This is a genomic window from Streptomyces sp. NPDC101393 (genome assembly GCF_044767385.1).
GTDB lineage: Bacteria > Actinomycetota > Actinomycetes > Streptomycetales > Streptomycetaceae > Streptomyces.
This window is the reverse complement of the sequence record NZ_JBIWNU010000006.1, coordinates 57,672-288,357: the sequence shown is the minus strand read 5'-3', so window position 1 is coordinate 288,357 and position 230,686 is coordinate 57,672. Positions and strand designations below refer to the sequence as shown.

177 protein-coding genes, 2 pseudogenes and 1 riboswitch (2 of these 180 only partly in view) are annotated in these 230,686 nt (G+C 71.1%); of the genes and pseudogenes, 63 read left to right on the top strand and 116 right to left on the bottom strand.

All coding sequences use genetic code 11. The features are described 5' to 3' along the window. The 4 genes from ACIRQ7_RS21025 to ACIRQ7_RS21010 form a co-directional block, all read right to left on the bottom strand. Positions 1-260, bottom strand: partial view of a flavin reductase family protein gene (locus tag ACIRQ7_RS21025; protein WP_404264281.1) — the 5' portion only. Its footprint begins 244 nt before the window's first position; only the first 260 of its 504 coding nucleotides appear in the window; the start codon lies at positions 258-260; its stop codon lies off the left edge, out of view. A gap of 32 nt (positions 261-292) precedes the next feature. Further along, positions 293-1,549, bottom strand: coding sequence for a ketosynthase chain-length factor (locus tag ACIRQ7_RS21020; protein WP_404264279.1), 1,257 nt, complete (start codon positions 1,547-1,549; stop codon positions 293-295). Further along, positions 1,546-2,817 (bottom strand): beta-ketoacyl-[acyl-carrier-protein] synthase family protein, encoded by a 1,272-nt coding sequence (locus tag ACIRQ7_RS21015; RefSeq protein ID WP_404264277.1) that lies wholly within the window; start codon positions 2,815-2,817, stop codon positions 1,546-1,548. Before ACIRQ7_RS21015 ends, ACIRQ7_RS21020 begins: the two co-directional genes overlap by 4 nt. A gap of 82 nt (positions 2,818-2,899) precedes the next feature. Then, positions 2,900-4,051, bottom strand: a complete 1,152-nt coding sequence (locus ACIRQ7_RS21010) for a DegT/DnrJ/EryC1/StrS family aminotransferase (RefSeq protein ID WP_404264275.1) — start codon at positions 4,049-4,051, stop codon at positions 2,900-2,902. Between the two features lie 212 nt (positions 4,052-4,263). On the opposite strand from ACIRQ7_RS21010, the gene fabG reads away from it, so the two are divergent. The 3 genes from fabG to ACIRQ7_RS20995 are packed head-to-tail and all read left to right on the top strand — an operon-like array spanning position 4,264 to position 6,900. After that, the gene (gene fabG, locus ACIRQ7_RS21005; RefSeq protein ID WP_404264273.1) at positions 4,264-5,049 is read left to right on the top strand and encodes a 3-oxoacyl-ACP reductase FabG; all 786 of its coding nucleotides are present in this window, start codon (positions 4,264-4,266) and stop codon (positions 5,047-5,049) included. 46 nt (positions 5,050-5,095) lie between these two features. After that, complete coding sequence (locus tag ACIRQ7_RS21000; protein ID WP_404264271.1) at positions 5,096-6,046, top strand: aromatase/cyclase; 951 nt, start codon at positions 5,096-5,098, stop codon at positions 6,044-6,046. After that, entirely contained in the window at positions 6,043-6,900 is an 858-nt protein-coding gene (locus tag ACIRQ7_RS20995; RefSeq protein ID WP_404264269.1) for an oxidoreductase, read from the top strand. Before ACIRQ7_RS21000 ends, ACIRQ7_RS20995 begins: the two co-directional genes overlap by 4 nt. Before the next feature lie 99 nt (positions 6,901-6,999). Here ACIRQ7_RS20995 and ACIRQ7_RS20990 read toward each other — a convergent pair whose 3' ends face one another. From ACIRQ7_RS20990 to rfbA, 3 genes are all read right to left on the bottom strand, one after another. Further along, entirely contained in the window at positions 7,000-8,175 is a 1,176-nt protein-coding gene (locus ACIRQ7_RS20990) for an acyltransferase family protein (protein WP_404264267.1), read from the bottom strand. Positions 8,176-8,225: 50 nt separating this feature from the next. Further along, positions 8,226-9,047 carry an SDR family NAD(P)-dependent oxidoreductase gene (locus tag ACIRQ7_RS20985; protein WP_404264265.1) on the bottom strand — a complete coding sequence of 274 codons (822 nt, stop codon included), beginning with the start codon at positions 9,045-9,047 and terminating at the stop codon, positions 8,226-8,228. Between the two features lie 92 nt (positions 9,048-9,139). Then, positions 9,140-10,084, bottom strand: coding sequence for a glucose-1-phosphate thymidylyltransferase RfbA (gene rfbA / locus ACIRQ7_RS20980; RefSeq protein WP_404264263.1), 945 nt, complete (start codon positions 10,082-10,084; stop codon positions 9,140-9,142). Positions 10,085-10,312: 228 nt separating this feature from the next. On the opposite strand from rfbA, the gene ACIRQ7_RS20975 reads away from it, so the two are divergent. The 4 genes from ACIRQ7_RS20975 to ACIRQ7_RS20960 are packed head-to-tail and all read left to right on the top strand — an operon-like array spanning position 10,313 to position 13,993. After that, on the top strand, positions 10,313-11,449 hold the full coding sequence (locus tag ACIRQ7_RS20975; RefSeq protein ID WP_404264261.1) for an acyl-CoA dehydrogenase family protein: 1,137 nt from the start codon (positions 10,313-10,315) through the stop codon (positions 11,447-11,449). A 46-nt stretch (positions 11,450-11,495) separates the two neighbouring features. Further along, entirely contained in the window at positions 11,496-11,957 is a 462-nt protein-coding gene (locus ACIRQ7_RS20970; RefSeq protein ID WP_404264259.1) for a nuclear transport factor 2 family protein, read from the top strand. 18 nt (positions 11,958-11,975) lie between these two features. Next, positions 11,976-13,046, top strand: coding sequence for an LLM class flavin-dependent oxidoreductase (locus ACIRQ7_RS20965; protein WP_404264258.1), 1,071 nt, complete (start codon positions 11,976-11,978; stop codon positions 13,044-13,046). Continuing rightward, entirely contained in the window at positions 13,043-13,993 is a 951-nt protein-coding gene (locus ACIRQ7_RS20960) for a 3-hydroxyacyl-CoA dehydrogenase NAD-binding domain-containing protein (RefSeq protein ID WP_404264256.1), read from the top strand. The genes ACIRQ7_RS20965 and ACIRQ7_RS20960 overlap by 4 nt, the downstream gene beginning before the upstream one ends. A gap of 71 nt (positions 13,994-14,064) precedes the next feature. Here ACIRQ7_RS20960 and ACIRQ7_RS20955 read toward each other — a convergent pair whose 3' ends face one another. From ACIRQ7_RS20955 to ACIRQ7_RS20910, 10 genes are all read right to left on the bottom strand, one after another. Further along, positions 14,065-14,886, bottom strand: coding sequence for a BTAD domain-containing putative transcriptional regulator (locus tag ACIRQ7_RS20955; RefSeq protein ID WP_404264254.1), 822 nt, complete (start codon positions 14,884-14,886; stop codon positions 14,065-14,067). Between the two features lie 183 nt (positions 14,887-15,069). Continuing rightward, positions 15,070-16,092, bottom strand: a complete 1,023-nt coding sequence (locus ACIRQ7_RS20950; RefSeq protein ID WP_404264252.1) for a Gfo/Idh/MocA family protein — start codon at positions 16,090-16,092, stop codon at positions 15,070-15,072. After that, complete coding sequence (locus ACIRQ7_RS20945) at positions 16,092-17,516, bottom strand: NDP-hexose 2,3-dehydratase family protein (RefSeq protein ID WP_404264250.1); 1,425 nt, start codon at positions 17,514-17,516, stop codon at positions 16,092-16,094. Before ACIRQ7_RS20945 ends, ACIRQ7_RS20950 begins: the two co-directional genes overlap by 1 nt. Continuing rightward, a complete protein-coding gene (gene rfbH, locus ACIRQ7_RS20940; RefSeq protein WP_404264249.1) occupies positions 17,513-18,817 on the bottom strand; it encodes a lipopolysaccharide biosynthesis protein RfbH in 1,305 nt (434 codons plus the stop codon). The genes ACIRQ7_RS20945 and rfbH overlap by 4 nt, the downstream gene beginning before the upstream one ends. Next, entirely contained in the window at positions 18,814-19,824 is a 1,011-nt protein-coding gene (gene rfbB, locus ACIRQ7_RS20935) for a dTDP-glucose 4,6-dehydratase (RefSeq protein ID WP_404264247.1), read from the bottom strand. Before rfbB ends, rfbH begins: the two co-directional genes overlap by 4 nt. Before the next feature lie 328 nt (positions 19,825-20,152). Further along, complete coding sequence (locus tag ACIRQ7_RS20930) at positions 20,153-21,715, bottom strand: acyl-CoA carboxylase subunit beta (RefSeq protein WP_404264245.1); 1,563 nt, start codon at positions 21,713-21,715, stop codon at positions 20,153-20,155. A gap of 33 nt (positions 21,716-21,748) precedes the next feature. Then, on the bottom strand, positions 21,749-22,333 hold the full coding sequence (locus ACIRQ7_RS20925) for an NADPH-dependent FMN reductase (protein ID WP_404264243.1): 585 nt from the start codon (positions 22,331-22,333) through the stop codon (positions 21,749-21,751). Between the two features lie 49 nt (positions 22,334-22,382). Further along, positions 22,383-22,652 carry an acyl carrier protein gene (locus ACIRQ7_RS20920; protein WP_404264241.1) on the bottom strand — a complete coding sequence of 90 codons (270 nt, stop codon included), beginning with the start codon at positions 22,650-22,652 and terminating at the stop codon, positions 22,383-22,385. A gap of 337 nt (positions 22,653-22,989) precedes the next feature. Next, complete coding sequence (locus tag ACIRQ7_RS20915) at positions 22,990-23,697, bottom strand: response regulator transcription factor (protein ID WP_404264239.1); 708 nt, start codon at positions 23,695-23,697, stop codon at positions 22,990-22,992. Between the two features lie 536 nt (positions 23,698-24,233). Further along, entirely contained in the window at positions 24,234-25,388 is a 1,155-nt protein-coding gene (locus ACIRQ7_RS20910; RefSeq protein WP_404264237.1) for a nucleotide disphospho-sugar-binding domain-containing protein, read from the bottom strand. Between the two features lie 266 nt (positions 25,389-25,654). Between ACIRQ7_RS20910 and ACIRQ7_RS20905 the strand changes: the two genes are divergently transcribed. The 6 genes from ACIRQ7_RS20905 (at position 25,655) to ACIRQ7_RS20880 (ending at position 32,088) form a co-directional block, all read left to right on the top strand. Further along, complete coding sequence (locus ACIRQ7_RS20905; RefSeq protein ID WP_404264578.1) at positions 25,655-26,569, top strand: NADP-dependent oxidoreductase; 915 nt, start codon at positions 25,655-25,657, stop codon at positions 26,567-26,569. A gap of 65 nt (positions 26,570-26,634) precedes the next feature. Then, a complete protein-coding gene (locus ACIRQ7_RS20900; RefSeq protein ID WP_404264235.1) occupies positions 26,635-28,065 on the top strand; it encodes a DHA2 family efflux MFS transporter permease subunit in 1,431 nt (476 codons plus the stop codon). Positions 28,066-28,190: 125 nt separating this feature from the next. Then, on the top strand, positions 28,191-29,114 hold the full coding sequence (locus ACIRQ7_RS20895) for an NADP-dependent oxidoreductase (protein WP_404264233.1): 924 nt from the start codon (positions 28,191-28,193) through the stop codon (positions 29,112-29,114). Next, positions 29,111-30,256 (top strand): glycosyltransferase, encoded by a 1,146-nt coding sequence (locus tag ACIRQ7_RS20890; protein ID WP_404264231.1) that lies wholly within the window; start codon positions 29,111-29,113, stop codon positions 30,254-30,256. The genes ACIRQ7_RS20895 and ACIRQ7_RS20890 overlap by 4 nt, the downstream gene beginning before the upstream one ends. A gap of 45 nt (positions 30,257-30,301) precedes the next feature. Further along, positions 30,302-31,021: a class I SAM-dependent DNA methyltransferase gene (locus ACIRQ7_RS20885; protein WP_404264229.1), complete on the top strand. Its 720-nt coding sequence runs from the start codon at positions 30,302-30,304 to the stop codon at positions 31,019-31,021. Positions 31,022-31,056: 35 nt separating this feature from the next. After that, positions 31,057-32,088 carry a hypothetical protein gene (locus ACIRQ7_RS20880; RefSeq protein ID WP_404264227.1) on the top strand — a complete coding sequence of 344 codons (1,032 nt, stop codon included), beginning with the start codon at positions 31,057-31,059 and terminating at the stop codon, positions 32,086-32,088. 73 nt (positions 32,089-32,161) lie between these two features. On the opposite strand, the gene ACIRQ7_RS20875 is transcribed toward ACIRQ7_RS20880, so the two are convergent. Then, the gene (locus tag ACIRQ7_RS20875; protein WP_404264225.1) at positions 32,162-32,368 is read right to left on the bottom strand and encodes an acyl-CoA carboxylase subunit epsilon; all 207 of its coding nucleotides are present in this window, start codon (positions 32,366-32,368) and stop codon (positions 32,162-32,164) included. A 29-nt stretch (positions 32,369-32,397) separates the two neighbouring features. Beyond that, the gene (locus ACIRQ7_RS20870) at positions 32,398-33,345 is read right to left on the bottom strand and encodes an SRPBCC family protein (RefSeq protein WP_404264223.1); all 948 of its coding nucleotides are present in this window, start codon (positions 33,343-33,345) and stop codon (positions 32,398-32,400) included. A gap of 126 nt (positions 33,346-33,471) precedes the next feature. Here ACIRQ7_RS20870 and ACIRQ7_RS20865 point away from each other — a divergent pair, with 126 nt between their 5' ends. Beyond that, positions 33,472-33,795, top strand: a complete 324-nt coding sequence (locus ACIRQ7_RS20865; RefSeq protein ID WP_401471043.1) for a putative quinol monooxygenase — start codon at positions 33,472-33,474, stop codon at positions 33,793-33,795. An 86-nt stretch (positions 33,796-33,881) separates the two neighbouring features. On the opposite strand, the gene ACIRQ7_RS20860 is transcribed toward ACIRQ7_RS20865, so the two are convergent. Beyond that, positions 33,882-35,465 (bottom strand): PTS ascorbate transporter subunit IIC, encoded by a 1,584-nt coding sequence (locus tag ACIRQ7_RS20860; RefSeq protein WP_404264221.1) that lies wholly within the window; start codon positions 35,463-35,465, stop codon positions 33,882-33,884. A gap of 19 nt (positions 35,466-35,484) precedes the next feature. Next, on the bottom strand, positions 35,485-36,372 hold the full coding sequence (locus tag ACIRQ7_RS20855; protein WP_404264219.1) for a PTS sugar transporter subunit IIA: 888 nt from the start codon (positions 36,370-36,372) through the stop codon (positions 35,485-35,487). 197 nt (positions 36,373-36,569) lie between these two features. Here ACIRQ7_RS20855 and ACIRQ7_RS20850 point away from each other — a divergent pair, with 197 nt between their 5' ends. Then, positions 36,570-37,103: a hypothetical protein gene (locus ACIRQ7_RS20850; RefSeq protein WP_404264217.1), complete on the top strand. Its 534-nt coding sequence runs from the start codon at positions 36,570-36,572 to the stop codon at positions 37,101-37,103. A gap of 143 nt (positions 37,104-37,246) precedes the next feature. On the opposite strand, the gene ACIRQ7_RS20845 is transcribed toward ACIRQ7_RS20850, so the two are convergent. Next, positions 37,247-37,756 (bottom strand): ATP-binding protein, encoded by a 510-nt coding sequence (locus ACIRQ7_RS20845; RefSeq protein WP_404264215.1) that lies wholly within the window; start codon positions 37,754-37,756, stop codon positions 37,247-37,249. 355 nt (positions 37,757-38,111) lie between these two features. On the opposite strand from ACIRQ7_RS20845, the gene ACIRQ7_RS20840 reads away from it, so the two are divergent. Further along, positions 38,112-40,883, top strand: a complete 2,772-nt coding sequence (locus tag ACIRQ7_RS20840; protein WP_404264213.1) for a LuxR C-terminal-related transcriptional regulator — start codon at positions 38,112-38,114, stop codon at positions 40,881-40,883. Between the two features lie 101 nt (positions 40,884-40,984). On the opposite strand, the gene ACIRQ7_RS20835 is transcribed toward ACIRQ7_RS20840, so the two are convergent. Then, the gene (locus ACIRQ7_RS20835) at positions 40,985-41,851 is read right to left on the bottom strand and encodes a maleylpyruvate isomerase family mycothiol-dependent enzyme (protein ID WP_404264211.1); all 867 of its coding nucleotides are present in this window, start codon (positions 41,849-41,851) and stop codon (positions 40,985-40,987) included. 70 nt (positions 41,852-41,921) lie between these two features. Between ACIRQ7_RS20835 and ACIRQ7_RS20830 the strand changes: the two genes are divergently transcribed. The 5 genes from ACIRQ7_RS20830 (at position 41,922) to ACIRQ7_RS20810 (ending at position 49,664) form a co-directional block, all read left to right on the top strand. Continuing rightward, positions 41,922-42,851 (top strand): LysR family transcriptional regulator, encoded by a 930-nt coding sequence (locus tag ACIRQ7_RS20830; RefSeq protein WP_404264209.1) that lies wholly within the window; start codon positions 41,922-41,924, stop codon positions 42,849-42,851. Positions 42,852-43,578: 727 nt separating this feature from the next. Then, positions 43,579-47,988 (top strand): amino acid adenylation domain-containing protein, encoded by a 4,410-nt coding sequence (locus ACIRQ7_RS20825; RefSeq protein ID WP_404264207.1) that lies wholly within the window; start codon positions 43,579-43,581, stop codon positions 47,986-47,988. Continuing rightward, the gene (locus ACIRQ7_RS20820; RefSeq protein ID WP_404264205.1) at positions 47,988-48,275 is read left to right on the top strand and encodes an acyl carrier protein; all 288 of its coding nucleotides are present in this window, start codon (positions 47,988-47,990) and stop codon (positions 48,273-48,275) included. Before ACIRQ7_RS20825 ends, ACIRQ7_RS20820 begins: the two co-directional genes overlap by 1 nt. A 7-nt stretch (positions 48,276-48,282) precedes the next feature. Continuing rightward, a complete protein-coding gene (locus ACIRQ7_RS20815; protein ID WP_404264203.1) occupies positions 48,283-49,053 on the top strand; it encodes a thioesterase II family protein in 771 nt (256 codons plus the stop codon). Continuing rightward, positions 49,047-49,664 (top strand): LysE family translocator, encoded by a 618-nt coding sequence (locus ACIRQ7_RS20810; protein WP_404264201.1) that lies wholly within the window; start codon positions 49,047-49,049, stop codon positions 49,662-49,664. The genes ACIRQ7_RS20815 and ACIRQ7_RS20810 overlap by 7 nt, the downstream gene beginning before the upstream one ends. A gap of 132 nt (positions 49,665-49,796) precedes the next feature. On the opposite strand, the gene ACIRQ7_RS20805 is transcribed toward ACIRQ7_RS20810, so the two are convergent. The 20 genes from ACIRQ7_RS20805 to ACIRQ7_RS20710 all read right to left on the bottom strand — a co-directional run bounded on the left by ACIRQ7_RS20805 (position 49,797) and on the right by ACIRQ7_RS20710 (position 71,553). Then, entirely contained in the window at positions 49,797-50,630 is an 834-nt protein-coding gene (locus ACIRQ7_RS20805; RefSeq protein WP_404264199.1) for an NAD(P)H-binding protein, read from the bottom strand. A gap of 142 nt (positions 50,631-50,772) precedes the next feature. Further along, complete coding sequence (locus ACIRQ7_RS20800) at positions 50,773-51,756, bottom strand: carbohydrate kinase family protein (RefSeq protein WP_404264197.1); 984 nt, start codon at positions 51,754-51,756, stop codon at positions 50,773-50,775. A gap of 28 nt (positions 51,757-51,784) precedes the next feature. Further along, entirely contained in the window at positions 51,785-52,723 is a 939-nt protein-coding gene (metF, locus tag ACIRQ7_RS20795; protein WP_404264195.1) for a methylenetetrahydrofolate reductase [NAD(P)H], read from the bottom strand. Next, positions 52,710-53,921: a methionine adenosyltransferase gene (gene metK / locus ACIRQ7_RS20790; RefSeq protein ID WP_404264193.1), complete on the bottom strand. Its 1,212-nt coding sequence runs from the start codon at positions 53,919-53,921 to the stop codon at positions 52,710-52,712. The genes metF and metK overlap by 14 nt, the downstream gene beginning before the upstream one ends. A 243-nt stretch (positions 53,922-54,164) precedes the next feature. After that, positions 54,165-55,346 carry an IS701 family transposase gene (locus ACIRQ7_RS20785; protein ID WP_404264191.1) on the bottom strand — a complete coding sequence of 394 codons (1,182 nt, stop codon included), beginning with the start codon at positions 55,344-55,346 and terminating at the stop codon, positions 54,165-54,167. A 152-nt stretch (positions 55,347-55,498) separates the two neighbouring features. Beyond that, the gene (locus tag ACIRQ7_RS20780) at positions 55,499-56,734 is read right to left on the bottom strand and encodes an MFS transporter (RefSeq protein ID WP_403668513.1); all 1,236 of its coding nucleotides are present in this window, start codon (positions 56,732-56,734) and stop codon (positions 55,499-55,501) included. A gap of 89 nt (positions 56,735-56,823) precedes the next feature. Continuing rightward, entirely contained in the window at positions 56,824-57,624 is an 801-nt protein-coding gene (locus ACIRQ7_RS20775; protein ID WP_404264189.1) for a class I SAM-dependent methyltransferase, read from the bottom strand. Between the two features lie 46 nt (positions 57,625-57,670). Further along, a complete protein-coding gene (locus tag ACIRQ7_RS20770) occupies positions 57,671-58,033 on the bottom strand; it encodes a YybH family protein (RefSeq protein WP_403668516.1) in 363 nt (120 codons plus the stop codon). A gap of 33 nt (positions 58,034-58,066) precedes the next feature. Then, the gene (locus ACIRQ7_RS20765; protein ID WP_401471103.1) at positions 58,067-58,441 is read right to left on the bottom strand and encodes a nuclear transport factor 2 family protein; all 375 of its coding nucleotides are present in this window, start codon (positions 58,439-58,441) and stop codon (positions 58,067-58,069) included. A gap of 177 nt (positions 58,442-58,618) precedes the next feature. Next, on the bottom strand, positions 58,619-59,257 hold the full coding sequence (phzG, locus tag ACIRQ7_RS20760; RefSeq protein ID WP_404264186.1) for a phenazine biosynthesis FMN-dependent oxidase PhzG: 639 nt from the start codon (positions 59,255-59,257) through the stop codon (positions 58,619-58,621). A 63-nt stretch (positions 59,258-59,320) separates the two neighbouring features. After that, a complete protein-coding gene (locus ACIRQ7_RS20755; protein ID WP_401471109.1) occupies positions 59,321-60,193 on the bottom strand; it encodes a PhzF family phenazine biosynthesis protein in 873 nt (290 codons plus the stop codon). Continuing rightward, entirely contained in the window at positions 60,190-62,061 is a 1,872-nt protein-coding gene (locus tag ACIRQ7_RS20750; RefSeq protein WP_404264184.1) for an anthranilate synthase family protein, read from the bottom strand. Before ACIRQ7_RS20750 ends, ACIRQ7_RS20755 begins: the two co-directional genes overlap by 4 nt. Further along, positions 62,058-62,681, bottom strand: coding sequence for an isochorismatase family protein (locus tag ACIRQ7_RS20745; protein ID WP_404264182.1), 624 nt, complete (start codon positions 62,679-62,681; stop codon positions 62,058-62,060). The genes ACIRQ7_RS20750 and ACIRQ7_RS20745 overlap by 4 nt, the downstream gene beginning before the upstream one ends. Positions 62,682-62,727: 46 nt before the next feature. Next, positions 62,728-63,900: a 3-deoxy-7-phosphoheptulonate synthase gene (locus ACIRQ7_RS20740; protein WP_401471115.1), complete on the bottom strand. Its 1,173-nt coding sequence runs from the start codon at positions 63,898-63,900 to the stop codon at positions 62,728-62,730. Positions 63,901-63,924: 24 nt separating this feature from the next. Next, on the bottom strand, positions 63,925-64,413 hold the full coding sequence (locus ACIRQ7_RS20735) for a PhzA/PhzB family protein (protein WP_401471118.1): 489 nt from the start codon (positions 64,411-64,413) through the stop codon (positions 63,925-63,927). 413 nt (positions 64,414-64,826) lie between these two features. Next, positions 64,827-66,077, bottom strand: coding sequence for a 3-phosphoshikimate 1-carboxyvinyltransferase (gene aroA / locus ACIRQ7_RS20730; protein WP_404264179.1), 1,251 nt, complete (start codon positions 66,075-66,077; stop codon positions 64,827-64,829). Positions 66,078-66,120: 43 nt separating this feature from the next. After that, complete coding sequence (aroC, locus tag ACIRQ7_RS20725) at positions 66,121-67,305, bottom strand: chorismate synthase (protein WP_404264177.1); 1,185 nt, start codon at positions 67,303-67,305, stop codon at positions 66,121-66,123. 39 nt (positions 67,306-67,344) lie between these two features. After that, positions 67,345-68,307 (bottom strand): ParB/RepB/Spo0J family partition protein, encoded by a 963-nt coding sequence (locus ACIRQ7_RS20720; protein ID WP_404264175.1) that lies wholly within the window; start codon positions 68,305-68,307, stop codon positions 67,345-67,347. 257 nt (positions 68,308-68,564) lie between these two features. Further along, positions 68,565-70,718 (bottom strand): aminodeoxychorismate synthase component I, encoded by a 2,154-nt coding sequence (gene pabB, locus ACIRQ7_RS20715; protein WP_404264173.1) that lies wholly within the window; start codon positions 70,716-70,718, stop codon positions 68,565-68,567. Positions 70,719-70,836: 118 nt separating this feature from the next. Beyond that, entirely contained in the window at positions 70,837-71,553 is a 717-nt protein-coding gene (locus ACIRQ7_RS20710) for a 50S ribosomal protein L11 methyltransferase (protein WP_404264171.1), read from the bottom strand. A gap of 222 nt (positions 71,554-71,775) precedes the next feature. On the opposite strand from ACIRQ7_RS20710, the gene ACIRQ7_RS20705 reads away from it, so the two are divergent. Next, a complete protein-coding gene (locus ACIRQ7_RS20705; RefSeq protein ID WP_404264169.1) occupies positions 71,776-73,728 on the top strand; it encodes a helix-turn-helix domain-containing protein in 1,953 nt (650 codons plus the stop codon). Here the strand turns inward: ACIRQ7_RS20705 and ACIRQ7_RS20700 are convergent. Further along, positions 73,704-74,996 (bottom strand): IS701 family transposase, encoded by a 1,293-nt coding sequence (locus ACIRQ7_RS20700; RefSeq protein WP_401471133.1) that lies wholly within the window; start codon positions 74,994-74,996, stop codon positions 73,704-73,706. The two genes, ACIRQ7_RS20705 and ACIRQ7_RS20700, sit on opposite strands and share 25 nt — an antisense overlap. 520 nt (positions 74,997-75,516) lie before the next feature. Between ACIRQ7_RS20700 and ACIRQ7_RS20695 the strand changes: the two genes are divergently transcribed. Beyond that, positions 75,517-75,876 (top strand): winged helix-turn-helix transcriptional regulator, encoded by a 360-nt coding sequence (locus ACIRQ7_RS20695; RefSeq protein WP_404264167.1) that lies wholly within the window; start codon positions 75,517-75,519, stop codon positions 75,874-75,876. A gap of 134 nt (positions 75,877-76,010) precedes the next feature. Here the strand turns inward: ACIRQ7_RS20695 and ACIRQ7_RS20690 are convergent, their stop codons facing one another. The 8 genes from ACIRQ7_RS20690 to ACIRQ7_RS20655 all read right to left on the bottom strand — a co-directional run bounded on the left by ACIRQ7_RS20690 (position 76,011) and on the right by ACIRQ7_RS20655 (position 97,573). After that, complete coding sequence (locus tag ACIRQ7_RS20690; RefSeq protein ID WP_404264165.1) at positions 76,011-77,540, bottom strand: MFS transporter; 1,530 nt, start codon at positions 77,538-77,540, stop codon at positions 76,011-76,013. A gap of 228 nt (positions 77,541-77,768) precedes the next feature. Beyond that, positions 77,769-79,082, bottom strand: a complete 1,314-nt coding sequence (locus ACIRQ7_RS20685) for a homoserine dehydrogenase (RefSeq protein WP_404264163.1) — start codon at positions 79,080-79,082, stop codon at positions 77,769-77,771. A gap of 97 nt (positions 79,083-79,179) precedes the next feature. Continuing rightward, complete coding sequence (locus ACIRQ7_RS20680) at positions 79,180-80,433, bottom strand: aspartate kinase (protein WP_404264161.1); 1,254 nt, start codon at positions 80,431-80,433, stop codon at positions 79,180-79,182. Positions 80,434-80,546: 113 nt separating this feature from the next. Next, positions 80,547-92,609: an SDR family NAD(P)-dependent oxidoreductase gene (locus tag ACIRQ7_RS20675; RefSeq protein WP_404264159.1), complete on the bottom strand. Its 12,063-nt coding sequence runs from the start codon at positions 92,607-92,609 to the stop codon at positions 80,547-80,549. A gap of 150 nt (positions 92,610-92,759) precedes the next feature. Continuing rightward, on the bottom strand, positions 92,760-93,344 hold the full coding sequence (locus ACIRQ7_RS20670; RefSeq protein WP_404264157.1) for a carboxymuconolactone decarboxylase family protein: 585 nt from the start codon (positions 93,342-93,344) through the stop codon (positions 92,760-92,762). 11 nt (positions 93,345-93,355) lie between these two features. Beyond that, complete coding sequence (locus ACIRQ7_RS20665; protein ID WP_404264155.1) at positions 93,356-94,492, bottom strand: homoserine O-acetyltransferase; 1,137 nt, start codon at positions 94,490-94,492, stop codon at positions 93,356-93,358. Beyond that, on the bottom strand, positions 94,489-95,823 hold the full coding sequence (locus tag ACIRQ7_RS20660; RefSeq protein WP_404264153.1) for a bifunctional o-acetylhomoserine/o-acetylserine sulfhydrylase: 1,335 nt from the start codon (positions 95,821-95,823) through the stop codon (positions 94,489-94,491). The genes ACIRQ7_RS20665 and ACIRQ7_RS20660 overlap by 4 nt, the downstream gene beginning before the upstream one ends. Before the next feature lie 661 nt (positions 95,824-96,484). After that, positions 96,485-97,573, bottom strand: coding sequence for a ParB/RepB/Spo0J family partition protein (locus ACIRQ7_RS20655; RefSeq protein WP_404264151.1), 1,089 nt, complete (start codon positions 97,571-97,573; stop codon positions 96,485-96,487). Between the two features lie 1,241 nt (positions 97,574-98,814). On the opposite strand from ACIRQ7_RS20655, the gene ACIRQ7_RS20650 reads away from it, so the two are divergent. The 5 genes from ACIRQ7_RS20650 (at position 98,815) to ACIRQ7_RS20630 (ending at position 104,361) form a co-directional block, all read left to right on the top strand. Further along, complete coding sequence (locus tag ACIRQ7_RS20650; RefSeq protein WP_404264149.1) at positions 98,815-100,260, top strand: glyceraldehyde-3-phosphate dehydrogenase; 1,446 nt, start codon at positions 98,815-98,817, stop codon at positions 100,258-100,260. An 857-nt stretch (positions 100,261-101,117) separates the two neighbouring features. Continuing rightward, on the top strand, positions 101,118-101,618 hold the full coding sequence (locus ACIRQ7_RS20645; RefSeq protein ID WP_404264147.1) for a hypothetical protein: 501 nt from the start codon (positions 101,118-101,120) through the stop codon (positions 101,616-101,618). A 307-nt stretch (positions 101,619-101,925) separates the two neighbouring features. Further along, a complete protein-coding gene (locus tag ACIRQ7_RS20640; RefSeq protein ID WP_401471142.1) occupies positions 101,926-102,204 on the top strand; it encodes a hypothetical protein in 279 nt (92 codons plus the stop codon). Between the two features lie 791 nt (positions 102,205-102,995). Next, the gene (locus ACIRQ7_RS20635; RefSeq protein ID WP_404264145.1) at positions 102,996-103,823 is read left to right on the top strand and encodes a hypothetical protein; all 828 of its coding nucleotides are present in this window, start codon (positions 102,996-102,998) and stop codon (positions 103,821-103,823) included. Between the two features lie 262 nt (positions 103,824-104,085). Then, the gene (locus ACIRQ7_RS20630; RefSeq protein WP_401471147.1) at positions 104,086-104,361 is read left to right on the top strand and encodes a hypothetical protein; all 276 of its coding nucleotides are present in this window, start codon (positions 104,086-104,088) and stop codon (positions 104,359-104,361) included. A 407-nt stretch (positions 104,362-104,768) separates the two neighbouring features. Here the strand turns inward: ACIRQ7_RS20630 and ACIRQ7_RS20625 are convergent, their stop codons facing one another. The 3 genes from ACIRQ7_RS20625 to ACIRQ7_RS20615 form a co-directional block, all read right to left on the bottom strand. Beyond that, entirely contained in the window at positions 104,769-105,095 is a 327-nt protein-coding gene (locus tag ACIRQ7_RS20625) for a hypothetical protein (RefSeq protein ID WP_401471150.1), read from the bottom strand. Positions 105,096-105,225: 130 nt separating this feature from the next. Then, positions 105,226-105,507 (bottom strand): hypothetical protein, encoded by a 282-nt coding sequence (locus ACIRQ7_RS20620; RefSeq protein WP_401471153.1) that lies wholly within the window; start codon positions 105,505-105,507, stop codon positions 105,226-105,228. Between the two features lie 321 nt (positions 105,508-105,828). Further along, a complete protein-coding gene (locus ACIRQ7_RS20615) occupies positions 105,829-106,074 on the bottom strand; it encodes a hypothetical protein (protein WP_401471156.1) in 246 nt (81 codons plus the stop codon). A gap of 761 nt (positions 106,075-106,835) precedes the next feature. Between ACIRQ7_RS20615 and ACIRQ7_RS20610 the strand changes: the two genes are divergently transcribed. Together ACIRQ7_RS20610 and ACIRQ7_RS20605 are read left to right on the top strand one after the other, a co-directional pair. Next, positions 106,836-107,423 (top strand): hypothetical protein, encoded by a 588-nt coding sequence (locus ACIRQ7_RS20610; protein ID WP_404264142.1) that lies wholly within the window; start codon positions 106,836-106,838, stop codon positions 107,421-107,423. Positions 107,424-107,550: 127 nt separating this feature from the next. Further along, complete coding sequence (locus ACIRQ7_RS20605; RefSeq protein ID WP_401471162.1) at positions 107,551-107,898, top strand: hypothetical protein; 348 nt, start codon at positions 107,551-107,553, stop codon at positions 107,896-107,898. A gap of 1,077 nt (positions 107,899-108,975) precedes the next feature. Here the strand turns inward: ACIRQ7_RS20605 and ACIRQ7_RS20600 are convergent. Then, the gene (locus ACIRQ7_RS20600) at positions 108,976-109,257 is read right to left on the bottom strand and encodes a hypothetical protein (RefSeq protein WP_401471165.1); all 282 of its coding nucleotides are present in this window, start codon (positions 109,255-109,257) and stop codon (positions 108,976-108,978) included. 658 nt (positions 109,258-109,915) lie between these two features. Between ACIRQ7_RS20600 and ACIRQ7_RS20595 the strand changes: the two genes are divergently transcribed. Continuing rightward, complete coding sequence (locus ACIRQ7_RS20595; RefSeq protein WP_404264139.1) at positions 109,916-110,098, top strand: hypothetical protein; 183 nt, start codon at positions 109,916-109,918, stop codon at positions 110,096-110,098. Positions 110,099-110,688: 590 nt separating this feature from the next. Continuing rightward, positions 110,689-110,916: pseudogene (locus ACIRQ7_RS20590) on the top strand (chaplin); the annotation flags it as partial. A gap of 1,124 nt (positions 110,917-112,040) precedes the next feature. Here the strand turns inward: ACIRQ7_RS20590 and ACIRQ7_RS20585 are convergent. After that, positions 112,041-112,274, bottom strand: a complete 234-nt coding sequence (locus ACIRQ7_RS20585; RefSeq protein WP_401471171.1) for an acyl carrier protein — start codon at positions 112,272-112,274, stop codon at positions 112,041-112,043. 756 nt (positions 112,275-113,030) lie between these two features. Here ACIRQ7_RS20585 and aceA point away from each other — a divergent pair. From aceA to ACIRQ7_RS20570, 3 genes are all read left to right on the top strand, one after another. Continuing rightward, entirely contained in the window at positions 113,031-114,314 is a 1,284-nt protein-coding gene (gene aceA, locus ACIRQ7_RS20580) for an isocitrate lyase (protein WP_404264136.1), read from the top strand. A 165-nt stretch (positions 114,315-114,479) separates the two neighbouring features. Beyond that, positions 114,480-116,072 (top strand): malate synthase A, encoded by a 1,593-nt coding sequence (gene aceB, locus ACIRQ7_RS20575; protein WP_404264134.1) that lies wholly within the window; start codon positions 114,480-114,482, stop codon positions 116,070-116,072. After that, a complete protein-coding gene (locus tag ACIRQ7_RS20570) occupies positions 116,069-116,950 on the top strand; it encodes a 3-hydroxybutyryl-CoA dehydrogenase (protein WP_404264132.1) in 882 nt (293 codons plus the stop codon). The genes aceB and ACIRQ7_RS20570 overlap by 4 nt, the downstream gene beginning before the upstream one ends. 392 nt (positions 116,951-117,342) lie before the next feature. On the opposite strand, the gene ACIRQ7_RS20565 is transcribed toward ACIRQ7_RS20570, so the two are convergent. After that, positions 117,343-118,854, bottom strand: coding sequence for a cryptochrome/photolyase family protein (locus tag ACIRQ7_RS20565; protein ID WP_404264130.1), 1,512 nt, complete (start codon positions 118,852-118,854; stop codon positions 117,343-117,345). Between the two features lie 312 nt (positions 118,855-119,166). On the opposite strand from ACIRQ7_RS20565, the gene ACIRQ7_RS20560 reads away from it, so the two are divergent. The 5 genes from ACIRQ7_RS20560 to ACIRQ7_RS20540 all read left to right on the top strand — a co-directional run bounded on the left by ACIRQ7_RS20560 (position 119,167) and on the right by ACIRQ7_RS20540 (position 125,057). After that, a complete protein-coding gene (locus ACIRQ7_RS20560; protein ID WP_404264128.1) occupies positions 119,167-120,189 on the top strand; it encodes an AraC family transcriptional regulator in 1,023 nt (340 codons plus the stop codon). 384 nt (positions 120,190-120,573) lie between these two features. Further along, positions 120,574-121,632 carry a 3-keto-5-aminohexanoate cleavage protein gene (locus ACIRQ7_RS20555; RefSeq protein WP_404264126.1) on the top strand — a complete coding sequence of 353 codons (1,059 nt, stop codon included), beginning with the start codon at positions 120,574-120,576 and terminating at the stop codon, positions 121,630-121,632. A 112-nt stretch (positions 121,633-121,744) separates the two neighbouring features. Continuing rightward, the gene (locus ACIRQ7_RS20550) at positions 121,745-122,716 is read left to right on the top strand and encodes a quinone oxidoreductase family protein (RefSeq protein WP_404264124.1); all 972 of its coding nucleotides are present in this window, start codon (positions 121,745-121,747) and stop codon (positions 122,714-122,716) included. Positions 122,717-122,770: 54 nt separating this feature from the next. Next, positions 122,771-123,688 (top strand): TauD/TfdA dioxygenase family protein, encoded by a 918-nt coding sequence (locus tag ACIRQ7_RS20545; RefSeq protein WP_404264122.1) that lies wholly within the window; start codon positions 122,771-122,773, stop codon positions 123,686-123,688. 28 nt (positions 123,689-123,716) lie between these two features. Beyond that, positions 123,717-125,057 (top strand): MFS transporter, encoded by a 1,341-nt coding sequence (locus tag ACIRQ7_RS20540; RefSeq protein ID WP_404264120.1) that lies wholly within the window; start codon positions 123,717-123,719, stop codon positions 125,055-125,057. Between the two features lie 329 nt (positions 125,058-125,386). Here the strand turns inward: ACIRQ7_RS20540 and ACIRQ7_RS20535 are convergent, their stop codons facing one another. The 5 genes from ACIRQ7_RS20535 to ACIRQ7_RS20515 form a co-directional block, all read right to left on the bottom strand. Further along, positions 125,387-128,272, bottom strand: coding sequence for a M48 family metalloprotease (locus tag ACIRQ7_RS20535; protein WP_404264118.1), 2,886 nt, complete (start codon positions 128,270-128,272; stop codon positions 125,387-125,389). Beyond that, the gene (locus ACIRQ7_RS20530) at positions 128,269-128,751 is read right to left on the bottom strand and encodes a hypothetical protein (protein ID WP_404264116.1); all 483 of its coding nucleotides are present in this window, start codon (positions 128,749-128,751) and stop codon (positions 128,269-128,271) included. The genes ACIRQ7_RS20535 and ACIRQ7_RS20530 overlap by 4 nt, the downstream gene beginning before the upstream one ends. Before the next feature lie 615 nt (positions 128,752-129,366). Then, positions 129,367-130,722 carry a class I SAM-dependent RNA methyltransferase gene (locus tag ACIRQ7_RS20525; RefSeq protein WP_404264114.1) on the bottom strand — a complete coding sequence of 452 codons (1,356 nt, stop codon included), beginning with the start codon at positions 130,720-130,722 and terminating at the stop codon, positions 129,367-129,369. A 321-nt stretch (positions 130,723-131,043) separates the two neighbouring features. After that, positions 131,044-133,092, bottom strand: a complete 2,049-nt coding sequence (locus tag ACIRQ7_RS20520; protein WP_404264111.1) for an APC family permease — start codon at positions 133,090-133,092, stop codon at positions 131,044-131,046. A gap of 416 nt (positions 133,093-133,508) precedes the next feature. Next, entirely contained in the window at positions 133,509-135,470 is a 1,962-nt protein-coding gene (locus tag ACIRQ7_RS20515) for an NAD-binding protein (protein WP_404264577.1), read from the bottom strand. Between the two features lie 329 nt (positions 135,471-135,799). Here ACIRQ7_RS20515 and ACIRQ7_RS20510 point away from each other — a divergent pair, with 329 nt between their 5' ends. After that, a complete protein-coding gene (locus tag ACIRQ7_RS20510; protein WP_404264109.1) occupies positions 135,800-136,468 on the top strand; it encodes a potassium channel family protein in 669 nt (222 codons plus the stop codon). Then, the gene (locus tag ACIRQ7_RS20505; RefSeq protein ID WP_401471207.1) at positions 136,465-137,139 is read left to right on the top strand and encodes a potassium channel family protein; all 675 of its coding nucleotides are present in this window, start codon (positions 136,465-136,467) and stop codon (positions 137,137-137,139) included. The genes ACIRQ7_RS20510 and ACIRQ7_RS20505 overlap by 4 nt, the downstream gene beginning before the upstream one ends. 110 nt (positions 137,140-137,249) lie before the next feature. On the opposite strand, the gene ACIRQ7_RS20500 is transcribed toward ACIRQ7_RS20505, so the two are convergent. From ACIRQ7_RS20500 to ACIRQ7_RS20485, 4 genes are all read right to left on the bottom strand, one after another. Continuing rightward, positions 137,250-138,164, bottom strand: a complete 915-nt coding sequence (locus ACIRQ7_RS20500; RefSeq protein ID WP_404264107.1) for a DUF3159 domain-containing protein — start codon at positions 138,162-138,164, stop codon at positions 137,250-137,252. A gap of 3 nt (positions 138,165-138,167) precedes the next feature. After that, positions 138,168-138,566 carry an OB-fold nucleic acid binding domain-containing protein gene (locus ACIRQ7_RS20495; protein WP_401471211.1) on the bottom strand — a complete coding sequence of 133 codons (399 nt, stop codon included), beginning with the start codon at positions 138,564-138,566 and terminating at the stop codon, positions 138,168-138,170. 145 nt (positions 138,567-138,711) lie between these two features. Then, positions 138,712-139,395, bottom strand: coding sequence for a response regulator (locus ACIRQ7_RS20490; protein WP_401471214.1), 684 nt, complete (start codon positions 139,393-139,395; stop codon positions 138,712-138,714). 103 nt (positions 139,396-139,498) lie between these two features. Next, entirely contained in the window at positions 139,499-142,054 is a 2,556-nt protein-coding gene (locus ACIRQ7_RS20485) for a DUF4118 domain-containing protein (RefSeq protein WP_404264104.1), read from the bottom strand. A gap of 199 nt (positions 142,055-142,253) precedes the next feature. On the opposite strand from ACIRQ7_RS20485, the gene ACIRQ7_RS20480 reads away from it, so the two are divergent. Beyond that, on the top strand, positions 142,254-142,793 hold the full coding sequence (locus tag ACIRQ7_RS20480; protein WP_404264102.1) for a GNAT family N-acetyltransferase: 540 nt from the start codon (positions 142,254-142,256) through the stop codon (positions 142,791-142,793). A 293-nt stretch (positions 142,794-143,086) separates the two neighbouring features. Here the strand turns inward: ACIRQ7_RS20480 and ACIRQ7_RS20475 are convergent, their stop codons facing one another. The 4 genes from ACIRQ7_RS20475 to ACIRQ7_RS20460 form a co-directional block, all read right to left on the bottom strand. Beyond that, complete coding sequence (locus tag ACIRQ7_RS20475) at positions 143,087-144,265, bottom strand: alginate lyase family protein (protein WP_404264100.1); 1,179 nt, start codon at positions 144,263-144,265, stop codon at positions 143,087-143,089. A gap of 477 nt (positions 144,266-144,742) precedes the next feature. Then, positions 144,743-145,510 (bottom strand): DUF3710 domain-containing protein, encoded by a 768-nt coding sequence (locus ACIRQ7_RS20470; protein WP_401471226.1) that lies wholly within the window; start codon positions 145,508-145,510, stop codon positions 144,743-144,745. A gap of 1 nt (position 145,511) precedes the next feature. Continuing rightward, positions 145,512-146,024 carry a dUTP diphosphatase gene (dut, locus tag ACIRQ7_RS20465; protein ID WP_401471470.1) on the bottom strand — a complete coding sequence of 171 codons (513 nt, stop codon included), beginning with the start codon at positions 146,022-146,024 and terminating at the stop codon, positions 145,512-145,514. Positions 146,025-146,029: 5 nt separating this feature from the next. Then, a complete protein-coding gene (locus tag ACIRQ7_RS20460; RefSeq protein WP_401471229.1) occupies positions 146,030-146,623 on the bottom strand; it encodes a PaaI family thioesterase in 594 nt (197 codons plus the stop codon). Positions 146,624-146,680: 57 nt separating this feature from the next. On the opposite strand from ACIRQ7_RS20460, the gene ACIRQ7_RS20455 reads away from it, so the two are divergent. After that, on the top strand, positions 146,681-147,124 hold the full coding sequence (locus ACIRQ7_RS20455) for a DUF3093 domain-containing protein (protein WP_404264098.1): 444 nt from the start codon (positions 146,681-146,683) through the stop codon (positions 147,122-147,124). A 22-nt stretch (positions 147,125-147,146) separates the two neighbouring features. Here the strand turns inward: ACIRQ7_RS20455 and ACIRQ7_RS20450 are convergent, their stop codons facing one another. From ACIRQ7_RS20450 to ACIRQ7_RS20435, 4 genes are all read right to left on the bottom strand, one after another. After that, positions 147,147-148,010: a hypothetical protein gene (locus tag ACIRQ7_RS20450; protein ID WP_404264096.1), complete on the bottom strand. Its 864-nt coding sequence runs from the start codon at positions 148,008-148,010 to the stop codon at positions 147,147-147,149. Between the two features lie 15 nt (positions 148,011-148,025). Next, the gene (locus ACIRQ7_RS20445; RefSeq protein WP_393893387.1) at positions 148,026-148,328 is read right to left on the bottom strand and encodes a DUF4193 domain-containing protein; all 303 of its coding nucleotides are present in this window, start codon (positions 148,326-148,328) and stop codon (positions 148,026-148,028) included. A gap of 562 nt (positions 148,329-148,890) precedes the next feature. Beyond that, entirely contained in the window at positions 148,891-150,162 is a 1,272-nt protein-coding gene (locus ACIRQ7_RS20440) for a sensor histidine kinase (RefSeq protein ID WP_404264094.1), read from the bottom strand. A 6-nt stretch (positions 150,163-150,168) separates the two neighbouring features. Then, positions 150,169-150,822, bottom strand: a complete 654-nt coding sequence (locus ACIRQ7_RS20435; protein WP_404264092.1) for a response regulator transcription factor — start codon at positions 150,820-150,822, stop codon at positions 150,169-150,171. A 330-nt stretch (positions 150,823-151,152) separates the two neighbouring features. On the opposite strand from ACIRQ7_RS20435, the gene ACIRQ7_RS20430 reads away from it, so the two are divergent. Then, complete coding sequence (locus ACIRQ7_RS20430; RefSeq protein ID WP_404264090.1) at positions 151,153-151,329, top strand: hypothetical protein; 177 nt, start codon at positions 151,153-151,155, stop codon at positions 151,327-151,329. A 98-nt stretch (positions 151,330-151,427) separates the two neighbouring features. Here the strand turns inward: ACIRQ7_RS20430 and ACIRQ7_RS20425 are convergent, their stop codons facing one another. Both ACIRQ7_RS20425 and ACIRQ7_RS20420 read right to left on the bottom strand, forming a co-directional pair. After that, positions 151,428-152,228: an inositol monophosphatase family protein gene (locus tag ACIRQ7_RS20425; protein ID WP_401471245.1), complete on the bottom strand. Its 801-nt coding sequence runs from the start codon at positions 152,226-152,228 to the stop codon at positions 151,428-151,430. A 61-nt stretch (positions 152,229-152,289) separates the two neighbouring features. Next, positions 152,290-153,444 carry a ferrochelatase gene (locus ACIRQ7_RS20420; protein WP_404264087.1) on the bottom strand — a complete coding sequence of 385 codons (1,155 nt, stop codon included), beginning with the start codon at positions 153,442-153,444 and terminating at the stop codon, positions 152,290-152,292. 201 nt (positions 153,445-153,645) lie between these two features. Here ACIRQ7_RS20420 and ACIRQ7_RS20415 point away from each other — a divergent pair, with 201 nt between their 5' ends. Together ACIRQ7_RS20415 and ACIRQ7_RS20410 are read left to right on the top strand one after the other, a co-directional pair. After that, positions 153,646-154,905, top strand: a complete 1,260-nt coding sequence (locus ACIRQ7_RS20415) for an MFS transporter (protein WP_404264085.1) — start codon at positions 153,646-153,648, stop codon at positions 154,903-154,905. 363 nt (positions 154,906-155,268) lie between these two features. Beyond that, the gene (locus ACIRQ7_RS20410; protein ID WP_404264083.1) at positions 155,269-156,609 is read left to right on the top strand and encodes a D-arabinono-1,4-lactone oxidase; all 1,341 of its coding nucleotides are present in this window, start codon (positions 155,269-155,271) and stop codon (positions 156,607-156,609) included. A gap of 64 nt (positions 156,610-156,673) precedes the next feature. Here ACIRQ7_RS20410 and ACIRQ7_RS20405 read toward each other — a convergent pair whose 3' ends face one another. Then, positions 156,674-157,978, bottom strand: coding sequence for a hypothetical protein (locus tag ACIRQ7_RS20405; protein ID WP_404264081.1), 1,305 nt, complete (start codon positions 157,976-157,978; stop codon positions 156,674-156,676). A gap of 496 nt (positions 157,979-158,474) precedes the next feature. Here ACIRQ7_RS20405 and sepH point away from each other — a divergent pair, with 496 nt between their 5' ends. Beyond that, positions 158,475-159,530, top strand: a complete 1,056-nt coding sequence (gene sepH, locus ACIRQ7_RS20400) for a septation protein SepH (protein ID WP_401471260.1) — start codon at positions 158,475-158,477, stop codon at positions 159,528-159,530. 97 nt (positions 159,531-159,627) lie between these two features. Here sepH and ACIRQ7_RS20395 read toward each other — a convergent pair whose 3' ends face one another. Further along, on the bottom strand, positions 159,628-160,467 hold the full coding sequence (locus ACIRQ7_RS20395; protein WP_404264079.1) for a sulfurtransferase: 840 nt from the start codon (positions 160,465-160,467) through the stop codon (positions 159,628-159,630). 252 nt (positions 160,468-160,719) lie between these two features. Here ACIRQ7_RS20395 and ACIRQ7_RS20390 point away from each other — a divergent pair, with 252 nt between their 5' ends. Next, complete coding sequence (locus ACIRQ7_RS20390; protein WP_404264077.1) at positions 160,720-161,493, top strand: VOC family protein; 774 nt, start codon at positions 160,720-160,722, stop codon at positions 161,491-161,493. Positions 161,494-161,512: 19 nt separating this feature from the next. Here ACIRQ7_RS20390 and ACIRQ7_RS20385 read toward each other — a convergent pair whose 3' ends face one another. The 4 genes from ACIRQ7_RS20385 to ACIRQ7_RS20370 form a co-directional block, all read right to left on the bottom strand. Next, positions 161,513-162,178: a thymidine kinase gene (locus tag ACIRQ7_RS20385; protein ID WP_404264075.1), complete on the bottom strand. Its 666-nt coding sequence runs from the start codon at positions 162,176-162,178 to the stop codon at positions 161,513-161,515. Positions 162,179-162,247: 69 nt separating this feature from the next. After that, complete coding sequence (locus tag ACIRQ7_RS20380) at positions 162,248-163,438, bottom strand: alkaline phosphatase family protein (protein WP_404264073.1); 1,191 nt, start codon at positions 163,436-163,438, stop codon at positions 162,248-162,250. Beyond that, the gene (locus ACIRQ7_RS20375; RefSeq protein ID WP_401471275.1) at positions 163,438-164,031 is read right to left on the bottom strand and encodes a DUF5998 family protein; all 594 of its coding nucleotides are present in this window, start codon (positions 164,029-164,031) and stop codon (positions 163,438-163,440) included. The genes ACIRQ7_RS20380 and ACIRQ7_RS20375 overlap by 1 nt, the downstream gene beginning before the upstream one ends. Before the next feature lie 47 nt (positions 164,032-164,078). Further along, a complete protein-coding gene (locus ACIRQ7_RS20370; protein WP_404264070.1) occupies positions 164,079-167,048 on the bottom strand; it encodes a GNAT family N-acetyltransferase in 2,970 nt (989 codons plus the stop codon). A gap of 221 nt (positions 167,049-167,269) precedes the next feature. Between ACIRQ7_RS20370 and ACIRQ7_RS20365 the strand changes: the two genes are divergently transcribed. Further along, positions 167,270-167,551, top strand: coding sequence for an HPr family phosphocarrier protein (locus ACIRQ7_RS20365; RefSeq protein WP_401471281.1), 282 nt, complete (start codon positions 167,270-167,272; stop codon positions 167,549-167,551). A gap of 447 nt (positions 167,552-167,998) precedes the next feature. Here ACIRQ7_RS20365 and ACIRQ7_RS20360 read toward each other — a convergent pair whose 3' ends face one another. The 4 genes from ACIRQ7_RS20360 to ACIRQ7_RS20345 form a co-directional block, all read right to left on the bottom strand. Further along, positions 167,999-168,688, bottom strand: coding sequence for a GntR family transcriptional regulator (locus ACIRQ7_RS20360; RefSeq protein WP_404264068.1), 690 nt, complete (start codon positions 168,686-168,688; stop codon positions 167,999-168,001). 270 nt (positions 168,689-168,958) lie between these two features. After that, a complete protein-coding gene (locus tag ACIRQ7_RS20355) occupies positions 168,959-169,771 on the bottom strand; it encodes a M23 family metallopeptidase (protein WP_404264066.1) in 813 nt (270 codons plus the stop codon). A 12-nt stretch (positions 169,772-169,783) separates the two neighbouring features. Next, a riboswitch (cyclic di-AMP (ydaO/yuaA leader) is annotated at positions 169,784-169,940 on the bottom strand. A 252-nt stretch (positions 169,941-170,192) separates the two neighbouring features. Continuing rightward, the gene (locus ACIRQ7_RS20350; protein ID WP_404264576.1) at positions 170,193-171,560 is read right to left on the bottom strand and encodes a M16 family metallopeptidase; all 1,368 of its coding nucleotides are present in this window, start codon (positions 171,558-171,560) and stop codon (positions 170,193-170,195) included. A 38-nt stretch (positions 171,561-171,598) separates the two neighbouring features. Beyond that, on the bottom strand, positions 171,599-172,951 hold the full coding sequence (locus ACIRQ7_RS20345) for a M16 family metallopeptidase (protein WP_401471476.1): 1,353 nt from the start codon (positions 172,949-172,951) through the stop codon (positions 171,599-171,601). 298 nt (positions 172,952-173,249) lie between these two features. On the opposite strand from ACIRQ7_RS20345, the gene ACIRQ7_RS20340 reads away from it, so the two are divergent. Further along, complete coding sequence (locus ACIRQ7_RS20340) at positions 173,250-175,697, top strand: DNA topoisomerase (ATP-hydrolyzing) subunit A (RefSeq protein ID WP_404264064.1); 2,448 nt, start codon at positions 173,250-173,252, stop codon at positions 175,695-175,697. 170 nt (positions 175,698-175,867) lie between these two features. On the opposite strand, the gene ACIRQ7_RS20335 is transcribed toward ACIRQ7_RS20340, so the two are convergent. Both ACIRQ7_RS20335 and ACIRQ7_RS20330 read right to left on the bottom strand, forming a co-directional pair. Further along, positions 175,868-177,115, bottom strand: a complete 1,248-nt coding sequence (locus tag ACIRQ7_RS20335) for a CobW family GTP-binding protein (protein ID WP_404264062.1) — start codon at positions 177,113-177,115, stop codon at positions 175,868-175,870. A 145-nt stretch (positions 177,116-177,260) separates the two neighbouring features. Further along, complete coding sequence (locus ACIRQ7_RS20330; RefSeq protein ID WP_404264060.1) at positions 177,261-178,430, bottom strand: citrate synthase/methylcitrate synthase; 1,170 nt, start codon at positions 178,428-178,430, stop codon at positions 177,261-177,263. A gap of 152 nt (positions 178,431-178,582) precedes the next feature. Between ACIRQ7_RS20330 and ACIRQ7_RS20325 the strand changes: the two genes are divergently transcribed. From ACIRQ7_RS20325 to ACIRQ7_RS20310, 4 genes are all read left to right on the top strand, one after another. Then, complete coding sequence (locus ACIRQ7_RS20325) at positions 178,583-179,830, top strand: citrate/2-methylcitrate synthase (RefSeq protein ID WP_404264058.1); 1,248 nt, start codon at positions 178,583-178,585, stop codon at positions 179,828-179,830. 268 nt (positions 179,831-180,098) lie between these two features. Next, the gene (locus tag ACIRQ7_RS20320) at positions 180,099-181,109 is read left to right on the top strand and encodes a sucrase ferredoxin (RefSeq protein ID WP_404264056.1); all 1,011 of its coding nucleotides are present in this window, start codon (positions 180,099-180,101) and stop codon (positions 181,107-181,109) included. A gap of 668 nt (positions 181,110-181,777) precedes the next feature. Continuing rightward, on the top strand, positions 181,778-183,490 hold the full coding sequence (locus ACIRQ7_RS20315; protein ID WP_404264054.1) for an ATP-binding protein: 1,713 nt from the start codon (positions 181,778-181,780) through the stop codon (positions 183,488-183,490). After that, entirely contained in the window at positions 183,487-184,161 is a 675-nt protein-coding gene (locus ACIRQ7_RS20310) for a response regulator (protein ID WP_404264052.1), read from the top strand. Before ACIRQ7_RS20315 ends, ACIRQ7_RS20310 begins: the two co-directional genes overlap by 4 nt. Positions 184,162-184,282: 121 nt before the next feature. Here the strand turns inward: ACIRQ7_RS20310 and ACIRQ7_RS20305 are convergent, their stop codons facing one another. From ACIRQ7_RS20305 to ACIRQ7_RS20280, 6 genes are all read right to left on the bottom strand, one after another. After that, positions 184,283-185,887, bottom strand: coding sequence for a cation acetate symporter (locus ACIRQ7_RS20305; RefSeq protein ID WP_404264050.1), 1,605 nt, complete (start codon positions 185,885-185,887; stop codon positions 184,283-184,285). Further along, on the bottom strand, positions 185,884-186,381 hold the full coding sequence (locus tag ACIRQ7_RS20300; protein ID WP_404264048.1) for a DUF485 domain-containing protein: 498 nt from the start codon (positions 186,379-186,381) through the stop codon (positions 185,884-185,886). Before ACIRQ7_RS20300 ends, ACIRQ7_RS20305 begins: the two co-directional genes overlap by 4 nt. A 95-nt stretch (positions 186,382-186,476) precedes the next feature. Then, positions 186,477-187,163 (bottom strand): response regulator, encoded by a 687-nt coding sequence (locus ACIRQ7_RS20295; RefSeq protein ID WP_404264046.1) that lies wholly within the window; start codon positions 187,161-187,163, stop codon positions 186,477-186,479. Beyond that, positions 187,160-188,326, bottom strand: a complete 1,167-nt coding sequence (locus ACIRQ7_RS20290) for a sensor histidine kinase (RefSeq protein WP_404264044.1) — start codon at positions 188,324-188,326, stop codon at positions 187,160-187,162. The genes ACIRQ7_RS20295 and ACIRQ7_RS20290 overlap by 4 nt, the downstream gene beginning before the upstream one ends. A gap of 32 nt (positions 188,327-188,358) precedes the next feature. Continuing rightward, positions 188,359-188,847: a DUF1453 domain-containing protein gene (locus ACIRQ7_RS20285; RefSeq protein WP_404264042.1), complete on the bottom strand. Its 489-nt coding sequence runs from the start codon at positions 188,845-188,847 to the stop codon at positions 188,359-188,361. A 159-nt stretch (positions 188,848-189,006) separates the two neighbouring features. Further along, positions 189,007-191,127, bottom strand: coding sequence for a type IIA DNA topoisomerase subunit B (locus tag ACIRQ7_RS20280; protein WP_404264040.1), 2,121 nt, complete (start codon positions 191,125-191,127; stop codon positions 189,007-189,009). A 444-nt stretch (positions 191,128-191,571) separates the two neighbouring features. On the opposite strand from ACIRQ7_RS20280, the gene ACIRQ7_RS20275 reads away from it, so the two are divergent. Continuing rightward, positions 191,572-191,802, top strand: a complete 231-nt coding sequence (locus ACIRQ7_RS20275) for a hypothetical protein (protein WP_401471325.1) — start codon at positions 191,572-191,574, stop codon at positions 191,800-191,802. Between the two features lie 133 nt (positions 191,803-191,935). Here the strand turns inward: ACIRQ7_RS20275 and ACIRQ7_RS20270 are convergent, their stop codons facing one another. From ACIRQ7_RS20270 to ACIRQ7_RS20240, 7 genes are all read right to left on the bottom strand, one after another. Further along, positions 191,936-192,745 (bottom strand): S1 family peptidase, encoded by an 810-nt coding sequence (locus ACIRQ7_RS20270; RefSeq protein ID WP_404264037.1) that lies wholly within the window; start codon positions 192,743-192,745, stop codon positions 191,936-191,938. Positions 192,746-192,880: 135 nt separating this feature from the next. Then, positions 192,881-194,434, bottom strand: a complete 1,554-nt coding sequence (locus ACIRQ7_RS20265) for an RNA polymerase sigma factor (protein ID WP_404264035.1) — start codon at positions 194,432-194,434, stop codon at positions 192,881-192,883. Between the two features lie 398 nt (positions 194,435-194,832). After that, entirely contained in the window at positions 194,833-195,825 is a 993-nt protein-coding gene (locus tag ACIRQ7_RS20260; RefSeq protein ID WP_404264033.1) for a FadR/GntR family transcriptional regulator, read from the bottom strand. Between the two features lie 119 nt (positions 195,826-195,944). Continuing rightward, on the bottom strand, positions 195,945-197,978 hold the full coding sequence (locus ACIRQ7_RS20255) for an ATP-binding cassette domain-containing protein (RefSeq protein ID WP_404264031.1): 2,034 nt from the start codon (positions 197,976-197,978) through the stop codon (positions 195,945-195,947). Positions 197,979-198,222: 244 nt separating this feature from the next. Beyond that, positions 198,223-198,987 (bottom strand): NUDIX domain-containing protein, encoded by a 765-nt coding sequence (locus ACIRQ7_RS20250; protein ID WP_401471340.1) that lies wholly within the window; start codon positions 198,985-198,987, stop codon positions 198,223-198,225. Positions 198,988-199,035: 48 nt separating this feature from the next. Continuing rightward, entirely contained in the window at positions 199,036-201,042 is a 2,007-nt protein-coding gene (locus ACIRQ7_RS20245) for a glycogen debranching N-terminal domain-containing protein (RefSeq protein WP_404264575.1), read from the bottom strand. Positions 201,043-201,257: 215 nt separating this feature from the next. Next, entirely contained in the window at positions 201,258-202,865 is a 1,608-nt protein-coding gene (locus ACIRQ7_RS20240; protein WP_404264029.1) for a DUF4192 domain-containing protein, read from the bottom strand. 143 nt (positions 202,866-203,008) lie between these two features. Between ACIRQ7_RS20240 and ACIRQ7_RS20235 the strand changes: the two genes are divergently transcribed. Together ACIRQ7_RS20235 and ACIRQ7_RS20230 are read left to right on the top strand one after the other, a co-directional pair. Continuing rightward, positions 203,009-205,171: a RecQ family ATP-dependent DNA helicase gene (locus tag ACIRQ7_RS20235; protein WP_404264027.1), complete on the top strand. Its 2,163-nt coding sequence runs from the start codon at positions 203,009-203,011 to the stop codon at positions 205,169-205,171. Between the two features lie 324 nt (positions 205,172-205,495). Beyond that, a pseudogene (locus tag ACIRQ7_RS20230) lies at positions 205,496-206,044 on the top strand (hypothetical protein); the annotation flags it as partial. 545 nt (positions 206,045-206,589) lie between these two features. Here the strand turns inward: ACIRQ7_RS20230 and ACIRQ7_RS20225 are convergent. The 5 genes from ACIRQ7_RS20225 to abc-f all read right to left on the bottom strand — a co-directional run bounded on the left by ACIRQ7_RS20225 (position 206,590) and on the right by abc-f (position 211,554). After that, a complete protein-coding gene (locus ACIRQ7_RS20225; protein WP_404264026.1) occupies positions 206,590-207,237 on the bottom strand; it encodes a hypothetical protein in 648 nt (215 codons plus the stop codon). Between the two features lie 66 nt (positions 207,238-207,303). Further along, complete coding sequence (locus ACIRQ7_RS20220; protein ID WP_401471355.1) at positions 207,304-208,005, bottom strand: ribonuclease HII; 702 nt, start codon at positions 208,003-208,005, stop codon at positions 207,304-207,306. Positions 208,006-208,155: 150 nt separating this feature from the next. After that, positions 208,156-209,064, bottom strand: a complete 909-nt coding sequence (locus ACIRQ7_RS20215; protein ID WP_404264025.1) for an ADP-ribosylglycohydrolase family protein — start codon at positions 209,062-209,064, stop codon at positions 208,156-208,158. Positions 209,065-209,075: 11 nt separating this feature from the next. After that, a complete protein-coding gene (locus ACIRQ7_RS20210) occupies positions 209,076-209,735 on the bottom strand; it encodes a histidine phosphatase family protein (protein WP_404264024.1) in 660 nt (219 codons plus the stop codon). Between the two features lie 199 nt (positions 209,736-209,934). Beyond that, on the bottom strand, positions 209,935-211,554 hold the full coding sequence (gene abc-f / locus ACIRQ7_RS20205) for a ribosomal protection-like ABC-F family protein (protein WP_404264022.1): 1,620 nt from the start codon (positions 211,552-211,554) through the stop codon (positions 209,935-209,937). Between the two features lie 131 nt (positions 211,555-211,685). Between abc-f and ACIRQ7_RS20200 the strand changes: the two genes are divergently transcribed. Further along, a complete protein-coding gene (locus tag ACIRQ7_RS20200; RefSeq protein WP_404264021.1) occupies positions 211,686-212,540 on the top strand; it encodes a TetR/AcrR family transcriptional regulator C-terminal ligand-binding domain-containing protein in 855 nt (284 codons plus the stop codon). Positions 212,541-212,587: 47 nt separating this feature from the next. On the opposite strand, the gene ACIRQ7_RS20195 is transcribed toward ACIRQ7_RS20200, so the two are convergent. After that, a complete protein-coding gene (locus tag ACIRQ7_RS20195) occupies positions 212,588-213,193 on the bottom strand; it encodes a YdbC family protein (protein WP_401471369.1) in 606 nt (201 codons plus the stop codon). Between the two features lie 67 nt (positions 213,194-213,260). Beyond that, positions 213,261-214,676 carry an amidase gene (locus ACIRQ7_RS20190; protein WP_404264019.1) on the bottom strand — a complete coding sequence of 472 codons (1,416 nt, stop codon included), beginning with the start codon at positions 214,674-214,676 and terminating at the stop codon, positions 213,261-213,263. A gap of 130 nt (positions 214,677-214,806) precedes the next feature. Here ACIRQ7_RS20190 and ACIRQ7_RS20185 point away from each other — a divergent pair, with 130 nt between their 5' ends. Further along, complete coding sequence (locus tag ACIRQ7_RS20185; RefSeq protein WP_404264017.1) at positions 214,807-215,394, top strand: TetR/AcrR family transcriptional regulator; 588 nt, start codon at positions 214,807-214,809, stop codon at positions 215,392-215,394. A gap of 382 nt (positions 215,395-215,776) precedes the next feature. Then, positions 215,777-216,298, top strand: a complete 522-nt coding sequence (locus ACIRQ7_RS20180; protein ID WP_401471378.1) for a TerD family protein — start codon at positions 215,777-215,779, stop codon at positions 216,296-216,298. 320 nt (positions 216,299-216,618) lie between these two features. On the opposite strand, the gene ACIRQ7_RS20175 is transcribed toward ACIRQ7_RS20180, so the two are convergent. After that, the gene (locus ACIRQ7_RS20175) at positions 216,619-219,495 is read right to left on the bottom strand and encodes a vitamin B12-dependent ribonucleotide reductase (RefSeq protein WP_404264015.1); all 2,877 of its coding nucleotides are present in this window, start codon (positions 219,493-219,495) and stop codon (positions 216,619-216,621) included. Between the two features lie 118 nt (positions 219,496-219,613). Beyond that, complete coding sequence (gene nrdR, locus ACIRQ7_RS20170; protein WP_401471384.1) at positions 219,614-220,144, bottom strand: transcriptional regulator NrdR; 531 nt, start codon at positions 220,142-220,144, stop codon at positions 219,614-219,616. Positions 220,145-220,694: 550 nt separating this feature from the next. Here nrdR and lexA point away from each other — a divergent pair. Beyond that, positions 220,695-221,495 carry a transcriptional repressor LexA gene (gene lexA / locus ACIRQ7_RS20165; protein WP_401471387.1) on the top strand — a complete coding sequence of 267 codons (801 nt, stop codon included), beginning with the start codon at positions 220,695-220,697 and terminating at the stop codon, positions 221,493-221,495. A gap of 67 nt (positions 221,496-221,562) precedes the next feature. On the opposite strand, the gene ACIRQ7_RS20160 is transcribed toward lexA, so the two are convergent. The 5 genes from ACIRQ7_RS20160 to ACIRQ7_RS20140 all read right to left on the bottom strand — a co-directional run bounded on the left by ACIRQ7_RS20160 (position 221,563) and on the right by ACIRQ7_RS20140 (position 229,776). Beyond that, positions 221,563-223,578: an ATP-dependent DNA helicase gene (locus ACIRQ7_RS20160; RefSeq protein ID WP_404264013.1), complete on the bottom strand. Its 2,016-nt coding sequence runs from the start codon at positions 223,576-223,578 to the stop codon at positions 221,563-221,565. 40 nt (positions 223,579-223,618) lie between these two features. Beyond that, the gene (locus ACIRQ7_RS20155) at positions 223,619-225,400 is read right to left on the bottom strand and encodes an IucA/IucC family protein (protein ID WP_404264011.1); all 1,782 of its coding nucleotides are present in this window, start codon (positions 225,398-225,400) and stop codon (positions 223,619-223,621) included. Positions 225,401-225,570: 170 nt separating this feature from the next. Further along, positions 225,571-226,269 (bottom strand): GNAT family N-acetyltransferase, encoded by a 699-nt coding sequence (locus ACIRQ7_RS20150; protein WP_401471396.1) that lies wholly within the window; start codon positions 226,267-226,269, stop codon positions 225,571-225,573. Between the two features lie 100 nt (positions 226,270-226,369). After that, positions 226,370-228,385, bottom strand: a complete 2,016-nt coding sequence (locus ACIRQ7_RS20145; RefSeq protein ID WP_404264009.1) for an IucA/IucC family protein — start codon at positions 228,383-228,385, stop codon at positions 226,370-226,372. Next, entirely contained in the window at positions 228,382-229,776 is a 1,395-nt protein-coding gene (locus tag ACIRQ7_RS20140; RefSeq protein WP_404264007.1) for a diaminobutyrate--2-oxoglutarate transaminase family protein, read from the bottom strand. Before ACIRQ7_RS20140 ends, ACIRQ7_RS20145 begins: the two co-directional genes overlap by 4 nt. A 282-nt stretch (positions 229,777-230,058) precedes the next feature. Here ACIRQ7_RS20140 and ACIRQ7_RS20135 point away from each other — a divergent pair, with 282 nt between their 5' ends. Further along, positions 230,059-230,686, top strand: the 5' portion of a protein-coding gene (locus ACIRQ7_RS20135; protein WP_404264005.1) for a trypsin-like serine peptidase. The gene runs 560 nt beyond the window's last position; 628 of the gene's 1,188 nt are visible here — the first part of the coding sequence; its start codon is at positions 230,059-230,061; its stop codon lies off the right edge, out of view.

The window sequence follows — 230,686 nt, the reverse complement described above, 5'->3', positions numbered from 1 at the left end:
GCGAAGGCCTTGGCGATGCCGGTGTGCCCCGCGGCGAGCACGTTCACCAGGAACCGGTCGGCCGTGACGAACGCGTCGTGGCAGGACGCGGTTCTCGCCGGGCAGACCAGGACCAGCGGCGGATCCAGCGACAGCGAGCTGAACGAGCTGGCGGTGAAGCCCCAACGCCGCCCGGCCGCGTCCACCGTGGTCACGATGGTGACCGGGGCGGGGACGCGCGCCATGGCTCGGACGAAGTCAGCGGGGTCGACGGTGGGCAACGGGCCTCCTGGGTCACGGGGGTGTGGTGCCGTCACGCGGTGCGGACCACCATGGCGGCATTGAATCCGCCGCGGCCGCGTGCCAGCACCAGCGCGGTCCGCAACCGGTCCGGCCGGCGCACCTCGGTCACGAGGTCGAGGGGGCAGTCCGGCGCCGGTGTGCGGGTGTTGACGGTCGGCGGGATCACCTGATCGCGCAGCGAGAGCAGGGCCGCCGCCAGGTCCAGCGCGGCGCCGCCGGCCGCGAGGCGGCCCGTCATCGTCTTGGGTGCGGTGACGGGTACGCCGTACTCGCCGAAGAGTCCGGCGAGCGCCTGCGCCTCCTCCCGGTCGGCCGTACGGCGGCCCGCCGCGTCGGCGAACACCACGTCGATGTCCCGGGGGGTCAAGGAGGCGTCGGTCAGGGCGAGTTCGGCGGCTGCACGGAGGTTCGGCGCGCCGCCGGTGCCCGGTCGCGGGTCGAAGGTGGCGGCGTAGCCGGCGACAGCGCCGTACACCCGGGCCCCGCGCTCACGGGCGGACGCCGCGTCCTCCAGGACGAGGAGCGCACCGCCCTCGCCCGCGACATGGCCGTCGGCGTCGGCGGAGAAGGGCAGGAAGGCGCGCTCGGGGTCGTCGCTCCGGCTGAGCTCGCCACCGGCCAGGTGTGCGGCCCAGCCCCAGGGGCAGAGGGAGGAGTCCACGCCCCCGGTGACGAGCATCCGCACGCTCTTACGGAGTTGGCGTCGGGCCTGCGCCACGGCGTCCAGTCCGCCGGCCTGATCGGTGACGAGGACTCCGCTGGGGCCGCGCAGACCGTTCCGGATGGAGATCTGACCGCTGTTGACGGCGTAGAACCAGGCGAAGGACTGGTAGGCGCTGACGTATTGGCCGCCCTTGCTCCACAGTGCCTCCAGCTCGCGCTGGCCGAAGTCGAAGCCGCCCGCCGAGCTCGCGGTGATGACGCCGGCGGCGTAGTCGGGCAGCGCGGCGGTGTCCACCCCGGCGTCGGCGAGGGCTTCCTCGGCGGCGGTGAGGGCGAGGCGTGTCATGTGGTCGGTCTGCGGGAGCAGGCGGCTGGGGATGTGGTCCGCGGGGCGGAAGTCGGTCACTTCGCCGGCGAGCTTGGCCGGGTACTGCTCCGCGTCGAAGCGGGTGAGCGGGCGGATGCCGGACTCCCCGCGCAGGACCGCGCCCCACCAGGCCTCGGTCCCCAGACCGTTCGGTGCGGTGACGCCTATGCCGGTGACGACGGGGGCGGCCGCCGTGGTGGCGCTGCCGGTGCTGCGGGCGGCGGTTTCGGTGGTCATGCGGTGTCTCCCAGGCGCGGGCGGGTCAGGACCATGGCGCTCTGGAATCCGCCGAAGCCGCTGCCGACGCTGAGCACGGTGTCGGTGCGCTGCTCGCGCGCGACGAGCGGGGTGTAGTCCAGGTCGCAGTCAGGGTCGGGGGTGTGCAGATTTGCCGTGGGTGGCACGGTGTGGTGTTCGATGGCCAGCGCGCTGGCCGCCACCTCCAGCGAACCGATCGCGCCGAGGGAGTGCCCGATCATCGATTTGATGGAGCTGACGGGAACGTCGTAGGCGTGCGCTCCCAGGCTGCGTTTGAAGGCGGCGCTCTCGTGCCGGTCGTTCTGCTTGGTGCCGGAGCCGTGGGCGTTGATGTAGTGCACGGCGGTGGGGTCGAGCCGGGCCTCGCCGAGGGCGACGGTGATGGCCTCGGCCATCTCCCGGCCGTCGGGGCGCAGACCGGTCATGTGGTAGGCGTTGCAGCGGCTGGCGAACCCGGCTATCTCGGCGTAGACGTGCGCCCCGCGGCGGCGGGCGCTCTGGAGTTCCTCCAGGACCAGGACGGCGGAGCCCTCGCCGAGGACGAAGCCGTTGCGGGTGGCGTCGAAGGGCCGGGAGGCGGTCTCCGGCTCGTCGTTGCGCGGTGACGTGGCCTTGATGGCGTCGAAGCAGGCCACGGTGATCGGGGAGATCGGTGCCTCGGTGGCTCCCGCGACCATCACGTCCGCGCTGCCCTCCCGGACGAGTTCCACGGCGTGGCCGAGGGAGTCCAGGCCGGAGGTGCAGCCGGTGGAGATCATGGAGACGGGGCCCTGGGCGCCGACCCTCCAGGCCACCTCGGCCGCCATGGAGCTGGGCACGAAGTAGTCGAAGAGGTGGGGAACGGCCAGGGTGTGATCGACGTGCCAGGTGCTGCCGCCCTCGCTCACGGTGTTGTACTCGGCGTCCAGTCCCATGGTGCAGCCGACGGCACTGCCCAGGGTGACTCCGGTGCGTGCCGGGTCGAGCGCCGCGAGGTCGATTCCGCTGTCGCGTACCGCCTCATCGGCGCTGACCAGCGCGAACTGGGCGGCCCTGTCCAGGCGTTCGGCGTCCTCCGGCGTGAAGCCGTGGTCGAGCGGGTCGAAGTCGGCCTCAGCGGCGATACGGGACCGGAACGGTGTGGCGTCGAAGAGGCTGATGGCCCGGGTCGCGGTCCTGCCGGAGGTGAGCAGGGACCAGAACTCCTTGGTTCCTGTTGCGCCCGGGGCGACCACGCCGATTCCGGTGATGACGACGCGTCGGCTCATGGGGTGGTGTCCTTCACGGATGAGTGCGTCTGCTGGCGTGTGGTGCGGAGCGCGGGGGCGGCCCTGCCGGGGCCGGGCCGCTTCACGCGACGGCTCCGGCCCGGCGGTTCTCCAGTGCCTTGCGCAGGGAGGCGGTGACGGTCAGCACGTCGGCGTCGCTGAGGTCGGGGTGCAGGGGCAGGCAGAGCGTCCGGTCGGCGGCCCAGTCGGAGGCCGGCAGTTCGGGAGCGGACGGGCCGTATGCCGGGACCCTGTGCAGCGGGGCGTAGCGGAACGTGGTGTAGATCCCGTCGGCCAGCAGGTCGCCCGCCACCTCGTCGCGGACCCCCGGTGCCATCTGCACCCAGTAGAAGTAGTGGGTGGACTCCTGGCCCTCGGGCAGCGGGGGCGGCGTGAGCAGCGTGTCGAGCCCGGCGAGCTCCTGGTCGTAGCGGTCCACGATCTCCTTGCGGCGGGCCACCATCGCGGGGAGCCGGCGGAGCTGGACGGAGCCGATCGCGGCGGTCAGGTCGTTTCCGATGACGCGGCGGCCTGGCTCGGGAATGTCGAGCTCCCACCAGCGTGCCGACACCTTGGCGTGGCCGAAGCCGCTGGGCTGGGCGAGTCCGTGGTAGGCGAGGCGGCGGATACGGGCGGCCTGTTCCGCGTCCCGCACATAGATCATTCCGCCGTCGCCGGTGACGAGGACCTTCATCGCGTCGAAGCTCCACATGGCCAGGTCGCCGAAGGTGCCGACGGCCCGGCCGTCGACGCGGGAGGCCACCGAGCAGGCGGCGTCCTCGACGAGGGCGATGCCCAGTTCGCGGCAGCGCCGGGCGATGCGGACGATCTCGCCGGGGTAGCCGCCGTAGTGGAGGACGACCACCGCTCTGGTCCGCTCGGTGAGCGCCCGCTCGATGTCCTCAAGGGTGGGGTTGAGGGTGCGCGGGTCCACGTCGCAGAAGACCGGACGGCCTCCCGCCGTCGTCACGGCGTTGGCCGCCGCGAGGAAGCTGAGGGAGGGCAGGACGACCTCGTCGCCTTCTTCGAGGTCCAGCGACTCGACGGCCAGGAACAGGCCCGCGGTGCCGGAGTTGATGAAGATGACGTGTTCGGGTGCGACGTCGAGGTGCGCGGCGAAGGCCGCTTCGAAGGCCTTGGTGCGTGGTCCGTGGCCGAGCCAGTGGTCCTGGAACACCTCGGCAACCGCGTCGAGTTCCTCAGCACCCACACAGGGCTGAAAGAGATTGATCATAGCCGCCTCTCCCGTCAGGATTCCGCGAACGAGCTTGAGAAGGACCGCTCGACCCTCGGTCGAAGCCCGATGGGGCCGTGCCGGCGCACGGCGGTGGGACGGCCGCCCCGGCGAGAAGGAGGGCGGCGGGCCCAAGGGCACTTCGAGTGCCGCTCCAGGGCCGGACCGGAGTCTCCGCCTGCGGCATCAGTCGAGACCGTAGAGGAGTTCTCATGCCCGAGCAGGACAAGCGAGTTGCTGTGGTCACCGGTGCCACGAGCGGTATCGGCCTGGAGGTGGCGCGTGTCCTGGCCTCCTCCGGCCACCGGGTGCTGATCGGTGCCCGTGACGCGGACAATGTCGCCGCCACGGTCAAGGAGCTGTCGGCGGAGGGCCTGGAGGTCGACGGGGCCGTCCTCGACGTGCGGTCCAGCGACCTTGTGCAGGCGTGGGTGCAGCGCGCCGTGGACCGTTTCGGCACGATCGACGTGCTGGTCAACAACGCCGGCCGGTCCGGCGGCGGGGTCACCGCGGACCTCGCCGAGGAGCTGTGGCACGACGTGATCGACACCAACCTCAACAGTGTCTTCCGGGTCACCCACGCGGTGCTGAACACCGGCGGGATGCGGCACAAGGACCGCGGCCGGATCATCAACATCGCCTCCACCGCCGGGAAGCAGGGCGTGGTGCTCGGCGCCCCGTACTCGGCGTCCAAGCACGGCGTGGTCGGCTTCACCAAGGCGCTGGGCAACGAACTCGCGCCCACCGGCATCACCGTCAACGCCGTCTGCCCCGGGTATGTGGAGACGCCCATGGCCCAGCGGGTGCGCGCGGGCTACGCGGCCGCGTACGACACCACGGAGGACGCCATCCTGGAGAAGTTCCGGTCCAAGATTCCGCTGGGCCGGTACTCGACTCCGCAGGAGGTCGCCGGGCTCGTCGGCTACCTCGCCTCCGACACCGCCGCCTCCCTCACGTCCCAGGCCCTGAACGTGTGCGGCGGCCTCGGCAACTTCTGATCCAGCGACCTCCGTCAAGACCGGCGCCTATCCGAGGAGTCACAGCATGTCGCAGCCCGGACTGCGGGAAGTGGAGCACGAGATCACGGTCTCGGCCCCCGCCGCCACCGTGTACCAGCTGATCGCGGGAGTCGAGAACTGGCCGCGGATCTTCCCGCCGACCATCTATGTGGAGCGGTCCGCCGAGAGCCCGACCGAGGAGCGGATCCACATCTGGGCGACCGCCAACGGCGAGCCCAAGAACTGGACTTCGCGCCGGACACTGGATCCCGAGCAGCTGCGGATCACCTTTCGCCAGGAGGTCTCCGCCCCGCCCGTCGCCTCGATGGGCGGCACCTGGATCATCGAGCCGCTCTCGGCGGCCGAGTCGCGGGTGCGGCTGACGCACGACTACCGGGCCGTCGACGACGACCCCGAGGGCCTCGAATGGATCGAGGGGGCCGTCGACAAGAACTCCCGCTCGGAGCTCGCGGCCCTGAAGACCAACGTCGAGCACGCGCACGCGACCGAGGACCTGATGTTCTCCTTCGAGGACACCGTTCACGTCGACGGCTCGGCCAAGGATGTCTACGACTTCATCAACGAGGCGCACGTCTGGCACGAGCGGCTCCCGCACGTCTCCTCCGTCCGCCTCACCGAGGACACCCCCGGCCTGCAGGAACTGGAGATGGACACCCGGGCCAAGGACGGGTCGGTGCACACCACGAAGTCCTACCGGGTGACCTTCCCGCACCACAGGATCGCCTACAAGCAGACCACGCTGCCGGCGCTGATGACGCTGCACACCGGGTACTGGACGTTCACCGAGACGGACCGGGGGGCCACCGCCTCCTCCCAGCACACCGTGATCATCAATCCGGGCAACATCGCCAGGATCCTCGGGGCGGACGCGACCGTGGCGGACGCGAAGCAGTACGTCCGGAGCGCGCTGAGCACCAACAGCCTCGCCACCCTCCACCACGCCAAGGACCACGCCGAGGGGCAGGTGGGGGGATGAGCAGGGAAACGCCGCGCGTCTGGTTCGTCACCGGCGCCTCGCGCGGCCTGGGACGCGCCATCGCCGAGGTCGCGCTGGAGGCCGGCGAGACCGTCGTCGCCACGGCCCGCGCGGCCGGCGCCCTGGACGGCCTGGTGGAGCGGTTCGGTGCGCGCGTCCTCCCGATGGCCCTCGATGTCACCGACCGTGCCGCGGTGTTCGCCGCGGTGCGCGAGGCGGCCGCGCGGGCGGGCCGGATCGACGTGGTGCTGAACAACGCCGGGTACGGGCTGGCCGGGGCGGTGGAGGAGGTCGGCGAACAGCAGGTCCGCGACCAGTTCGAGGTGAACCTGTTCGGCGCGCTGTGGGTGACGCAGGCCGTGGTGCCCGTCATGCGGAGCCAGGGCAGCGGCCATCTGCTGCAGATGTCGAGCATCGCCGGTGTCACCACCTACCCCAACCTCGGGATGTACTGCGCGAGCAAGTGGGCGCTGGAGGCCGTCGGCGAGACGCTGGCGCGGGAGGTGGCGGACTTCGGGATCCGGGTGACCCTGGTCGAGGCCGGCGAGTTCCGGACCGAGTGGAGCGCCGGGAGCATGGTGCACGCCACCCCGCACACCGCGTACGACGCGGTGCTGGCCAAGCAGCGCCACGGTCTGTCGGGCGCCTATGCGCACCTCCAGCCCGGCGACCCGCGCAAGGCCGGCGAGGCGCTGCTGAAGCTCGTCGACGCGCCCGAGCCCCCGCTGCGGGTGCTGCTCGGCAACAAGGCCGCGGACCTGGCACCGACTGTGCTGCGGGAGCGGCTCGCCGGCTGGCAGGAGTGGGACTCCCTGGCCCGTACCACGGACTTCCCCGCCGCCACGGCACCCTGAGGCCGCGCCCTCCGGAAGTCCAGGACCGCCCCCCACGATCAGCTCGTGGGGGGCGGTCCTGGTTTCCGGGGGGCGCGGCAGCGGGCCCGGCCGGCGGGCTCAGTCGGCAGGTGACCCGGTGAGCGGCACCGGATCGGCGACCGGGGCCGCGGCCGTCCCGGCCGTCACGCGGCGGGCGCGCGGCCGGGACCAGCGCCGCATGACGGGCAGTTCCACGGTCCGGTAGAGGACCCAGGCGAGAGCGAGGGTGAGGAGGAACCACCCTCCGATGCGGGAGACCGCCTCCACGGCGCCCCACTGGTGGCCGCTGCCGAACTTCGCCGGGCCGGGTCCGGCCACCACCATGTGCAGCATGTAGAAGGCGAACGAGACCTCCCCCAGCCACACCATGGCGCGACCGCCGAGCAGACCGGTCCGGCCGTCGATATCGGCCTGGGCGCCGCTCGCCACGATCAGGCCGAGCGGGACCAGCAGCGGCAGCACCAGTCCGTACGAGGTGGGGACGAAGACGGTCAGGAGGTAGCCGGGGATCAGGGTGAGCGCCGCAACGGCCCGGTTCACCGGGATCCACCGCCCGCTCATCACGATCCGGGCCAGCAGGATGCCGAGCACGAACTCGTACATCCGGTTGACGGGAACGAAGTAGACGAACCAGTACTGCCACCAGCCGTACTTGAGGCCGGGCATGGTCTCCTGGGGCAGCAGGGTCTCCGCGACCAGCGGGACGAGCAGGGCGCCGAGGACGACCGCGCCGGCCCATTTCCACAGATGCTCCGCGCGGATCCTCTTCACCAGCGCCAGCAGCAGCGGGAAGCAGAGGTAGAAGACCAGCTCCACGCCGAGCGACCAGGCCGCGCCGTTGGTGCCGCGGATGACGAGGTATTCCGGGACCCAGGCGTTGACGAGGAACAGGCCCGGCAGCACCTCCCCGGTCGTGACGGCCTGACCGGCCAGCAGCGTCAGCACAAGACCCGCGGTCCAGGTGAGGACGTGCGTCGGATAGATCTTGGCGAGGCGGCGGCGCCAGAACAGCAGCGGGCGGTCGCCGTCCCGCGCGGACCAGGTGAGCACGAAGCCGCTGAGGGTGAAGAAGAACGACACACCGATGGCGCCGAGCGTGCCGGCGTACTTGTCGAAGCCCTCGTTGAACTGCGCATCGGTGAACATCCACGCCGCGGAGACGTGGGAGAAGAAGACCAGCAGCGCCGCGAGGAAGCGCATGCCGGTCAGGGTCGGGAGCGCCGCGGGGCGCTGAGGGGGACTCGGGTCCGGCATGCGTCGGCCTCCGGGAAGATGCGGGCAGGGGTGTCAGGGCCGGGAAGGCGCTATTCCCAATCGGTGGTGATCACGCCGTCCGCGTCATAGGCGCGCATCCGCTGCACCAGCAGCTCCTCCTTGTGCACCTCGTCCAGGCGTGCCATCAGCAGGTCGAGGTCATCGTTGACCGACACATACCGGCCGTGCAGGGCGTCGTAGCGGCCGGAGGCCAGTGCGGTGACGAGCCGGCCGCTGTACTCGGCCGGAGTCCACTCCATGTCGGGGAACTTGGCCGCGAAGGTCTCGGTCAGGCGGGTACGCACCGCCCCGGGGCTGACCGCGAAGGTGCACACGCCGCTGCCCGCCCGCTCCAGGGAGACACCGAGAGTCTCGGTGAGCCGCACCAGCGCGCTCTTGCCGAAGGAGTACGAGGAGAGCGGATAGGGCAGCACACCGCTGTCGCTGCTGAGCGTGATGATCCGGCCGCGGCCCTCGGCGACCATCGCCGGCAGGACGGCGCGGATGCAGACGAGGGGCCCGCGGACATTGACCTCCATGTCGTGCCACCAGGCGTCCAGGTCCGCCTCCCACAGGGGCGGCTCCCCCGGCGTGTAGACCGCCGCGTTGTTGACCAGCAGGCTGACCGGGCCGAAATGGTCCGTCACCTGCGCGACGACCTGCCGGACGGACGCGGCGTCGGTCATGTCGGCCGGGGTCACGAGCACCCGTGCGGCGTGCTCGCCGGCCAGCCGGGCGGTGTGTGCCAGCTCCTCGCGGCTGCGTGCCAGGATCGCCACCCGGGCGCCCGCCGCGGCGAGGGACAGCGCGATCTGCCGCCCGATCCCCCGGCCGCCGCCGGTCACGATCGCCACCTGATCCGTCAGGTTCATGGGTACCTCCACTCGTCGGACAACGGCTCACTGTGGCCGGGCCGCGCCGAGGACCGCTGGAGGATGTCTCGAACCCGTCGGCCTGACGGCCCTCAGACCGCGGCCGGCGTTCCGCGCCCGTCCTGGGGGCGTCCCAGGGAGCCACCGCGCTCCTCCGGCCGGGCGTAGCGCAGCGACTCGGCGACGTCCATGACGTAGCGCCCGTAGCCCGAGGTGCCGAGCCGTTCGCCGAGCCGGTGGCACTGCTGCGCGTCGATGAATCCCATGCGCAGCGCGACCTCCTCGATGCAGGCGATCCGCAGGCCCTGGCGCTGCTCCAGGGTCTGGATGTATTTCCCGGCGTCGAGCAGCGTGTCGTGGGTTCCGGTGTCCAGCCAGGTGAAGCCCCGCCCCAGGTCCACCAGGCGGGCCTCGTCCCGGGCGAGGTAGTGCCGGTTGACGTCGGTGATCTCCAACTCCCCCCGCGCGGACGGGCGCAGGTCGCGGGCGATGGCCACCACGTCGTTGTCGTAGAAGTACAGGCCGGTGATGGCCCGGTTCGAACGGGGCTCGGCCGGCTTCTCCTCCAGGGAGACCAGCCGCCCCTGGGCGTCCGCCTCGCCGACCCCGTAGCGCTCGGGGTCCCGCACCGGGTAGCCGAACAGCAGCGCGCCCTTCTCGTGCGGCATGTGCTGCCGCAGCAGCGGCGAGAAGCCGGGGCCGTGGAAGATGTTGTCGCCCAGGACCAGCGCGACGGAGTCCGTGCCGATGTGGCCGGCGCCGATGGTGAAGGCTTCGGCCAGCCCGCGCGGCTCGGCCTGCTCCGCGTACGACAGGCTGATGCCCAGCGCCTCGCCGTCCCCCAACACCGTGCGGAACAACGGCAGATCACGCGGCGAGGAGATGACGAGGATGTCGCGGATGCCGGCCAGCATGAGGACCGACAGCGGGTAATAGATCATGGGTTTGTCGTAGACGGGCAGGAGCTGTTTGGACACCCCGAGCGTGATGGGGTGCAGCCGGGTGCCGTTCCCCCCGGCGAGAATGATTCCTTTCACGGTCGTCACCTCGTGTAGTCGTCGGCCGCAGGCCGTCAGGAGCCCGTACGCGCTGCAGGCTGGCGGGCCCCGGTCGAACCCGGGTCGAGACGCCCGCCAGGGCACACCCGCGGTGCGCGGAGCGTCGAGCCGCCTTCCAGGCTCCCTGGATCACCCCGGGCCACGGTTGCCCCGTTCCCCGGGATCCGCCCTGCCGGCTTCGTCACGACGAACGAGGAAGTAGCCCTGATGACCAGTTGGCCGACGCCTGGCCCCGATCTGCCCTCCCGAGCGGAGGAGTTCGCCTCGGTCGCGGCCCTCCACGCCGAACAGGCCGACTCCGCAAGGGCGTTGCCGCGTGCCGTGGCGGACGGCGTCGTCGAGGCCGGGTTCGCCCGGCACTTCGTCCCCGCCCGCTGGGGCGGCAGCGCCGGGTCCGTCACGGACCTGCTGCACGCCGTGTCCACCGTCGCGCAGGGCTGCACCTCGGCCGCCTGGTGCGCCTCGGTCCTCGCGGGAGCGGGCCGGATGGGCGCCTACCTTCCCGAGGAGGGGCAGCAGGAGCTCTGGGCGAAGAGCGCGGACACCGCCGTGGTGGGCGCGCTGGTTCCCCGGGGGAGCGCCACCGAGGTCACCGGCGGCTGGCGGGTGACCGGTGAATGGAACTTCACCAGCGCGGTGGCCCTCTCCGACTGGGCGCTGGTCTGTGCGATGGTGCCCCGCGCGAACGGGCGGGAGCCCTGGTTCTTCGCACTGCCCCGCCAGGACTACCGGGTGGCCGACACCTGGACCTCGGTGGGGATGCGCGGCACGGGCAGCGACACCCTGCTGGCGGACAACGTGTTCGTGCCCGGCCACCGCGGTTTCCGCCGGCAGGACATGGCGGACGGGAACAGCGTCGGCTCGGACGCCCGCTGCCACACGGCTCCGCTGCGGCTGCTGAGCGGGCTGCTGTTCGGCGCGCCCGCGCTGGGCGCGGCGCGAGCGGCGCTGCGGGTGTGGGCGGAACACTCCGGTGCCGCCACCGACGACACGAACGTCGCGGCGCGCACCTCGCTGGCCCGTATGGCGATCGGCGTCGACGGTGCCGGGCTGCTGATGGAACGCGCAGCCCGGGTCGCCGACGCCCCGCACGCAGGCCCCCACGAGCTGGTGCGCAGCCCCGCGGACTGTGCACACGCCGTCGATCAACTCGTCGACGTCGTCGAGGAGTTGCTGCGCACCTCGGGCAGTTCGGGCCAGCTCGCCGGACACCCGCTGCAACGCATCTGGCGCGACGTGCACAGTCTGGCCAGCCATGTGGCACTGCGCTTCGGCCCGGTGGGGGCGGCTTACGGCGCCCGGCTGCTGGACCCGTCGGCCTTTCGACGTTTTCCGACCCGGTAACGACATCCATGCCGGTCATCCGGCGCACTGAGGAAAGGCGGTTCGCATGAGCGACACCCCTTCGAGCGGTCCGGCGAACGCGTTCGTCTCCGCCGAGCTGTACACGTTGGTACAGCAGTTCTACGCCCGGCAGATGGGTCTTCTCGACGACGGGCGGCCCGACGACTGGGCCGAGACCTTCACCGAGGACGCGGTCTTCCAGGAAGCCAGCCGGCTGAACGAGCCGCTGCGCGGCCGGGACGCCATCCGGGAGTCCTCCCGTGCGCGCAAGAAGCGCCTGGACGGGGACAAGATCGACTTCCGGCACTGGCTCGGCATGCTCGACGTACTCCCGCAGGACGACGGCTCGTTGCGGACCCGCGCCTATGCGCTGGCCATGCGCGTCCCGCGCGGCGGCGCTCTCGACATCTTCGCCAGCGTGGTGTGCCACGACCGCCTCGTCCAGGTGGACGGGACCTGGCAGGTCCGCCACCGCGACCTGCACCACGACGGCTCCGTCCGCGACTGACCAGGCTGAGGAGCCAGCGTGAAATTCGGCATCGTCTTCTTCCCCACCGTCGGCCCGGCCGACAAGCCCGCTCAGCAGTACTTCGACGAGGCACTGCGCCTCGTCGACCTCGCCGAGACGCTCGGGTTCGACCACGTCAAGATCGTCGAGCACTACTTCTTCGCGTACGGCGGCTACAGTCCGGACCCGGTGACCTTCCTCGCCGCCGCCGCGGGCCGCACCCGGCGGGTACGGCTGGGCACCAGCGCCACCATCCCCGCCTTCCAGCACCCGGTGAAACTGGCCGGCAAGCTGGCCATGCTCGACAACATCTCGGGCGGCCGGGTCGACGCGGCCTTCGGACGGGCCTTCCTGCCCGATGAGTTCAACGCCTTCGGCATTCCCATCGACGAGTCCAAGGACCGCTTCCGGGAGGGCGTCGAGGCCATCAAACGCCTCTGGTCCGAGGAGGATGTCGTCTTCGACGGGCAGTTCCACCAGTTCGGTCCGGTCACCCTGCTGCCCCGGCCGCTCCAGGCACCGCACCCGCCCGTCTACGTCACCACCGCCCGCAGCGCCGAGTCGTGCGCCGAGGCGGGCCGTGCCGGACACCATCTGCAGACCGTGCCCAACGTCATGTCGACGGAGGAGCTGCAGAGCCGGCTGCGGGTCTTCCGCTCCGAGTGGGCCGCGGCCGGGCACCCGCCGGGCACCGAGCAGATCCAGTTCAGCTACCCGTGTGTGGTGGACGAGGACGGCGGCGAGGCCCTGCGCAAGGGCCGCTACGACGACGACCGCAATTCCGCGGCGATCCGGGTCGCCGTCGCTTCCTGGGAGAACACCCGGTCCGAGGCCTATCCGGGGTACGAGAAGCTGGTCCAGGCCACGAAGCGCTCGCACTTCGAAACCAAGATGGAACAGCAGAAGTTGCTCATCGGCGCGCCCGACCAGGTGCGCGGCCAGTTGGAGCAGATCGCCGAGTGGTTCGGTGACGACGTCACCATCAGTCTCGGCGTGCACTCGGGGCATCTGTCGTACGAGAGCGCGGCGACGACGATGCGGCTGATGGCGGAGCAGGTCATTCCGAAGCTGGGCGGAGGACTCTCATGAGCGGCAGCGGCAGCGGCACGCGGACGGTCACGGTGATCGGGGCCGGCACCATCGGCCTGGGCTGGATCGCCCTCTTCCTCGGCCACGGGCTGCGGGTGCGGGTCAACAGCCGCCGGGCCGACGCCCCGGCGCACGTCAACGAGGCGCTGGAGCTGCTGAGCCCGTTCCTGCCGGAGGGGACCGCGGACCCGGCGACGTTCGCCGCTCGTCTGGAATTCGAGCCGGACCTGGAACGGGCGGTCGCGGGCGCCGATGTCGTCGTCGAGAACGCGCCGGAGAATCTGGAGCTCAAGCAGGAGCTGTTCGAACGGATCGGCAAGGCGGCCCGCCCGGACGCCCTGCTGTTGTCGTCCACCTCCACCCTGAACCCCGACGACATGGGGGCCAGGATGGCGGACTCCGGGCGGCTGGTCGTCGGCCACCCCTTCAACCCGCCGCATGTGGTGCCGCTCGTGGAGGTCGTGGCCGGCGAGCGGACATCCGCCGAGGCGGTGCAGGAGGCGGTGGCGTTCTTCGAGTCGGTCAGCCGGGTGCCGATCGTGCTGCGCAAGCCGATCCTGGCGTTCGCCGCCAACCGGCTGCAGTCCGCGCTGCTGCGCGAGTCCGTGCACCTGGTGCGCGAGGGCGTCGTCACCCTGGAGGAGCTGGACCGGGTGGTCACCCACTCCATCGGGCTGCGCTGGGCCACCATCGGCCCGTTCCTCGCCTTCCACCTGGGCGGCGGTACCGGCGGTCTGCGCAAGTGGCTGACGACGCTCGGCGCGGGGCTCGAAAGCGGCTGGGAGCTGCTGGGGCGCCCCCCGATGGACGACGAGACGATCCACTCGCTCATCGAGCAGGCGGAGCAGGCCTACGGCGCGATGTCGTACGAGGAGCTGGTGCGCGCACGCGACACCAAGCAGACCGCGATCCTCCGCACCCTCGCCCGGACCGACCGGGCGACCTGACGCACCACCGAAAAGTCCCGGTGCGGCCCAAGTGGCCGCACCGGGACTTTTCGGCGGGTGGAGGGTGCGGCTCAGATACCGGACCGCAGCGCCGCCGGCTCCTGGCCGGACATCCGCACCGGTGCCCAGGCGTCCATCGCCTCCGGGCTGAGCAACCGGATCTGGATCCGCTTCAGTTCGAGCGAGGGCTCCAGGCCCAGCTCATCGGCGAGCAGCCGCCGTACGTGCTCATAGGCCTGCAGGGCCTCGGCGCGGCGTCCGGCGGCGCCGAGGGCGGCGATGAGCTGGCTGTGGAACCACTCGTTGAGCGGGTAGTCGTTGATCAGCCGGCGCAGCTCAGGAATCGACTCCCGGTGCCGGCCGAGCCGTTCCTCGGCCTCGATGCGGATTTCGAAGGCACGAATGCGCAATTCTTCCAGGTGCACGATATGGCCGGTGAGCAGATCGCCCGCGGGGAAATGCGAAAGGGCCGGTCCGCGCCAGAGGTCGAGCGCTTCCCGGACGGTCCGCAGGGCCGCCACGGCATCCCCGTCGCACAGCAGATTGCGCGATTGCGTCACCAGCTTCTCGAATACCCTGATGTCGACCTCGTCATCGGCGACCTGGATCGTGTATCCGGGCGGGCTGGTGACTATCAACGCGCGTTCGGGGGCGACGAGTTCCTCCTGGAGGAACATCCGCCGGGCGTGGTAGATGTACGTCTGCAGTGTGGTGACGGCGCTGCGGGGCGGGCGTTCGCCCCACAGTTCCTGGATAAGGGATTCGGCGGTGACGATCTCGTTCGGCCGGGTCAGGAGCAGGGCCAGGGTCTGGCAGACCTTCGGGGTTCCGGGCCGGTGGATCCTGCCGTCGTCGGCGACGATTTCAAAAGGTCCGATGAGATGGAAACGCATGGGGCGATGACTCCTCGTCAAGCAAGGACAGCGATTTTCCCTGGCATCCGATGCCAATCGACCCCTACACCGGACGGCTGGACCAGTCGTGCAGGTGATCGTCGCGAATATGGCTATTGGCCGGCCCGTCCGCTTTGAATCACCATGAGTCTCCTCCGGACCGAATAATTGCGTCAAGGTGGGTTATGTCAGGCTGCTGTCAACTTGCGTCAGCATTGTGCGGGCCGGGTGTCGGCCGGGGTTTTTGCCGTCGGCCGCGCTCCGGCGCAGCTCCTCCAGCAGGGCGGCCTGGTGCAGCGATGCCGGTGGCAGCGGGGCCCCGGTGCGGACGGCCAGCGCGAAGGCGACGAGCGTGCGGTGCACCTGGTCCTCCGGCGCAAGGGTGATCTCCTCGGTGCCGGTACGGCGTTCGAGGACGATGCGGGCCGGGTGACCGGCCGGCGGAGTGAACGCACGGTCGACGACGATCCGCCCCGCGCTCCCCCAGATCTCGTAGCACGACCGGTAGGAGTGGTCGAGGCCGAAGGCCAGTTGGGCGGTGACGCCGTCGGGCGTCGACAGCAGGGCGGTACCCGCCGTGTCCACCCGCCCGCCCGCGTCCCCGGCGAGCACCGCTCCCTCGACCCGGAGGCCCTCGCCGAGGAAGTGCACGGCGGCCCGTACCGGGTAGACGCCGGTGTCCCACAGGGCTCCCCCGCCGAGCGCCGGGTCGTAGCGGATGTCGCTCTCCGGCAGCCGGGGTACGGCGAAGGTGGCCTGAAACGTGCGTGGCGCTCCGATCGCCCCGTCGGCGACGAGTGCGCGCACCCGCTCGTGGCGGGAGTGGTGGACGAACATGACGTTCTCCATCAGCGCCAGTCCGCCGTCGGCGGCGAGGGCGGCGAGCCGCCGGGTGGCCGCCAGGTCCGTGGTGAGCGGCTTCTCCGCGAGGACGTGCTTGCCGGCCTGCAGCGCGGCCGACACCCATGGGGCGTGCAGGGCCGCGGGCAGCGGAACGTACACGGCGTCGACGTCCGGGATCTCCAGCAGTGCCGGGTAGCCGGTGACGGGCCGGCAGTGGAAGTCCGCGGCCGTTGCGGCGGCCGTTGCGGCGTGCCGGCTGGCCACCGCGACCAGCTCCACGTCCGCGCAGTCCCGCATCGCCGGGAGCATGCGCCGCCGCGCGATGTCCGCACAGCCGAGTACGCCGATACGCACGGGATCCATCAGAGCCGCACCGCGCCCGAGGTCAGGCACGACAGCAGGGTGCGCGCCTGCACATTGAGGTAGTGGTTGTGGCGCAGGAAGCCGGTGAGCTGACCGGGGGCGGCCCAGAAATAGCCCGGCGGCGCGGCGAGCGGAGCCGTCGCCTCGTCGGCTTCGACGAACAGGTAGCGGCTCTCGGCGTTCAGGAAGCGTCCGCCCTCCTCGGAGTGCCGCGCCTCGTAGCGGATCCGCGAGGCGTCGGCCTCCAGGACGTGATCGAGGAACAACGGCCGTTCGGTGGCGGGGAGATGGGCGTAATTCGCGGGCGTGTACTGCACGGTGGGACCGAGTTCGACGGTGTCGGCGAAGCCGCCCTCGACCCTGGCGTGCACCAAGAGGTGCGGCTCTCCGCCGATTCTGCGGGTCAGGAAGGCGGTGACACCGAGCCCGACCGGCTCGAACAGCGGTTGCGTCCAGCGGGTGACCTCGCGGTTGCCCGCCTGCACGCCGACCGCCACCACGCTGAAGTACCGCCCCTCCTCGTGGTCGATCGACCGGTCGCCCCGCTTCCACCCGGGGATGCCGGCCAGCGGGACCCGTTCGGCCCTCACGTCGTGGCGGGACCGCTCGCCGGAGAACCAGGACAGCAGCTCGGTGTCGGCGTGCAGGGCCGGCGCGCCGCCGTCCCGCTCCGGGTCCGGCTCGGAGTAGGGGGCGCAGGCGAGCACGGTGCGGGCGTCCATGTTGATCACGTTGTCGCGGCGCAGCAGGGCGCCGATCTGGCCGAGCGTCAGCCAGCAGAAGTCCTCGTGCAGCGGGACCTCGCCGGACACCTCGACGAGCATGTTGCGGTTGCTCTTGCGGTAGAACCAGGAGCCGTGCTCGGACTGCAGGACGTCGGCGATCACCCGGCCGCCGCCCCGGCCCGTGAACATCTCCACATACCGCACGTCGGCGCCCCGGTGGGCCTTGGTGTAGTTGCTGCGGGTGGCCTGCACGGTCGGCGACAGCTGGAGCAGATTGGCGTTGCCCGGCTCCATCTTGGCCTGCATGAGGAAGTGCAGCACCCCGTCGAATTCCTTGCACAGGATGCCGAGTATGCCCACCTCGGGCTGGGAGATGATCGGCTGGTGCCAGGTGCGCCCCGGCTCCTCGCCGACGGTCACGCGCAGGCCTTCGACGGTGAAGAACTTTCCGCTGCGGTGGCCGAGGTTGCCCGTGGCCGGATCGAACGACCAGGCGTCCAGTTCCGCGAAGGGAATCCGGTCCACGCGGAACCGGTGGGCCCGATAGCGGTCCGCCAGCCAGTCGGACACGTCGTCGGTGGACAGCATGACGCCCTGTTCGGTGGCCGCGGAGCGGGCGAAGCGACGCGGCAGGTGCCGGTCCGTCCGCGGGCGCAGGGCGCAGGGCGCGGGTGCCGGCGGTGCGGTGCGGGCGGTCATCCGCGGGCCTCCACGAACTCCTTGATGCTGCTGATGACGTAGTCGAGCATCTCGTCGGTCAGCGCCGGGTACACGCCCACCCAGAAGGTCTGCTCGGTGATGACGTCGCTGTTGGTGAGCTCCCCCACCACCCGGTGCGGCTGTCCGATGTACGCGGGGTGCCGGGTGAGGTTGCCGGCGAAGAGGCGGCGCGTACCGATCTTCCGGTCCTCCAGGAAGGCCACCAGTTCGGCCCGCCGGAACGGCGCCTGCGGGTCCACCGTCAGCGCGAAGCCGAACCAGCTGGGGTCACTGCGCGGGGTGGCCCGGGGCAGCAGCAGATGAGGGGTGCCCTCCAGGCCGTCGCGCAGCCGGCGCCAGTTGCTGCGGCGGGCGGCACAGAATTCATCGAGCTTGTCGAGCTGGGTCAGGCCCAGGGCCGCCTGGATGTCGGTGGCCTTCAGGTTGTAGCCGACGTGGGAGAAGATGTATTTGTGGTCGTAGCCCTCGGGGAGGGTGCCCATCTGGTAGTCGAACCGCTTGAGGCATTTGTTGGTCTCGCCCGGCTCGCACCAGCAATCGCGGCCCCAGTCGCGCAGCGACTCCACGATCCGGGCGAGCGAGAGATTCGACGTCAGTACGCAACCGCCCTCGCCCATGGTGAGGTGGTGGGCCGGATAGAAACTGACCGTCGTGAGGTCGCCGAAGGTGCCGGTGAGTTTCCCGTCGTAGGTCGAGCCCACCGCGTCGCAGTTGTCCTCGATCAGGAAAAGGTCGTGGTCCTCGGCGAGTTGCGCGATGGCGGCGACCTCGAAAGGGTTGCCCAGCGCGTGGGCGATCATGATGGCGCGGGTTTTCGGGCCGATGGCCTCGGCCACCCGGTCCGCGGTGGTGTTGTACGTGCCCAGCTCGACGTCGACGAATACGGGCACCAGGCCGTTTTGAATGATCGGGTTGACGGTGGTCGGAAATCCGGCCGCCACGGTGATCACTTCATCGCCCGGCAGGAGCCTGCGGTCCTCCAGCAGATGGGAGGTGAACGCCGTCATCGCCAGCAGGTTCGCGGAGGAGCCGGAGTTCGTCAGGTGCGCCTTGCGGCGGCCGAGCTTCCGGGCGAAGCGTGACTCGAATGTGCGGGCGCTCGGCCCGGCGGCGATACGCATTTCCAGGGCGGCCTCGACCAGCGCGGTACGGTCGCGGGCATCGAGCACGGCGCCCGCCGGCCAGATTTCCGTGGTGCCCGGAACGAACGGCCGCTCGTTCTCGGTGCCCTGATGGAATTTCACGGTCTCGTCGAGAATCAGGCCTTTGTGGACGTTCATGAGGTGCTTCCTTCCGCGCCCTGCCGGGCGAGTTCGTCCCTGCGGTATTTCACGGGTGTCCACCAGCCGGGGTTGTCGCGATACCACGCGACGGTCTCGGCGAGCCCCTTCTCGAACGGGACGCGTGGGGCGTATCCGAGCTCTTCGCGAATCTTTCTCTCGTCCAGGGCGTAGCGCAGATCGTGGCCCTTCCGGTCGGCCACCTCGCGCACCATCGAGCGGTCCGCGCCGCACAGTTCGAGCAGCCGCTCCGTGAGATGCCGGTTCGTCTGCTCGTTGCCGCCGCCGACGTTGTAGATTTCGCCGGCCCGGCCCTTGTCCAGGACCAGGGTGAGCGCCCGGCAGTGGTCGTCGACGTGCAGCCATTCACGGACGTTGCGTCCGTCGCCGTACAACGGGACCTGCTTTCCCTCCAGCAGCTGGGTGGTGAAGAGCGGAATCACCTTTTCCGGGTGCTGATAGGGCCCGTAATTGTTGGAACAGCGGGTGATCGACACGTCCAGGCCGTGGGTACGCCAGTAGGCGCGGGCGATCAGGTCCGAGGACGCCTTGGAGGCGGCGTAGGGGGAGTTGGGCAGCAGCGGCCGGTCCTCGGTCCAGGAGCCCTCGGTGATCGAGCCGTACACCTCATCCGTCGAGATGTGCACGACCCGGTCGACCCCGGTGGCGAGGCACGCCTCCAGCAGTTCCTGGGTTCCCCCCACATTGGTGCGCACGAACTCGCGGGCGGAATCGACGGATCGGTCGACATGCGACTCCGCCGCGAAATGCAGCACGGCGTCATGGCCCGGCAGGACCTCGCGCAGGAGCCGGCCGTCGCAGACATCGCCGCGGACGAATTCCAGCTTCGGATGCGCGGCCGGCAGGTTCGCGCGGTTGCCCGCGTAGGTGAGCTTGTCGAACACCGTCACGCGGGTGTCCTCATGACCCGGGTACCCGCCCTCCAGCACGGTCCGTACGAAATGCGAACCGATGAACCCGGCCCCTCCGGTGACCAGCAGTCTCATGCCGTCACCCCGGTGTCCGTGCCGTCCAAAGCGCGCTGCGTCATAAGGTCTCCTCGGGTGAACGCCTCTGAGCGGCACCGGGGTCCGGAGAGGCGTTTCGTCAACGAACCGGCGAAAGGGACGAGGCCTTCGGGTGAGGATCGCCGTGGACCACCCTCGCGGGGCGTGTCAATTCAGCACGGGGTGACGACAACGGACATGCTGCGGCGTTCTCCTCAGGCTGCCCCCGATTTTCGTCGCCCGCGAATTGCTGGGCAAGGGCGACTTCCTCAGGTTTCCGTGAAGTTCTCTCAATTCCCTGTGCGCCCGCCCGCGGGGACCACGGAGATCACTGCGGCGGATTGCCGTGCTTGCGCTTCGGGAGGTCGGCGTGCTTGGTGCGGAGCATGTCCAGGGAGCGGATCAGGACCGACCGGGTCCCGGCCGGATCGATCACGTCGTCGATCAGCCCGCGCTCGGCCGCGTAATACGGATGCATCAGTGCGTCGCGGTATTCGTTGACCCGCCGGTCGCGGGCGGCCGCCGGATCGTCGGCCGCCGCGATCTCCCGCCGGAAGATCACGTTCGCCGCGCCTTCGGCGCCCATCACCGCGATCTCGTTGGTGGGCCAGGCCAGCGCCAGGTCGGCGCCGATGGAGCGGGAATCCATGACGATGTAGGCGCCCCCGTACGCCTTGCGCAGTACCAGTGAGATGCGGGGCACGGTGGCATTGCAGTAGGCGTAGAGCAGCTTCGCACCGCGCCGGATGATGCCGTGGTGCTCCTGGCCGACGCCCGGCAGGAAACCGGGCACGTCGACCAGGGTGAGCAGCGGGATGTTGAAGGCGTCGCAGAACTGCACGAAACGCGCGCCCTTCTCGGACGCCTCGATGTCGAGGACACCGGCCATGAACAGCGGCTGGTTGGCGACGACACCGACCACGTGCCCGTCGAGCCGGGCCAGCGCGCACACCAGATTGGCTCCCCACCCGGGGTGCACCTCGAAGTGGTCCCCGTCATCGACGATCTCCTCGATGACCGCCCGGATGTCGTAGGCGCGGCCGGGGTGCGCCGGGACCAGGTCGAGCAGCGCGGGCGTGCGGCGCCCGGCCGGGTCCCCGGAGCGCTCGACGGGCGCCAGCTCGCGGTTGTTGGCCGGCAGCAGGGACAGCAGCCGGCGCACATCGTCGAGGCAGTGCTCCTCGTCGTCGTACGCCCCATGGGCCACGCCCGAGGCCGCGGCGTGCACATCCGCCCCGCCGAGGCCGTTGTGGGAGACCTCCTCGCCGGTCACGGCCTTGACCACGTCCGGCCCGGTGATGAACATCTGCGAGGTGCCCCGGACCATGAAGACGAAGTCGGTCAATGCCGGGGAGTAGGCCGCGCCGCCCGCGCACGGGCCGAGCATCACGCTGATCTGCGGGATGACGCCCGACGCCCGGGTGTTGCGCCGGAAGATGCCGCCGTACCCGGCCAGCGCGGTGACGCCTTCCTGGATCCGCGCCCCGGCACCGTCGTTGAGGGACACCAGCGGCGCGCCCGCGGCCTCCGCCAGATCCATGACCTTGTGGATCTTCTCGGCATGCGCCTCACCGAGCGCGCCGCCGAACGTCCGGAAGTCGTGCGCGTAGACAAAGACGGTCCGGCCGTGGACGGTGCCCCAGCCGGTCACCACGCCGTCGCCGTCCGGGCGCCTCGCCTCCATGCCGAACCCGGTGGCGCGGTGCCGGCGCAGCCCCTCGATCTCGGTGAAGGACCCTTTGTCCAGCAGGAGTTCGATCCGCTCGTGGGCGGTCAGCTTGCCCTTGGCGTGCTGACGCCCGGTGGCACCCCGGTCACCGGCGCGCGCCGCCTCCTTCCTGTCGCGGAGCGCGTCGGTACGGGAGCGGATCGTGTCGTCGGGTCCGGCCATGCGCGGCCACCTCTCACTCGGCCGAGGGGAGCGTCAGGCCTCGTAGGGGGTCTTCGCGCGCCCCTCGCGCAGGACCGTGCCCCACCACCCCAGCTGGTCGAGCAGCACCTTGGCGGCCGTCCCGGGTCCCTCGGTGTCCTTCAGCGCACCGTCCTCGCCGAACTGTTCCCAGACGGTGTGGAAGCTGATGCCGTCGCGGACGGTCACCGCATGCATTTCGGCGAAGACGGACCGGAGGTGCTCCACGGCGCGCAGGCCGCCGGCCATGCCGCCGTAGGAGACGAAGCCCACCGGCTTGGCGCGCCACGGGGTGAAGTGCCAGTCGATGAGGTGCTTGAGCGACGCGGGGTAGCTGTGGTTGTACTCCGGCACCACGACGACGAACGCGTCGGCCGCCTCCAGCCGCGGCGAGATGGTGGCGAGCGCCTCGGCGGCCTGTGCGGAGGGCTCGTACTGAATGGCCGCCGGCAGTTCGTGCTCGGCGAGGTCGATCACATCGACGGTGTAGTCGGATCGTTCCCGGGCCTGGGTGGCGAACCACTCGGACACCTGGGGGCCCATCCGGCCCTCGCGGACACTGCTGATGATCACCGCGAGCCGCAGGGGTTCGTTCGACATCGTGATTCCTCTTCTCGTGACGGGACTCGGGTACACCAAGCCCTTCGGGTCATGCGGTGATGGCATCCCTGAGGCGGGTGTTGACGACGTCGATCAGGGACCGCGGGGTGCGGTTCTCGCTGATCACGTCGTCGTCCAGGGTGATGCCGTACTCACGCTCGATGCGGACGGTGGTCTCCAGCAACGCCAGCGACTCATATCCCAATTGGTCGAAGTCGGCGTCGAGGATTTCTCCGTCGAGGTCCACGTTCTCGTCCGCTCCGGCGCCCTCCAGGAGAATGCGCTTGAGGTCTTCGATGGTGAATTCGTTTTTCGGCACGGTGGATCCCTTCATCGATGTTCCGTGCCCGGCGGTGGACCGGGTACGGAGCTCGGGGCCCCGTCTCTCCCTCGGCAGGACTTCGGGGCGGATGGCTGCTCGGGAGCGACACGAGGTGATCCTTCGCGCGCGTGCGCCGCATCTGCTTCGCAGCGGGAGGCGCATCCCATGGCAGGTCCCAGGCTCGTCGGCCTCACCTTGCCAAGCAATGCGGGCCCGTTCAGAACTCGGTCAGGTTTCATAAACTCTGGCCGTCTTCATCGAATGTTCGCCAAGTGAATGTCAAAAAGCGGTGGCGGAGCGTTCGTGGAGGGTTCCCACGCGGCTTCGCACGACGTTATTCGGGGGCCGTTCCGGCCTGCGGTTCCGGTCCGAAGCGGAATCCGACACCGCGGACCGTGATGATCCAGTCGGCGCCGATCTTGTTCCGCAGCGTACTCACATGGGTGTCGACGGTGCGCCGGGACCAGGAGTCGCCCCACACCTGCTGCATCAGCCGCTTGCGGGGGATGACGGTCTCCGGGTGCGAGGCGAGGAGATGGAGCATGTCGAACTCCTTGCGGGTCGTCTCGATATGACGTCCCCGCAGGCTCACCTGGCGGGTGCCGGCGTCGATCCGCAGCGGGCCGCTGATGATGACGTTGACGGGCGGGTGTGCCGGGCGGGCCCGGCGCATGACCGCTTCCATCCGCGCCATCAGCTCGCGGAAGCCATACGGCTTGGGGAGGTAGTCGTCCGCACCGGCCTGCAGGCCCAGGACGCAGTCGAGTTCACTCCCCCGGGCGGTGACGGCGATGACGGGCACCTCGCCCGCGGCCCGGATCGCCCGGCAGACCTCCAGGCCGTCCAGGTCGGGAAGTTCGAGGTCGAGCAGGACCAGGTCGGCGTCCGGGTAGGCGCGCAGCGCTCCGCTTCCGGTGGCGACGATGTCGACTTCGTGACTGTGCCGGCGCAGTGCCCCCGCCAGCGTTTCCGCGTCGCTCAGGTCGCTCTCGACGATGAGGACCCGCCAGGAAACCGAGGGGATCAGCCCACCCGGTAACACCCCGGGGATTCCGCTGGTGACGTCATCACTTCCCCCCTCTGCGATATCTGGTCTGCGAGGCTCCAGCACAGCGTGAGAACGCTGGTTCATCTGTCCCCCTACTTACCTCAACTTCACCAATGCCCGGACTTTAGGAACCGCTCAGTCGGTTTGTCAATCTTTTGGTCAATCACCCCAAGGAAACGTCAAATCCTTGCAGTTGCCGCGTGATCAGGCGTGATTATCCTTGATCGTCAAACATCAAACGGACTGCTCGGTTTCTTTCTTTCGCCCGATACGGGACCGGACGGCATCATTCCGCTGGTCGGCGCTTCACGAATCCCCACGGCGAGCAGACTTGAGCATCTACGCCCCCGATGGCCAATAGACGCCCCTGGGGAGGCAAAGATATAGATTTTTGTCTCTCTTGTCGCCGGAAGATGCACAGCACACACAGATTGACTGGCTGTCAGCCAGTCCTGAAATGACCATGGTGGGGCGCCGGGCCTGCGCCGGCTTCCGGGCGGGGCGTCCGGCGATACCCCGCCCGGTGCAGGTCACCGCCCGTCGAGCAGACCGAGCAGCCGCGGGACCATCTGGTCCGGGCCCGGTTCCGCGGCCAGCGCGGCGGCCGCCTCGCGCGTGGAGGCACGCAGTCCCTCGTCGTGCAGAAGGGTCTTGAGGACCTCGGCGTCGACGTCTTCCGGGTCCCTGGTCAGTCCCAGGCCACAGCGTTCGATCATGGCGGCGTTGATCCAGTTGTCCGCCCCGTGCGGCATGGCCAGTTGCGGGGTCCCCGCGTGCGCCGACGCGAGGGTGGTTCCGGAGCCGCCGTGGTGAATGATCGCGTCGCAGGTGGTCAGCAGCGTGCTCAACGGCGTCCAGCCGACCACGCTCACATTGGCGGGGAGGGTACCGAGGCTCTCCAGGTCGGGGTCGTCGCCGAGGGCGAGCACGAACTCCGCATCGACGCCGGCCGCCGCCCGCAGCACGCTCTCCAGGCTGCCCACACCGGCCACATGGGGAACGGTGGTGCCCAGCGTCACGCAGATGCGCGGCCGCGCCTTGCGCTCCGCCATCCAGTCCGGCAGGGTCCCGCCGCCGTGGAAGGGGACGGAGCGCATCGTCCAGCCCTCCCCCGCCCCGTGCATCATGTGCTCGGGCGCGAAGTACAGCGAGGTGATCGGCGGCAACTCCGCACGCAGGCCCAGCCGTTCGTAGAGCGGCACCAGATGCGGCAGGAAGCGCCGCGGCATCTCGCCCTCGCGCAGAAAGCTGAAGCCGTGCTCGACGGCCGGGACACCGAGCGCACTCGCGGTCACCAGGGCGGCGCCCTGCAGCCGGGAGTAGACGATCAGGTCCGGCTGCCACGCCTCGGCGAAGCGCAGCGTCCCGTCGAGCATCAGCTCGCTGACCCGGGAGAACTTCTCCAGGATGATGTCGGGAGTCTGCAGCGTCCCGGCCATGGCCTGTCCGCGCGCCCGCATGGCCTTCGCCCGCTCCGCCGGCGATCCGACCCGGGGGAAGATCGACGCGAAGTCGGCGCCCGCGGAGACCTCCCGTACCGCGAAGCCCGCGTGCGCCGCGGCCTGCGTCGAGACACCCGAGGTGGCCACGGCGACGTCGTGCCCGGCGGTGCGGAATGCCCACGCGAGTCCCGAGGACGGATACAGGTGGTCAAGTCCCGGTGAAATAGCGAACATCACGCGCATCGCGACGACCTCAATCCAAAGAGTCCGGTGAACAGCGGCGGTTCGTCCGCTGTCGGCTCCCGAGGGTGCCGGTCCCGGCTCGACGCAGACTTGAGCGAGGACTGATGGTCTCCATCCGGCAGGCGGCGGCGTCGACAGCGACTTTGAGTCAAGCCGAAGTCAAGGCGCTTTCGAGGTGCTTGACTCATCGTCACGGCATCGGGTGGATGCCCACACCAGCCGATGCTGCCCGATTACTGGATCCACATGATTGCGCGGTGATCGCTATGAAGGCTGCGGCCTTGACGTCGTTCGGCGGGCCGGAAGTCCTCACACTGATGGACGTTCCGGAGCCCGAGGCCGGCCCCGGCCAGGTCCGGATCCGGGTGCGGGCAGCAGGTGTACAGCATTTCGACACCGGCATCCGCACCGGATGGGCACCCCCCTCCATCGACCTCACCTTCCCCGTCGTCCCGGGCAACGAGTTCGCGGGCACCATCGACCGGACCGGCGAGGGAGTCACCGGCCTCCCGCTGGGAACGGAGGTCCTCGGCTACAGCACGACGGGCAGCTACGCCGAGTACGTCGTGGTGCCGGCCGACCAGATCGTGGCCAAGCCGGACGGGATGCCGTGGGAGATCGCGGGTGGCTTTTCGGCCAACGGCCAGGGTGCCCACTTGTGTCTCTCCCAAATGCAGATCAACCCCGGGGACACGGTGCTCATCCACGCGGCGGCCGGCGCGCTGGGCACCTTCTCCGTGCAGCTGGCCAGGGCCTGGGGTGCCACCACCGTCATCGGCACGGCCAGTGAGGCCAACCACGCGTATCTGCGCTCCATCGGGGCCATTCCGATCACCTACGGCGAGGGCCTGGTCGAGCGGGTGCGCGCCGTGGCGCCGAACGGCGTCGACGCCGCCATGGACAACGCCGGTCCCGACGCGCTGCGTGCCTCGGTCGAACTGGTCAAGGACAAGAACCGCATCCGGACCATGATTTCCGACGAGGCGGCCGAAGAGCTCGGCGTACCCGCGCTCGGGCCCTCCCGCAACGCCGACCGGCTCACCGAGCTCACCAAGCTCTACGAGCAGGGCCACATCAAGCTGCACATCCGCAAGGCCTTCCCGCTCGCCGAGGCAGCCGAAGCCCACCGCGAACTGGAAAAGGGTCACGGGCGCGGAAAGATCGTCCTTTCCGTGGCCTGACCCGCTGACCGCGATACCGCCGGACACCAACGGCCCGCAAGGCCTGGAAGGGATGTGAGGAGCGCATGGCGTCAGAGCTGAAGGCCACCGAAACCACCGCGGCGCAGAAAGACGCCAGTTTGATCGCGCTCGGCTGCGTCGTCATTCTCGGAACCATCGTTGCCGCTGTCGACGGCACGCTGATGGTCGTGGCGATCGATGCCATCGGGGAGGACTTCGAGGCATCCGCGCAGTCCATCCAATGGATCACCGGCGCCTATCTGCTGGCCACCTGCGCGGCCATTCCGGTGTCCGGATACATGGTGCGCCGATTCGGCTCCCGCAAGGTGTGGCTGTATTCGCTGGTGGCGTTCCTGCTCTCCATGGTGCTCTGCGGTATCGCCTGGTCCCCGCTCAGTCTCATCCTGTTCCGGGTGCTCCAGGGATTCTCCGGCGGCCTCATCGGCATGGTCGCCACCGTGGTGCTGACCCGCGCGGCCGGACCGGAACGGGCCGGCCGCGCGTTCAGCGCGGTGGCGGTTCCCTCCACGCTCGCGCCGGTCCTGGGGCCCATCGCCGGAGGCGCCGTCATCGACGCCGTCAGCTGGCACTGGCTCTTCTTCGGGCAGATCCCGTTGCTGCTCGCGTCTCTGGTGGCGGCCTGGATCATCCTGCCGCGGGACGCGGCGGAGCGGGAGGCGCGACTCGACTGGAAGGGCCTGTTCCTGGTCACCCCGGGACTGTCGGCCCTGGTCTTCGGCCTCTCCCAGGTCGCCGACCTCGGCGCCGCCGGCCCGCTCGGCTGGCTGGACGCCGTGACCGCGGTGGGCGCGGTCGTCGCCGGTGCGGTGCTCACCGGCTGGTTCATCCTTCATGCCCGGCGGCGGCGTGCCCGGTCGATCATCGATCCGAGCCCTTTCTCCAGCCGCGGCTTCGCCATCGCCACCGTCATGATCTTCGTCGTCGGCTTCCTGCTGTACGGCCTGCTGTTCCTGATTCCGCTCTACTACCAGCAAATCGTCGGCCTCTCCGCGACCGCGGCCGGCACACTCCTCGCTCCGCAGGGAGCGGGAATGGGGATCGCCGCGGTATTCGTCGGATCGCTGAACGACCGGCTCGGGACCCGCCCCGTCGTCCTGTGCGGACTGCTTCTCACCCTGGTGGGGACCCTTCCCTTCGCCCTGGCCGACACGGAACCCGACGATGTGCTGCTGGGCAGCGCGCTGGCCTTGCGCGGAATGGGCCTGGCCGCGATTTCGATCCCGTTGTCCGCGTCGCTCTACCAGACCTCCCTGCCCCAGGACGCCATCCCGCACATCGCCACGATCAGTGCCGTGGCGCAGCGCATCGGCGGCGCCCTGGGCGGGGCCCTGGCCGCGGTGAGTCTCCAACTGGCCTCCAGCCAGGAGAAGGTGTTCGACGCCTCCGCCTTCACCGCCACCTTCTGGTGGATGACGGCTCTGCTGATCGTGCCGTTCGCGCTCGCCTTCATGCTCCCGGCCAAGCGCAAGGCCTGACCCGGCTGCCGCGGCCGGCAGCCCCGGCACGCCCGCCGCACCCGATACGTACCCCCGACACGGCTGCCCTCGGCATGCCGCGATACCCCCTGCCCCGAACGTTCTCCTCAGTGGGAAGGACCACTATGAAGGCAGCGACTCTGTCCTCGTTCGGCACTCCGGACGTGCTGCAGGTGCAAGAAAGAGAGACCCCGCACGCCGGGCCCGGCGAGGTCCGCGTCCGGGTCAAGGTCGCGGGTGTCCAGCCCTTCGATGCGGCGATCCGCCGCGGGTGGGCGCCGCCGTTCCTCGCGGTGCAGCCGCCCGCGGTGCCGGGCAACGAGTTCGCCGGGATCGTCGACCAGCTCGGTGACCGTGTCACGGGTGTGGAGATCGGCACCGAGGTGATCGGCTTCAGCACGCTCAACGCCTATGCCGAGTACGTCGTCGTACCCGCCGACCAGATCGTGGCCAAGCCCGCCGGGATGCCGTGGGAGGTCGCCGGCGGGTTCTCCGGCAACGGGCAGGGTGCGCACCTCGCGCTGCAGGCCATGGGGGTCGGCCGGGGCGACACCGTGCTGATCAACGCTGCCGCCGGCGCGCTGGGCAGCTTCGCCGTCCAACTGGCCCAGCGGTGGGGAGCGGCCCGCGTCATCGGCACCGCCAGTCCCGCCAACCACGACTACCTGCGCTCCCTCGGTGCGGTCCCGGTCGAGTACGGCGAGGGCCTGGTGGAGCGGGTCCGCGCGGTGGCTCCGGACGGTGTGCACGCCGCCCTGGACGCCGCCGGTCCGGACGCGCTGCGCGCCTGCGCGGAGCTGGTCAAGGACCGTAGTCGCATCCGCACCATGCTGTCCTTCGAGGAGGCCAAGGAGCTGGGCATCCCGCTCTTCGGCCCGGGGCGTTCGGCGGCCCGCCTCCAGTCGCTCGTCGACCTCTACAACGAGGGCGGGATCGGCGTCCACATCCGGGCGGCCCACCCGCTGGCCGAAGCCGCCGAGGCCCACCGTGCCGTGGAGCTCGGACACGGCCGCGGAAAGATAGTGATCCTCGTCGACCACGCCTCATGAAGTGCCTCTTCGTCTTCGAGGGCGGCGCCGGCGCCATCCTTCCGGTCATACCGCTGGCGCAGGCCCTGCGGAGCGCCGGGCACGACGTGATCGCGGCGGCCCACGCCGAGGCGCTGCCCACGCTGCTGGGGGCGGGCATCCCCGCGGTGCCCGCGCCCGCGAAGGCTCCCAAGGACTACCGCGAGATGCGGGACGGGAAGCTCGTCCCGCTCACCGGAGGCCTGGACGAACGGGCGTCGGCGCTCGGGGCCATCGGGGCGCGGATCGCCGCGGACACCCATCGTGACCTGCTGCGGGTCGCCGGCCAATGGCGTCCCGACCTCATCGTGGGAGGGCCGCTCGCCTACGCGGCGCCGCTGCTGTCCGGCGGGCTGCACATCCCGTACGTGGCCGTCGAGTTCGGCTTCGCGGAGCCGGAGAACTGGCATCGGGCCACGCTCGACGAGCTGGCGCGGCTGGGCTTCGGCAGCCTGCCCGCCCCTGCCACCACCTTCCTCATGTGCCCGGAGAGCATCCGCCCCGCCGCGGGAGGCGCGCTGCGCCGTCTCGCCGGTGAGCCGGTCCGCTACGTTCCCCACTCCTCGGCCCGCCCGGTCGAGAGCTGGATGCTCGCCAAGGGCCCCCGGCCCCGGGTCTGGATCTCCGCGGGCACCCGGGTGGGCACCGATTACGCGCTTGACCATCTGGACGAACTGATCGGCGCGGCAGCCACGTTGGACGCCGAACTGCTCATCGCCGCGCCGGACGGGGTCGCGGAGCATCTGACCGCGCTGCCCGCCGACGCACGGGCCGGCTGGCTCCCCTTCGACGTCCTCGCACCGACGTGTGACCTGGCGGTGCACCACGGCGGCGGCAGCACCATGCTGGGGTTCGCGGCTCATGGGATACCCCAGGTCATCGTCCCGAACGTGGTCGAGTTCGAGGAATACCTCTCGCCGATGAGCACCACCGGGGCCGCCAGGGTGCTGGGCGCGCAGGAGCAGACGCCCCAGCGGGTGGTGGCCGCGTGCGAGGAGCTGCTCGGTGACCCCGCCTACCGGCGCGCCGCCGAGCAGCTCCGCGCGGAGATGTCCGCCGCGCCGTCGCCGCTGGACGCGGTGCGCCGGCTGGAGGACGTCGCGGCCGCGGCCGCCCGCGCGTAAGGCAACACCCCACCACGCAGACCGAGAAGCTGACTCAGGAGAGCCATGTACGAGAGCGACCGCGCAGCGGAGATCTACGACCTGCTGTACCAGGACCGCAAGGACTACGCGGGCGAAGCGGCCCGCGTCACCGAACTGATCCGTGAGCGCAAGCCGGACGCGGCGACACTGCTGGACGTGGCGTGCGGCACCGGTATCCATCTGGCGGCCTTCGCCAAGCACTTCGACGAGGTGGCCGGCCTGGAGCTGTCCGAGTCGATGGCGGCGCGCGCCTCCCGGCGGCTGTCCGGGGTGCCGCTGCACCACGGCGACATGCGCACCTTCGAGCTGGGGCGGCAGTTCGACAGCGTCGTGTGCATGTTCAGCTCGATCGGCTACCTGGCCACCGTCGACGATCTGCGTCACGCGGTGCGGGCGATGTCCCGGCACCTCGCCACCGGTGGCGTGCTGGCCGTCGAGCCCTGGTATTTCCCCGACACCTTCATCCCGAACTACGTGTCCACGCACGCGCTGAAGAGCGGCGACCAGGGGCAGGGCATTGCCCGGGTGGCGCATTCGACGCTGGAGGGCGACACCACGCGGATGGAGATCCACTACCTCTTCTGCGATACCGAGACGGGCATCCAGCACCGCAGCGAGGTCGACCGTCTCACTCTGTTCTCCCGTGCGGCGTACACCCAGGCCTTCCAGGACAGCGGCCTGGAGACCGAGTACGTCGACACGGGTAAGGGAAGCCCCGGTTTCTTCCTGGGCGTCCGCAAGTAGTCAGCAACGGCACATGTTCCCAACGGGGGTTGTTCATGGGTAGGTATCGGGCAAGGCTGGGCACGGCCGCGGTGGTCGCCACGGTGCTGGCGGGCCAGGCCGCTTCGGCGTGGGCGGCCGGATCGTACGCCGAACTGAAGCCGCTGCCGGGCGGCACGTCGGACCGGGCCTTCGGAACCGGTCACGACGGGCTGGTCGTCGGCGACTCCGGCTTCTCCGGCAGCGGCACCAACACGCACGCGGCGGTGTGGAAGCGCAACGGCGAGGTGACCGATCTCGGCACCCTGCCGGGTGACACCTCCAGCACGGCATTCTCGGTCAACAGCAGCGACGCCACCGTCGTGGGGCGTTCCCTCGGCGCCACCGAGCGGGCCGTGAGCTGGGACCGCAACCACAAGATGGTGGAACTCCCGGGCGTCAAAGGGACGGTGAAGACCCGGGCGTACTCCGTCAACGACGACCGGGTCAGCGTGGGATTCTCCGTCACACCGGACGGGAACTGGCACGCCATGCGCTGGAGCGCCGACGCCAAGGCCACGGAGCTCCCGGGCCTGCCCGGCGACGTGTCCACCGGCGCCACGTGGATCAACAACCACGGGGTGAGTGTCGGCGCCTCCAGCACCGCCGAGGGGCGCAACCGCGCGGTGCGCTGGGAGGCGGGCGGCAAGGCGAAGGAACTGCCGGCGCTGCCCGGACACCGGGACACCGCCGCCACGTCGATCAACGACTCGGGTGTGGTCGTCGGTGGTTCCGGTGTGTCGGCCGGGGCGCCGACGAAGGCGGTCATGTGGCTGCGCGACGGCACGGTCCGCGAACTCCCCGCGCTGCCGGGGGACACGGCGGGCTACGCCCTCGCGATCAACGGCAAGGGCACGGTCGTCGGCTACTCGGTGACGTCGAAGGGCACCCATCGCCCGGTGCTGTGGACGAAGGACGGAACGGTGGTGGCCCTCAAGATGGCCGCGCCCGGTGCCGGCGACCCGTACGCGGTCGGCGCCGACGACACCGCGATCGGAGTGGCCACCCCCGACGGTGGCTCCCCGAAGGCGGCGCTCTGGCGTCATTAGCCCGGGGGCGCGGCTCCCGCGAACGGCCCGCCGGTTGTGCCCGGCGGGCCGTTCGCGGTGTGCGGGAGTGCCGCTACTTCCAGCTGTGCGGCGCCCGGTAGGGCTGCGCGCGCTCCCATCTCTGCCAGCGCGCGACGGCCCGCTGACCGTCGTCATCGGGGCCCTCCTCCCGCCTGACGAGCAGCGAGAACAGGCTCACCGCGACCGCGGCGAGCTCCTCCTCGCTGGCCTGTCCCCGCTCGACGCGCAGCAGGGTCCGGTCTCCGGCATCAACGCTCACGGTGCCTCCTCGGTGTGGGCCCGGCCGGGTCAGCCGGCCTCGATGTGCTTCTTCACGCCGTCCAGGACCAGCCGGACCTTGGCGCTCAGTTCCCGCTGGATGAACTCCGTGGCGTCCGCCGTGCCCTTGCCGGCGCCGAGCATCCGCTCGATCCCGGGGGGCTCGACGATCACCGTCTGGTGTGAGGTGACCTCGACGCCGCCCGCGGTCGGCTCGATGTGCCAGCGGACGTGGTGGCTGCTGCTGATCGGCGGCAGGGCCAGCTGCTTGTAGACGACGGCGTACGGGGCCAGGCTCACGCGGGCGGTCCGCATGGCGAGCAGTTTCCCGGAGCGTTCGACGGTTTCGATCTCGACGAGCTGCCGGCCGTCGGTGTCCTGCACGACCTCTGCCCTGGCCACGTGCGGCAGGATGCCGGGCCAGCTCCGCACGTCGTGGAGCGCATGGTGGACGGCCTTCTCCGAGCCCGCGATGCCGACCGTGTCGGTGACCTCCACCTTGAGTTCGGGCGTGCCGGCCACCAGCTCGGCGGCCCGCTTCACGGCCTGGGTCTCGGCGTCCGCGATCGTGTCGATGACCCGGGCGGTGCTCTCCAGCGCCGAGGGGTCGTCGCCCAGGACGGAGTAGCGGTGCAGCAGCCGTACCGTGCACGAGCCCCCGGAGCGGGGTTCGACGATCCAGGACCGCTCCATCGTGGCCAGCGGCGCCGCCGGCTCCTTGGGGCGGAAGTCGATCCGCAGGTGCGCCTCGTCCAGCCGCCGCAGCGCCACCCAGTGCTCGACCTGGTCCCCGGTGGTGGTCCACATACCGACGCGGTCGAAGGGGCCGTCGGCGCCGAGGCGTTCGGCATGGACGAAGGGCCGGAAGATCCACGGCCAGTTGGCGAGGTCGGCGAGCAGTCGGTACACCAGATCCGGTGGTGCCGCCACCGTGACCTCGTGTGCGGTCTTCGCCACCCGCCCGTGCGCATCTGCCATGGTGTCGGCCCCTCCAGCTGTCGGTTCGACCGATCGTCGCCGACAGGCCTAGAAGGCCGCTTGAGGGGGAACGGGCAGGGCCACGGCAGATGAGGCGGCTGCGGGGCCATGACCTAGAATCAGGGAATGATCTTTATTGTGGTGAAGTTTCCGGTGAAATCCGAGTATGCCGACCAGTGGCCGACGCACGTCAGCGCGTTCACCGAGGCGACCCGCGCCGAGCCGGGCAACCTCTGGTTCGAGTGGTCACGCAGCATCGAGGACCCGGACACCTACGTACTCGTCGAAGCGTTCCACGACGACGCGGCGGAGGCTCATGTGACCTCCGATCACTTCCGTACCGCGCTGGAGGACATGCGCCCGCTGCTGCGGCGCACGCCCGACATCGTGAGTACGACGATCGAGGGCGCGGACGGCTGGAGCGCCATGGGTGAACTCACCATCGACTGACGTGCCCCCTCGCGACGGACATGCCCCCTCGGCCGAGGCGTCGGGCCGGCTGCGGCCCGGCGCCTCGGCCCGGTGGTCCCGTCCCGTCAGCGCCCTTCGGGCGGCGGGGGCGGGGCCGGCGCTCCCGGCGGCGGGGCGATCTTCGTGAGGGTGCGGGGGGCCGCGTCCGTGCCGGCGGTGGCGTCGGTGTCCCGGGCGGACGCCGCGGTCCGCTGCCGCGGGAGGAAGGCGTCGCGCCGGGCGCCCGGGTCCCAGCCGGCGTCCACGACCCGCTTCTGGAACAGGATCGCGGCGGCGAGGATCACCGCGCCGATCAGCAGCATCACGACGATGCCGCCGGTCCTGCCCACCTTCGCGGCGTTGCCGATCAGGGTGCCGAACCACCCGAAGTCGGCGTCCCCGAAGGTGGTGTTCTCCTCACCGAACGCGCCGAGCACCTTGAGCAGCAGGGCCGGCAGAAAGGTGATCAGCACACCGTTGAGGAAGGAGCCGACGACCGCGCCGCGTCGGCCGCCGGTCGCGTTCCCGTAGACACCGGCCGCGCCGCCGGTGAAGAAGTGCGGTACGAGACCGGGCAGGACCAGCGCCAGGCCGAAGGCCGGGTGGAAGACCCAGGTGAGCAGGCCGAGGCTGATGAGCCCGCCGGCGAAGCTGGAGAGGAAGCCGATGAGCACGGCGTTCGGCGCGTACGGGAAGACGATCGGCGCGTCGAGCGAGGGCACCGCGCCGGGCACCAGCTTCCCGGCGATGCCCTGGAACGCCGGGACGAGTTCGCCCAGAATCGTCCGGACACCGAAGAGGATGACAGCGACCGCGATGCCGAACTGCAGGCCCTGCATGACGGACTGCATGACGTAGTTCCCGGCGTCGGTCGCCGCGGTGCCGCCGTCGGCCGCGAAGGACTTGAACGCCGTGGCCTTGCCGGCCTTGGCCAGATAGACCAGCGACATGATGACGTAGATCAGCACCATCGACAGAGCAGTGGCGACCATCGAGTCCCGCAGGAAGCGCAGGCCTTCCGGCAGCTTCATGTCCTCGGTGCTGCGGCTGCGCTTGCCGACGAGCTGTCCGGCGGCGCCGGAGACGATGTAGCCGGCGGTGCCGAAGTGGCCGATGGCGATGCTGTTGTTGCCCGTGATGCGTTTGGTCCAGGGGTGCGCGAAGGCGGGCATGGCGACCAGGAGGATGCCCAGCAGCACGCCCCCGACGAGCACCACGATCACCGACGACTGGCCCGCGATGGCCAGCACCATGGTCAGCAGCGTCGCCATGAACAGCATGTGGTGGCCGGTGAGGAAGACATAGCGCAGCGGCGTGACGCGGGCGAGCAGCAGGCCCACGGCGAAGCCGAGGATCATCAGCCAGGCGACCCGGGCCCCGAACTGGGTCTGGGCGATGCCGACGATCGCCTCATTGGTCGGGATGACGCCGTGGGCTCCGGTGGCGCCCTGGATCATGCCGCCCAGCGGCGCGAGAGAGCTGACGACCAGCCCCGCGCCGGCGCCGATCAGCAGGAATCCCAGGGTCGCCTTGATGGCGCCGCCGATGATCTGCCCGGCGGACTTCTTCAGGGCGATCAGGCCCGCCGCCGTGATCAGCCCGATCAGATACGCGGGTTGGCTGAGGATTTCGTTGACAATAAATTTGGCTATGGAAACGAGCCAGTCCATGGGTCGCTCTCCTCCCGTCTCAGACGTCGTAGGTGTCGCGGAGCACGCGGTCGACCTCGGTGCCGCTCGTGAAGTCCTCGATGACCTGGACCGGGACGCCGATATCGCCCAGCGTCCGGGCGATCTCCCGGGAGGTCAGGATCACCACGGCCTCGGACGCCTTGCCCTTGGCCGAGATGGTGTCGGTGGCCTCCACCGACACATGGCGGGACCAGCCCCAGCGGTCGAGCACCTGCTCCAGGGTGTTCTTGAGGAACAGGCTGGTGCCGACGCCGTTGCCGCAGACGGTGAGGATCTTGTGCACGGCGGGGCCGGAGCGTCGCTGTCCGGTGGCGGCGCCGGGGGCGGCGTCCCGCGCACGGTCCGGCTCGCCGGGATCCGCTCCCTCGCCGGTGTCCGTTCCCTCGTCGGTAGGCGTTCCCTCGCCGGTAGGCGTTCCCTCGCCGGTATCCCCTGCCCCGCCGCCCGCCAGCACCGCGTGCAGTGCCGCCGGATCCGGGGCGTCCCGCAGTGCCTGTGCCGTGCCGGGGTCGGCCAGCAGCTTCGCGAGGGCGGCCATCGCGGCGGTGTGCCCCGCGGAATCCTGGGCGGCGAGCCCGACCACCAGCGTCACCGGGTCATGGGACTCATGGCCGAACTCCACCGGTTGTTCCAGCCGGACCCAGGACATCCCGGTGCGGTGCACGGCGGGTGAGGGGCGCGCGTGCGCGAAGGCGAAGCCGGGCGCGATGACGATGTACGGCCCGTTGTCCTCGACGTTGCGGATCATCTCCGCGGTATACGCCTCCGTGGTGGCCCCCGACTCCGCCAACAGGCCACCGGCGACCCGGATCGCGTCCCGCCAGTCCGCCACCCGGACATCAAGCCGTACGGCCCCCACGGGGAGGAGCCCACTCAGTGCTGCCATGGCAGGGCACTCTACATATCCGCAGGTGATCGGCATATGGGGGCCACCGAGGCGGCTCGGGCGGCCAGGAACTCGGCAGCGCCCGCGGGCGGAGGGCCCGACCGTGCGGCGCCCGCCGTCGACGTGCCGGCGTGCCACTTCCCTGTCGGCGCTCCGGTGCGGCGGCGCCGTGGTGCGGCTGGGTAGGGTGGCGCCTCGTGGGCGACGGCACGGTGTGGACTCTGGCGATCGCGGCGCTGACCGGGGGCACCGCGGTGCTCGCCAGTTGGGTCACCAGCCGTGGCAGTACCCGGGCCGCCAGGATCCAGGCGGAGATCGCCGCGCGCTCGCAGCGGGCCGAGCGGCTGCGCGAGAGCCGCCGCACCGCCTATCTGGAACTGATCGAACAGACCCACCGCATGGGCGAGTTGTACTGGGAGATCTCCGCCGCGCTGCGCCTGCCCCGCTCCGACACCCGTACGGCCACCCTCGGCGCGCTGCACGACCGGGAGGTCGCCGAGTACGCGAAGATCCGCCGTTGCGCACGCGTCGTCGAACTGGAAGGCCCGCCGTCGGCCGCCGCCGCGGCCCTCTCCCTGCAGAAGGCGACCGGGCCGTTCTACGAGGCGGTCGGGAGGGAACTGGCCGGCGCCGCGGACGCGGAAGCGCAATTCGACGCCGCCTACTCCCCGTTCTGGAAGTGTCTGGAGCGGTTCGTGGACGCGGCGCGCGACGCCCACCAGACGGACTGACCCGGACGGCACGGCCCGGCCGGCCACCCGGGCGGCCGGTTCCGGTCCGGCGCCGGCGGCCCGGATCACCAGCACCTCGAACCGGTGGGCACCCCGCAGGTCTTGGGCATCCGCAGGGCGTACGCGGCGCCCTGGGTGAGCGGTTACCGCAGGGGCGGGAGGTGCGGTCCGGTGCGCTCCAGGACCCCTGCCGGTGCCGGGACCGCCACCTCCGCGCGTACCCGGGTGCCGGACGCGGTGGTGAGCACCTCGCAGGAGACCGCGTAGGCGTCGACGAGCGGAAGTCCGCGGCCGCAGGTGGCGCCCGCGTCCTGCGGGGCGCGGCGCGGGGTGCGGCGCGGTCTCCACCGGCCGGAGTCGGCGACCTCGATGGTCAGGGCGCAGTCGTCCCGCACCATGCTCAGCGTCACGTCCGGACTGCCGCTGTGCAGCAGCACATTCGTCACGAGTTCCGTCACGATGACGCAGGCCGCTTCCTCGGCGCTGTCCGGGAGTTGCCATTCCCGGGTCGTGTCCCGGGCCAGCCGGCGCAGCCGGGAGACCGCCGCGGCGGTGACCGGCGCGGCGCACCCGACCCGGCTGTCGGTGGCGGGGGCGCGGCCGGGCCGCCCGTAGGGACCGGTGAGTGAGCCTGCTTCCTGGACGGTGCTCATGTGTAGCTCCCGAACGCCCGAACATCAGCGGCAGGTGGGGCTGCCACCGGGTTGGTGTGGATGCACCGGCCGGGGCAATGCCGGGAGAGGCCGGACCGCTTGTGGGGGTAGCGGTCCGACCGGTCTCCGGCCGTACCCGGCACCGTGCGAGGCACGTACAGGGGGCGTCTCGATTTCCAGACTCAGGGGTCGCCGCGGGCGTACACAATCAGGGACACTGAACTACGGATACGCAAAGAACTCCCCCGGCCCTGTGGGAACCCCCGCGTGAGCCCGCCCCGGGCGGGCCGCACCGCACAACTGCCGGGCCCCGGCTGCCGGGCGGCGGACACACGGAGGACGTGAGCGTGATCGCGTGGTGACCGGAGAGAACGAGTGCGCGGAGGTCTGCCGGCTGCGCCGCCTGCTGAGCGTGCACGACCGGCCGGGCCCGGCGGTGGCCCTCGTGTCCGGGCGCGCGGGCACCGGCAAGAGCAGGCTGGTGCGGCGGCTGACCGGTCTCCCCGAGGCACGCGCCCGGTCGCTGCGCGTCCTGGCCTTCACGACGGGCCGGCCCGAACTCCGGGCGCCGGACGCCGCAGGCGGCGCAGGTCACGGGGCCGGCGCGGACGAGGACCCGCTCGCGGCGGTCGAGGCCTGGCACGACCCGTCGGGGCCGCCGGCGCTGCTGGTGGTCGAGGATGTGCACCGGGCGGACGCGGGTGCGGGTGCACGGCTGCGTGCGGTGCTGGCGCGGCCGGCCGGCCGGCTCGTCGCGGTGCTGACCTACCGCCCGGAGGAATTGGCCGGTCCCGGCCTTCCGTTGGGCGCCCCGGTGCCCTATCCCGCCGAATCCACCGTCCTGCGCATCCGGCTCACCCCGCTCGACGCGGACGAGGTCGGCCGCCGCGCGACGGCGGCGCTGGGCGAGCACCGCTGTTCCCAGGGTTTCGTCGACCGGCTGTACGCCCGCTCCGGCGGGGTGCCGCAGGTGGTGGTCGATCTGCTGCGCACCCTGGACGACGGCGGCCCCGACCTCTGCACGGCGGCGGAGGTGGATGCCGCGGGGGTGCCCGTGCGCCTCGCCGAGCTGGTGCTGGGCCGGGCCGCCGGGCTGGCGCCGGAGCACCGGAAGGCGGTGGGGGCGGCGGCGGTGCTGGACGCCCCCGCGTCGCTGGCCGATCTCGCCGCGGTGGCCGGGCTGTCCACGGACGGCGGCCGGGCGGCGGTGCTGGCCGCCGAAGCGGCGGGGGTGCTGCGGGAGCACGACGGCGGCCGCTACGGATTCGAGGTGCCGCTGGCCGCGACGGCGGTGCACGAGGCGCTGCCGGGGCCGGTCCGCGAGGATCTGCACCGGCGGGCCGCGCGGGTGCTGGGGCGCCGGCAGCCGGTGCCCTGGGCGCAGTTGGCCCGCCACCACCGGCGGTACGGCGCCGTCCGCGCGTGGCTGCGGGCCGTGGAGCGGGCGGCGGAAGCGGCAGCGGCGGCGGGCAGGCACCAGGACGCGATCGAGCTCGCGGAGGACGCCCTCGCGGACGTCCGGGTGCCGCAGCCCGCCCGGGTACGGCTGGCGCTGCTGCTGGCGCGCAGCGCGGTGGTGGGGCTGCGGTCGGAGCAGACCATGGAGGTGCTGCGCCGGATCATCGGGGACCTCGCGCTGCCGGCCGAGGTGCGCGGTGAGATCCGGCTCGACCTGGCACTGCTGCTGAACAACCAGGCGGGGTCCAGTTCGGACGGGAGGTCCGAACTCATCGGCGCGGCGGAGGAGTTGCGCGGCCGTCCGGAGCTCGCCGCGCGGGCGATGTCCGCACTGGCGATGCCGTACTGGCCCGGCGGCACTTTCGCCGAGAATCTGGCCTGGCTGGAGCGGGCGGAGGCCGCCGCGGCCGAGAGCGGGGATGCCGTGGTGCAGGTGGCCGTGGCGGCCAACCGCGCGACGGTGCTGATCAACACCGGCGACGCCGACTCCTGGCAGCTTGTGGAACAACTCCCCCGGGAAAGTGAGCAGTTGGCGTGCCGTCAGCATGTGGCGCGGGGGCTCAACAACACCGCGGACGCGGCGGTGTGGCTCGGCGAGTACCACCGCGCCACGGCCCTGCTGACCGAGGGCCGTGCGCTCGCCGCGCGGACCGGCGCCTCGTACGCACAACGGACCGGGGGCAGCACGGTGTTGCTGCTGGAGTGGACCACCGGGCGCTGGGCGGGACTGTCCGGCCGGGCAGCGGCGTTCGCGCGCGAGGCGGGCGAGGGCTCGCCGACCGCCGCCGACGCCGAACTCGTCCTGGCACAGCTGGCCCTGGCGAAGGGCGACTGGAGCCGGGCGGCGGCGCTGGTGTCGGCCACCGGGGCGTTCTCCCCGGACGCGGCCGTCCCGCTGGCCGCGGCGGCGTCGGGGGTCCGGATCCGGCTGGCGACGGCGCGGCGCGAGCCGGAGGAAGCGGCGGCCGAGGCGGCGCGGGCCTGGGCCCGGGTGCGGCACAAGGGGGTGTGGGCCTGGGCTGCCGAACTGGCGCCGTGGGCGGTGGAGGCGACGGCCGCCGCGGGCCGGCCCGACGCCGCCCACGCGTGGATCGCGGAGTTCGCCGCCGGGATCGAGGGCCTGCGGGTGCCGTCCGGCGTCGCCTCGCTCGCCCGCTGCCGCGCGGCCCTGGCCGAGGCGGAGGGCGAGGCGGCCACCGCGGTGCGGCACTTCCGCGCGGCTGCCGAGGCCTACGCCGCCCTGCCGCGCCCGTACGACGCCGCGCTCGCACGGGAGGGCGCCGGGCGCTGCGCGCTGCCCCTGGGCGGCGCCGAGGCGCGCCGAGCGGTGGACGAACTGACCGCCGCGGCAAAGGAGTTGGACGACCTGGGCGCGGTCTGGGACGCGGCCCGCGTACGGGCGACGCTGCGCACCGGCCCCCAGGGCACCGAACGCCGCCCACCGGGCCGCCCCGGCTACGGCGGCCGGCTCTCGCCCCGCGAGCAGGAGGTCGCGGCGCTCGCCGGCACCGGCCTGACGAACCGCGAGATCGCCGACACCCTCCATCTCTCGTCCCGCACGGTCGAGCAACACGTGGCCCGCGCCCTGCGCAAACTCGGCGCCCACTCCCGCCAGGACCTCGCGACGGGGGGAGCCGGGACGGAGGGGGCCGGGGCCGACGGCGGGTGAGTCGAACCGCCCTCGCGGACGTGGTGCCGGATTCGTCCGGCACTACGCCCGCGTCCCTTCGGATGCCCGAGCTCCTACTCCCCGCGCCTCCCTGAACTCCGTTACCCCCGGCGCCCGTTGCTCCGGACGTCCGCGGCGGCCCTGCTTCCTCGGCGCGCTCGCCCCGACGGAGCCGACCCGACCCCGGGCAGGAGCAGCGCATCACGGAAAGCCGCCGACCTCATCCGCGGCCTCCCGGCCCCCGCTGCCCCCCCCTGATCCGCCGTCCTCTCCGTGCGGGCCCTGCGCACAGCCGGGGTAGCGGTCCGGCGTCTCCGCCACGAGTGACGATCACGGCGAGAAGCGGCCGCTCGGCTCGCCCGGAGGTGGCCCGGGGGAAGTTTTCGTCCGTAGGCCAGCAGCAGGAGGTCCTGTGCGGAGCCGGACAGCGGGGCGCCGGTGCCGTAGGTCCAGTCGAGGTCGGTGGCGCGGAGTTCGACGCCGCCGAGGTCGCCCTTGAAGAACCTGACGGTTCGGGGGGTGACGGTGTCCAGGAGGATCCGTATGCGGTCCTCGGGCACCCGGCGGGCGATGCCCAGCGCGACGGTGATGTCCAGGCCGTGGATGACGTCGTGCCCCAACGCGGCGGCGATTCCGCCGACCGGGGGCTTCCAGGGGTGATCCGCGTGGTCCCGGAGGAAGCCCGCGAGTGCGGACGGCGGGTGGGCGGCGGCGTCGCGGCGGGCGCACCGGTCGGTCATCCGGTGGAGGCTGCCGCCCGCCTTGGCGAGTTCGCCCATCGTCTTCGGGAGGGAGTAGCGGAACCCCATCGACATATGGGCGGCGACCTCCCGTACCCGCCATCCGGCACACAGTGTCGGCGCGTCCCATGTCCCGTCCGGCAGCGCGGACAGCAGGTCCGCCAACTCCCTGCGCTCGGCCGCGATGGCCGCCCTGATGTCCGGCGTCGTCCGCTGCGTATTCCCCATGGCGCCAGGCTGCCGCCCCGCCGGTCATAAGTCCAAGAGCTTTCCCTTCTCCCAGCTAGAATTATTGGTTATGGAACTCCGTCAGCTGCAGTACTTTGTCGCGGTCGCGGAGGAGGGCAGCTTCACGCGTGCGGCCGCCCGCCTCCATCTGGCCCAGCCAGGGGTGAGCGCCCAGATCAGGCGGCTGGAGCGGGAACTCGGCCAGCCCCTGCTGGACCGCACCGGCCGGGAGGTGGTCCTGACGCAGGTGGGCGAGGCGGTGCTGCCGTACGCGCGGGCGGCGCTCGGCGCCGTCGACGGTGTCCGGCAGACCGTGGACGAACTCACCGGACTGCTGCGCGGCCATATCGCCATCGGCCTCGTCTCGGGTGCCGCGACCCGCGCGTTCGAGGTGCCCACCCTGCTGGCCGACTTCCACGACGCGCACCCGCAGGTCGAGATCACCCTCGCCGAGGACACCTCCGAGCGGATGCTGGACGCGCTGCGCCGCGGCGAACTCGACATCGCCGTGGTGGGGGTCGCGGACGAGGAGCACCCTCCCGGCCTCTCCTTCGAGATCGTGCTCGACGAGCCCTTGGTCGCCGCCGTCGCGCTGGACGACCCGCTCCTCGGGCGCGCACGCCGCACCAGCGTTCCGTTGGCCTCGCTCCGCGATCGCGCCCTGATCAGCCTGCCGCGCGGCACGGGTATGCGCGGGGCGCTCGACCGGGCCTGCGCGGACGCGGGCTTCCGTCCGCGTATCGCCTTCGAGGCGGCGGCTCCGTACGTCCTGGCGGAGCTCGCGGCCCGCGGTCTGGGCGTGGCCGTCATTCCGGAACTCCCGGCGGACGACGCGGCATCCTTCGGCCTGCGCACGCTGAGGATCACCCACCCTCAGGCGCGTGCCCGGATCGCCCTGGCCTGGCAGACGGGCGGACCGGGCAGCCCCGCGGCGAGGGTCTTCCTGGAGAACCTGCGAACGGCTCTGGCCGACGGCCCCACGGCCCGGCCGAAGCGGTAACACCACGGCCGGCCGACGGCGCGCGTCGGCCGGCGGTTCTTCCGTTGCGCGGCGGTCCGGACATGGCCCGTTCCCGTCGCGCACCCGCATGCGCGAAAACGGTGGAAGATTTTACTTTCCGGATTTCCCGCCCGGGGAAGCCTTAGCAGAAATCGGCATTCGCCGCTCGTTACCCTGCGAGGAAATCGGGCACGGGACGGTATTTCGCTCTCAGCGATTCGCGGGCGCCTCTTCGGAGGCTATCCGGAATTGTCGCTACCGCTCCTGATGTGATGTGTCCGATTCCGGTTGACACCCCGTGCCGTTTGTTCGTTTTGCGCTGTTTAAGCGAAGGGAATCGGCCATGTCGGTCGACGGTTCCCGCCCGCTCGGACGCCTCCGCGAAGCGCCCCGGAAAGGGCTCCGATCGGCCCGTAGGCCCAGTTCACACCTATTTCCAGGGCACCTGCGCCAAACCCTTGCCGACACACGCACGGACCCACCGTGCGTAATGATCCGGCCAAAGGTTTATGACCTCTTCGGAGCGAAGTCCGTCCCGGGTACGCTCGGTCCGCCATGGAAAGATATCGGCCTAATGTTGACCGGTGAATTACCGCCGGACGGCCGTCATGGATGTGCTGACCCTGGCGATCTGCCGATCACCTTTCACTCCGCTGCCCGGCGCCGGGAAACCGGTCCCAAGGCACGTACACAGCTGCCCGCATCCGTGGGAAAACGAGGGAGATCCATGAATACCGCCCCTTCGGACGCCACTGTCCCCGAAGAGAGGTACCAGGAGTTTCCGCTGACCGAGATCCAGTACGCCTACTGGGTCGGCCGGGGCCCCAACTTCGTTCTGGGCAACGTCGCCCCGCACGCCTATTTCGAACTGGAAGGGCGCCGGCTGGACCTCGACCGGCTCACAAGCGCCTGGTGCCGACTCATAGCACGCCACGACATGCTGCGGGCCGTCGTCGCGGAGGACGGCCGGCAACGCGTCCTCGAACGCGTCCCGGACTTCCGGATTCGATGTACCGATGTGCGCTCGCTGCCCGCGGACGAAGCGGAGCGCACCCTCGACGGCATCCGGGATGAGATGTCACATCACGTCTACACCGCCGCGGACTGGCCGCTGTTCGACATCCGGCTCACCCGCCTCGCCGACCACGACCGCGTCCACATCAGCCTCGACCTGCTGATGGTCGACCTGGCCAGCATCACCCTGCTCTTCAGCGAGTGGAGTGCGCTGTACCTGGACCCCGACCACCGGCTCGAACCGGTCGACGTGACCTTCCGCGACTACGCGCAGGCGCTCGAACGGGGCAGTCAGGCCCCGCGCCACCAGAAGGCGCTGGAGTACTGGACCGGCCGGGCGCAGACCCTGGCCCCTCCGCCCGACCTCCCGCTCGCCAAGTCCCCGGTGAGTGTGCACAAGCCCCGCTTCTCGCACCGCGAGTTCCACCTCCCCGACGAGGACTGGCAGCGCCTCCAGGAACGCTGTGAGGACCGCGGCCTGACGCCGACCGCCGTGCTGGCGACGGTCTTCTCCGAAGTGCTGGCGGCCTGGAGCGGCACCCGGCGCTTCACCCTCAACCTCACGCTGTTCAACCGGCTGCCGCTGCTGCTGACCGAGGACGACGCCGGTCACCGCAGCCTGCACCCCCATCTGCGCCGGGTGGTCGGCGACTTCACCTCCATCTGCCTGCTGGAGATGGACGCCAGCGGGGGCAGGCCCCTCGAAGAGCGCGTCAACACCACGCAGTTGCAGCTCCAGCGCGATCTGCGCCACCGTCATGTCAGCGCCCTGCAGACCCTGCGCGAGCGGCGCCGCCTCGGCCTGCAGGACGGGTTCGAGACGATGCCCGTGGTGTTCACCAGCGGGCTGGGCACCGCCGCCGACGTCTCGCAGGCGATGGACAGCTTCGGCGACATCTCGTACCGCATCAGCCAGACCCCGCAGGTGTGGCTCGACCACCAGGTGGTCGACATCACCGGGTCGCTCAACCTGACGTGGGACTGCGTGGAGGAGCTCTTCCCCGAAGGGCTGCTGGACGACATGTTCGCCACGTACTGCGGCATGGTCGAGCGGCTGGCCTCCGACGACTCCATGTGGGAACAGGAGCTGCGCGTCACGCTGCCGGACCGGCAGCTGACCGGCCGCGAGCAGGCCAACGACACCGCCGGCCACGCCCCCACCGGGCTGCTCCACGAACCGCTGCTGGACATGGCCACCCGCCACCCGGACCGCCCCGCCGTGCTGAGCGACGCCGGCACCCTGACCTACGGCGAGCTGGCCGACCAGGCACAGGTGATCGCCGGACGCCTCACCGAGCAGGCCGGCGGCACGAGCCTGCGGGACCGGCTGGTGGGCATCACCCTGCACAAGGGACCCGCCCAGGTCGCCGCCGCCTACGGCACGATGATGGCCGGCGGTGCCTACCTCCCCGTCAGCGCCACGCTCCCGCTGCAGCGCCGCGCGCGCATCCTGGAGGACGGCAAGGCCCTGGCGGTCGTCACGGACAAGGAGCTGGAGAGCGGGCTGGAGTGGCCGCAGGGCGTGCCGCGCGTCCCCGCCGACCAGGATCAGGGCCGGCCGCGGGCCGACACCGCTGTCCGCCACCCGTCGGGGCCCGCGCAGCCGCAGGACCTGGCGTACGTCATCTACACCTCCGGGTCGACCGGGGCGCCCAAGGGCGTGATGATCGAGCACCACGCCGCGCTCAACACCGTCATCGACATCAACGAGCGCTTCGGCGTCGGCCCCGGCGACTTCGTCTTCGGCCTGGCCGACCTCAGCTTCGACCTGTCCGTCTACGACCTGTTCGGCACCTTCGCCGCGGGCGCCACCCTGGTGCTGCCCGATCAGGACCTGCGGTCGGACCCCGCGCACTGGGCGAAGGTCATGGCCACCCACGGCACGACCGTCTGGAACTCGGTTCCGGCCCAGATGCAGATGCTGGTCGAGCACCTCGAAATGGGGGGTGACATACCCGAGGGGCTGCGGCTGGTGATGCTGAGCGGCGACTGGGTCCCGGTCGATCTGCCGGACCGTATCCGCGCGTTGTGGCCCGATGCCGAGGTCATCAGCCTGGGCGGCGCCACCGAGGCGTCGATCTGGTCCATCCACCACCGGATCGGCGACACCGAACAGGGCGCCAAGAGCGTGCCGTACGGCATTCCGCTGCGCAACCAGACCTTCCACGTCCTGGACGCGCACCTCGACCCGTGCCCGGTGTGGACGGCGGGTGAGCTGCACATCGGAGGCGTGGGCCTGGCCCGCGGGTACTGGGCGGACGAGGAGCGGACGGCGGCGAGCTTCATCCGGCATCCGCTCACCGGCGAACGGCTCTACCGGACCGGCGACTTCGGCCGCTATCTGCCGGACGGCACCATCGAGTTCCTGGGACGCCAGGACGGTCAGGTCAAGATCAACGGACACCGGGTCGAGCTGGGCGAGATCGAGACGACCCTCGCCCGCCATCCCGGAGTCGACAGCGCCGTGGTCGTGAAGGCGTCCGACGACGGTGGCGCGTCCCGCCTGCTCGGGTACGTCGTGCCGTCGGACGACGACAGCTCGCTGTTCGTGACCGAGCACGCGGATCACGAGGTCAGCCAGGGCCAGTGGCAGGCGCTGCGCGACACCGCCGGGAGGCCGGCCCCCGGGCCGTCCCCCGAAGAGCTGCGGACGGCCTGGGACGCGCTCAACGACGTCCACGCCGTCGCGACCGCGACCGCCTTCCGCTCCTTCGGGCTGCCGCACTCCCCCGGCGAGCCGTTCGACCCCGCGGCCCTGCGCGGTGCCGGTATCGCGCCGCGCTACGAGCGCTGGCTCGCGCGCGCCGTCGGATCCCTGGAAGAGGCCGGCTACCTGCGCCGCGGACCGGCCGGTCTGGAGGTGGCGCGGGAGCTGCCCACCGCGGTCTCCCCGGAGCTGGCGCAGCGGGCCAAGGCCGTGCTGGCGGACGTCCTGGAGATTCCCGAGGACGTCAGCGACTGGATGCTCTCCCTCGCCGGCGACCTGGCGGGCGTGCTGACGCAGAGCATCCACTCCGCGGAGCTGTACGCCTCCGACCGGACCCCGGGCATCTACGAGAAGCTGTTCGGCCCGACCTACGCGACCGCGACCGAGGCCGTACGGAACATGGTGGCCGCCTGGCCCGCCGACCGGCCGCTGAACGTGCTGGAGGTCGGGTCCGGCTACGGCTCGCTGACCCGGCACCTGCTGCCGCTGCTGCCGCCCGACCGGACCGAGTACGTCTTCACGGACATCTCCCGCTACTTCACCGACCGGGCACAGTCCGCCTTCGAGGACTTCCCGTTCGTGCGGTACGAGCTGTTCGACCTCGACCAGCCGGCCGAGACCCAGGGCTTCGAGAACCAGTCCGCCGACCTGGTCATCGCCGCGAGCGTGCTGCACGACATGCGCCAGATCCGGCGCACGCTGCGCGGCCTGCGTTCCGTGATGGCGCCGGGGGGCGTGCTCCTGCTGGTCGAGCAGACCACGTTCCACCCTTGGTTCGATCTGGTCATGGGCCTTCAGCAGGGCTTCGACAACTTCGAGGACACGGATCTGCGCACCGGGCACTGTCTGCTGGATCGCGGCCAGTGGCAGCGGGAGCTGGCGGCCGCCGGCTTCGCCGACACGGCGGTGATCACCACCTCCGGCGGGCCGGGCTCGGTGGGCTTCGACGTGATCGTCGCGCAGGGCCCCGAGGTCGGGCGTCGTTTCGCCCCCGAGGAGCTGCGCTCCTTCGCCGCGGAGCACCTGGCCAAGTACATGGTGCCGGCCCAGCTTCTCGCGCTGAGCGAGCTGCCGCTCAGCAGCACCGGGAAGGTGGACCGCAAGGCCCTGGTCAAGGCGGGGGCGCGCAGTTCGATGCGCAACCGGCCGGCCAGACCACCGCGCACCGACCGGCAGTTCAAGCTGGTCGAGATCTGGCGGGAGGTCCTCGGCCTGAAGAGCGTGGACATGGCGGACGACTTCCTGGAGGCGGGCGGCGACTCGCTGCTCGCGGCGCGCCTGGCGTCCAATCTGCAGTCCGCGTTCGATGTGACCGTGCCGGTCGGGACGATCCTTCAGCACACGACGGTGGAAGCGCTCGATACCTATCTGGAACAACTGCTGGGCCCGTCCGAGCTGATGCCGGAGGAGAAGTGATGACCGCCGCAGGAGAAGTGATGACCCGGAATCCCCCGTTGACCCATGAGCGGATCGTGCGCTGGTTCGTCGATTTCCTGGCGGAGATCCTCGACACCTCCCCGGAGGCGATCGACCCGACGGCTCCGCTGGACCAGCTGGGTGCCGACTCGGCAACCGTCCTGGTGATCTGCGCCCGGCTGCGGGAGGACCTGGGCGCGCGGGTGCGACCCAAGGACGTCCTCCAGCACTTCACGGCCGACGGGGTGGCCCGTTTTCTGACCGGGTCCGTCCCGGCGAAGGGATGAGGCGATCATGCGCACAGCTGCGTTGCCCCGCTGGCTGGTGAGCGGGGCACCGCGGCCGGCCGCCCCCAAGCTCTACTGCTTCGCGCACGGGGGCGGTTCGGCCGCGGAGTACCTCCGATGGGCCCGGGACCTGCCGGGAGCCGAATTCCACGCCGTACAACTGCCGGGCCGTGGATCGCGCCTGGCCGAACCGGTGTTCACGTCGATGGACACGCTCGTCGAGGGCGTGCTGGCCCATGTGCCGCTCGGCACGGCGCCCTACGCGCTGTTCGGGCACAGCCTCGGGTCGCTCATCGCGTACGAGGTCACCCGGGCGCTGCGTACGGCGGGCCGTCCGCTGCCGGCGCAGCTGGTGGTCTCCGGCTATCCGGCGCCCCATCTGCCGCGGGTCTCACAGGAGTTGCACACGCTGCCGGACGCCGAGCTGATCGAGGCGGTGTCACGGACCCACGGCGGCATCCCGGAAGAGGTACTGGCCTCGGCGGAGCTGCGGGAGCTGGCGGCCACCGCACTGCGCGGGGACTACCAGGTCCTGGAGACCTACTCCTGGCGCGCCGGGGAGCCGCTGGCGCTGCCGATCACGGTGTTCGGCGGCCGCGGCGACCAGGTCACCGCCGAACAGCTCCAGGCATGGCAGGAGCTCACGACGGGCGAGGTCACCGTGCGGCAGTTCCCCGGCGGGCACTTCTATCTGCGGGAGCAGCCCGCCCCCGTCCTGCGGTCGCTGGCCGGCGCGCTGCGGGCGGTCCGTACGCAGGAGAGGAGCGCGCCGTGCTGACCTTCGCCGCCGCGTCATTGGTCCTGGTCATGATTCCCGGCCCGGACCAGGCGCTGATCACCCGCAACGCCCTCGCCGGCGGCCGGGCCGCCGGGCTGCTCACGATGGTGGGCGGCGCGCTCGGGCTGAGCGTCCATGTGGGGGCGGCGGTGCTGGGCGTCTCCGCCCTGCTGGTCGCCTCGGCGACGGCGTTCACCGTCCTGAAGGTCGTGGGCGCCGGCTATCTGGTGTGGATGGGCATCGCGACGTTCCTGAGCGCGCGGCGCACCATGGCCCAGAAGGCGGAGGAGGGCGGCCAGGAGGACGCGAAGCTGGACTCGAAGTATCTGCGGCACGGCTTCCTGTCCAACTCGCTCAATCCCAAGGTCGCGCTGTTCTTCGTGACGTTCCTGCCGCAGTTCCTGCCGGCCGGTCACAACATCTTCCCCAGGGCGCTGGTGCTGTCCCTGGCGTTCGCGGTGATCTACCTGCTGTGGTTCAGCCTGTACGTCGTCACCGTCGACCACTTCGGGAAGGTGCTGCGGCGGCCGCGGGTGCGCGCGCGGATCGAGCAGGCGACGGGCGTCCTGCTCATCGGCTTCGCGGCGCGGCTGGCCTTCCAGTCGCCGTGATCCGGCAGGGCGGGGTGTCCGGCGCGCGGTGACGCGCAGGGGTTGCCGCGCCGGACACGAGAGGGGTCTCCAGGAGCCGGGCTCCTGGAGACCCCTCGTCCGTTCCGCCTGCCGGGCCGCGTGCCCGAGCCGTCAGCGGAAGTCGTCCGCGTGGTCGCGTGCCCAGGTCCGGAACGACAGTGCCGGGCGCCCGAGGAGGTGTTCCACGGTGCCGGTGACCCGCTCGGGTGTGTCCACGAAGGCGCCCCAGGCCTTCAACCGGGCGTCCACGAAACGGGCGTTGCCCCAGGCGGCCGTCAGCTGCGCACGCGCCGTCTCCAGCGGGAGTTCCTCCCAGCGCACCTGGCGCCCGGTCTCCTCCGCGATGATCTTGACCTGTTCGGCGTGGGTGACGGCCTCGGGGCCGGTGAGCACGTACGCGGCCCGGTCGTGGCCCCCGGTGGTGAGGGTGTGCACGGCCACGTCGGCGATATCGCGCTCGTGGATCAGCGACCGGGCCGCCTGCGCGTAGGGCCAGCGCACCACCCCCTGCTTGACCTGGTCCGCCCATCGGAGGGCGTTGGTGGCGAAGTCGATGGCCCGCAGGAAGGTCCAGCTCGTCCCGGAAGCCCTGAGCAGCCGCTCCATCTCCTGGTGGTAGGACGTGGCCGGCTCACCGTCGGCGAGGTCGGCGACATCGGTCGACAGGTACACCACGCGCTCGGCCTGCCGGGCCACCGCCCGCACGGTTTCGGGGTCCACCGGGATCCCCGGCCACATCAGATAGACGCTGTGCACTCCGCGCAGCGCGGGCCCCAGCGTCCGCGGGGACGCCAGGTCACCGGCCACCACCTCCACCCCCTCGGCGGGCTCGTACCGCGCCGGGTCGCGTACCAGCGCGCGTACGGGCAGCCCGCGTGCGGCCAGGGTGGAAACGATGTGCCTGCCGATGCTTCCGGTCGCACCGGTCACCAGGATCTTGGTCATGGCAGGAGACAACCATGCCCGCGCACCGCGCAGGGCGCTTTGCCGGATCGGGCCGGGCGCAGGGGGTCGCGCGGGCTCCGGGGTCGAAAACGCATCCCCCTGGGCGAACCCCCGCGCGAACCCGGGCGGGCCGCCGGGCGGTTCAGCCGAGCGGCTCCAGGTGCGGGGCGATCAGCCGGGCGGCCGGGGAGCCGTAGGTCCGCTCGATGCGGGAGCACAGGTCCGGCGCGGACACGGTGTACTGCTGGGGGCCGACCGTCTCCAGCGCCGTGGTGGCCAGCGCGCACCCCAGGGGGACCGCCGCGGACACCGGCAGACCCCAGCTCAGGGCCGCCAGGAAACCGGCCCGGAATGCGTCGCCGACGCCGGTCGGGTCCACCGCCTCCGCCGTGGGCACGGCGGGGAAGGTGAGGGGCCGGGCCCCCTCGGACTCGACGAGTACGCCCTCGGCGCCCCGCGTGGTGATCCAGGTGCCCAGCTGCCCGAGCACCTCCTGCCGGGTCCATCCGGACAGCTCCAGCAGCAGCGCGGATTCGTAGGCGTTGGTGAACAGGTACGAGGCGCCGTACAGCAGGTGGCGGACCTCGTCGCGGCTCAGCCGGGCGAGCTGCTGGGAGGGGTCGGCGGCGAAAGGGAGCCGCTCCTCGCGGCACTCGCGGGTGTGGCGCAGCATGGCCTCGGGGGCGTTGGGTGAGACCAGGACCAGATCGGCGCCGCCCATCCGCCGGGCGACGTCGCGCAGGTCGATGAGGGGCGCCTCGGCCATCGCTCCGGCGTAGAAGGAAGCGATCTGGTTGTGGTCCTCGTCCGTGGTGCACATGAAGCGGGCCGTCTGCAGGCCGCTGCTGCGCCGCACGTGCTCGGTGTGCACACCGTGGGCCTTGAGCCAGAGTTCGTACTCCGCGAAGTCCTCCCCCGCCGCGCCCACCAGATACGGCCCCAGCCCCAGCGAGCCGAGCCCGAAGGCGATGTTCGCCGCGACGCCGCCGCGCCGCACCTCCAGGTCGTCCACCAGGAACGACAGGGAGACGTGCGCGAGCTGGTCGGGGATCAGCTGGTCGGCGAACCTTCCGGGGAAGGTCGCCAGGTGGTCGGTGGCTATGGAGCCGGTGATGGCCAGACGCATGTCGGCGCTCCCCCAGGTCGGTTGTGCGTCAGCGGACGGCCGGTCGCACGCATCCGGTGCGGGCCGGTCGCACGGCCCGGTGGATGTCGAGGGCCGCGGTGGATTTGTTGAGGGTGATGCAGTGCAGTCCGGGGGCGCCCTCGGCGAGCAGCCGGTCGGCCATCTCGACGGCGTGGTCGACGCCGATGCGGTGCCCGGCGGCGGGGTCGTCCCGGGCGGCCTCCAGGCGGTGGGCCAGGTCCTCGGGGAAGGCCGCTCCGCTCAGTTCCGCGAACCGGCGGATCTGCCGTACGTCGGTGGCGGGCATGATCTCCGGGATGATCGGCACGTCGCAGCCGGCCGCCGCGACCCGGTCGCGCAGCCGCAGGTAGTCCCGCACGTCGAAGAACATCTGGGTGAGGGCGTAGTCGGCCCCGGCCCGGCATTTGGCGACGAAGTGCCGGATCTCGCTCTCCCAGTCGGGCGAGCGCGGGTGGCGTTCGGGGAAGGCGGCGACACCGATCGTGAAGTCGCCCAGTTCCCGGACCAGTTCGACCAGTTCGTGGGCGTATCCGAGGCCCTGCGGATGGCGGTGCCAGGGCCCGCTGGGGTTCCCCGGCGGATCGCCGCGCAGCACCAGGACGTCGCGGATGCCCGCGTCGGCGTACCGGCCGATGATGCGGCGCAGCTCCGCGACGGAGTGGCCGACCGCGGTGAGGTGGGCCACCGGCCGCAGCGTCGTCTCGGCGGCGATCCGCTCGGTGGTCTCGATGGTGCGGTCCCGGGACGATCCGCCCGCTCCGTAGGTGACGGAGACGAAGCTGGGGGCGAGTGCCTCCAGGCGGCGGATCGTGTTCCACAGGGTGCGCACGCCGGTCTCGGTCTTCGGGGGGAAGAACTCGAAGGAGAACGTGGGGCCCGCGCCGAAGGCGGCGGGGAGGGCCGCTGTGCCGGTCACCGGGGTGCCCGCCCGGTCACCGGGTGGCATGGAGGCGCAGTTCGTTGACGCGGTCGGTGCGCTCCCAGGTGAAGTCGGGGATCTCGCGCCCGAAGTGGCCGTAGGCGGCGGTCTGCGCGTAGATGGGCCGCAGCAGGTCCAGGTCCCGGATGATCGCGGCGGGGCGCAGGTCGAAGACGTCGGAGACGGCCTGCTGGATGCGTCCCAGGGGCGCGGTCTCGGTGCCGTACGTCTCGACGAACAGGCCGACCGGCTCCGCCTTGCCGATGGCGTAGGCGACCTGCACCTCGCAGCGCCGGGCGAGCCCGGAGGCCACGACGTTCTTGGCCACCCAGCGCATCGCGTAGGCGGCCGAACGGTCCACCTTGGACGGGTCCTTGCCCGAGAAGGCGCCGCCGCCGTGCCGGGCCATGCCGCCGTAGGTGTCGATGATGATCTTCCGGCCGGTCAGCCCCGCGTCGCCCATCGGCCCGCCGATCTCGAAGCGGCCGGTGGGGTTGACCAGCAGACGGTAGTCCTCGGTGTCGAGCTTGATGCCGTCCTCGGCCAGCCGGCCGAGCACCTGGTCGACGACGTGCACGCGGATGTCCTCGGTCAGCTGCTTCTCCAGGTCGGTGCCGGGTGCGTGCTGCGAGGAGACGACGACGGTGTCGAGCCGGACCGCCCGCTCACCGTCGTACCCGATGGTGACCTGGGTCTTTCCGTCGGGCCGCAGATACGGCAGGGTGCCGTCCTTGCGCACCTCCGCCAGCCTGCGGGCGAGGCGGTGCGCCAGATGGATCGGGAGCGGCATCAGCTCGGGAGTCTCGTCGGTGGCGTATCCGAACATCAGGCCCTGGTCGCCGGCGCCCTGGGTGTCCAGTGCGTCCTGGGCGGCGCCTTCGATCCGCTTCTCGTAGGCGGTGTCGACCCCCTGCGCGATGTCGGGGGACTGCGTGCCGAGGGACACCGAGACGCCGCAGGAGGCACCGTCGAAGCCCTTCGCCGAGGCGTCGTAGCCGATCTCCAGGATCTTCTCCCGCACCAGTTGGGCGATCGGCGCGTAGGACCGGGTGGTGACCTCACCGGCCACGTGGACCTGCCCGGTGGTGATCAGGGTCTCCACGGCGACCCGGGAGGCGGGGTCGTCGCGGAGCAGGGCGTCGAGGACGGTGTCGCTGATCTGGTCGGCGATCTTGTCGGGGTGCCCCTCGGTCACGGATTCCGAGGTGAACAGGCGCAGAGGCATCTATCGCTCCTGGGGAGGCGGGGAAGGGGAAGCGGGGGAAAAGGGCCGTCGTCGGCAGGGACACGCAGGCGGGTCGCGGTGCCGGCAGGGCGCGCGGGCACGGTCCGGGCGGGGCGGCGCCCGGACCGTGGCGGGGCTCCGGCGATCACGCCGTGCGCCACCGATGACGCTAGCCAGACACCGCGGCCGGCACCAGGAAATCCTCCGGACTCTGTCAGGAGCGGACTTCGCCGGCGGCCGGACTCACGCCTCCGGGGGCGGCCGGTGGGCCGCTTGTGACAGCAGGACGGCGCAGTGCGCCACGGACACCAGCGTCGTATGGCGGTTCCAGCCGTCGAAGGTCCGCCCGGTGAAGTCCTTGATGCCCAGCGGGACGGTGGTCCGGGCGAGGGCGTCGTCGCTGCGCGCGACGAGGGCGGTCAGCGCCGTGAGCCGGGCGACGGGGGTGTCGCGCATGTTGGTGAGCCAGAGGTCGCCGGGCGGGTGCCCCGCGTCGGCGCTGCCGACGAGCAACAGGTCGTCGTCCGGGGCGTGTTCGGTCCGGGTGCCGCGCAGCGGCGAGCGGACCCGGACCGCGAGGGTGCGGTCGTCCGCCGGGGTGTGCGCGCCGTCCGGCCGCGGACGGCTCCGGGCCGCCGCGATGATCTGGTGCGGCGAGTGCGGGCGCGAGGCGGCCCCCGGGGCGTCCTGGTCGACGACGGCGAGCGGGACGGCCCGGTCGGACTTGACCAGGAACGGCAGCCGGGCGGCGCGCAGTTGCTGGATGACACCGACCACGTCGGCGCCGTCCACGGCCACCACCACCGGGCGGGGCGGCCCGGTGCGCGGCGCCCGTGCCACCGTTTCCAGACAGGCCTCCACCGCGCACTCCCCCGGTGTCTCGGCGCGGCGGGTGGCGGGAATCGAGACCCGGGCGCGGCGCACCGGGTCGTCGGTCCACACCCGCGGCAGCAGCAGCCGCCAGCCGAGCGGGTGGGCGGCGGCCGCGGAGGCGGACCACAGCCCCACCGTGTACTGGAGGTTGAGCAGCCGGCCGAGGGCGGGGTCGTGGCGCTGGTGGACGCCGACGGTTTCGCTGCCGTCCTTCGGCACGAGCAGCGGCCGCAGCACCCAGGCCTCGGGCGGCGCCGCCTGCGCCATGACCTCGGTCAGTGCCTGGCGCACCGGTACCCAGTCCCAGGTCGAGCAGCTGACGAAGTGGTGCATGCGCTGTTCCAGCGTGGGGCCGCCGCCGAGCTGGGCGGCCATGTTCCGGAAGGACTTGCGGCCTTCGGTGGTGAGCAGCCCCTGGACGTACTGCCGCGCCCTGGCGCGCTGATCGCTGCGGGCGAGGGAGGTGAAGACGTCGGCGCAGAGCCGGGCCGCCACCGTGTCGTCGGCTCCGGCCTCCTTCCGTGGCCGGTCGGGCGCCGCGGCGCTGTACATGAACTCCCCCTGGTGATCGGCCGGCGTCGGAACGGTCCGGACGGCGGGCCGTCCCGGTCGCCCGGGACGGCCCGCGCCCCGGAGCCGCCCGTGCCCGGCCGCACGCCGCGATGGGGGCGCGGCGCGGGCCGGCGGGCAGCTGCGGGGTGTCGTCAGGCCGCGGCGGGCTCGGCCGCCCGGGTCTTGAAGGCTCCGGACCCGGTGAAGACGACGGCGGCCAGGACCAGCGCGATCACCGTGAACCCGGAGACGCCGTGGAATCCGTCGAACTTGGTGAGCAGGATTCCGCCGACGAACCCGCCGATGGTCGTGCCGACGTACAGGGCCGTGGTCGCCAGGGAGGAGACGGTGCCGCGGGCCGCGGTGGTCTGGGACAGCAACATGGCCATGAAGATGGGGTAGTTGATGCCGAGGACCGCGGAGCCGAGGGCGAGCAGCACGATCGCGGTGGCGAGGTTCGGGGCGAACGGCACCGCGCCGTAGAGCACGATGAGCGCCACGAAGGCGTAGGCGAGGGTGCGCGCCTCGCCCAGCCGCTTGATGATGTGGCTGCCGAACAGGGAGGTGGTCGCCATGCCGACGCCGAGGGCCATCATCGCGGCGCCGATGGCGCTGACGCCGAGCCCGAAGTCACGGGCCAGCCAGGAGCCGATGAAGGAGATGGTCTCGAACACACCGGTCTGGTAGGCGAGATAGCCCACCAGGTACCAGGTGAAGGTACGGGACCGGAACAGTCCGGCGTAGATGCTGAAGAATCCGGTCCGCTCACCGGCCGGTGCGCCCTCGACGGACGGGAAGATCTTGAACAGGACGAGCCAGGCCACGGCGGAGAGTCCGGCCACGGCGAAGAACGGGACGTGCCAGGAACTCGCCGCTAGCCAGCCGCCGATGGGGACGCCCACGACCTGCGAGATGGACATACCGGCTCCGGCGAAGCCCATGGTCTTCACGATCGCGTTGCCGGGGACCAGCACGGGGATGGACGCCCAGATCTGCGGGGTGACCAGCGCCGCCGACATGCCGGCCAGCACCCGGAAGAGGATCATGGTCCAGAAGCCCTGGGCCACGCCGCACAGGGCGGTGGACACGGCGAAGCCGGCGAAGCCGAGCAGCAGCACGCTGCGCCGGTCGCGGCCGTCCGACAGCGGCCCGGCCACGAGGGCGAACAGCGCGAAGCCGAGCGCGTAGGCGCTGACCATCCAGCCGGAGACGCTGGTGGTGACGTCGAATTCATGGGACAGGGTGGGCAGCATCGGCGCCACCAGGAAGGTGTCCGTGCCGATCACGAACATCGTGACGAAGGACAGCCATCCGACGACTGTGGCGGACAGCTTGCGTGTGGGAGGCGTGGAGCCTTCCGTGGTCGTCTTGGACTGGGTCGAACTCATGGAGTGAACACCGCCGTTGGGGCTGAGGTCGGGGGAAACCGGCGCGGGTACGGGCGCCGGGTGAACGGGGAGGTACGGGTGCCGTGGTGCTACGCGGCGGGCTTCTGGCCCCAGGACGAGTAGACGAAGGTCGACACGTCGGGCGCGGGGTGGCTCTCCACGAGGGCGCGTGCCGCCGCGACCTGGTCGGCGGTGGCGAGGCCGGCGTCGATGAGGCTCTGGCCGCTCTGCACCATGCGGATGCGCAGCAGTTCGTCCTGGACGGGGTCGACGCCGAGGCCGCCGGGGGTGACCGAGACGTCGACCCGGTCGAGTCCCGCGCCGGACAGCGTGGCAGGGATACGACGTGCCCATGACAGGTCGATACCCTGCGCGGCGAGCGCCGCGAGCCAGCCGCCGTTGACCTGCTGCCAGGCGGGGTAGGGGGAGTCCGCGGCAGGCAGGAAGTGCACGTCCTCCAGGACGAGCCAGCCGCCGGGGGCGAGCCAGCGCACGGCACGCTCGACGATCTCCTCGCGCCGCGGCAGATGCATGAACACCGCACGCGCGTGGATGAGGTCGAACGACCCGTCGGGGAAGTCCTCGGTGGTGATGTCCGCGGACGACACCGTCAGATGAGGGGCGTAGCCGGCATCGATGAACCGGGGATCGATGTCCACGGCGACGACGCGGCCCTGCGGCGCGCGGTCGGCCAGCCAGTAGGCGATGGACCCGGCGCCGGCGCCGAGTTCGAGGCAGTTCCAGTCCGGCTCGATGCCGACCTTCCCCAGCACCTCGGTCGTACCGGCGTCGTAGACCTTTTCCAGCAGCCGCAACCGGTCGGCTTCGGTGGGCAGGTCCTTGCTCAGCAGACCCGTGTAGGAATCGGCGGACTCGGCTTGCAGACTCATCGCGTTCTTTCCTTTCGCGGAAGACCGTCCGCGGTGTATTCGGGGATCACTCTTCGAAATATCCGGACGAATGGAGAATGCGCAGCCACGTTCCGTCGGACTGCCGCCTGGCCACCTGATAGCGGCCGCGACTGCGGTCCGCCGGGCTCGTCGAGGTGAGCGCCAGATCACCGATACGCAAGGTGGGCAGGGTCTCTTCGTCCTCGAAATGGGTGACGTGCTTCAGCATGCCCTCGAAGGCGGCGCGAATGGCTTCCCTGCCGACATGTTCGACACCCATCGGGAAAGCCATGACGGCGTCCGGCTCATACAGTGCCGCAAGCCCTTCGGCGTCACCCGCGTTGGCCCGCTCGACCCAGATGCGGGCCAGGTCCTCGGGCTCGGTGGCCTGCACACGCGTGCTGGTCATGGAGATGTTCCTTCCTCGGTTGACGAACGGCCGTCAGATGGACGCCATTTCGCGCGCGTCATAGACGGCGCGAATCCTTTTGATCTTTCCGTCCTCGACATGGAGCCAGTTCACGACCTTGTTGGGCGAGGCAACCGAGGTGTGCACGGTGAACCAGGTCACCACGTCGGGGCCCGAAACAAAGGACCGCTCCACGACCAGGTCGGTCATTACCCCACCGAGGCGGGCGAGCGCCTCGCGGCACGCATCCGCGGTGTCCAGCTCGGCCAGCGGACCCGAGTACGAAAAGCCGTCCTCGGCCAGCAAAGACCTCAGATCGTCGAACCTCTTCGCGCGCCAGGCGTCGAAATAGGTAACGGCCACACTCTGCGGGTCCGTTGTCGTCACATTCCCCTGTTGATTGCTCACAAGAGAAATTGTGCGGCTGCGGAGAAGGGGTGGCGATGCCCGGCGGGGAACTATGTCAAGTCGCGGGCGACGGCACGCGCGGGGCCCCGCGGGCACGACGATGGCGCGGTGCGCCCCAGGGGGCACCGCGCCATCGTCGAGGCGGCCGGCCTCCTCCGAGGAGGCCGCCGCGGAGCGTCAGGGCTGGAGGCGCCGTACGGTCCAGCCCTCCTCGCCGCGGTCGTAGCGCAGCCGCTGGTGCAGCCGGTCCTTGCCGTTGGCCCAGAACTCGACGGTGTCGAAGCGCAGCAGATACGCGACATAACTGTCCGGGCGCGGCAGCACCCCGCCGATCCCGGCCAGCCGGTCGATCTCCGCCCGCATCGCCTTGACGTCGACGAGCTCCTCGCTCTGGCGGGACACCACCGACGCCGGATACGTGAACATCGGCCGCTGCAGCCACTTTTCCTCGGCCTGCTCGGAACCGAGCAGCTCCACCGCGCCGTTCACCACGATCTGCTGGCTCGTCTCGCGCCAGTACAGGGTCCCCGAGGCCCAGGGGTTCTCGGTGAGCTCACGGCCCTTCTGGCTCCCGAGGTGGGTGGCGATGACGAGGCCCTCGTCGGTGATCTCGTTCACCGCGACGATCCGGCTCGACGGGCGGCCCCGCTTGTCGGCGGTGGCCAGCGCCAGCGCCTTCGGCTCGCGCACACCGACGCGCTCGGCCGTGGCGTACCAGTGCCGGAAGAGCCCGGCCGGTCCGGGCGGCGGGCTGTCGTACTCGGGGAACGGGAGCTCGATCGCCCCGGTCATCGTTTCCGACCTGCCTGTGCTCATGCTGGCCTCCGCCAGGTGTGAAGTGTCGTGTCCGTGGGGTGTTTGCGTGGCGGTGCCGGCCCGTCAGACCAGGGCGGTGCCGCGGGCGAAGAGGGCCCCTGCCCCGCCGACCTCGACGCTGTGGAAGCTCTCGCCCGCCCCTTCGGCGCGGGCGAGCATCAAGGACGGCCGGCCGATCTCCACGCCCTGCAGGATCTCGATCGGCTGCCCGTAGGGCAGGTGACCGTGGCGCGCGAGATGGATCGCGAGCGGCCCCGCCGCCGACCCGGTCGCCGCGTCCTCGACGACGCCGTAGGCCGGGGAGAACATCCGGCTGCGCCAGTGGGTGCCCGATCCGGCGAAGCAGTTGGTCGCCATGTCCGGGAACCGCGCCAGCGCGCGGTGGTCGGGCTCGACCTCGGACAGCGCCTCGACGCTCTCGAAGCCGACGAAGACGTGCCGCGGGCCGTTGCGGTAGATCTCCACCGGCAGGGTGGAGGTTTTCACGCCCAGGGCCGCCAGCAGTTCGTCGGCGCGTGCGAAGGGCTCCCAGGTCGGCACCGGCTGGCGCATCCGGGTGGCCACCACTTCGCCGTCGGCACGGTCCAGCTCGAAGGGGACGGTCCCCATCGCGGTCTCCAGCATCAGCCGGTCCCGGTCGCTCTCCGCACCGAGGGCGATCGCGGTGCCCAGCATCGGATGCCCGGCGAAGGGCAGTTCGTTGACCGGGGTGAAGATCCGGATCCGGGCGTCGCCGCCGTGCTGCGCGGCGAGCACGAACGTGGTCTCCGAGAGGTTCATCTCGCGGGCGATGCGCTGCATCTGCGCGGCGGAGAGGTCATCGGCGTCGAAGAACACGGCGACGGGGTTGCCGCGGAGCGGTTCGTCGGCGAAGGCGTCCACGACGGCGTACCTGTGCATCTGCTTCTCCAGCTGGTTGTCGGGCGGTGCGGTCACGACGAGAGGACCTCCCTCAGCAGGTCACCGACGATCCGCGGGCCGTTCTGGGTGAGTACGGACTCGGCGTGGAACTGCATCGAGGCGAAGTGCGGACCGCGCAGGGCGTGGATCTCTCCGGTGCCCGGGTCGCGGCAGACCTCCACGATCCCCACCCCCTCGGGCTCGGCCTTGTCCGCCGTGCTCAGCGCCGCGAACGTGTTGTAGAAGCCGACGCGTTCGCGGCTGCCGAACAGGTCGATCTCCCGCTGCACCCCCTGGTTGGGCACGTCCCTGCGGTGCAGGCCGAAGCCGAGCCGCAGGCTGAGCACCTGATGGCTGAGGCAGACCGCGAGGAAGGGGCGGCGCTCGCGCAGCAGGTCGTCCACGGCCTGGCGCAGGTGGTGGATCTTCGGGTGGTCCGCCTCGGCGGGGTCGCCGGGGCCGGGGCCCATGACGACGAGGTCGTACCCGTCGAAGGTGTGGTCCTCGTCGAAGCGCCGTACGGTCACGACCATCCCCAGGGACCGGATCTGATGGGCGATCATCGCGGTGAAGGTGTCCTCCGCGTCGACCACCAGCACCTTCCGTCCCACCAGCCCCGATGCCGGGGACGGCCGGGCCGCCGACTCGCTGCGCCAGAAGCCGGCGATGCCGTCGTTGCGGCTCTCCAGGGCGGCCAGCACCGACGGGTGCGCGGCGAAGCGGGTCGGGCCGCCGCTCTCCAGAGCGGCGATCAGGCCGGCGGCCTTCGCCCGGGTCTCGGCGGCCTCGGACTCCGGGTCGGAGTGGCGCACCAATGTGGCGCCGACGCCGATCCGCACCCGTCCGGTGTCCGCGATGTCGGCGGTACGGATCAGGATCGCCGAGTCCAGGCAGTGCCGGCCGCTCTCGTCGCGGCTGATCAGGGCGGCGACGCCGCTGTAGTAGCCGCGCCCCTCCGGCTCATGGCGGGCGATGACCCGGCAGGCGCTCTCCAGCGGGCTGCCGGTGACGGTCGGCGCGAACAGGGTCTCCTGGAGGATCTCCCGGGCGTCGCGGTCGGTGTGGCCCTCGATGAAGTACTCGGTGTGCGCGAGGCGGGCCATCTCCTTGAGATAGGGGCCGACCACCCGGCCGCCCTCGGCGCAGATCCGGGCCATCATCTTCAGCTCTTCGTCCACCACCATGTACAGCTCGTCGGCCTCCTTGCGGTCGGCGAGGAAGCTCATGACGCCCGGCAGGTCCGGCCCGGCCGGCGGGTAGCGGTAGGTGCCGCTGATCGGGTTCATGACGGCGACTCCCCCGTCACGGACGCTGATGTGCCGCTCGGGCGAGGCACCGACGAAGGTGCGTGAACCGGTGTGGATGACGAAGGTCCAGTAGGCGCCCGACTCGCGCTCCAGCAGGCGCCGGAAGAAGGCCAGCGCGGCGGCCGGGCCGTAGTCCGTGATGTCCGCGACGAAGGACCGCTTGATGACGAAGTTGGCGCCCTCGCCGGTCCCGATGGACTCGCTCACGACCCGGCGCACGGTGGCCGCGTACTCCTCGTCGTCCACGTCGAAGTGGGCCCCCGTCAGCACCGTCGGGACGTCCGGGATACCGGCCATCACCTCCTCCAGCGGCGCCGTCTCCTGGCCCGTCACGGTGAGCGCGATCAGCGGCGCACCGTCGTCCGCGGCCGCGAATCCCCGCTCGGCGATCTGCCGGTACGGGATGACCGTCAGCACCTCGTGGGTGACCCTGCCGTCCGGCGGGGGCGCGGTGGGCAGCGGGATCGCGGCCAGCGACGCGGGCCAGGACACCTCGCCGACCAGGATGTCGAGCAGCTCGGGGCCGGTGGTCTCGGGCCGGTGCAGGACGGCGAAGGGGCCCGGGTCCGGGCTCAGTACCCGCTCCAGGAGGCTCACCCGAGCACCTCCTTGGCGGTGACGACCATCGCGCACCGCTCGGCGGCGTAGCGGACGGCCATCCGGTGGTACTCCTCGGAGAAGTCGGCCACCGCATCGGCCACCAGGAAGGGCTGGATGTCGTGGGTGAACGCCTCCACCGCCGACATCAGGACGCCGACGTGGGCGTAGACGCCGCAGATCAGGAGCTGGTCGCGCCCGTCGGCGCGCATCCGCTCCAGCAGGTCGGAGCGGAAGAAGGCGCTGTAGCGCCACTTGGTGAAGACCCAGTCGCCGGGTACGGGGGCCAGCTCGTCGACGACCTCCCGGTCGGCGGGCTCGGTCCGCATACCCGGGCCCCAGAAGTCCTTGAGGAGACCGCGCTGTTCGTCGTCCATGCCCCCCGGCTGGGCGGTGTAGGCCACCGGGATCCCACGGTCGGCGCACCAGTCGCGCACCTGCGCCGCGTTGCGCACGACGGCGTCACGGAGGGTTTCCGGGAAGGGCCGCAGGAAGTACCGCTGCATGTCGTGGACGAGCAGTACCGCGCGGTCGGGGTCGACGGTCCACCGGGCCGTGTTCGCCGGGAGGTCGCCGGCCGAGGGCAGTGGATAGGGTTCGATGGGCGGTATACCGGACAAGGCAGACAAGACCTGTCTCCAGCTTCTGATTTCCGTCGGGTGGGCTTCAGCCGTTCCAGGCCGAGACGACGCTGACGGCCTGCCACGGGTTCAGGCGCGGGTCGCAGCGGCTGGTGTAGCGGTCCCCGACCCGGGCGAGGGACGCCGGGTCGGTCGCGCACTCGCTGACGTCGTCGGGGGTGGTCTCCAGGTGCAGACCGCCGGCCACGCCTCCTGAGGAAGTGACCGCCTTGCGGAACGCGGTCACCTCACGGGCGATCGTCTCCACCATGCGGGTCTTGTGGCCGCTGGGCGCGGAGACGGTGTTGCCGTGCATCGGATCCGTCAGCCAGATCACCGGGTGGCCCGCGGCGTGCACCGCGGCGACCAGGGGCGGCAGCCGGTCGGCGACCGTGTCGGCGCCCATCCGGGCGATCAGCGTGAGCCGGCCCGGGTCGCGGCCGGGGTCCAGGGCCTCGCACAGGGCGAGCAGCTCGTCGGTGGTCATGGAGGGTCCGACCTTGCAGGCCACCGGGTTGAACACCTGGGCGAGCAGGGCCACATGGGCGCCGTCGACCTGACGGGTGCGTTCACCGATCCACGGCAGGTGGGTGGAGCCGAGGAACAGCCCGTCGTGCTCGTCCCGGCGCAGCATCGGCATCTCGTAGTCGAGCAGCAGCGCCTCGTGGCTGGTCCACACCGGTGCCTCGATACCGCTGGCCTCCGTGCGGCCCTTCCAGCCGAGGTTCTCCATGATGTCGTTGGCGGCCATGTAGCCGGCCAGGATGCGCAGCGGGTCGTGGCGGCGGTTCTCCGGGTCGGCCTCCGGCCCGTTGACCATGTCGCCCCGGTACGAGGGGAGTTCGACGCCGTCGATCACCTCGGTGGACTGCGAACGGGGCTTGGCGAACTGGCCGGCGATCCGTCCCACCCGTACGACCGGCTTGTGGGAGACCAGCCGCAGCGAGCCGGCCAGCAGGTCGAGGACCGCGGTCTTGCGGGTCACGGAGCCGGGCGTGTGCTCGTTCACGTCCTCGGCGCAGTCCCCGGCCTGGATGATCATGGCGTCGCCCGCGGCGACCCGGGCCAGCGTGGAACGCAGGGTGCGGATGTCGGTGGCGCGGGCGAGCGGCGGGCGGGCCTCCAGGGTTTCCCGCACCCGCTGGAGCTGATGCCGGTCGCTCCAGTCGGGCTGCTGCAGGGCCTTGAGTGACCCCAATTCACGAAGAACCTTTTCCATGCGTCTCTCCTATCGTGCGGTGCGTCAGGTGGGTATGCCCTCGCGCTTGATCTCCGGCACGGGAATGCTCAGTGCGCGCAGCTGCTCGAACGGGTTCATGAACTCGCGGTTCTGCGTGATCTTCCCGTCGTCCAGCGAGAACGAATGGAGGAAGTGGTTTTCGTAGTAGCCCTCGGGATATCCGGGGAATCGGATCTTCCCGTGCCCGTCGCATTCGACCCAGAAGTGGTTGGGGTCGTCCGTCTCGAAGACGCGGATGTTGTACCACTCCCAGTCGGGGAAGCACTTCAGCGACCACACGGCGTGGTCGCCGAGCCGGTCCCGGCCGTTGATGACGATCGGCTTCCCGGTGTCGGTGGTCCACAGGCCGCCGCTGCCGTCCTCGGTGAACAGCTCGTGGCGCTTGAGGCGGTCCTGACCCTTGGTGTTCATGTACTGCTCGACGACGGCGCGGTTCTTGCGACGCAGCTCGGCGGCGTCGGCGAAGCCGGGTGTCACGGCGTTTTCGGGCACAGCTTCTCCTTCGGGGGAATCTCGGACTCGGGTCGCGACGTCGGACGGGCACCGAAAGCCGCGTCAATCGACGGCACACCGAGGTGGGTGGCGAATACATTTACCGGTCGCGCGGGGTGGAAAGGCGATTGCCGTCCGGTGCTCCCTGCCGGCGACCGGTCCTGCCACACGTCCAACGACTGTGGACTTCACCAAGACTAGCCACCGGCTCGTTGGCCGGAAAGCAATGCGCACACCGGGAGTTCACATCTGTCCGCCCCCTTTCTCACCACGCGAGAAAGGCAGGCAGTTCCTTTCTCGCCACGCGAGAAAGGCGGGCATCGGGCGAACGGCGGTCGCGGCAGAATGCCGCTCATGCAAAAGCCCGCGCCCACCGAAGAGGTGGAGCGCGGGCAACCGGGCGGTGCGGAGCGTCAGTTCAGGCCCCACTCCCGGCGCAGCCCTGCCAGCGCCGCGTGGAACCCGGGAAAGGTCTTCTTCACGCAGCCGGGGTCGTCCAGTTGGACCCCGGCGGTGCGCAATCCGGTGATGCTGAAGCCCATGGCGATGCGGTGGTCGCCACGACAGCGCACGAGCCCGGGGTGCGGGGTGGACGGGTGGACCCGGATCCAGTCCCGGCCCACCTCCACCGGCACCCCGAGCTGCAGAAGGTTCTGCGCACAGGCGTCCAGCCGATCGCACTCCTTGACCCGGGTGTTGTAGACGTCCGTGATGTGGACGGGGCCGTCGGCGAACGGCGCGATGGCGGCCAGCGTCGGCATGGTGTCCGAGATGTCGCGCATCACCACCCGCACTCCGCGCAGCCGCCGCGGTCCGGTCACGGTGATCGCGTCAGGGGCGATCCGGACGCGGGCACCCATCCGTTCGAGCACCCGGGCGAACTCCACATCGCCCTGCCGGGAGGAGTCGCCGAGGCCGGGCACCGTCACCGTACGGCCGGTGACGGCCGCCGCGGCCAGGAAGTACGAAGCGGTCGACGCGTCGGGCTCCACCCGGTAGTCGGACGGGTGGTAGGGGCGGGGGCGCACGGTGAAGACCTGCCCCTCCCGCTCGGCCTCGGCGCCGAAGTGCCGCATCAGTGAGAGCGTCATGTCCACGTACGGCACGGACACCAGGTCCGTGGTCTCGACGACGAGTTCCCGCTCCATCAGCGGGCCGGCCAGCAGCAGCGCGGTCAGGAACTGCGAGGACAGGCCCGCGTCCAGCCGGAGGAACCCGCCCCGCAGCCCGCGGCCCGCGACCGTCAGGGGAAGCCGGCCGTCGGCTCCCTCGTACCGGATGTCCGCGCCGAGCGACCGCAGCGCCGTGACGACGGGGGCGACCGGCCGGGCCCGGAGCTGGGCGGAGCCGTCGAAGCGGACGGCGGAGTGTCCGGCGGCGGCCAGCGCGGGCAAAAAGCGCCCGGCGGTGGCCGCGTCCCGGCAGTTGACCTCGGCCACCTCCCGGCCGGCCGAAGCGCCCGGCCCGGCTCCGCTCCCCTCGACGGTCCACCGGTCCCCGGCCGTCGTGACCCGGTGCCCCATCGCCCGCAGTCCCCCGGCGAACGCCTCGGTGTCGTCGGAGCGCAGCGGGCGGTGCAGCGTGGAGGTGCCCGGTGCGCACGCCGCGAGGAACAGTGCCCGCGCGGTCAGCGACTTCGAGCCCGGTACCGCGGTGGTGGTCATCTCTCCTCCGGCTGTCTTCGCGTACGCGACGCCTCGGGGCCCTTCACGCCACGACCAGCGCTTCCAGGTAGGAGCGGACGTTGCGGCGCGTCTCGGGCACCGAGTCGCCGCCGAACTTCTCCGCCACCGCGTCCGCGAGCACCAGGGCCACCATCGCCTCCGCGACGATCCCCGCAGCGGGCACCGCGCACACGTCGGAGCGCTGGTGGTGCGCCCGCGCCGGCCCGCCCGTCGCCACGTCCACCGTCTCCAGGGCCCGGGGCACCGTGGCGATCGGCTTCATGGCCGCCCGCACCCGCAGCAGTTCGCCCGTGGAGAGCCCGCCCTCGGTTCCTCCGGAGCGCCCCGAGGTGCGGCGCACCCCCTGCGGCGTCATCCGGATCTCGTCATGGGCCCGCGAACCCGGCACCCGGGCCAGCTCGAAGCCGTCCCCGACCTCGACGCCCTTGATCGCCTGGATCCCCATCAGCGCGGCGGCCAGCCGCGCGTCCAGCCGCCGGTCCCAGTGCACATGCGAGCCGAGCCCCACCGGCACGCCGTGGGCCAGCACCTCGACCACGCCGCCCAGGGTGTCGCCGTCCCTGTGCGCCTGGTCGATCTCCGCCACCATCGCCCGCGACACGTCCGGGACCAGACAGCGCACCGGGTCGGCGTCCAGGCGCGCCACGTCCGCCGGGGCCGGGCAGACGCCGGGCGGGACCTTCGCGGAGGCCAGTTCCACCACATGCGAGACGACCTCGATGCCCGCCGTCTCCTTGAGGTACGACCGTGCCACCGCGCCCAGGGCCACCCGCGCCGCCGTCTCCCGCGCGCTCGCCCGCTCCAGCACCGGACGCGCCTCGCCGAAGCCGTACTTCTGCATGCCCGCCAGGTCCGCGTGCCCCGGCCGGGGCCTGGTCAGCGGCGCGTTGCGGGCCGAGGCGGCGAGCACCGCCGGGTCCACCGGGTCGGGTGCCATGACCTGTTCCCACTTGGGCCATTCGGTGTTCTTGATCAGCACGGACACCGGGGAGCCGAGGGTCAGTCCGTGACGGACCCCGCCGAGGAACGTGACCTCGTCGCGCTCGAACGTCATCCGGGCGCCGCGCCCGTGCCCCAACCGCCTGCGGGCCAGGTGGTCCGCCACCGCCCCGGTGGTCACGGGCACCCCGGCCGGGAGGCCCTCCAATACCGCCACCAGCGCGGGTCCGTGGGACTCCCCCGCCGTCAGCCAACGCAACCTGCTCAACACCGCTCCCTGGAGCTCGCTCTGCCGATGGGGTACATCTCAGGCCGCGCCCGGCACGGAACGCGACGCCGCGTGCGCGAGGGCCGTCCACTCCGCGGCCCGCTGGGCCGCCAGCACGCGGACCAGCGGGGCGCAGTGGTCCGGCAGCGCGGCGGTGATCTCCTGCCACTGCCGGGCGGTGAGCTCGGTGGCGAGGAGGGTGCGCAGCAGCAGCCTGCCGGGTTCGGAGCCCTTCAGCGCGGGGTCCTTCACCAGTTTGCGCACCACCGTGTCCGCCGGGCGTGGGGCCGGCTCCCCGTTCCACTGCGGACGGGCCGGGACCGCCCGCCGGGCCGCCACGGGCGCGGCGGCGGGCGCGGCGGCGGGCGCCCGGCCGCCGGGAACGGGTTCCTCACCGCGCCGCACCCGGTCCCGCACGTCCCGGACCGTCGCCGTGGACACCCCGGACAGCCGGGCGAGTTCACGCAGCGAGGCTCCCGGGTCGGCGGCCATCAGGTGGGCGGCCATGCGCCGGCCCTCCGCGCTGCTGACCGGCCGCACCGTGCCGTCCCGGCCGACGCGGGTGTGCGACTGCGGAATCTCCTCGGTCGCACACCGGCGCAGCCGGCCCACCGTCTTGCCGCTCAGGCCGACGCGCTCCGCGATGGCCCGGTCCGACCAGTGGGCGTGCGAGCGCAGGATGCGCAGCGCCGCCGTACGGCGCTCGTCGCGGGTGAGCGGCAGTCCGTGCCGGACATTGAGCTGGACGGACAGCACATAGGCGTCCGCCTCGCTGCCGTCGAAGAACCGCACCGGTATCTCCCGGCTGCCCCGGCGTGCGGCGGCGGACAGCCGGTGCATGCCGTCGATGACCCGCATCGTCGGCCGGTGCACCAGGATCGGCTCGAAGTCCGTTTCCAGTGCGGCGAGTTCGCCGATGTGCCGTTCGTCGCAGGGCCCGCTGCGCGGCGAGTCCGACGGCCGCAGCGCACCGAGCGGAACATTGCGCGGCTCTCCCGTCATCGCCGCAGCCTGGACGTGGGCCGAGATCCCCATCCGTGTCACGAAGTGCTCCCCCTTGGCCGGCGCGGCCGACTGTCGCGTCCGCACGTCTTCGTTCGGCAAGATCGTGCGTGATGCGGCACTCCGGCGCCAAAGAAAATGGCGCTACTCCGTCAGGTACGGGGGAGTCCGTCAAGTTCTCCCGGAGCGCGGGCTCCTGGCGCGCGAGGGCGGCGGACGGGGGCTGCCGCCGCCCTCCCGACGGGGCGTTCGCCGGCTCACGCCTCGCGCGGTGCCGCCCCCGAGGGCACCAGGTCGTCCGCACGCCGGCCCGGAAAGACGGTCCCGGTGACGGCGAGCAGCGGCGCCGCCTTGACCGCCGTCTCCTCGAATTCCCCGGCCGGGTCCGACAGGGCGATGACCGCGCCGCCCACCCCGTAGCGAAGGCGCCCGGGTGTCACCAGCGCGGTGCGGATGACGACGCTCAGATCCGCCGCCCCGGTGAGCGAGAAGTAGCCGAGGGCGCCGGAGTAGACGCCACGCGGACCCGCCTCGAGAGCGTCGATGATCCGCATGGTGCGGATCTTCGGCGCGCCGGTCATGGAGCCGGGTGGGAAGGCGGCCCGTACGCAGTCGACCGCGGAGTGCTCCGGGCGGAGCCGGGCCCGTACCCGGCTGGTCAGTTGATGCACGGTGGCATAGGTCTCGACCTGGAAGATGTCCGCTTCCACCGAGCCCGGTACGGCACACCGGCCGAGATCGTTGCGGACCAGGTCCACGATCATCAGGTTCTCGGCGCGGTCCTTCTCGTTGGTCCGCAGATCCGCCCTGAGCGCGGCATCGGCCGCGGGTGTGGCGCCGCGCGGGCGGGTGCCCTTGATGGGCCGGGACTCGGCTCTCCCGTCCGCCCCGACGCGCAGGAACCGTTCGGGCGAGGTGCTGAGCACGGACAGCGGGCCGAAGCCGAGCAGCGCTCCGTACGGGGCCGGGCTGTGCCGGCGCAGGAAGCGGTAGGCCGTCCAGGGGTCGATGTCGCCCGCCGCCTCGGCCATGTTGGTCAGGCAGACCTCATAGGTCTCGCCGGCGGCGATCTCCTCCTGGCAGCGGTCGATCAGGGCCAGATAGCGGTCGCGTCCGTGCCGCAGCCGGATGCCGTCGAGGGGTGCGGGCGGCGGTGCCCCTCCCGTCCTCGGGACGGGCCGGGCGCCGGGGTGCGCGGCGGGCGGCGCGGCCAGTTCCGCGGCGGTGGTGCGCAGCCAGGCGCGGGCCGGGCCCTCGGCCCCGTCCTCCGCGAGGGCCAGCAGGTAGGTCTGCGCCGTGAGGTGATCGAAGACCACCGCCCGGTCGGCGAACACCATGGCCGCGTCCGGTTCCTCGGGCCGGTGCCCCATGTCGCCGCCGCACTCGGCCTTGAGCCCGTATCCCAGGTAGCCGACCCAGCCGAGCGCGAAGTCGAAGGGCAGCGGCGGGACACGGGTGTCCGCCGCGCGCAGGTCCCCGTCCAGCCAGTCGAGGAAGGCGCCGAGGACGACCTCGGTGCCGGCGGCCGAGTGCACGGTGACGGTGCCGCTCGCCACGTCCGCCGTGGCCACCCGGGCGAGCGGCCCGGAGGCATCCCCCATGAACGAGAACCGCCCGCTGTCGGCGTCGGGTCTGCCGCTGTCCAGCCAGAAGGAGTGGTCGCTGTCCCGGAACAGGGCGGCGAAGACCTCCTCGGGGTCCCGGCCGGTGGCCGTCCGCTCCACCAGCACCCGCAGCTTGCGGCGCGGGGCGGTGCAGGCCCCGGTGTCCGGTGCGGCGGGCGGCCGGGCCGCGGGCCGGCGCGAGGCGGGCACCGTACGGTCCCGGTCGGCGCGCCGGTCCGCGGCCAGGCGGGCGAAGTTGACCAGCAGGTCCTTGCCGTGCCGGGTGAGGATCGACTCGGGATGGAACTGCAGCCCCCACATGGGCCGTTGGCGGTGCGCGACCCCCATCAGGATCCCGTCCGGCGTCCAGGCCGTCGGCTCCAGCTCGTCGGGGAGGTCCGTCACGGTCAGCGAGTGGTAGCGGACCACGTCGAAGGGCGACGGCAGCCCCTGGAAGAGCCCGGTGCCGCCGTGCAGCACGGGCGACACCCGTCCGTGGCGCGGCTCGGGGGCCCGCCCCACCGTGGCGCCGTGCCACAGCGACAGGCCCTGATGCCCCAGGCAGACCCCGAGCAGCGGCAGATCGGCGTGCGCGACGACCTCACGGCAGATCCCGAAGTCGGCGTCCACGGAAGGGTTTCCCGGGCCCGGTGAGAGGACGACCGCGTCGAACCCGTCCAGCATGCCGCGGTGCCACCGCGGGTCGTCGTTGCGTATCACCACCGGGTCCCGGCCCGTCGCCCCGGCCAGGCAGTGGAAGAGGTTGTAGGTGAAGGAGTCGTAGTTGTCTATGATCAGCGTCCGCACGGTGATTCCGTATATCGTTGTTGAATGCACGGATATCGGGGGCGAATTGCGGGTCACGCGATCCGCCCGCGAGGTGAAATGGATCCGTCGTCCGGGAAAACCGGACGGAACGGCGGCGTCAGTTCTTCACGGAGATTTCATAAAGGACGAGTTCGATGGTCTCGTCGCCTTCCGTCAGTTGCCGCCGGCGCAACGGACGCAAGGTCCTGCCGCATTCCTCGGCGAGCCGCCGCAGCAGCTTCAGATCGCCGCGCTCACTGAACTGCAGAAGGGCGGTGCCGCCCTCGGTGAGCAGGCCGGGTGCCTCGGCGAGGTAGCGGCGGTGGGCCTCGTACCCGGGGTCCACGTACGCCCGCTCGTGGTCCGTTCGGTGGCGGTAACCGGGCGGCGCCAGCACGTAGTTGGAGTGCCAGTACACGGTGTCGAAACGGGCCATGGCCCCGATCGCGCCGAACAGGTCGCCGTGCACCGAGGTCAGCCGGTCGGCAACTCCATGACGTGCGGCGTTCTTGTCGGTGTTCTGCACGGCCGAGACGCTGATGTCGGTGGCCACCACCGGTGAACATCCGGCCAGTGCGGCGCTGACGGCGATGACGCCCGTCCCGGACCCGACCTCCAGAAAGCTGCCGTCCCGCCGGAAGGCGGGCGCCTCGTCCCCGGTGAGCCCCAGCAGTTCGAGAGCGACGCCGGTCGTCGCCGAGCAGACCGGCGCGAACACCCCGTCCAGCAGGTCCCATTCCCGTCCGGCCAGGGCGAATACCTCCGGTCTTCGCCCACTCGCCAGCGCCGCCCTGCTGCGCGCCAGCGAACTCACATAACTCGCCTTTCCTGTCATCCCCACCCCTTGTAATCCGTCGGGACATCACTCTTGTGACACCCCGTCGCGATATTTTCCGAGGAGGCCGGCGATCGGAAGGTGTCCCCGTGACCACGCTGACCCGCCAAAGGGTGACCGGAGCACACAGCGGAATCCGTCCGGGACATCGAAGCTTGACCCGTCCCGATCAAGAAGTTAAAGTCCGCTTAAAGATCTTACCTTCGGGTCTGGGGGGACTTGGTGGAATCCGGGGAATCACCGACCGATTCTCAGATATTCGCGGTCCTGGAACTGCTGGCCGGGGAGGCCCCTCCCCGAAGCTTCGAGGACCTCCTGTGGGAGGCGCGGCGGCACTCCGGCGGCGAAGAGCGGTCGGGCAAGCTGGAAGCGGCCGTCCGGATCGCCATGGACATCCGCGCGACGGCCGAGCAGCGCCGGCGCCGCGAGTCCGCACTCGCCGCCCTCGTGGACACCACCCAGGAGATCTCGTTACACCACGAGTTGGACGGCATGCTCAACGTCGTCACCCGGCACGCCCGCCGCATGCTCGCCTTCGACATGGCCTACGTCAGCCTGCGGCTCCCGGACGGCAGCAGCTACGTCCACAAGTCCGACGGCGACACCACCGCGCTCAACACCGGCCTGGAGATGGGCCGCGGGCTCGGCCTGGGCGAGATGGCACAGGGCACCAGCGCCCCCTTCTGGACGCCCGACTACCTCACCGACGAACGCTTCCCGCACTCCGACGAGATCGACCGGGTCGTCAACTCCGAGGGTCTGCACGCGATCCTGGCCGTGCCGATGACGTACGACGGCCGGACGGTGGGCGCGCTGTACGGCGCCTCGCGCGCGATCCGGCACTTCTCACCGGACGAGGTCAGCCTGCTGCGCTCCCTGGCCGACCTGTCCGCGTCGGCGATCGAGGCGACCCGCCATCGGGACCGGGTCCAGTCGGCCCTGGCCTCGGCGGAGGCCGAGAAGACCCGTATCGGCGCGGCACTCACCGAGAGCCGGTCGCTGGCCGAGGTACAGGCCGGGCTCACCGGCATGTGCCTGGAGGGCGCCGATCTGCACGACATCCTCCGGGCCGCGGCCTCCTCCCTGGGGGCGGATCTCGTCCTGCGCAACGCCGGGGGCCGGACGATGGCCTCGACCGGGCCGGTCCCGGAGATCCCGACGGCCACGGTGGTGCGGGCGATGGCGGACTCCCATGCCACCGCCGCCGCGATCGAGCTGCCGGACGGCCTGTGGGCCGCCCTCGTCGCCGGCGGGGTGGAGGGACCGGGAATCCTGCTCTGCAAGAGCCCGGAGCCACTCAGCGAGGAGAACCGGCGGCTGCTCCACTTCACCGGCCAGAGCGTCGCCCTGGTCCTGCTGCTGCGGCACAATCTCGCGCCGGCATCCGGGCCCGCCCGTGACGAGTACCTCGCCGACCTGCTGTCCGGCACCCCCAGAACCCCGTGCCACTTCGCCGAGCGCGCCCGCCGGATCGGCATCGACCCGACGGCCCCTCATGTGGTCGTCGTGCTGTGCCCCGACGGCGCCAAGCGGGGCGAGGCCGCGATCTGGGCCTCCTCCTACGCCTACCGGCACGCCGGCCTGATGACGGTGAGCGCCGACCGCGTGGTGCTGTTCCTGCCCGGCGACGACGCGTCGGCCGCCGCACGTGCCGCCTCGGACGAGCTCACCCAGCTGCTGGGGCACGCGGTATCGGCGGGCGCGGCAGGCCCGGCGAAGGACCTGGCGGCGGTCAGCAAGGTCTACCAGGAGGCGCTGCGCTGCCTGGACACCCTGGTCGCCCTCGGTGGCACCGGCGGTGCCGCGGCCGCCGGGGACCTGGGCTTCCTCGGCCTGCTGCTGTCCGACGACCACGACGTCGACGCCTTCATCTCCTCCGCCGTCGGACCGGTCGTGGAGTACGACGCGCAGCGCTCCACCGACCTCGTCCGCACCCTGGAGGCCTATTTCACCTCCGGCGGCAGTCCCAGCCGCGCGGCGAAAGACCTCCATGTGCACACCAACACCGTCGCCCGCCGCCTGGACCGGATCACCGAGCTGCTCGGGCCCGACTGGCAACAGCCCGCGACCGCACTGGAGATCCAGCTCGCGCTGCGTCTCCAGCGGGCCCGCGGTGCCGTCTACCGACCGCGCACCCCTCCCCTGGCGGATCAGGCCGACCGGGGCGGCGCGTAGACCGGCCCGGGTGCGTGGACCGGCGGCCGGGCCCGCTCACCGGTCTGCCCGGTCTGCCCGGTCAGCGCCGCCACCGCGTGCGCGGCGGAGGCGAGGGTGATGTGCCGGTGCCAGCCCTTGAACGAGCGGCCCTCGAAGTCCTTGAGCCCCACGTCCTCGCCCACGGCGGCCAGGTCACGGCAGGCCCGGCCGCCCAGCTTCGTCATCCGCAGCAGCGCGACGGCCGGAACCGAGGTCATGTTGGTCACCCACAGGGCATCCGGTGAGCTCCGCCCGCCGCTCCACTCCCCGAGCAGCATCAGGTCGGCGCCGTCGTCGCCCGCGCCGGGCCGGCGGCCGCGGACCCCTCCTCCGGCGGCCCCCACCCGTACGGCCGCGGTCAGTCCGCCGGCCGCGGCGGCCGGGCCGGCCGGGTCGGCCCATCCCACCCTGCGCCGCAGGCCGTTGACCGCCGCCAGGATCTGCTGGGCGGCCAGCGGCCCGCCGCCGTAGCCGGGCAGTGCGGGGTCATGGACCGAGAGCCGGGCGGTTCCGCTGACCCGGGCGATCACGGGGACCCCGGCCCGGGTGAACCGGCCCATGGTGCTGCCGACGTGACCGATGTGGGTGTTCAGCACCACCGGGCGCGACGGCACCTTCCAGGACCCCAGGACTTCCAGTACCGCGCTCGCCGCGCACTCCTCCAGCGTCTCCTCGCCCGCGCCCTCCGGGATCTCGGCCTGCCGGCGCCGCGCGGTGTCCTGCATCCAGGAGTCGGGCAGGAACAGCCGCCAGTTGATAGGGGTGTTGAGGTGCTCGGACGCGTACCAGACGCCGAAGGCCCGCTGTCCCCGGAAGGCCCCCAGGCAGGGGTCGTAGCCCTGGTCCACGCCCACCGACTGCTCTCCCGCCTTGGGGATCGGCATCGGGTGCACCACCCAGGCCTGCGGCGGGCTGAGCCGCGACAGATACGCCGCCAGCGCCTCCCGGACCGGCTGCCAGTCCCAGGTGGAGCTGCTGATGAAGTGGTGCAGGCTCTGCTCCGCCCCCGAGCCGCCCACATGGGCGGCGATGTTGCGGATGGACTTACGGCCGGGGGTGTTCAGCATCCCGCGCAGATACTGCTCGCCCTTCTGCCGCTGGTCCCGTCTCGCGAACGACGTGAACAGCACCTCCGCCAGCTCCCGTGTGGCCGCTTCCCGCCCCTCCACCAACCCGTCGGACGCGGTCCCTCCCCAGACACCCGCCGCAACATCCGCCACCGCACCCTCATCGAACGACACAGTCATTTGTCTCCCCCTCCGACACCTGAGTTGCCGACCGCCGCCAAGACTGGTCGAAGCGGTGTGCCCGGACGAGGTACGCCGACGCCCTAACTCCGGCACCGGTCGGTGGTGCGGACACCTCGGGGCCTCCCGGGCCCCCGATCGGGGCGGCGGCGGACGCGCAGCCGTGCGAAGAGGACGGTGGGCGGACCACCGCGGCACACCGAGGACCGCGGGCAGGAGGGACCGACGGCCCGGGGCGGGGCGAGCCCGGCGGCAGGCGGACCACGACACCGCGGCGGCCTTTGATACCCGGGTCACACCATCCCAGCGAGCGTCACGGGCTTGTCAATGGCCCCGGTGCCACAGGACGTCATTTTCGGCCATGCTGCGGGCGGGAAAACCGGCCTCGTCGAACCCGTCGCCGGGTCCACGTCATCCGTCAGGGGCAATCAATCCAGCCAACCGGCGGCCGGACAGGTGTAGTCGGCACGGAGATATTACTATCGAGAACGCAATGTGATGGGCACAGATGGGGAGAGACATGCGGCCACGTGTGGACGAGATGCTCGACTACTGCACCCTTGAGGTCGCGATGACCGTCTGTGGGGGTGTCTGGAAACTCAGTATCCTGAAATACCTGTTCACCGGAACATTGCGTTTCGGCGAACTGAACCGCGCTATGCCTGATATCACCCCGCGGATGCTCACTCGCCAACTCCGCGACCTGGAGGAGGACGGGCTCGTGCTGCGGACCGTCTACCGCGAGGTTCCGCCCCGGGTGGAGTATTCGCTGACCGAGATCGGTATGAGCCTCAAGAGCCTGGTCGACCAGCTGGAGGACTGGGGCAACTGGTACCGCGAGCAGATCCGCACCCCGGTCCCCAACTCCTCGGTCGCCTGATCCGCGGCTGGGCGCCGGTATCCGGACCCGCGGCGTCCCGCGGGGCGATGAACGTCCCGCGGGACACCACTGCGGCGTCGGCCGGCCTGCAGTGACTCGGTCACTCGGTCACTCAGTGGCGTCAACCGAAATGATCAGCTGGTGGACTGGTGCTCCGGCACCTCCACCGGGGCTGCGGGCCTGGCGGGCCGCAGGAGGACCGCGGTCATGGCGGCGAGCACCAGCAGCACGGCCGCCGCTGTCGCGGTGGTGACGGAGAAGCCGGTTTCGTAGGCACGTTGGGCGCTGTGGCGGAGGGCGTCCCGTGCACCGCCGGCGAGCTTCCCGGCCAGCTCCATCGCCGTACCGAGTGATCCGGAGGCAGCGTCGTGCTCACTCGGTGTGAGTCCGCCGACCGGGGTGAAGTTGGCCCGGTAGGCCACGGTGACGACGATGCCCATCGCGGCGACGCCGAGGCCCGCCCCGAGCGAGAATCCGACCTCCTGCACGGCCCCGGCCTCCGCGGCCCGCTCCGGCGGTGCGGCGGTCATCATCGAATCGGCGCCCAGTGTCATGACCGTGCCGGCGCCCAGGCCGACCGCGACCAGCGAGGCGAGGTTGCCCGCCGCGCCGCACACCGCCAGTGCGAGCAGCGCGAGGGCGAGCAGCGACACCCCGGCGGTCACCCCCATGCGGTTGCCGACGGCGGCGGCCAGCTTCGGCGCGAGCACACCACCGACGGCACTGGCCACCGCGACCGGCACCAGCGTCAGGCCGGCCTTCAACGGTGAGTACCCGTCGACCAATTGCAGCTGCTGGGTCAGCAGGAACAGCAGGCCCGTGTAGGCGCCGTAGCAGAGCAGGATCGACACGGTGGACACGGAGAACCGCCGGTCGGTGAAGAGCCGCATGTCGAGCAGGGGGTTCGGGATACGGCGCTGACGTACGGTGAAACCGGCCAGCAGCACCACTCCCAGCACCCCGACCACCACGGTGACCGGGGACAGCTTCTCGGGCTGCCCGATGTGCTGCAGCGCGTACACGGCGCCGGCCAGACCGAGGATGGAGAGCACCGCGCTGGGGACGTCCCAGCGCTGCGGGTCGGGGGTGCGGGACTCGGGGACCAGCACCAGGCCGAGCACGACGGCGACGATCGCGATGGGCACGTTGACCAGGAATACCGCGCCCCAGGAGAACTTCTCGACCAGCGCTCCGCCCACCAGCGGACCGAGCGCCGCACCGGTGCTGGAACTGGCCACCCACAAGCCGTACGCCAGCGCCCGCTCACGGGGCACGGGGAAGATCACGCGGATGATGACCACCGTGCTGGACAGCAACATCGAGTAGCCCAGGCCCTGAACGGCCCTGGCCGCGATGAGCTGTCCCGGTGCGGTGGACAGGGCCGCCACGAGCGAGGCCAGCGCGAAGGTCACGAGCCCCGCCATCAGAATCCGCTTGCGCCCGATCCGGTCGCCCACCGTGGAGCAGACCACCAGGGTCGCCGCCACGGTGAGCGCATATCCGTCCATGATCCACAGCAGTTCGGAACTCGACGGCAGCAATTCCCGGCTCACCGTCGGCAGCGCGACATTGAGAATGGTGAGGTCCATGCCGCCCATGAGCATCCCGGCCAGCAATACGGCCAATACCGCCCAGCGGCGAGAAGCTGTCTTTTCTTCCGTCATCACACCATCGTGCAGACCGCCATCGACGAAGACAAGTACGGTATTTCCTGTCCCTTAGGGACATGATGTGTACTATCCCTGACCCGTTGATTCCGGCCGATTGCCAGGCCGAAGGCAGGCGCGGTCCGTACCGTTGGCGCCTTCGCGCCGGAACGGGAAAACAGAAATTCGGGGTGAATTCAAGGGGACTTCAGGACACCGGCTCGGGCCGCATGGCGAAACCGCGGTTCACCGGGCGTCGGCAGGATCGAGCAGGCGCATGAACCGTGGTGGTGTGTCCACCGACGGCAGGCCGGCGAGGACGTCCACGGCCGTGCGCAGGTCCGGCTCGCGGACGGCGTCCGTGATCACCACCAGCGCGTCGCGGCCGGCTGTGCGGCTCCGCCGGGCGGAGTCCACCCCTACGTCGTGGAAGCGCAGCACGGAGGTGACGCCGTCGAGCCCCGAAAGGGAGTCGTTGACGCCGATCCTGAGGTGATACCGGGTGCGCAGATCCCCTATGCCCTGTGTGCGTTCGGGCGCGGTGGCCGGTGCCGTCGTCTCCTGGTGCCCGAGCACCCTTCGTCGCGCCGCTGTCACCAGGTCGCCCACGACCGCGCTGGACGTGGGGGCCCCTCCGGCGCCCGCGCCGCGGAACAACAGCGGGCCGGTGTCCGGGGTCTCGACGATCACCCCGTTGTCCGCACCCCGCACATCGGCGAGCGGGTGTGTGCGGGGCACCATCGCGGGATGGACCCGGGCCAGGATCCCCTCCCGGCCGTGCCGGGAAGGAATGCGCTCCAGCACGGCGACCAGCTTGACGACCCGGTCGCAGGCACGGGCGTCCGCCACGTCCGTCGCGGTCACCCCGGTGATGCCCTCGCGGTACACGTGCTCCGGGGGCATCCAGGTGTGGAACGCCAGCGAGGCGAGGATCACGGCCTTGAACGCCGCGTCCGTCCCCGCGACATCGGCGGTCGGGTCGGCCTCGGCGTACCCGCGCTCGACGGCCTCGCGCAGCGCCGCCCCGAAGGCGCCGCCTGTCTGCGTCATACGGTCCAGGATGTAGTTGGTGGTCCCGTTGACGACGCCGACGACACGGGTGATCCGGTCGCCGCCGAGCGAGTCACGCAGTGGGCGCAGCAGGGGTATCGCCGCTGCCACGGACGCCTCGTAGGTCAGGTCGACGTCGTGGAGTGCGGCCGTCTCGTGGAGAGCGGGTCCGTGTGTGGCCAGGAGCGCCTTGTTGGCGCTCACCACCGAAGCGCCGTGTTCCATGGCCGTGGTGATCAGGGAGTGGGCCGGTTCGGTGCCGCTGAGCAATTCCACGACGATGTCGACATCGTCGCGTTTGACCAGCGCCAGCGGATCGTCGGTCCACAGCTGCGGGTCGATGGCGAGACCTCTCGACCGCCGGAGATCGCGTACGGCGACGCCGGCCAGCTCGATGGGTGCGCCGATGCGGTCCGCCAGGAGGTCCCGCTTCTCGGACAGCCTGCGGACGACTTCGGTCCCGACCACCCCGCAACCGAGTACAGCCACTTTCAGGGGTTCGGCGTTCATGGCGATGTCCTTTCGACGGCGCGATGGAGAGGGGTGGCCGGAGCGGGCGGTGACCCGGTGGCCGCGGGCCGGCCCTTGTCGAGCGGCGGGCGCACGGTCAGCGCCCGGTCCCCGCGTGGACGACCGCCTCGGTGGCGGCGTCGAGTCCGAATCCGCGGTGCAACACGCGTACCGCGTCCTCGAGTTGGTCCGCGCGGCACACCGCGGACACCCGGATCTCGGAGGCGGAGACCAGGTGGATGCCGATACCGGCCTCGGACAGGGTGCGGCGGACCGTCGCCAGGACTCCGGCGCCACTGCCGATCCCGGCACCCACGAGCGAGACCTGGCCCGCCGACGCGTCGCACCGCACCGCCCCGTAACCGATGCGGGCGCGGTGCTGCTCCAGCAGTTCCACGGCGTGCGGTCCGTCCGTGTCCCGTACGGTGAACGCCAGTTCGTTCCGCGGTGGAGCCGGGATGTCCGGCAGCACGCCCAGGGGGATTCCGGCGGAGGAGAACACCTCGAGGATCTGCGCCGGCGCCGGCGGTCCTGCGGGGATGTCCGCCACGGTGAGCTTCGCTATCGACCGGGTGTGTGTCACTCCCGTGACGACGGGGTCCTGTGCCGAACCACCCTCCACCGCCGGCGACACGAGCGTTCCCGGACGGTCGGTGAAGGAGGAGCGGACACAGATGTCGACATCATGGCGGCGCGCGTGTTCCACGCAGCGCGACATGAGGACCTTCGCACCGGTCGCCGCCATTTCGAGCATTTCCTCGCAGCTGACGGAGTCCAGGAGCCTCGCGCTGCCGACCACCCGGGGGTCGGCGGAGAACACCCCGTCGACGTCCGTGTAGATCTCGCACACATCGGCTTTCAGCGCCGCGGCCAGCGCGACCGCGGTCATGTCCGAGCCGCCCCGCCCCAGTGTCGTGGTGTCGCCGGTGTCCCGGCTGATGCCCTGGAACCCCGCGACCAGGGCGATCGCGCCCTGGGCCAGCACCTCGCGGACCCGGTCCGGTGCCACGTCGAGGATGCGGGCGCTGCCGTGGTCGGCGGTGGTGAACACCCCTGCCTGCGCCCCCGAGAAGGACTGGGCGCTGCCCCCCAGGTCATGGATCGCCATGGCCATCAGCGCATTGGAGACCCGCTCCCCGGCGGTCAGCAACATATCCATTTCCCGCGCCGGCCGATTGCCGCTGACCTTCTCCGCGAGGTCGATCAATTCATCACTGGTGTCGCCCATCGCCGAACAGACGACGACGACTTCATGGCCGCTGCGCCGTGTCCGGACGATGCGCTCGGCAACCTGTCTTATCCGGTCCGGTCCCTGCAGCGAGGACCCTCCGTACTTCTGGACGACCAACACGTACCTGCTCCATTCGGCATCGGCTGACTCGGTGTCCGGGACGGCCTGGTGGCCGTGTGCGGCAGAGCGCCCTGCCTCACCGCCCGGTGGACGGTGAGGCAGGGCGGGCCGGCTCAGAGGGTCGAGTCGAGCCAGGTGGCGACCGCCTGCGCGGTCGAGTCGGCGAACTCGTCGATCATCGAGACATGGCTGCCCGGTACGGAGACCTCGGTGTGCGGCAGCGGCCAGGTGGAGCGCTCCCCGCCGTCGTCCCCGGGCAGTTGACCGGCCCGGACCATCAGCGTCGGCGCCTGGGCCCGCTGGGGCGACCAGCCACGGAAGAGGCCGAGGTAGCGGCCCATCGCGGTCAGGTTCGCGTCGTCGACCAGATCGGCCGCCTCCGGCTTGTCGGCCAGCTCGTCGAAGAGCGTCGACTGGATCTGCAGGATCTCCCGGTCGCCCGGAAGATAGCTGTCCAGCAGCACCACACCCGCGGGCCGGTGTTGACCGTGCAGGGCCTCGGCCACCGCCTGGGCGAGCCATCCGCCCGAGGAGTAGCCCAGCAGGACGAACGGCTGGTCCGCCGCGCACGCCCGTACCGCCTCGGCCTGTGCCGTAACGAGCGACTCGATGCTTTCGGGCAGCGGCTCGGACTCGGCGTAGCCCCCGGCCGTCAGCGAGTACACGTCGCGCTCGCCGCGGAAGGCCGAGGCGAACCTGGCGAACTGGTAGGGGCTCGCCGGGGCCACGAAGGACGGCAGGCAGACCAGAGCGGGCCCCCGGTCCCCACGGGCGAACCGGATCGGTGGCCGCACCGGAGCGGGCCGTTCCGAGGCCGGCCGCAGCCGGGCCGCGACCCCCAGCATGTCGAGCGCATCGCTGATCTGTCCGCTCGCACATGCCGACCGGAACAGTGACATGAGCGGTGTGGACGGTGCGGACGGCGTGCCGGGCGCCTCGGCGACGGCCACGGAGCCGCTCACGGCTTCGGGTCCCGTTCCGGAGCCGCTTGCCGCCCCGCCACCGGCCCCCGCCTCGGGTCCGGTCCCGGCTCCGGCCCCCGCCTCGGTCATCAGCTCGTCGAGCACCTTGGTCAACTGGTCGACGGTCGGATGGTCGAACAGCACCGTGACCGGCAACCGGATTCCGGTGAGCGCTGCGAGACGGGTACGCAGTTCCATGGCGGAGAGCGAGTTGAGCCCCAGCTCGGTGAAGGTGTCCGTCACCTCCACCGTGCCCTCCTTGCCGCGGCCGAGCGCAAGGACGAGCTCCTCGGTGATCACTTCGGCGATCAGGTCGGAGCGCTCCTGGCCGGTCAAACCGGCGAACTTCGCCGCCAGCCCCCGGGTGCCAGGTGCGGCCGAGGTGACGTGCACGCCCGAGCGGTCGAGCCAGAAGCGCTCACGCTGGAAGGCGTACGTCGGGAGGTCGGCACGGCCCGTACCGGTGCGGGCGAAGATGCCGGGCCAGTCGATGTGCACACCATCGGCGAACAGATGCGCCGCGGACCGCAGGAGCTGCGCCGGTTCACCGCTGTTCCTGCGCAGCGATCCCGTGACCACCGCGTCGCCGTCCACCGCGTCCACCGTGTCCTGGATTCCGATGGTCAGCACCGGGTGCGGGCTGACCTCGATGAACACGGTGTGCTTGCTGTCCAGCAGCGACTGCGTGGTCTCCTGCAGCCGGACCGTCTGCCGCAGGTTGCGGTACCAGTAGTCCTGGTCCAGCTCACGGGTGTCCAGGCGTTGCGCGGTGACCGTCGAGTAGAACGGGATGTCCGACGGCTGCGGCCGGATTCCGGACAGGCTCGCGGTGATCTCCGCCCGCACATCCGCCACATGGGGCGAGTGGGAGGCGTAGTCGACCGGCACCGTCCGCGCGCGGACGCCGTCGGCGGCCAGCTGCTCCCGCAGCCGCTCCACCGCTGCCGCGTCACCGGCCACCACGGTCGAGTTCGGCCCGTTGACGGCCGCCACGGAGAGCTGCTCCGCCCACGGTTCCAGCAGGGCGCGTACCCGGTCGTGGGCGAGCGGCACCGACAGCATGCCGCCGCGGCCCGCGATCGCGAGCAGGGCCCGGCTGCGCAGTGCCACGATGCGGGCGGCGTCGTCGAGCGAGAGCGCGCCCGCCACGTGAGCGGCGGCGATCTCGCCCTGCGAGTGGCCCATGACCGCCGACGGCTCGACGCCGATCGCCTTCCATGCCTCCGCCAGCGAGACCATCACCGCGAACAGCACCGGCTGCACCACGTCGACCCGGTCCAGGCCCGGTGCGCCGGGCGCGCCCCGCACCACCTCGGTCAGGTTCCAGTCGGTGTGCTCGGCCAGTGCCCGCTCGCACCGGGCCATCGCTGCGGCGAACTCCGGTGAGCTGTCGAGGAGTCCGGTGGCCATGCCGGCCCATTGCGTGCCCTGCCCGGGGAAGACGAACACGACCTTGTCGCGGGGGCGCGTGGCGACCGGGGTCGCCTCGGTGGCGGTCACGTCGCCGAGCCCGGCCAGCAGCTCCGCCCGGTCCGCGCCCACCACCACCGCACGGTGGTCGAATACCGAACGGGAGGTGGCGAGCGCGAAGCCGACGTCGGCCGGGTCCCAGTCGTCCTGCCCGGCGAGGTGGTCACCCAGCCGCTCCGCCTGGGCCCGCAGCGCCTGCGCACTCCGGCCCGACAGCACCCAGGGAACGGCAGGAAGCGACCCGGCGGCGGGCTGCGGCCGGTCCGCGTCCTCCTCCGGCGGTGCCTGCTCGATGATCACGTGAGCGTTCGTGCCACTGATCCCGAACGACGAGACACCCGCCCGCCGCGGACGCTCCGCCTCCCACGACTGCGTCTCGGTCAGCAACCGCACCGCACCACTGGACCAGTCGACATGCTCGGACGGCTTACGCACATGCAGGGTCGGGGGCAGGACGCCGTGCTGCATGGCCATCACCATCTTGATGACACCACCCACACCCGCCGCGGCCTGCGTATGACCGATGTTCGACTTCAACGACCCCAGCCACAACGGCCGCTCCCGCTCCCGCTCGTGGCCATACGTCGCCAACAAGGCCTCCGCCTCGATCGGATCGCCCAGCCGCGTCCCCGTACCGTGCGCCTCCACCACATCCACATCTGCCGGAGCCAGCCGCGCATCCCGCAACGCCTGCGTGATCACCCGCTGCTGCGACCGCCCGTTCGGCGCGGTCAAACCGTTCGACGCACCGTCCTGATTCACCGCCGTCCCCCGCAGCACCGCATGAACCCGATGCCCAAGACGCCGCGCATCCGACAACCGCTCCACCAACAGAAGCCCCACGCCCTCGCCCCAGCCGGTGCCGTCGGCGTCGTCGGAGAACGACTTCGACCTCCCGTCCGGCGACAGCCCCCGCTGCCGGCTGAACTCCACGAAGGTGCCAGGGGTGGACATCACGGTGGCGCCCCCCACCAGGGCCAGTGAGGACTCGCCGGAGCGCAGCGCCTTCGCCGCCAGGTGCAGCGCCACCAGCGAGGACGAGCACGCCGTGTCCACCGTCATCGTCGGGCCGGTGAGGTCGAACAGGTACGACAGCCGCCCGGAGATGACGCTGGCGGTGTTGCCCGTCAGCAGCACTCCCTCCAGGTCCTCGGGCATCTGGTGCACCGGCGGGGCGTAGTCGTGGTACATCGCGCCGATGAAGACCGCGGTGTCGCTGCCGCGCAGTGACTGCGGGTCGATACCCGCATGCTCGAACGTCTCCCACGCCGTCTCCAGCAACAACCGCTGCTGAGGATCCATCGCCACCGCCTCACGCGGCGAAATCCCGAAGAACGACGCATCAAAACGATCCGCGTCATGCAAGAACCCACCCGTACGCGCATACGACTTACCCGCCGCATCAGGATCCGCATCAAACAGATCCTCCGCCCACCCACGATTCCCCGGGAACCCACTGATCGCGTCCCCGCCACTCACCACCAAATCCCACAACTCACCCGGAGAGCTCACGCCCCCCGGATAGCGGCACCCCATCCCCACGACCACCAACGGATCATCCTCAACCGGCCCCACCACCACCGCCGGCTCCGGGACAGCGGCCGTGGCCGTGTCCGCTCCGCCCAGCCGCTCGTCGATGTAGGCCGCCACGTCGTCCGGGGTGGGGTGGTCGAAGACCAGCCCGGTGGGCAGCGACACGCCGACGGCAGATCCGAGCCTGTTGCGGTACTCCACCGCCATCAGGGAGTCGAACCCGATGTGCTGGAACGAGTCCGCGGGCTGGATGACGTCGGCATCGGCGTGCCCGAGCACCGCGGCCGCCTCGGCCCGCACCAACTCGGCGATCCTCTCCCGCCGCTCCGCCCGCGGCAGCTTCGCCAGACGTGGTCCCTTGGCCGCCTGCGGCTGACTCCGCTCGCGGCGCGGGGTGTTCCGGCCGCCGACCAGCCGGCGCAGCAGCACGGGCGGCTCGCCCGCGGCGGACCGCAGGGTGGCGAGGTCGAGCCGCAAGGCGGCGAGCGCGGCCTCGTCCGTACCGAGGGCCCGGTCGAACAACGCGAGGCCCTCGGCGTGCGTCAGGACGCCCACCCCCGCACGTGCCATGCGCTGGATGTCGTTGTCCGCCAACGACTGCGCCATGCCTCCTTGTTGTTCCCACAGCCCCCAGGCCAGCGACGTGCCCGGCAGTCCCTGTGCCCTGCGGTACCGGGCGAGTGCGTCGAGCGAGGTGTTGGCAGCGGCGTAATTCGCCTGTCCTGCCGCACCGATCAGGCCGGAGATGGAGGAATACAGCACGAACGCCGACAGGTCGAGGTCCCGGGTCAGCTCGTGAAGGTTCCACGCCGCGTCCGCCTTCGGGCGCAGCACGCCGTGCAGCCGCTCGGCGGTGAGCGCGGTGATGATGCCGTCGTCCAGCACACCTGCGGTGTGCACGACCGCGGACAGCGGGCGGTCCTCCGGAATCGAGGCGAGCAGGCCGGCCAGCGCCTCCCGGTCGGCCGCGTCACAGGCCGCCAGTCGGACCTCGGCTCCCAGCCCGGTCAGCTCGGCCACCAGCTCGGCCGCCCCGGGCGCCTGCCCGCCGCGCCTGCTGAGCAGCAGCAGATGCCGGACACCGTGTTCCCTCACCAGGTGCCGGGCGAGCAGCCCGCCGAGCGCACCGGTGGCACCGGTAATCAGCACCGTACCGGTGGGGCCTAATTCCGTCGGGGCCGCGAACGGGCCGTCCATCGGGGCGAGTTCGGGGACCGAGGCGACGCCCGCCCGCAGGGTCAGCTGCTGCTCACCGGTGGCCACGGCCGCGGCGAGCGCCCGGTCCGACGCGGCGGTGCCGTCGGTGTCCACCAGGACCACCCGCCCGGGGTGCTCGGCCTGTACGGACCTGACCAGGCCCCAGGCCGCTGCCGCCGCCGGATCGGTGTCGCCGTTCCGGGTCAGCACCACCAGCTTGCCCTCGGCGAGCCGGTCATCGGCCAGCCACGTCTGTACGGCCTCCAGGACGGGCGTCGCCGCATCCGCAGCCGTCGAACCGGTCACCGGCAGCACGACCAAGGAGGGCAGGTCGCCGCTCGCCAGTTCCCGGGGTGACTCCAGGACGCGCGGGAGCCCGGCCGGCTCTTCGCGGTCGTCGAGCGGAATCTCCCGCCAGGTCACCGTGAACAGCGACGGCTGGTCACCGCTCCGGCCCATCGCGTCCGCGGGGACCTCCCGCCACCTCAGCTCCCGTACGGTCGCGACCGGGTGGCCCGATCCGTCCGTAACGGCCAGCGACACGGTGTCCTGTCCGGCCCTGCGGAACGCAACGCGCAGCCGGGTGGCTCCCGTTGCCTGCAGACGGACGCCCGACCAGGAGAACGGCAGGCGTGTCGGCCCGGCCTCGTCCACCACTCCGGGCAGCAGCACGTGCAGCGCAGCGTCCAGCAGCACCGGGTGCAACAGGAACGCCTCGTCCGGCCGGTGCTGCTCCAGGTCGACCTCGGCGAACACGCTGTCGCCGAGGGTCCAGGCCGCGCGCAGCCGCCGGAAGGCAGGACCGTACTGGTAGCCGTGCTCGGCGACCCGGTCGTAGACGTCCTGAAGGTCCACCTCATCGGCGTCCGGCGGCGGCCAGCCGACGGACTCGGCAACCTCCGCATCCGGGGCGTCGGACAGGCTGCCGGCGGCATGCAGCACCCACTCCCCCGCCTGCCGCGTGTGCACGCTGAGGTCCCGCCTGCCGGATTCGTCAGCGCCGGTGACCGTGAGCTGCACCTGCACCCCACCGGATTCCGGCAGCACGAGCGGGTTGGTGAGCGTCAGCTCCTCGACCGTCGCGCAGTCGACGAAATCGGCGGCATACAGCGCCATGTCGATGAAGGCGGTGGCCGGAAGCACGACGGTGTCCAGGACCGCGTGGTCGGCCAGCCAGGGGTGGTGCGACAGCGACAGCTGCCCGACGAACGTGACACCGTCGCCGTCGGCCTGCTCGACGGCGGCGCCGAGCAGGGGGTGGCCGAGCGGCTTCAGCCCGGCCGCCGTGACGCCTCCGCCATCGGCGGCGGAGGGCATCAGCCAGTGGCGTTCGCGTTGGAATGCGTACGTGGGCAGATCAACGACGCGGGCGCCATGACCGCGGTAGGCCTGACCCCAATCAACATCGACACCACGCGTGAACAACTCCGCCAACGCAGCGACAAACGTCTCCGGTTCAGGCTTCCCCGCCCGCATCACCGGCACCGCAACAACATCCGAACGCTCCGCGATCTCCGGCACCAGAGCCGAAAGCACCGCACGCGGACCTATCTCCACAAACGTCCGCACACCCGCACGCTCAGCAACCCGCACCGCCTCCAGAAAACGAACCGGCCGACGCGCATGCCCCACCCAATAATCCGCCGTCGCCAACACATCAGAACCCGCCACACCACCCGTCACCGTCGACACCACAGGAATCCGCGGAACCCCGAACGTCAGACCCGACACCACCCCACGAAACGCATCCAACATCGGCTCCATCAACGGCGAATGAAACGCATGACTCACCACCAAACGCTTCGTCCGAAAACCCCGACCGGACAACACACCGGCAACCGCCAGCACCTCATCCTCATCACCCGCCAACACCACCGACTCCGGACCATTAACAGCAGCAACACCCACCCCCTCCGAAAGCAACGGCAACACCACCGACTCCGCAGCACCCACCGCCACCATCGCACCACCCACCGGCAACGCCTCCATCAACCGCCCACGCGCCGCCACCAAAACCACCGCATCATCCAGCGACAACACCCCCGCCACATGAGCAGCAGCAATCTCCCCCACCGAATGCCCCACCAAAAAATCAGGCACCACACCCCACGACGCCACCAAACGGAACAACGCCACCTCAACCGCAAACAACGCCGGCTGCGTCACACCCGTCCCATCAAGCCCCGCACCCGAAAACACCGCCTCCCGCAACGACAACCCACCAACAGACCCACCGAACCCCACCTCATCAAACCGCCCACACACCTCATCAAAAGCCTCCGCAAAAACCGGAAACTCCCCATACAACTCCGCACCCATCCCCGCCCACTGCGCCCCCTGACCAGTGAACAAAAAGCCCACCCCACCAGACACCACAGACGACACAGACGACACAGCCGGCACAGACACCCCCGAAGCCCCCGAAGACCCCGACGCCACACCAGCCAAACCAGCCAGCAACTCCGCCCGATCCCCGCCCACCACCACCGCACGATGATCGAAAACCGAACGGGAGGTGGCGAGGGCGAAGCCGACGTCGGCCGGGTCCCAGTCGTCCTGCCCGGCGAGGTGGTCACCCAGCCGCTCCGCCTGGGCCCGCAGCGCCTGCGCACTCCGGCCCGACAGCACCCAGGGAACGGCGGGAAGCGACGCGCCCGCCGGCTGCGGCCGGTCCGCGTCCTCCTCCGGCGGTGCCTGCTCGATGATCACGTGAGCGTTCGTGCCACTGATCCCGAACGACGAGACACCCGCCCGCCGCGGACGCTCCGCCTCCCACGACTGCGTCTCCGTCAGCAACCGCACCCCACCACTGGACCAGTCGACATGCTCGGACGGCTTACGCACATGCAGCGTCGGCGGCAGGACGCCGTGCTGCATGGCCATCACCATCTTGATGACACCACCCACACCCGCCGCAGCCTGCGTATGACCGATGTTCGACTTCAACGACCCCAGCCACAACGGCCGCTCCCGCTCCCGCTCGTGGCCATACGTCGCCAACAAGGCCTCCGCCTCGATCGGATCGCCCAGCCGCGTCCCCGTACCGTGCGCCTCCACCACATCCACATCTGCCGGAGCCAGCCGCGCATCCCGCAACGCCTGCGTGATCACCCGCTGCTGCGACCGCCCGTTCGGCGCGGTCAAACCGTTCGACGCACCGTCCTGATTCACCGCCGTCCCCCGCAGCACCGCATGAACCCGATGCCCAAGACGCCGTGCATCCGACAACCGCTCCAGCAGGACCAGGCCTGCTCCCTCACTCCAGCTGGTGCCGTCGGCGTCATCGGAGAACGACTTCGACCTCCCGTCCGGCGACAGCCCCCGCTGCCGGCTGAACTCCAGGAACATCCCGGGCGTCGACATCACGGCGATGCCGCCGGCGATCGCCAGCGAGGACTCGCCGGAGCGCAGCGCCTTCGCCGCCAGGTGCAGCGCCACCAGCGACGACGAGCACGCCGTGTCCACCGTCATCGTCGGGCCGACGAGACCCAGGTTGTAGGCGACCCTGCCTGCCATGACGCTGGCGGTGGTGCCGGTCAGCAGGTGGCCCTCGACGCTGTCGGGCGCGGCGTGCATCGGAGGTCCGTAGTCGCCCGCGGTCGCGCCGATGAAGACCGCGGTGTCGCTGCCGCGCAGTGACTGCGGGTCGATACCCGCATGCTCGAACGTCTCCCACGCCGTCTCCAGCAACAACCGCTGCTGAGGATCCATCGCCACCGCCTCACGCGGCGAAATCCCGAAGAACGACGCATCAAAACGATCCGCGTCATGCAAGAACCCACCCGTACGCGCATACGACTTACCCGCCGCATCAGGATCCGCATCAAACAGATCCTCCGCCCACCCACGATTCCCCGGGAACCCACTGATCGCGTCCCCGCCACTCACCACCAAATCCCACAACTCACCCGGAGAACCCACACCCCCCGGATAACGGCACCCCATCCCCACCACCACCAACGGATCATCCTCAACCGGCCCCACCACCACCGCCGGCTCGACCGGCTCGGTCGATCCGGCCAGCCGCTCGATGACGAAGTCCGCGACCTCGCTCGGGGTGGGGCACTCGAAGACCAGGCCGGCAGGGAGGGACAGACCGACGGCCGCGCCGAGCCGAGTGCGGAATTCCACGGCGGTGAAGGAGTCAAAGCCCAGGTCGGTGAAGGTGTGGTGCGTGTCGATCTCGCGGGCATCGGCGTAGCCGAGGGCCGCGGCGACCTGCGCGGCCACCAGCGCGTGAATCGTGTGCGGTTCCGCGGTCTCCGCCGCGGGCGCGGGTGCGGACGAGGTCCCGGACTGTGCCGGAACGGCCTCTGGGGGAAGGGCGTTCGTGGTCAGGGTGTCAAGCCAGTGGCGTTCGCGTTGGAATGCGTACGTGGGCAGATCAACGACGCGGGCGCCATAACCGCGGTAGGCCTGACCCCAATCAACATCGACACCACGCGTGAACAACTCCGCCAACGCAGCGACAAACGTCTCCGGTTCAGACTTCCCCGCCCGCATCACCGGCACCGCAACAACATCCGAACGCTCCGCAATCTCCGGCACCAGAGCCGAAAGCACCGCACGCGGACCTATCTCCACAAACGTCCGCACACCCGCACGCTCAGCAACCCGCACCGCCTCCAGAAAACGAACCGGCCGACGCGCATGCCCCACCCAATAATCCGCCGTCGCCAACACATCAGAACCCGCCACACCACCCGTCACCGTCGACACCACAGGAATCCGCGGAACCCCGAACGTCAGACCCGACACCACCCCACGAAACTCATCCAACATCGGCTCCATCAACGGCGAATGAAACGCATGACTCACCACCAAACGCTTCGTCCGAAAACCCCGACCGGACAACACACCGGCAACCGCCAGCACCTCATCCTCATCACCCGCCAACACCACCGACTCCGGACCATTAACAGCAGCAACACCCACCCCCTCCGAAAGCAACGGCAACACCACCGACTCCGCAGCACCCACCGCCACCATCGCACCACCCACCGGCAACGCCTCCATCAACCGCCCACGCGCCGCCACCAAAACCACCGCATCATCCAGCGACAACACCCCCGCCACATGAGCAGCAGCAATCTCCCCCACCGAATGCCCCACCAAAAAATCAGGCACCACACCCCACGAAGCCACCAAACGAAACAACGCCACCTCAACCGCAAACAACGCCGGCTGCGTCACACCCGTCCCATCAAGCCCCGCACCCGAAAACACCGCCTCCCGCAACGACAACCCACCAACCGACCCATCAGCCGACCCACCAAAACCCACCTCATCAAACCGCCCACACACCTCATCAAAAGCCTCCGCAAAAACCGGAAACTCCCCATACAACTCCGCACCCATCCCCGCCCACTGCGCCCCCTGACCAGTGAACAAAAAGCCCACTCCACCAGACACCACAGACGACACAGCCGGCACAGACACCCCCGAAGACCCCGAAGCCCCCGACGCCACACCAGCCAAACCAGCCAGCAACTCCGCCCGATCCCCGCCCACCACCACCGCACGGTGGTCGAAAACCGAACGGGTAGACGCCAACGACAGGCCCACATCCGCCGGGTCCCACTCGCCCCCACCCGCCAGATGCGCACCCAACCGGTCCGCCTGAGCGGCCAGAGCACCGGCCGACCGACCCGAAAGGACCCAGGCCGTGACAGGGGGCTCAACGGCTGCCCGGGGCTCTTCGGGGGCCCGGGCCGGCGACTCCGCCACCACGACATGGCAGTTGGCACCGCCCATACCGAACGAGCTGACCCCTGCGACCAGTTGCTCGTCGGCTGCGGGCCAGGTGCCGTACTCCTGCTGCACGGCCAGGCGGAGCTCGTCCAACGGGATGTCCGGGTTCGGCGTGCGGTAGTTCAGGCTCGCCGGGAGCCGTCGGTGCCAGACGCTCAGAGCGACCTTCAGGAAGCCGGCGATACCCGCCGCCCCTTCCAGGTGGCCGAGGTTGGTCTTCACCGATCCGACGCGGAGCGTCCTGCCGGATCCGGCGGTGCCGACAACCGAGCCCAGAGCGGCGGCCTCGATCGGGTCACCGACCTTCGTCCCGGTACCGTGCAACTCGACATACTGCACCGCACCGGGGTCGATCGGGGTGTTCTCGTAAGCCAGCCGGAGCACCTCGCGCTGAGCCTGCTCGTCCGGCGCGGTGACGCTCGCACCGCCGCCGTGGTTGACGGCGCTGCCGGCGACCACGCAGTAGATCCGGTCCCCTTCGGCGAGCGCGCGGGCGAGCGGCTTGAGTACGACGGCCCCGCCGCCCTCGCCCCTGACGTAGCCGTTGGCGCGGGCGTCGAAGGTGTGGCAGCGGCCGTCCGGGGACAGTCCTCCCCACTTCGTGGAGATCACCGACGTCTCGGGAAGCAGGCTCAGATTGACCCCACCGACGACCGCCGCCTCGGACTCTCCCCGGCGCAGGCTTTCGCACGCGAGGTGCAGGGCCACCAGGGAAGAGGACTGTCCGGTGTCGACGACGAGGCTGGGGCCGGTGGCACCCAGGAAGTACGACAGGCGGTTCGCGATCATGCCGCGCTGCACGCCGGGCATCGTGTGCTGGGTGCTCTTGGCGACCGCGTCCCGGTAGACCAGGCGCGAGAAATCGTCCCAGATCGATCCGACGAACACCCCGACCCGGCGCCCGCGCAGCCCATCGGGCCGCACCCGGGCATCCTCCAGCGCCTCCCAGCCCAGTTCGAGCATGAGCCGCTGCTGCGGGTCCATCATCGCGGCCTCGCGCGGCGACAGGTGGAAGAACGCCGGATCGAAGTGGTCGATGTCCTCCAGGAAGGACCCCCACCGGGAGTTCATCCGGCCGGCCGTCGCACGGTCGGCGTCGTGGAAGGCGGCCGCGTCCCACCGGTCCGGGGGCACTTCGCCGATCGTGTCGCGGCCCTCGCGCAGCAGCGTCCACAGTTCCGCGGGCGTCGATGCCTGGGAAAACCTGCAGGACAGTCCGACCACGGCGATCGCCTCTGCCGAGTCCGACGGAATCTCATCCATGGAAATAGTCGTGTGGTGCACAATCTTCCCCTTCTGTGACCCGGGATCGGGCGTGGCGGACTGCGCCGCGCACGCACAGGAGGCGTTGCGGCGGTGAGGTGAGGCGGGATGGCGTTCCGCGCCGTGGGCGCTACTGCTGCGGACCGGCCCTCAGGGCCCGGTCACCGGTGGGTTCTCCGGTTGGCCGACGGCGCTCAGCGTGCTGTCCAGTTCGCGCCGGTCGATCTCGATGCCGAGGGTCGTGGTGACCCGCGAGACCAGGAAGTACACGCCGACCAGGCCGATGATCTCGACGATCTGCCGGTCGCCCCGGTCCCGCCGTACGCGTTCCAGCAGAGCGCCGTCCACCTCGGTGCCGGCCGCCGTCTGGGCGACGAGGGCCAAGAGGTTCTGCTGCGGGCGGTCGAAACACGACGCGGCGAGGTCGTGCGCGCGCAGCGCGGCGAGCTGACCGGCACCGATGCCGAACCGCCCGGCGAGCTGCTCATGCTGCGCCCATACGTAGTCCGAGCCGAAGCACCGGGAACTGGCCAGGATCACCAACTCCCGGTCGCCATCGGTCAGTTCGCCTTCCGTGAGCTGGGCGAAGCCGATGTTCGCCACGGCGGTGAGCAGGCCGGGGCTGTGTCCGAGCATGCGGAAGACGTTGAGCAACGACGCATCCTGCGGGTCGCCGTATATGGGTGTCGGCATCCGGAATTCACGGGCGAACTCCGGATAGGGGATGCGGGCCACGAGGGTTCCTTTCAGGGGGTGCGGAGGACGGGCCCGGCGAGCCGCAGGGTGCCGGTCAGCAACGTGCCGACGGCCTCGGTCTCGGTCAGGAAGCCGTCGTGCCCCTGCCGGGAGCTGATCACCTCCAGCCCACGGCAGCCGGGCAGCTTCTCAGCCAGCTCGCGCTGCAACCGCAACGGATAGAGCCGGTCACTGTCGATTCCCGCGACGACCGTCGGCACCGGGCAGCCGGCCAGCGCGGCGTCCACGCCGCCCCGCCCCCGTCCCACGTCGTGACCGTTGAGGGCCGTGGTGAGCACCACGTAACTGGCCGGGTCGAAGCGGTCGACCAGCTTGCGTGCCTGGTGGCGCAGATAGCTGTCCACGGAGGCCAACGGGTGGCCGGGGCGCTGCGGGTGGTTCCCGAAGCGTTCGTCGAGGTCGAGCTCGGTGCGATAGGTGAGATGCGCGATCCGGCGGGCCACGGCGAGCCCGGCCCTCGGACTGCGTCCGGTGCCGGGGTAGTTGCCGTCCTGCCAGTCGGGGTCGCTGGTGATCGCTGCGATCTGCGTGGTCTGCGTGCCGATCTGGTCGGCCGTCGCACGTGCCCCGACGGCCAGTACGAGCGCCGCCCCCACACGGTCGGGGTAGCCGATCGCCCACTCCAGCGTCCTGGCCCCGCCCATGGAACCGCCGACCACCGCCGCGAACCGGCCGATGCCCAGCACATCGGCCAGGGCCGCCTCGGCGGCAACCTGATCGCGGATGCTCACCTCGGGGAAGCGGCCTCCCCAGACTCCGCCTTCGGGGTGCGGGGAGGCCGGACCGGTGCTGCCCCGGCAGCCGCCGAGCACATTGGCCGCCAGCACACACCAGTCCCGGGTATCCAGCGCGCACCCCTCACCGACGAGGCCCTGCCACCAGCCAGGGGTGGGCCGGCCCGGCCCGGCGGCCCCGACCACGTGCGAGTCGCCGGTCAGCGCGTGCAGCACCAGGACCACGTTGTCCCTGGCCTCCGAGGGCGTACCCCAGCACTGCACCTCCAGGTGCACCTCGGGCAGCACCACCCCCGACTCCAGTGCCAGCGGGCCCACTTCGATGAGGCACGGCCGGCCGTCGGGCGGCGGCATGTCCGCCCGACGGCCGGACCGCACCACGTCGACGGTCACTGCTCCACTGCGGTGAAGCCCGCGCGCAGGTCCGCCAGGATGTCGTCGATCGACTCCAGGCCGACCGACAGCCGCACGGTGGCGGGTGTGACGCCGGCGGTGAGCTGCTCCTCCGTACTGAGCTGCGCGTGGCTGGTGGTCGCCGGGTGCAGCACCAGCGACCGCACGTCTCCGATGTTGGCGACGTGGCTGTGCAGGGTCAGCGCGTCAATGAAGGTGGTTGCCGCCTTCTCCCCGCCCGCTATCTCGAAGGCGACCACGGCACCGACGCCGCGCGGGGCGAGCCGCACACCGCGCTCGTACCAGGCCGAGGAGGGCAGCCGCGCGTAGGCCACCGATTCCACTCCCGGATGTTCGGCGAGGAACTCCGCGACCGCGGTGGCGTTCTGCACATGGCGCTCGACCCGCAGGCTCAGCGTCTCGATGCCCTGCCCCAGCAGGAAGGCGCTGAAGGGGGAGAGGGTGGCACCGAGGTCGCGCAACAGCGAGACCCGCGCCTTGATCGCGTAGGCGGGCGGACCCAGCTCGGCGTAGACCAGGCCGTGGTAGCTGGGGTCCGGGGTGGTGAAGTTGGCGAACCGGCCGGAGGCCCAGTCGAAGGTGCCGCCGTCGACCAGCACACCCGCGATCGCGGTCCCGTGCCCGCCGAGGTATTTCGTCGCCGAGTGCACCACGATGTCGGCCCCGTGGCGCAGCGGCTGAAGGAGGTAGGGCGTGGCCACCGTGTTGTCGATGAGCAGCGGGATGCCGTGCTCATGGGCCACCGACGCCACCCCCTCGACGTCGAACACGTCATTGCGGGGGTTGGAGATGCTCTCCCCGAAGAACGCCTTCGTGTTCGGCCGGACGGCGGCCCGCCACTGCTCCAGATCGTCCGGGTCCTCGACGAAGGACACCGTGATGCCGAAGCGGGGCAGCGTGTGCTGGAAGAGGGTGTAGCTGCCGCCGTAGAGCCGCGGGCTGGTCACGATGTGGTCGCCCGCGGTGGCCAGGTTCAGCACCGCGGTGGCCACCGCGGCCTGCCCGGAGGACAGCAGCAGCGCCGCCACACCGCCCTCCAGTGCCGCGATGCGCTGCTCGATCGCGTCCTGGGTCGGATTCATGATGCGGCTGTAGACGTTGCCCGGCTCCTCCAGCGAGAACAGCGCCCTGGCGTGCTCGGTGCTCTCGAAGGCGTAGGAGGTGGTCTGGTAGATCGGCAGCGCCCTGGCATCGCCGGCCTCCGGCGCGTACCCGACGTGGATCTGCTTGGTCTCGAAGCTCCACGCTTCGGCGGGGTCCGGATGGCTGCCGTCGTCGGGGCCGGCGTTGACGTCGTCGAGTAGGGGCACAGCTTTCCTCCTGAGAAGAACAGGGATTCATCACGCGCATCGGCGGAGCGACATGGCCTGCCGGTAATAGGCGTGTGGGATTCAAAGGGAATGAGGAGGAGCCGATCGCGCTTCAGCTCCGCTCGGTAAAAGATATTAACGAGATGAATCACAGTTCAACAGGCGCGCACCGCGTATACGTGAACGGACGTCAACGGGTTCGCCGTACATGAACAGAACCTTTCGGCTACGCGTCACTGTTCATGCAGTATTTACAAATGCGCGAGGGGTGCCCCTTCGGCGGAAGAGAACTCGACACCACTGCGATCCGAATGAGGAAACTACGCATGACGCGCGTAGACAGCAGCGATCAGCAGCCCGACGAACCGTCGATGAATACCGAACGGACTTCACGCATTCACGAGTTCGGGCGCTCACGACTTCGCGCATAAAGGCGCACAACGGCAGCGCACACGGCAATGCATTTCGCTGCCACTGCGCCGCACATCAACCAGCCGGGCAGTCACATACCGCTGTACGGCCACAGGGAACGCGGCAGCGGTGCCGCGCGCATCCGCCGCGCCGACGGGCGCCGGCAGTTACCCCGACCGAACGGGCCGGGGCCCGCGTTCATCCAGGTCAGGGCGCTTGTGCACGCCAGGCCGGGCGGCCTGTCGCCGGATCACACAGCTTGACGTCGACGCTGTTCCATCTGGTCGGCCAACTCCACCCAGCGTTCGGCGCAGCGGCGCACGAACTCGGCGACCGAACCCGCGCAGTGGGCGGGCACCTCGTCGAGCAGCTTGATCTGTTCCTCCGTGCCTGCTGCCTGCCGGTGCAGCCACCGCAGCAGCAGCCGACCCGCTTCGGTGAAGCGGAGCGCCGGGTCCTTGGCCAGGGTCTGCAGGAGAGCATCGAGGCTGTCCTGACTCGGCATCTCCTCCTGCGGCCGCCGTACGACCTGGTCGGGGGAGTTCCGCTGGCGGGGCGGTACGGGGTCGTCGCCCCGGTCGAGCCTGCGGCGGACATCGAGCACCGTCGCGGGGGACAACCCCACGAGGCCGGCGATCCGGCGCAGCGAGGCACTCGGGTCGCTCGTCATCAACTCCCCCGCCAGCCGCCTGCTTTCGGCACTCTGGATCGGACGCACCCGGCCGTCCCGACCGATCCGGCTGTTCGACTGCTGCTGCTCGCCGGTTGAACGCCGGCGCAGGTCGGCCACCGTGCGCGCGGACAGTCCGGCGCTGGCCGCGATGGCCCGATCCGACCAATGAGGATGCGAGTCGATGATCCGTTGGGCGGCGACCATGCGCTCCATTTTGGACAGCAGCATCCCGTGCGTGGTGTTGGCCTCGACCGACAGCACGTAGGCGTCCTGCGCGCTGCCGGTGAAGAAGCGCACCGCGATCTCACCCTCCCCGCGCAGCTCAGCGGCGCGCAGTCGGTGCGCGCCGTCGATCACCCGCATCGTTGACCGGTGCACCACGATGGGCGGGAGCTCGGCACCCGATTCGGCCAGTGTCCGGCAGTGCTCGGCATTCGCGCCGTTCATCCGGGGCGAATCACCTGCCGACAGCAGGGTGATCGGCACGCGCGTCGGGGGCGTCAGGCCGGCCTGCGCCACACGGTCGGACACCGCGGGGTCAGAGGTCGCGGAGTCGGATATGGCGAGGTCGGATATCGCGGGCTCGGACGCCGATTCCTCGCGCAACACACCGTCGAACACCGCTACACACAAATCCGCAGCGGTCGTAGTCATCTCGTCGCCCATGATTCAGCACCCTCCGGTGCAACCGGACGACCTCCGGGCGGGCGGGATTACTCGCGCACAGCCACGAACAATTGTCGCGGCCCACCGATCCCCCAACTTGGCAAGCAATTGATCCCCCAGGCTCATTCACTTACGACGACCACGACGGTGAAGCGGAGCGACCGGAAGTGTGCTGGTTCGTCATCACGATCCACGCGAACCTGCCAACACCCCTTGGCACCTTCACCTGGCGCCGAACATACACTTCCGCTGCCGACGCCTGTCAACTGCGAAAACACTGCCGGAAGCCCGGATTCCGCGGATACCGACAGTGACCGTGAACAAGGCCGTTTTCGCCTTGGGGGTGTGGACAGGATTGATACCGACCAGGTCTGCACCAGTGACATATTCGCTTTCGCGGGTAACCGGCAACCCCGGCCGGCACCACTTTCAGTACCACCGGCCCGGCACCCCACCCGCCATTCGTCGCACGGCTGTGAGAAGCGTCATACGTGCATCACGCACGCATGCCCGGACCTCCTCCGGCGGCTCGGCGGCTCCCCGACGCACCCCTGAGACGGAACGGGCGGAGGCAACCACTGCCTGCCACCCGACATCGGAAGCAAGAGGAGCACCCGCCGAATCGGACGAAGCGCGCCCTTGCCGGTGGCCTCCGGATCAGCCGGTGTCCCTGGCGGGCACAACCATCCAGGCCCGCGCCGGCACGTCCGCCGGCTCACACTCCGGGTCGCCCGGCCCGCCGAGCCGAGCACCGGACCGGCCACCTCGGCAGGCCTCGCGAGAGCTGTCGCCTCCGTGTGCCGCCGGGGCCGGTCCGCGCGTGGCCGTGGCGACGCCGTCGACGGTCGTCCGCGCCCCGCCGCACATCTCCGCGCCCGCCCGCAACACGTCAACCGCCCGGTGACGCATCGCTTGAGGTGAGCCTTCCCACCGCACACCGCTCGGCCATGCGCCGGGGTGCCGGGGGAGACCGGAAGAGTTTTCAGGCACGGACCGATTTTGTTGCGTTCGCCCCCACGACAGCAAGTACGGACTTCATTGTCCCCTAGCACCGAAATGTGTACTGACAGCGCCGCCCCCTCACCCTTCAGGGGCCGTGCAGCCGTAACCGCCACCGACGGGCGCTCCCGGAGATCCCCAGGCCGCCGAGGCCACCCCAGCCGCCTCAGGCGACACCGTTTGAACGATCAAAGTACCGGGGCGCTAGCATATGAGCACCGCCTAGCTCGAAAGATAAACCTGTGACTGTCAATGACGACTCGTTCACCAACTGGAAAAACCGCGAGGAGATCGCGGAGTCGATGATCCCGATCATCGGGAAGCTGCACCGGGAGCGGGACGTCACGGTCCTGCTTCACAGCCGCTCCCTGGTGAACAAGTCGGTGGTCAGCATCCTCAAGACCCACCGGTTCGCCCGGCAGATCGCCGGTGAGGAGCTCTCGGTCACCGAGACCCTGCCGTTCCTGCAGGCTCTGACCACGCTCGACCTCGGCCCGTCGCAGATCGACATCGCGCTGCTGGCCGAGACGTACCGGACCGACGACCGCGGTCTGTCGGTCGCGGAGTTCACCGCCGAGGCCGTCACCGGCGCCACGGGTGCCGACAAGATCGAGCGCCGCGAGCCCCGCGATGTCGTCCTCTACGGCTTCGGCCGCATCGGCCGCCTCGTCGCCCGCCTGCTCATCGAGAAGGCCGGCTCGGGCAACGGCCTGCGGCTGCGCGCCGTCGTCGTCCGCCAGGGCGGCGAGCAGGACATCGTCAAGCGCGCCTCGCTGCTGCGCCGCGACTCCATCCACGGCCAGTTCCAGGGCACGATCACCGTCGACGAGGCGAACAGCACCATCGTCGCCAATGGCAACGAGATCAAGGTGATCTACGCCAACGACCCGTCGGAGATCGACTACACGGCGTACGGCATCAAGGACGCCATCCTCGTCGACAACACCGGCAAGTGGCGCGACCGCGAGGGCCTCTCGAAGCACCTGCGCCCCGGTGTCGACAAGGTCGTCCTGACTGCTCCGGGCAAGGGCGACGTCCCGAACATCGTGCACGGCGTCAACCACGACACGATCAAGCCGGACGACCAGATCCTGTCCTGCGCGTCCTGCACCACCAACGCCATCGTGCCGCCGCTGAAGGCGATGGCGGACGAGTACGGCGTCGTGCGCGGCCACGTGGAGACGGTCCACTCCTTCACCAACGACCAGAACCTGCTGGACAATTACCACAAGGCCGACCGACGCGGCCGCTCGGCGCCGCTCAACATGGTCATCACCGAGACCGGTGCCGCCTCCGCCGTCGCCAAGGCACTGCCCGACCTCAAGGCGCCGATCACCGGCAGCTCGATCCGCGTCCCGGTGCCGGACGTCTCGATCGCGATCCTCAGCCTGCGGCTCGGTCGTGAGACCTCCCGTGAGGAGGTCCTCGAATACCTCCGCAACGTGTCGCTGACCTCCCCGCTCAAGCGGCAGATCGACTTCACCAGCGCCCCCGACGCGGTCTCGAACGACTTCATCGGCTCGCGTCACGCCTCGATCGTCGACGCCGGCGCCACCAAGGTCGACGGCGACAACGCGATCCTCTACCTCTGGTACGACAACGAGTTCGGCTACTCCTGCCAGGTCATCCGCGTCGTCCAGCACGTCTCCGGGGTGGAGTACCCGACCTACCCGGCCCCGGCGGTCTGATCCCGACGAACGGTCCGCTCCGGTGCCACCACCGGAGCGGACAGTAGGTCACCCGGCCACCACCGACCGACCCACGGCCACACCGCGACGCCCCGGCACCTGGTGCCGGGGCGCTGACGTTTCCCGGGCGACACCGACCACGTCGCACCACCGCGCCGCCGATCCACCCACCGCAGCGCCGGGCCCATCGGCCCAACTCGCCCGTACGCGACGCGAGGTGGTACCTCAGTCCGGGCGACGGCCATCCGCACACTGCCCAAGTCCGAGTGGAACAACGGCCCTCGGGACGGTTTCGGCGGCCTGCTCGCCGGCGGAAGCAGCCCTGCCCGACATCGAGTCGCAGCTCAGCACGCCCTTGGGGACCGCCACAAACGCCTCTGGCCACCCGCGCACTGAGCGCATCAGCAACGAGGCTGCCACGACACGATCACGGCCTTCCTTCAAAGACGAGGCCGGCAACACTCCAAATGATTCATGACGGTGGGCAAATGGGTGACCCTGCATCCGTTCCCGTGACTGGCCCCAGGGAATTCCCGTTGCCCGCTGGAGGGAACAGCGAACGAGCCTGTGGACCGCCGTCGGAAATGCTGCTTGCCGGTGCAGGGGCGGCGGTCCTCGGCGACCGTGCCGGCCATGGCGCCCGAGCGAATCGGAGGAGAGGCGATGCGATGCGTCGTCGGAATCCGGGGGCACGGGAGAGCTGCCCCGCAGGTGCCGTCACGTCCCTGCGAGAGGCTTCCGCCGTGGCCGGCACGGAGTGCGCAGGGCGTGCAGCCCGGGATTGCCTCTGTTTGTGCACTGCAAAACAGCAAGACGTAGTCAGATTTCCATACAGAAACTGAAGGGCCGAGGGTTTTATGCGCAAGCTTCAGCAGGTCGCGCTCATCGTCGCAGCGGCAGGCGGTCTGTCCGCCGTCACCGCCGGCGTGAGCTCCGCCGACGGTCCGGTCGGGTACAACGGCGCCGCCCCGCCCGCCGCTCCGCAGCAGAACGCCCCCCAGGCAGCTACCTGGTCCGCTTCGCAGGCCACCGCGCACGCTTACGGCTCGCAGGCCGCGCCGCAGCAGGCCGCTCCCCAGCAGGCCGCGCCGCAATCCGTTGCCCCGCAGCAGGCCCCCCAGGTCTCGCCGCAGCTCAACCCGCAGCTGAACCCGCAGCTCTCCCCGCAGGTATCGCAGCTCACGCCGCAGTCCGCGCCGCAGGACCAGAACAACCTCTTCCGGCCGTACCAGGAGTGCAGCCCGCAGACCCTGCTCGACGCCAACGTCCCGGTCGGTGTGCTCGCCGCCCCTCAGACCCGGGGCCTCACCTGCACCCAGGCCAACACTCAGGCCAACGCCTTCGCCACTGCCAGGTAAGGCTGCCGAGCTCGCTGCCGGTGCCCACCGTGGGCCCTTCCCGGGGAAACCCTCGAAGGGCCCACGTCACTGTGCGGCATGACCGGGCGCATGCTGCGCGGCACGGCCGAACAGGTGGTTCGTTCCACGGTGCCGCGCCTGTTCCCGCTCGTCGAAGCCCTGAACTACTGGGGTTCCGGGCGGTTTCCGATTCTCGATCTCAGGGTCCGGCGCGTCGCTGAAGGCTGCCGGATATTTCGTATTAGCCTCCGCAATTGTACCAACTCGGTACATCACAGGTCACTTCGCACAATCTTCCGGAGGAGAAATGCGCAAGCTCCACAAGGCCGCTGTCGTAGCCGCCGCTCTCGGCAGCCTCGGCTTCCTCGGCGCCAGCGCCGGTACCGCCTACGCAGGCGGGCCGGAGGGCGGCTTCGACATCAAGCAGAGCACCTCGTGCAAGTCGCACGACCTGAACGTCGACGTCCTCGGCGAGGTCGGCATCCTCAACGGCCTGCTGGGCAACGCGCTCAACGGCGAGGGCAACCCGGGCGCGCAGTCCACCCACCTGGGCTCCAACATGGGCTGCAACAACAGCGCCTTCTGAGTCACGGGCGGTTTCGCCCGTCATTCGAAGGGGTCCCGGCGACCGAGCTTCAACGGTCGCCGGGACCCCTTTTTGCGTTCCTTCGGACGGTCGTTGACCGCGCGTTCGCGCAGGAACCACGAGGCAGTCAGAGGCAGCGACGACTGCTCGAACAAGACGCCCGCCGAGCAGATCCTCCGCTCCTCCCCCGCGCCCTCGCCCTCGCCATCGCCTTTCGTCACGGTCGCTGCGCGATGCTGATGCGTACGCCGCGAAGGCCAATGCGCCTGCCTGCACGGCCCACCGACCGGCGCGCCGACGCCGTCGATGCCCTATCAGCCCGATGCCGCGCGGCTGGCGGATGGGTGGGGCGTAGGGCGGCGCCGCGTCGAATCAATCGCTGTCGCCACCGACACTCCAAATGATTCATGACGGTGGGCAAATGGGTGACGGTGCATCGGTTCCCGTGACTGGGTCCAGGGAATTCCCGTTGCCCGCTGGGAGGGAACAGCGAACGAGCCTGTGGACCGCCGTCGAAAGGCTCCTTCGTGGTGCTGGTGGCGACAGTCTGCGGCGATCGTGCCGGCCATGGCGCCCGAGCGAATTCGGAGGAGAGGCGATGGGATGCGTCGTCGGAATCGGGGGGCGTGGATGAACTGCGCAGCGGGTGCCGTCGCGTCCCTGCGGGACACCTCCGCCGTGGTCGGCACGCGGTGCGCAGGGCGTGTAGCCCGGGATTGCCTCTGTTTGTGCACTCAAGACAGCAATACGTAGCCAGATTTCCATACAGAAACTGAAGGGCCCAGGGTTTTATGCGCAAGCTTCACAAGGCCGCGCTCATCGTCGCAGCGGCCGGCGGTCTGTCCGCCATCGGCGTCGGCGTGAGCCATGCCGACGCTCCCGTCGGATACAACGGTGCCGCCCCGGAGGCGCCCGCTCCGGCTCCTGCTCCGCAGCAGTACGCCCCGCCGGCGCCCGCTCCGCAGCAGCAGCCCGCACCCCAGCAGCAGCCTGCTCCGCAGCAGTACGCCCCCCAGGCGCCCGCCCCGCAGCAGCAGCCCGCTCCGGCTCCGCAGCAGTACGCTCCGCCGGCGCCCGCTCCGCAGCAGCAGCCGGCGCCCCAGCAGTACGCCCCGCAGCAGAGCGCCCCCCAGGCCACGTCCGCGGCCGCTTCGCAGGGCTACTCGCAGGCGTCCGCCGCTCCGCAGCAGCAGCCCGCGCCCCAGCAGCAGCCGGCGCCCCAGCAGTACGCCCCGCAGCAGAGCGCCCCCCAGGCCACCGCGTCGGCATCGTCGCAGGGCTACTCACAGGCGTCCGTCACGCCTGCCGCTCCGCAGCAGGCCGCCCCCCAGGCGGCTGCTCCGGCGCCGCAGCCGGCCTCGCAGATCGTCCCGCAGGTGGCCCCGCAGGCCGCCCCGCAGGTGGCCCCGCTGGTCGCCCCGCAGGTCGCCGTCCCGCAGGCCGTCCAGCCGCAGTCCCTGCCGCAGGCCGCGCCGCAGGTCAACCCCCAGGTCAACCCGCAGGTCAACCCCCTGATCAACCCGCTGATCTCCCCCGGAGTCCCGCAGGTCTCCCCGGTCGGTCTCGGGCGCCTTGCGGCAGCCCCGGTGGGTCAACTGGACCTGCCCCGGATGTCCTGACCGTTCAAGGACCGTCCGGTGTGCCCGCCTCCCGCTGTGCAGCAACAGCGGAGTTGGGCCCTCCGGCGCCTCGAACGCCTGGCGGAGCCAGTGGTGGACGCCCCATTGGGTCCGCGGTAACCGCCAGGTCTCTGTAGCGCCTTGAGCCCCTCCGGCGAAGCCCGGGTCGTGGCCTGTCACCACCGCGGCGCATCGCATACGGGGCTCTCGTCACCGCACAAGTCAACCACCTACACATCACCTCTCAATCACCGGAGAAGAAATGCGCAAGCTCTACAAGGCTGCTGTCCTGGCCGCCGCCCTCGGCAGCGTCAGCGCACTCGGAGTCGGCACGGCCAACGCCCACGGCGAGCCGGGCCACGACTTCGACGTCAGCCAGGGCACCGAGTGCCGGTCGCACGACATGAACATCGACGTGCTCGGAGCGGTCGGTGTCCTCAATGGCGTGCTGGGCAACGCGCTCAACGGCGAGGGCTCCCCGGGCTCGCAGCCCACCCAGCTGGGCTCGAAGATGAGCTGCGACAACCACGCTTTCTGAGCAACAACAGCCGCGCACGAATCGAAAGGATCCCGGCGCCGAGCCGACAGGCTCGGCGCCGGGATCCTTTCTCTGCTCTTGTGCGGGCCCCGGCCCAGAGGCTGCCGGCCCACCAGGCGGCGACTACGCGTGACAGGCACCAAAGGGATACGCCATGGCGCATCGCGCTGAATGGCGCTGCTGGAGCGACGCCATGACCATCCGTCAGGTCATCGTGCTACGGCTGTACAAGCCGGCCTCTGCGGCCCTCGCGCCCTCTCGTGCGCAGGCCAAACGGTGGATGGCCGGACCTCGATCATTCCGGTCCGGCCATCCACCGATGGAGCGCGTTTCCTACAGGCCTTGGGGCGCCGCTCAGGCCACCCGTCCCGGACCCGCCGAAGAGCCGCGCACACTCGCCTCTGAGCTCAAAGCGCGGGGCGCTGTTCGGAGCCCGGCGCCGAGTTGGAGCAGGTCAGGGCCGGGCCGAGCTGCGTGCTTCCCGGGTTCAGCAGGCCTCGTCCGGGCAGCGTCAGGGGCCTCGTCGGCATGCAGTTCTGCGACTGGTGGATGTTGTACGTACCGTCGTCGCTCGTGTAGTTGGTGTTCCCCGAGGGGCACATGGCACTGCCCTGCACTCCTTGCGCGCAGAGGCTCGCGCCTTCTGCGGCGTACGCCTGAGGGGCGATTGCGCCGGTCACGGCGAGGCCGCCGAGGAGGGCCGTGACGGCTGCGATCTTCTTCGGACTGAACATGTGCTGCGTTCCTTTGTGATCGATACCCGGGGCACCCTGACCGCGAACCGGCCCTCGCCCAAGGGCTGAAGAATGCCGAGAAACAGGCCTGGTGCCCGAGCCTGCGGCTCGGGCACCAGGACCTATCCCGTTACTTGCTGAAGGCGCTGTTGCTGCAGCCCATGCTCGAGCCGATCGGCTTGGTGTCCTGGGCGCCCGGGGAGCCCTCGCCGTTGAGCGCGTTGCCCAACACGCCGTTGAGAACGCCGACCTCACCCAGAACGTCCACGTTCAGGTCGTGCGACTTGCAGCTGGCGGACTGACCGATACCGTAGTGACGAGGCCCGTCACCGGCGTAGGCAGAGCCGGCACCGAGGAAGCCGAGGCTGCCGAGAGCAACGGCCACGACAGCGGCCTTGTGAAGCTTGTGCATTTCTCCTCCGAGAGTTACGCAGTCACGATCAGTGCTTGATCGAGTTCGTGCAGTTGCGGAGGCTAATGCGACATTCTCCCGCAATTGCCGAGCGACGCGCCGAGCACTCCGACCGGGCCGAAGTCACGGCCACCCATGAACAGCCCTGCGCCCGGCAGGCATTGGGCCGCAACAGCCTCAGCCGTCCGCGGTGAATCACCCGTTCGACCGATCGCGCGCGGCAACCCATTCGGCCATGGCACAACACCAACGGGTCCTCCGGGGGGATCGTCACCCCCGAAGGACCCGCGACGAGCGTCGGGGGCGGCTGCCCCGGCGGCCCTAGCGGGTGAAGGCGTGGTTGAACTGACCGCAGGTGGTGCCCCACGTCTGGGGAACGGCGAGAACGCCGACCGGGAGGTTGTTCTCAACTACCGTCTGCGGGCTGCACTCCTGGTACGGACGGAACACGTCATTCGCCCGCGGCCCGGCAGCATCGTGGGCAGACGCGGTGCCGACACCGACGCCGATGGCGGACAGACCGCCGGCCGCTGCTGCGATGAGCGCGACCTGCTGAAGCTTGCGCATGGAACCCTCGGCCCTTCGTTACCTTGCATGGACACCTGATTGCCAGGTGTGATCGTGCGGACACTAGCAGTAGTCACGCGGGGCGTTCCACTCCGATGCGCACCCTATGTCCGTTCACGGTAGGCACCTTTCGCGAGCCCCTGACGTCACCTCTGATGGCGCTCGACCACCCAACGAATCCGAGCGGTCGGGGGCACGCAAGAGGGGGCGAAAGGGTCGACGGCCCCCGAAGCAGTCACATCGGCGGCACCCCCGCACCCCCGGGTGGCATGGCTCGAAGCGCGGCCACCAGGCGCGCACATAAAGCCACCTGACGGACCGTCCGCACGCGAGCGGTGCGCGGCCACCGCGCACGCGCCCCGCAGCGACTTCGACCAGAAGGTGACGTCCGACCGTCACTACAGCCATCTCACACCTGCGGCAAACGGGTGACTGCGCGTCAACTCCCGTGACTCGACCAGGGGGAGGCCTCGTTCCCAGAGAGGGAGCGGCGAATCCGTTCGCGGCGGGATCTCATGGGCGCCTGCCGGCGCGACGGGAGAGTGACGAGGCCTCCCCTCGCTTCAAGCTCGATTCAAGGAGGCCTGGAGTGCGCCGCAGTGGGTGCCGCCGCGGGTCTGCGGGAGAAGGCCCTTCCACGCGCCCGACACGAGGTGCACGGCAGAGCGCAATCCAAGATAACTACTTTTAGTGTGCATAAACTCACACTCAGTAGTTGCACACACCGTCGTTATCCGTTCGCAGCGAAGGATCAGGGTTCCATGGGCAAACTACAACGCGTCGCCATCATCACGGCAGCGGTCGGCTGTCTGTCCACCCTCAGTGCCGGCGTGAGCCTCGCTGACGGGTACGGTTCCGGCCCGCAGGCCAGTGCTTGGGCCGTTTCGCAGTCCGCAGCGGGGGCCGTTGCGCAGGGCGGTGCTCCGCAGGCCGCCCCGCAGGCGGCTCCGCAGGCAGCTCCGGCTCCGCAGGCCGCGCCGCAGGCTCAGGCTCCGGCGCCGGCTCCGCAAGCGGCTCAGCAGGCTCCGGCTCCGCAGGCCGCACCGCAGGCCCCCGCGCCGCAGGCCGCACCGCAGGCCCCGGCCCCGCAGGCGGCACAGCAGGCTCCGGCTCCGCAGGCCGCGCCGCAGGCAGCCGCGCCGCAGGCCGCCTCGGGCGGCCACCGTGACGTCGGTGTCGCGCAGCACACCCAGTGCAGGTCGCACGACCTGAACATCAACATCCTCGGCCAGGCCGGGCTGTTGAACGGCGTGCTGGGCAACGCGCTCAACGGCGAGGGCTCCCCGGGCAAGCAGCTCACCCACCAGGGCTCGCGCATGGGCTGCAACAACGCCGCCCTTCGCAAGTAACGGGGATGGGCCCTGGTGTCCGAGCCATTGGCTCGGACACCAGGGCCCGTTTCGGCATTTCTCCGCCCGGGCGAGGGCCGGTTGCCGGCCATCGCGCCAGGGCATCGATCGCAAAGGAACGCAGTTCATGTTCAGTCGGAAGAAGATCGCAGCTGTCACGGCGCTTCTGGGCGGCCTTGCCGTGACCGGTGCAGTTGCCCCTCAGACGTACGCCGCGGACACCAAGGGGCACTGCAGCCGCGGAGTCCCGGGCAGCAAGGTCTGCGCGCACAAGAGCGAGACCGTCTACACCACCAAGGGCGGCAAGGTCGTCGTCAAGCAGAGCCAGAAGTGCTCGACGGACTCCCGGCAGCGCGTGGAGTGGCCCGAAGCCGGCCTGCTGAACAGGGGCACCACGAAGATCGGCCCCGAAATGAACTGCTCCAACAAGGTGCCGCCGATCAAGGGCTTCAAGCGGCCTCACATCGAGTTGTGAGCCACACGCGTTGATGGCCGGGCCGGGGTTGGACCCCGAGCCCGGCCCTGCTGTTGATGAGTGGAGCAGATCCGACGCACGGGTGGCTTCACCGAGCATCAGCGCCGCTGCGACCTTCTGCTCCAGAGCCGCGTACGCCCGCACGGAAGGTTGCCGCCGGCCACGCCTCACTTACGCCATTGCGTGTGTGGTCCGCATGGCGCAGGAGCGGCGGACAGAGGCTCACCAACGCGCCCGCCCTGCCGAATCCGCGGTGCCGCAGCCCGGTCGCCTCGCATCAGCTGCCCCAGGGCATCCCGGCGCTTTCGCACGGTAGGCGTACCGGCCGGCCCTGCCGCAGGGTCCGTGCTGGGGTAGCCACCACGCGAGCATGGCGGAGGCTCCGGTCGACTGTGGCGGTGGCCAGGTCCTGGGACGCGCTCGTCGAGACGCGTCGACAGACGACGGGGCGCGGCGTGGCGCGGCCTCGAACGGCCAACGCTTGTCGTCTCTATGCAGTCTCGTCCGGCGGGGCGCCCCACCTCGCCGAAGAGCTTCAGACCGCTTCGGATCCGTCGGGCCAAGACTCCGGCTTGGGAACCGTCCGCGCCAGGGCGTCGGACAAGCGCTCCGAGGCTTTCCCCTCTTCGCGACTTCGCGACTTCGAGGTCATCGGCCACAGGAACGGGGGCTCGGCCCCGGAGGTCTTCCGGCCGGGAATCCGGCGGGCTGGGGGCGAGCGGGAAGACTTGCCGCATTTCGCGTTCGTCGGCCGCGGCGGGTCCGGACGCCGGGGCTCTTGCCGCTGTCGCTGCGCCTGAAGGGTGCCCGTGGAGAACACCTAGGCGGATTCCCTGCGTGCGTTGCTGACGGTGCATCATTGGCGCGTCGCGGCGCCTGGTCGGCGGAAGGCCCTGCTGTCACTCGGGAGACGGTGGCTTCTCCCGGGTACTTCACCAGCGGGGCCCTCGCCGACGTGCCGACCGGGCTGCGCCGAGAAGCCGCTTCAGCAGCCCTCGACCCCGATTGCAGCCCGGACGGAGTCATAAAGAGGTCCGGCGCCCGGCCATGTGGCTCGGACGCCGGAACCCGTTCGGTTTACTTGAATGCGCTGTTGTTGCAGCCCATGGTCGAGCCGAGCTTGGTGGACTGCGCACCCGGCGAGCCCTCACCGTTGAGCAGGTTGCCGCCCAGGCCGTTCGCGATACCGACCTCGCCGAGGACGTCGAGGTTGGTGTCGTGCGACGTGCACGAGGCACTCTGCTTGATGTCGAACCGGCCGCCGCCCGGCTCGCCGTCGGCGTACGCAGTGCCGACGCCGAGGAGGCTGACGCTGCCGAGGAAGGCGGCCACGGCAACAGCCTTGTGAAGCTTGCGCATTTCTTCTCCGATGGATTGAGCGGGTGCGTTCTTGGATGTACTGACTTCGTACATTTAGGAAGGCTAATACGAAATGTCCTTGAAGTCGCGCAACGACGCGCCGGGTTGTAAAATGGAGAATTTGCATTTTCCCAGCTCGCGGGGCAGTTCAGGGGTATCCGCAGGCCGGACGAAGTACGGAAGCCGCGTTGTGCTCCACCTGTTCGGCCGCACGTCACCGACTTGTTGGAACCATTGCCCTGCGAGGGCCGGGCCGACGGGTCGTCAGTGCCTGCTCGCCATACGGACGATGGAGCCGCCGCGTCGCGCGCGACCTCCTGTGGCGGTGCCGAGAGCCGCAGCGGGAGAGCTCTCGGTGACCCCGCGGATCTCGGCTTTCCCGACCCTGATGACACCGCGCGGGGCGCGTCGATTTCACCGAACTACGGGAATTTTGAGGGAAGTTCACAGCGCCGGGATACCGCTGTCACACCACCCGCCCCGCCCGGTCGTCCGCCCTGCATCCAGGACGCAGCCGCACAGATGGCGTAGCGCCTTTGGGGTCGCCGTCGCGCAATCAGGTGACCGCTTTGCGCGGGTAACGGAGCCCGCCGTGCAGGGGTGGAAGGGTGAGCGCGCCAACAGAACGCCGCCGTTACACAAGAAAGCAGGAGCCGCCATGCGCCGCACACTCGCCACCCTTCTCGGAGCCCTCGCTCTGGCCGGGGCCCTTGCCGTCCCCGCCCACGCCGATGCTCCCGACACGGGTATCGCCGGAGTCCTGGGCGAGCCCGTGAAGGCCGCCTCCGACGTCGGCCCCCTGACGGTTGGCCAGCTGCCGCTGAAGGCGCTGCTCGGCTGAGGTCCGTCTTTCCCTCCCGGCCAGGACGCCGGTTACCGGGCCGGACACCGGCTGCGTTTGCCGATGTCCGGCTGGTGGTCCGGCACCTTCGCGTGCGCCGGCACAACGGCGCGTGGCAGTGGTCCGGAGTGGGACCCGCGAGGACGTGTCCTTGGGGAGGGGTTCGCGGGGGGCACCCCTCCGGACAGGGGTGCCCCCCGCCCGGACGGCGAGTCGACGTGACGCCTCCGCCTGGCGTGACCGTGTGCGGAGTTCGGTCTCGGCTCTACACGAGTGCGCCGGACCTTTCGGTGAACGCGCCGCGGTCGGCTTCTGAGCCGGCGTCAGGCCGCGCGGTGGTCCGGTTCTCGCGTCGGATCGCCGCCCGCAGGCCGGCCGGTCGAGGCCTCATCCTGCCCCGAAATTCCCGAAGCGATCATCACTGAATTCATCTCTCCATAAAAACGGACTTAGCGTCACTCTTCGGCCCAGTAAGGCCGTGTATCAAGCCGAAAGAGTGATCGAAATGCCGGATTCATAGCTTTCCTCCTCCGGGCTCGTTGTGGCTTGTGCGGCCCACGAATGGGACCGCACCGTCAAGGAGGACTCACGTGATCAAAAAGGTCATCGCCGCTTCGGTTGCCACCGGCGGCCTGCTGCTCGCAGGCGCGGGCACGTCCGTTGCCGACGCCGATGCCCACGGGAATGCCGTCGGGTCTCCCGGCGTCCTGTCCGGCAACCAGGTCCAGGTACCCGTTCACATCCCGGTCAACGCGTGCGGCAACACGGTGGATGTGGTCGGCGCGCTCAACCCCGCGTTCGGCAACAAGTGCAGCAACGACAAGCCGCTGCCGCACCCGAAGGCCCACCACCGTGCTGTCGTGAAGGAGCACAAGCCGGAGCAGCGCCACATCAAGACGCCGATGCACCACCGTGCGCAGGCGGCTCCCGTCGTCGCCCCCAAGGCCCCGGCTCGCCCCCAGCTGGCGCACACCGGTGGGGCGGAGACCGGCATGGCGATCGCGGCCAGCGCCGGACTCCTGGTGGGTGGCACCCTGCTCTTCCGCAGGGGTCGCCGCGCGGCGGTTCGCAACTGAGTAAGAGGCAGTAGCCGTCCGCCGTCAGCGGGGGCGGACCGGACGGGACACACCGCGCAGCGTGGTGTGTCCCGCTCTGTGCTGACGGTGGCACACCCCGGTGGGGCGGTGGCGTCGGCGGGGCGGCCTCGGTGGCCCCACCCGACCTGGCCACCGAGGCGCCACGGCCTTCTCGGCCCGTCGGCCTCGCGTTCCCCGCGGTGTACTGGATTTCCCCACGCCACCTGTGCGGTGACAACGGCCTGCCGATGTCACCGCACTTGTGCGTTCTCGCAGCGCACTGCCGACACCGTGTGGTGGCAGGCGCATATCGCGGGCTGAGTTCCCGGGGAATGAGCGGGTCGGGCTACGTGGTTCGATGTGCTCGGCACGGACGCCGGGTTCGACGCGGCGGAATGTCGCGTCGCTGCCGGCACTTGCGAACACCCGGCCTGCGGAATACGAATGGCCCTCCGCTATCGCGGACATTGAGGCGATGCCTGAGCGGCGCCGTGCCCTGCGGGCCCGGGGCCGCGTATGCGACCGGATCGCTCTTCGCTGCTCCGCCGTTTACCGGAATGCGCGTCGGCTGCATCGCATCCAATATGCCTTTTCGGCGGGCTACTTGAAGGACGCCGCCGACGCCCGAAGGCCGCTCACTTATCACCGCGCGCACGTACCGACGGTGGGTACCAGCGGTCCCTATGCCGCCGGCCCGGGCCCCGGTACCGCATCGGGGTCCGGGCCGGCGACCGGACGTAGGAACTCAGGCGGAAGTCATCGGGGAGTTCGGCGAGTTCCTCTCGTGCCTCTCCCCCGGCTCGCGGCCCTGGGCGACGGGATACCGAGCGGACTTCGGTTCTCGGCAGTCGCCAGGCGCCTTCCCGTCACACGGCGACTTTGCCGTCGACGGCGGATACCAGTGTGCCCACGGTGTCCCGAGAGGTCAGCGGCACCTCTTCGAGGTCGACGTCCAGGCGGTCCTCGATGAGCACGCGCAGTTCCTCCAGCGCCAGGGAGTCCATTCGCAGATTCCGCAGCGGGGTCTCGTACCGGATCTCGGCCTCCGCCACTCCGAATTGCCGGACCAGCAGGTCGTTGACAACTTCTGACGTATTCACGTGGAGCTCCTCCGCTGTTCGTAGGCGTGCTGCCAACTCCCCTTATACGCCTGGGTTCCGAATACTCCCCAACTTCGGGGCCCAATGGAGTGATGAGTGTCGGTGTTCTGATGGCGCGGAGATGGCCCGGTGCCGCGCGGAATGTATGCGGCCCCATTGTTCCGGCAGTTCACCGTGTGCGCGAGCGAGGCGGAGGGGAGAGGCGAGGAGTTCGAGTTGGGGGTCGGTGTCCTCGAATTCGATAGGGAGGGTCGGCGGCTGGGGGCGTGTTTCCTCTGGCTCTGGTGGCTGGGCGAGATCTCCGGCATACGTGCGGGACAGGGGCGCCCGGCTCAGGCGCGGTTCGTGCGAAGCCGTGGCCGGCGGGCCCGGCAGAGGTCTTGCTCGCTCACCATGGTCAGCGCTCACTCCCGGATGTCCGCCCCGGAGGTCGTGCGTAGCGGAGGGGCAGCGTGAACCTTCGCAAGCTTGGCAAATACGGGTGCGAAGATTTGCAGAACGTGGCACGCAGCCACGGTTGATGGCACTCAGTGCCGCTGCCAAAGTCTGAGTACGGCCCGCCGGAACCGGCGACCGTAGCGGGACACCGGGCACGATTCACGCCCTGACGTCGGAGACACCGGCCGTTCCGCGCGGAAGTCCGCGCAACATTGCTCACCTTTGATCGCGCAGGGACCTCCGGCGGGCCTCACCAGAACAGGCACCCAGTGCCATGTTCGCAAACTTTGAAGACACAGGCAGACCCGGGAGACGGTCATGGCACAGGCAAGCACAACGACGGCCGCAGAACTGGCGCAGCGGTGGGCGACCGACGCCCGCTGGAAGGGCATCGAGCGCACCTACACGGCCGAGGACGTGGTCCGGCTGTCGGGCAGTGTCCGTGAGGAGCACACACTGGCCCGGCGCGGTGCCGAGCGGCTGTGGCGGCAGCTGCACGAGCTGGACTACATCCATGCCCTCGGCGCGCTGACCGGCGGTCAGGCCGTGCAGCAGGTCAAGGCCGGGCTGCAGGCCATCTACCTGTCCGGCTGGCAGGTCGCGGCCGACGCCAACCAGGCCGGCCACACCTACCCCGACCAGAGCCTGTACCCCGCCAACTCCGTTCCGCAGGTGGTCCGCCGGATCAATAACGCGCTGCTGCGCGCCGACCAGATCGCCACCGCCGAGGGCGGATCGGACACCACGGACTGGCTCGCACCGATCGTCGCCGACGCCGAGGCCGGCTTCGGCGGGCCGCTCAACGCCTTCGAGCTGACCAAGGCGATGATCGCGGCCGGTGCGGCCGGCATCCACTACGAGGACCAGCTCGCCTCGGAGAAGAAGTGCGGCCACCTCGGCGGCAAGGTCCTCGTGCCGACCGGCCAGCACGTCCGCACCCTCAACGCCGCCCGTCTGGCCGCCGACATCGCCGATGTGCCGACGCTGATCGTCGCCCGTACGGACGCGCTGGCCGCCAACCTCCTCACCAGCGATGTCGACGAGCGTGACGCCGAGTTCGTGACCGGCGAGCGCACGGCGGAGGGCTTCTACCGCGTGCAGAACGGCATGGCGCCGGTCATCGCCCGCGGTCTCGCCTACGCGCCGTACGCGGACCTCATCTGGGTGGAGACCGGGACGCCGGACCTGGCGCAGGCGCGGGAGTTCGCCGAGGCGATCCACGCCGAGCACCCCGGCCAGATGCTCGCCTACAACTGCTCCCCGTCCTTCAACTGGAAGGCCGCCCTCGACGACGACCAGATCGCCAAGTTCCAGCGCGAACTGGCGGCGATGGGCTACCGCTTCCAGTTCATCACCCTCGCCGGATTCCACTCCCTCAACCACGGCATGTTCGACCTGGCGCGCGGCTACGCCGAGCACGGCATGACCGCCTACGTCGATCTCCAGGAGCGGGAGTTCGCGGCCCAGCAGCACGGCTTCACCGCCGTCAAGCACCAGCGTGAGGTCGGCACCGGCTACTTCGACCAGGTCTCCACCGCCCTCAACCCGGCGTCGTCCACCACCGCGCTGGCCGGCTCCACCGAGGAAGAGCAGTTCCACTAGGGATCGCCCGGTCCTCTCCGGGCATCCGGGCGCCGTTTCCGCCCGGCTGTCGGCCCCGTGGCTGCGCGCGTGCGTCCAGCCGGCCCGTGTCCGGGTGAGGACCGGACGACCGTCTCCGTCCGGCCCTCACCGCTCCGCTCCACTCCGCCCGTTGAGGAGATGTGCATGTCCACCACCGAACTCACCAGCCGTGTCCAGGTGCTCGGCGCACCGGGCCGGCGCTTCGAGGAGATCCTCACCCCCGCCGCCCTTGATTTCCTCGGCTGCCTCGCCCATGCCTTCGCCGACCGGTACCGCGACGTCCTCACCGAGCGGCGGCGCCGCGCCCTTCGGCTCTCGTCCGGTTCGCCGCTCGACTTCTCGCGGGCCACCTCCGCCATCCGTGCCGATCCGGACTGGCGGGTCGCACCACCGGCGCCCGGTCTCGCCGATCGCCGGGTGGAGATCACGGGGCCGCCGGAGCGGCGGACGACAGTCGACGCGCTCAACTCCGGGGCTCAGGTGTGGCTGGCCGACTTCGAGGACGCCACCTCCCCCACCTGGGACAACATCATCGGTGGCCAGCTCAATCTGCTGGACGCCATCGAGCGGCGCATCGACTTCACCGCACCCGACGGCACGGAGTACCGGCTCGGAGACCAGCTCGCGACCATCGTCGTCCGCCCGCGCGGCTGGCACCTGACCGAAGACCACCTCCTCGTGGACGGCAGCCCCGTTCCCGCCTCGCTCGTCGACTTCGGCCTGTACTTCTTCCACTGCGCGCAGCGCCAGATCGACGCCGGCTCCGGCCCGTACTTCTACCTCCCCAAGCTCGAGAACGCCTACGACGCCCGCCTGTGGAACGACGTGTTCGTCCTCGCTCAGGATCTGCTCGGCATCCCCCGGGGCACCATCCGCGCCACCGTCCTGATCGAGACGGTGACCGCGGCCTTCGAGATGGAGGAGATCCTCCACGAGCTGCGCGAACACAGTGCCGGGCTCAACGCGGGCCGCTGGGACTACCTCTTCAGCCTGATCAAGACCTTCGCGCACCGCCCCGACTTCTCGCTCCCGGACCGGACGAAGGTCACCATGACGGCCCCCTTCCTGCGGGCCTACACCGAACTGCTCGTGCGCACCTGCCACAAGCGCGGCGCGCACGCCATCGGCGGTATGGCCGCTCATGTCACCAGCCACGGCACGCCGGCCGAGGGGGCCGCGCTGGCCCGGGTGCGGCTCGACAAGGAGCGCGAAGCCGAGGACGGCTTCGACGGAACATGGGTCGCCCACCCCGGACTCGTCCCCTTCTGCCGCGACATATTCGACGGCGTACTGGGCGGGCGGCCCCACCAGATCGACCGCACCCGCGACGATGTGGAGGTCTCGGCCGACGCACTGCTCGCCGTCCGGCGCACCGCGGGACCGCCCACCGAGGACGGCGTGCGCGCCAACATCGCGCTCGCGCTGCGCTACTTCGACGCCTGGCTGCGCGGCACCGGCGCCGTGGCACTGGAGGGGCTGATGGAGGACGCGGCGGCCGCCGAGATCGCCCGTTCCCAGGTCTGGCAGTGGGTGCGGCACGGCGTCGTCGACCGGGACACGGTGCTGGGTCTGCTCGATGAGGAGATCGCCGCCCTGGGCGCCGAGTACCCGTGGGCGCGCGTCGAGGACGTCCGTGCATTGTTCGAACGGACAGCCCTGGCAAGGGAGTTGCCCGCCTTCTTCACGCCGGACGCCTACGCCCGGCACCTCGTGCGGCAGGACGGGGCCACGTCATGAGCACCCCGCCGAAGAGCGCGATCCAGCGGGTCGGAGTCATCGGCGGCGGCCGGATGGGCGCGGGCATCGCCGAGGTGTGCGCCCGCGCCGGACTCGACACCGTCGTCTGCGAGGCCGACGCGACCGCGGCACGCGCCGCACGCGAGCGGATGGCCGTCTCCCTCGAACGCGCCGTCCAGCGCGGCAAACTGGACCGCATCTCGGCCGAGGACGCCCTGACCCGGACGGTGTTCTCCGGCAGCCTCGACGACCTCGCCGACCGCCACCTCGTCATCGAGGCCATCGTCGAGAACACCGAGGCCAAAACCGAGGTCTTCGCCGCCCTCGACAAGATCATCGAGGACGAGGAGGCGATCCTGGCGACCAACACCTCGGCCATCCCCGTCATGCGGCTCGGCATGGCCACCCGCCGCGCGGACCGCGTCCTGGGGCTGCACTTCTTCAACCCCGTACCGGTGCTGCCGCTCGTCGAGGTCGTCACCTCCCTGCACACCGCGCCGGCAGCGGTCGCCGCCGCCGAGGAATTCGTCACCGGCACGCTGGCAAAAACCGTCGTACGGTCCCAGGACCGGGCCGGCTTCATCGTCAACGCCCTGCTCATCCCGTACCTGCTCTCGGCGATCCGGATGGCCGAGTCGGGCTTCGCCACCGCCGCCGACGTGGACGCGGGCATGGAACTGGGCTGCGCCCACCCCATGGGCCCCTTGAAGCTCGCGGACTTGATCGGGCTGGACACCGTGGCATCCATCGCGCAGTCCCTCTACGACGAGTTCAAGGAACCGCTCTACGCGCCGCCGCCGCTGCTCCTGCGGATGCTGGAGGCGGGCCTGCTCGGCCGCAAGACCGGGCGGGGGTTCCACACCTACGACCAGGGCTGAGGGGCCCTGGAGCGCCGGCGGGGCTGAGGGGCTCCGGCAGGTGCGCGGGACGCGGCGCGGAACGGGTGACCGATACCGTTCCGCGCCGGGCCGTGTCGTGGCATGTCTGTGCCAGGGTGATCTGCCCTGCTCCCGCCGGGCGGCAGGGGTCGGCAGATCTCGACGGCGGCCGGCGTCGCCGTCGCCACGGCGCCCGGTCCCGCGGCATCCGGCAGAGGCCATCCGGCACCCCCGGCAGCTCCTGCAGCTCCTGCAGGAGCTGCAGCTCCTGCAGCTGACGCTCGTGCTGTCCGCCCGGCCGTGGAGCCCCACCCGAGGAGGACGACGCGGCCGGACTGGTTCCGTACGAAGAGCTGCTCGCCGGACGGGGCCGGTCCTCGCGCCGACGGGTCTCAGTCCCGGCGGTCGTGCTCCTGCTCCAGCAACGCTTCGAGATCGGAGAGCCGGTCCAGCCCCCGGACCGCCTGCGTCATCCGTGCGTTGTGTGCGAACCGGTCGCGGTGACGGTGCAGGAGATTCCAGTACCCGGCGGTGAAGGGGCACGCGTCCGCACCGACCCGTACGGACGGCTTGTACCGGCAGGGGCCGCAGAGGTCGCTCATCCGGTCGATGTACGCGCCTCCGGACGTGTAGGGCTTGGTGGTCATGCGGCCCCCGTCCGCGTACTGCGACATGCCCACCACGTTCGGGACCATGACCCAGTCGTAGCCGTCGACGAAGCTGCGGTGGAACCAGTCGGTGACGGCCCGGGGCTCCCACCCTCGTTGCAGGGCAAAATTGCCCAGGATCATCAGACGTGGAATGTGGTGTGTCCAGCCGGTCGATCTGACCTGCTCCAGGACGTGGGCGAGGCAGTTCGCCCCGGTCGCCTCCGCGGACAGCTCCATGAACCAATCGGGCAGGGGCGCGTGGTGACGCAGAACGTTGCTCGCGCGGTACTGCGTGCCGAAGTACCAGTAGACGTGCCAGACGAACTCGCGCCATCCGGCGATCTGCCGCACGAATCCCTCGGCACTGTTGAGCGGCACATCGCCCGAGCGCCATCGTGCCTCCGCCCGTTCGACGCATTCGGCGGGATCCAGCAGCCCGAGGTTGAGCGACGAGGAGAGCAGGCTGTGGCTCATCGCCGCGTCCCCGGCGAGCACCGCGTCCTCATACGCCCCGAACGTGGCGAGGCGGCGCTCGACGAAGCGGCGGAGCGCGGCGAGTGCCTCCCGGCGCGTGGCAGGGAACCTGCGTGGTGCGTCCTCGCCGACGAACTCGACGTCCCCGTCACGCGACCAGCGGTCGAGATCGGACCGCACCTGGGCGTCGATGTCGCTCTCCCGGGGGCGATAGGGCGCCGGAACGCCCAGGTCGGTGACGCCACGGGGCGGGGGCTGCCGGTTGTCGTGGTCCAGATTCCAGCGGCCGCCGACGGGCCGGCTGCCCTCCATCAGCAGGTCGTGTGTCCGGCGGACCCATCGGTAGAAGTCCTCCTGGCGGAGGCGTTTCGTGCCCCGGTCGTCCGCCCACTGCCTGAACTCGTCGTGCGACACAAGAAAGCCGCGCGCCGGCAGCACGCGTACGGAGGGCAGCGCGCGCACCAAGGCGTGGGCCGCATGGGACGTGGGGTGGTGCACGGTCACCGGGCCGTCTCCCACCGCCTCGCGCAGTCCCTCGCGATAGGTGTCCGCCTTGACGTACCGCACACGGTCACCGAGCTCGGCGGCCCGATGGCGCATCGCGGACAGGACCAAGTGCGCTTTGGCGCGATGGAACCGTCGTCGTCGCAAGACGCTGCGAGCCTCGATCATCAGCAGCGGGGCATCCCGGTGCGGAGCGCCCCGCGCCGGATCGACGAAATGAGGGCCGAGCTGATCACCGAACAGCCAATGCGGGGTGCCGGGCTCATCCTGGGTCATGCCGAACGCTCCATTGACGATCTGCTCCCCGACCATCGCACCGTGCGGCGCGACCCTCCCCTCCGCAGATCAAAGCGCACAACAGGGCGGGCGTACCCTCCACACGCCGGACACCCTCGCTTCGCAGGGCGTCGCCCTCGTCGCGACGCACTCACCGCGCCGGGTTGCCCATGTGCACGGATGCGGCCGTGGAGGTGGGCAACCCGGCGCGGTGGTGCAACGCTGGGGCACACGCACACGCACACGCTCCGTACGTGACGTGAGGTGACGTGACAGGCGGCTCGCCGCTTGGGGACAGAGTCAGGGAGTGCCATGAAGCCCCTCGTGCGCAACGCTGCGCTGACCGGCTACGCCGAACTGGGCCGGTCGCTCGGGCTCGATCCGCGTGCACTGATGAAGCGCGTGGGCCTGGACCCGGTGGGCCTCGCGATCCAGGACCGGTGGATCCCCGGCGCCTCCGTGACCGAGCTGCTCGAACTGTCGGCCGCCGCCTCCCGGCGCGAGGACTTCGGCCTGCTCCTGGCCGAGCGCCGCCGCATATCGAGCCTCGGCCCGATCAGCCTCGTCATACGTGAGGAACCGAATCTCCGCAGCGCCCTCGAACTGCTCGTCAGATACGAGCACATGTACAACGAGATGCTGAGCAACCGGCTCTCCGTGGCGAACGATCTGGCCACCATCAGGACGGTCCTGGACCCCGCCGCGGCCATGTCGGTCCGGCAGGCCACGGAGCTGGCGGTGGGAGCGACCCACCAGCTTCTGCACATCTTCCTCGGCCGTCACTGGCAGCCGCTGTGCGTGTGCTTCGTGCACTCCGCTCCGTCGGACCTCCGCACACACCGGCGCGTCTTCGGCCCCGTGGTCGAGTTCGATCAGGAATTCAACGGGATTGTGCTCGGCGCCAACGATCTGAACACCGTCAATCCGCTCTCCGATCCGCAGCTCCGCACCTACGCACGGACCTATTTCGAGTCGGTTTCGGAGGCGCGTGACACGACGGTGCTCAGCCGTGTCCGCGAGCTGATCGAAGTCCTTCTGCCGACGGGACGTTGCTCCATCGACCAGGTGGCACGGAGTCTCAGCGTCGACCGGAGAACGGTCCACCGGCACTTGGCCGACTCGGGTGAGACGTTCTCCTCCCTGGTCCATGCGACGCGCACGCAGCTCGCGGAGCAACTGGTGGCCAACCCGCACCGCTCACTGACGGACGTCTCACAGCTGCTGGGCTTCTCCGCGCCCAGCGCCTTCTCGCGCTGGTTCCGGGAGCGGTTCGGCTGCAGCCCGCGCGCGTGGCGGAGCCGGCAGAGCGACGCGCAGCACTCGCCCCAGGGGTGAACCACGACCGCTCCCGGGCGGCCGGCTCGCCCTCGGCGGGCGGCGTGTCCCCAGGCGGTAAGTCACGTGTCCCGCAGGGCAAAGCGCCGGCTCCTGCCCGGACGTAACGTCGAAGCATCGCTGGAGGGAACGCCGGCCGCACGGGAAGGGCAGGGATCCTGCCCGCGGCCTGCCGTTCCTCCCGGGGCCCGCCGGACTCGTCCCGAGCCGTGCGGTGGGCTCCGGAGCCCCGTCCGCACGCCCTCGCTGCGCTCCGCTGCTGTTCCCCTCCCGCCGGCGCGGCGACGGCGGCTGATTCCCGCGCGGGCGGGCTCGTCGGACGGCCCCCTTCACCGATCCCGCTCCCACCCCGTCCCCGCACATGCCCTTGCAAGGAGGCACCCCATGCATTTCCTCGACGACTCGCTGTACCCGGAGAACCAGGAGAAGCTGGTCATCCAGGCCGCGCCCTACGGTCCGGAGTGGCTGCCGGGCGACGCCGACGACCTTCCGCTCACCATGGACGAGCACGTCCAGGCGGCCGTCGACTGCTACAACGCCGGGGCCACGGTGCTGCACATCCATGTGCGTGAGCTGGACGGGCACGGGTCCAAGCGCATGTCCATGTTCAACGAGCTGATGTCCCGGCTGCGGGAGGCCGTGCCGGACATGGTCCTGCAGATCGGCGGCTCGATCTCGTTCGCCCCCGAGGAGGAGGGGGCCGACGCCAAGTGGCTCAGCTACGACACCCGCCACATGCTGGCGGAGATCACGCCCCGGCCCGACCAGGTGACCATCGCCATCGGCTCCAGCCAGATGAACATCGTCGAGCTCTTCGACGACGAGGACATCGAGGGCACCTCGATCGCCAAGCCCGCCACATACGAGGCGTACCGCGACATGGTCGTCGACGCCACGCCGGACTTCTACCTGGAACACCTCAAGCGCCTGCGCGCCAAGGACATTCAGCCGCACTTCCAACTCGCCCACACCGCGCAGCTGGAGACGGTGGAGCGGATGATCCGCAAGGGCGTCCACAGGGGCCCCCTGGTGCTCAACTACGTGGCGATCGGCGGCGGTTTCGCGGGGCGGCACCCCGCCGACCTGGTCGAGTTCATGCGCCGCGTCCCGGACGGCGCCGTCCTGACCATCGAGGCGTCCATGCGCGCGGTGGCTCCGATGAACGCGGTCGGTATCGCTCTGGGGGCGCACGTCCGCGTGGGCAACGAGGACAACCTGTGGCGTCACAAGGGGCAGCGGATGAGTTCCGTCGAGCAGATCGAGCAGACGGTCCAGCTCGCCCGCGTACTCGGCCGCGACATCGCGACCGGCGCCGAGGCGAAGCAGATCTACCGGATCGGCGAATGGTACGCGGACACCGACGAGACGCTGACCCGTCTCGGCATGGTGCCGAACCGCCTTCCCGGCCAGCGGGGCTTCCTGCTGGGCGCCCGCGAAAGCTGATCTGCCGGACCTGACAGAGACGACGGCTGTCGCGGGGCCCGGGGCCCGTCCGCACGCGCGCCCGGGGACCGTCCGCGGCAGCCGCCCGCACCCGAGCACTACGGAGCACCTTGTGGCACATGCCGTTCGTTTCCATGAGACCGGGGGCCCGGACGTCCTGCGATGGGAGAAGGTCACCGTGGGCCGCCCCGGCCCCGGCGAAGTCCGCATCCGGCACGTCGCGGTCGGCCTCAACTTCGCCGACACCTACTTCCGTTCCGGGCTCTACCCGGTCCGGCTGCCGGACGGGCTCGGCGTCGAAGCCTCCGGCGTCATCGAGGCCGTCGGGGAGGGCGTGACGCATATCGCCGAGGGCGACCGTGTGACGTACACGGGCAGCCCGCTCGGGGCCTACAGCACGGAACGGGTCATGCCGGCCGACACGCTGATCAAGCTCCCGGACGGGATCAGCTGCGAGACCGCCGCCGCCATGACGATGCGCGGCCTGACCTCCGCCTATCTCCTGCGCCGGATCCACCCGTTGAAGGCAGGCGACACCGTTCTGCTGCACGCCGCGGCGGGTGGCGTCGGTCTGATCCTGTCCCAGTGGGCCGAGCTGAACGGCATCACCGTGATCGGCACGGTCTCGACCGAGGAGAAGGCCGAGGTGGCACGCGCCCACGGCTGCAAACACATCGTCCGCTACCGGCAGGAGGACGTGGCCGAGCGGGTACGCGAACTCACCGACGGAGCCGGTGTCCCCGTCGTCTTCGACAGCGTCGGCAAGGACACCGTCGCCGGGTCCATGGCCTCACTGAAGCGCCGCGGGCTCCTGGTGTGCTTCGGTACGGCCTCCGGCGTGCCCCCGCTGGACGCGATGCAACTCGCCCTCCACGGCTCGCTGTTCGTCACCCGCCCCGCCCTGGCCGACTACATCGCCGATCCCGGGGAGCGCGACCTCCTGGCCGGCGAGCTCTTCGATCACGTCGCCTCCGGCCGCATCCGCATCGAGATCAACCAGCGCTACCCCCTCCAGAACGCGCCCCGGGCCCATCGCGACCTGGAGGCCGCCCGGACCACGGGCTCTTCCGTCTTCGTCGTCTGACATCCGCACCACAGCCGCGCCCAGCCGCACCACGTCGTTCAAGGAGTGAGCACCATGCCGCATGCCACCCAACCGAGGGAAAGCGCGCCCACCGTGGTGGGCGCAAGGGGCCGTCGCAGCTCCCTCCGGGTCGAGCCCCTCACCTGCACCATCGGCGCCGAACTCTCCGGAGTGAGCCTGGCCGACGCCGCGCGGGACGAGGAGCTGTTCGCCGAGATCAGGGAACTGCTGCTGCGGTACAAGGTCCTCTTCCTGCGGGACCAGGACATCACGGGCGGCGAGCACGTGGCCTTCGCCTCGCGCTTCGGCACCCTGGAGGACCACCCGGTCCTGGGCAGCGACCCCGACCATCCCGGGCTGGTCCGCATCTACAAAGACCTCGACAGCAAGCCCGAGCACTACGAGAACGCGCTCCACTGCGACGCCACCTGGCGCGAGTGCCCGCCCATGGGCTCCGTACTGCGCTGCGTGGAGACGCCCGAGGTCGGCGGCGACACCATCTGGATCAACATGGCCGAGGCATACCGCCGGCTCCCCGGCCACATCAAGGACCGGATCGCGGATCTCCGCGCGCGGCACAGCATCGAGTCGACCTTCGGCGCGGTCATGCCCATCGAGCAGCGGCACCGGCTCAAGGCCCGCTATCCGGACCCCGAGCACCCGGTGGTGCGCACCCACCCGGAGACGGGAGAGCAGATCCTCTTCGTCAACAGCTTCACCACGCACCTCGTCAACTTCCACACCCCCGACAACGTGCGGTTCGGTCAGGACCACGCCCCCGGCGCCGCCAACCTGCTGAACTATCTGATCAGCCAGGCGGCCGTCCCGGAGTACCAGGTGCGCTGGCGCTGGCGGAAGAACAGCGTGGCGATCTGGGACAACCGCTGTACGCAGCACTACGCGGTGCAGGACTACTGGCCCGCGGTCCGCAGGATGGAGCGCGCCTCAATCGCCGGTGACAAACCCTTCTGACCCTCCCGAGACGAGAGAGGTGACACCGATGGCGCTGCACACCGCCGGTGCGACCGGCCCGGAAACCGCCCGGACCGCACCTGCTGTCTCCCGCGGCTATGCGTGGCTGGTGTTCGGCTTGAGTTTCGGGCTGCTGCTGTCCGACTACATGTCGCGCCAGGTCCTCAATGCCGTCTTCCCGATGCTCAAGGCGGAATGGCTGTTGTCCGACAGCCAGTTGGGCTCTCTCAGCGGCATCGTGGCCCTGATGGTCGGCGTGCTGACCTTTCCGCTGTCGCTGGCCGCGGACCGGTGGGGAAGGGTCAGGTGCCTGGTCGCCGCCGCCACGGTGTGGAGCCTGGCGACCCTGGCCTGCGCGGTCTCGGCCGGTTACGGCGCGATGTTCGCCGCCCGGTTCGTCGTCGGGGTCGGTGAGGCGGCATACGGAAGCGTCGGCATCGCCGTGGTCGTCAGCGTCTTTCCGGTCGGCCTGCGGGCCACGCTGTCCGGCGCGTTCATCGGCGGCGGGGCCTTCGGATCGGTGCTGGGCGTATCGGTCGGCGGTGTGGTGGCCGGGCACCTGGGCTGGCGCTGGGCATTCGGCGTCATGGGGATCTTCGGGCTGGTCCTGGCCCTGCTCTACGGCCTGGTGGTCACGGAGAAGCGGCTGAGGAGGCAGCGTGGGGCAGCGCCGGCCGACGCCCGCGACCGCCCCCGCGCGCGCGGTGCGCTCCGTCCGCTGCTGCCCCGGCTGTTCTCCTCGGTCTCCGTGAACTGCGCCTACATCGGCAGCGGGTTGCAGATGTTCCTCGCGATGGCGCTGCTCGCCTGGATGCCGAGTTTCCTCAACCGCTACTACGCCCTGTCCCCCTCGAAGGCCGGACTGATGGCCGGAGTCTTCGCGCTGATCACCGGCGTCGGGATGATCGGCGGCGGAATGCTGGCGGACCGCCTCGGCCGGCGGGTCGCGGCCCGCAAGTGGACGGTGTCGCTCTTCTGCAGCGTCGGATCGGTCGTGCTCCTGACGAGTGGGTTCCACCTGCCGGCCGGCCCGCTGCAGCTCGGGCTGATAGGCGTCGGGAGTCTGCTGTGCAACGCGACGGCCGGGCCGACCGCCGCCATGGTGGCGAACCTGACCCCCGCCGCGCTCTCGGCGACGGCCTTCGCCACGCTCACCCTCGCCAACAGCCTGCTCGGCCTCGCACCGGGCCCGGCCGTCACGGGCATGCTCGCCGATCGCCTGGGCCTGCTCGACGCCCTGCAGCTGGTCCCCCTCGTCGCCCTCGCGAGCGGTGCGGCCTTCGCCGTCGGCAGGCGTTTCTACGACCACGACCGGCGCCGCCTGGGCCTGCTGCCCGCGGCGGTCCGCACCCCGCAGTCCCAGCCATGACTCTCGCTCCGCCACCGACCTGCGCGGTCGCCCCCGGAATGCGGGACCACGTGTCGGACTTCGCAAAACCGATGCCCGAGGACTACCCGAACACGACGGCGCTGCCCGACAACGGCTGGACGCACACCCGCGCAGGCCCCTCCCCTTCCCCGGCATCGTCGCGGCCATATCGGCACCCCGACAGCGGCGCGGCGGTCTGCGTGTACCGCCATGGACGTCCGGTGCCTCGGTCGTCCATGGCCTCGGTCACGCCGTGCGACAACACCTGGCGATCCGACCGTTCGCCCTCCAGTTACACATCGCGAGTGCCCCGCCGCACGCCGTAGGAGCTACTTGGCCGGCGAAGTGGCGGTCTTCTTGATGTCCTGGACCGCGGTGCCGAAGGTTCGCATTCCGTTGACGATCTCGTTGAGCGATGCGGTGAAGAGGCGACCGCGCTCCGCGTCGGTCCGGTGCGGGGTGCCCTTGCGCGGGACGGTCGCGTCCTGGCACTCCTGGGCCCCGTGGTGCACCTGGTTCAGCGCGCGGGACCATTTCTTCTGGAGGTCTTGGCCCGGGGCGGGGAAGTAGTCCCGGGCCTTCTCCACCTGCCGGCTCAGGGCGCCGCAGCGACGGTGGAACGCCTTCTCGTCCAGCGTGACCTTCCCGTCCGCGTTGCGCTTCCCCGAGGCGGCCTTGAGGAGTTCGGAGTTCAGGGCCAGCGAGGCGGCGTTGATCTGCTGCGCATGCCGGGTCCCGCCGTTGTTCAGCCAGGACGCCGCCTGCCAGGCGCGGGTCTGCGGTGCCTTGGCCGGCGGGGCGGGACCGCGTTGCTTCCCGGCCGCATCGGCCGCGTCCTGCCAGAGGCGGGGGTCGTCGGCGGCGGATGGCTGGGTGAAGGTGACGGCGGCCAGCACCACCGCCGGTGCGGTGAGCGCGAGGAGCGTGCCCGCCTTCAGGAGCGTCGAGGGCGGGCGGAAGGCCGCGGTGGGGGCCGGTTCCGCGGCGCTGTCCGCGGTCGGCCGTCCGCGGAGCCGGCGCACCGCCCACGCCAGACCCGCCCCCGCCAACGCCGCGCAGGCCGATCCGAGGATGGCGTTGACGAGCGTGAGGGAGGTGACCTGGCCGTCGATGATCAGACCGTTGGCGGGGCGCCACCGGCACACGTCGAAGGCGGTGTTCAGCGGCCCCAGGCAGCCATCGGCGGAGAAGAGCAGGAACACCTCGGCGTACGCGAACAGTTGGACCACCTGCGCGGCGAGGAGCCCCCGCAGCAGCCGGCTCCGGCCCGCGCGGGCGGCTACCACGGCGGCCGTCAGCAGGCAGGCCGCCAGGACCGTCACGGTCACCCACCACACATGGATGACGACGGAGGGGGCGGCCGCCGCCCCGGTCGTGGCCGGCCGCGACTGGTTCATCATGAGCTGGGCCAGGACCAGCCCGGCCCCGCACACCAGGGCACCGGCGAGCCCGGCGCCGAGCGTCCGGCGCAGCCGCAGACCCGTGCCCCCCGGGCCCGCGCGCTGGAGCAGGGCGAGGGCCAGCGGTACCAGCCACATCAGCAGCGTGGCGGCCCCGACCAGCATCGTGCCGCTCAGCGGGGTGAGAAGGGCGAGGCCGCCCGCGAAGGCCGAGAGGTCAGGGCCGTAACCGTGCCAGTCGCCCGGGACGGTCCGGGCGTAGTACGCGGCCAGTTCCGCGCCCTGGTTGCCGACGGCGCCCAGCGAGAGCGCCATGCCCCCCGTGTGCCACCACCGCAGCCCGGCCCACAGCACCGTTGCCGTCACCAGCGCGCAACCCACCGCGGCCGTCCAGCGCTGCCCCTGCCGGGGCAGGGCGAGGGCCAGGCGCAGGGACTGGGACCACCACACCGCGGGCACGGCGGCGATGAGCGGGAAGACGAGCAGGTACTGGGGCCGCGGCAGCATCCAGTCGAGCCGGACCTGGCCGCTGGACACGAACTCGCCCAACAGCAGGCCGAAGCCGAGCCAGAGGCCCGCCACCGCGGCGGACCGACCGTCTCCGTCGGCCGTGCCCGAGGCCCGTACGAGCGGCAGTCCCAGGGCGAAGCAGAGCACCGGAGTCACCGCGCCGGCCGTGATCCAGAGGGAGCCCGGACCGTCGGACAGGACCGGAAGCGTCGCCAGGGACCGGTACAGGAGCGCCGCCGAGATACCGGTGAGGAACATCGCCAGGGGGCTGACCCGGTCGAGGCGGTCGGCGTCGGCGAGCGCTTGCCGACGCTCTTCCCACCGCGGGTGGGTCCCGAGCAGCGCGGTCAGCCGGCGCAGCCACGGTGCGCCGGGGGCAGCGGGGTCGGCGCGCTGCCAATTGGCGGCGTCCGCGCCCCAGGCGACGGCCCGGCGGTCGGCGAACAGTTCGCGCCGCCGCAGCAGGTCGGCCCGGGCGAGGTGCACCAGCCCGGCCAGCAGCAGTCCGATCAGCACGGGGGCCAGCAGCGTGGGCGCAGCGGCGGGCCACCACGGGGACTTGAGGCCGGACAGCGCCAGGATGAGGATCCAGCCGGTCACGGCGAAGGTCGGTATCAGGGCGAGGAGTACGTAGGCCCGCCAAAGGGCCGTACTGGCGTAGGCGTGGTCCACGTCGCGGTGGTGCACATGCGCGAGTTCGTGCAGGACGACGGCGCGGAAGCCCTCGGGGTCGGTGCCGAGCTGCGGGAGCAGACCCGAGTGCAGGGAGACGGTGTAGCTCCCGGAGCGGCCGTAGACACTGGCGCCGGCGGTCATCCGCGCCGGGTCGACGCAGAAGCGCAACCGCGCGCGGACGCCGGTGCGGGCGCACAGCGCGGCGAGTTCGGCCCGTAGTGCGCCATCGGCGTCGACGGTTTCGAGCGGCACCATCCGGCGCCACCGCTCACGAGCCGCCGGCAGCCACCAGTACAGCCCGGCCGCGAGGGCGAGCAGCACCAGGGTGGCGAGGGCGCCGCGGTACGGGACGAGCGTGTGGTCGCCGATGCACTTGTGCAGGGCGCCCGGCCGGCTCAGGGACCTCAGAATGTTCGCCAGATCGCTGCTGGCGGCGTCGAATCCGGCGGCGTACATGCACCCGGTCGGGCCGTGCAGGCCCTCCCGGCCGTCGCGCAGGCCGACGAGCACCGGGACGTCCTGGAGCAGCGTGTCGAGTGTGGGAATGCTCGATGCCACGACGAGGCCCATCAGCAGCGCGAAACGGGGGCCGGTCCCGCTCGCGCTCCGAAGCGCGGCGAGGGCCTTCACGAGGCGGTACCAGGGGTTTCGGGCGGCTCCTCATCAGTCGCCACCGCCGTCGAGATCCGCGCCACGACACTGTCGGCCAGCGCCTCGGCCTCCCGGCGGTCGGCGCCTCGCTCGGTGGCCTGTTCCACGATGTGGTTTCGGACCAGCGCCAACTCTCCGGGATCCAGCGCGATCAGCGTACGGTTCGCAGGGTCCGGCGCCCGGCGCAGCAACCTGCGCGCGCCGGCCCGGCCGCGCGCCAACAGCCCCTCCGTGGCGCGGTCGACCGTACGGCGGGCCGCCTGGTCGAGGACGAGCCAGATGACCGGAGTGACCAGCGCGGACACTTCGGCGTAACCGAACCCGAGCGGCTCCCGCCTTCGCCCGCCCCCGGCGAGGGTGCGGACGACCCGGTCGTCGTCCCACACCCGCAGACTGTCGACGAGCGGCAACTCGTGCGCCGCGTGCTCGGCCACCACTTCGCGCACCAGATCGCGCACATACAACACCGTGCAACCCCCGTACCCAGCAATCCAGTTCAGCACATGCCAGCACCATAGGGGGAACGGAGGCACCCCTGAAGGCACAACGACGACAGACCCGCGGCAAGGCACGGCGTGCGCCGAAGCGGACGAGCCTTCACTCGCCTGCGCCACTGACATCACCGACACCAGTGACACCACCGGCACCATCCGCCCGATCGCAAGATCAGCGCCCAGAGCCGAACTGCGTGACCGTCGACGGGGCTGATTGCGCCCGGCTGTGGTGGGTTGGTGCGCGTCGTCGCGGGGTGTGGTTCGCCAAGTGCGCGAGCGAGTTGGTCGCGAAGGCGGGGGTTCTCCTGGGTGAGCCGCCGGGTGCCTGCGTTGGAGACTCGAGGCATTCGTTGCAGCAAGGAATCGTCGGAGGTGCGCTGACGCGCGGGCACCGGGGATCCGGGGTCGCAGCGGTGTGCTGCCCGTAGCCGCTCGATCTCTGCGCGCACCTGCACGACGCGCAAGTGGCGCCTCGTCAGAGCATGCGTCGATTGAGCGTCACGAGCCCCGAAGGTGCGTCAAACGTACGTCAAGACCTCGCCCGTAGCGCACATAAAGCCCACCACTCATACCTGCAGGTCAGGCGCCCTTCCCTGCCTTCTCCAGGATCGCCACGCACTCCACATGATGCGTCATCGGAAACAGATCGAACGCCCGCATCCGCCGCGGTACGTACCCGGCCTCCTGGAAGTACTTCAGGTCGCGGGCCAGGGCCGCCGGGTCGCAGGCGACGTAGGCGATGCGGCGGGGGGTGAGGGCGGCGAGTTGGGCGACGGTTTTCTTGCCGGCGCCGGCGCGTGGGGGGTCGAGGACGATGAGGTCGGCGTCGGTGATGCCGGTGCGGGGGAGGATCTGGTCGACCTTGCCGTGTTCGATGCGGACGCGGTCGAGGTCCTGGAGGTTGTGGCGGGCGTCCTCGGCGGCGCGCTTGCCGGATTCGATGCCGAGGACGGCGCCCTTGTCGCCGACGCGTTCGGCGAGCGCGCCGGCGAAGAGGCCGACGCCGCAGTAGAGGTCGAGGGCCATGTCGCCCTTCTTCGGCATCAGGCCCTGCATGACGGCCTCGACGAGGAGGTCGGCGGCCTTCGGGTGGACCTGCCAGAAGCCGCCGTTGCCGACGCGCCAGGTGCGGTCGGCGGCGCGTTCGCGGACGAAGGGGCGGCCGTGGACGCGGTGTACGCCGCCGTCCTTCTCGTCGACGCGGAGGACGGAGACGGGCTGGTCGAGCTCGACGATCGGGAGGCGGCCGCCGGGCTTGGGGGTGAGGATCACCTGGCGGTCGTGCGAGCCGGTGGCGGCGATCGCCTCGACGGAGGCGATCTGCGGCCAGGAGCGGGACTCGATGCCGAGCTCGGAGACGCCGGGGGCGGCGATCATGCAGTGGTCGACGGGCTGGACGTCGTGGGAGCGGTGCTTGCGCAGGCCGGCGCGGCCCTCGTCGTCGATGGCGTACTGGACGCGGGTGCGCCAGGCCGGGACCTCGCCCTTGGCGACCTTGTCGCCGGGGGCGGGCTCGACGGTGCCGTCCCAGCGGGCGTCCTCCGGGGTGAGGCCGGCGAGCCGTTCGAGCTGTTCGGCGATGACGGAGCCCTTGAAGCGGCGCTGGGCGCCGGGTGCCGCGTGCTGCCAGTCGCAGCCGCCGCACTTGCCGGGGCCGGAGAAGGGGCAGGGCGCCTCGACCCGGTCCTTGGAGGGGGTGTGGACCGCGACGGCGTCGGCGCGCAGGAAGCGGTCGCCTTCCTCGCCGTCGGTGATGCGTGCGGTGACGCGCTCGCCGGGGAGGGTGTGCCGTACGAAGAGGACCTGGCCCTCGTCCGTGCGGGCGATGCAGTGGCCGCCGTGGGCGACGGGGCCGACCTCCACCTCGTACTCCTCGCCGACCAGCGACTTCTTCGGTTCCGCGCCGTCCTGCGACGTGATCGGTTCTGTCTGCATGGCGGCGGGGCTCCTGAGGTGGGTGGGGTGGTGCGGTGGTGCGGGGCCCGAGGGGCGTGGTGCGGGCGGACGGCCCTCGGGGTTGACGACAGCCTTCGAGTCTACGTGCCGTGGGGCGGTGCACCTACCGGGTGCGTGGGGGCGCCGGGCGGGACGGCGGAAGCCGCACGGCGGGTGACTGCCGTGCGGCTTCCGGTGACCGGCGCCTGCGGTGACCGGTGCTGAGGCGACTCGTGCCTTAGGCGGCTCGTGCCTGGGGTGGCTCGTGCCCTAGGTGGCTCGTGCCCCCCGTGACCGGTGCGTGCCCCGCTTCCGGTGCGCCTACTTCTTGGTGCCCGCCTTCTCCTTCTTCGGCAGCGTCACCGGGCCGCGGCGCACCGCACCCGGGGCGTTCCACTCGGCGCGCTTGCGGGCGCGCTTCTTGGCGGCCTCGGAGGAGTCCAGCTGCCAGGGCACGGAGGTGACCATGACGCCGGGGGTGAACAGGAGACGGCCCTTGAGGCGCAGCGCGCTCTGGTTGTGGAGCAGGTGCTCGTACCAGTGGCCGACGACGTACTCCGGGATGTAGACGGAGACGGCGTCGCGCGGGCTCTCCCGGCGCAGCGACTTGACGTACTCGATGATCGGCCGGGTGATCTCGCGGTAGGGCGAGGCAAGGACCTTGAGGGGGACCTCGATGCCGCGGCGTTCCCACTCGGCGCGCAGGGCCTTGGTGTCGGCCTGGTCGACGTCGACGCTGACCGCTTCGAGGGTGTCCGAGCGCATCAGCTTGGCGTAGTTCAGGGCGCGCAGGGTGGGCTTGTGCACCTTGGAGACCAGGACGATGGAGTGCACCCGGGAGGGGCGGACGATCTCGTCGGGGGTGTCCTCGGCGGCGATCTCGTCGGCGACCCGGTCGTAGTGGCGGCGGATCGCGCTCATCGTGACGAAGAAGATGACCATGCCCAGCAGGGCGACCCAGGCGCCGTGCGTGAACTTCGTCAGCAGGACGACGACGAGGACCAGGCCGGTGAAGGTGGCGCCGAAGGCGTTGATGGCGCGCGAGCGGTGCATCCGGCGGCGCTTGGCGCCGTCCTTCTCGGTCAGCAGGTGGCGGTTCCAGTGCCGGACCATGCCGATCTGGCTGAGCGTGAAGGAGACGAAGACGCCGACGATGTAGAGCTGGATCAGCCGCGTCGAGTCCGCGCCGTAGATGACGACGAGGACGATGGCGGCGCCGGCCAGCAGCACGATGCCGTTGGAGAAGGCGAGCCGGTCACCGCGGGTGTGCAGCTGGCGCGGCAGGTAGCGGTCCTGGGCGAGGATCGAGCCGAGCAGCGGGAAGCCGTTGTAGGCGGTGTTGGCGGCGAGGAAGAGGACCAGGGCGGTGGCCGCGGCCAGCACGACGAAGAAGAACGAGCCGCCGCCGAAGACCGCCGCGGCGACCTGGGAGATGACCGGGTCCTGGGTGAATCCGGAGCCGACCGGGGTGCCGTTGTGCAGCAGGTCCTTGGCCGGGCTCTCCGCCATCTTGACGTCGGTGGCCATGGCCAGCGCGATGATGCCGCAGAACATGGTGACGGCCAGGCCGCCCATGAGGGCGAGGGTGGAGGCGGCGTTCTTCGACTTCGGCTTGCGGAAGGCGGGCACGCCGTTGCTGATCGCCTCGACGCCGGTGAGCGCCGCACAGCCGGAGGAGAAGGCGCGCAGCAGGAGGAAGACCAGCGCGAAACCGGCCAGGCCGCCCTGTTCGGCGTGGATGGTGTAGTCGGCGGTGGGGGCCTTCATGGTCTCGCCCATGGCCAGGCCGCGGACCCCGCCCCAGATGATCATGATGAAGACGCCGGCCACGAAGATGTACGTCGGGATCGCGAAGAGCTTGCCCGACTCCTTCACCCCGCGCAGGTTCATGAGCGTGAGCAGCACGATCATGACGACCGCGCACAGCGTCTTGTGCTCGACGACGAACGGGATCGCCGATCCCAGGTTCTCCACCCCGGAGGCGATGGAGACCGCCACGGTCAGCACGTAGTCGACAAGCAGCGCGCTGGCGACGGTGAGGCCGGCCTTCGGGCCGAGGTTGGTGTTGGCGACCTCGTAGTCGCCGCCGCCGCTCGGGTACGCATGCACGTTCTGCCGGTACGACGCCACGACGGTGAACATCAGCACCACTACGGCGACCGCGATCCAGGGGCTGAAGTGGTAGGCCGACACTCCCGCGACGGACAGCACGAGCAGCACCTCGCCGGGCGCATAGGCCACGGAGGAGAGCGGGTCGGAGGCGAAGACGGGGAGTGCGATGCGCTTGGGGAGGAGGGTCTCCCCCAGCTTGTCGCTGCGCAGTGCGCGCCCGATCAGGATCCGTTTGGGCACGTCGGTCAGTTTGGACACGGAGAGGATGCTAAGCCTTCGTCAAGGCCCACGCCCACCCGCCACCCGAGCGGGTGGTCACCACGAGGTGGCGCACCGTGCACCTGACCTGTTCGGGGCGGTGGCACGGCACGGCGCATGCACATCTTCCTCACCCCACCCGCACCCGCTGACCGCGCTCGGCGCACCCGGTCCGCTGCCGCCGCGTCTCCTCCAGCTCGCCCCGGTGGCGGGCCTGTTCGCCGATGCGGCGGCCGTGCGGCCCGGGAGCTCGAACAAGCCGGCGCGCGCTCCGGTGGTCAGGTCGGTGCCGCGCCGCGGTGCGGGTCGGCGAGCGGGGTCGCGGGCTCCGTGGCGTTCGTCACGGGGGGCGGGACAGGCACTCGACCGGGGGGCGCCCCGCGGCGCGGCAGCCGCCCCGGCGCCGCCGCCCGTGGTCATACCTCCCGGACCACTCCCGTGCGCGGGCGCCGGGACAGCAGCTCGCCCAGTCCCTCGCGGGTGGCGGCCAGCAGCACGTGGTCCTGCGGGCGCAGCACATAGCCGTCGCCCAGCTCGTGTGCCAGGTGCGCCGGCTCGCGTTCACCGTCCTTCGGCGGTGCGGTGCCGGCGGCGTCGCTCTCCCCCTCCTCGGGCGCGGAGGTGTCGACGGCGAGCACCCGCAGCAGCCCCGGCCGCAGGACCTCGCCGACCGTACGGCCCTCCAGTGCGGCATGGCCGCGTACCTCGACGCGGGCGACGAGCAGCACCCGGCGCTCCACGGGGATGGCCCCGATGATCTGACGCCCCATCATCGCGCCGGCGAAGGCGGGCGCGGCCAGGAAGGTGACGCTGCGGCTGCGGGTCAGGGCCAGCGGGTGCGCGGCGCGCAGCGTGCGGTAGACGGCGGTGGCGAAGCGGTCGTCGAACAGCCGCAGGGTCACCCGCAGCCGGGGCTTGAGGGACCTGGCGTAGAGGGCGGCCTCCAGGTTGGTGGTGTCCTCGCTGGTCAGGGCGAGCAGCGTATGGGCCCGTTCGACCTTGGCGGCCTCCAGGACGCCCTCGTCGGTGACGTCCCCCAATACGGTGGGCACCCGCAGCCGGCGGGCCAGCGCGATCCCGCGCGCGTCCGGGTCGGCCTCGACGCACACCACCGGGATGCCCATCTCGTGCAACCGGGCCAGCACCCGGGTGCCGACCTTGCCGAGCCCGAGCAGCACCACATGGCCGGACAGCCCGCGCGGCGGGCGGCGCAGCGCGGAGGCGCTGCGGAAGGTTCCGAGCCCCTCGAACGCGGCGGCCACCAGCACCGGCAGCAACAGCAGCCCGGTCAGTCCGGACAGCAGCTGCAGCACCTTGCGGGGCAGCGGTTCGCCGATCGCCGGTTCGTTGATGGCGAAGAGGTCCAGCAGCGAGAGGTACGCGGCGTGCAGCGGGTCGGCGCCCGTGGTGAGGGAGGAGGCGACGGCCAGCGCCAGCACCGCGCCGACGACACCGGCCAGCGACCAGCGCAGCCGTCGCGAGAACAGCGAGGCGAGCGGGGCGCCGCGGCCGCGCAGCCCGCCGCGGCGGGCCGGCCGGCCGGTGTAGGAGACGGTCTCCAGGACGACGGTGCCGCAGCCGGCGGAGTCCGCGACCGACGCGTCGTCCGGCAGCAGCACGGGATCGCCGTCGGCGACGGCCGAACCCGGCGTCTCCGCGGGGTCGTTGGCCGACGCCGAGAGCACGGCCAGGGTGCACAGTCCCGGCACCTGGGGGCGCCCCGGTGGCACCGGCGTACGCTCCACGGCGCGCAGCAGCAGCCCGTCCGCCTCGATGACCTTGCTGGTTCCGGCGACGGCGGTGGCCGCCAGTGCCGGGGCGACGGTGTCCGCGTCGGACAGCACCGTGGTGGAGGCGTCGATGCTGCGGGCGTCGTCGCCATCCGCGGCGGCGACCGCCGCGGCCTGGTCGAGCAGGCCCTCCAGGTGCTGGCCGAGTTTGCGGTTGTAGAGGCGGATGACCAGCCGCAGCCGGGGGTTGAGGCGGCGGGCGCGCAGCGCGGCGTGGATGTTGGTCTCGTCGTCGTCGTAGACCAGCGCCAGTGCGCCCGCCGTGGCGATGCCGGCCTCGATCAGGGTGGCGTCGTCGGTTTCCGCCACCTCGACGATCCGCAGGGTCTCCTCGGGCGGAGTGTCCCCCTCGTCCGGCCCATCGGGCTCAACGGGCTCACCCGCCCGCGCCGGTACCGTACGCGCCATCGCCGCCGACACCCGCCCGAGCAGGGCGGTGGCCCGGCCCAGTCCGCGCGTCGGGGCGGGAATACGCGGCCGGTGCGGATCGCGGGCGGAGGGGACGACGAGGGTCACCCGTTCGCGATAGACATCCTGGAGTTCGGCGGCGAGACGGTGCGCGAGCGCATCGTCGCCGCAGACCACCATGTGCGGGGTGGGGGAGCCCTGTTGGGGCTGCTGGGGCAGAGTGGGCACACCTCGTAGCGTGCCTTACGGGGGCCGCGCGGCGCAGCCCGGCGCGTCAGGGCGCGCGATCACCGGGCGGGTCCGCACCGAGCGCGCGCCGACCGCGCCCCCTGCCACGGACGCCAATACAGCTACGGTTGTACCGGACCACGATGCGGCCAACCCGCCCGTTGGCGCACCCGGTCCCTATCGCGAGCAGTGGCTTCGTGTCGCCGGTACTCGGAGAAGAAAGTAGTGAGCAGGGTGTTTGTGCAGGTCAGCGCGCTAGTCCAGGGCACGGGGTAATCAGCATGCACATCGTCATCATGGGGTGCGGTCGCGTGGGCTCCGCGCTCGCGCAGACCCTGGAGAGCCAGGGGCACACCATCGCGGTGGTCGACCAGGACCCGACCGCGTTCCGTCGCCTGGGCTCGTCCTTCGGCGGCCGCCGGGTGACCGGCGTGGGCTTCGACCAGGACACGCTGCGCGAGGCCGGCATCGAGGAGGCGGGCGCGTTCGCCGCCGTCTCCAGTGGCGACAACTCCAACATCATCGCCGCCCGGGTGGCGCGCGAGATGTTCGGCGTCGAGAACGTCGCGGCCCGTATTTACGACCCGCGTCGCGCCGAGGTCTACCAGCGCCTGGGCATCCCCACCGTGGCCACCGTCCGCTGGACGGCGGACCAGATGCTGCGCCGCCTGATGCCGTCGGGTGCCGAACCCCTGTGGCGGGACCCCAGCGGCGGCGTCCAGCTCGCCGAGGTGCACACCTCCCCGGCCTGGGTGGGCCACAAGATCAGCACGCTGCAGGAGGAGACCGGCGTCCGCGTCGCCTTCCTCACCCGGCTGGGCGAGGCGACACTGCCGACCTCTCAGACGGTGCTGCAGGAAGGCGACCTGGTGCACGTGATGATGCGCACCGGCGACGTCGAGACGGTCGAAGCGGCATTCGCCGAAGGTCCTGAGGAGGCGCACGCATGAGGGTCGCGATTGCGGGCGCGGGTGCGGTGGGCCGGTCCATCGCCGGCGAGCTGCTGGAGAACGGTCACGAGATCCTGCTCATCGACAAGGCGCCGACCGCCATCTCGGTCGAGCGGGTGCCGCTGGCGGAGTGGCTGCTGGCCGACGCCTGCGAGATCACCTCGCTCGACGAGGCGGCGCTGCAGCGCTGCAACGTCGTCATCGCGGCGACCGGCGACGACAAGGTCAACCTCGTCGTCTCGCTGCTCGCCAAGACCGAGTACGGCGTGCCGCGGGTGGTCGCCCGGGTCAACAACCCCAAGAACGAGTGGCTGTTCAACGAGGCCTGGGGCGTCGATGTCGCCGTCTCCACACCGCGTCTGATGTCGGCCCTGGTCGAGGAGGCGGTGAGCGTCGGCGATCTCGTCCGGCTGCTGCGCTTCAGCCACGGCGACGCCAACCTCGTCGAGCTGACCCTGCCCCCGGAGGCCGCGCTGGCCGGCACCCGGGTCGGCGATGTGGAGTGGCCCGAGGACACCTCCCTGGTGACGATCATCCGCGGTACGCGGGTGCTCACGCCCAACAAGGAGGACGCGCTGGAAGCGGGCGACGAGCTGCTGTTCGTCGCGGCCCAGTCGCGTGAGGAGCAGCTGGAGGACCTGCTGTCGATGCGCCGCGACGACTCCGCCTGAGCGGCCGTCCGGCGACGGCCCGCCCCGCGGGCGGAGCAGGCGCACGCCAATGACGAAGGGCCCCGGGACCGAAGAGGTCCCGGGGCCCTTCGCCGCTGTGTGCGGCCGGCTCAGCGGCGGTGGCGCGGCCCCTGCGAGGGGCGCTCGGCGACCGCCTCGGCCGTGAGGCCCTCCGCAAGATCGTCCGCGACGGTGCCCAGGACCTCGCGCTCGCGCACGCGCTGCCGCTCGGCCTCCTCCTCGGCCTTCTCCCGCGCCTCCATCTCCGCGAAGACGTCGATGGGCGGCGGCGCCTTCGCCAGGAAGACCCACGTCAGGTAGACGGCGAGCAGGAACGGTGGGATCTTCAGCGCGATCAGCACCCAGCCCAGCTGGGAGGTGTTCGCCCAGAAGTAGAGCGGGAAGAGGATCGCGCACTTGGCGAGCAGGATCAGCCCCCAGGCCCAGCTGGCCTTGGCGTACGCCTTCTTGCGGCCGGGGTTGCGGGTGCGCCAGGAGAGGTTCTCCTTGAACACCGGGCCCAGGATCAGGCCGATCAGCGGGACGCCGGCGACGGTCGTGATGATGTAGGCGAGCGCCAGGCCGAGGGTGTAGAGCATGCCCGGCAGGTAGAAGTCCTTGGCGTTGCCGGTCATCATCGCGAAGACGACGCCGAAGGCCACCCCGAAGACGCCGCTGAAGGCGTGCTTGACGGTGTCCCTGCGGACGAGCCGGACGGCCGCCAGCACCAGCGAGACGGCCAGCGCCGCGATCGCCGAGACGTGCAGGTCCTTGTTGATCGTGAAGATCGTGACGAACAGCAGGCCGGGGAGAACGGTCTCCACCATGCCGCGTACGCCGCCGAACGCCTCGAAGAGGGCCGCCTCGGTGACTGCTCTGCCGTCGGCGTCCTTGCCGGTGCCAGGAGCGGCCGGGTCGGCTGCGGACGTGCCGGACCCGTCCTCGGCGACAGCGCCGGGGGGGTCCGAAGGGGTGGTGCCGGAAGAGGCTGAACGGTCAGTGGTCGGTCGGTCGTGAGACGTCACCGGCTACTCCTGTCCGAGTGGTCGGAGTTCGTACTTCGGATTGAAGAGCACCCGGCGTCCGTGGCTCATGGAGACCCGGCCCGAGGCGATGAGCTTACGGCCGGGCTCGATGCCCACGATGGAGCGGCGTCCGAGCCACACCACGTCGAGTGCGGCGGAACCGTCGAACAATTCCGCCTCCAGGGCAGGCACACCGGCACGCGGTCGCAGCGTCACATGCCGCAGGGTGCCGGTGACCTTGACTATCTGGCGGTCGTCGCAGTCGCAGATGCGGGTGCACCCCGTCGCCTGCGTGTCCTGCTGCAGCTCAGCCGTCTGCAGCTCCTCCTCGGAGGAGGACAGCCTGTCGAGCATCCGGCGGAAGCGTCCGGCCGGCTTCTCGGATCGGGTCCCAGCACTCATAACTCCAGCGTACCGGTGCGCCGGGCCCCCGATCACTGCCTGTGCACGGACTCGCCACCGGGCTGACGCACCTGCCGTCGCCCCGCCCGTTCACCCCCGTGCCGCAAGCACCCCCTCGCGCGCGGCACGTCACCGCGCGGGCGCCTCACTGCTCGAAGCGGTAGCCCATGCCCGGTTCCGTGACGAAGTGCCGCGGGTGCGAGGGGTCGCTCTCCAGCTTGCGGCGCAGCTGGGCCATGTAGACCCGCAGATAGTTGGTCTCCGTGCCGTACGAGGGGCCCCAGACCTCCTGGAGCAGCTGCTTCTGGCTGACCAGGCGGCCGGCATTGCGGACCAGGACCTCCAGCAGATGCCATTCGGTGGGGGTCAGCCGGATGTCGCGGCCGTCGCGGTTGACCTTCTTCGCCGCGAGGTCGACGGTGAAGCCGTCGGTCTCCACGATCACCTCGTCGTCGGCCGGACCCGTCGGTTCGGCCCTGCGCACCGCGGCCCGCAGCCGGGCCAGCAGCTCGTCCATCCCGAACGGCTTGGTGACGTAGTCGTCGGCCCCCGCGTCCAGCGCCTCGACCTTCTCGTCGGACGTCTGCCGGGCGGAGAGCACCAGGATCGGCACCCGGGTCCAGCCGCGCAGGCCCTTGATCACCTCGACGCCGTCCATGTCGGGCAGCCCGAGGTCCAGGACGATGACGTCGGGGTGGCGGGCGGCGGCGAGTTTGAGGGCGGTGGCCCCGTCGGGGGCCGCGTCCACCTCGTACTTGCGCGCCTTCAGGTTGATCACGAGGGCGCGGACGATCTGCGGCTCGTCATCGACCACAAGCACCCGGTTCACTGGCGTTCTCCCCTTTGGTCATGGTCCGTCGGTCCCCGGCGGGCGCGGCCCGCGGGGGGTGTGGAGGTGGTGGGTGCGATGGGCGTGCCGGGGTCGGCGGGGCTCATGTGGTCGCCCGTGCCGGGAGGTCGGGCCGGGCCGGCGGCCGGCCGGGCGCGGTGCGCAGGGTGAGGACCATCGTCATCCCGCCGCCGGGGGTGTCCTCGGCGGCGAGCGTGCCGCCCATCGCCTCCGCGAAGCCGCGCGCGACCGCGAGTCCGAGCCCCACGCCGGCTCCGCGCGGCGCGTCACCGTAGCGCTGGAAGGGCTCGAAGATCCGGTCCTTGGCGCTGTCGGGGACGCCCGGCCCGCGGTCGGCTATCCGCAGCTCCACCCGCTCGCCGAGCGCACTGGCCGCGACCAGCACGCCCACGCCGGGCGGGCTGTATTTGACGGCGTTCTCGACGAGATTGGCGACCGAGCGCTCCAGCAGCCCCGGATCGACGGCGACGATCGGCAGTTCCTCGGGGATGTCGAGGGTGACGCTGCCTTCCGGTACGCCGCCCAGCGCCATCGGCACCACTTCGTCCAGGTCGATCTCGCGGATCAGCGGGGTGACCGTGCCGGTCTGCAGCCGCGACATGTCCAGAAGGTTGCCCACCAGGTGGTCGAGCCGGTCGGCGCCCGCCTCGATGCCCGCCAGCAGCTCCGCCTCGTCCTGGGGTGACCAGGCGACGTCGTCGGAGCGCAGGGACGTCACGGACGCCTTGATGCTCGCGAGCGGCGTACGCAGGTCGTGGCTGACCGCCGCGAGCAGCGCCGTCCTGATGCGGTTGCCCTCGGCCAGCTCCTGCGCCCGCGCCGCCTCGCCCACCAGCCGCTGGCGGTCCAGTACGACGGCGGCCTGCGCGGCGAACGCGGCCAGCACCCGGCGGTCCTCCGCGGGCAGCACCCGGCCGGTCAGGGCCAGCGCCATGTGGTCACCCACCGGCATGTCGACGTCCGCGTCGTCCGGGCGCAGCAGCGGCTTGCCGTGGTCGGGGTCGCCCGCACGGCCCGCGCAGGTCCACGGATCGACGTCGCTGCGCCGCTCCAGCAGCGCCACCGCGTCCATCCCGAAGGTCTCGCGCACCCGCTCCAGCAGCGCGTCCAGGGTCGTCTCACCGCGCAGCACGCTGCCCGCCAGGAAGGAGAGGATCTCCGACTCGGCGCGCAGCCGGGCCGCCTGGTGGGTGCGGCGGGCCGCGAGGTCCACCACGGACGCGACCGACACGGCTACCGCGAAGAAGATCACGATGGCCACGATGTTGGTCGGGTCGCTGACGGTGAGGGTGTGGGTGGGCGGCGTGAAGTAGAAATTGAGCAGCAGCGAGCCGACGGCCGCCGAGGCCAGCGCCGGCCGCTGCCCGCCGAGCAGCGCGGCGACGACCGTCAGGAAGAGGAAGAGCAGCACGTCGTTGGCGAGCCCGGGACCGTTCTCGATGCTGGTGAGCAGCAGCGACAGCAGCACCGGCGCCACGACGCCGACGAGCCAGCCGGCGATGAGCCGGGACCGGCCCAGCCGGGCCCCGCGCGCCACCGGCAGCCCGCGGCCCTTGGCGACCTCGTCGTGCGTGACGATGTGCACGTCGAGGTCGGGCCCCGATTCGCGGGCGACGGTGGCGCCCACACCGGGCCCGAAGACGTACTGCCAGGTCTTGCGGCGGCTGGAGCCCAGCACGATCTGGGTGGCGTTGACCCCGCGGGCGAAGTCCAGCAGCGCGCGGGGGACGTCGTCGCCGATGACGTGGTGGAAGGTGCCGCCGAGGTCGTCCACCAGGGTCCGCTGGACGGCGAGCTCCTTGGGCGAGGCGGAGGTCAGGCCGTCGCTGCGCGCGATGTAGACGGCGAGCACCTCGCTGCCCGACCCCTTGGCCGCCATCCGGGCGGCGCGGCGGATGAGGGTCCGTCCCTCCGGGCCGCCGGTGAGGCCGACGACGATGCGTTCGCGGGCCTGCCAGGTGGAGCGGATCGAGTGCTCGGCGCGGTACTCCTGCAGGTATTCGTCGACCCGGTCGGCGACCCACAGCAATGCCAGTTCGCGCAGCGCGGTGAGGTTGCCCGGCCGGAAGTAGTTGGAGAGCGCGGCGTCCACCTTGTCGGACCGGTAGATGTTGCCGTGTGCCATCCGGCGGCGGATCGCCTGTGGCGACATGTCGACCAGTTCGAGCTGGTCGGCCCTGCGGACGATCTCATCGGGCACGGTCTCACGCTGGCGGACGCCCGTTATCGACTCGACGACGTCACCGAGTGACTCCAGATGCTGGATGTTGACGGTCGAGACCACATCGATCCCGGCCTCCAGCAGCTCCTCGATGTCCTGCCAGCGCTTGGCGTTGCGCGAACCGGGGACGTTGGTGTGCGCCAGCTCGTCGACCAGGGCCACGGCCGGCGCCCGTGCCAGCACCGCGTCCACGTCCATTTCGGTGAATGCCGCCTCGCGGTACTCCAGCTCCCGGCGCCGGATCTGCTCCAGGCCGTGCAGCATCACCTCGGTGCGGGGCCGTTCATGGTGCTCGACGAACGCGACGACGGCGTCCGTGCCGCGCTCCACACGCCGGTGCGCCTCGGACAGCATCGCGTAGGTCTTGCCGACGCCCGGTGCCGCACCGAGGTAGATCCGTAGCTTGCCGCGTGCCATGGCCCCATTGTCTTACGTGAAGGCCGCCCCCACCGGGCTGGACCTGCCTCGACCCTACGGCCGGAACGAGGGACGAGGGCCCTGGGCGACGGCTTTGCGCCGGGTCTTGACGCGACTCTGATGCCGGGCACGAGGACGACCGCCGGGCGGGGGCGGCAGGCCGCAATTCCCTCGCCCCGGCGCGCCCCCGGCTGCCAGGATGACGCCCATGACCGAGGTACGTATCGCCCATACCGCCGATCTGGACACCGCCACCCTCAAGGCGGCCCGCACCCTGCTGTACGACGTCTTCGACGACATGACGGCGGAGGACTGGGAGCACGCGCTGGGCGGACTGCACGCGCTGATCCACGAGGGCGGCGTCCTGACCGGTCACGCCTGTGTCGTCCAGCGCCGGCTGCTGCACGGCGGACGGGCCCTGCGCTGCGGCTACGTGGAGGGCGTGGGCGTCCGCGCGGACCGGCGCGGCCACGGCCTGGGCGCGGCGCTGATGGGCGCCCTGGAGCCGGTGGTGCGCCGGGCGTACGACCTCGGCGCGCTGGGCGCCTCCGACGAGGCCGCGGCCTTCTACGCGGCGCGCGGCTGGCAGCTCTGGCGGGGCCGCTCCTGGGCCTTCACTCCCGACGGGATCCGTCGCACACCCGACGAGGACGGCTGCATCTACGTCTTCCCGGGCTCCGCCCGCCTCGACCTCGACGCCGACCTGACCTGCGACTGGCGCGAGGGCGATGTGTGGTGAGGGCGGGTGCCTGGGGGCGGCCCGGTTGAGGACCGGTCCGGCTGAGGGCGGTCCGGTGCCCGGCCTGGCTGGGGGCCGGTCTTCGGTGCGGCCGCCCGGCCGACCGGCACGGTGCGTGTGACCCACCGGCCGGTGGCGAGCACGTGCGGCAGGAGGGGAGGTCGGCTCGTGGGCGTGGCCGGTGATCCGGTCGGCACCCCGGGCGGACACCCCGCCGGCCTGCCCGGCGGGGTGTCGACGCGGTCCCGGCCGCCGGCCCGTGGCGGCTCGGTGCCGCGCGGGCCGGCCCCGGTTCAGCTGGGGTTCTCCGCGTGGGTGAGGGTCTCCCAGCCGACGAAGAGGTTGTTGGAACCGGCCGGGCGCTGCTGCTCGGTCAGCTCCTTCGTGCGGGTCATCTCGTGGCCCAACCGGTTGTGCAGGGCGTTGTAGCCGACCTCCGTGACGGGCCCCAGACCGCGCTTGACCTTGCCCCCGCACAGCCATGACGGCGGCGCGGTGCCCAGCTCGTAGGTGGCCTGGAAGCCGAGCGCGTGGCGCAGTCGGTCGGCGACCTCGGGGTAGAGGTCCTGGCCCTGGAGCCGGGTGGTCTCGGCGATGTGCGAGAGGGCCGAGAGGCCGTATCCGGTGTGGGTGAAGTCGCGGCAGGTTTCCTGGGTGAGCCCGTCGACGAAGGTGGACTGGCCCTGCCAGTACTTGATGATCTTGTCGCGGGTGTCCAGGCCGCTGCCCGGGGCGGTCTTGGGCAGATCACCGTCGGACTTCAGATATATGTACGCGGGCACCCGGGCACGGAACTTGGCGACGGCCTTGTCGTACGCCCCCTTGTCCTCGATGAAGACGGAGATGCCGACGGCCGCCTCCAGCATGCTCAGCTCCCAGTTGCCGTTGCTCTGGGACCCGTTGATGACCTTGGGGAGGTAGACATCGCGCAGCATGCCGGCGAAGCGGTCGGCGCGGCCCTTGTCCCAGCCGCCGTAGCTGTAGCGGATGATCTCCGCGGCGCGCGGCCAGGAGGAGCCGGCCCAGCCGGTCTGCAGCGGGGCGTTGCTGTTGGTGTGGTCCTTGATGGTGCCGGACCAGGCGTCCATGATCTGGATCGCCTTCTCCGCGTACTTGGGCTCGCGGGTGATGTACCAGGCCAGCGACAAGGTGTAGGCGGCGAGGGCGTCCTCACGTTCGTCGGTGCAGCCGTGGTTCGGGTCGGAGTACGAACCGCATTCGACGACGGCGCGCGGCTTGGGAGTGCGGTCCAGCGAGGCGTACTTGCTCGCCATCATGGCGTCGTAGGCGCTTTTCCAGGGCTGGGCGCCGGAGTTGACCTTGCTGCGGGCGAGGTCGAGCTGTCCGGTGCCGACCAGCACGCCGGGGTGGGTGAAGGTGGCGGGCGCCGCCGAGGACGGGGCGCCGATCAGGAGGCTCGCCGTGAGGGCGCCGAGCAGGGCGCCGGCGACGAGGGTGGACCTTCTGCGCATGGGGGGTGTGCCTTCCTGTCGAGAGGCTCGATGGAGGGGAGCTGTTCTCGTACATGAACGACAGGCGTTGACATGAACGCCTGCGATGGCTGGCGAACGTAGAGGCAACCCCGGGCGCCGTCAAGGCCTGGCGCCGGCACCGGGACGGCGCGGGGGCGACATGCGCGGGAATCAACTGGCTTATCCGGAAGGGAAGTTCAGATGTCGAACGCGGGCGGCCCGGGGCCCCCTCCCCCGCGGCGAGCCGCGCACCGGCCGATCGGGCGCGCGGCCGACGGCGCCCTGGTGCGACGGTCTCCACGGGCACCGGACGCGTCACCCTCCGAGGGATGACGACCACCGGCAGGGCCCGGCCGCGCCGCCGGGCGGCCTTCCGTACGCAGCACGAAGGGCCGTACCCGCTCCAGGGGTACGGCCCTTCGTGGCCGGCTTCGCGAAACCGCCGGGCATCCCGCGCCCGGCCGGCTCCGTGGTGGTTCAGCGGATCTCGGTGATCTCCGGCCCGCGCTCCAGGCGCTCGACGCCGCCGCCGAAACGCGATCCCTCGACCGGCTCCTGCTGCACGCCGTCCGGAACCATCTGCGCGTCGTCGGGCAGCTTCAGCACGATCGGGTCACGCGGTGCCATCGGGGAGTCGCCCCGGATCACCACGGTGTCCAGGAAGATGTGCTCCAGCACCCCGGCGGCCTGCGGCTGCACCGCGCCCTGGCCGGAGATCACACCGCGCAGGAACCACCGCGGACCGTCGATGCCGACGAAGCGCACGACCTGCACGCCGTTCGTCCCGTCCGGCAGCTGCACGGGCACCTGGGCCCGCAGCTCCCAGCCCAGCGGACCCTCGACCTCGTCGATCACGCCGCCCTGCTGGGTGATGCCGGAGGCGATCTCCTCGCGGACCTCGCCCCAGATCCCCTCGTTCTTGGGAGCGGCGAAAGCCTGCAGCTGCACGGCGCTGTCCTGCAGCACCACGGTCGCGGCGACGATCGCGTCACCGGCGACCTCCACCCGCAGCTCCATGCCCTCGACACCGGGCACGAAGAGGCCGCCGAGGTCGACCCGGCCTTCGCCCGGCTCGTTGACCTCCGACGCGTCCCAGGGCCCGTCGGGCCGCGGCGCGGGCGGAAGGCTGAGCCTGGACCCCGACGCCTCGTCCCCTTCGGCGTCGCTCACCGCTTCCTCCTCGACGAGTGCGGCGTCCTCCGCCGACTCTTCAGGAGCCTCGTTCTTCTTGCGACGTCCGAACACGTCACTGTCCTTCCCGGTCGGCACCGACCGATGCGTATCCATTCCCGCCCGTGGGGCCGTCCACCGCCGCATGACCGCCGGTGGACCCGAATCCCCCCTCGGCCCGCGCCGAGCCGGGAAGTTCCGCCACCTCGTGGAAGCGCACCTTCTCGACCTGCTGGACGACCAGTTGGGCGATCCGGTCGAACCTCTCGAACCGCACGCTCTCGCGCGGATCCAGATTGACCACGATCACCTTGATCTCCCCACGGTACCCGGCATCCACCGTCCCAGGGGCATTCACCAATGCCAGCCCGCAGCGGGCGGCCAGGCCGGAGCGCGGGTGCACAAAAGCGGCGTAGCCGTCGGGCAGCGCGATCGACACCCCTGTGGGGAGCACGGCGCGCTCCCCCGGCGCGAGTTCGGCCGCCTCGCGGGTCACCAGATCCACGCCGGCGTCGCCGGGATGCCCGTAGGAGGGCACCGGAACGTCCGGATCCAGCCGCCGCAGCAGCACCTCCACCGGATTGCGCAACTGACTCACGGGTTCACCTCAAAAGCACGTGCTCGCTTGACCTGGTCCGGGTCGGCCATCGCCGCCTGGATCTCCTCGGTCCGTCCGTTGTCGATGAAGTGGTCGACCTTCACCTCGATGAAGACCGCCTCCGCGCGCACCGCGACCGGTCCGTCCGGGCCGCCTATCCGCCCCACGGCCTTCGAGTAGATCTTCCGCCCGTGCACCGCGGTGATCCGCGCGTCCAGATGCAGGTCCGTGCCCACCGGCACCGGCCGTACGAAATCGGTCTCCAGCCGGCCGGTCACCGCGATCACCCGCAGCAGCCAGTTCAGCGAGCCGAGCGTCTCGTCCAGCGCGGTGGCCAGCACACCGCCGTGCGCCAGGCCCGGCGCTCCCTGGTGGGCCTCCTTGACGGTGAACTCCGCCCGCACGCTCACGCCGTCGCCGGCCCGCGCCTCCAGGTGCAGGCCGTGCGGCTGACCCGTGCCGCAGCCGAAGCACCGGTCGTAGTGCGTGCCGAGAAGCTCTCCGGGCGCCGGCGCCTCGGGGTGCCGGACCGGAGCGACGGCATCCTTCGGTGGCGTCAGCCTCGCCCTGGGTTCGTCAGTTCCACTCACGCCGCAGACCCTACCCGCGCGCGTAGGGGGCCCGCGCCGCCGTGCCAAGCTGGAGCCATGCAGCCGTACGAAGAACGTCTCACCGCGCCCCGCTCCTGGTGGGTGATCGCCGTCATGATCGGCATCGCCTGCGCCCTGATGCTGCTTCCGCTGGGGACGCTCCCGATGCTCGGCGGCCTGATCGGCGGCGCCGCGCTGTCCGCGGTGGCGGTGAGTGCGTACGGCTCGGCCCGTATCCGGGTGGTCGGCGGCGCACTGATCGCGGGCGACGCGAAGATCCCGGCGACGGCCCTGGGCGAGGCCCACGTCCTGGACGCGGAGGAGGCGATGGCCTGGCGTACGCACCGGGCCGATGCCCGTGCGTTCATGCTGCTGCGGAGCTACGTCCGCACCGCGGTCCGGGTGGAGATCACCGATCCCGCGGACCCGACGCCGTACGCCTATCTCTCGACGCGCGAGCCGGAGCGCCTGGTGGCTGCCCTGGCGGCCGCACGCGCCTGACGGGAGGAACGGGCGGGGGAGTTCACTCCCCGGGGCCGGGCGGGACCGCTCCGGGCCGCAGAGTGGCAGGCAGGGCCGCCGGCGCGGATTCGGGCAGCGCGTCCCAGGGCACCTGCTTCGTCCGCAGGTCCGCGCGGATCTTGTCCGCGAGCCGTCTGGTGTCCCGGCGGTTCATGAACGCGCCGACCGCGGCGCCGATCATGAACGGGGTGAGGTTGGGGAGGTTGCGCAGCGTGCGCTTCATGATCTGCTGGCGCAGTTCGCGCCTCATCTGGCCGCCGAGCGCGATGTTCAGCGAGGCGGGCTTCATGACCTCGATGCCCCGCTCCTCGGTCCAGGACTTGAGGTAGGCCATCGCGCGCTGCTTGAGGCTCCCGGGGGGCCGCAGGCCGTAGACCTCGTGCAGCTCGGCGACGAGCTTGATCTCGACCGAGGCGACACCCGTCACCTCGGCGGCGAGCTCGGCCGGCATGGCGGGAGGCACGGGCAGCATCGCTGCCGCTCCGACGCCCGCGCCGACGGTGGCAGAGCCTCTGGCGGCGCCCGCGACGAGCTTGTCGGCGAGTTCCTCGGGGGTCAGTCCGGGGAACTGCGCGCGCAGTGTGGCCAGATCACGGACCGGGATCCGCGGGGCCGTCTCGATGATGCGGTCGGCGATCGCGGCGAGACCGGCCCGAGCGCCCGCGCCGCCCTTCTTCGCACCGCGCCCGACCGTGGCCGCGAGCGAGGCCGTGCGGCCCCGCTCCTGCGGTGCACCGGTCGTCCGCTCCGGGGGCAGGGCGGTCTGGTCGGCGGGCACGGGCGCGGTTTCGTCGCGTGATCGTGCGCCGGCCGCCGGGCCATTCGCGCCCTTGGGGCCCTTACGGAACGGGTTCACGCCTGCCACGGCGTCGACCGTTCCTCAGGCCGCGCAGTCGCGGCAGATCGGCTGGCCGTTCTTGTCCTCCGCGGCGAGCTGGCTGCGGTGGTGGACCAGGAAGCAGCTCATGCACGTGAATTCGTCCTGCTGCTTGGGCAGGACACGTACGGCGAGCTCTTCGTTGGAAAGGTCGGCGCCGGGGAGTTCCAGGCCTTCGGCCTGCTCGAACTCATCGACGTCGACGGCCGAGGTGGACTTGTCGTTCCGCCGGGCCTTCAGCTCCTCGATGCTGTCCTCGTTGAGGTCGTCATCGGTCTTGCGTGGGGTGTCGTAATCCGTAGCCATTAGTCGCTCTCCCCCTCTGGGTGTCTGCGGTGTCTCAGCGCTCGTAACGCGTGAGAGGCCGGACTTGTGCCCGACCTGAGGCGGAGATTTTGCCTCACATCAAGGTCTGTTACTCAATCGACACCCAACCGCACCCCGGAAGAGGTGATCGGTTTGGATGCGATCAGGACCGTACACGGTCCGAATGTCGCACCTCGCGCAGCCCATCCCGTGTACTTCCCGTGATCGGGGCCCCCGGAAACCCGGATTTTCCCGGCTATCCACCGGGGGTTTCGATCACGGAGCGTAGAGGGACGAAATCTGAGGCCTGTGAGGGATCACACATCGCAGGAGCGGTGTGCGGACCCCCTGAATTCCGCGCAAAGCGAACGTGGCGAAGGATCCACGCCACCCCACCTCCCCGTCAAACCGGACGCGAAGCGGTGTGCGGCCCCTCGGGACGCGACCACCCGCACGGATGCCCGAGACCCCCGCCCCGCCTCCGCACGGCTCCCACGGGCCGCACAACCCCCTCACAGCCCCCGTGCAGACACTCCACGGAAGCCGCGCGGGACGGCGCAGGTCAGAGCGGCAGTACGACCCGCATCACCAGGCCGCCGCCCTCCCGCGGTTCGGCCGTGATGCTGCCGTCGTGCGCCCGCACCACGGACCGCACGATGGACAGCCCGAGGCCGACGCCCTTGTCGCTGCCGGTGCGCTCCGTACGCAGCCGCCGGAACGGCTCGAAGAGGTTCTCCACCTCGTAGGCGGGGACCACCGGCCCCGTGTTGGCGACGACCAGCACCGCGCAGCCCGGCTGCGGCTCGGTGGTGACCTCGACCCAGCCGTGGCCGGGGACGTTGTAGCGCACGGCGTTCTGTACGAGGTTCAGCGCGATCCGCTCCAGCAGCACGCCGTTGCCCTGGACGAAGACCTGCATACGGGCGCCGCGGAACTCCACGCCCTTGGTCTGCGCCTCCCCGCGGGACTGCTCGACGGCCTGCGAGGCGACCTCGGCCAGATCGACCGGCTTCTTGTCCACGATCTTGTTCTCGCTGCGGGCGAGCAGCAGCAGGCCCTCCACCAGCTGCTCACTGCGCTCGTTGGTGGCCAGCAGCGTCTTGCCGAGCTGCGCCAGCTCGGGCGACGCATCCGGATCGGCGAGCTGCACCTCCAACAGGGTGCGGTTGATCGCCAGCGGTGTGCGCAACTCGTGCGACGCGTTGGCGACGAAGCGCCGTTGGGACTCGAAGGCCCGGTCCAGGCGGTCCAGCATCTCGTCGAAGGTGTCGGACAGCTCCTTGAGCTCGTCGTCCGGCCCGCCCAGCTCGATGCGCCGGTGCAGGTCCGAACCGGCCACCCGCTGCGCGGTGCGGGTGATGCGGCCCAGCGGCGACAGCACCCGGCCGGCCATGGCGTAGCCGAACGCGAAGGCGACGATGGTCAGCCCCATGAGCGCCATCAGGGAACGCTGGAGCAGGGTGTCCAGGGCGATGGCCCGCTGATGCAGCAGGCATTCGCTGGCCGCGCCGTTCAGCTGGCCGACGTCGACCACCGAGGACAGGCCGGGGCAACTGGAACTGGAGATCCGCAGGCCCCGCGCGTCGACGATCTTGAAGGGAAGGTCACTGCCCTCGCTCAGGGCGTTCGCGGCGAGCATGTAGATGATCGTCAGCAGCACGATGCCGGCCATCAGGAACATGCCGCCGTAGAGCAGCGTGAGCCGTATCCGGATGGTGGGCCGCAGCCAGGGGAAGGGCCGGACACTGACCGGCTTGGGGTCCCAGGTGGGCTTCGGCGGCGCGGCGGGCGGGGTGGTGGGTGACGGCTTGGAGAACGAGGGCAGGGAAGGCATCGCCGGTCAGATCCGGTATCCCGAGCCGGGGACGGTGACGATCACCGCGGGCTCGCCGAGCTTGCGGCGCAGGGTCATGACGGTGACCCGCACGACGTTGGTGAACGGGTCGGTGTTCTCGTCCCAGGCCTTCTCCAGGAGCTGTTCGGCCGAGACGACCGTGCCCTCACTGCGCATCAGAACCTCCAGCACCGCGAATTCCTTGGGCGCGAGCTGGACCTCCTTGCCGTCGCGGACGACCTCGCGGCGGTTGGGGTCCAGCTTGATGCCGGCCCGCTCCAGGACGGGCGGCAGCGCGACGGTCGTACGACGCCCGAGGGCGCGCACCCGGGCGGTCAGCTCGGTGAAGGCGAAGGGCTTGGGGAGGTAGTCGTCCGCACCGATCTCCAGTCCCTCCACCCGGTCGCTGACGTCCCCGGAGGCCGTGAGCATCAGGACGCGGGTCGGCATCCCCAGCTCGACGAGCTTGCGGCACACGTCGTCGCCGTGGACGAGCGGAAGGTCGCGGTCCAGGACGACCACGTCGTAGTCGTTGACCTCGATCCGCTCCAGGGCGGCAGCGCCGTCGTAGACCACGTCGACGGCCATGGCCTCCCGGCGCAGTCCGGTGGCCACAGCATCGGCGAGCAGCTGCTCGTCCTCGACGACGAGAACACGCACGTCGCTAGTCCTTCCCCAGGGCCCTCATGAACAGGGCACAACAATGTTTCCGAGCACTTCCATCCTGCCCCGAAGAGCCATAAACCGGCGGTAAGAGGGGTGCGGAGGGGTGGAACGGGGGCATGCGGGCGGGCGTGCGGCGCCCGATCGGCAGGATTCCCGGGCGGGTTGAGGTTTCCGTGAGGTTGCCCGCGGGGAGGACGACTGAACACCCGCGATCACGCCCTGTAAGGCGTCTTGCCACGACCTGCTCCACACAGGGACCACGCCGTGATCGACCCACCCGTCGGCACACCCCCGTGCCACCGACCCACGACGAGGGGGCGCACCATGGACGCGTTCACCGCAGGCATTCTGCAGCGCATAAAGAACACCGAAGCCGATCTCGATCGGGCTCGCGCGTCGGGCGACGAATTCCTCGCCGAGGTCGAGCAGGCCGAACTCGAAGATCTGCAGCGCCTTGCCACCGAGCACGGCGTCGCGGTCGGCGCGGTCAGCCACGCCTGATCCTCCGGCACGTACGACAGCTTCAGGCTGCGACAGAGCCCCGGCATCCAGCGGACGATGCCGGGGCTCTGTCGTGCCCGCACAGGCGCGGCGGCGGGTCAGTCGTGCCAGGCGCCGAGCTCCTCCAGGAGCGGCTGGAGCTCGGCGAAGAGCTCCGGGGCGGCCGCGACGGTCAGCTCGTGTGAGGCCGGCTCGCCGGGCCGGCCGCCGGTGAGCGCACCGGCCTCACGGGCGATCAGCACACCGGCCGCCAGGTCCCACGGGTTCAGCCCGCGCTCGTAGTAGGCGTCGACGCGGCCGCACGCCACGTCACACAGGTCGATCGCCGCCGACCCGCCCCGGCGGATGTCGCGGACCTGCGGCACCAGGGTGCGCAGCACCTCGGCCTGGCCGGCCCGGCGCTCGGCGAGGTAGCCGAAGCCGGTGGCGACCAGCGCCTGGGAGAGCGGCGGCGCCGGACGGTGGCGGATCCGCTCGCCGTTGGTGAACGCGCCGCGGCCGAGGACTGCCTGGCTGGTCTCCCCTCGCACGGGGGCGGCGACGACGCCGACGACCGTCTCGCCGTCCTTCTCCGCCGCGATGGACACCGACCAGGCGGGCAGCCCGTAGAGGTAGTTGACGGTGCCGTCGATGGGGTCGATGACCCAGCGCACCCCGCTGGTGCCCTCGACGCTGGCGCCCTCCTCCCCCAGGAAGCCGTCGTCGGGACGGTGTTCCCCGATGAAGCCGGTGATCAGCTTCTCGGAGGCGATGTCCATCTCGGTCACGACGTCGATGGGGCTGGATTTGGTGGCGGCGACGCCCAGGTCGGCGGGCCGGCCGTCGCGCAGCAGCGTTCCCGCGCGGCGGGCCGCCTCCAGGGCCAGTTCGAGCAGTTCGTCGTTCAACGGGTCGGGCACGGTGCTCCTTGCTCGGACGAGCGGTTGTCGGTCGTTCGGGGGCCTTCGGCCTTCCCGGGGCTCACGCCGGGGCGCCCGCCACCGGGCCGTGCCAGTCCGCGCCGGCGGCGGCCGGGCGTGCGGCCCGTGCGGGGCAGCAGCCGACCGGGCACAGGTCGTGGCCCGGGCCGAGGGCGCCCAGGGCGCAGCGCTCCGGGGTGCCGCCGCGTTCGGCGGCGGCGCGCTCCAGGAGAAGCTCACGGACGGCCGCGGCGAACCGCGGGTCGGCGCCGACGGTCGCCGACCGGGCGACCGGCAGTCCCAGCTCGGCGGCCTTGGCGGTGGCTTCGGTGTCGAGGTCGTACTTGACCTCCATGTGGTCCGAGACGAACCCGATGGGGGCCATGACGACGGCGGACACGCCCTGGCGGTGCACGGCCTCCAGGTGGTCGCAGATGTCCGGCTCCAGCCAGGGGATGTGCGGGGCCCCGCTGCGCGACTGGTAGACGAGCCGCCAGGGGTGGTCCACGCCGGTCTCCGCACGCACCGCGTCCACGATCACCCGCGCCACGTCCAGGTGCTGGGCGACGTACGCGCCGCCCGTGCCGTCCTCCGTGTGGTCGGCGGGCGTGCCCGAGGTGTCGGCGGCCGCGGTGGGGATGGAGTGCGTGGTGAAGGCGATGTGGGCGCCTTCACGGGCGTCCTGCGGCAGTTCGGCGAGGGACGCCAGCACACCGTCGATCATCGGCCGGACGAAACCGGGGTGGTTGAAGTAGTGCCGCAGCTTGTCGACGCGGGGGACGGGCAGCCCCTCGTCCTGGAGGACGGCGAGCGCGTCGGCGAGGTTCTCGCGGTACTGCCGGCAGCCCGAGTACGAGGCGTAGGCGCTGGTGGCCAGGACGGCGATCCGGCGATGGCCGTCGCGGACCATCGCCCGCAGGGTGTCGGTCAGATACGGCGCCCAGTTCCGGTTGCCCCAGTAGACGGGCAGGTCCAGGCCGTGCTCGGCGAAGTCCTCGCGCAGTGCGTCCAGCAGCGCGCGGTTCTGCGCGTTGATGGGGCTGACGCCCCCGAACAGGAAGTAGTGCTGCCCCACCTCCTTGAGGCGCTCGCGGGGGATGCCGCGGCCGCGGGTGACGTTCTCCAGGAACGGGACGACGTCGTCGGGGCCTTCGGGGCCGCCGAAGGACAGCAGCAGCAGGGCGTCGTAGGGAGGTGCATCGCACTGTTCGGGCATGTCATCGATCCTGCCACCCTTCCTCCGGACGCGGCGGGCAGGCCCCTGCGCGACGGCGTTCGGGGCGGGCGCCGTCGCCTGCCGGCGGGGGACGGCGGCGGCCGGAAAACGGGAGGCGTGCGGCCGGCCGCGCCGGTAAGCTGTATCGGCCCCTGATGTCCCTTACCGATCTTCGGTCCTCACCCCGGCGGAGCACTCTCGTTGGCCAGTCCCTACCGCGCCATTTTCGGCCGTCCCGGCACCAAGTCGTTCTCCGCCGCCGGGCTGCTGGGCCGGATGACGCTGTCGATGATGGGCATCGGCATCGTCACGATGGTCTCCCAGCTGACCGGCCGCTACGGCCTGGCCGGTGCGCTGTCCGCGACGGTCGCACTCTCCGCCGCGGGGATCGGCCCGCAGATCTCCCGGCTCGTCGACCGGCACGGCCAGCGCCGGGTGCTCCGCCCGGCCACCTTGATGTCCCTCGCCGCTGTCGCCGGACTGCTGCTGAGCGCGCAGCAACGCTGGGCGGACTGGACGCTGTTCGTCTTCGCGGCCTTCGCCGGCTGCGTGCCGAGCGTCGGCTCGATGATCCGCGCCCGCTGGGCGGAGCTGTACCGCGACTCCCCCCGCGAGCTGCACACCGCGTACTCCTGGGAATCGATCGTCGACGAGACGTGCTTCATCTTCGGCCCGATCCTGTCCATCGGGCTGTCCACGACGTGGTTCCCGGAGGCCGGTCCGCTGCTGGCCGCCGTGTTCCTGGCCACCGGGGTCTTCTGGCTGACCGCGCAGCGGCGTACGGAACCGGTGCCGCATCCGCGGGAAGCACACACCAAGGGGTCGGCGCTGCGCTCGCGCGGCCTGCAGGTGCTGGTGGGGACGTTCGTGGCGACCGGCGCGATCTTCGGGGCGATCGACGTGGTGACCGTCGCGTTCGCCGAGGAGGAGGGCCACAAGAACGCCGCGAGTCTGGTGCTCGCGGTCTACGCGCTCGGTTCGTGCCTGGCCGGTGCCGTCTTCGGGCTGCTGCACCTCAAGGGGCGTCCGTCCCGGCGCTGGCTGGTGGGGGTCTGCGCGATGGCGGTGAGCATGGTGCCGCTCCAGCTGGTGCACTCCCTGCCGCTGATGGCGGTGGCGCTGTTCGTCGCCGGGCTGTCCATCGCCCCGACGATGATCACCACCATGGCGGTGGTCGAGGAACACGTACCGCGCGCCAAGCTGACCGAGGGCATGACCTGGGTGAGCACCGGCCTCGCGGTGGGTGTCGCGCTCGGCTCCTCGGCGGCCGGCCTGGTGGTGGACGCGGCGGGCGCCGAACGCGGCTATCTCGTACCGGGTGCGGCAGGCGTCCTCGCGGCGCTGATCGCCTTCACCGGCTACCGGCGGCTCCGGCCGGGGGCCGCCGCGAACGGGGCGGCGCAGCCCGTCGCGTACGGCGCCGGGACGGACCGGACGCGGGACGAGGAACCGGTGGCGTGACCCGAGGGCCTGCGGTGTGACGGGCACCGGCCGGCGTGACGCGGGGCCGGGCACCCCGGGCGGGCTCACTGCATGAGCATCCGCTCAGGTCGGTACGGCAAGTCCGTGCGCCGCATCCGCGCCACGGGTCCGCGCGCCGTGTCCGCGCGATCTGTCCGTGCGTCAGATTCGTGCGCCGGGTCCGCGCGCTATGTCCGCGCGCTATGTCCGTGCGACATGTCCGGGAGCCGGTCGGTTCGGGCCGATTCCTTGATCATGTGATTCCCGTCACGCCACCTGGATGTCGCGTCGGTGACTGACATCATGCGCTCACACCAACGGTCGGCCGACGGGGCGGCCCGCGCGCAGGGAGGGGACGTCACCATGGCAGCCAGCACCGCCCTCGGCGGCTCGGGAGGGCGCGGCCCGCACGGGCCGTGGCGCAACTGGGCGGGCAATGTCACCGCCCGCCCCGCACGGACCGTGGCCCCCGCCACCACCGGCGAACTCGCCGCCGCCGTCCGCGCCGCCACCGCCGACGGACTGACCGTCAAGGCGGCCGGCACCGGCCACTCCTTCACCCCCGTGGCCGCCACCGACGGGCTGCTGATCCGCCCCGAGCGGCTGGCCGGCGTACGGAAGGTCGACCGGGCGGCCGGCACGGTGACGGTCGCCGCCGGCACCCCGCTCAAGCTCCTCAACGAGACGCTCGCCGCACACGGCCTGTCGCTGACCAACATGGGCGACATCATGGAGCAGACCGCCTCCGGGGCGGCCGCCACCGGCACCCACGGCACCGGCCGCGACTCCGCCTCGGTGGCCGCCCAGATCACCGGCCTGCAACTGGTCACCGCCGACGGCTCGGTGCTGAACTGCTCCGCCGAGGAGCATCCGGACGTCTTCGCGTCCGCGCGGCTGGGCCTGGGCGCCCTGGGCGTGATCACCGAGCTGACCTTCGCCGTCGAGCCGGAGTTCCTGCTGACCGCCCGCGAGGAACCGATGGGGTTCGACGAGGTCACCGACCGGTTCGAGGAGCTGGTCGCCGAGAACGAGCACTTCGAGTTCTACTGGTTCCCGCACACCGGCAGCTGCAACACCAAGCGCAACAACCGCAGCCAGGGCCCCGCGGCACCGCCCGGCAGGATCAGCGCCTGGGTCGAGGACGAGCTGCTGTCCAACGGCGTCTTCCAGGCCGCCTGCACCATGGGACGGGCCGTGCCGGCGGCCATACCCGGCATAGCCAAGATCTCCAGCCGCGCCCTGTCGGCCCGTACCTATACCGACATCCCGTACAAGGTCTTCACCTCGCCCCGCCGGGTGCGGTTCGTGGAGATGGAGTACGCGCTGCCCCGCGAGGCCGCCGTCGGGGCGCTGCGGGAGCTGAAGGCGCTGGTCGAGCGGTCGGACTTCCGGGTCAGCTTCCCGGTGGAGGTGCGTACCGCACCGGCCGACGACATCCCGCTGTCCACCGCCTCAGGCCGGGACACCGCGTATCTCGCCGTCCACATGTACCGGGGCACTCCGCACCAGGCGTACTTCGCCGCCACCGAGCGGATCATGACGGCGCACGGCGGCCGGCCGCACTGGGGGAAGCTGCACACCCGCGACGCCGGTTACCTGGCCGACGTCTATCCGCGGTTCGGTGAGTTCACCGCGGTCCGCGACCGCCTCGACCCCGAGCGCCGGTTCGCCAACAACTATCTGCGCCGGGTCCTGGGCGACTGACGCACGACGGCCGCGGTCCGGCCCCGCAAAAGGGGCGCGGACCGCGGCCGTCGGTGGCCCGGCGTCAGGAGGCGCCGGGATCCGGGACCTGCTGTCCGTCGGGGTTCTTCTGGCTGTCGTCACCGGTGGAGCCGGTGCTGTCGCCGCCCCCGTCCCCGGTGCCGGCCGAACCGCTCGGCGACGGCTCGGTCGACGGTGAGGTGCTGGGGGCCGGCGAGGTCCTGCCACCGTCCGACGGGGACGGCGACGGGGACCGGGTGCCGGGATCCGTGCCGTCACCGGTGCCGGTCCTGCCGGAGCCGCTGGGGTCGGGCGACGGCTCGTCGCCGCTGCCGTGGTCCTTGCCGTGTCCGGTGGAGTGACGGGGGTCGGGCGACTGGGGGGTGTCCGGCCGGTCCCGTCCCGTATCAGCGGGGTGGGTGAGATGGCTCAGGGTCGTGCCCGGGGCGCCGCTCGACGTCTGACCGGTGATCAGCTCGGTGGCGGTGACCGCCCCCATGGCGAGCACGAAGACGGCGAACGCACCGAGCGCCGGCCGCTTCCAGCCCCGCAGCCGGGTGCCGTACGTCGCGTGAGCGACCTCCTCGACCTCCTCCTCTGCCCCTTCTGCCTTCGCGGCGGCCTTACCGGACGCGGCATCCACGTCAGCCGTCGCACCGGTCCGGCCGGGTGCGGCCTGACCCAGGGCCATCGTCCGCTCGTCCACCCGCGGCACCAGCTGGGTCCGTTCCTCCAGCCTCGGGACCAGCTGCGTCCGGTCCGCGGGGCGCTCCTGCCCGCCCGCCTTCACGGGGCGCAGCGCGCGCGTCGCGTCGTCATCGACGGGACGCAGCATCCGCGTCGCGTCGTCGCCCTCCGGGGCGGGATGCGCGCCGGAGGGTCCGCGGCCGCCGACCTGACCGGCTCGCGGGATCAGCTGGGTACGGTCCGCGCCGGGGCCGGACTCCCGGGCGGCGACGGACGTGACCTCGTCCTCCGCACCCTGCCTGTCGAATGTCGCCAGCACCATGGTCGGGTCGGCGCGCTGCGCCTCCCCCGCATGCGCGCCGGAACCGCTGAGGGGGCCCGTCCCGGAGTCCGCCGGGGTGTGGGAGCGGGTGAGGGGGAAGCGGCGGGGCTTGGGCCGGGTCACGACCTTCGCCTCCTTGAGCTGTTCGCCCGTGCGCCGGAACAGATGCTGGAAAACCGAGCCGCCGGTCGTGGCCACGACACTGACCACACCCGCGCCGATGATGGTTCCGTATACGCCGAGCCGGCCCGCGAGGTAGGCGGCGACGGCCGCCGCGAGAGCACTGCCCGCGACCTGAGCAACGCTCAGATCGATCCGCTTCTCCTTCTTCTTCGTGTCCGTTTCGGTTTCTTCGTCCATCTCCAGCCCTTGATCGCCCCTTCGATCCATCTTGCACAGAGAAGGGACCATTCAGCGGACTCAAAAGTTCCGAATCTGTCGATTCTGTGAACATCGCCACCTTGGGCGCGGTAGAGAGATCGACAAGACGACCCAACTCCGTTACCCCGCCAGAAGTTCGGCGGCGCGGCGGTCCACCCCGGTGGCCCGAATGGAGTACTGTGGCGAGCCCTGGCCCCGGTTTCCCGTCCGGCTGCCCGGACTCACGGGAGGGGCCCTGAAGGCGGCCCCGGCCCTGGGGTGCCGCCGCTCGGCACGGGTGATCGGTCACAGGGAAGACGGCATGGTCACCGAACATTGCAAACCGGTAACCGTGTCATAGCGGCGTTTCAGGGCCAAGCCCCGACGCGCCGGGCAACTCGGCAATGTTGTGGCAGGCTGCACCCGGGCAGGCCACACTCGACTAGCGGAAGCAGCGACGTACGTGACGTCGGCAGGCACCACCCGGGAGGTCCCCATGCCCGAACTGCGTGTCGTGGCCGTCTCCAACGACGGCACACGGCTGGTGCTCAAAGCTGCGGACAGCACCGAGTACACGCTTCCGATCGATGAGCGGCTGCGCGCCGCCGTCCGCAACGACCGTGCGCGGCTCGGCCAGATCGAGATCGAGGTCGAGAGTCATCTGCGGCCGCGGGACATCCAGGCGCGGATACGCGCAGGCTCCTCCGCCGAAGAGGTCGCACAGCTCGCCGGCATCCCCGTCGACCGGGTGCGCCGCTTCGAGGGCCCGGTGCTCGCCGAGCGCGCGTTCATGGCCGAACGCGCCCGCAAGACCCCCGTACGCCGCCCCGGCGAGAACACCGGCCCGCAGCTCGGCGAGGCGGTGGCCGAGCGGCTGCTGCTGCGCGGCGTCGACAAGGAAACCGTGCAGTGGGACTCCTGGCGCCGGGACGACGGCACCTGGGAGGTGCTGCTGGTCTACCGCGTCGCGGCCGAACCGCACTCCGCGATCTGGACGTACGACCCGCCCCGGCGGCTCGTGCAGGCCGTCGACGACGAGGCGCGGGCGCTGATCGGTGAGAGCGACGACACCCCGGAGCCGAGCTTCCCGTTCGTGCCGCGGATCGCGCGGCTGCCGCGCGACCGGCCGCTGGACCGCGCCCTGGACCGGCAGATGCCGGACCGCGGGTCGCCCGCCGGCGAGGAGACCGAGCCGCGGATCGCGGACGAGGCCACCGGCGAGCGGGAGCGGGATTCGCTGACCAGCCTGCTGGAGGCCGTGCCGAGCTTCCGCGGCGACATGATCGTCCCGGAGGCGGTCAAGGCGCCGCAGGGCGACGAGGCGGCCGACGAGGACGAGATCGAGGAGCCGCCGGCCCCGGCGGCGAGTGCCGGCGCGGGTTCCGCGTACGCCGATGTGCTGATGCCGCGGGCGGTGGCCGGACACGGCGACCGGCTGACCGGGCGGACGGACCGGCAGGCCGAGGCGGACGGTGTGCGGCCCGGACGCCGGGCCGCCGTGCCGAGCTGGGACGAGATCGTCTTCGGCACCCGGCGCAAGAAGCCGGAGTAACGCCGGCCGACGCCACAGCTACGACGCCGTCCGCCCGTCTCCTGGACAGGAGGCGGGCGGACGGCGTCGTGGCATGCCGGGCCGGGGCGGCGGCGCGTCAGCCCGGCTCGGGGCCGGTCGCCACCGGGCGGGACGGGTCGCCGGACCATTCGCTCCAGGACCCCACGTACAGCGCGGCGGGAATGCCCGCGACGGCCAGGGCGAGCACCTCGTGGGCCGCGGAGACGCCGGAACCGCAGTAGACGCCGACCTCGGCATCGGCGGTGGCGCCCAGGGCGGCGAACCGGTCGGCGAGCTCGGACGGAGTGCGGAAGGTGGTGCTGTCCTCCGCGACGTTCCCGGTCGTCGGTGCGGACACCGCGCCCGGGATATGACCGCCGACGCGGTCGATCGGCTCGACGTCGCCGCGGTAGCGCTCGGCCGCCCGCGCGTCCAGGAGGACACCGCGCCGGGCCAGCTGTGCCGCGTCGTCCGCCGTCAGCAGCGGGAGCGCCCCGGGGGCGGGCGTGAAGTCGCCTGCGGCCGGGGCCGGAACGGCGTCCGACAGGGCTCCGCCGGACGCCTGCCAAGCCGCGAGACCGCCGTCCAGCACCCGGACGTCCGGGTGGCCCGACCAGCGCAGCAGCCACCAGGCGCGGGCCGCCGCCCAGCCCTGTCCGCCGTCGTACACGACCACGCCGCGGTCCGCGCGCACACCGGCCGCCCGCATGGCGGCACCGAAAACCGTGAGATCGGGGAGCGGGTGGCGGCCGGCCCCGCCGGGGGCGGCGGCCAGTTCGCCGTCGAGATCGGCATAGACGGCGCCGGGCAGATGACCTGCCGCGTACTCGGGGCGGCCCGGCGGGCCGCCGAGCTGCCAGCGGACGTCCAGGAGCACCGGAGCGGAAGGACCTGCCAAGTCGCTCGCGAGTTCGGTAGCGGTGATGATGGCATTCATGGGACTCATCCTTGCGTAGCGTCGACTACGTACAGAAGGCGGGTGCCCACCCTCCGTATGGCGGAGTTGCATCGGGAGGCAACGCCGTGGAAACGGATGCGCAACAGCAAATCGGGCATTCTCCCTCGCGAACGCGCCACAGACGGCGCGGCCGGGGCGCACACCAGGTCACAGGGTGCGAGCATCTGCTCGGGACCCGCGCCCGTACCCCCCACATGGCCACCACCCCGATGGTGCGAGGAGAGAGTGACGATGACGACCGAGCCAGCGACTCGGCGGATGCCCGGCGCGCCCTGCTGGGTGAGCCTCATGGCGCATGGCCTGTCCGCGACGCAGGAGTTCTACGGCGCGCTCTTCGGCTGGGAGTTCCGCCCCGGGCCGCAGCATCTCGGCCCGTACGCCCGTGCGTTCCTCGACGGGCGGGAGGTGGCCGGGCTCGGTGAACTGGCGCCCGACCGTCATCTTCCGGTCGCCTGGACCACCTACCTGGCCAGCGACGACGCGGACGCGAGCGCCGAGCAGATCCGTTCCTACGGGGGGACGGTCGGAGTCGGGCCGCTGGACGCGGACGAGGCGGGGCGGATGGCCATCGCCTCCGACCCGCACGGCGCGATCTTCGGTATCTGGCAGGGCAGATCGATGACGGGAACCGCGGTCAGCGGCGAGCCGGGCACCCCGGTGTGGAACGAACTCGTCACCCAGGACACCCACTCGGTCGGGCCGTTCTACGAGCATGTCTTCGGGTTCGAATCGGAGGCCGTCGTCTCGGCCGACTTCGACTATCTGACGCTGTACCTCAAGGGGCGGGCGGTGGCGGGCATCCACGGCGTGGGGAGCGCCCTGACGCGCGAGCGGGGGCCGCACTGGATGACGTACTTCGCCGTCTCCGACGCCGACGCCGCGGCCCGCCGGGTCGCCGAGCTCGGCGGTCATGTACTGCGCCCCGCACGGGATTCCGCGCACGGCCGGCTGGCCACCGTCGCCGACGTCGAGGGCGCGGTCTTCACCGTCATCGAGCAGCGCTGACGCCTCCCGGTGACGACGCTCATCCCGTGGCGTCGACCGGCAGGACGTCCGGGGAGAGCGCGGCCGCGCGGGCGGTGGCGGAGGTCTGGCGGCGGCGGTGATGGCGCCGGCACAGCACCTCGTAGCCGACCTCGGCGGATGTGGTGTCCTCGTCGCCCACCACATCGCCGACGACGACCTGGGCGCCCTCGACGACCATCCGGCCATCGACCGTACGAGCGTTGTGGGTGGCCCTGGCGCCGCACCAGCAGAGCGCCTCCACCTGGAGGACCTCTATCCGGTCGGCCAGTTCCATCAGCCGCTGGGAGCCGGGGAAGAGCTTGCTGCGGAAGTCGGTGGTGATGCCGAAGGCGAAGACGTCCAGGTCGAGGTCGTCGACCACGCGGGCGAGCTGGTCGACCTGTTCGGGGGCGAGGAACTGCGCCTCGTCGGCGATGACGTAGTCGACCCGGCCACCGGAGGTGAGATGGCCGATGACATGGCCGTAGAAGTCCATGTCATCCGCCGCCTCGACGGCCTCGGTGACCAGGCCGAGGCGGGAGGACAACTTGCCGTGGCCGGCGCGGTCGTTGCGGCTGTAGATCATGCCTTGCAGACCTCGGGCGGACCGGTTGTGCTCGATCTGCAGCGCGAGTGTCGACTTTCCGCAGTCCATCGTTCCGCTGAAGAACACCAGCTCGGGCATGGGGAGTTGCGGGCCTTTCGGGCTCGGGTGGACGGGTTCGCGCGGCGCGCTGCGGTCGGCGGCCGTGGGTCAGGTGCGGACTTCCAGGAGCGGCACCAGCTGCTCCACCGGGGTCATCGAGCCGTGCATCCCGACCATCTCCGACTCGCGGGGCTCGCGCTCGGTCGCGATGATCACCATGTCGGCGTGCGCGGCGGCCACGACATCGCCGATCCGGCCGCGGACCCGGTCGTCGACGTGCGGTCCGAACCACCCGGCTGCGATGGCCTCTTCGCGGCTCGCCACCCACATCTGCTCACCGACCACCTCGCGCCACACGGCGAGCACATCGGCGGCCGCCCCCGGATGCGCGTACAGATGCCGGGCCCGGCCCTCACCGCCCAACAGGCGTACCCCGGCGCGCAGTTCCCAGTCCTCGTCGAAGTCGATCCGGGAATCGGGGTCGAAGGGGATGTCGATCATGCCGTGGTCGGCGGTGATGTAGAGGGCCGAGCGCGGCGGGAGCTGCTCGGCCAGCCGCTGGGCGAGCCGGTCGACGTACATCAGCTGGCCGCGCCAGGCGTCGGAGTCGACGCCGTAGCGGTGGCCCTTGCCGTCGACCTCGGCGTAGTACGTGTAGACCAGCGAGCGGTCGCCGGCGGCGAGTTGCGCGGCGGCGAGGTCCATCCGCTCCTCGCCGGAGAGACGGCCGTGGAAGGTGCCGCCGCTGAGCGCGATCTTGGTGAGCGGGGTCTGCTGGAAGTGCGGTGCGGAGACCTGGCAGGTGTGGATGCCCGCGGCGTCCGCCAGCTGGAAGACCGTCGGATACGGCTGCCAGGCGTGCGGGTCGGTCCAGGGCTGCCAGCGCAGCTGGTTCATCAGTGCGCCGATGGCAGGGTTCTCGCAGGTGTATCCGGCCAGGCCGTGGGCGCCCGGCGGCAGTCCGGTGCCGACCGAGGCGAGCGAGGTGGCGGTGGTGGAGGGGAACCCCGCGGTCAGCGGGCGGCCGCTGCCGTTGAACGAGGTGTCCAGGAGGGAGGTCAGGAACGGTGCCTCGTCGGGGTGGGCGCGCAGCAGCTCCCAGCCGAGTCCGTCGATGAGGAAAACACACGCCCGGTCCGCGGGGGCCAGCTCCATCGCGGTGCCGGGCTCCGTCAGGCCCTGGCCCGCCACTATCGCGGGCAGCAGATCGGCGAGCGAACCCGTGCCGTACCGGGGCAGCGGGGCGGTCAGCGGATCGAGGGGTTCGGGCTCGGGCCAGGCTTGGGTGGCGTGCGCCATCAGCGGGGGCTGGTGGTGGCCGCGGTGGCCTCGGAGAGCGCCTGGGCGAAGGTGAGCGTCTCGCGGACCGAGTCCGGGCCGTCGCCGGCCTCGCTGACCCGCAGCGAGAGGTCGTCGGCGGTGGAGGAGCCGGTGTAGCCGTGGTCCGCCTCGCAGTTGGGGTCACCGCAGGTGGCGGGCTCCAGGTCCAGGCGGGCGACGGCGCCCCAGCCGATGGTGAGGACGACCTCGCGGGGCAGCTGCCCGGGGGTGTACGACTCGGGGTTGGCGACGACGCGGCTGAGCACCACGGAGGAGATCCGGCCGATCTTCACGGACTCGGTGGAGGTGGTGGCGTACGGCGAGGGGGAGGTGGCGTCGGCGGCCTGCTCGTCGGTGTGGCTGACGATGAACCGGGTGCCGGTCAGGACCAGGACCGTGACATGCCGGCGGACCTCGTTGGCATCGAAGGTCGTCTCCTGATGGACGAGATACGACACGACGGGCTCGCCGCCCACCGCGGCCTGCACCGCCTCGGCCACGAGGGTCGGGTAATAGCCACTGCGCTCGATCGCCGCGCGCAGCCCCTGAGTCGTCGTACCGGTCTTAGCCATGGGGTCCATCTTACGGGGCGTACAGGGCTGCGGAGACGCCTCGGTCGTCAGTAGACGGGCAGCCGGCGGGGGCCGAGGTCGGTGGTGGCGGGTGGGCGGGCCAGACGGACGGCGGCGCCGAGAACGGAGAGGCCCTGCGGGGCGACGACGACTGGTTCGAGGTCGACGCCGACGACCTCGGGGTGGTCGTCGACGAGCCGGGAGACCCGCAGCAGCAGCTCGGCCAGCGCGCCGGTGTCCACGGGCTGCGAGCCACGCCAGCCGAACAGCAGCGGAGCCGCCCGGATCGATCGGATCTGGTCGGTGACATCGCGGTCGGTGGCCGGGATGAGGCGGTGTGCGATGTCGCCGAGCAGCTGGGAGGGGGCGCCGGCCAGGCCGAAGGAGAGGACGGCGCCGGCGGCCGGGTCGATGGCGGCGCGGATGACCGTGTCGACGCCGCGCGGCACCATCGCCTGGACGACCGGCCGCAGCTCTTCGGGGGAGCCGAGGAAGTCGGTCAGCTCGGTGTAGGTGCGGCGGAGGTCGCCCTCGCCCGCGATGTCCAGGCGGACCCCGCCGAGGTCGGCGCGGTGGCGCAGGTGCGGGGCGGTGGTCTTGAGGGCGACCGGGTAGCCGAGGCGGGCGGCGGCGCGGACCGCGGCGTCGGGATCGGGCGCCGGGAGGGCGGGGCGGGTGTGGATGCCGTAGCGGGCGAGCAGTGCCTCGGCGTCCTCCGGCGGCAGCGCCACGGAGCGGCCCGGGGCGACGCCGGGGGTGAGCCGGTCGAGGAGTTGATCGATGTCGGTGCCGGCGGCCGCCTCCTGGATGTCGTCGTACTCGGGCACCCGGCCCGGTTCGGCGGCGTCCCGGCGCCAGGCGGCATAGCGGACGGCCTCGCCGAGCGAGCGGACGGCGCGCTCGGCGGCGGGGTAGGCGGGGATGCGGGTGCGGGCGGGACGGGGGCGGTGCGGGACGGGGGCCTCGGGGGGCGGCGGTGCGGGGAACAGGACCGGGGGGCGGGACGGGGGATAGGTGGGGCGGGGCGGGGCCGGCGCGGCCCGGTCGGAGGGCGGCTCGGGGGCCTCCTCCGGGGGCAGGGGCGGGTCTGCGTCCTCGCCTCCGGTCCGCCCCGGGTCCGGGGAGCACTCCCCCGGTGCGGCGAGGGTCGCGGCCAGGTCGTCCATCGCGAGGTGGACGACCGTCACCGGCTTCGCGGGATCCGCGGCCGCGGCGCCGCGCAGGGCGGCGGCGAGCGTGGCCTCCTCGCTCTCTCCGGGGGCGGCGGTGTCCCCCTCCCCCACCCAGGGGATGGCGGTGACGACGACGGCGTCGCAGGCATCGCGCGCGAGGGCGTCGGCGAGCGCGGCCCGGAAGTCGTCCGGGGTCGCGGCGGAGGCCAGCACATGGGGCCGAAGCGGCCGCAGCCCTTCGGTCAGGCAGGCGTCGTAGGCGAGCAGCGCGAGGGATTCGGAGTTGCCGAGGATGGCGATGCGAGGGCCGGCCGGCAGCGGCTGGGAGGCCAGCAGCAGCCCGGCGTCGATGAGTTCGGTGACGGTGTCGACGCGGATCACGCCCGCCTGGCGCATCAGGGCGGCGACGGTGCTGTCGGGGATGCGGACGGTGGGGACGGCGTGGCCGGGCGGCGCGGTGCCGTTGTGGCGGGCGCCCTTGGCGACCACCACTGGTTTCACGGCGGCGGTGCGGCGGGCGAGCCGGGCGAATTTGCGCGGGTTGCCGATGGACTCCAGGTAGAGGATGACGACGTCGGTGTCCGGGTCGTCGTACCAGTACTGGAGGAGGTCGTTGCCGGAGACGTCGGCGCGGTTCCCGGCCGAGACGAAGGCGGAGATACCGGCGATGCCGTCGTCACCGGGACCGCGGGCGTGCAGCCCGCTGAGCAGGGCGATACCGATGGCGCCGGACTGGGTGAAGAGCCCGATGCGGCCGGTGCCGGGCATCCGCGGGGCGAGCGAGGCGTTCAGCCGGACGTCGGCGGCGGTGTTGATCAGGCCGAAGGCGTTGGGCCCGATGAGCCGCATGCCGTACGAGCGGGCCTGCTGCAGCACGGCGCGCTGCAGCTCGCGGCCTTCGGGGCCCGATTCGGCGTACCCGGAGGACAGGATCAGCACGCCCTGGACGCCGTGTTCGCCGCAGTCGCGGACGACCTCGGGGACACGGGCGGCGGGGACGGCGATGACCGCGAGGTCGACGGGGTCGGGGATCTCCCGCAGCGAGCGGACGGCCGGCACGCCTTCGGGGTCGAGCCGGTCCGTGCCCTCGGGGAAGGCGTGGTTGACGGCGTGCACGCGGCCCGTGAAGCCGGAGTCGAGGAGGTTGCGCAGGGTGGTGCGGCCCACGCCGCCGGGCGCCCGGCCCGTCCCGATGACGGCGACCGAGCCGGGGGCGAGCAGCCGCTGGACGGAGCGGGCCTCGGCGCGCTGCTCGCGGCCGCGCATCACGGCCATCGACTGCTCCGTCGGCTCGAGGTCGAATTCCAGACGGACGACGCCGTCCTCGAACCGGCGCTGCTGGGTGTAGCCGGCGTCCGTGAAGACCTTGATCATCTTGGTGTTCGCGGGCAGCACCTCCGCGGCGAAGCGGCGGATGCCGCGCTCGCGGGCGACGGCGGCGACATGCTCAAGGAGGGCGGAGGCGACACCGCGGCCCTGATGGGCGTCCTGGACCAGGAAGGCGACCTCGGCCTGATCGTCCTCGGGGTCCTTGGCGGGCAGCCCCTGGTCGTTGATGCGGTCGTAGCGCACGGTGGCGATGAACTCGCCGCCCACGATGGCGGCGAGGCCGACCCGGTCGACGTAGTCGTGGTGGGTGAAGCGGTGGACGTCGCGGTCGGACAGGCGCGGGTAGGGCGCGAAGAAGCGGTAGTACTTCGACTCGTCCGAAACCTGTTCGTAGAAGGAGGTGAGCCGCTCGGCGTCATCGGGGGCGATGGGGCGGATGCGGGCCGTGCCGCCGTCACGCAGCACCACGTCGGCTTCCCAGTGGGTCGGGTAGGCGTGGTCCGGCGACGTCTGCATGCGGACAGCGTACGGCCGGGCACCGACAACCGGCTCGGTATGCGTAGTCTCGGAGAGCGGGGCAGGACCCGGGCGCCGGAACGACCACGGAACCCGGCCCTCCCCGCACGGTCCTGCGCCGGAAGGCCGGGAGCAGGAAGGCCGTGGCGATCGGCTTCCGGACCACTCCGGCACCGTGCGACACTGGTCTAGACAACAGTCACGACTCGAAGGGCAACACCATGGCTGAGCGCCGCGTCAATGTCGGTTGGGCCGAGGGCCTGCACGCCCGCCCCGCCTCGATCTTCGTCCGTGCGGCCACCGCGGCCGGCGTCCCGATGACGATCGCCAAGGCTGAGGGCAACCCCGTCAACGCGGCCTCGATGCTCGCGGTTCTGGGCCTCGGCGCCCAGGGTGGCGAAGAGATCGTGCTGGCCTCCGACGCCGAAGGCGCCGAGGCCGCGCTCGACCGCCTGGCGAAGCTCGTCGCCGAGGGTCTCGAAGAGCTCCCCGAGACCGTCTGAGTCCTTCAGGACCACCCAGCTTCTGCGGCCCCGCAGCGGCGACCGGAAACGGCCGCCGCTGCGGGGCTTTTTCTGTCGCCGGGTGTGGTGACGTACGAAGGGGGCGGATCCGGGTGGGCGGTTCCTTGCGCGCGATTCGTTGCGCGCTTTGCTTGCACGCGTCGCTCGCACGCTTCCGCTACGCGCTTCGGCGGTGCGCTTCTGCAGTGCGCGAACGGGAACCCGCTCCCCCGCGATAAAACTCTCCGGGAAACCGGCCCCTGGGCACCCGCCATTCCCCGGCACGCACCCGGAATGCGGAATTCGCGCACTCCGCAACCGGAAATCCGGAAACGGAAAGCCGGACACCCGAAAGCGGAAAGGGGAAAGGGGAAAGGGGAACAGCCTATAGCTCGCCCCTCACATGCCCTCCGCCCATTCCGTATCTCTTTGTATACGGGGCGATTGTTAATGGCGGGCGCGCGCCGTGTTGACGGGTCGTTTCGCCTCCCTCACCCCGGCCGCGACGGGACGCCGCAACCTGTGGGCCGGAAGGGCGCTCTCGATGTGCGCCGCCATCAGGGAGCGCGCCCGCCCGGCGTCACCCCGCGCCACCGCGTCCAGCAGCGCACCGTGCTCGTCCCACGACTCGGCCACCCGCGCCGACGGCTCCACCGTGTACATCCACTCGATCTTGCGCCGCAGCTGGGTCAGCTGCGCCGTCAGACTGGGGCTGCCGGCCGCCTGGGCGAGCGTTTCGTGGAACCAGCCGTCCAGTTGGCGCAGATCCGCAGGGTGGCCGTGGCCGGATCGCTCGCGCCCCAGGCGCACCAGACCGCGCAGCACCTTGAGGTGCGCCGTGCTGCGCCGGACGGCCGCGCGGGCGGCGCCCAGCGGCTCCAGCAGGGCGCGGATCTCCAGGAGGTCGGCGGCCTCCTGCTCGGTGGGCTCGGCGACGCAGGCACCCGCGTGATGGCGGGTGGTGACGAAACCCTCGGACTGCAGGGTGCGCAGCGCCTCACGGACCGGCACCCGGGAGACGCCGTAACGCGCGGCCAGGATGTCCTCGATCAGCCGGCTCCCCGGCACGAGCGCGCCGGAGACAATGTCCTCGCGAATCGCCGTGCACACCGCATGCGCGGAAATATGGCCTCGCATCGTCCGTGCCTCCGCCGCAATCCCGGGAAATGGCCGCCGACCGGCGACTATTTCCGTGATTCTATTCGACCGGGACGGATTTTTGACGGGCTCCGGTTATTCATGGATATCTTTTGGCCAAGGGCGTGCGCCCACACACCTGCCGCTGCCGCGCGGCCGACCCGGCCTGCCCCCGATGAAGCCCCGCCGACGACGAAGCCCCGGCCGGGGCCGGGGCTTCGGGGCTTCGGGGGGACGTGCGGTGCGTGCGGTGCGTGCGGTGCGGGACCGTCAGACGTTGACGCCGTGTGCGCGCAGGTACGCGATCGGGTCGATGTCCGAGCCGTAGTCAGGGCCGGTGCGGGCCTCGAAGTGGAGGTGCGGTCCGGTGACGTTGCCGGTGGCGCCGGAGAGCGCGATCTGCTGCCCCGGGGTGACGCTCTGCCCGACCGAGACGGAGAACGACGACAGGTGGCCGTACTGGGTGTACGTACCGTCCTTCATCTTGATCACGACGTTGTTGCCGTACGCGCCCCCGTCGCCGGCCTCGACGACGGTGCCGGCGCCGACGGCGTGCACGGTGGTGCCGGAGGCGGCGTGGAAGTCGATGCCGGTGTGGCTACCGGAGGACCACAGTCCGCTGGAGGCCTGGTAGCCGGTGGAGACGTAGGAGCCGGCGACGGGCGCCACGAAGGTGTTGAGGCGCTTGCGCTCCTCCTCGCGGGCCGCGCGCTCCTTGGCCTCGCGCTCCTTCTTGGCCTTCGCCTCGGCCTTCTTCTTGGCCTCCTCGGCGCGCTGCTTGGCCATCTCGGCGACCTTGCGGGCCTCGGCCTCGGCCTTCGCCTGCGCGGCGGCGGCCTCGGCGTCCGCCTGCTGCGCGTCGGCCTGCGCGGCGATCCGGTCGGCGAGCTCGTCGCCCACCACGACGGCCTGCGTCAGGCCGGTGTCGTAGGTGGGTGCCTCGTCCGTGGCGGCCAGCGCCGGCGAGGCCACGGAGGCGACGACGCCGGAGGCCGCGAGGGTGGCTATGCCGGCGATGTTGCGGGTCGTACGAGCGGTGCGGCTCGCACGGCGGTGCTTCCCGGTGGCACGGGTGAACGCCATGTGCTGGCTTGTCCTTTCCTTCCTTCTCGCCTACCGGGTTAGCTGACGGGTTCGGAGCAGGAAGGTCTCCTACGGGCTCCTCCGAAGAGGGGTCCGATTCACCCCAGGGGACATGTGGGTCCCCGGCTCCCCTGGCTCGCGCCGTACGGGGACTCGGCGATGACTGTCCGGTGCCACGGTTGCGGCGTACGTCTGACGAACAGCCGGACTGACGCTAATCGGGACATCTTTCAATCGGCAAACAGAACCGTCTCTTTGTGCCGTACGCCACAGGAGCACCACGCAACCAGCCGCTGCATTCCGGACATAAAGGGGATCCCGTGGCGTCCATACGCCACGGGATCCCGAATAACCCGATATGACCAGGGGTCACCAGCGCCTGCCGGACCGTCTCTCCGGCCGCCGGCGCCCGCCCCAGGGGTCAGCCGCTGACGACCGTCACCTCGCCGATGCCCAGCGCCTTGACCGGCTCGGCGATCTGCGCCGCGTCGCCCACCAGGATCGTCACCAGCCGGTCCCCCGGGAAGGCGTTGACCGCGGCGGCGGTCGCCTCGACCGTGCCGGTGTCCACCAGCCGGGCGTACAACTGCGCCTGGAAGTCGTCCGGGAGGTGCTGCTCCACCTGGTCGGCGAGCGTGCCGGCCACGGCCGCGGCGGTCTCGTACTTCAGCGGCGCGACCCCGACGAGGTTCTGCACGGCCACATCCCGCTCGGCGTCCGTGAGGCCCTCCGCCGCCAGGGTGCGCAGCACCTTCCACAGGTCCTCCAGCGCCGGCCCGGTGGAGGCGGTGTCCACCGAGCCGCTGATGGCGAGCATCGCGGCGCCCGTGCCGTCGTCGGAGGAGCGCAGCACCTGGCCGAAGGCGCGCACCCCGTAGGTGTAGCCCTTCTCCTCGCGCAGCACCCGGTCCAGACGGGAGGTGAGGGTGCCGCCCAGGCAGTACGTGCCGAGCACCTGCGCGGGCCAGACACGGTCGTGGCGGTCGGCCCCGATGCGGCCCAGGAGCAGCTGCGTCTGGACGGCGCCGGGGCGGTCCACGATCACCACCCGGCCGGTGTCGTCGGCGGTGATCGGCGACGGCTTCAGCGGCTCGGCGGTGGAGCCGGTCCACGCGCCGAGGGTGTCGGCGAGCGCCCCGTCCCGGTCGACGCCGGTGAAGTCGCCGACGATCACGGCGGTGGCCGTCGCGGGCCGCACATGGGCGTCGTAGAAGGCGCGGACGGCCGCGGCGTCGATGCGCTCGACGGTCTTCTCGGTGCCCTGACGGGGCCGCGACATCCGGGACGTGGCCGGGAACAGCTCCTTCGAGAGCGCCATCGCCGCACGCCGCGCCGGGTTGGCGAGCTCGTGCGGGATCTCGTCGAGACGGTTGCGAACCAGCCGCTCGACCTCGCTCTCGGGGAAGGCAGGGGCACGCAGCGCGTCGGCGAGCAGGCCGAGCGCGCGGCCGAGGCGGGATGCCGGCACCTCGAGGGAGACCCGCAGCCCGGGGTGGTCGGCGTGTGCGTCGAGGGTGGCGCCGCAGCGCTCCAGCTCGGCGGCGTACTCCTCCGCGTCGTGCTTGTCGGTGCCCTCGGACAGCGCCCGCGCCATGATCGTGGCGACGCCGTCCAGACCCTCCGGCTCGGCCTCCAGGGGCGCGACGAGGTTGATCTCGACGGCGACGACCTGCTGGCCGGGGCGGTGGCTGGTCAGGAGGGTGAGCCCGTTGGCGAGTTGGCCGCGCTCGGGGGCCGGGAAGGCCCACGGCTTGGGCGCGCCGCCCCGGGGCTGGGGGTGGAAGTCCATGGTGCTCACGGGGGATTCCGCGCCGGCGGTGAGGTCGCTCACTGGGCCGCCTCCTCTGCGTTGTGGTCAGTGGTCCCGGCAGCCGCGTCGGCCGGTTCGGTGGGCTCGTAGACGAGCACCGCGCGGTTGTCGGGGCGCAGCCGGGCCTTGGCGACCGCCTGCACCTCCTGCGGGGTGATCTCCAGGACGCGGTGTACGGCGCTCAGCGCGAGCTGAGGGTCGCCGAACAGGACCGCGAAGCGGCACAGTTCGTCGGCCCGGCCGCTGACCGTCGCCAGGCGGTCCAGCCATTCGCGCTCCAACTGGGCCTGCGCGCGCTCCATCTCCTCCGGGGTCGGACCCTCGGCGGCGAAGCGGGCCAGCTCCTCGTCGACCGCGCTCTCGATGCCCGGGACCTCCACGCCGCCGGACGTCTTGACGTCCAGCCAGCCGAGCGACGGCGCGCCCGCCAGCCGCAGCATCCCGAACCCGGCCGCGACGGCGCTGCGGTCGCGGCGCACCAGACGGTTGTAGAGACGCGAGGACTCGCCGCCGCCCAGGACGGTCAACGCCAGGTCGGCGGCGTCCGCCTCACGGGTGCCGTCGTGCGGCAGACGGTAGGCGGCCATCAGGGCACGGGAGGGGACCTCCTCCTCGATGACCTCACGCAGCTCGGCGCCGAGGACCTCGGGCAGCGTGCCGTCGCGCGGCGGCTGCTTGCCGTCGTGCGAGGGGATCGAGCCGAAGTACTTCTCCACCCAGGCCAGCGTCTGCGCGCTGTCGATGTCGCCGACGATCGACAGAACGGCGTTGTTGGGCGCGTAGTACGTACGGAAGAACGCCCGCGCGTCCTCCAGGGATGCCGCGTCCAGATCCGCCATCGACCCGATGGGGGTGTGGTGGTACGGGTGGCCCTCCGGGTAGGCCATGGCCGTCAGCTTCTCGAAGGCCGTGCCGTAGGGGACGTTGTCGTAGCGCTGGCGGCGTTCGTTCTTGACGACGTCGCGCTGGTTCTCCATGGACTCGTCATCGAGCGCGCTGAGCAGCGAACCCATGCGGTCCGCCTCCAGCCAGAGCGCGAGCTCCAGCTCATGGGCGGGCATGGTCTCGAAGTAGTTGGTGCGCTCGAAGCTCGTGGTGCCGTTCAGCGAACCGCCGGCGCCCTGGACGAGCTCGAAGTGGCCGTTGCCCTTCACCTGGGCGGACCCCTGGAACATCAGGTGCTCGAAGAGGTGAGCCAGGCCTGTACGGCCCTTGACCTCGTGTCGGGAGCCGACGTCGTACCAGAGGCAGACCGCCGCGACCGGGGTCAGGTGGTCTTCGGACAGCACCACGCGCAGGCCGTTGGCCAGCCGGTGCTCGGTCGCTGTCAGGCCGCCGGAGCCGGCTTGTTCTGTGGCCGTGTGACCCATGGGCATGTACGTCCCTTCGATCCGCTTGCGAGGAAGTTCTGTCACTGTATGCAAGCGCGTCGGCATCTGGCGAAGTTCCCGTCCGAGCAGCCCCGTACGGGCGCCGCGGTTCGGCACCTCCGGGGGCCGAAGGGGGAGTCGCGGTCGGCGTTGTCAGTGGGGCGGGACACAATGGTCCGCGTCAGACTCAGGCAGACTCACGGGTCGATCCACCAGTTGATCGGTCCCACAGCTGGTTCTCCCCACAGCCGGCTGACCCACATCGGCAGTAGACGCAGCAGAAGGAGCCGCAGCCGCGATGGCCCGCCGCAGCACGAAGACCCCGCCGCCGGACGACTTCGAGGAGAGGATCCTCGACATCGACGTCGTCGACGAGATGCAGGGTTCCTTCCTCGAGTACGCGTATTCGGTCATCTACTCACGCGCCCTGCCGGACGCCCGCGACGGTCTCAAGCCCGTGCACCGCCGCATCCTCTACCAGATGAACGAGATGGGCCTGCGGCCCGAGCGGGGTTACGTCAAGTGCGCCCGGGTCGTCGGCGAGGTGATGGGCAAGCTCCACCCCCACGGCGACGCGTCCATCTACGACGCCCTCGTGCGCATGGCGCAGCCCTTCTCGATGCGGCTGCCCCTGGTGGACGGTCACGGCAACTTCGGCTCGCTGGGCAACGACGACCCGCCCGCCGCGATGCGGTACACCGAATGCCGGATGGCGTCGGCGACCTCCCTGATGACGGAGTCGATCGACGAGGACACCGTCGACTTCGCACCGAACTACGACGGCCAGGAGCAGGAGCCGGTCACGCTCCCCGCGGCGTATCCGAACCTCCTGGTCAACGGCGCGTCCGGCATCGCGGTCGGCATGGCGACGAACATGCCGCCGCACAACCTCGGCGAGGTCATCGCCGCCGCCCGCCACCTGATCAAGCACCCGAACGCCGACCTCGACACCCTGATGCGCTTCGTGCCGGGCCCCGATCTGCCGACGGGCGGCCGGATCGTCGGCCTCGGCGGCGTGCGGGACGCGTACGAGAAGGGCCGCGGCACGTTCAAGATCCGCGCCACGGTCGCCGTCGAGGACGTCACCGCCCGCCGCAAGGGCCTCATCGTCACCGAACTCCCCTTCACCGTCGGCCCCGAGAAGGTCATCTCCAAGATCAAGGACCTGGTCGGGTCGAAGCGGCTGCAGGGCATCGCGGACGTCAAGGACCTCACCGACCGCGAGCACGGCCTGCGGCTGGTGATCGAGGTCAAGAACGGCTTCAACCCCGAGGCCGTACTGGAGCAGCTCTACAAGCTCACGCCGATGGAGGAGTCCTTCGGCATCAACAACGTCGCCCTGGTGGACGGCCAGCCGCTGACCCTGGGCCTCAAGGAACTCCTCGAGGTCTATGTCGACCACCGCTTCAACGTGGTGCGCCGACGCAGCGAGTTCCGCCGCACCAAGCGGCGGGACCGCCTCCACCTGGTGGAGGGGCTGCTGACCGCCCTGATCGACATCGACGAGGTCATCCGGCTGATCCGCTCCAGCGAGAACAGCGCGGCGGCCAAGCAGGCCCTGATCGAGCGCTTCTCGCTGAGCGACATCCAGACGCAGTACATCCTCGACACCCCGCTGCGCCGGTTGACCAAGTTCGACCGGATCGAGCTGGAGTCGGAGCGCGACCGCCTGCAGTCCGAGATCGAGGACCTCACCCGGATCCTTGACTCCGACAGCGAGCTGCGCAAACTCGTCTCCGGCGAGCTGGCATCGGTCGCGAAGAAGTACGGCACCGACCGCCGCACGGTACTGCTGGAGTCGGCGGGCGCCACAGTGGCCGCGGTGCCGCTGGAGGTCTCCGACGACCCCTGCCGGGTGCTGCTGTCCTCCACCGGCCTGCTGGCACGTACGGCCTCCGGCGAGGTGTCGTTCGACACCGAGGCCAAGCGCGTCAAGCACGATGCGATCGTCTCGGCGGTGCCGGCGACGACCCGCGGCGAGATCGGCGCGGTGACGTCCCTGGGCCGGCTGCTGCGGATCTCGGTGATCGACCTGCCCCAGCTCCCGGACACCGCCGCCGCGCCCAACCTCTCCGGCGGCGCCGCACTCTCCGAGTTCCTGACCCTCCAGGACGGCGAGCGGCTGATCTGCCTGATGACACTGGACGAGTCCTCACCCGGCCTGGCGCTCGGCACCGAACAGGGCGTCGTCAAGCGCGTGGTGCCCGACTACCCCGCCCACAAGGACGAGTTGGAGGTCATCACCCTCCGCGACGGCGACCGCATCGTGGGCGCCGCCGAGCTGCGCACCGGCGAAGAGGACCTGGTCTTCATCACCGACGAGGCGCAGTTGCTGCGCTATCAGGCGTCGCAGGTGCGCCCTCAGGGCCGTCCCGCGGGCGGCATGACCGGCATCAAGCTGGGCGAGGGCGCGAAGGTGATCTCCTTCGCCGCCGTTGATCCGGCCGCCGATGCCATGGTGTTCACCGTCGCCGGGTCGCACGGCACGCTGGACGATTCGGTGGCGACGGCCAAGCTCACCCCGTTCGACCAGTACCCGCGCAAGGGCAGGGCGACCGGCGGAGTGCGCTGTCAGCGGTTCCTCAAGGGTGAGGACACCCTGACGCTGGCATGGACCGGGGCCGCTCCGGTGCGCGCCGCGGACGCCAAGGGCGCTCCGCTGGAGCTGCCGGAGGTCGATCCGCGCCGGGACGGCTCGGGGGTTCCCCTGCTGAAGCCGGTCGCGGCGCTTGCCGGGCCGGTGTAGCGAGGCGGTGGGTGCGTGGTGTGTGGTGCGACGTGGCGTGGCGTGGGTGTAGTGCGGCGGTGAGGGGCGGCCGCGGGTAGCCGTTTCACGTCAGCCGTCGCCTGTCGCCCGTCGCCCGTCAGCCTGGGGTGTGGTGCAGCCGGGCCGGTGTTCTTGCCGGTCCGGCTGCGTCATTCCTCGCGGGAGGCCACGTACCTCAACACGCCCCACATGCTGTGCGTCGCGGCGTCGGGATCGGCGTCGGGATCGGCACCGGCACCGGCACCGGACGGAGCGGTGTCCCGGCAGTTGTCCAGCTCCTTGCGCAGCGCTGCCGCGTCGATGCCGCTACCGATCAGCACGAGCTGGGTGCACCGCTGCTCGTCCTTCTGCCACGGCCCCGGCGAGAAACGCAGGAAGTTGCCGACGGCGTGGAGCGTGAACTTCTGGCGGTTCTCGGGGACATCGAAATGGACGAACCCCTTGATGCGGTAGAGGCCGGCGGGCCTGCTGTCGAGGAAGTCCATGAGCCGGCGCGGGTTCATCGGTTCCGTGGAAATGAACTCCACGCTCTCGTAAGAGGCATGGAGGTGGTGGCTGTGGTCGCTCCCGCCGCCGCAACCGTCTCCGTAACTGGAGTCGCCATGACTGGCGCAGCCGTGGCCGGCGAGGGAGTCGCTGCCATCGCCGTCGCGGCGGGCGACGCGGTCATCGGAGCCGCCGGGGCTCCCGTCTGCAGGGCCGGTGTCGGCGCGCCCGGTGTGCATCGCGCGGTAGAGGTCTTCGAACGACAGCTGCCGGAAACCCCCTTGGGCCTCCTCCTGCTCCTCGCGTGTCCCGCGGTCGAAGAACAGCTCCGGGTCGATCCGGCCGTGCGCGGCGCAGACGACGGGCGTACCCGTGCTCAGCCCTGCGAGAGTGTCCAGGAGTGCACGCCGCTCGTCCTCGCCGATCCGGTCCGCCTTGTTGAGGACCACGAGGTCGGCGATCGCCACATGCCGGTCGATCTCCGGGTGCCGTACGCGAGTGGCCCCGAACTCCGCCGCGTCGATGACCTCGACCAGCCCGCCGTACACGATGCGGTCGTTCTCGCTGGCCAGGATCATGCGGATGAGTTCCTGCGGCTCGGCCAGCCCGCTGGCCTCGATGACGATGACGTCGATACGGGCCGCGGGGCGGGCAAGCCGGTCCAGAAACCCGTCCAGCTCGCTGGTGTCGACCGCGCAGCACAGGCAGCCGTTCCCCAGCGAGACCATCGAGTCGACCTGGCCGGCCACCGTCATGGCGTCGATCTCGATGCTGCCGAAGTCATTGACGATCGCGCCGATGCGGGTGCCGTGGCCGGCGCGCAGCAGGTGGTTGAGGAGGGTGGTCTTGCCCGAGCCCAGGAAGCCCGCGAGGACGACGACCGGGATCTGGTGCGGGGGCTGCGTGGCCAAGGAAGCGCCTCCATGGTGCGGGTGGCGGGCCGCGCGGACCGGCGGCGGACGAGCTGTCGATCGTAACGGACCGCCGGTGACGCAGGCCCCGCTCGCTTCGCGCCAGGCCAGGCCGGGCCGGGCCGGGTCCGCCGACCCGTGACCGTCAGTGAACGCCGGTTTCCGGCAGCGGCTGCGGCGGGGGCGGGCCCACGTACCTGGCCGCCGGGCGGATGATCTTCGAGTCCTGGGCCTGCTCGAGAACGTTGGCACTCCAGCCGACGACGCGGGCCGCACAGAAGGTGGGGGTGAACATCTCCCGCGGCAATCCGCACAGCTCCATGACGACGCCCGCGTAGAACTCCACATTGGTGTGCAGTTCACGGCCCGGCTTGAGCTCGGCGAGCAGCGTCTCGACCCTCGCCTCCACCTGGACGGCGAATTCCACCAGGGGGCCACCGAACTGCTCGGCGATGCCACGCAGCATCCGGGAACGCGGATCCTCGGTGCGGTAGACGGGATGACCGAAGCCCATGATGCGTTCGCCGCGCAGCACACGCTCGCGGATCCAGGGGTCGATGCGGTCCGGGGTGCCGATGGCATCGAGGGTGTCCAGGGCGCGGCTGGGGGCGCCGCCGTGCAGTGGGCCGGAGAGCGCACCGACCGCGCCGACGAGGCAGGCCGCGAGGTCTGCGCCGGTGGAGGTGATGACACGGGCGGTGAACGTCGAGGCGTTGAAGCCGTGGTCAATGGTGGCGATCAGATACGCCTCGACGGCACGGACCCGTTCCGGCTGCGGCTCGTGCCCGGTGAGCATGTAGAGGTAATTCGCCGCGTAGGTGAGGTCCGTGCGCGGTTCCACGGGCTCCTGCCCCTGGCCGAGCCGGTGGAGCGCGGTGAACAGGGTAGGCACGGCGGCGCAGGCGGCCAGCGCGTCCGCGCGGCGGCGGTCCGTGTCGATGTCGTACAGCGGACGGAAACCGGCGGTCGCACCGAGCAGGGAAAGCGCGGTGCGCAGCCCGGCGAGCGGGCCGGAGTGCGCGCCGGCCAGCGCGATGCCGGGGAGGGCGTCCCGTAGCGCGGCGGGCAGCGCACGCAGCGCGGCCGTCTCAGCCGTGAAGGCCGCCAGCTGTGCCGCGTCCGGCAGCTCGCCGTGGAACATCAGATACCAGACGTCCTCGAACGAGCGGGCGGTGGCCAGCTCGACGGCGGAGTACTGGCGGTAGTGAAAGAAGCCCTCGCGGCCCCGGACATCGCCCAGTTGGGTGTCGGTGACGATAACGCCCGCGAGTCCGCGGGGAGCGTCGATCGGTGCGTTCGCCTCGACGATCGGCATGACGGATCTCCTTGATCTCCCCTGCTCACTGCCGTGAACACAGTGACCTTCCTTCAGGACTTGATTCGACTATCCATGGTTGATGTAATCATCGTCAATATTGATTGAATCAATGTGAAGGTGAATGAATGCAGCCCGGATACGGTGAGTTCATGGCGGATCACAACGCGGCACCCGACGCGACCGGGCAGCGAATGAACACCCGGGAGGCTGCCGAGCGGCTCGGCGTGAAGCCCGAAACGGTGTACGCCTACGTAAGCCGCGGCCAGTTGACCAGCCACCGCGAGCCGGGGGGCCGCGGCAGCACCTTCGACGCGAAGGAGGTCGAAGCGCTCGCCCGCCGCAACGGCCGACGTGGACTGTCCGGTGGCGATGGAGAGTTGGCGGTGCGTACCGGCATCACACTCATCGACCGCGACCACTGCTACTTCCGCGGAGTAGACACCGAAGAACTCGCCGCCCACTACAGCTACGAGGAAGTCGCCGAGTGGCTCTGGACCGGCGAGCTGCGCCGCGGCACCCAATTCATGGCACCCTACGACGCACTGTCCGCGGCCCGCCGTGCCGTGCAGGCACTACCGGCGCACTGCGGGCCGATGGACCGCCTACAGGTCGCGGTCATCGCCTCGGCCGCCGCCGACCCATTGCGCTTCGACCTGTCCGAGGACGCCGTCCTCGACACCGCGCGTAGCCTCATCCCCACCCTGGTCGACGCACTGCCATCGAAGAGCTCAAGTCAGCAAAACGCCGACGCGCTGGCTCCCCGACTGTGGCGCCGCCTGACCTCCGAGCCGGCCGACACAGCAGCGCTGCGCGTCCTGGACGCGGCTCTGGTGCTGCTCATCGACCATGACCTCGCCGCCTCCACACTCGCGGTCCGGGTCGCCGCCTCCGCCCGCGCCCACCCGTACGTGATCGTGTCGGCCGGGCTCGGGGCGCTGGACGGTGCACTTCACGGCGCAGCGAGCGGGCTGGCGCACCGGATGCTGCTGGAAGTGTTGGAACGCGGCAGCGCGACGGCTGTCGTCGCCGACCATCTGCGGGCCGGCCGACGGGTACCGGGTCTCGGCCATCGCCTCTACCCCGGTGAGGACCCGCGGGCCCGCGCCCTCTTCGGCCTCCTGGCGGATGTGCCGACGGCGCAGCCGGCGCTGCAGGCCGCGCGCCGGGTGATCACCACAACGGCCCGGCACACCGAACTCCATGCCAATGTCGACCTGGCCCTGGCGGTACTGACAGTCACCGCAGGAATGCCGCCCGAGGCAGGCGAAACGATCTTCGCCATCGCCCGTACTGCCGGCTGGATCGCCCACGCCCTGGAGGAGTACGGCGAGCGTCCACTACGCATGCGCCCCAGCGGGCATTACCAGGGCCCCCGCCCGCCACAGCCGTTGCCATGACGGAAGGCGCCGGCCGGGCAGGGGGCTTCGGTCAGGTCCTAAAGCTGCGTCCCGACGGGGCCCGCCTCGACGCGCGCTGACGCCGGAGTCCTCCCCGTTGCCCGGCCCGGCGTCCTCGACCGACACGGCGTTTGCGGACGCCGCCAGGGTGAACTCGAGGTGCTGACCGGCCAAGCCTGACCGGGCGGCGCCCCGGCTCTTCGGCCGCCATCCCTCTCATGGCCCTCCCTGGATTTGCCCCGACACGTCGCAAGTTAGGCTTACCTTTGTGAGCACATGCGCAACCGCTTCCCGGGATTCTGCTGAACCTGTCGCCGGCACCGCGGCCACCGCCCGAACCTGGTTGCTCATCGAGCAGACCGGGCCATGGGGAGCCAATGCGCTGACCGAGAGTCACCTCGACCCTCACATCGGCAAGGCCTTGGAGGCCGCGGCAGAGGGGACAGACGTACGCGTTGCGCTGATTCGGCGGCCCGGACGCCACGCCGACTGTCATGGTGTCCCCGAGCGCCGACTGTTCCTCGCGCACACCGCGCCGGGACGCTCCTGGATCCGTACGACCACCTTCACTGACCCGCGGGCGGCGCTCGGCTTGGACTTCTCTGCGCTGGGCGCGGGGGACCACGGCGGGCTCTGGGAGCCGTACACCGGTGACCCGCTCGTCCTCGTCTGTACCAACGGCAAACGGGATCGCTGCTGTGCCCTGCTCGGCCGGCCTTTGGCTGCTGAACTCGCCATCAGTGGATCCGAGGCCTGGGAAGTCACCCACATCGGCGGCCACCGCTTCTCGCCCACGCTCATCGTCCTCCCGTACGGCTACGCCTACGGGCGTGCCTCGGCCCATCTGGTTAAGGACGCCATCGAGGCGGCGCGCGACGGGCGGATCACGCCGGACCACTGCCGCGGACGCTCTGCGTGGGACCGCCCCGCCCAGGCCGCCGACCTCGCCGTCCGCGAGCTGATCCGGGAGGATCGTGCGGACGCACTCGATGTCGTAAGGACCGACACGATGCGGCCCGAAACGCCGCGGGCCGACGATTCGGCGCCCAGCGGCGGGCTGCCCGTGGGAAACTCCCCCAGCTGGAAGGTGTTCCTCGCGCACACTGACGGGCGCACCTGGCACGTCACCGTTGAACAGCGGGCCGATGGAGCTTCGGCGCCCGCCAGCTGTGGTGCGCCGCTCGGTCCACCGGCGCGTATGACGGTCACGTCCATCAGCACCGTCTCGGGCGCCAGATCCGCGCTTCGGCCTCTCGTGGGGGCCCACCCCCTCGCCTGACTCCTGGGCTCGGCCCGGCGCCCGTGAATGGCGGTCCTGTTCATCGGCTTCCCCAAGGCGGCACCGGCGACAGCGACAGCGACAAGCGCAACGGCATGCTTCTCCACGCGTCCCGCCGGCCGTCCGGCAACCCCACGGCTTCAACGTGCCCAGCGTCAGCCCCAGCGCCGCAGCCAAGCCCAAGCCCAACGTGGTCCCCACTGCGTGCAGCACCGTGCCTGGGCGCGCACCAGCGCGCGCCGCCACGCCTCTTCGCACAGCGCTTATCTCCCCCGCTGACCACACCATGTCTCTCCCCCTTGCACCGGCATGACCTGTGGTCCGTCGGCAGGCCATCCCCATCGCTCACCCTTCGAGGCTAGGCGCGCACATCCCGCACTCGAAACCCCTGTGGATAACCTCCCTCGGCCCTCCAGTGGGCATCCGCGGCTCCGCTCCGAGTCACGCCTGATCACCCTCCGAGATCGAGGCGGCGAGGATTACCCGACCGGCCCCGGGCGCGCTTACTGTTCGTTCGTATGGGCGAAAAGGAAGAAACGGATCCGCGCCCGAGCGCCTCAGAGCTCTCGGGTTCCGCCCCGTTCCCCTCCGCCCCTGGTGGCCCGCGACGCCCTGAGATCGCTGCGGACAGGACGGGAAACAACCGGCGGACGTCAACGATGCGGCACATGGCGCGGCCCCGACTGGGTTGGCCTCGTCGGGTGTTCTCCCAGGTCCTGATGGTGCAGTTGGCCATCGCAGCTGGTGTCACCGCTCTCGCGACCGGCCTGTTTCTCGCGCCCCTCAGCGCCGAGCTCGACGACCAGGCGATGCGCCGCGCACTCGCGATCGCACAGACCACTGCCGCCGAGCCTCGCCTCGACGACGCTCTGGAAGCCTCCCACCCGACGCGCCACGGCCCCGTCCAGGACGAAGCCGAGCGGATTCGCTCCGCGACGGGCGCCGAGTATGTAGTGATCATGGATGAACGGGGCGTGCGCTGGTCGCATACCGACCCGGACGAAATCGGTCATCACGTCTCCACCGACCCGAGCGTCGCGCTCTCCGGTCGGGAGATCATGCAGATCGATGACGGCACTCTCGGCCGCTCCGCGCGCGGCAAGGTTCCGCTGCGTGACGAGAACGGCCAGGTCGTCGGGGCTGTCTCGGTCGGCATCGCCTACGAGAGCGTGCAGGAACGGCTGCTCTCCACGGTGCCCGAGCTGCTTGCCTACGCGGGCGGAGCGCTCGCCGTGGGCGCCCTCGCCGCCTATCTCGTATCGCGCCGCCTGCAGCGCCGTACCCACGATCTGGCCTTCTCCGACATCTCCGCGTTGCTCACCGAGCGCGAGGCGATGCTGCACGGCATCCGGGAAGGGTTCCTCGCGCTGGACAAGCACGGCCGGATCCGGCTCATGAACGATGAGGCGCAGCGCCTCCTCGACCTGCGCGCCGAGGACACCGGCCGTTCCCTCGACGCTGCCCTGCCACAGGGACGTACGACCGACGTCCTGGCCGGCCGGGTGTCGGGCGCGGACCTACTGGCCGTCAGCGGGCAGCGGGTTCTGGTGGCGAATCGCATGCCGACGGACGACGGCGGCGCTGTGGTCACGTTGCGTGACCGCACCGAGTTGGAGCGGCTGGGCCGCGAGTTGGACGGCACCCGTGGGCTGATCGATGCCCTACGTGCCCAGGACCACGAGCACGCCAACCGGCTCCACACCCTCCTGGGACTGCTCGAGCTCGGACTGTACGAGGAGGCGGTGGAGTTCGTGACACAGGCGGTAGGCGTGCACCGGGCGACGGCCGAGCAGGTCACCGAGCGCGTCCACGACCCGCTCCTGGCAGCTCTCCTTGTCGGTAAAGCGACAGTTGCCACCGAGCGTGGCGCCTCCTTGAGCATTTCGTCCGGGACACGTCTCCCCGACCGCCTGATCGACCCACCTAGCCTGGTCACGGTTCTCGGGAACCTCGTCGACAACGCCCTCGACGCGACGGCAGGCAGACGTGATGCGCAGCTGGAGGTGGAGGTACGCGCCGAAGGACGCACCGCCGTGGTTCGCGTCAGCGACAACGGTCCCGGCGTGCCCGAGGAACGTCGTGCAGAGATTTTCACAGAGGGCTGGACCACGAAGGACCCGCCCGCCCATGGGCAGCGCGGCATCGGCCTGGCACTGGTGCGGCGCCTTGCCGAGCGTTACGGGGGCAGTGCCGAGGTCGGTGACCGCCCCGGTGGCGGTGCGATGTTCACCGTGACGGTGCCCGATGCCCTGACCGAGGAGCTCTCCGACTCCCATAGCGCCTCCGGCCGCGATACCCACTCGCAGACCGGACCCAATGCCCAGCCCCGCGTCGCCGAGGGCGCCCGGCGTCCCGACGATGCCACGGGAGCAGTCCGATGATCGAAGTGCTGGTCGTCGACGACGACGTGCGGGTAGCGGAGATCAATGCGGCGTACGTCGCCAAGATCGCGGGCTTTCGCGTCAGTTGTCTGGCACACACCGCTGGCGAGGCGCTCGCGGCCCTCGAAACGCACTCCGTTGATCTGATCCTTCTCGACCACTACCTCCCCGACGAAACAGGGCTCCAACTCGTGGGCGAGCTGCGGCGACGGGGCCTGCTCACCGACGTGATCATGGTGACGGCTGCGCGTGACATCGCCACGGTCCAAGCGGCCATGCGACACGGCGCGCTGCAGTATCTGGTCAAACCGTTCACGTTCGCGGGCCTGCGCTCCAAGCTGGAGGGATACGCGGCCCTGCATCGCACCTTCGAGGGCGGCGGCCAGGCCGAGCAGTCCGAAGTGGACCGCATTTTCGGGGCGTTGGGGGGAGCCAATGCGGGCCCGGCCGAGCTGCCCAAGGGGCATTCCACGGCCACCGCTGACCGCGTGCGCGCGGTGCTGCGTACCGCTGATGCCGCGTTGTCGGCCCAGGACGTCGCCTCTCGGGCGGGCGTGAGCCGGCAGACGGCGCAGCGCTACCTCAAGCTCCTTGAGCGCGCCGGACGGATCCGGCTCACTCTCAGGTACGGCGAGACCGGCCGCCCCGAGCACCGCTACGAGTGGGTCTAGGCGGCCCGGGGCGACCGGCACGCGCCGGTCACACAGCGGCCACCGCGCGCACCGTCCGGGCGGCGTCGCCGGGACCACCGCCCCCGACAGGTCTCCTGGGACGTGGGTGTCAGTACGTCCCCTACGCCGCCCCCGCTCCCGTCAGCGCCCGCACCTCCGTCTCTGCGTGCCGGGCGGCATCGGCGGCCTCCGGGGAGAGGACGGTGCCGAGCCAGCCCATCAGGAAGCCCAGGGGGATCGACACGACCCCGGGGTTCTCGAGGGGGAACAGCGCGAAGTCCAGTCCGGGAAAGAGAGACGTCGGGCTGCCGGAGACCACCGGCGAGAGAATGACGAGGGCGACCGCCGGAATCAGGCCTCCGTAGACCGACCAGACCGCTCCCTTGGTCGTGAAGCGGCGCCAGAAGAGGGCGTACAGCAGGATCGGCAGGTTGGCGGAGGCGGCGACGGCGAAAGCCAGGCCTACGAGGAACGCGACGTTCAGGTCCTGGGCGAGCAGCGCGAGGCCGATGGCGACCGCGCCGACTCCTACGGAGGCGAAGCGTGCCACGGTCACCTCGTTGCGCTGGGTGGCTCGCCCCGCGACGCGGGTGCGCCGTAGTGAGGCGTACAGGTCGTGTGCCACGGAGGCGGACGAAGCGAGCGTGATGCCGGCGACGACCGCGAGGATGGTCGCGAAGGCGACCGCGGCCACCACGGCGAAAAGAACCGTTCCGCCCGTCGAGCCTGCGCCGCCGCCCAGGTCCAGTGCGAGCAGCGGGACCGCGGTGTTGCCCGCCGTATTGGACGAGCGGACCGCATCGCTGCCGAGGACGGCAGCGGCGCCGAACCCGAGCACGATGGTCATCAGGTAGAAGCCGCCGATCAGGCCGATGGACCAGACGACCGAGCGGCGGGCGGCGCGCGCCGTGGGGACGGTGTAGAAGCGGGACAGGATGTGCGGCAGTCCGGCCGTGCCGAGGACGAGGGCGATGCCGAGGCTGATGAAGTCGAGTCGCGACGTCCAGTCGCCGCCGTATTTGAGACCGGGTGCGAGGAAGTCCCGTCCGTGACCGCTGCGTTCGGCGGCGGTGTTGAGCAGCGTGTTGATGTCGCCGTGAAAGCGCATCAGTACCAGGACGGTCAGTGCGATGGCGCCGCCCATGAGGAGCACGGCTTTGACGATCTGGATCCAGGTCGTGGCGCGCATCCCGCCGAAGGCGACGTAAACGACCATCAGTGCGCCGACCCCGATCACCATCCCGGTGCGGGCATGTTCGCCCGCGCTGCCGAGAAGCAGCGCGACCAGGCTGCCGGCGCCCACCATCTGCGCCACCAGATAGAGCACGGAGACGGTGACGGAGGCCGCGCCGGCCGCGATGCGGACGGGACGCTCGCGCATCCGGGAGGCGACGACGTCGGCGAGGGTGAACCGGCCGCAGTTGCGGACCAGTTCGGCGACGAGGAAGAGCGCCACGAGCCAGGCCACGAGGAAGCCGACGGAATACAGCAGGCCGTCGTAGCCGAAGAGGGCGATGAGTCCGGAGATGCCGAGGAAGGAGGCCGCGGACATGTAGTCACCCGCGATGGCGAAACCGTTCTCCAGAGGCGAGAAGAGTCTGCCGCCGGCGTAGAACTCCTCGGCGGAGCCCTGCCGGCGGCGGCTCACCCAGGTGGTGATGCCCAGAGTGACGGCGATGAACACGCTGAACAGGACCAGCGCAAGGGTTTGGTGGTCGCCGGTCAACGGAGGTTCCTTCCGGTGAGTTCCTGGGTTTCCCAGCGGATGTCGAGCGCCGCGCGGTCCCGGCGCAGCCGTGCGTGCCGCGCGTACGCCCAGGTGAGGAGGAAGGTGGTGGCGAACTGTCCGAGTCCGGCGAGCATCGCGACGTTGAGCGCGCCGGCGACGCGGTGCGCCATGAGGTCCGGCGCCGTGGTCGCCGCGATCACGTAGGCGAGGTACCAGGTGAGGAAGAGGGCCGTGGCAGGTACGACGAATCGCCGGTAGCGGCGGCGTACTTCCTGGAAGGCGGCGCTTTGCTGGACCGCCAGGTACACGTCGTCATGGTCCGCGGACCGCGGCTTCGGCAGCGGCTGGGCGCTCTGTGTGCGGTTCGGTTCGTCCGTCGCGTCCGCCGCGTCCTTCAAGTCGCCCCACCCGGAGGCGTGAGGGTCGTACCAGGGGTCGTCGAACCGTACGTCCCCCGGCTCACCGGCCGCGCGGCCGTCCTGCTTGTCCACCGAACACTCCTTGTTGCACAGGCCTGTTGACCAAGTGGCCCAAGGATGGACAGAAAGGAAGATCCGGGACGGTTCATTCCGAATCCTTCACCCCATCAGGTGAGGGACTGTCCGGGCGGCTGCGCGAGGCCGTGTCGATACGCGTAGTGGATGGCCTGGGCGCGGTCCCGCAGCCCCGCTTTGGCGAAGAGGTTGTTGATGTGGGTTTTCACCGTCGCGGTGGAGACGTGCAGGGCGCGTGCGATCTCCGGATTCGACAGCCCCTCGGCGACATGACGCAGCACCTCCACCTCGCGGGCGGTCAGCCCGTCCGGTGGTTCGTCCGACGGTTGCGGCACGGTCGGCAGGGGCTCGGCGAAGCGTTCCAGCAGCCTGCGCTGGATCTTCGGCGACAGTCCGGCTTCGCCCGACAGCACGTCGTCGATGGCGCGGACGATCTCGTCGCCGTCCGCGTCCTTGGTGAGGTAGCCGCGCGCGCCGGCCTGCAGGGCGGGGAAGAGCGAGTCGTCGTCGGCGTAGGTGGTGAGGACCACGACCTGGGTGCCGGGGTGGTCCGCGCGGATGCGGCGGGTCGCCTCGACGCCGTCGCAGCGTGGCATGCGCAGGTCCATCAGGACGACGTCGGGGGCGAGTTCGGCGACCAGACGGACCGCTTCGTCGCCGTCCCCGGCCGATCCGACGACCTCGATTCCCGGCAGCAGCCCCAACAGCATCACGATTCCCTCGCGCACCACCGTCTGGTCATCGGCGACCACCACACGTGCCGCCGTGTCCGCGGTCATGCGGGCACCCGCAACCGCACCATGAAGCCCTCCTCATCGGGGCCGGATTCCAGCGTTCCGCCGAGCAGTTCGGCGCGCTCCCGCATCCCGAGCAGACCGTATCCGGAACCGCTCTTCGCCAGCTCACCGGGCTTTCCACGGCCACCCCGGTCGCGGATCACGAGCCCCACCTGCCCCTCCGCGTACTCCAGCAGCAGACTCACCCGGGCACCCGCCGCATGTTTGCGCACATTCGTCATCGCCTCTTGCGCCACTCTCCGGACGGTGAGATCCGCGTCCGGTGCCATGGGGCGGCGTTCCCCCGTCACCTCCAGCTGAGCGCCCTCGGAGGTGGCGAGTTGACGCAGATAGTCCTCCACCGGTGCCATCTCACCCCGCAGCGCGGAGAGCGCCTCACGCGTGCCGTCCAGGCCTTCGCGCGCCATCCCCCGGCAGGCGACCACCCGGTCGAGAATCTGGTCCCGGTCGGCTTCCAGGTCGGTGCTGCGCTGGATGAGCAGCCGCGCGGCTTCCAGGTGGACCAGCTGGGCGCTCAGGCTGTGCGCAAGGACGTCGTGGATCTCGCGGGCGATGCGCCCCCGCTCGGCGAGTGCCGCCGTTTCGGCCTCCGCCTTACGGGCGGCGCGTTCCTGCGCCAGCAGCCGCACGGAGTTGCCCCGTGCCTCCGCGTCGAGCCGCAGGACGTATCCGGCCAGGCCGAGGCCCGCGGTGGTCGCCACGGTCGTCAGCCAGTCGTCGTTGGCCACCGTGGCGTACGCCCCCAGGGCGGCCGCGGAACACGGCAGCGCGGCCATCAGCGGCAGCCGTTCCATGCCCGCGATGGCGCAGCCGCACCACAGGACGACCGCCGGCGTCCGCGCTCCCGCGGCGTGGAAGGCGAACGCGGCGCCTTCCAGCAGCACGAAGAGCCCGATGGAGGGCCACAGCATGTGCCGCCGGGTCGTGCGGAAGAAGTGCACGAAGAGCAGTGCGCTCAGCACGATGCCGGCGCACCCGGCCGGCAGTCCCCAGCCTCGGAAGGCCGGCTCGGAGAAGGTGCTCCACAGCATTCCGGCGAGCAGCAGTACGCGGACGGCCCGGCCGATCCACAGTCGCGCGTCGCTGATGCCCTCGCGGGAGAGCGCCTCCCGCAGCGGCCAGCTCGTCCAGGCGTTCTGCGGCACGGACGGTCCTTCCTTGCAGGTGGTGGCGGGTGTCAGCCGGCGACAGGGACACGGTACGTCGGGCCCAGCGACTGGGCCCTCCAGACGGTCACGCCGGTACGGGTCAGCAGCATGGCGGCGACGGACAGCATGGTGGCCGGGGCGCCCTGGTGGACTCCCATGAGCGCCGCAATGCCGTAGAGGCCTAGGCGCAGGGCCATGCTGCCGAGCCAGACGCCGGCCGTCGCCCAGCCGCCCTTGGTCCATACCGCACCCTCGGCGTCCGTCCACATCCGGCTGGTCCAGGCCCAGGCCGCGCCGCCGGCGAGTCCCAGCAGCAGCCCTACGGCGAGCAGCGCGGCGGACACGCTGTGGTGTGCGGGGTCCAGGAGGCCGGGGTCACGCACCGCCATGACGGTGAGCACGACGGGAACCAGCCACCACTTCTTGTTGTCCGCGCTGACGCGCTGCGCCTGGAACTGCCGGACCAAGACCATCACGACGACCGCGACGATCACGAGGTTGTTGAGCAGACCGCTCATGTCCTGAGCCTCCGTGGGGATGAGTCCTTGACGACGTTCCCGACGCTACGGAGAGCGGCACGTCGCACGGATCGGAGCCAGGGTGGGGCCGGGGTGGAAAACACGGCGGGCGCCTCTCCACCCGTGGGTGGAGAGGCGCCCGGTGGTGCGTTGGCCGGCTCAGGTGTCGATGCGTGAACGGTCCAGAGTGGAGGCGGAGTTGGTGATGAACTCCTTGCGGGGGGCGACTTCATTGCCCATCAGGAGGTCGAAGGCCTTCTCTGCCGCATCGAGGTCGCTGATGTTGATCCGCCGCAGGGTGCGGTGACGCGGGTCCATGGTGGTCTCGGCGAGCTGGTCGGCGTCCATTTCGCCGAGGCCCTTGTAGCGCTGGATGCTGTCCTTGTAGCGGACGTTCTTGCGCTGGAGTTCGAGAAGCGTCTGACGCAGTTCGTTGTCGGAGTACGTGTAGATGTACTTTTCCTGACCCTTTTTGGGGTTGGTCAGTTCGACGCGGTGCAGCGGCGGAACGGCCGAGAAGACCCGCCCCTGCTCGACCATCGGCCGCATGTAGCGCTGGAAGAGCGTCAGCAGCAGAATACGGATGTGGGCGCCGTCGACGTCGGCGTCGGCGAGGAAGATGACCTTGCCGTAGCGGGCGGCGTCGATGTCGAAGGTGCGGCCGGATCCGGCCCCTATGACCTGGATGATGGCACCGCACTCGGCATTCTTGAGCATGTCCGAAACTGATGCCTTCTGGACATTCAAAATCTTGCCGCGGATCGGCAGCAGCGCCTGGAATTCCGAGTTGCGTGCCAGCTTCGCGGTACCCAGCGCCGAGTCGCCCTCGACGATGAAGAGTTCGCTGCGGTCGACGTTGTCGCTGCGGCAGTCGGCGAGCTTGGCCGGCAGCGAGGAGGACTCCAGAGCCGTCTTCCGGCGCTGGGCCTCCTTGTGCTGACGGGCGGCGATGCGCGTACGGGCGGCGGCGACGATCTTCTCGAGGACGGAGCGCGCCTGCTGCTTGCCGTCCCGCTTGGTCGAGGTCAGGTGGGCCTTGAGTTCCTTGCTCACCACCTGGGCGACGATCCGGGAGGCGGCGGAGGTACCGAGCACCTCCTTGGTCTGGCCCTCGAACTGGGGCTCCGCGAGCCGCACGGTCACGACGGCGGTGAGCCCCTCCATGGCGTCGTCCTTGACGACGTCGTCCTCGGCGACCCGGAGCAGCTTGCTCGACCGCAGCACCTCGTTGATCGTCTTGGTGACCGATCGCTCGAAGCCGGAGACGTGGGTGCCGCCCTTGGGTGTCGCGATGATGTTGACGAACGACTTGACGGTCGCGTCGTAGCCGGTCCCCCAACGGAGGGCGATGTCGACGCCCAGCTCGCGGGTGACTTCGGTCGGCGTCATGTGGCCGCGGTCGTCGAGGACGGGGACCGTTTCCTTGAAGGTGCCCTGGCCGCTCAGCCGCAGGACGTCGCTGACGCCCTTGTCCTGTGCGAGGTATTCGCAGAACTCGCTGATGCCGCCGTCGTAGCGGAAGGTCTCCTCCGACTTGCCTGCGCCGTCGAGGCCGCGCTCGTCGCGGACCACGAGGGTCAGGCCGGGCACGAGGAAGGCCGTCTGCCGGGCCCGTGCATAGAGGGTTTCCAAGGAGAGCTTGGCGTCCTTGAGGAAGATCTGGCGGTCCGCCCAGTAGCGCACCCGGGTGCCGGTCCTCGTCTTGACGACCCGCTTGCCCTTCTGCAGGCCGTTGCCCGGGTCGAACGGGGCGTCGGGGCCCATTTCGGTGAAGATCCCGGGGACGCCGCGGCGGAAGCTGATGGAGTGGGTCTTGCTGTTGCGGTCCACCTCGACGTCCAGCCGCGCGGAGAGCGCGTTGACGACGGAGGCGCCGACGCCGTGCAGGCCGCCGGAGGCGGCGTACGAGCCGCCGCCGAACTTTCCGCCGGCGTGCAGCTTGGTCATCACGACCTCGATGCCGCTGAGCCCGGTCTTGGGCTCGACATCGACGGGGATGCCGCGGCCGTTGTCGCGGACCTCCACGGACTGATCATCGTGGAGGATCACCTCGATGTGGTCGCAGTAGCCGCCCAGCGCCTCGTCGACGGAGTTGTCGATGATTTCCCACAGGCAGTGCATCAGGCCGCGACTGTCCGTCGAGCCGATGTACATGCCAGGGCGCTTGCGGACGGCTTCCAGGCCCTCGAGGACGAGCAGATGCCGCGCGGTGTAGTTGGATCCGTCCCGGTCTGCCCCGGTCAGCACGGCGGTGGACGGCACGGACATCTCGGCGGTCACGCGGTTCGCTCCTCGCTGAATTTCTGGCAGTCCGCATTCCGCGGACTCGGTTGTGGCGGTGTCGCCGGTCAGAGGGTACCGAGGCCTAGTAGAGCCGATGTGACGCCACCCGTAACCACGCCCATCGTAGTAGAATTTCGTTCGTACGTTCGATCCCTCGAAGGGGTGACGTCCGAGTGACGTGCACATCACGTTCCCTTCGAGGCATGAACCATTTAGGCTCCGGGCACGTCCTCATCAACAACCGGCAAGCCAGCCGGGAGGACACATCACAGCAACCAACGTGAATCAGACCACCACGCAACACGGCTCATTCGCCGCCACCCGGCAGCACCCGGCCCTCCTCGGAGAATTTTTCGAGGAAAAGGCACGAGCGGGAACGTTTTCGGCCTGGTTGGATGTTGACCCTGGTACGACAGCTCGTCGAGCTAGAGAAGAGGCGACGTGACTACTGTTCTGACACCCGCGAGCCCGCTGACGGCCGCTGACCGCTGCGACCGCTGCGGCGCCCAGGCTTACCTGCGCGTCGTCCTGATGTCCGGTGGAGAACTGCTCTTCTGCGCCCACCACGGTCGCAAGTTCGAGCCAGAACTCAAGAAGATCGCCGCGGAAATACAGGACGAGACGGAGCGGCTGACCGCCCCTCCGGCGTCTGCGACCGAAGAGGAACGCTGACACATCGCATCCACGACGAGCGAGTAGCGGCCTAGGGCCGTGCTGCGGGCGGTCTCACCGGCACAACCGGGGAGGCCGCCCGCACTCGTGCGACCACACCCGCCCACGCCCCCTCTGACGCGCCGTGCGCCCCTCAACCGGCCCCGTGGTCCGACACCGCCGGGAGAAGCGCGGAGGCGCGCGTATAGACCCCGGGACTGCCCGCTTGGCCGCAGCCCGTCCCCCAGGACACCAGCCCCACCAGACGCCCGCGCACCACCAGCGGGCCGCCGCTGTCCCCCTGGCAGGCGTCCGGCCCGCCCTGCGGCTCCCCCGCGCACAGCATCGACGTGGACTTGTACGTCCCGTCCGGACTGCCGGGGTAGGCCTTCGCGCATACCGAGTCCTGCAGCACGTTCACCCGGGCCGACCGCAGACGTGACGCATAGCTGCCCTCGCCCGTCGTGTCACCCCAGCCGTAGACCGTCGCGGCGGTGCCCGGCTCGTAGACGGCGTCACTGCGGCCGGCTATCGGAAGCGCCCGGTTTCCGACCGGCTTCTCCAGCGTGAGGACGGCCATGTCGCCCTCGTTCGTCCAGCTGTTGTACCCCGGGTTCACCCACACCTTCGCGGCCTTGAGTTCCTGGCCGCCGCGGCGGGTGAGGTTGTCGCGTCCGACGACGATGCGCAGATCGCTCACCTGCTGCCACGGCACACCCAGCACTTCCTTGCTCAGACAGTGCGCCGCCGTGACCACCGTCGAGCGGCCCACGAGGACGCCGCCGCAGAACTGCCCGGAGCGCTCGGCGCCGAAGCGGTCCTTGGAGGCGAGGGCCACCACCCAGGGGCTCTTCGAGACCCGTACGGATTTGCCGCCGACCACCGATTCGTCCGCGGCCGCCGTTGTCGGTATGGCGAGGACCAGCGCGAGTGCTCCGATGGCGGCGTGGACGGAGGGGCGCATACGTACTCCTGACTCTGGGACAGTGGACGCCCACCCAGAGTGACCCAAACGGCGGCGCCGCGCACCCGGACGGCCGCGAGCCCGGACCCTCCGCCTAGGGAGAGACCGGGCTCGCGGCGTTTGGTGACTTGTCGACTAGTCGAGGTAGTCGCGCAGCACCTGGGAGCGCGACGGGTGACGCAGCTTCGACATCGTCTTGGACTCGATCTGGCGGATCCGCTCACGCGTGACGCCGTAGACCTTGCCGATTTCGTCCAGCGTCTTGGGCTGGCCGTCGGTGAGGCCGAAGCGCATGGAGACCACGCCGGCCTCACGCTCGGAGAGGGTGTCCAGGACGGAGTGCAGCTGCTCCTGCAGAAGTGTGAAGCTGACCGCGTCGGCCGGGACGACCGCCTCGGAGTCCTCGATCAGGTCACCGAACTCGCTGTCGCCGTCCTCGCCCAGCGGGGTGTGCAGCGAGATCGGCTCACGGCCGTACTTCTGGACCTCGATGACCTTTTCGGGGGTCATGTCGAGTTCCTTGGCCAGCTCCTCCGGGGTGGGCTCACGGCCCAGGTCCTGGAGCATCTGGCGCTGCACGCGCGCGAGCTTGTTGATGACCTCGACCATGTGGACGGGGATACGGATCGTGCGGGCCTGGTCGGCCATGGCGCGGGTGATGGCCTGGCGGATCCACCACGTCGCGTAGGTCGAGAACTTGTAGCCCTTGGTGTAGTCGAACTTCTCGACCGCACGGATCAGACCGAGATTGCCCTCCTGGATGAGGTCCAGGAAGAGCATGCCGCGACCGGTGTACCGCTTGGCCAGCGAGACGACCAGCCGGAGGTTGGCCTCCAGCAGGTGGTTCTTGGCGCGGCGGCCGTCCTGGGCGATGATCTCCAGCTCACGCTTGAGCTTGGGGGCGATCTTCTCCTCGGTGGCCAGCTTGTCCTCGGCGAACAGGCCGGCCTCGATGCGCTTGGCGAGCTCGACCTCCTGCTCGGCGTTGAGGAGCGGGACCTTGCCGATCTGCTTGAGGTAGTCCTTGACCGGGTCGGCGGTGGCGCCGGCCGCGGCGACCTGCTGCGCCGGGGCGTCGTCCTCGTCGTCGTCGGACAGGACGAAGCCCGCGTTCTCCGTGCCCTCGGGGGCCTCGGCCGCCTCGCCCTTGGCGGGTGCCGGGGTCTCCTCGGCCGCGTCGTCGTCGAGCAGCTCGTCGACGTCCTTCTTGGACGCGGTCTTCTTCGCGGTGGCCTTCTTGGCCGTGGTCTTCTTCGCGACCGTCTTCTTGGCGACGGCCTTCTTCGCCGCTGCCTTCTTCGCAGGCGCGGACTCGGACTCATCGACCGGGTCGTCCCCCATGGGGGCGGCCGCGGCGGTGGCCTTCTTCACCGAGGCGGTCTTCGCCGCGACGGTCTTGGTGGCGGTGCGCTTTGCCGGACTCTTCGCTGCGACGCTCTTGCGGGTGCGCTTGGGCGCCTCTGCGGCACTGACCATCAGCGTCACACCCTCCTCGTCGAGGATTTGGTTGAGGCTGCGCAGAACGTTCTTCCACTGGGTTGGCGGAATCTGGTCAGCCTCGAAGGCCCGACGCACGTCATCGCCGGCGATCTGCCCATCAGCCTTTCCCCGCTCGATGAGCGCCATCACAGACTCGGACTCGGCGATCTCCGGCGGGAGCGTACGGGATGTGCTGGCCGACACGAACAACCTCTCGGAACGATGGAAACGGCTTCCGGCTCCGTCCACTGTGGATCGGAGCCGACGACCGCCGGTGGGGATGGACCGACGGCGCGGGGGGCAACCGGGGAGTTGAACAGCGTCACTAACGCCGTTCGTATTCCCTCCTCGGCTATCACCTCTTAAGTCATCGCGCTTCCCGGAAGAGCGTTACGCCCAATCTGCGTGGCCCGAGTCACACCTCATAACGACCCATTCCCTGTCATATGACATGCAACCCTCTCAAGCCCATCGCCGGATCCGGGCAGACACCCCGGATCCGGCGATCTTGCGTGCTTGCGACGCGTACGGCGCGGCCCGTCCGCAGGGGCGCGCGGGGCACTCGGCCACGCGGCGCCTACGGTCCGTACGCGCTGCGGTACGGATCTTCAGTGCTCGCGGGGCGCGGGGACGACGTGGTCCGCCGGCGTCCCGTTGCCCTGTCCGCCGACCTCACCGTAGGCGGCGAGGAGCTGGCGCATCGCGGACTCGGCCGCGGTGGCGTCGCCGGTCCCGAGGGCGTCGACGACCCGCATGTGCTGGCTCACGGACGTCTCGACCGGGCGCTCGCAGCCGCCGGACGGGCCGCCGGAGACGTGCAGAGCGGCGGAGACGATGCCGGAGAGGTGCTCCAGCATCCGGTTGCCGGCGAGCTGCAGCAGCAGGGAGTGGAACTCGGCGTCGGCGCGGGCGAACGTCACGGTGTCGCCCTGTGCGGCGGAGTGGCCCATGATCTCGACCATGTCGGTGAGGCGCTGCTGGACGTCCTCGCGGCCGTGGCCGGCGGCGAGCCGGGCAGCGAGCGGCTCGATCGTCCAGCGCAGCTCGCACAGCTCGCGACGCTGATCGTCGCGCTGCGGTCCGTACGCCCGCCATTCGATGATGTCGGGGTCGAGGAGGTTCCAGTCACTGACCGGGCGGACGCGGGTGCCGACGTTCGGGCGGGCGCTGACGAGACCTTTCGCCTCGAGGACTCGCAGCGACTCGCGGACGACGGTGCGGGAGACCTCGAAGCGCTGGCCGATCTCCTCGGGGACGAGCGGGCGGTCGGCTCCGAGATCGCCCGAGACGATCATCTGGCCCAGCTGTTGGACGAGTTGGCCGTGCAGGCCGCGGCCGCGGCTGCCCGCGGTGCGGCGGCCGGCCCGGCCCATATCGGCCTCGGCGCCGTCCCACACCGGGGAAACGCGCTCGGCGCGGTCCGCGCCGGCCGGGGCGGCGGCATTGACGCCGTTGGCGTAGGGGTAGCGGTCAAGCTCGCCCGGACCTGCGAGGCCGGTGTCGCCGGGACGAGCCGCGGTCATCATGGTGTGCGCAAGGGTACTCACGCATCTGTTGTCGGCGGCGTCCCGAACACCCTTGAGGTCTTTGGTGAAAAGCACACGAAAGGGTGATCGCCCACAACCCCGCAATTGACGCTTTATCGGAAAGAAATGCGCTTTCTGCGGCGAGTTGCGGACAGCCCGCGCAACAACAGGGCAGCAATGCATCGCAAAACCGTTCACTGTGTGCGTCTGCGGAGCACCGTGAGGGCGTAAGCGCAGACCAGGGCCGTCAGGGACAACGTCATTGCACCGCCTACGGGTTGGGTCGCAAGTCGCACCACGACCGATACACCTTGGTCGATTCCGGAAGGCCACTGCATCAGAGCCGACGTCCTCAGTCGTCCGGGCAGCCCGATCAGGGAGCGGGCCGCGGGTTCGGCCACCAGGCGTTGCACGAGCGGGACCACCAATACGGGCACGGCGAGCACCGCCGCCAACCCCATTGCCGTGGAACGGAATACGCCGGCGGCCAGGACTCCCGCCCAGGCGCAGCCGACAAGGAGTCCCGCCCAACCAGCGGCGAGAACAGGCCACTCGGAGATGCTGGTGACGGAGTCCGGTCCGAACAGCAGGCGTGCGGTGGCCTCGTCCGCGGCGAGCACGGCGGCGCCGAGAGCCAGTGCGGAAGCGCCGCTGACCAGAAGCTTGGCGACGAGGAGGCCGAGCCGGCGGGGAACGGTTCCGGCTTCGGGGGCCAGCGCCGGGTAGCGGAACTCCTGGCCGAACGCCAGCGCTCCGAGCAGTCCCGCGCCGAGTGCGGCCGGGGGGAAGGGCAGTTGACGTGGCCAGCCGGTGAGCACCCGCGACATCGGGGCGATGCCGTGACGGGCAAGCAGCAGCGCGAGCAGCAGTGACGTCAGGACGGACGCGACGGACACGAGCAGACCGGTGCGATCGCTCAGGGTGCGGCGCAGTTCGTAGCGCAGCGGCCAGGTCGGGCCGGGCGCGGGGAGCCGGGGGATCGCGAGCCGTTCGGCGAACGGAGCGGTCGGGGCCCGTACCTGGCGGGCCGTGAATGTCGTGGGTTGACTGATCGGGAGGGTGAGGGTGTCGGACTGCGGGTCCGCGTCAGCGTCGGTAGCGGCTCCGTGCTCCGCGCCCCTGTCCGTGCCGGCGTGAGCGGGGGGTTGGGCGTGGGTGGGGTGTGCGGCAGGGGTGATGTCACGGGGGGTGTGGTTGACGTCAGAGGCTGACGCGTCGCGCCACTGACCGGCCTCGGCCTCCCTGGGGGGCGGCGTGAAGTCACGGCCGCGGGACGCGTCGCCGGCAACGTCCGGGGGGCGGCCGTCGGCGCGATGGAGCGGGGCGAGCGGGCCGTTGTCGCCGACCTCGTCCACCAGCCGGTGCACGAGGATGCCGTGGCGGAAAGCGGTCTCCCCCACGGCGGCGCAGCTGCTCCCGTAGACGGAGAGGCGGCTGCCGCTCTCCCGTACGACCTCGATGGCGCGGCCGATGACGGGGTCCGTGGCGTGGTGGGCACGCTGGGATTCGTCGATGAGCAGGGCGGCGAGGCGGTCCGCGTGCGGGGAGCGGACGGCGACGCGGGGGCGCAGGCGGGTGCGGGCGAAGTCGGCGGCGTTCTGGTCGGCGATGACCCGGCCGCCGTCGAGTGTGACCACGCGGTCGGCGAGGCGGCCGATCTCCTTGGCGTTGCGGGAAGTGACGAGAACGGCGCCGCCTTGTGTGGCGTAGCCACGCAGCAGGCCGTGCAGCCAGGCGGCGTCGCGGGGTGATACCCCTTCGGTGGGTTCGTCGAGCACGAGGGTGTGCGGGTCGCCGAGGAGCGCGGCGGCAAGTCCGAGCCGGCGGTCCATTCCTCGGGAGAAGCCCCCGAGCCTCTGATCGGCCAGGCCGCTGAGGCCGACGAGGTCGAGCACCTCGTCGGCGCGCTCCGGTGGGACGCCGACGGCGGCGCTGAGCATGCGCAGGTGTCCGCGGGCCGTGCGGGACGGGTGCCCTGGGACGTCGCCGAGGATCACGCCGATTTCGCGGGCGGGGTTGGGGACCCGGTGCAGGGGGCGGCCGCGGAAGAGGGCGACACCGCGGCCGCGTTCGAGCTGCAGCATCAGGCGCAGGGCGGTGGTCTTGCCCGCCGCGGCGGTGCCGAACAGGACGGTGACCCGGCCGGGTCGCGCCTCGAAGGTGAGGTCGTCGACGGCGGGCGGCAGTTCTTTGCGGGGCGCGCCGGTCAGTCCGATGGCCTGGATCATCGCGTCCCTCGCGGGGCGTGAGACCGATCGGAGGCAACGGGGGGTACGAGAGGGCTCACTCGCCCAAGGTAGCGCTATATGTCCTATTTACCCGTAATGCTTCTTTTGCGTCTTTTCGTGTCCCGGTGGCAGCACAGGGGCCGCGCAGGCTCCAACTGGCCGTCCTCCAAGTGGCGGGGGGATACGCATCCTCGCTGACGGCGTGCGCGACAAGGCCCGGTGCGCAGGGGCGGGTGGCGCCGGATCAGACCTCGGGGCGCAGCATCGGCGGGTTGAGCAGGGTGGCGCCACCGGCTCTGAACAGCTGTGCGGGGCGGCCGCCCTGACGGGTCGTCGTGCCGCCTGTGGGCACCAGGAATCCGGGAGTGCCGGTGACCTTGCGGTGGAAGTTGCGCGGGTCGAGGGCGACGCCCCAGACCGCTTCGTACACCCGGCGCAGCTCGCCGACGGTGAACTCCTGGGGGCAGAAGGCCGTGGCGAGCGAGGAGTATTCGATCTTCGATCGGGCGCGCTCCACCCCGTCGTCGAGGATCTGCGCGTGGTCGAAAGCGAGAGGGGCCGTCAGATCGCCCTCGCGGGTGTGGGTGCCCTCCTGGTCCAGGAGGGTCTCCACGGGCGCCCAGCGCGCGCTGTGGGCGTCGCCACCGGCCCGCGGGGCGGGCAGGTCGGGGGCGAGCACGAGGTGCGCGACGCTCACGACCCGCATGCGGGGGTCGCGCCCGGGATCGCCGTAGGTGGCGAGCTGTTCGAGGTGCGCGGCATACGCAGGCGGCGGGCCCTCCGGGGACTGGGCGTGCAAGCCCGTCTCCTCGGCGAGCTCCCGGGCGGCGGCGCCCTCGAGGTCCTCATCGGGCCGGACGAAGCCGCCGGGCAGCGCCCAGCGGCCCTGGAACGGCGGCTCCCCGCGGCGTACGGCCAGCGCGCACAAGGCGTGGCGGCGCACGGTGAGCACGACCAGGTCGACGGTGACGGCGAAGGGCGGGAAGGCCGACGGGTCGTAGGGAGGCATGGCGTGATCATAGTCGTCCGCCTGACGATAAACAGGCCCCGATAGGGCTCAGGAACCCAGTTGCAGGCCATCGGCCGCCGCCTCCACCATCCCCATGCCGAGCCTGCTGATCCGGACGGCGAACGGCTGCTCCGCGACGCTCAGGCCGGTGAGCTGTATCGCGCCGAGCGGGGCGCCGGCGGGCGGGCGCAGGGCGACCGTCGTGGCGGGGACGTCGGGGCGCACCCCGGCGAGCGCGGTCAGCAGCTGCACCGCTCCTGCCGCCGCCACCGCGGAGGGGCGGCAGGCCGCCGGGTGCGGTACCGGTGCCGCGTCCGCGGTGCGCTGCTCCCCCGCGTACATCTCCGGCAGGCGGTGGCCGAAGCTGTCCGCCGCGTCGAGGATGCCGCGGGTCAGCGCCCCTGCCTCCTTTTCGTGGCCAGCGGCGGTGAGACCGGCCGCCGCGACAGCGGTTTCATGGACGCGGACGGCTCCGCTGCGGTGGCCGAACGGGTTGTAGCCGCTCTCCTTGGTGCCCAGGCTGCGCAGGCCCCAGCCGGAATCCAGCGCCGGGCCGCCCAGCAGCCTGGCCAGTTGGCCGGTCTGCGCGGCGTCCAGCAGGCCGGGGGCGAGGGTGGCGCCGCCCAGCAGCCCGGTGTCGAGGAGGTGGGCGGCGGCCGAGCCCAGGTGCGGGAGCGGCCGGCCATCGGCGGCGAGCTGGGCGGCGGGGCGTCCGCCCGCCCGGTCCTCGATCCAGAAGTCGGCGCGGAAGCGGCTCCGCAGGTCCGCGGCCCATTCCCGCAGCGCCGCCGCGTCCGGGGATCCGAAGGCGTCGAGCAGGTCGGCGCCCAGGAGGGCGGCCCGGTGGGCGTGAGCCTGTGTCTCGCAGCGGTACGGCCCGTCAGGCGCGGGATCGGGGACGTATCCGCCGCGTTCGGTGCCCAGTGGGCCGGTCGCGGTGCGCAGCCACCTCAGACAGCGTTCCGCGGCAGGCAGCAGCCGTTCGGTCTCCTGGTCGGGGAGTCCCCAGCGCCGGGCTTCCGCGAGCACGGTGGGGAACAGCAGCGTCGCCTCGATGCCCGTGCAGCTCGGCGGGGCATGCGGGCCGGCGTCCCGGAGCGGACCGGGGATTCGACCGAAATCAGCCCCCGGTGCGGCTTGTTGTGTGTGGGCGAGAGTCCGCAGTGTGCCGGCGGCGAGCCGGGTGCCCAGCGGCAGCAGCATCCGGGCGGTCCACAACGCTTCGGCCGGTGCCAGGCCGCAGCGCCAGGGGAAGCCGCCTGCGACGTGGAGATCGGCGGGGCTGCCGGGAACGCGCATCAGCAGGCCGTACAGGTCGTCGAGGCAGCCGGCCACCAAGGCGTCGGCCCGGTGGTCGTCGCACTCCACTTTTGCGAGCGCCCAGGGACGCGGTGGCCGGTCATTGCGCGCGCGTCGCGGAGCGGGCCTGCTCCGCGGGCCGGATATGCGGCGCCCCCCGGTGCCCCGCCGTCCGCCGGCGGCATCGCCCGACGGAACCTCCGCGTCCTGTTCGAGTGCGGTGCGCAGCTCGATGGCGCGCCGGCCTCCGGGTGGCAGATCCAGCTCCCACCGCAGCAGACCCGACGAGGCCAGGGAGTCCTGGGGCGTCGGTGTCGCGGACACCACGGCATGGGCGCCGTGCCCGGACCAGCGGAGTCCCGAGCCGTGGACCGCGGGCCGCAGTTCGGTGCCGGGAAGCCCCACCGCGACGGCGCCGAGTTCCGCCAGGTCCGTGCCCAGCCGGATCTCCACCGGGAGTCTGACGGGGTGGGCGGAGCTGCTGTGGAAGGTGATGCGTTCGGTGCCGTCGGCGGACCGCAGTCGCTCCATCCGGATCTCGGGATCCGGGCCGTGGTCGCCCGCCCTGCGGATCGTCCCGATGAACCGGGCGCGGTCCGCGCCGAGCATCCGCGCCTGGACCACGAGAGGGGCGGTGCCCGCGGCCAGCAGTTCGCAACGGGACAGGACACGCAGCCCGTCCCGATAGCAGCCCTCCAGACCGTCACCGGTGAGCTGCCCCGAGGCCGGGGAGACCGCGAGGGAAGGCAGCGCCACACAGACCAGTGAGGAGTGGACGGGTTGCGGCTGCGGTGTCCTGGGCGGCGCGGCACGCCGTTCTCCCGGATGTCTGCGGGCCGGCTGGGCGGTGGGGATGATGCCTGGCACGCTCTACGCTCCCTGGTGGGTTCGGGGCTTCGTTCGGCCTGCGTCACCCATCTGAACGGTGCGGCCGGCGCCCAGGTCACGCCGGCCGTCCAGCAAGGGCGTGCTCATCGCCGGCTCCGGTCGCCGTCCCTGCCGGCCCGGCGCCTGCCGCGGCCATCGGTCGTACGGGTGCCGGGGCCGGTGGTGCCGCGTGGTCCGCGGGGGCGGGAGGTGGCGGCGCGGGCCGCCCTCCGTCGGGCGCCGGACTGCGGCGGCCCCTCGGTGGTCGGCGCCGGACCTCCACCGGCTTCGGTGGACTCGTCCGTGTGGTGTTCGCGCAGGCAGCGGCGCAGTGGCTCGGGGTCGAGTCCGTCGTTGACGGCGCGGTACAGCAGCTGGGCGAAGAGGTAGTCGGGGTCGGTGCTCAGGGCGCGTCCGAGGGCGACGCGGGCCGAGGGACCGTCATCGGTGGCCCAGCAGACCCATCCGGCGAGGGTGAGCGGTGCCGCGGCGTGTTCGGCGAAGCCGCCCGCGCAGCGGCGGGCGAGCGCCCGCCAGAGGCGCAGGGCCGCCGCACCGGCACTGCCGTCCATCCATTCCGCGGCCCGGTCCCGGGTGACACGGTCCTGGAGACCGAGGATGAGGTCGGCGGCCTCGCCGTCGGTGATCAGCGCGTCGTCGCAGGCATCCCTGGCCCGGTTGCTGCCCGAGGGGGTGTCCTGCCGGAACCGGTGGACCATCGCGCCGGCCAGGTCAACGGTTTCCCGGCGGACGGCTGCTGCTCCGTCGGCCCTGAGCATGCGCGGGACGAGCGCGGACGCGGCCGTGTCCAGGGCCTTTTCCTGTTCGGCCGCGCGGCGGCCGGTGCGGGGCGTGAGGCGCGCCTCCATCTCCTTGAGCGAGCCGCGTACCTGCATTCCCGCGTACGCGGCGGCCGCGGCCATCACGGAGGTGCCGGGCAGGGCCAGGGGTGTGCCCTCGGCGGGGCAGCAGCGGAAGTCCGGGCAGCAGTAGGACCAGTAGCGGCTGTTGGAGAGGCACAGGGCTTCTAGGACGGGAACATCCAGGGCGCCACAGGCGGTGCGCAGTCGTTGGGCGAGGGGGCGGAGGCGGTCCTTGACGTCCTTGCCGCTCTCCCCTGCCGCCGGCTCCTGGCACAGGAAGATGAGGATGCCGTCGGGGCGGCTGTCGCGTTCGTTCCCGGCCGACACCAGGCAGTCGGCGAGCTGGTCGGAGACATCGGGCCACTGGGTGGGGTCCGTCGGGATGCCGAGCCTGACCCGGCCGCCGAACCTGCCCCGTGCGCCGTGGAGTGCCACCAGCACGATGCTGTCGTCCGGGTAGAAGCCCATGAGATACGGGAGGGCGTCGGCGAGTTCGGCCGGGCCGCGCAAGGTGACCTGGGCTTCCGCGGGCGAGTCCTCCGGGCCGTCGGAGGAGGGGGCGGGCGTGGTGGGAGTGGCGTCGGCGGCAGGGGTGGCGGGCATGGCGGGATCGTGTTCGGAGCCGGGAGGGTTCGGCGGGATGGCGGCCACCGGCGGATCGGCGGCGGGCCGCGCGGCGGGGGTGCCGGAGGGATGGGCGGCGTGGGTGCGGGGACCGGACGTGTCGGTGGGCCGGTGATCGGCCGCGCGCCGGTCGGCAGCGGGCCGGTCGGCGGCAGGCCGGTCGGCGGGGTGGCGGTTGGTCGAGTGGTGGCTGGTGGGCTTGCGCGGTTCGCTGTGCGGATTCATGGCTCGAAGATCCCGCGACCGGCCGCTCCGCCGCGACCCCTGTGGATAACTCGCGGGTGACGCCAGTTATCCACAGGTCCTCGTTGTCCACAGGTTCCGGCGGTGGTTCGCGCGTTGTCAGTGGCATCGGGTTGCATGGGGGCATGAGCAACGAAGACCTGCGTGCCGCGGCCGATGCCGTCCTGACCCGACTCGTCGGCGATCCCAGCGGTAAGGCCCGGCTCCGCGAGGATCAGTGGCGGGCGATCGAGGCGCTGGTCGCCGACCACCGCCGCGCCCTCGTCGTGCAGCGCACGGGCTGGGGCAAGTCCGCGGTCTACTTCGTCGCGACGGCCCTGCTGCGCGAGCGCGGCAGCGGGCCGACCGTGATCGTCTCCCCGCTGCTCGCGCTGATGCGTAATCAGGTCGAGGCCGCCGCGCGGGCCGGGATCCGCGCGCGCACGATCAATTCGTCCAACACCGAGGAGTGGGACACCGTGCAGGCCGAGGTGGCGGCCGGCGAGGTGGATGTCCTGCTGGTGAGCCCCGAGCGGCTCAACAACCCCGATTTCCGTGATCAGGTGCTGCCCAAGCTCGCGGCGGCCACCGGACTGCTGGTGGTCGACGAGGCACACTGCATCTCCGACTGGGGCCACGACTTCCGGCCGGACTACCGCCGGCTGCGCACAATGCTCGCCGATCTCCCGCCGGGTGTGCCCGTCCTCGCCACCACCGCCACGGCCAACGCGCGGGTGACCGCCGACGTCGCCGAGCAGCTCGGGACGGGTGAAGGCACAGCCGAGGCCCTGGTGCTGCGCGGGCCGCTGGACCGGGAGAGCCTGAGCCTGGGCGTGCTGCCGCTGCCCGATGCCGCACACCGGCTCGCCTGGCTGGCGGATCATCTGCACGACCTGCCGGGCTCCGGGATCATCTACACCCTTACTGTCGCTGCGGCCGAGGAGGTCACGGCGTTCCTGCGGCACCAGGGGCACACGGTGTCCTCGTACACCGGCAAGACGGAGAACGCCGACCGCCAGCAGGCCGAGGACGATCTGCTGGCCAACCGCGTCAAGGCGTTGGTGGCGACCTCGGCGCTGGGCATGGGGTTCGACAAGCCCGACCTGGGGTTCGTGGTGCATCTGGGCTCCCCGTCCTCCCCCATCGCGTACTACCAGCAGGTGGGCCGCGCGGGCCGTGGGGTCGAGCATGCCGAGGTGCTGTTGCTGCCGGGCCGGGAGGACGAGGCGATCTGGAAGTACTTCGCGTCGCTGGCGTTCCCTCCCGAGGAGCAGGTGCGCAGGACGCTGGACGTGTTGGCGGCTGCGGGGCGGCCGGTGTCGCTGCCGGCCCTCGAACCGCAGGTCGAGCTGCGCCGGTCGCGTCTGGAGACCATGCTCAAAGTGCTCGACGTGGACGGCGCGGTGCAGCGCGTCAAGGGCGGCTGGACCTCCACCGGCAGACCGTGGACGTACGACACCGAGCGCTATGCGTGGGTGGCGCGGCAGCGGGCGAGCGAGCAGCAGGCGATGCGGGACTACGCGACGACCACGGGCTGCCGGATGGAGTTTCTGCGGCGGCAGTTGGACGACGAGGCCGCGGTGGCGTGCGGGCGCTGCGACAACTGCGCGGGGGCCCGGTTCTCCCCGGAGGTGTCCTCGGCGTCTTTGGACGCGGCGCGTGGCGATCTGGGACGCCCGGGGGTGGAGGTGGAGCCGCGTCGGATGTGGCCTACGGGGCTGCCGGCCGTCGGCGTCGACCTCAAGGGGCGCATCCCCGCGGATGAGCTGGCCGCGACCGGACGGGCCCTCGGCCGGCTGTCCGACATCGGTTGGGGCAATCGGCTGCGGCCGATGCTCGCACCGCAGACACCGGACGGCCCGGTCCCCGACGACGTGTCGTCCGCGGTGGTCAGGGTCCTCGCCGACTGGGCCAAGGGGCCCGGTGGTTGGGCCTCGGGCGGGGCGGACGCACCGGCCCGCCCGGTGGGCGTCGTCTGCCTGGGCTCGCACAGTCGCCCGCAGCTGATCCGGTCGCTGGCGGAGCGGATCTCCGCGGTCGGGCGGATGCCGTTCCTCGGAACGGTGGTCTCGGTCGACGAGGCGGAGAGCAGGATTCCGCGCAGCAACAGTGCCCAGCGCCTGCGGGCGCTGCACGCGTCGCTGAGCGTGCCGCCCGAGCTGGCGCAGGCCCTGGCGTCGGCAGGCGGTCCGGTGCTGCTGGTGGACGACTTCGCGGACACCGGGTGGACGCTGTCCGTGGCCTCCCGGCTTCTGCGCCGGGCGGGCGCCGACGGGGTGTATCCGCTGGTCCTCGCCGTTCAGGGTTAGGGGGGCACGCCGCGAGGTGCGGTGCCAGGCGGCACGGACCCATCGTGCCCGGCAGACGTCACGCCCTGAGGGCGGTTCCGGTTCGGAAGCGGCCGAAGAGGGCGTTCGGGCTTCGCCGGGCAGCGCGGCGGGCAGGAATATTGACGGCGCACCGGGCGATTTCGGGTCGTGCGCGCGAATTGCTCGTTGCCGCACGGGGGTACGGCCGCGAGAATTGGAGTCGCATCCCCGTACCAGGCCGTCCGCGGTCAGGCAGGGCCATGCCGCGGTGCGCTCGCGCCCGGCCGCTGCCCGACGCGTGGACGCGTCGACGAAGGGAGGATCGTGGCCTTCGGCTTCCCCCCGCCCGCAAAAGCGTCCTTGCCCGCGTCCGCCGATTCGGCCGCCCGACTGGGGCGGATGCTGGAGCTCTCCGAGTGGGCTTCGGCGGGTATCCCGCTGTTGCGCAATCCTCGTGAGGTCGTCGCCGGCCTGCACGATCGTCATGTTCCGCAGCTGTCGACGGCCGTCGTGGCCGTGCTCGATCCGCAGGAGCGGGTGACTGCCAGCGCGTCGTTCACCGAGCCGTCGGCCGTTCCCGACGGCTGGGAGTTCCGCAATGCGCTGCTGGCGCATCTGCGCCGGGTGATCCCGCATGATCTGCGACTGCGGGCGCCGGTGCGGACCGCCGTACTTCTCTACTGCCGTGCGGGCGACCCTCGTTGGACGGAGGCGGACGGGGCGTGGATGTGGGGGCTGCGCGATGCATGCACTCTGCACGGGCTGCGGTGCGGGGCGTACATCACACTGACCCACGATCGCTGGCAGGTCCTCGGGGAGGACAGGGGCGGGCGCCGTCCCCGGCCGGCCCCGGTGGCGTCGCCGGGTTCGGACCCGCGGCGTACGGAGCCGACCCGCGCGCGCTCCGTTGGTACGACGGGAGACCCCTCAGGGAAGGATGACCAGCCCGGCACGCGGGAGTCCCGGGCCCTTCCGCCCTCCGTTCCCGCACCGCGCGTCCCCCCGGGCCGCCAGGACGGTCCGGACCCCTCGGGCAGCGGGGGCCGGGTGGCGGGCGTGGTCCGGCAGCGCACACCGGAGGCATCGCGACCGTCGCCGTCACCCCAGCCTTCACCACAGTCCGCGCCGTCACCGCTGCCGTCGTCGTTCCCATCGACGTTCCCGTCGGCCGAGCAGCAGCGGAGCGGCAGCCGGGACGCGCCCCGGCGTTCGGGGGGCGGCGCGGCTGAGGCGCAGCGGCACACGGCTGCGCGCTGAGGGACCGGAGAGGGGCGGGAAAGCGCCCAAGGCGTGCCTCTACTGATACGGAGGATCCCGGTCCGATGCCACACGGCCCTCAAGTAGGGCGCGACGGCTCCGGGTACACCGACAGACCCGACCGGCCTGTACGGCCGGCGGGCTGTTTCGAGCGGTGTGGGTCAGGCGTTCGCGCCGAGCACGGTGTTGATCCGCTGCGGGTCACCGCAGACGATCAGCAGCGTCCCGGCACGGGCCATCGCCGCGGGCAGTACCTGCGCGGTGACCGCGTCCGAACCACCGTTGAGGGCGACGACCACGACGGGCCGCCCGGTGGCACGCTCGGCGCCGGCGTCCGCGTAGAACACGTCGTCCGCGGCGTCATGTTGGGCCCAGTAGGCCCCCTCACCGAAGGACAGCTCGTGTGCGGCCCACGGGTGGGGGTCGCCGGTGGTCAGCACCAGGATCTCGCCCGGCGCGCGCCCGGAATCCAACAGCAGATCGACGGCCTCGTCGGCGGCGTCGACGGCGCCACCGGCGGGAGCCGGGATCAGCTGGAGCTGGGCTCCGGCCGGGGCTTCAGCATTGCCGGCAGGCAACTGGGAGCCCGTGCGCTGTGCCGGCGGAGCGGCGACAGGCCCACGCGGCGGGGCAGCAGGTCCGGGCTTGCCCGGACGGACACCGGCCGCGGGAGCGCCGCGCGGAGGTGCGGGGCGGGGACCGGGACCAGGAACGGGACGGGGGGTCGGCGCGGTGCGGCCGGCGGCCGGAGTAGCGCGGGGACCCGGGACACTCTCGTGAATCTGAGGCTCCTCGGGGATGAGAGGCATAAAGGGATGTCTATCAAACGTACGTGCGGGACATGTCAGCGGGTACCGCTTTTTGTCCCGCACCGCTCAGAAGTCGAAGCCGAGTTGGCCACCGGCTTCCAGAGCGGCTGCTTCTGGGGTGATGCGCACCTTCTTCAGATGCCGCCACCGGGGCAGCGCGTCCATGTAGGACCACGACACCCGGTGGTGCGGCGTGGGACCGTACTCCTCCAGGGCGATGCGATGGGTCGGCGAGGGGTAGCCGGCGTTGGCCGCGAAGTCGAAATCGGCGTGTTCCAGGCCCAGTTCGGCCATCATTGCGTCGCGTCGCACCTTGGCGATCACGGACGCCGCAGCAACCGCGATACAGGACTGGTCGCCCTTGATGACCGTGCGGACCTGCCACGGCGCGCCTAGGTAGTCGTGTTTGCCGTCGAGGATGATCGCGTCCGGGCGGACCGGCAGCGCATCCAGGGCGCGCACGGCTGCCAGACGTAGTGCCGCTGTCATGCCCAGGGAGTCGATCTCCTCGGGCGAGGAGTGCCCCAGAGCGTACGAGGTGACCCACTCGCCGAGTACGCCGCAGAGTTCGGTGCGGCGCTTGGGGGTCAGCAGCTTGGAATCGGTGAGTCCGGCGGGCGCCCGGCGCAGGCCGGTGACGGCTGCGCAGACGCTGACAGGACCGGCCCAGGCTCCGCGCCCGACCTCGTCGACACCTGCGACGATCTTGGCGCCCGTCGTGGCGCGCAGTGATCGCTCGACGGTATGGGTGGGAGGCTCGTACGGCATGGCGCCAGCAAGGGTACGCCTATTCGGGCCGGCCGTCCGCACCGGATCGGAACCGGGTGCGAACGCGCGCCCCCGGCACGGTGGTCCGCCCTGGCGTACGGGCACCAAGTGGCCGTGCTCTCCCGCCCGTTGGAGCGCCCGCGGATCCGGTCAACCGGCCGGGGCGGGGGCCCAGGACGGCAGGGGCTCGGTGTGGTCCAGCCATGCCTGGGGCGGGGTGCCGCCGCGGCTCGCCGCGACGATGCCTCCGACGATGGCGCAGGTGGTGTCCACGTCACCGCCCGCCTGAGCCGTGGCCCAGAAGGCGTTCTCGTAGTCGCCGAGGTGGCGTGCCGCGGCCCAGAGGGTGAACGGCACGGTGTCGTGGGCGCTGGTGCGCCGCCCGCAGCCGAGCACGGCGGCGACGGTGCCGGAGTCGGCGTAGTCGAGCATGTCCCGGGCCCGGCGGAGCCCTGCCTGGACGGCGCTGCGCGGGATCAGCTCCATCACGCCGTCGAGCAGCGCTTCGGGGCCGGTGTCGCGGGACGGGTCGGCCACCAGGGCGGCAGCGGCGGCGACGGCCATGGCGCCGACGACGGCCTCACGGTGCTGATGTGTGGTGTACGCCGAGATCTCCGCCTGGTGGATGGCCTGCTCGGGGTCATCGGCGTACCAGGCGCCGAGGGGGGCGATGCGCATCGCGGCGCCGTTGCCCCAGGAGCCCTGGCCGTTGAAGAGTCCGGACGCCAGCTCGCGCCAGTCGCCGCCCTCGCGGACCAGCCGGAGCATGCGGTTGACGGCCGGGCCGTAGCCGCGGTCGAAGTCGTGGTGGTCGGCGAAGGAGCGGGCGAGCGCGTCCTGGTCGATCCGGCCGTGGGTGACGAGCACGGCCAGGACGGAGCAGGCCATCTCGGTGTCGTCAGTCCACTGCCAAGGCGCGGGCGGCAGTGCGCGGCGCTTGAGGGAGGGGTAATGGGCGGGGACGAAGAACTGTGATCCGAGGGCATCGCCCACGGACAGTCCGCGCAGGCTCGCAAGGGCCCGCGCGCGGCGGTCTGCGTCACGGAAGTCGGCGGTCATCGGTGTGCACTCTAACCGGTGGCCCCATAAGGCTCGGGTTCACACCAGCGCTCAAACGGCCGGTCGAGGGAATAGCGCCCGTCGCCGCCGAGCAGCAGGGTGCGCCATTCGGCGTTGCCGGGGTTGGACAGTGATTCGAAGTCCGCGACGGTCCAGTGGAACCACCTCATGCAGAACAGCCGCATGGTGAGGCCGTGCGTGACGATCAAGACGTTGGGCGGGTGGCCCGGGTCCTCGAAGCTGCGCCAGAGACTTTCCAGGAACGCCCCGACCCGGTCGTAGACGTCCGCTCCGGACTCGCCCTGCGCGAAGCGGTAGAAGAAGTGGCCGTAGGCGTCGCGGTAGGCCTTCTGGAGCCGTACGTCGTCCCGGTCCTGCCAGTTCCCCCAGTCCTGCTCGCGCAGTCTCGGCTCTTCCCTGACGCGGACCTTGTCCGGGTCCAGGCCGAGCTTCCGGAAAGTCTGGTGGGTGCGGCGGTAGGGCGATACGTAGGCGGAGACCCGTTCGGCGCCGAACATCTCGCGCAGCGGGGCACCGGCCTCCGCGGCCTGCCGCAGGCCGTTCCCGGTGAGGCTGAGCGCGTGGTCGGGTTCCCGTTCGTACACGGTGTCGTCGACGTTCCCCTCCGACTCGCCGTGGCGGATGAGAACGATGCGTCGGGGCCGGGCCATGCCGCCACCCTAGGCCGCCCGCCTTGTCCATGTCGCACGCTGCCGAGTCGCACGCCGTGAGCGGCGGGCCACCTCGGCCACCTCAGCAGCCTCGGCCTCCGCCGGGGCACGAGGCCGGCAGGCCGACCCTGACGCGGGAGCCGGAACCGGAGCCGGAGCCGAACCCACACAGGGCGATGGCACCGGGGAGCGGTGTCGGTCAATGGGCGGCGAGGGCGGGGCGGCCGTCGCGTATCTCGTAGGTGCGGCCGGTGAAGCGGCGCCGCAGGAGGCGGTCGTGGGAGACCAGGACGAGGGCACCGGGCCAGGTCGCCAGCGCTTCCTCCAGTTCTTCGACCAGGTCCAGGGCCAGGTGGTTGGTCGGCTCGTCGAGCAGCAGCAGGTCCGCCGGGCGGGCCAGCAGCCGGGCCAGGGCGAGCCGGCGCCGCTGGCCTGCGGAGAGCGCCCCGACGGGGACCGTCAGATCGCGCTCCCGGAACAACCCGAAGGACAGCAGCAGGGCGGCCAGCTCCTCCTCGGCCCCGGTCAGCCTCCGGCGGAATGCTGCCAGCAGCGTCTCGTCCGGGCGGGACACCGGGATTTCCTGAGCGAGGAAGCCGATCCGTCCGCGCAGCCGGACGGTGCCGCTGTCCGGCGCGGTCAGGCCCGCCAGGACCCGGAGCAGGGTGGTCTTGCCCGCGCCGTTGGCGCCGTGGACCAGCAGTCGTTCCCCGGCGGCCACGGTGAGGGAGTCCACGGCCAGCCGCTGCCCGACGCGCATCCCCTCGAGGTGGGCGAGGGTGCCCTCGGCCTCGCCGGTGCCCGGGGACGCCCGGAAACGGAGCGGGTCGGGCGGACGCGGGACGGGCTCCGCCCGGAGTCTGCGCAGCCGCTCCTGGGCGTTGCGCACCCTGCTGGACACGGACGACTGGACCCGGCCCTTGTCGCGGTCGTACGCCATCTTGTTGCCGTCCTTGATGGCCCGGCCCTGCGCGACGGCGTGTGCCGTCACCGCCGCGGAGCGGGTGAGCTGAGTGATCTGCTCGCACCATTGGGCGTGCTCCTGCTCCCAGCGACGGCGGGCCGCGGCCTTGGCGGCGACGAAGGTGCCGTAGCCGTCGCCGTAGCGCAGGACGTCGCGGCGGTCGGCGTCGACCTCGACGATCGCGGTCGCGATGCGCTGGAGGAAGAGCCGGTCGTGGGAGACCGCGAGGACGGTGCCGCGATGAGCGATCAGGGCGTCCTCCAGCCACTCGAGGGCCGCCTCGTCGAGGTGGTTGGTCGGCTCGTCGAGGAGCATGACCTCGGGAGCGGCGGCGATCAGACAGGCGAGCCCGAGTCGCGCCTGCTCGCCTCCGGAGAGGCTGCCGAGCAGTCGGCCATGCCCCACCTCCGCCAGCCCCAGGCCGTGCAGGGCCTTGTCGACACGGGCGTCGGCCTCATAGCCGCCACGCAGCTCGAAGAGGGTGAGCAGATCGCCGTACTCGTCCAGGCCTCCGGCACCGGCGGAACCCAGGTCCCGCTCCAGATCCCGCAGGCGGTGTTCCATCGCTCTGAGGTCTGCCAGGGCGGCGTCGATCGCGTCCTGGACGGAGTGGTGCGGCGGCAGGTCGGGGGTCTGGCCCAGATATCCGATACCGCCGTCGGCGTGGGCGGCGACCTGGCCGTCGTCGGGCTGCTCCGCACCCGCGATGAGGCGCAGCAGCGTCGACTTGCCTGCGCCGTTCTCCCCCACTATCCCGATGCGTTCGCCGGGGCGGACGGACAGGGAGACGCCGTCGAGGAGCAGTCGGTCGGCGTAGGACTTGGTGATGCCACGCAACGAGATCTGGGTGGGCAAGGCGAACCTCCGAACGGGATGCCCGGACACGCGGAATGCGGCGTGCGGACTACCGATCAAACAAACGCAACGACTGTTGCGTTACGATGATGATGACACGCGGATCCGACCTAACGCAACTGGAGTTGCAATTGACTGCCGAGACTGACCGAACGGACGGGAAGGACAACGCCGCCAGGGCGGACCGGGCCGACAGAACGAGCAGGGCGGGCACGGCGGACCGTCCAGCCGACGCGTCCGGAACAGGGACCGGATCAGAGGCAGCAGCGAAGCCCGGAGCAGGAGCCGGAGCCGGCGCGGCAGCGGAAGCACCCGGCCCCGGCACCCGCCGCCCCGGCGGCCGTACCGCGCGCACCCGGGCAGCCGTCCGCGACGCCGTCCTGACCGGCCTCACCGAGCACGGCTATCCCGGCCTGACGGTCGAATACGTCGCCGAGCACTCCGGCGTGCACAAGACGACGCTCTACCGCCGCTGGGGGGACGTCGAGGGCCTCGTGGCCGACGCGCTGGATCTGGCGGGCGAGGACAGCTGGCTCCCCCCGGACACCGGCTCCCTGGCAGGTGATCTTCGCGCCCTCGCCCGCGAGGTGGTCGAGTCCTTCACCGATCCGGCGGTGGCCGTGTCGGGCTCGGCGATGATCGCGGCCGCTTTCCAGTCGGAGCGGGCCGCCACGGCCCTGCGCGCCTATTACGCCGAGCGGTTCACCCGCTGCGAGGCCATCGTCGAGCGAGCCATCGCCCGCGGGGAGCTGCCGAGCGGCCCGGCCGCGGCCGACCCTGCCCCGCTCGACACCCCCACTCTCGACGCCGGCGCGCTGGTGCGGTCCGTCTCCGCGCCGCTCTTCTTCCGGCTGTTCATCACCCGGGAGCCGGTCGACGGCGCACTCGCCGACCAGGCCGCCGCCGCGACCCTGGCGGCCACCCGTGCCGGGGCGTTCGGCGTTCCGGGCCCGGCCGCGCCGCCCCCCTGCGGCCGCGCCTCCTGAGTCCGCCCCTCACACCCGCCCCCACACGAGCCTCTCGCACCCGCCGCTCACACCGTCCACGACGGTTCGAGCTGGACCACGTCCCCCGCGATGGCCCGTACATCGGCACCTATCTGCGCTCGCAGCGCCAGCCGCTCCACGCGTTCCGGGCGGTACTTCCCGCGTTCGGCCGCCGACTGCCACAGCGACAACACCAAGAACTCCTCCCCCGGAGCCCGCCCCAGCATCCCCCGCAGCATTCCTGGTGACCCGGCCATCGCCGGGTTCCAGACCTTCTCCTGCATCAGCATGAAGTGATCCACCCGGTCCTGCCGCACCTGGCAGTGCGCCAAGCGCAGCACGTCCGCATCGCCGAACGCCGGCCGGAAACCCACCTTCACGTCAAACTCGTGCTCGAAGAGGCGCACTTGGGAGTCTTTGAACGTGCCCACCTGGGCGGCCGCCAGCCGGTCGTGCGAGCGCGCCATGAAGGAGTCGTAGAACGCCCGGCTCTCCCAGAAGGCCACCAGGTGCGCGACCCCGGGGCGACCGCGGCTCCACCCCCCGCACTGCCCTCGAAATCCCGGCTCACCCAGCAGCCCCGCCCATTTCCGCTGCCCCCGCTCGAACCCTCGACGGTCCACAACGGTGAGGCGAATCCACTTGACCAGCACCGCGCCATCGTACGGCCCCGAGTGGCCGGGATCACTACGCGTCACCCACCGGCCACCCTGAACTCACCTACGGACGCGGGTCGATGGGCGTCAGCACCCCGAGTCGCCGCTCCACCTCCTCGGCCGCCTCCAAGCACAGATCCTCCCGGTAGGGGCGCCCGATCAGCTGCACCCCACAGGGGAGCCCGTCCACGACCCCGGTGGGCACGGCCACCGCCGGCACGCCGGCGAAGCTGGTCGCCGTGCACAGCCGCAGCGCGTTCTGCACCCGCTGATAGCTCTCCGCGTCGCGCACCTCCTCCCCCGGCGCGAACGGCAGATCCGTGAACACCGGGGCCAGGACCAGCGGATACTCGTCCAGGAACGCCGCCCAGTCCCGCTGGATGCCGAGCCGTACGCCGGTCAGCCGCAGATACTCCGGCAGGTCCACCGGGCCTCCACCGCGCTCCATCCCCCACTCGACATAGCGATGGCCGCCCTCCCCCAGCAGGGTTCTGACCACCGGCCAGGTGGTGGCGAATTCGGTGAGCGTCATCCGGCCGTAGACCTCCAGGGCATCGTCCAGGCGCGGCACATCGGCCACGTCGCACACCTCGTACCCGGCGTCACGCAGTGCGTCCGAGGCGCTCTCCACGGCCTTGCGCACCACAGGGTGCACACCGCGCCCGCCTGGGTCCGTCACCATCGCCACCCTGAGCGGACGGTCCAGCGGCTCCCCGTAGGCGGGCACCGGCACCGCCCTCGGGTCGCGCGGATCGGCGCCGGCCAGCACCTCGTACGCGAGCCGCAGATCATCGACGGTGCGCGCCAGCGGCCCGTCGACCACCAGCACTTGAGAGGCGAGGGAGGGATCGTCCGGCCCGAGGCGGTGATCCGCGGCGAACCTCCCGTAGGTGGGCTTCAGTCCGGCGACGCCGCAGAAGGAGGCGGGGAGGCGTACCGATCCCCCGGAGTCGTTGCCGAGCCCGATCGGCACCATGCCGCTCGCCACGGCCGCGGCGTCCCCGCCACTGGTGCCGCCCGGTGTGACGGCCCCGCTCCAGGGGTTCGCGGTGTCGCCGAAGAGTTCGCTGCGGGTATGGATGCCGGCGAGGATCAGGGTCGGCATGTTGGAGTGCCCGATCGGGATGGCTCCCGCCGCACGCAGCCGGGAGACCGGGGGCGCATCGGAGCGCGCGATGTGGTCACGGAACCGCCGCGCGCCGTACGTCGTCGGGACGCCCTCGACGGCGGTGCTCTCCTTGACGCTGAACGGCACACCCGCCAGGGGCCCCAGCCGGGCGCCTGCCGCGCGCCTGCGGTCGGTGTCCGCCGCTGCCGCACGCGCCTGTTCGGCGAGCAGCTGCGTCACGGCGTTGACGGCCGGGTTGACCTCGGCGATCCGGCCCAGATGGCTCTCCACCAGGTCGGCCGCCGTCACGTCCCCCTCGCGTACGGCTGCCGCCTGGGCGCGGGCCGTCATCCTCCACAGCGCGTTCCCCATGACCTCACCTCTCTCTGGCACCCCGGGGGCGTCCTTTCCTGACGCTTCCCGGGCGTTCCGATGCGCTTGCATCACTTCGGCATCGTAACCTTGTTACCGATACGCTCGCATCGAATAAACGGAGTACGGCATGCCCAAGCAGGTCGACCACGAGAGCCGGCGCCGGCAGATCGCCGACGCCGTCTGCCGGCTCGCCGACGAGCGCGGCCTGGAGGGCGTCACCCTCCGCGATGTGGCGGCGCGCGCCGAGGTCTCCATGGGGGCGGTCCAGCGCTGCTTCCGCACCAAGGAGGAGATGTTGGTCTTCGCCCTCACCCACATCGGCGAGCGGGTCGCCGCGCGGGTGACGTCCCGGCTCGTCGAATCACCGGCCCAGTCGGCCCGTACGGCACTGGGGCACGCCGCAACCGAGGTGTCGCTGCTCCGGGAGGAGCACCGTGCCGAGGCCCGGGTATGGCTGGCGTTCGTCGCCCAGGCCGCGGTCAGTCCCTCCCTGGCCGAAATCCTGCGCGCCAACTACGCGGAACTGCAGACGGTGTTCAGCCGGCTGGTCGGCGAGGCCGCCACCGGCGCCGACCCGGACCGTGAGGCCCGCACCCTCCTCGCCCTCACCGATGGCCTCACCTCACATGTCCTGATCGGGCACCTCTCCTCCACTGCGGCGCTCGATGTGCTCGACGGCCATCTCCACCGCCTCTGGGGCGAGTCGGTGAACTGATCACCTACGGGCCGGCGCGCAGGGGCGAGCCGACGAACCGGGCCCCGCGCCCCGTCAGGCCCACGCGCGCCCGCGGTGCACCACCCCCGTACCAACGGCGCGATCCAGCCAGCCCCCCCGCCCAACCCGGCCTTCTCTCACCGCACTTCACCCCACCCGGCGGGGCGTCCGGCGTGGCACCATGGTCAACCAACGGGAAGTCCTGGAGTGTTGCCCGCCTGACCACGTGGGCGAGCCGCGTCCCTCCAGGAAGTCCGCGGCTGCCTGCCGACGACGGGGACCCCTCTCCCGCCCCTCGGCAACAGGCCGGACCGGCAGTCGGGCCGTGCGCGGAGCCGTTCCGTGCGCCCCGGTCCGACGCATTCGAAGGAAGGGAAGCCCGGTGAGCACGCTCAACAAAGGGATCGAGAAGGTCGAGGTCACGCTCAAGTGGGACCCCAGTCCCCTCGGCGAGCCGGACAACGACCTCGACATCATCGCGGCGACATACGAGGCGACGGCGCCGCACGGCGAGCCGTCCTACCTGGTGCACTTCGACAGCCGGTCGCCCGACGGCACCATCACCCTCAACCGGGACAGCCGCACCGGCCAGGGGTTCGGCTTCGACGAGGTCATGACGCTGGAACTGGACCGGCTGTCCGACACCTACACCCGGGTCGTCGTGGGTGTCGCCATCCAGCAGGGCGAAGGGCGCAAGGTCTTCGGCGACATAGCGCACACCGGCGTACTGATCCGCGAGGGGCACACCGACCTGGCGGAGAACGACTTCACCGAGGTCCCGGACGCCACCGCCGCGACCGTGGCTGAATTCGCCCGTGACGAGACGGGCGAATGGCGCTTCCGCTCGACGGTCCGCGGGTTCGACACGGACCCCAACGCGTTCGCCGGGCTGATGGGCGCCTGACCGACGTCCGCCGGACGGCGGCGGAGCGGCGCGTTTCCGCCGTGGAACCGCCGACGAATACGGAGTGAGGAGGGGAGACGCCGCCAGGAGTGGCGCCTCCCCTCACGCACACCGACCCGCACGAAGCAGGCACACCAACCCGGGCCACACCCGCCGTCGCGGCCGCCTGCTGCCTGCTGCCTGCTGGAACCGGAAACGCCGGAGCGGGGACCGACACGTTCGTCGGTCCCCGCTCCGGCCAGGCGCTCATGGCCTGAACTGCACTATCCGTACGGTTCGCGGCGCCGCATCATCCGTGCGGCACGACCCGTCGGGGTTCGTCAGCTGCAGCCGCTGGTCGAGCCGCAGCCCTCGCAGAGGTAGCAGCTGCCGGCCCGCTGCATCTTCGTGCCGCAGGAGAAGCAGAGCGGCGCGTCGGCGTTGATGCCCAGCTGCATCTCGACGAGTTCGGCGTTGGTGTGCGCCTGCTTCGGCGCCGGCACGGCGGCCTCCTCGACGATCTTCACCGCCGGGGTGTCCTTCTGCGGCACCTCGGGGGCGAGCGGCGCGGACTGGGCCAGGCCCTCCACGTCGACCTCGTCGTTCGGCTCGTACGAACCGGTGTCGAGGTGACGCTGGCGCTCCTCGACGGAGTGGATGCCGAGCGCCGAACGGGTCTCGAAGGGCAGGAAGTCCAGCGCCAGGCGGCGGAAGATGTAGTCGACGATCGACTGCGCCATCCGCACGTCCGGGTCGTCCGTCATACCGGCCGGCTCGAAGCGCATGTTGGTGAACTTCGAGACGTAGGTCTCCAGCGGCACGCCGTACTGGAGGCCCACCGACACCGCGATGGAGAAGGCGTCCATCATGCCCGCGAGGGTCGAGCCCTGCTTGGACATCTTCAGGAAGACCTCACCGAGACCGTCATCCGGGTAGGAGTTGGCGGTCATGTAGCCCTCGGCGCCACCCACGGTGAAGGAGGTGGTGATCCCCGGGCGGCCCTTGGGGAGGCGCTTGCGCACCGGGCGGTACTCGACGACCTTCTTCTCCACCGGCGCCTCGGCCTTGACGGCCTCCGGCTCCTTCTTCTTGGCGGAGAGCGGCTGGCCGACCTTGCAGTTGTCGCGGTAGATCGCGAGTGCCTTCAGGCCGAGCTTCCAGCCCTCGAAGTAGACCTCCTCGATCTCCTCGACGGTGGCCGTCTCCGGGACGTTGACCGTCTTGGAGATCGCACCGGAGAGGAAGGGCTGCGCGGCGGCCATCATGCGCACGTGGCCCATGGCGGAGATCGAGCGGACACCCATGGCGCAGTCGAAGACCTCGTAGTGCTCGGTCTTCAGGGCGGGGGCGTCGACGACATTGCCGTGGTCGGCGATGTGGGCGACGATCGCCTCGACCTGCTCGGGCTGGTAGCCGAGCCGCTTGAGCGCCTTGGGGACCGTGTTGTTCACGATCTGCATGGAGCCGCCGCCGACGAGCTTCTTGAACTTGACCAGGGCCAGGTCCGGCTCGACGCCCGTGGTGTCGCAGTCCATCATCAGGCCGATGGTGCCGGTCGGTGCGAGCACCGACGCCTGGGCGTTGCGGAAACCGTTCTTCTCGCCCAGACGCAGCACGTCCTGCCAGGCCTCGGTGGCCGCCGCCCAGACCGTGGTGTCCAGGTCGTCGGCGCGCACGGCGCTGCCGTTGGCATCGGAGTGCTGCTTCATGACGCGCTTGTGGGCGTCGGCGTTCCGGGCGTAGCCGTCGTACGGGCCGACGACCGCGGCCAGTTCGGCGGAGCGCTTGTAGGAGGTGCCGGTCATCAGGGAGGTGATGGCACCGGCCAGCGCGCGGCCGCCGTCGGAGTCGTAGGCGTGACCGGTGGCCATCAGCAGGGCGCCGAGGTTGGCGTAGCCGATGCCCAGCTGGCGGTAGGCGCGGGTGGTCTCACCGATCTTCTCGGTGGGGAAGTCCGCGAAGCAGATGGAGATGTCCATCGCGGTGATGACCAGCTCGACGACCTTGGAGAAGCGCTCGGCGTCGAAGGACTGGTTGCCCAGGTCGTCGGCGCGGAGGAACTTCAGGAGGTTGAGCGAGGCGAGGTTGCACGAGGAGTTGTCCAGGTGCATGTACTCGCTGCAGGGGTTGGACGCGGTGATCCGGCCCGACTCCGGCGAGGTGTGCCAGTGGTTGATGGTGTCGTCGTACTGGATGCCGGGGTCGGCACACGCCCACGCCGCTTCCGCCATCTTGCGGAAGAGACCCTTGGCGTCGACCTCTTCGATGACCTCGCCGTTCATCCGGCCGCGCAGGCCGAACTTCGAGCCGCTCTCGACGGCCTTCATGAACTCGTCGTTCACACGGACCGAGTTGTTGGCGTTCTGGTACTGGACGGACGTGATGTCGTCGCCGCCCAGGTCCATGTCGAAGCCGGCGTCGCGCAGCGCGCGGACCTTCTCCTCCTCCTTCACCTTGGTCTCGATGAAGGCCTCGACGTCGGGGTGATCGACATCGAGGACGACCATCTTGGCCGCGCGGCGGGTGGCGCCACCGGACTTGATGGTGCCGGCGGAGGCGTCGGCGCCGCGCATGAAGGAGACCGGTCCCGAGGCGTTGCCGCCGGAGGAGAGGAGTTCCTTGGAGGAGCGGATGCGGGAGAGGTTCAGGCCGGCGCCGGAGCCGCCCTTGAAGATCATCCCCTCTTCCTTGTACCAGTCCAGGATCGACTCCATGGAGTCGTCCACGGAGAGGATGAAACAGGCGCTGACCTGCTGCGGCTGCTTCGTGCCGACGTTGAACCACACCGGCGAGTTGAAGCTGAAGACCTGGTGCAGCAGCGCGTACGCCAGCTCGTGCTCGAAGATCTCGGCGTCCGCCGGGGAGGCGAAGTAGCCGTTGTCCTCGCCACCCTTGCGGTACGTCTTGACCACACGGTCGATGAGCTGCTTGAGGCTCGACTCACGCGTCGGCGAACCCACCGCGCCGCGGAAGTACTTGCTCGTGACGATGTTGACCGCGTTCACCGACCAGAAGTCGGGGAACTCGACGCCACGCTGCTCGAAATTGACCGAGCCGTCGCGCCAGTTGGTCATGACGACGTCACGACGCGCCCACTCCACCTCGTCGTACGGATGCACGCCGGGGGTGGTGTGGATGCGCTCGATGCGCAGACCCTTGCTCGCCTTGCTGCCCTTGGCGCGGGAGCCTCGTGCCGGGCCGCTCGTCGTCTCTGTCATTCCGCCTCCCTATACGGGCAAACGCCCATATGTGCACACTCATTCCGTGGCACGGTGTATGTCTTTCTGGGACCGGGGCACCTGCTCGGACCCCGGCCAGGTCTGGATCGCGCCGAGCTCAGTCGGCGGCGGTGGCGGGCACGGGGACGGCCGGACCGCCGGCCTCCCCGTCGCACCCGCAGTCGTGCACGGGCGGCCCCTGCTCGCGCTGCTCCCGCAGCTCGGCGATGGCCGCCTCGAAGTCATCGAGCGAATCGAAGGCGCGGTACACGGACGCGAAGCGCAGGTACGCGACGAGGTCGAGTTCCTGCAGCGGGCCCAGTATGGCGAGCCCGACGTCGTGGGTGGACAGCTCGGCGCTGCCGGTGGCGCGCACCGCCTCCTCGACCCGCTGGCCGAGCTTGGCGAGGGCGTCCTCGGTGACCGGCCGACCCTGGCACGCCTTACGCACGCCGGCGATGACCTTGTTACGGCTGAAGGGCTCGGTGACCCCGCTGCGCTTGATCACCATCAGCGATGCCGTCTCGATGGTGGTGAAACGGCGGGAGCAGTCGGGGCACTGGCGGCGCCGGCGGATCGACGTGCCGTCGTCCGTGGTGCGGCTGTCGACGACCCGGCTGTCCGGGTGCCTGCAGAAGGGGCAGTGCATGGCTCCACCCTCCTCACCCTCGGATACGGACGTGCACCGGCGGAAACCGGCGTACGACGAATGACCTCCGGACGGTCCGTACGGGCCCTTCGGAGCAGCCTCCAGCATAGGCGATTCCTGGAGCCTTGGAGGACCAGGCACCACAACTTGTAGGCGGTCGAACGCATCTAAGCACTAGATGTGGTGTCGGGTCGCATATAACTGCCTACCGCGTGTCGCGGTGGAGGCGGGCCGGGGGGTCGCCCACGAGAGTACGGGAAGCCACCCGGCCGGCGGGGCACAGGGGCAGCAGTGGCAGAATCGGCCGCGGCGCGCGGCGGCCGTCCGTCGCGGCGGTGCGCCCGGTGGCGGTCCGGCCGGAGGGCTCGGGCCCGCGGGGAACGCGTCCCGCGCCGTATCGCAATTGCCCGAATTGCTATTCGGCCATACACCCAGCCACTTGATCAGGTCAGCCAATCAGCGAATTTTTCACTCGAACGTGTGTTTGGCGCAACCTTTCGAAAGCAACTACCGTTGGCTAGCTAGGGAGAACATTTCGAGAGGGGCCGACGTGACCACCACCGCAGACAGCGCGACCATCACCGCACAGAGCCACTCCCAGAGCCGATTCGAGCAACCTCAACCGGCACGGAACACACCGATGGACGACGCCACGTTGGACTCCGAAGAGCAGAAGCCCGCACGCTCGCTGCCGGGCAGGCCACCAGGAATTCGCGCCGACAGTTCGGGGCTCACCGATCGCCAGCGCAGGGTGATCGAAGTGATCCGGGATTCGGTGCAGCGGCGTGGCTATCCGCCGTCCATGCGGGAGATCGGCCAGGCCGTCGGGCTCTCCAGCACCTCGTCCGTCGCCCACCAGCTCATGGCTCTGGAGCGCAAGGGCTTCCTGCGGCGCGACCCGCACCGCCCCCGGGCATACGAGGTCCGCGGGTCGGACCAGACCACCAGCGCGGCCACCGACACGGCCGGCAAGCCCGCCGCCTCGTATGTGCCCCTGGTCGGCCGGATCGCGGCCGGCGGTCCGATCCTCGCGGAGGAGTCCGTCGAGGACGTCTTCCCGCTGCCCCGCCAGCTGGTCGGCGACGGCGAGCTGTTCGTGCTCAAGGTCGTCGGTGATTCGATGATCGAGGCCGCGATCTGCGACGGCGACTGGGTCACCGTCCGCCGCCAGCCGGTCGCCGAGAACGGCGACATCGTCGCCGCGATGCTCGACGGCGAGGCGACCGTGAAGCGCTTCAAGCGCGAGGACGGCCATGTGTGGCTGCTGCCGCACAACGCCGCGTACCAACCGATCCCCGGTGACGAGGCCACCATCCTCGGCAAGGTGGTCGCGGTACTGCGCCGGGTCTGACCCGGGCCACCTGACCGAGCCCCGGAACCACTGCGCCGGTTCCGGGGCTCTGTGCTGCGCGCGGGCGCTACTCCTCGGTGGCTTCCGTCGCTTCCGTGGCGTCCGGCGCTTCCGCGGCCTCGGCCGCCTTCGCTGCCGCGTCGATGGCGGAGAGCGAGCGGCGGACCTGATTGCGGTCCGTCGTGTACCAGAAGTCGGGCATCGACTTACGGAGGAACGAGCCGTAGCGGGCGCGCTCCACCCTGGGGTCCAGGACGGCGACCACCCCGCGATCGCCCGTGGCGCGGACCAGGCGCCCGGCGCCCTGTGCCATCAGCAGCGCGGCGTGCGTGGCGGCGACCGCCATGAAGCCGTTGCCGCCGGCCTCCTCCACGGCTTTCTGCCGGGCGCTCATCAGCGGGTCGTCGGGACGCGGGAAGGGCACCCGGTCCATCACCACGAGCTGGCAGTTCGCGCCCGGCACATCGACGCCCTGCCAGAGGGACAGGGTGCCGAACAGACACGTACGGGCGTCGGCGGCGAAGTGCCGGATCAGCTCGCCGAGCGTCTCCTCGCCCTGGAGCAGGATCGGCACGTCGAGCCTGCCGCGCAGCGCCTCCGCCGCGGCCTGGGCGCCACGCATCGAGGAGAAGAGCCCGAGGGTCCGGCCGCCGGCGGCCTCGACCAGCTCCGCCAGCTCGTCGAGCATGTCCTCGCGGTTGCCCTCCCGGCCGGGCTGGGACAGATGCTTGGCGACGTACAGGATCCCCTGCTTGCCGTAGTCGAAGGGGGAGCCGACATCCAGGCCCTTCCACACGGGGATGTCCTCGCCCTGCGATCCCTCCGGGGCGAGCCCGAGGGAGGCGCCCACGCCGTTGAAGTCGCCGCCGAGCTTGAGGGTGGCGGAGGTGAGCACGACGGACCGGTCGGCGAAGAGCTTCTCCCGCAGCAGCCCGGACACCGAGAGCGGCGCCACCCGCAGCGACGCACCGAACCGGTCATGGCGCTCGTACCAGACCACGTCCCACTCGGAGCCGTTCGCGATGCGCTCGGCGACGGTGTGGACGTTCTCCACCGCGGCGAGGGCCTGCTTACGGACGGCGTCCTCGTCCTGGACGTTCTTGTCGCGGGTCGAGCCGAGGGCGGAGATGACCGTACGGGCGGCGTCGCGCAGCGCCATCAGGCAGTAGCCGAGGTCCTCGGGGATCTCTTCCAGGCGGCCCGGGAGGGCCAGCTCCATCAGCCGCTCGAAGGACTCGGAGGCGGTCTGGAGCTGGTCGGCGGCCTTTTCGTTGACGAGCTTGGCGGACCGCCGGACGGCGCGGTTGACCTGGCCGGGGGTGAGCTCGCCGGTGGCGACGCCGGTGACCCGGGAGACCAGCTCATGGGCCTCGTCGACGATGAGTACGTCGTGCTGCGGGAGGACCGGGGCGCCCTCGATGGCGTCGATCGCGAGCAGGGCGTGGTTGGTGACGATGACGTCGGCGAGCTTGGCGCGCTCCCTGGCCGCCTCGGCGAAGCACTCCGCGCCGTACGCACACTTCGAGGCGCCCAGGCACTCGCGGGAGGACACCGAGACCTGGCCCCAGGCACGGTCGGAGACACCGGGGGTCAGCGCGTCGCGGTCGCCGGTCTCGGTCTCGTCGGCCCAGTCGCGCAGCCGCAGCAGGTCCTTGCCCAGCTTGCTGGTGGGCGTGGCGTGCTCGAACGGGTCGAAGAGGCCGTCCTCCTCTTCCTGCGGGACGCCTTCGTGCAGGCGGTGCAGGCAGAGGTAATTGGAGCGGCCCTTGAGCATGGCGAACTCGGGGCGGCGGCGCAGCTGGGGGTGCAGGGCGTCGACCGTGCGCGGCAGGTCGCGCTCGACGAGCTGGCGCTGCAGCGCCAGGGTGGCGGTCGCGACGACCACTCTGTCGCCGTGGGCCAGCGCCGGCACCAGATAGCCGAGGGACTTTCCGGTGCCGGTGCCGGCCTGCACGAGGAGGTGCGACTGGTCTTCCACGGCCTCGGCGACGGCCTCGGCCATCGCCACCTGGCCGGGGCGCTCGGTGCCGCCGACCGCGGTGACGGCGGCGTGCAGCAGATCGGTGAGGGAGGGCTTTGTCATAGCGCTGCAAGCGTACGCGGCACCACTGACAGCCGACCGCTCACGCGGTGTGCAGGGGGTTGCGGACGGTGCCGTGGACCGCGGCGTGCGGGCGGTCGCTGCGGTCGCGGTAGCCGTCGACGTGCAGGCGGTTGCGGTTCAGACACAGCCGCTCGATCCGCGGGGTGAGCAGGTCGAACATCTCGTGCCGTTCCTTCAGCTGCGGGAAACGGGTGTGGTGGCGCAGGATCTCCGCCCGTACGAGTGACCAGAACTCGGCCTCGGGGACGCCCAGTTGCTCCTCGCACAGCGGTGCCAGGTAGCGGAAGACGCCGACGAACAGGCCGGAGTGGATGAACTGGGTGAGGAAGGCCGGCGGCTCGGTCAGCAGCACCGCCCGGACGTCGTCCGGCATCGCGGCATGCTCCGGCAGCGGCCGGGAGCTGACGTTGACGTCGTCGACGAAGTCCTTCACTGCGAGGCGGGTGGGGACGTCGTGCTCGTCGAAGACGACGACGGCGTTCTCGCCGTGCGGGGAGAAGACCGTGCCGTAGCGGTAGAGGAAGTGCAGCAGCGGCGGCAGCAGCGCGCCGAAGAGCCGGCGGAGCCAGACGCGCGGGGCGAGACCGGAGCGGTGCACCAGCTCGGCGGTCAGGGCGCGGCCCGCGGGGTCGGTCTGGAGCAGCGAGGCGAGGGTGCGGGCGCGTTCACCGGGGTCGAGATGGCGGTCGACCGGCTCGCGCCAGATACACCCGAGAAGCTCCTTGAACTGGTACGGGATGCCGGACAGCCGGTCGTAGAGGGGGTGCTCGACGGTGACGGAGGCGGTCTCGCCGAGCAGGATCACCCGGGTCTCGTCGCGCAGGTACGGGTCCTCGTCGCGCAGGCCGTGGACCCAGCGGGTGACGGCGGGGGCGGCGAGGGTGCGTTCGGTGGGCAGTCCGCGCCAGACCAGGGTGTTGAGGATGGACAGCGGGAGCTTGACCGTGCGGGCCTGCGGGCGGCTGATGTTGAGGAAGGTGCGGATGGACTGCTGCGGGAGCCGGAGGTCGTTGTCAGTGGGCAGCGCGATGATGGATCTGTCGGCGAGCTGCGGGGCGAAGAGCGGGGCGATGGTCTCGTCCCACTGCCAGGGGTGGACGGGGAGGTAGAGGTAGTCGGCGGGGTCGCGGCCCTCGTCGGAGACGGCGCGGGCGAAGGCGCTGCGGGTGGCGGGGGTGAGTTCCTCGCCGTAGAGGCGATCGGGGGTGGCGAGGGCGGGGATGCCGCGGTAGTGGGCGAGGCTGTGGTGCGCGGCGAGCCAGGGCAGCCGTTGCGGGGTGCGGGCTTCCGGTGCCCACTGCGCCGTGTCGATGGCGGAGAAGCCGAGCCGGCCCTTGTTGGCGACGAGCCAGGGGTGGCCGGTCTGGCGGCCTTCGAGGTCGGCGTGGCCCAGGTCGGCGAGGGCGGCCGCGCTGAGGGCGGTGGTGTCGAGGCGGGTGTCGGCGGCGAGGGTGGCGGTCAGCTCGCGGATGAGGTGGCCGGTGGTGTCGCCGGACAGGCCCAGCACGGTGTCGTGGGCCAGGGTGAGGAAGCGCAGCGGGTCGGCGTCGGGGGTGATCGAGTCCGGGTCGACGTGCCAGTGCCCGTAGCTGCCGCGGCGTGCCCGGAAGCGGTAGACGAGGGTGGCGGTGACGGGCAGGCGGTATTGCGGGGTGCCGTCGGGGGCGGTGCCGTCGGGTTCGGGGAGGAGGATTTCCTCGTACGCGAACTCCGCCAGGGTCTTGGCGAAGAGTCGGCGTGCGGCGTGCTGCCAGGCGGAGTGCGAGGGCTGGGACGCAGGAAGCGGGGACGCAGGCGACAAGGCGGGACTCCTCTGAGCGGGAGCGGCCCGGCACGTGCGGGGGACAACCGGGCGGCGGGACGGATGGGCTACGGACGGGGGATGGGGTTCGGGTGGCTGGGTGAGGGCGGTGGGTGGTGGGTGGTCGTGGATCCGGGCGGCATCGGGGGGAGCCGAGGGACGGCCCGGGGTCAGAGATGGTGGCGGTGGGCGCGGTCGCGGATCATCAGGGCGGCGCGTTTGTCGGGGAGTTCGAGCTCGTCGGCGTAGCGGAACCCCGCGCTCAGGAATGCCGCGACGGAAGGGGTGTTGCGCAGATCGGGTTCGGCGATGACGCGTCCGCAGTGGGGGCGGTGGTCCAGCACGAGATCGGCGGTGGCGCGCAACAGTGTCGTACCGAGGCCGCGGCCTCGGTCACCGACGCCGCCGACGAGGAGGTGCACGCCGGTGTCGTGGGGTCTGGCGCGGTAGTAGCGGGCCAGCGGGTCGAGATCGGCGCGGTAGATCTCCCAGTAGCTCATCGGGACGCCGGACAGCACGCCGAGGCAGGGCACGCTGCGGCCGTCGCCGTCGAGCTGGCCGCGCAGGTGGGCCGCGGTGGTCTCCGGGGGGCCGGCCAGTTCCCAGAAGGCCGCGACGGCCGGGTCGTTCATCCAGCCGGAGATCCGGGCGAGGTCGCGGTCGAGCCGGACGGGGACCAGCTCGAACGGCCCGGCGGGGGTCCGGGCCGGCGGCCAGTCGGCGAGGTTGTCGAGGAGCGGGCCCGCGGCGGGCTTCCCCGCCGCGGGCGGCCCGTCGTCCCGGTCCCACAACGCCGCCCAGTCGGGCGGGAGTTCCAGGTCGAGGGTGTCATCGGCGTTCGGGCCGGTACCGGATTCGGTGGATGGCACGACGACGCTCTCCTCTCGTGGCGCCTGTCGTGTGCCGCGTGGCCTTGTGGGACGCGGAACGGCGGCGTCAGATTCTGATGTCCGGTTCGGGGCCTTACGCCTAGGGGACGAGGGGGTTGGGCAGTGCGACGTAGACGGATTGGGTGTCGACCGGGCCGACGAGTTCGTCCAGGCCGTGCAGCCGGGTCGCGAGATTGGCCTTGCACCGCAGTGTGGTGGCCGACAGCAGCTGCTCCGGCAAAGTGGAGCGGTGTGCGAGCGGGGCGGCCGCGGCGTCGGCGAGGAAGCGCCGGAAGGCGGCGAGCAGGATCTCCTCGCGGGCCAGCCGCTGCGCGCCGAAGGCGCCGATGAGGCCGAGGACGTTGTTGATGCCGAGGTAGTAGGCGAACCGCTCGTCGGTGACGTCGTCGGGGACGAAGGTGTCGCTGGTCGCGCCGATGCCCGGAAGTCGCTGTTCCAGTTCCGCGCGGCGCGACTCGCGGAAGTAGTAGCCCTGGTTGTCGCGGTAGCGGCCGCCCACCGGCCAGCCGTCGGGGTCCAGCAGGACGAGGGTGTTCTGCTGGTGGGCCTCCAGGGCGACGCCGGCGGTGCCGTCGAGCCACAGGACGGGGCGTACGACGGCTTCGAGGTAGCGCAGAAACCATTCGGTCGCGACGGCGCCGGGAGTGCGGCCGGTCCGGGTGCTGAGCGTGGTGACGAGGTGGACGAGCCGGGAGCGCATCGCCGGGTGGCCGGGCCAGGGCCGGGGCGAGGTGAGGCCCGCGATGCACACCGCGTCGTCGGTGGCGCTGAAGGGGTTGTGGCGGATGACGACGTCGAGGCCCTGGACGGGTGCGCCGTCGGCGCCGTCGACGGCGAGGTACGCCGGATCGCGGATGACGTCGAAGCGCGGGTGGACGGCCTGCCACTGCTCGGCGAGGCCGGTGCGCAGCAGCCGGTGGACCTCCACGCCGCGCTCCAGCTCCTTGCGGAGGTTCTCCCGGCGGGAGTTGGTGATGCGCAGGCCGAGGGAGAGCTTGAGCATGGCGTTCGCGCCGGGGCGGTGGACGGTGCGCACCGAGGAGGTGGGGTGCCAGAGGGGGCCGCGGGGTCCGAGGTCGTGCAGGACGCCGTTGTCGAGGAGGGCGGCGATGTCCGGGCGGTCGGTGAGTTCGCGGGCCTGCCAGGGGTGCAGCGGCAGTGCGACGGTGTCGTCCGGGAGCCGGAGACTGTCCTCGGCGAGGCCGGCGGTGAGCCGCTCGGCGGCCACCGGCCTGCCGCGTTCGGTCCAGGCGGAGTCGGCGGCGACGGCGGAGCGGTGCACGGCCATCCAGTGGAGCGGGAAGGCGCCGCGCAATTCCGGTGAGTAGGCGCGGGTCTCGGCGTCGGTGAGGCCTTCGCGGCTCTTGGGGGTGGGGTGCAGCGGGTGGCCGAGGAGGAGGGACTGTTCGGCTTCGAGGAAGAGCGCGCCGTGGTTGTCGGCGGGGCGCAGGCGGCGGTCGGCGATGAAGACGGCGGTGTTGCGTACGGAGTTGGCGACCCGGCCGACGAGTTCGGCGCCGTCGCCCTCGGGGGCGGGCCGCCGCTCGCCGGCGGGTGCGTGCTCCGTTGTGCCGTCCGCGGTCCGGTGCTCGTCGCCGTCCGTCGCCCGGCGGTCGCCGCCGTGCGCGGCCTCGCGGCGCAGCAGCGCGGCGAGGGTGACGGCGTCGAGGGGGGCGGCGTCGGCGGGGGCGGCTTCGATGGTGGGGGCGTCGAGGCGGTGCCAGCCGGTGGGTGACCAGTAGCGGACGGGGATGTGCAGGGCGCCGGCGCTGGCGTACAGCGGAATGCGCAGCCGGCCGCCCGCCGGGCGGTGCGCGCCGTTCTCGCGCAGCCAGCAGCGCAGCAGGTTCTCGATGCCGGCGGCGTCGGCGGCCACCGCCGGGTCGGGGTGGTCCAGCGGGTCGCCGTCGTCGGGGAGGGCGTGGCACGGGGGTGCGGCGGAGGCGGGCTGGTGCTGGTCGCATCCGGTGGGTTCGTGGCAGGCGTCGTCGGCGGTGTGCCGTTGCTGGCGCGGCACCGATTCGATGGTCGCCGCGCCCTGGTGGGCGGGCGGTCGCTCGGTGTGGGTCCCGTCGGGGCCGGGGCGTTCGTTCATCGGGAGGTGCCTCGCAGGGTGGTGGGGGGCGGGCCCGTCGGGCCGGGGAGGGTGCGGACGGCGGCCGCGATGGCGTCGGCGAGGCGGTCGAGGATCGCTTCCGCCTGTTCGTCGGTGATGGTCAGGGGTGGCAGCAGGCGGACGACGGCGGAACGCCGGCCGCCGAGTTCGACGATCAGGCCGCGTTCGAGGCAGGCCCGTTGGACGGCTGCGGCGAGTGCGGGGTCGCCGGGGCGGGCGCCGGTGGCGTCGGCGTCGGTGGTGCGGTCGACGATCTCGACGCCGAGCATCAGTCCGCGGCCTCGCACGTCGCCGATGCAGTCGTGGGCGGTGGCGAGGGCGCGGAGCCGGGCGAGCATCCGGGCGCCGAGTTCGCCGGCGCGGCGGGCGAGTCCGTTCGCACGGACGAAGGCGAGGGTGGCGCTGCCGGCGGCCATGGCGAGCTGGTTGCCGCGGAAGGTGCCGGCGTGCGCGCCGGGCTGCCAGGTGTCGAGTTCCTCGCGGTAGACGATCACAGCGAGCGGCAGGCTGCCGCCGATCGCTTTCGACAGCACGAGCACGTCCGGCACGATGCCGCTGTGTTCGACGGCCCAGAAGGCGCCGGTGCGGCCGACGCCGGTCTGCACCTCGTCGACGATCAGCGGGATCTTCCGGGCGGCGGTCAGGTCGCGCATGTTCCGGAGCCAGCTGTCCGGTGCCGGAATCACTCCGCCCTCGCCCTGGACGGGTTCGAGGATCATCCCGGCGGGCTGCCCCACCCCGCTCTTCGCGTCGTCGAGCAGGCTCCGGGTCCAGCGTGCGGAGAGTTCGGCGCCCCGCTCGCCGCCGGTGCCGAACGGGCAGCGGTAGTCGTAGGGGTAGGGCAGCCGGGTCACGCCGGGGTGCGATGCGCCGCCGGACGCGGCGAGCGCCCCCGCCGTCATGCCGTGGTAGGCGCCGGAGAAGGCCATCAGGCCGTCCCGGCCGGTGGCGGCGCGGACGAGGGTGAAGGCGGCCTCGACCGCGTCGGTGCCGGCCGGGCCGCAGAACTGGATGCGCCCCTTTTCGGCCAACTCCCGGGGCAGAGTGGCGAAAAGCTCGGTGGTGAAGGCGTCCTTGACGGGCGTCGCCAGGTCCAGGGTGTGCAGCGGGGCGCCGGAGTCCAGGACGGCCCGGATCGCTTCGAGGACCACGGGGTGGTTGTGGCCGAGCGCGAGGGTGCCGGCGCCGGAGAGGCAGTCGAGGTAGCGGCGGCCGTCGGCGCCCTCGATGGTGAGCCCGCGGGCGCGCACCGGGACGATGGGCAGTGAGCGCGCGTAGGTACGGGCTGCGGACTCACGCAGGGACTGCCGCCGCAGGATCCCCTCGTGGGCCGACGAGGCGGCCGCCGGCACGGTTTCGGTCAACGCCACGGCAGTTGTGTCCTCCTGCTGGTGTGCTGCTGGATGCCGCGAAGCCGCTGCGGGCAGCCCGGCTCTCCCCCCGTACCTACCAACGACCGTCGCGTCGGAGGATCACGGTCAGGGCCAAGATCCTTGCCCCGGGGAACCGGGGACCCGAGTACCGCCGTCCCCACCGACACCGGCATAGTGGGGGGTTGCGTCGGGATCTTTCCGTGCATGACAAAACATCGCCGACGCAATCCGGCACACGCCACACAAGCTCAGATCGAATTGACCAGGGGGACCTCACCCATGCCATCCATACGCCGGCCGGCCCTGGCCGCCGCCGCCCTCACCGCCGTACTGGCGCTGACCGCCACCGGCTGCGGCCCGGAGGACGACAACGCGGACGCCAAGCCGAGCCAGGCCGCGGGCCAGGACGCCGGCGGGGGTGACATCAAGATCCCCCAGGAGATCCAGGACAAGCTGAAGCAGCACGGCTTCGATCTGGACAAGTGGAAGAACGGCGAGTGGAAGAACTGGGACCGGGACACATGGCTCCGGGAGGCCGGGCAGTTCATCAACCCGATCATCAAGGACTTCTGGAACCCGGACAAGATCGACAAGGTCAAGCCGCCGAAGGACCCGAGCAAGCCCGAGGACATCTCGGAGGACCAGGGCCAGACCGACCCTGAGCCGCAGGCCGTCCCGGCGCAGCCCGTCAAGACGCCGTACGACTCCACCGCTCCCGGTATCGGGATGCTGCTGTTCAGCACCCCCAAGGGCGACTCGCGCTGTTCGGCCACCGTCGTCAAGGACCCGGCCCACCCCGGCAAGTCCAACCTCGTGTGGACCGCGGCGCACTGTGTGCACGCCGGCAAGAGCGGTGGCTGGTACCGCAACATGATGTTCGTGCCGAACTTCAACCGGACCGGCCAGC

What these genes read in the sequence shown, in the direction of transcription:
- ACIRQ7_RS21020 (WP_404264279.1), bottom strand. Translation starts at nt 1,549, where the DNA reads ATGACCACCGAAACCGCCGCCCGCAGCACCGGCAGCGCCACCACGGCG.
- ACIRQ7_RS21015 (WP_404264277.1), bottom strand. Translation starts at nt 2,817, where the DNA reads ATGAGCCGACGCGTCGTCATCACCGGAATCGGCGTGGTCGCCCCGGGC.
- ACIRQ7_RS21010 (WP_404264275.1), bottom strand. Translation starts at nt 4,051, where the DNA reads ATGATCAATCTCTTTCAGCCCTGTGTGGGTGCTGAGGAACTCGACGCG.
- fabG (WP_404264273.1), top strand. Translation starts at nt 4,264, where the DNA reads ATGCCCGAGCAGGACAAGCGAGTTGCTGTGGTCACCGGTGCCACGAGC.
- ACIRQ7_RS21000 (WP_404264271.1), top strand. Translation starts at nt 5,096, where the DNA reads ATGTCGCAGCCCGGACTGCGGGAAGTGGAGCACGAGATCACGGTCTCG.
- ACIRQ7_RS20995 (WP_404264269.1), top strand. Translation starts at nt 6,043, where the DNA reads ATGAGCAGGGAAACGCCGCGCGTCTGGTTCGTCACCGGCGCCTCGCGC.
- ACIRQ7_RS20990 (WP_404264267.1), bottom strand. Translation starts at nt 8,175, where the DNA reads ATGCCGGACCCGAGTCCCCCTCAGCGCCCCGCGGCGCTCCCGACCCTG.
- ACIRQ7_RS20985 (WP_404264265.1), bottom strand. Translation starts at nt 9,047, where the DNA reads ATGAACCTGACGGATCAGGTGGCGATCGTGACCGGCGGCGGCCGGGGG.
- ACIRQ7_RS20975 (WP_404264261.1), top strand. Translation starts at nt 10,313, where the DNA reads ATGACCAGTTGGCCGACGCCTGGCCCCGATCTGCCCTCCCGAGCGGAG.
- ACIRQ7_RS20970 (WP_404264259.1), top strand. Translation starts at nt 11,496, where the DNA reads ATGAGCGACACCCCTTCGAGCGGTCCGGCGAACGCGTTCGTCTCCGCC.
- ACIRQ7_RS20960 (WP_404264256.1), top strand. Translation starts at nt 13,043, where the DNA reads ATGAGCGGCAGCGGCAGCGGCACGCGGACGGTCACGGTGATCGGGGCC.
- ACIRQ7_RS20955 (WP_404264254.1), bottom strand. Translation starts at nt 14,886, where the DNA reads ATGCGTTTCCATCTCATCGGACCTTTTGAAATCGTCGCCGACGACGGC.
- ACIRQ7_RS20950 (WP_404264252.1), bottom strand. Translation starts at nt 16,092, where the DNA reads ATGGATCCCGTGCGTATCGGCGTACTCGGCTGTGCGGACATCGCGCGG.
- ACIRQ7_RS20945 (WP_404264250.1), bottom strand. Translation starts at nt 17,516, where the DNA reads ATGACCGCCCGCACCGCACCGCCGGCACCCGCGCCCTGCGCCCTGCGC.
- rfbH (WP_404264249.1), bottom strand. Translation starts at nt 18,817, where the DNA reads ATGAACGTCCACAAAGGCCTGATTCTCGACGAGACCGTGAAATTCCAT.
- rfbB (WP_404264247.1), bottom strand. Translation starts at nt 19,824, where the DNA reads ATGAGACTGCTGGTCACCGGAGGGGCCGGGTTCATCGGTTCGCATTTC.
- ACIRQ7_RS20930 (WP_404264245.1), bottom strand. Translation starts at nt 21,715, where the DNA reads ATGGCCGGACCCGACGACACGATCCGCTCCCGTACCGACGCGCTCCGC.
- ACIRQ7_RS20925 (WP_404264243.1), bottom strand. Translation starts at nt 22,333, where the DNA reads ATGTCGAACGAACCCCTGCGGCTCGCGGTGATCATCAGCAGTGTCCGC.
- ACIRQ7_RS20910 (WP_404264237.1), bottom strand. Translation starts at nt 25,388, where the DNA reads ATGCGCGTGATGTTCGCTATTTCACCGGGACTTGACCACCTGTATCCG.
- ACIRQ7_RS20905 (WP_404264578.1), top strand. Translation starts at nt 25,655, where the DNA reads ATGAAGGCTGCGGCCTTGACGTCGTTCGGCGGGCCGGAAGTCCTCACA.
- ACIRQ7_RS20900 (WP_404264235.1), top strand. Translation starts at nt 26,635, where the DNA reads ATGGCGTCAGAGCTGAAGGCCACCGAAACCACCGCGGCGCAGAAAGAC.
- ACIRQ7_RS20895 (WP_404264233.1), top strand. Translation starts at nt 28,191, where the DNA reads ATGAAGGCAGCGACTCTGTCCTCGTTCGGCACTCCGGACGTGCTGCAG.
- ACIRQ7_RS20890 (WP_404264231.1), top strand. Translation starts at nt 29,111, where the DNA reads ATGAAGTGCCTCTTCGTCTTCGAGGGCGGCGCCGGCGCCATCCTTCCG.
- ACIRQ7_RS20885 (WP_404264229.1), top strand. Translation starts at nt 30,302, where the DNA reads ATGTACGAGAGCGACCGCGCAGCGGAGATCTACGACCTGCTGTACCAG.
- ACIRQ7_RS20880 (WP_404264227.1), top strand. Translation starts at nt 31,057, where the DNA reads ATGGGTAGGTATCGGGCAAGGCTGGGCACGGCCGCGGTGGTCGCCACG.
- ACIRQ7_RS20870 (WP_404264223.1), bottom strand. Translation starts at nt 33,345, where the DNA reads ATGGCAGATGCGCACGGGCGGGTGGCGAAGACCGCACACGAGGTCACG.
- ACIRQ7_RS20865 (WP_401471043.1), top strand. Translation starts at nt 33,472, where the DNA reads ATGATCTTTATTGTGGTGAAGTTTCCGGTGAAATCCGAGTATGCCGAC.
- ACIRQ7_RS20860 (WP_404264221.1), bottom strand. Translation starts at nt 35,465, where the DNA reads ATGGACTGGCTCGTTTCCATAGCCAAATTTATTGTCAACGAAATCCTC.
- ACIRQ7_RS20855 (WP_404264219.1), bottom strand. Translation starts at nt 36,372, where the DNA reads ATGGCAGCACTGAGTGGGCTCCTCCCCGTGGGGGCCGTACGGCTTGAT.
- ACIRQ7_RS20845 (WP_404264215.1), bottom strand. Translation starts at nt 37,756, where the DNA reads ATGAGCACCGTCCAGGAAGCAGGCTCACTCACCGGTCCCTACGGGCGG.
- ACIRQ7_RS20835 (WP_404264211.1), bottom strand. Translation starts at nt 41,851, where the DNA reads ATGGGGAATACGCAGCGGACGACGCCGGACATCAGGGCGGCCATCGCG.
- ACIRQ7_RS20830 (WP_404264209.1), top strand. Translation starts at nt 41,922, where the DNA reads ATGGAACTCCGTCAGCTGCAGTACTTTGTCGCGGTCGCGGAGGAGGGC.
- ACIRQ7_RS20825 (WP_404264207.1), top strand. Translation starts at nt 43,579, where the DNA reads ATGAATACCGCCCCTTCGGACGCCACTGTCCCCGAAGAGAGGTACCAG.
- ACIRQ7_RS20820 (WP_404264205.1), top strand. Translation starts at nt 47,988, where the DNA reads ATGACCGCCGCAGGAGAAGTGATGACCCGGAATCCCCCGTTGACCCAT.
- ACIRQ7_RS20815 (WP_404264203.1), top strand. Translation starts at nt 48,283, where the DNA reads ATGCGCACAGCTGCGTTGCCCCGCTGGCTGGTGAGCGGGGCACCGCGG.
- ACIRQ7_RS20805 (WP_404264199.1), bottom strand. Translation starts at nt 50,630, where the DNA reads ATGACCAAGATCCTGGTGACCGGTGCGACCGGAAGCATCGGCAGGCAC.
- ACIRQ7_RS20800 (WP_404264197.1), bottom strand. Translation starts at nt 51,756, where the DNA reads ATGCGTCTGGCCATCACCGGCTCCATAGCCACCGACCACCTGGCGACC.
- metF (WP_404264195.1), bottom strand. Translation starts at nt 52,723, where the DNA reads ATGCCACCCGGTGACCGGGCGGGCACCCCGGTGACCGGCACAGCGGCC.
- metK (WP_404264193.1), bottom strand. Translation starts at nt 53,921, where the DNA reads ATGCCTCTGCGCCTGTTCACCTCGGAATCCGTGACCGAGGGGCACCCC.
- ACIRQ7_RS20785 (WP_404264191.1), bottom strand. Translation starts at nt 55,346, where the DNA reads ATGTACAGCGCCGCGGCGCCCGACCGGCCACGGAAGGAGGCCGGAGCC.
- ACIRQ7_RS20780 (WP_403668513.1), bottom strand. Translation starts at nt 56,734, where the DNA reads ATGAGTTCGACCCAGTCCAAGACGACCACGGAAGGCTCCACGCCTCCC.
- ACIRQ7_RS20775 (WP_404264189.1), bottom strand. Translation starts at nt 57,624, where the DNA reads ATGAGTCTGCAAGCCGAGTCCGCCGATTCCTACACGGGTCTGCTGAGC.
- ACIRQ7_RS20770 (WP_403668516.1), bottom strand. Translation starts at nt 58,033, where the DNA reads ATGACCAGCACGCGTGTGCAGGCCACCGAGCCCGAGGACCTGGCCCGC.
- phzG (WP_404264186.1), bottom strand. Translation starts at nt 59,257, where the DNA reads ATGAGCACAGGCAGGTCGGAAACGATGACCGGGGCGATCGAGCTCCCG.
- ACIRQ7_RS20740 (WP_401471115.1), bottom strand. Translation starts at nt 63,900, where the DNA reads ATGGAAAAGGTTCTTCGTGAATTGGGGTCACTCAAGGCCCTGCAGCAG.
- aroA (WP_404264179.1), bottom strand. Translation starts at nt 66,077, where the DNA reads ATGACCACCACCGCGGTACCGGGCTCGAAGTCGCTGACCGCGCGGGCA.
- ACIRQ7_RS20720 (WP_404264175.1), bottom strand. Translation starts at nt 68,307, where the DNA reads ATGACGGGAGAGCCGCGCAATGTTCCGCTCGGTGCGCTGCGGCCGTCG.
- ACIRQ7_RS20710 (WP_404264171.1), bottom strand. Translation starts at nt 71,553, where the DNA reads ATGACAGGAAAGGCGAGTTATGTGAGTTCGCTGGCGCGCAGCAGGGCG.
- ACIRQ7_RS20700 (WP_401471133.1), bottom strand. Translation starts at nt 74,996, where the DNA reads ATGACTGTGTCGTTCGATGAGGGTGCGGTGGCGGATGTTGCGGCGGGT.
- ACIRQ7_RS20695 (WP_404264167.1), top strand. Translation starts at nt 75,517, where the DNA reads ATGCGGCCACGTGTGGACGAGATGCTCGACTACTGCACCCTTGAGGTC.
- ACIRQ7_RS20690 (WP_404264165.1), bottom strand. Translation starts at nt 77,540, where the DNA reads ATGACGGAAGAAAAGACAGCTTCTCGCCGCTGGGCGGTATTGGCCGTA.
- ACIRQ7_RS20685 (WP_404264163.1), bottom strand. Translation starts at nt 79,082, where the DNA reads ATGAACGCCGAACCCCTGAAAGTGGCTGTACTCGGTTGCGGGGTGGTC.
- ACIRQ7_RS20675 (WP_404264159.1), bottom strand. Translation starts at nt 92,609, where the DNA reads ATGGATGAGATTCCGTCGGACTCGGCAGAGGCGATCGCCGTGGTCGGA.
- ACIRQ7_RS20655 (WP_404264151.1), bottom strand. Translation starts at nt 97,573, where the DNA reads ATGGGCGACGAGATGACTACGACCGCTGCGGATTTGTGTGTAGCGGTG.
- ACIRQ7_RS20645 (WP_404264147.1), top strand. Translation starts at nt 101,118, where the DNA reads ATGCGCAAGCTTCAGCAGGTCGCGCTCATCGTCGCAGCGGCAGGCGGT.
- ACIRQ7_RS20640 (WP_401471142.1), top strand. Translation starts at nt 101,926, where the DNA reads ATGCGCAAGCTCCACAAGGCCGCTGTCGTAGCCGCCGCTCTCGGCAGC.
- ACIRQ7_RS20635 (WP_404264145.1), top strand. Translation starts at nt 102,996, where the DNA reads ATGCGCAAGCTTCACAAGGCCGCGCTCATCGTCGCAGCGGCCGGCGGT.
- ACIRQ7_RS20630 (WP_401471147.1), top strand. Translation starts at nt 104,086, where the DNA reads ATGCGCAAGCTCTACAAGGCTGCTGTCCTGGCCGCCGCCCTCGGCAGC.
- ACIRQ7_RS20625 (WP_401471150.1), bottom strand. Translation starts at nt 105,095, where the DNA reads ATGTTCAGTCCGAAGAAGATCGCAGCCGTCACGGCCCTCCTCGGCGGC.
- ACIRQ7_RS20620 (WP_401471153.1), bottom strand. Translation starts at nt 105,507, where the DNA reads ATGCACAAGCTTCACAAGGCCGCTGTCGTGGCCGTTGCTCTCGGCAGC.
- ACIRQ7_RS20615 (WP_401471156.1), bottom strand. Translation starts at nt 106,074, where the DNA reads ATGCGCAAGCTTCAGCAGGTCGCGCTCATCGCAGCAGCGGCCGGCGGT.
- ACIRQ7_RS20610 (WP_404264142.1), top strand. Translation starts at nt 106,836, where the DNA reads ATGGGCAAACTACAACGCGTCGCCATCATCACGGCAGCGGTCGGCTGT.
- ACIRQ7_RS20605 (WP_401471162.1), top strand. Translation starts at nt 107,551, where the DNA reads ATGTTCAGTCGGAAGAAGATCGCAGCTGTCACGGCGCTTCTGGGCGGC.
- ACIRQ7_RS20600 (WP_401471165.1), bottom strand. Translation starts at nt 109,257, where the DNA reads ATGCGCAAGCTTCACAAGGCTGTTGCCGTGGCCGCCTTCCTCGGCAGC.
- ACIRQ7_RS20595 (WP_404264139.1), top strand. Translation starts at nt 109,916, where the DNA reads ATGCGCCGCACACTCGCCACCCTTCTCGGAGCCCTCGCTCTGGCCGGG.
- aceA (WP_404264136.1), top strand. Translation starts at nt 113,031, where the DNA reads ATGGCACAGGCAAGCACAACGACGGCCGCAGAACTGGCGCAGCGGTGG.
- aceB (WP_404264134.1), top strand. Translation starts at nt 114,480, where the DNA reads ATGTCCACCACCGAACTCACCAGCCGTGTCCAGGTGCTCGGCGCACCG.
- ACIRQ7_RS20570 (WP_404264132.1), top strand. Translation starts at nt 116,069, where the DNA reads ATGAGCACCCCGCCGAAGAGCGCGATCCAGCGGGTCGGAGTCATCGGC.
- ACIRQ7_RS20565 (WP_404264130.1), bottom strand. Translation starts at nt 118,854, where the DNA reads ATGACCCAGGATGAGCCCGGCACCCCGCATTGGCTGTTCGGTGATCAG.
- ACIRQ7_RS20560 (WP_404264128.1), top strand. Translation starts at nt 119,167, where the DNA reads ATGAAGCCCCTCGTGCGCAACGCTGCGCTGACCGGCTACGCCGAACTG.
- ACIRQ7_RS20555 (WP_404264126.1), top strand. Translation starts at nt 120,574, where the DNA reads ATGCATTTCCTCGACGACTCGCTGTACCCGGAGAACCAGGAGAAGCTG.
- ACIRQ7_RS20545 (WP_404264122.1), top strand. Translation starts at nt 122,771, where the DNA reads ATGCCGCATGCCACCCAACCGAGGGAAAGCGCGCCCACCGTGGTGGGC.
- ACIRQ7_RS20540 (WP_404264120.1), top strand. Translation starts at nt 123,717, where the DNA reads ATGGCGCTGCACACCGCCGGTGCGACCGGCCCGGAAACCGCCCGGACC.
- ACIRQ7_RS20525 (WP_404264114.1), bottom strand. Translation starts at nt 130,722, where the DNA reads ATGCAGACAGAACCGATCACGTCGCAGGACGGCGCGGAACCGAAGAAG.
- ACIRQ7_RS20515 (WP_404264577.1), bottom strand. Translation starts at nt 135,470, where the DNA reads ATGGTGGTCTGCGGCGACGATGCGCTCGCGCACCGTCTCGCCGCCGAA.
- ACIRQ7_RS20510 (WP_404264109.1), top strand. Translation starts at nt 135,800, where the DNA reads ATGCACATCGTCATCATGGGGTGCGGTCGCGTGGGCTCCGCGCTCGCG.
- ACIRQ7_RS20505 (WP_401471207.1), top strand. Translation starts at nt 136,465, where the DNA reads ATGAGGGTCGCGATTGCGGGCGCGGGTGCGGTGGGCCGGTCCATCGCC.
- ACIRQ7_RS20495 (WP_401471211.1), bottom strand. Translation starts at nt 138,566, where the DNA reads ATGAGTGCTGGGACCCGATCCGAGAAGCCGGCCGGACGCTTCCGCCGG.
- ACIRQ7_RS20485 (WP_404264104.1), bottom strand. Translation starts at nt 142,054, where the DNA reads ATGGCACGCGGCAAGCTACGGATCTACCTCGGTGCGGCACCGGGCGTC.
- ACIRQ7_RS20480 (WP_404264102.1), top strand. Translation starts at nt 142,254, where the DNA reads ATGACGCCCATGACCGAGGTACGTATCGCCCATACCGCCGATCTGGAC.
- ACIRQ7_RS20475 (WP_404264100.1), bottom strand. Translation starts at nt 144,265, where the DNA reads ATGCGCAGAAGGTCCACCCTCGTCGCCGGCGCCCTGCTCGGCGCCCTC.
- ACIRQ7_RS20455 (WP_404264098.1), top strand. Translation starts at nt 146,681, where the DNA reads ATGCAGCCGTACGAAGAACGTCTCACCGCGCCCCGCTCCTGGTGGGTG.
- ACIRQ7_RS20445 (WP_393893387.1), bottom strand. Translation starts at nt 148,328, where the DNA reads ATGGCTACGGATTACGACACCCCACGCAAGACCGATGACGACCTCAAC.
- ACIRQ7_RS20440 (WP_404264094.1), bottom strand. Translation starts at nt 150,162, where the DNA reads ATGCCTTCCCTGCCCTCGTTCTCCAAGCCGTCACCCACCACCCCGCCC.
- ACIRQ7_RS20430 (WP_404264090.1), top strand. Translation starts at nt 151,153, where the DNA reads ATGGACGCGTTCACCGCAGGCATTCTGCAGCGCATAAAGAACACCGAA.
- ACIRQ7_RS20420 (WP_404264087.1), bottom strand. Translation starts at nt 153,444, where the DNA reads ATGCCCGAACAGTGCGATGCACCTCCCTACGACGCCCTGCTGCTGCTG.
- ACIRQ7_RS20410 (WP_404264083.1), top strand. Translation starts at nt 155,269, where the DNA reads ATGGCAGCCAGCACCGCCCTCGGCGGCTCGGGAGGGCGCGGCCCGCAC.
- ACIRQ7_RS20405 (WP_404264081.1), bottom strand. Translation starts at nt 157,978, where the DNA reads ATGGACGAAGAAACCGAAACGGACACGAAGAAGAAGGAGAAGCGGATC.
- sepH (WP_401471260.1), top strand. Translation starts at nt 158,475, where the DNA reads ATGCCCGAACTGCGTGTCGTGGCCGTCTCCAACGACGGCACACGGCTG.
- ACIRQ7_RS20395 (WP_404264079.1), bottom strand. Translation starts at nt 160,467, where the DNA reads ATGAATGCCATCATCACCGCTACCGAACTCGCGAGCGACTTGGCAGGT.
- ACIRQ7_RS20390 (WP_404264077.1), top strand. Translation starts at nt 160,720, where the DNA reads ATGACGACCGAGCCAGCGACTCGGCGGATGCCCGGCGCGCCCTGCTGG.
- ACIRQ7_RS20385 (WP_404264075.1), bottom strand. Translation starts at nt 162,178, where the DNA reads ATGCCCGAGCTGGTGTTCTTCAGCGGAACGATGGACTGCGGAAAGTCG.
- ACIRQ7_RS20380 (WP_404264073.1), bottom strand. Translation starts at nt 163,438, where the DNA reads ATGGCGCACGCCACCCAAGCCTGGCCCGAGCCCGAACCCCTCGATCCG.
- ACIRQ7_RS20375 (WP_401471275.1), bottom strand. Translation starts at nt 164,031, where the DNA reads ATGGCTAAGACCGGTACGACGACTCAGGGGCTGCGCGCGGCGATCGAG.
- ACIRQ7_RS20370 (WP_404264070.1), bottom strand. Translation starts at nt 167,048, where the DNA reads ATGCAGACGTCGCCGGACCACGCCTACCCGACCCACTGGGAAGCCGAC.
- ACIRQ7_RS20365 (WP_401471281.1), top strand. Translation starts at nt 167,270, where the DNA reads ATGGCTGAGCGCCGCGTCAATGTCGGTTGGGCCGAGGGCCTGCACGCC.
- ACIRQ7_RS20360 (WP_404264068.1), bottom strand. Translation starts at nt 168,688, where the DNA reads ATGCGAGGCCATATTTCCGCGCATGCGGTGTGCACGGCGATTCGCGAG.
- ACIRQ7_RS20355 (WP_404264066.1), bottom strand. Translation starts at nt 169,771, where the DNA reads ATGGCGTTCACCCGTGCCACCGGGAAGCACCGCCGTGCGAGCCGCACC.
- ACIRQ7_RS20350 (WP_404264576.1), bottom strand. Translation starts at nt 171,560, where the DNA reads ATGGACTTCCACCCCCAGCCCCGGGGCGGCGCGCCCAAGCCGTGGGCC.
- ACIRQ7_RS20345 (WP_401471476.1), bottom strand. Translation starts at nt 172,951, where the DNA reads ATGGGTCACACGGCCACAGAACAAGCCGGCTCCGGCGGCCTGACAGCG.
- ACIRQ7_RS20340 (WP_404264064.1), top strand. Translation starts at nt 173,250, where the DNA reads ATGGCCCGCCGCAGCACGAAGACCCCGCCGCCGGACGACTTCGAGGAG.
- ACIRQ7_RS20330 (WP_404264060.1), bottom strand. Translation starts at nt 178,430, where the DNA reads ATGCCGATCGTCGAGGCGAACGCACCGATCGACGCTCCCCGCGGACTC.
- ACIRQ7_RS20325 (WP_404264058.1), top strand. Translation starts at nt 178,583, where the DNA reads ATGGCGGATCACAACGCGGCACCCGACGCGACCGGGCAGCGAATGAAC.
- ACIRQ7_RS20315 (WP_404264054.1), top strand. Translation starts at nt 181,778, where the DNA reads ATGGCGCGGCCCCGACTGGGTTGGCCTCGTCGGGTGTTCTCCCAGGTC.
- ACIRQ7_RS20310 (WP_404264052.1), top strand. Translation starts at nt 183,487, where the DNA reads ATGATCGAAGTGCTGGTCGTCGACGACGACGTGCGGGTAGCGGAGATC.
- ACIRQ7_RS20295 (WP_404264046.1), bottom strand. Translation starts at nt 187,163, where the DNA reads ATGACCGCGGACACGGCGGCACGTGTGGTGGTCGCCGATGACCAGACG.
- ACIRQ7_RS20285 (WP_404264042.1), bottom strand. Translation starts at nt 188,847, where the DNA reads ATGAGCGGTCTGCTCAACAACCTCGTGATCGTCGCGGTCGTCGTGATG.
- ACIRQ7_RS20270 (WP_404264037.1), bottom strand. Translation starts at nt 192,745, where the DNA reads ATGCGCCCCTCCGTCCACGCCGCCATCGGAGCACTCGCGCTGGTCCTC.
- ACIRQ7_RS20255 (WP_404264031.1), bottom strand. Translation starts at nt 197,978, where the DNA reads ATGATCCAGGCCATCGGACTGACCGGCGCGCCCCGCAAAGAACTGCCG.
- ACIRQ7_RS20250 (WP_401471340.1), bottom strand. Translation starts at nt 198,987, where the DNA reads ATGCCTCCCTACGACCCGTCGGCCTTCCCGCCCTTCGCCGTCACCGTC.
- ACIRQ7_RS20240 (WP_404264029.1), bottom strand. Translation starts at nt 202,865, where the DNA reads ATGAATCCGCACAGCGAACCGCGCAAGCCCACCAGCCACCACTCGACC.
- ACIRQ7_RS20235 (WP_404264027.1), top strand. Translation starts at nt 203,009, where the DNA reads ATGAGCAACGAAGACCTGCGTGCCGCGGCCGATGCCGTCCTGACCCGA.
- ACIRQ7_RS20225 (WP_404264026.1), bottom strand. Translation starts at nt 207,237, where the DNA reads ATGCCTCTCATCCCCGAGGAGCCTCAGATTCACGAGAGTGTCCCGGGT.
- ACIRQ7_RS20220 (WP_401471355.1), bottom strand. Translation starts at nt 208,005, where the DNA reads ATGCCGTACGAGCCTCCCACCCATACCGTCGAGCGATCACTGCGCGCC.
- ACIRQ7_RS20215 (WP_404264025.1), bottom strand. Translation starts at nt 209,064, where the DNA reads ATGACCGCCGACTTCCGTGACGCAGACCGCCGCGCGCGGGCCCTTGCG.
- ACIRQ7_RS20210 (WP_404264024.1), bottom strand. Translation starts at nt 209,735, where the DNA reads ATGGCCCGGCCCCGACGCATCGTTCTCATCCGCCACGGCGAGTCGGAG.
- ACIRQ7_RS20190 (WP_404264019.1), bottom strand. Translation starts at nt 214,676, where the DNA reads ATGGGGAACGCGCTGTGGAGGATGACGGCCCGCGCCCAGGCGGCAGCC.
- ACIRQ7_RS20185 (WP_404264017.1), top strand. Translation starts at nt 214,807, where the DNA reads ATGCCCAAGCAGGTCGACCACGAGAGCCGGCGCCGGCAGATCGCCGAC.
- ACIRQ7_RS20175 (WP_404264015.1), bottom strand. Translation starts at nt 219,495, where the DNA reads ATGACAGAGACGACGAGCGGCCCGGCACGAGGCTCCCGCGCCAAGGGC.
- nrdR (WP_401471384.1), bottom strand. Translation starts at nt 220,144, where the DNA reads ATGCACTGCCCCTTCTGCAGGCACCCGGACAGCCGGGTCGTCGACAGC.
- ACIRQ7_RS20160 (WP_404264013.1), bottom strand. Translation starts at nt 223,578, where the DNA reads ATGACAAAGCCCTCCCTCACCGATCTGCTGCACGCCGCCGTCACCGCG.
- ACIRQ7_RS20145 (WP_404264009.1), bottom strand. Translation starts at nt 228,385, where the DNA reads ATGAACGAACGCCCCGGCCCCGACGGGACCCACACCGAGCGACCGCCC.